This window comes from Micromonospora sp. C97, from assembly GCF_018070385.1.
GTDB classification, from domain to species: Bacteria; Actinomycetota; Actinomycetes; order Mycobacteriales; family Micromonosporaceae; genus Micromonospora; species Micromonospora parva.
Genome location: NZ_JAGPXU010000001.1, coordinates 172,251 through 401,440, shown reverse-complemented (window position 1 = coordinate 401,440; position 229,190 = coordinate 172,251). Strand labels below are relative to the sequence as shown.

At 71.1% G+C, this 229,190-nt stretch carries 205 protein-coding genes and 2 pseudogenes (2 of these 207 cut by a window edge); 122 read left to right on the top strand and 85 right to left on the bottom strand.

From position 1 onward, the window contains the following. The 11 genes from KBX26_RS01745 to KBX26_RS01695 all read left to right on the top strand — a co-directional run. On the top strand, positions 1-794 hold the 3' portion of the coding sequence (locus tag KBX26_RS01745; protein ID WP_030330734.1) for a DUF6282 family protein. Its footprint begins 142 nt before the window's first position; only the last 794 of its 936 coding nucleotides appear in the window; its start codon lies beyond the left edge, outside the window; it ends in the stop codon at positions 792-794. Then, complete coding sequence (locus tag KBX26_RS01740) at positions 791-1,507, top strand: PIG-L deacetylase family protein (RefSeq protein WP_030330732.1); 717 nt, start codon at positions 791-793, stop codon at positions 1,505-1,507. The genes KBX26_RS01745 and KBX26_RS01740 overlap by 4 nt, the downstream gene beginning before the upstream one ends. Further along, positions 1,504-2,160: a 4-carboxy-4-hydroxy-2-oxoadipate aldolase/oxaloacetate decarboxylase gene (locus KBX26_RS01735; protein ID WP_209444527.1), complete on the top strand. Its 657-nt coding sequence runs from the start codon at positions 1,504-1,506 to the stop codon at positions 2,158-2,160. The genes KBX26_RS01740 and KBX26_RS01735 overlap by 4 nt, the downstream gene beginning before the upstream one ends. 162 nt (positions 2,161-2,322) lie before the next feature. Then, positions 2,323-3,366, top strand: coding sequence for an aromatic ring-hydroxylating dioxygenase subunit alpha (locus KBX26_RS01730; RefSeq protein ID WP_210864518.1), 1,044 nt, complete (start codon positions 2,323-2,325; stop codon positions 3,364-3,366). Continuing rightward, positions 3,363-3,581: a hypothetical protein gene (locus tag KBX26_RS01725; RefSeq protein WP_030330728.1), complete on the top strand. Its 219-nt coding sequence runs from the start codon at positions 3,363-3,365 to the stop codon at positions 3,579-3,581. The genes KBX26_RS01730 and KBX26_RS01725 overlap by 4 nt, the downstream gene beginning before the upstream one ends. Then, entirely contained in the window at positions 3,578-4,531 is a 954-nt protein-coding gene (locus KBX26_RS01720; RefSeq protein ID WP_307857729.1) for a PDR/VanB family oxidoreductase, read from the top strand. The genes KBX26_RS01725 and KBX26_RS01720 overlap by 4 nt, the downstream gene beginning before the upstream one ends. A 30-nt stretch (positions 4,532-4,561) precedes the next feature. Continuing rightward, a complete protein-coding gene (locus KBX26_RS01715; RefSeq protein WP_210857442.1) occupies positions 4,562-5,323 on the top strand; it encodes an IclR family transcriptional regulator in 762 nt (253 codons plus the stop codon). Positions 5,324-5,436: 113 nt separating this feature from the next. Then, entirely contained in the window at positions 5,437-6,363 is a 927-nt protein-coding gene (locus KBX26_RS01710; protein ID WP_210864517.1) for an SDR family NAD(P)-dependent oxidoreductase, read from the top strand. Positions 6,364-6,399: 36 nt separating this feature from the next. Continuing rightward, entirely contained in the window at positions 6,400-7,284 is an 885-nt protein-coding gene (locus tag KBX26_RS01705) for an amidohydrolase family protein (RefSeq protein WP_030330717.1), read from the top strand. A gap of 17 nt (positions 7,285-7,301) precedes the next feature. Next, positions 7,302-7,754 carry a MaoC family dehydratase gene (locus KBX26_RS01700; RefSeq protein WP_210864516.1) on the top strand — a complete coding sequence of 151 codons (453 nt, stop codon included), beginning with the start codon at positions 7,302-7,304 and terminating at the stop codon, positions 7,752-7,754. 59 nt (positions 7,755-7,813) lie between these two features. Beyond that, entirely contained in the window at positions 7,814-9,334 is a 1,521-nt protein-coding gene (locus tag KBX26_RS01695; RefSeq protein ID WP_247680075.1) for a long-chain fatty acid--CoA ligase, read from the top strand. On the opposite strand, the gene KBX26_RS01690 is transcribed toward KBX26_RS01695, so the two are convergent. From KBX26_RS01690 to KBX26_RS01660, 7 genes are all read right to left on the bottom strand, one after another. Then, a complete protein-coding gene (locus KBX26_RS01690) occupies positions 9,258-10,145 on the bottom strand; it encodes a PaaX family transcriptional regulator C-terminal domain-containing protein (protein WP_036411154.1) in 888 nt (295 codons plus the stop codon). The two genes, KBX26_RS01695 and KBX26_RS01690, sit on opposite strands and share 77 nt — an antisense overlap. A 51-nt stretch (positions 10,146-10,196) precedes the next feature. Continuing rightward, the gene (locus KBX26_RS01685) at positions 10,197-10,997 is read right to left on the bottom strand and encodes an ABC transporter ATP-binding protein (RefSeq protein WP_210864514.1); all 801 of its coding nucleotides are present in this window, start codon (positions 10,995-10,997) and stop codon (positions 10,197-10,199) included. After that, positions 10,990-11,814, bottom strand: coding sequence for an ABC transporter permease (locus tag KBX26_RS01680; RefSeq protein ID WP_307857728.1), 825 nt, complete (start codon positions 11,812-11,814; stop codon positions 10,990-10,992). The genes KBX26_RS01685 and KBX26_RS01680 overlap by 8 nt, the downstream gene beginning before the upstream one ends. Then, complete coding sequence (locus KBX26_RS01675; protein WP_051708302.1) at positions 11,811-12,611, bottom strand: ABC transporter permease; 801 nt, start codon at positions 12,609-12,611, stop codon at positions 11,811-11,813. The genes KBX26_RS01680 and KBX26_RS01675 overlap by 4 nt, the downstream gene beginning before the upstream one ends. 72 nt (positions 12,612-12,683) lie before the next feature. Further along, entirely contained in the window at positions 12,684-13,658 is a 975-nt protein-coding gene (locus KBX26_RS01670) for an ABC transporter substrate-binding protein (RefSeq protein WP_210864513.1), read from the bottom strand. A 197-nt stretch (positions 13,659-13,855) separates the two neighbouring features. Then, positions 13,856-15,037 carry a 4-hydroxybenzoate 3-monooxygenase gene (gene pobA / locus KBX26_RS01665; RefSeq protein ID WP_247680074.1) on the bottom strand — a complete coding sequence of 394 codons (1,182 nt, stop codon included), beginning with the start codon at positions 15,035-15,037 and terminating at the stop codon, positions 13,856-13,858. A 17-nt stretch (positions 15,038-15,054) separates the two neighbouring features. After that, positions 15,055-16,515, bottom strand: coding sequence for a benzaldehyde dehydrogenase (locus KBX26_RS01660; protein WP_210864512.1), 1,461 nt, complete (start codon positions 16,513-16,515; stop codon positions 15,055-15,057). Between the two features lie 307 nt (positions 16,516-16,822). On the opposite strand from KBX26_RS01660, the gene KBX26_RS01655 reads away from it, so the two are divergent. From KBX26_RS01655 to KBX26_RS01620, 8 genes are read left to right on the top strand one after another with little or no spacing between them, the layout of a single operon-like run. Then, positions 16,823-17,641: a CoA transferase subunit A gene (locus KBX26_RS01655; protein WP_030330700.1), complete on the top strand. Its 819-nt coding sequence runs from the start codon at positions 16,823-16,825 to the stop codon at positions 17,639-17,641. A 27-nt stretch (positions 17,642-17,668) separates the two neighbouring features. Continuing rightward, entirely contained in the window at positions 17,669-18,439 is a 771-nt protein-coding gene (locus KBX26_RS01650) for a CoA-transferase subunit beta (RefSeq protein ID WP_210864511.1), read from the top strand. Then, positions 18,436-19,185 carry a protocatechuate 3,4-dioxygenase subunit beta gene (pcaH, locus tag KBX26_RS01645; RefSeq protein WP_210857437.1) on the top strand — a complete coding sequence of 250 codons (750 nt, stop codon included), beginning with the start codon at positions 18,436-18,438 and terminating at the stop codon, positions 19,183-19,185. The genes KBX26_RS01650 and pcaH overlap by 4 nt, the downstream gene beginning before the upstream one ends. Continuing rightward, complete coding sequence (gene pcaG, locus KBX26_RS01640; RefSeq protein ID WP_030330694.1) at positions 19,178-19,750, top strand: protocatechuate 3,4-dioxygenase subunit alpha; 573 nt, start codon at positions 19,178-19,180, stop codon at positions 19,748-19,750. The genes pcaH and pcaG overlap by 8 nt, the downstream gene beginning before the upstream one ends. Next, positions 19,725-21,065, top strand: coding sequence for a 3-carboxy-cis,cis-muconate cycloisomerase (gene pcaB / locus KBX26_RS01635; protein WP_210864510.1), 1,341 nt, complete (start codon positions 19,725-19,727; stop codon positions 21,063-21,065). Before pcaG ends, pcaB begins: the two co-directional genes overlap by 26 nt. Then, positions 21,062-21,841 carry a 3-oxoadipate enol-lactonase gene (gene pcaD, locus KBX26_RS01630; protein ID WP_247680073.1) on the top strand — a complete coding sequence of 260 codons (780 nt, stop codon included), beginning with the start codon at positions 21,062-21,064 and terminating at the stop codon, positions 21,839-21,841. The genes pcaB and pcaD overlap by 4 nt, the downstream gene beginning before the upstream one ends. After that, on the top strand, positions 21,838-22,218 hold the full coding sequence (gene pcaC / locus KBX26_RS01625; RefSeq protein WP_210864509.1) for a 4-carboxymuconolactone decarboxylase: 381 nt from the start codon (positions 21,838-21,840) through the stop codon (positions 22,216-22,218). Before pcaD ends, pcaC begins: the two co-directional genes overlap by 4 nt. Then, a complete protein-coding gene (locus KBX26_RS01620; RefSeq protein ID WP_307857727.1) occupies positions 22,215-23,036 on the top strand; it encodes an IclR family transcriptional regulator in 822 nt (273 codons plus the stop codon). Before pcaC ends, KBX26_RS01620 begins: the two co-directional genes overlap by 4 nt. Here KBX26_RS01620 and KBX26_RS01615 read toward each other — a convergent pair. From KBX26_RS01615 to KBX26_RS01605, 3 genes are all read right to left on the bottom strand, one after another. Continuing rightward, on the bottom strand, positions 23,023-23,667 hold the full coding sequence (locus KBX26_RS01615; RefSeq protein ID WP_210857561.1) for a DUF2306 domain-containing protein: 645 nt from the start codon (positions 23,665-23,667) through the stop codon (positions 23,023-23,025). The genes KBX26_RS01620 and KBX26_RS01615 overlap by 14 nt on opposite strands. A 98-nt stretch (positions 23,668-23,765) precedes the next feature. Beyond that, positions 23,766-24,428, bottom strand: a complete 663-nt coding sequence (locus KBX26_RS01610; RefSeq protein ID WP_030330683.1) for a response regulator transcription factor — start codon at positions 24,426-24,428, stop codon at positions 23,766-23,768. Beyond that, positions 24,425-25,564: a sensor histidine kinase gene (locus KBX26_RS01605; protein ID WP_210857562.1), complete on the bottom strand. Its 1,140-nt coding sequence runs from the start codon at positions 25,562-25,564 to the stop codon at positions 24,425-24,427. The genes KBX26_RS01610 and KBX26_RS01605 overlap by 4 nt, the downstream gene beginning before the upstream one ends. A gap of 216 nt (positions 25,565-25,780) precedes the next feature. On the opposite strand from KBX26_RS01605, the gene KBX26_RS01600 reads away from it, so the two are divergent. Then, positions 25,781-27,049, top strand: coding sequence for a prolyl oligopeptidase family serine peptidase (locus KBX26_RS01600; protein ID WP_210864508.1), 1,269 nt, complete (start codon positions 25,781-25,783; stop codon positions 27,047-27,049). A 22-nt stretch (positions 27,050-27,071) separates the two neighbouring features. On the opposite strand, the gene KBX26_RS01595 is transcribed toward KBX26_RS01600, so the two are convergent. The 3 genes from KBX26_RS01595 to KBX26_RS01585 form a co-directional block, all read right to left on the bottom strand. Further along, positions 27,072-27,596 carry a hypothetical protein gene (locus tag KBX26_RS01595; RefSeq protein ID WP_210864507.1) on the bottom strand — a complete coding sequence of 175 codons (525 nt, stop codon included), beginning with the start codon at positions 27,594-27,596 and terminating at the stop codon, positions 27,072-27,074. Between the two features lie 126 nt (positions 27,597-27,722). Continuing rightward, entirely contained in the window at positions 27,723-29,378 is a 1,656-nt protein-coding gene (locus tag KBX26_RS01590) for an RICIN domain-containing protein (protein WP_374224181.1), read from the bottom strand. A gap of 60 nt (positions 29,379-29,438) precedes the next feature. Then, entirely contained in the window at positions 29,439-30,953 is a 1,515-nt protein-coding gene (locus tag KBX26_RS01585) for a family 43 glycosylhydrolase (protein WP_210857565.1), read from the bottom strand. A gap of 197 nt (positions 30,954-31,150) precedes the next feature. Here KBX26_RS01585 and KBX26_RS01580 point away from each other — a divergent pair, with 197 nt between their 5' ends. Further along, positions 31,151-31,645: a glutaredoxin domain-containing protein gene (locus KBX26_RS01580; protein WP_307857726.1), complete on the top strand. Its 495-nt coding sequence runs from the start codon at positions 31,151-31,153 to the stop codon at positions 31,643-31,645. Positions 31,646-31,855: 210 nt separating this feature from the next. On the opposite strand, the gene KBX26_RS01575 is transcribed toward KBX26_RS01580, so the two are convergent. After that, positions 31,856-32,209 (bottom strand): VOC family protein, encoded by a 354-nt coding sequence (locus KBX26_RS01575; protein ID WP_030330676.1) that lies wholly within the window; start codon positions 32,207-32,209, stop codon positions 31,856-31,858. 69 nt (positions 32,210-32,278) lie between these two features. Here KBX26_RS01575 and KBX26_RS01570 point away from each other — a divergent pair, with 69 nt between their 5' ends. After that, the gene (locus KBX26_RS01570; protein ID WP_210857566.1) at positions 32,279-32,845 is read left to right on the top strand and encodes a hypothetical protein; all 567 of its coding nucleotides are present in this window, start codon (positions 32,279-32,281) and stop codon (positions 32,843-32,845) included. Between the two features lie 75 nt (positions 32,846-32,920). On the opposite strand, the gene KBX26_RS01565 is transcribed toward KBX26_RS01570, so the two are convergent. Together KBX26_RS01565 and KBX26_RS01560 are read right to left on the bottom strand one after the other, a co-directional pair. Continuing rightward, complete coding sequence (locus KBX26_RS01565) at positions 32,921-33,466, bottom strand: hypothetical protein (RefSeq protein ID WP_210857567.1); 546 nt, start codon at positions 33,464-33,466, stop codon at positions 32,921-32,923. A 108-nt stretch (positions 33,467-33,574) separates the two neighbouring features. Continuing rightward, a complete protein-coding gene (locus KBX26_RS01560) occupies positions 33,575-34,522 on the bottom strand; it encodes a ketopantoate reductase family protein (protein ID WP_210857568.1) in 948 nt (315 codons plus the stop codon). Positions 34,523-34,607: 85 nt separating this feature from the next. On the opposite strand from KBX26_RS01560, the gene KBX26_RS01555 reads away from it, so the two are divergent. Then, entirely contained in the window at positions 34,608-35,177 is a 570-nt protein-coding gene (locus KBX26_RS01555; RefSeq protein ID WP_030330668.1) for a TetR/AcrR family transcriptional regulator, read from the top strand. 29 nt (positions 35,178-35,206) lie between these two features. On the opposite strand, the gene KBX26_RS01550 is transcribed toward KBX26_RS01555, so the two are convergent. After that, positions 35,207-36,427, bottom strand: a complete 1,221-nt coding sequence (locus KBX26_RS01550) for an RNA polymerase sigma factor (RefSeq protein ID WP_210864506.1) — start codon at positions 36,425-36,427, stop codon at positions 35,207-35,209. After that, positions 36,427-36,813, bottom strand: a complete 387-nt coding sequence (locus KBX26_RS01545) for a YciI family protein (protein WP_030330665.1) — start codon at positions 36,811-36,813, stop codon at positions 36,427-36,429. Before KBX26_RS01545 ends, KBX26_RS01550 begins: the two co-directional genes overlap by 1 nt. A 407-nt stretch (positions 36,814-37,220) precedes the next feature. On the opposite strand from KBX26_RS01545, the gene KBX26_RS01540 reads away from it, so the two are divergent. The 3 genes from KBX26_RS01540 to KBX26_RS01530 all read left to right on the top strand — a co-directional run bounded on the left by KBX26_RS01540 (position 37,221) and on the right by KBX26_RS01530 (position 39,509). Further along, a complete protein-coding gene (locus tag KBX26_RS01540) occupies positions 37,221-38,450 on the top strand; it encodes a cellulose-binding domain-containing protein (protein WP_210864505.1) in 1,230 nt (409 codons plus the stop codon). A gap of 139 nt (positions 38,451-38,589) precedes the next feature. Next, positions 38,590-39,231: a GNAT family N-acetyltransferase gene (locus KBX26_RS01535; RefSeq protein WP_210864504.1), complete on the top strand. Its 642-nt coding sequence runs from the start codon at positions 38,590-38,592 to the stop codon at positions 39,229-39,231. Between the two features lie 131 nt (positions 39,232-39,362). After that, positions 39,363-39,509 carry a hypothetical protein gene (locus KBX26_RS01530; RefSeq protein WP_167337290.1) on the top strand — a complete coding sequence of 49 codons (147 nt, stop codon included), beginning with the start codon at positions 39,363-39,365 and terminating at the stop codon, positions 39,507-39,509. 86 nt (positions 39,510-39,595) lie between these two features. On the opposite strand, the gene KBX26_RS01525 is transcribed toward KBX26_RS01530, so the two are convergent. After that, entirely contained in the window at positions 39,596-40,141 is a 546-nt protein-coding gene (locus KBX26_RS01525) for an ABATE domain-containing protein (RefSeq protein WP_210864503.1), read from the bottom strand. A gap of 45 nt (positions 40,142-40,186) precedes the next feature. Between KBX26_RS01525 and KBX26_RS01520 the strand changes: the two genes are divergently transcribed. Beyond that, the gene (locus KBX26_RS01520; RefSeq protein ID WP_210864502.1) at positions 40,187-41,428 is read left to right on the top strand and encodes an MFS transporter; all 1,242 of its coding nucleotides are present in this window, start codon (positions 40,187-40,189) and stop codon (positions 41,426-41,428) included. An 80-nt stretch (positions 41,429-41,508) separates the two neighbouring features. Further along, a complete protein-coding gene (locus KBX26_RS01515) occupies positions 41,509-43,542 on the top strand; it encodes a hypothetical protein (protein WP_210864501.1) in 2,034 nt (677 codons plus the stop codon). A 70-nt stretch (positions 43,543-43,612) separates the two neighbouring features. On the opposite strand, the gene KBX26_RS01510 is transcribed toward KBX26_RS01515, so the two are convergent. Then, the gene (locus tag KBX26_RS01510) at positions 43,613-44,029 is read right to left on the bottom strand and encodes a hypothetical protein (protein ID WP_210864500.1); all 417 of its coding nucleotides are present in this window, start codon (positions 44,027-44,029) and stop codon (positions 43,613-43,615) included. Positions 44,030-44,166: 137 nt separating this feature from the next. On the opposite strand from KBX26_RS01510, the gene KBX26_RS01505 reads away from it, so the two are divergent. The 4 genes from KBX26_RS01505 to KBX26_RS01490 all read left to right on the top strand — a co-directional run bounded on the left by KBX26_RS01505 (position 44,167) and on the right by KBX26_RS01490 (position 48,090). Beyond that, a complete protein-coding gene (locus tag KBX26_RS01505; protein ID WP_210864499.1) occupies positions 44,167-45,180 on the top strand; it encodes an NBR1-Ig-like domain-containing protein in 1,014 nt (337 codons plus the stop codon). 199 nt (positions 45,181-45,379) lie between these two features. After that, positions 45,380-46,243: a peptidoglycan-binding protein gene (locus KBX26_RS01500; protein ID WP_210864498.1), complete on the top strand. Its 864-nt coding sequence runs from the start codon at positions 45,380-45,382 to the stop codon at positions 46,241-46,243. Between the two features lie 32 nt (positions 46,244-46,275). Next, entirely contained in the window at positions 46,276-47,160 is an 885-nt protein-coding gene (locus KBX26_RS01495; protein ID WP_030330650.1) for a peptidase inhibitor family I36 protein, read from the top strand. Between the two features lie 6 nt (positions 47,161-47,166). Then, positions 47,167-48,090, top strand: coding sequence for a peptidase inhibitor family I36 protein (locus KBX26_RS01490; RefSeq protein ID WP_156057432.1), 924 nt, complete (start codon positions 47,167-47,169; stop codon positions 48,088-48,090). 59 nt (positions 48,091-48,149) lie between these two features. On the opposite strand, the gene KBX26_RS01485 is transcribed toward KBX26_RS01490, so the two are convergent. The 3 genes from KBX26_RS01485 to KBX26_RS01475 are packed head-to-tail and all read right to left on the bottom strand — an operon-like array spanning position 48,150 to position 53,788. Beyond that, entirely contained in the window at positions 48,150-51,017 is a 2,868-nt protein-coding gene (locus KBX26_RS01485; protein WP_210864497.1) for an FAD-binding and (Fe-S)-binding domain-containing protein, read from the bottom strand. A gap of 27 nt (positions 51,018-51,044) precedes the next feature. Continuing rightward, entirely contained in the window at positions 51,045-52,217 is a 1,173-nt protein-coding gene (locus KBX26_RS01480) for an anhydro-N-acetylmuramic acid kinase (protein ID WP_030330644.1), read from the bottom strand. A gap of 11 nt (positions 52,218-52,228) precedes the next feature. Then, positions 52,229-53,788: a sodium:solute symporter gene (locus KBX26_RS01475; protein WP_030330642.1), complete on the bottom strand. Its 1,560-nt coding sequence runs from the start codon at positions 53,786-53,788 to the stop codon at positions 52,229-52,231. 261 nt (positions 53,789-54,049) lie between these two features. Here KBX26_RS01475 and murQ point away from each other — a divergent pair, with 261 nt between their 5' ends. Beyond that, positions 54,050-54,943, top strand: a complete 894-nt coding sequence (gene murQ / locus KBX26_RS01470; RefSeq protein WP_030330640.1) for an N-acetylmuramic acid 6-phosphate etherase — start codon at positions 54,050-54,052, stop codon at positions 54,941-54,943. A gap of 103 nt (positions 54,944-55,046) precedes the next feature. On the opposite strand, the gene KBX26_RS01465 is transcribed toward murQ, so the two are convergent. The 4 genes from KBX26_RS01465 to KBX26_RS01450 form a co-directional block, all read right to left on the bottom strand. Then, complete coding sequence (locus KBX26_RS01465; protein WP_030330638.1) at positions 55,047-55,331, bottom strand: hypothetical protein; 285 nt, start codon at positions 55,329-55,331, stop codon at positions 55,047-55,049. Between the two features lie 46 nt (positions 55,332-55,377). Next, complete coding sequence (locus KBX26_RS01460) at positions 55,378-56,106, bottom strand: hypothetical protein (protein ID WP_210864496.1); 729 nt, start codon at positions 56,104-56,106, stop codon at positions 55,378-55,380. Between the two features lie 219 nt (positions 56,107-56,325). After that, the gene (locus tag KBX26_RS01455) at positions 56,326-57,564 is read right to left on the bottom strand and encodes an MFS transporter (RefSeq protein ID WP_210864495.1); all 1,239 of its coding nucleotides are present in this window, start codon (positions 57,562-57,564) and stop codon (positions 56,326-56,328) included. A 75-nt stretch (positions 57,565-57,639) separates the two neighbouring features. Next, complete coding sequence (locus KBX26_RS01450) at positions 57,640-58,278, bottom strand: DNA alkylation repair protein (RefSeq protein WP_210864697.1); 639 nt, start codon at positions 58,276-58,278, stop codon at positions 57,640-57,642. Positions 58,279-58,493: 215 nt separating this feature from the next. Between KBX26_RS01450 and KBX26_RS01445 the strand changes: the two genes are divergently transcribed. Next, positions 58,494-59,207 carry an alpha/beta fold hydrolase gene (locus KBX26_RS01445; RefSeq protein WP_030330630.1) on the top strand — a complete coding sequence of 238 codons (714 nt, stop codon included), beginning with the start codon at positions 58,494-58,496 and terminating at the stop codon, positions 59,205-59,207. A 70-nt stretch (positions 59,208-59,277) separates the two neighbouring features. On the opposite strand, the gene KBX26_RS01440 is transcribed toward KBX26_RS01445, so the two are convergent. Then, positions 59,278-61,161 carry an alpha/beta hydrolase-fold protein gene (locus tag KBX26_RS01440; RefSeq protein ID WP_210864494.1) on the bottom strand — a complete coding sequence of 628 codons (1,884 nt, stop codon included), beginning with the start codon at positions 61,159-61,161 and terminating at the stop codon, positions 59,278-59,280. Between the two features lie 237 nt (positions 61,162-61,398). Between KBX26_RS01440 and KBX26_RS01435 the strand changes: the two genes are divergently transcribed. Continuing rightward, on the top strand, positions 61,399-61,791 hold the full coding sequence (locus KBX26_RS01435; protein ID WP_210864493.1) for a nuclear transport factor 2 family protein: 393 nt from the start codon (positions 61,399-61,401) through the stop codon (positions 61,789-61,791). A 141-nt stretch (positions 61,792-61,932) separates the two neighbouring features. After that, on the top strand, positions 61,933-62,541 hold the full coding sequence (gene wrbA, locus KBX26_RS01430) for an NAD(P)H:quinone oxidoreductase (protein WP_374224180.1): 609 nt from the start codon (positions 61,933-61,935) through the stop codon (positions 62,539-62,541). A 93-nt stretch (positions 62,542-62,634) separates the two neighbouring features. On the opposite strand, the gene KBX26_RS01425 is transcribed toward wrbA, so the two are convergent. Continuing rightward, a complete protein-coding gene (locus tag KBX26_RS01425; protein ID WP_210857765.1) occupies positions 62,635-63,237 on the bottom strand; it encodes a class I SAM-dependent methyltransferase in 603 nt (200 codons plus the stop codon). A gap of 53 nt (positions 63,238-63,290) precedes the next feature. Between KBX26_RS01425 and KBX26_RS01420 the strand changes: the two genes are divergently transcribed. The 3 genes from KBX26_RS01420 to KBX26_RS01410 all read left to right on the top strand — a co-directional run bounded on the left by KBX26_RS01420 (position 63,291) and on the right by KBX26_RS01410 (position 65,560). Next, the gene (locus KBX26_RS01420) at positions 63,291-64,073 is read left to right on the top strand and encodes a hypothetical protein (RefSeq protein ID WP_210864491.1); all 783 of its coding nucleotides are present in this window, start codon (positions 63,291-63,293) and stop codon (positions 64,071-64,073) included. Positions 64,074-64,149: 76 nt separating this feature from the next. After that, entirely contained in the window at positions 64,150-64,986 is an 837-nt protein-coding gene (locus KBX26_RS01415; protein WP_210857763.1) for an alpha/beta fold hydrolase, read from the top strand. Then, on the top strand, positions 64,979-65,560 hold the full coding sequence (locus KBX26_RS01410; RefSeq protein ID WP_210864490.1) for a TetR/AcrR family transcriptional regulator: 582 nt from the start codon (positions 64,979-64,981) through the stop codon (positions 65,558-65,560). The genes KBX26_RS01415 and KBX26_RS01410 overlap by 8 nt, the downstream gene beginning before the upstream one ends. Before the next feature lie 15 nt (positions 65,561-65,575). Here the strand turns inward: KBX26_RS01410 and KBX26_RS01405 are convergent, their stop codons facing one another. Further along, a complete protein-coding gene (locus tag KBX26_RS01405) occupies positions 65,576-66,196 on the bottom strand; it encodes a CDP-diacylglycerol diphosphatase (RefSeq protein ID WP_282102140.1) in 621 nt (206 codons plus the stop codon). A 177-nt stretch (positions 66,197-66,373) separates the two neighbouring features. Between KBX26_RS01405 and KBX26_RS01400 the strand changes: the two genes are divergently transcribed. Further along, entirely contained in the window at positions 66,374-66,688 is a 315-nt protein-coding gene (locus KBX26_RS01400) for a chorismate mutase (protein WP_030330617.1), read from the top strand. A gap of 19 nt (positions 66,689-66,707) precedes the next feature. Here the strand turns inward: KBX26_RS01400 and KBX26_RS01395 are convergent, their stop codons facing one another. Next, complete coding sequence (locus KBX26_RS01395) at positions 66,708-67,592, bottom strand: IclR family transcriptional regulator (RefSeq protein WP_167337289.1); 885 nt, start codon at positions 67,590-67,592, stop codon at positions 66,708-66,710. Positions 67,593-67,715: 123 nt separating this feature from the next. Here KBX26_RS01395 and KBX26_RS01390 point away from each other — a divergent pair, with 123 nt between their 5' ends. The 7 genes from KBX26_RS01390 to KBX26_RS01360 all read left to right on the top strand — a co-directional run bounded on the left by KBX26_RS01390 (position 67,716) and on the right by KBX26_RS01360 (position 76,589). Then, positions 67,716-68,909 (top strand): sugar ABC transporter substrate-binding protein, encoded by a 1,194-nt coding sequence (locus KBX26_RS01390; RefSeq protein WP_167337288.1) that lies wholly within the window; start codon positions 67,716-67,718, stop codon positions 68,907-68,909. A 75-nt stretch (positions 68,910-68,984) separates the two neighbouring features. Next, the gene (locus KBX26_RS01385; protein ID WP_030330611.1) at positions 68,985-69,938 is read left to right on the top strand and encodes a carbohydrate ABC transporter permease; all 954 of its coding nucleotides are present in this window, start codon (positions 68,985-68,987) and stop codon (positions 69,936-69,938) included. Further along, positions 69,935-70,765 (top strand): carbohydrate ABC transporter permease, encoded by an 831-nt coding sequence (locus KBX26_RS01380; protein ID WP_030330610.1) that lies wholly within the window; start codon positions 69,935-69,937, stop codon positions 70,763-70,765. The genes KBX26_RS01385 and KBX26_RS01380 overlap by 4 nt, the downstream gene beginning before the upstream one ends. Positions 70,766-70,773: 8 nt before the next feature. Further along, positions 70,774-71,955, top strand: a complete 1,182-nt coding sequence (locus KBX26_RS01375; protein WP_210861719.1) for a mandelate racemase/muconate lactonizing enzyme family protein — start codon at positions 70,774-70,776, stop codon at positions 71,953-71,955. Beyond that, positions 71,952-73,160: a fumarylacetoacetate hydrolase family protein gene (locus tag KBX26_RS01370; RefSeq protein WP_210864489.1), complete on the top strand. Its 1,209-nt coding sequence runs from the start codon at positions 71,952-71,954 to the stop codon at positions 73,158-73,160. Before KBX26_RS01375 ends, KBX26_RS01370 begins: the two co-directional genes overlap by 4 nt. Beyond that, the gene (locus KBX26_RS01365) at positions 73,157-74,674 is read left to right on the top strand and encodes an aldehyde dehydrogenase family protein (protein WP_210864488.1); all 1,518 of its coding nucleotides are present in this window, start codon (positions 73,157-73,159) and stop codon (positions 74,672-74,674) included. Before KBX26_RS01370 ends, KBX26_RS01365 begins: the two co-directional genes overlap by 4 nt. 331 nt (positions 74,675-75,005) lie before the next feature. Then, a complete protein-coding gene (locus tag KBX26_RS01360; protein ID WP_210864487.1) occupies positions 75,006-76,589 on the top strand; it encodes an alpha/beta hydrolase-fold protein in 1,584 nt (527 codons plus the stop codon). A 98-nt stretch (positions 76,590-76,687) separates the two neighbouring features. On the opposite strand, the gene KBX26_RS01355 is transcribed toward KBX26_RS01360, so the two are convergent. Beyond that, complete coding sequence (locus KBX26_RS01355) at positions 76,688-78,211, bottom strand: alpha-N-arabinofuranosidase (RefSeq protein WP_210864486.1); 1,524 nt, start codon at positions 78,209-78,211, stop codon at positions 76,688-76,690. A 379-nt stretch (positions 78,212-78,590) separates the two neighbouring features. Here KBX26_RS01355 and KBX26_RS01350 point away from each other — a divergent pair, with 379 nt between their 5' ends. From KBX26_RS01350 to KBX26_RS01315, 8 genes are all read left to right on the top strand, one after another. Then, positions 78,591-80,963: a glycoside hydrolase family 3 N-terminal domain-containing protein gene (locus KBX26_RS01350; RefSeq protein WP_210864485.1), complete on the top strand. Its 2,373-nt coding sequence runs from the start codon at positions 78,591-78,593 to the stop codon at positions 80,961-80,963. Between the two features lie 234 nt (positions 80,964-81,197). After that, complete coding sequence (locus KBX26_RS01345; protein ID WP_245233586.1) at positions 81,198-82,193, top strand: LacI family DNA-binding transcriptional regulator; 996 nt, start codon at positions 81,198-81,200, stop codon at positions 82,191-82,193. A 213-nt stretch (positions 82,194-82,406) separates the two neighbouring features. Continuing rightward, positions 82,407-84,548, top strand: coding sequence for an alpha/beta hydrolase-fold protein (locus tag KBX26_RS01340; RefSeq protein WP_307857725.1), 2,142 nt, complete (start codon positions 82,407-82,409; stop codon positions 84,546-84,548). A gap of 102 nt (positions 84,549-84,650) precedes the next feature. Continuing rightward, a complete protein-coding gene (locus tag KBX26_RS01335; RefSeq protein WP_030330595.1) occupies positions 84,651-85,991 on the top strand; it encodes an ABC transporter substrate-binding protein in 1,341 nt (446 codons plus the stop codon). Between the two features lie 163 nt (positions 85,992-86,154). Beyond that, positions 86,155-87,009 carry a carbohydrate ABC transporter permease gene (locus KBX26_RS01330; protein ID WP_245233584.1) on the top strand — a complete coding sequence of 285 codons (855 nt, stop codon included), beginning with the start codon at positions 86,155-86,157 and terminating at the stop codon, positions 87,007-87,009. After that, complete coding sequence (locus tag KBX26_RS01325; RefSeq protein ID WP_030330592.1) at positions 87,009-87,893, top strand: carbohydrate ABC transporter permease; 885 nt, start codon at positions 87,009-87,011, stop codon at positions 87,891-87,893. The genes KBX26_RS01330 and KBX26_RS01325 overlap by 1 nt, the downstream gene beginning before the upstream one ends. Positions 87,894-87,974: 81 nt before the next feature. Beyond that, complete coding sequence (locus tag KBX26_RS01320; RefSeq protein ID WP_030330589.1) at positions 87,975-89,702, top strand: IlvD/Edd family dehydratase; 1,728 nt, start codon at positions 87,975-87,977, stop codon at positions 89,700-89,702. Positions 89,703-89,814: 112 nt separating this feature from the next. After that, a complete protein-coding gene (locus KBX26_RS01315) occupies positions 89,815-90,807 on the top strand; it encodes a LacI family DNA-binding transcriptional regulator (RefSeq protein WP_030330588.1) in 993 nt (330 codons plus the stop codon). A gap of 76 nt (positions 90,808-90,883) precedes the next feature. Here the strand turns inward: KBX26_RS01315 and KBX26_RS01310 are convergent, their stop codons facing one another. Beyond that, positions 90,884-92,587 carry a cellulose binding domain-containing protein gene (locus KBX26_RS01310; protein WP_210864483.1) on the bottom strand — a complete coding sequence of 568 codons (1,704 nt, stop codon included), beginning with the start codon at positions 92,585-92,587 and terminating at the stop codon, positions 90,884-90,886. Between the two features lie 174 nt (positions 92,588-92,761). Next, positions 92,762-93,697: a hypothetical protein gene (locus tag KBX26_RS01305; protein ID WP_210864482.1), complete on the bottom strand. Its 936-nt coding sequence runs from the start codon at positions 93,695-93,697 to the stop codon at positions 92,762-92,764. Between the two features lie 264 nt (positions 93,698-93,961). Between KBX26_RS01305 and KBX26_RS01300 the strand changes: the two genes are divergently transcribed. Then, a complete protein-coding gene (locus KBX26_RS01300) occupies positions 93,962-94,795 on the top strand; it encodes an SAM-dependent methyltransferase (protein WP_374224179.1) in 834 nt (277 codons plus the stop codon). A gap of 6 nt (positions 94,796-94,801) precedes the next feature. Here the strand turns inward: KBX26_RS01300 and KBX26_RS01295 are convergent, their stop codons facing one another. After that, on the bottom strand, positions 94,802-95,512 hold the full coding sequence (locus tag KBX26_RS01295; protein ID WP_210858003.1) for a DNA alkylation repair protein: 711 nt from the start codon (positions 95,510-95,512) through the stop codon (positions 94,802-94,804). 264 nt (positions 95,513-95,776) lie between these two features. Here KBX26_RS01295 and KBX26_RS01290 point away from each other — a divergent pair, with 264 nt between their 5' ends. Continuing rightward, the gene (locus KBX26_RS01290; RefSeq protein WP_030330579.1) at positions 95,777-95,980 is read left to right on the top strand and encodes a hypothetical protein; all 204 of its coding nucleotides are present in this window, start codon (positions 95,777-95,779) and stop codon (positions 95,978-95,980) included. A gap of 114 nt (positions 95,981-96,094) precedes the next feature. Here KBX26_RS01290 and KBX26_RS01285 read toward each other — a convergent pair whose 3' ends face one another. Then, positions 96,095-98,149 (bottom strand): N-acetylmuramoyl-L-alanine amidase, encoded by a 2,055-nt coding sequence (locus KBX26_RS01285; protein WP_210864481.1) that lies wholly within the window; start codon positions 98,147-98,149, stop codon positions 96,095-96,097. Positions 98,150-98,168: 19 nt separating this feature from the next. Next, positions 98,169-99,611: a VCBS repeat-containing protein gene (locus KBX26_RS01280; RefSeq protein ID WP_210864480.1), complete on the bottom strand. Its 1,443-nt coding sequence runs from the start codon at positions 99,609-99,611 to the stop codon at positions 98,169-98,171. A 245-nt stretch (positions 99,612-99,856) separates the two neighbouring features. Between KBX26_RS01280 and KBX26_RS01275 the strand changes: the two genes are divergently transcribed. Then, complete coding sequence (locus tag KBX26_RS01275; protein WP_210864479.1) at positions 99,857-100,984, top strand: DUF4185 domain-containing protein; 1,128 nt, start codon at positions 99,857-99,859, stop codon at positions 100,982-100,984. 233 nt (positions 100,985-101,217) lie between these two features. Continuing rightward, a complete protein-coding gene (locus KBX26_RS01270; protein ID WP_210864696.1) occupies positions 101,218-101,931 on the top strand; it encodes a GAF and ANTAR domain-containing protein in 714 nt (237 codons plus the stop codon). Between the two features lie 61 nt (positions 101,932-101,992). Here the strand turns inward: KBX26_RS01270 and KBX26_RS01265 are convergent, their stop codons facing one another. The 3 genes from KBX26_RS01265 to KBX26_RS01255 are packed head-to-tail and all read right to left on the bottom strand — an operon-like array spanning position 101,993 to position 104,386. Further along, complete coding sequence (locus tag KBX26_RS01265) at positions 101,993-102,574, bottom strand: hemerythrin domain-containing protein (protein ID WP_210864478.1); 582 nt, start codon at positions 102,572-102,574, stop codon at positions 101,993-101,995. Beyond that, positions 102,567-103,781 (bottom strand): hypothetical protein, encoded by a 1,215-nt coding sequence (locus KBX26_RS01260; protein ID WP_210864477.1) that lies wholly within the window; start codon positions 103,779-103,781, stop codon positions 102,567-102,569. The genes KBX26_RS01265 and KBX26_RS01260 overlap by 8 nt, the downstream gene beginning before the upstream one ends. Before the next feature lie 35 nt (positions 103,782-103,816). Continuing rightward, positions 103,817-104,386 (bottom strand): STAS domain-containing protein, encoded by a 570-nt coding sequence (locus tag KBX26_RS01255; protein ID WP_081883774.1) that lies wholly within the window; start codon positions 104,384-104,386, stop codon positions 103,817-103,819. Between the two features lie 119 nt (positions 104,387-104,505). Here KBX26_RS01255 and KBX26_RS01250 point away from each other — a divergent pair, with 119 nt between their 5' ends. Continuing rightward, complete coding sequence (locus KBX26_RS01250) at positions 104,506-105,033, top strand: hypothetical protein (protein ID WP_030330569.1); 528 nt, start codon at positions 104,506-104,508, stop codon at positions 105,031-105,033. Between the two features lie 69 nt (positions 105,034-105,102). Continuing rightward, a complete protein-coding gene (locus tag KBX26_RS01245) occupies positions 105,103-105,987 on the top strand; it encodes a pyridoxal-phosphate dependent enzyme (RefSeq protein ID WP_210864476.1) in 885 nt (294 codons plus the stop codon). 3 nt (positions 105,988-105,990) lie between these two features. Here KBX26_RS01245 and KBX26_RS01240 read toward each other — a convergent pair whose 3' ends face one another. Then, the gene (locus tag KBX26_RS01240; RefSeq protein ID WP_030330566.1) at positions 105,991-106,632 is read right to left on the bottom strand and encodes an HD domain-containing protein; all 642 of its coding nucleotides are present in this window, start codon (positions 106,630-106,632) and stop codon (positions 105,991-105,993) included. 87 nt (positions 106,633-106,719) lie between these two features. On the opposite strand from KBX26_RS01240, the gene KBX26_RS01235 reads away from it, so the two are divergent. Beyond that, positions 106,720-107,775 (top strand): GlxA family transcriptional regulator, encoded by a 1,056-nt coding sequence (locus KBX26_RS01235; protein WP_081883773.1) that lies wholly within the window; start codon positions 106,720-106,722, stop codon positions 107,773-107,775. Between the two features lie 86 nt (positions 107,776-107,861). Here KBX26_RS01235 and KBX26_RS01230 read toward each other — a convergent pair whose 3' ends face one another. Beyond that, complete coding sequence (locus KBX26_RS01230; protein ID WP_210864475.1) at positions 107,862-108,707, bottom strand: NAD(P)H-binding protein; 846 nt, start codon at positions 108,705-108,707, stop codon at positions 107,862-107,864. A gap of 86 nt (positions 108,708-108,793) precedes the next feature. Here KBX26_RS01230 and KBX26_RS01225 point away from each other — a divergent pair, with 86 nt between their 5' ends. The 3 genes from KBX26_RS01225 to KBX26_RS01215 all read left to right on the top strand — a co-directional run bounded on the left by KBX26_RS01225 (position 108,794) and on the right by KBX26_RS01215 (position 111,334). Continuing rightward, positions 108,794-109,273 carry a MarR family winged helix-turn-helix transcriptional regulator gene (locus KBX26_RS01225; RefSeq protein WP_247676301.1) on the top strand — a complete coding sequence of 160 codons (480 nt, stop codon included), beginning with the start codon at positions 108,794-108,796 and terminating at the stop codon, positions 109,271-109,273. Positions 109,274-109,449: 176 nt separating this feature from the next. Next, positions 109,450-110,640: an MFS transporter gene (locus tag KBX26_RS01220; protein ID WP_210864474.1), complete on the top strand. Its 1,191-nt coding sequence runs from the start codon at positions 109,450-109,452 to the stop codon at positions 110,638-110,640. Positions 110,641-110,704: 64 nt separating this feature from the next. Beyond that, positions 110,705-111,334, top strand: coding sequence for a VOC family protein (locus KBX26_RS01215; protein WP_210864473.1), 630 nt, complete (start codon positions 110,705-110,707; stop codon positions 111,332-111,334). Between the two features lie 67 nt (positions 111,335-111,401). Here the strand turns inward: KBX26_RS01215 and KBX26_RS01210 are convergent, their stop codons facing one another. Both KBX26_RS01210 and KBX26_RS01205 read right to left on the bottom strand, forming a co-directional pair. Further along, positions 111,402-112,229 (bottom strand): GNAT family N-acetyltransferase, encoded by an 828-nt coding sequence (locus KBX26_RS01210; protein ID WP_210864472.1) that lies wholly within the window; start codon positions 112,227-112,229, stop codon positions 111,402-111,404. A gap of 7 nt (positions 112,230-112,236) precedes the next feature. Beyond that, positions 112,237-113,811: a helix-turn-helix transcriptional regulator gene (locus KBX26_RS01205; protein ID WP_210864471.1), complete on the bottom strand. Its 1,575-nt coding sequence runs from the start codon at positions 113,809-113,811 to the stop codon at positions 112,237-112,239. 198 nt (positions 113,812-114,009) lie between these two features. On the opposite strand from KBX26_RS01205, the gene KBX26_RS01200 reads away from it, so the two are divergent. Beyond that, entirely contained in the window at positions 114,010-114,270 is a 261-nt protein-coding gene (locus KBX26_RS01200) for a hypothetical protein (protein WP_210860947.1), read from the top strand. A 13-nt stretch (positions 114,271-114,283) separates the two neighbouring features. Then, on the top strand, positions 114,284-115,417 hold the full coding sequence (locus tag KBX26_RS01195) for an oxalate decarboxylase family bicupin (protein WP_030330550.1): 1,134 nt from the start codon (positions 114,284-114,286) through the stop codon (positions 115,415-115,417). Positions 115,418-115,468: 51 nt separating this feature from the next. Here the strand turns inward: KBX26_RS01195 and KBX26_RS01190 are convergent, their stop codons facing one another. The 5 genes from KBX26_RS01190 to KBX26_RS01170 all read right to left on the bottom strand — a co-directional run bounded on the left by KBX26_RS01190 (position 115,469) and on the right by KBX26_RS01170 (position 121,459). Beyond that, a complete protein-coding gene (locus KBX26_RS01190) occupies positions 115,469-116,944 on the bottom strand; it encodes a PepSY domain-containing protein (protein ID WP_210864470.1) in 1,476 nt (491 codons plus the stop codon). A 207-nt stretch (positions 116,945-117,151) separates the two neighbouring features. Beyond that, positions 117,152-117,715, bottom strand: coding sequence for a copper resistance CopC family protein (locus KBX26_RS01185; RefSeq protein ID WP_210864469.1), 564 nt, complete (start codon positions 117,713-117,715; stop codon positions 117,152-117,154). Next, positions 117,712-118,923, bottom strand: coding sequence for a Dyp-type peroxidase (locus KBX26_RS01180; protein WP_210864468.1), 1,212 nt, complete (start codon positions 118,921-118,923; stop codon positions 117,712-117,714). The genes KBX26_RS01185 and KBX26_RS01180 overlap by 4 nt, the downstream gene beginning before the upstream one ends. A 23-nt stretch (positions 118,924-118,946) precedes the next feature. After that, positions 118,947-119,561 carry a copper chaperone PCu(A)C gene (locus KBX26_RS01175; protein WP_210864467.1) on the bottom strand — a complete coding sequence of 205 codons (615 nt, stop codon included), beginning with the start codon at positions 119,559-119,561 and terminating at the stop codon, positions 118,947-118,949. 65 nt (positions 119,562-119,626) lie between these two features. After that, positions 119,627-121,459, bottom strand: a complete 1,833-nt coding sequence (locus tag KBX26_RS01170; RefSeq protein WP_247680072.1) for a copper resistance protein CopC — start codon at positions 121,457-121,459, stop codon at positions 119,627-119,629. Between the two features lie 341 nt (positions 121,460-121,800). On the opposite strand from KBX26_RS01170, the gene KBX26_RS01165 reads away from it, so the two are divergent. Continuing rightward, complete coding sequence (locus KBX26_RS01165; RefSeq protein ID WP_210864465.1) at positions 121,801-122,787, top strand: zinc-dependent alcohol dehydrogenase family protein; 987 nt, start codon at positions 121,801-121,803, stop codon at positions 122,785-122,787. Between the two features lie 23 nt (positions 122,788-122,810). On the opposite strand, the gene KBX26_RS01160 is transcribed toward KBX26_RS01165, so the two are convergent. Genes KBX26_RS01160 through KBX26_RS32050 form a run of 5 tightly spaced genes read right to left on the bottom strand, consistent with a single transcriptional unit; the run spans position 122,811 to position 127,944 of the window. Continuing rightward, the gene (locus tag KBX26_RS01160; RefSeq protein WP_307857724.1) at positions 122,811-123,491 is read right to left on the bottom strand and encodes an ATP-binding cassette domain-containing protein; all 681 of its coding nucleotides are present in this window, start codon (positions 123,489-123,491) and stop codon (positions 122,811-122,813) included. Next, entirely contained in the window at positions 123,488-124,492 is a 1,005-nt protein-coding gene (locus KBX26_RS01155; RefSeq protein WP_307857723.1) for an ABC transporter ATP-binding protein, read from the bottom strand. The genes KBX26_RS01160 and KBX26_RS01155 overlap by 4 nt, the downstream gene beginning before the upstream one ends. Beyond that, positions 124,489-125,373: an ABC transporter permease gene (locus KBX26_RS01150; RefSeq protein ID WP_210864464.1), complete on the bottom strand. Its 885-nt coding sequence runs from the start codon at positions 125,371-125,373 to the stop codon at positions 124,489-124,491. Before KBX26_RS01150 ends, KBX26_RS01155 begins: the two co-directional genes overlap by 4 nt. Continuing rightward, positions 125,366-126,385, bottom strand: a complete 1,020-nt coding sequence (locus tag KBX26_RS01145) for an ABC transporter permease (protein ID WP_307857722.1) — start codon at positions 126,383-126,385, stop codon at positions 125,366-125,368. Before KBX26_RS01145 ends, KBX26_RS01150 begins: the two co-directional genes overlap by 8 nt. After that, positions 126,355-127,944, bottom strand: a complete 1,590-nt coding sequence (locus tag KBX26_RS32050) for an ABC transporter substrate-binding protein (protein ID WP_247680116.1) — start codon at positions 127,942-127,944, stop codon at positions 126,355-126,357. Before KBX26_RS32050 ends, KBX26_RS01145 begins: the two co-directional genes overlap by 31 nt. A gap of 208 nt (positions 127,945-128,152) precedes the next feature. Here KBX26_RS32050 and lspA point away from each other — a divergent pair, with 208 nt between their 5' ends. After that, the gene (lspA, locus tag KBX26_RS01140; protein ID WP_210864462.1) at positions 128,153-128,653 is read left to right on the top strand and encodes a signal peptidase II; all 501 of its coding nucleotides are present in this window, start codon (positions 128,153-128,155) and stop codon (positions 128,651-128,653) included. On the opposite strand, the gene KBX26_RS01135 is transcribed toward lspA, so the two are convergent. Genes KBX26_RS01135 through KBX26_RS01120 form a run of 4 tightly spaced genes read right to left on the bottom strand, consistent with a single transcriptional unit; the run spans position 128,642 to position 132,135 of the window. After that, on the bottom strand, positions 128,642-129,244 hold the full coding sequence (locus tag KBX26_RS01135; RefSeq protein WP_245233581.1) for an LUD domain-containing protein: 603 nt from the start codon (positions 129,242-129,244) through the stop codon (positions 128,642-128,644). The two genes, lspA and KBX26_RS01135, sit on opposite strands and share 12 nt — an antisense overlap. After that, the gene (locus KBX26_RS01130; protein WP_210864461.1) at positions 129,241-130,686 is read right to left on the bottom strand and encodes a LutB/LldF family L-lactate oxidation iron-sulfur protein; all 1,446 of its coding nucleotides are present in this window, start codon (positions 130,684-130,686) and stop codon (positions 129,241-129,243) included. Before KBX26_RS01130 ends, KBX26_RS01135 begins: the two co-directional genes overlap by 4 nt. Continuing rightward, a complete protein-coding gene (locus KBX26_RS01125) occupies positions 130,683-131,387 on the bottom strand; it encodes a (Fe-S)-binding protein (RefSeq protein WP_210864460.1) in 705 nt (234 codons plus the stop codon). Before KBX26_RS01125 ends, KBX26_RS01130 begins: the two co-directional genes overlap by 4 nt. A 28-nt stretch (positions 131,388-131,415) precedes the next feature. Further along, positions 131,416-132,135 (bottom strand): GntR family transcriptional regulator, encoded by a 720-nt coding sequence (locus tag KBX26_RS01120; RefSeq protein WP_210864459.1) that lies wholly within the window; start codon positions 132,133-132,135, stop codon positions 131,416-131,418. A 123-nt stretch (positions 132,136-132,258) separates the two neighbouring features. Here KBX26_RS01120 and KBX26_RS01115 point away from each other — a divergent pair, with 123 nt between their 5' ends. From KBX26_RS01115 to KBX26_RS32045, 12 genes are all read left to right on the top strand, one after another. Beyond that, positions 132,259-133,305 carry a sugar ABC transporter substrate-binding protein gene (locus KBX26_RS01115; protein ID WP_210864458.1) on the top strand — a complete coding sequence of 349 codons (1,047 nt, stop codon included), beginning with the start codon at positions 132,259-132,261 and terminating at the stop codon, positions 133,303-133,305. Next, positions 133,305-134,393, top strand: coding sequence for a mandelate racemase/muconate lactonizing enzyme family protein (locus tag KBX26_RS01110; RefSeq protein ID WP_210860466.1), 1,089 nt, complete (start codon positions 133,305-133,307; stop codon positions 134,391-134,393). The genes KBX26_RS01115 and KBX26_RS01110 overlap by 1 nt, the downstream gene beginning before the upstream one ends. Then, the gene (locus KBX26_RS01105; protein ID WP_030330521.1) at positions 134,390-135,463 is read left to right on the top strand and encodes an ABC transporter permease; all 1,074 of its coding nucleotides are present in this window, start codon (positions 134,390-134,392) and stop codon (positions 135,461-135,463) included. Before KBX26_RS01110 ends, KBX26_RS01105 begins: the two co-directional genes overlap by 4 nt. Beyond that, positions 135,460-136,410: an ABC transporter permease gene (locus tag KBX26_RS01100; RefSeq protein ID WP_036411135.1), complete on the top strand. Its 951-nt coding sequence runs from the start codon at positions 135,460-135,462 to the stop codon at positions 136,408-136,410. The genes KBX26_RS01105 and KBX26_RS01100 overlap by 4 nt, the downstream gene beginning before the upstream one ends. Beyond that, positions 136,407-137,939: a sugar ABC transporter ATP-binding protein gene (locus tag KBX26_RS01095; protein ID WP_210864457.1), complete on the top strand. Its 1,533-nt coding sequence runs from the start codon at positions 136,407-136,409 to the stop codon at positions 137,937-137,939. Before KBX26_RS01100 ends, KBX26_RS01095 begins: the two co-directional genes overlap by 4 nt. Continuing rightward, positions 137,936-138,913 carry an aldo/keto reductase gene (locus KBX26_RS01090; protein ID WP_210864456.1) on the top strand — a complete coding sequence of 326 codons (978 nt, stop codon included), beginning with the start codon at positions 137,936-137,938 and terminating at the stop codon, positions 138,911-138,913. Before KBX26_RS01095 ends, KBX26_RS01090 begins: the two co-directional genes overlap by 4 nt. A 64-nt stretch (positions 138,914-138,977) precedes the next feature. Continuing rightward, a complete protein-coding gene (locus KBX26_RS01085) occupies positions 138,978-139,817 on the top strand; it encodes a fumarylacetoacetate hydrolase family protein (protein WP_030330514.1) in 840 nt (279 codons plus the stop codon). After that, entirely contained in the window at positions 139,817-141,121 is a 1,305-nt protein-coding gene (locus KBX26_RS01080) for an enolase C-terminal domain-like protein (RefSeq protein ID WP_210864455.1), read from the top strand. Before KBX26_RS01085 ends, KBX26_RS01080 begins: the two co-directional genes overlap by 1 nt. Positions 141,122-141,190: 69 nt before the next feature. After that, a complete protein-coding gene (locus tag KBX26_RS01075) occupies positions 141,191-141,979 on the top strand; it encodes an SDR family NAD(P)-dependent oxidoreductase (RefSeq protein WP_210860582.1) in 789 nt (262 codons plus the stop codon). Between the two features lie 138 nt (positions 141,980-142,117). After that, complete coding sequence (locus KBX26_RS01070; RefSeq protein WP_210864454.1) at positions 142,118-142,900, top strand: hypothetical protein; 783 nt, start codon at positions 142,118-142,120, stop codon at positions 142,898-142,900. 389 nt (positions 142,901-143,289) lie between these two features. Further along, positions 143,290-144,288: an RNA polymerase subunit sigma-70 gene (locus KBX26_RS01065; RefSeq protein WP_210864453.1), complete on the top strand. Its 999-nt coding sequence runs from the start codon at positions 143,290-143,292 to the stop codon at positions 144,286-144,288. A gap of 5 nt (positions 144,289-144,293) precedes the next feature. Then, entirely contained in the window at positions 144,294-145,031 is a 738-nt protein-coding gene (locus KBX26_RS32045; protein ID WP_030330506.1) for a DUF6069 family protein, read from the top strand. A gap of 15 nt (positions 145,032-145,046) precedes the next feature. Here the strand turns inward: KBX26_RS32045 and KBX26_RS01055 are convergent, their stop codons facing one another. Next, positions 145,047-145,814, bottom strand: a complete 768-nt coding sequence (locus KBX26_RS01055) for a FadR/GntR family transcriptional regulator (RefSeq protein WP_210858460.1) — start codon at positions 145,812-145,814, stop codon at positions 145,047-145,049. A 131-nt stretch (positions 145,815-145,945) separates the two neighbouring features. Between KBX26_RS01055 and KBX26_RS01050 the strand changes: the two genes are divergently transcribed. From KBX26_RS01050 to KBX26_RS01005, 10 genes are all read left to right on the top strand, one after another. Then, on the top strand, positions 145,946-147,232 hold the full coding sequence (locus KBX26_RS01050; protein WP_030330502.1) for a sugar ABC transporter substrate-binding protein: 1,287 nt from the start codon (positions 145,946-145,948) through the stop codon (positions 147,230-147,232). A 75-nt stretch (positions 147,233-147,307) separates the two neighbouring features. Next, positions 147,308-148,258 carry a carbohydrate ABC transporter permease gene (locus KBX26_RS01045; RefSeq protein ID WP_209444522.1) on the top strand — a complete coding sequence of 317 codons (951 nt, stop codon included), beginning with the start codon at positions 147,308-147,310 and terminating at the stop codon, positions 148,256-148,258. After that, positions 148,255-149,070 (top strand): carbohydrate ABC transporter permease, encoded by an 816-nt coding sequence (locus KBX26_RS01040; RefSeq protein WP_030330500.1) that lies wholly within the window; start codon positions 148,255-148,257, stop codon positions 149,068-149,070. Before KBX26_RS01045 ends, KBX26_RS01040 begins: the two co-directional genes overlap by 4 nt. Positions 149,071-149,077: 7 nt before the next feature. After that, positions 149,078-150,226, top strand: coding sequence for a galactonate dehydratase (gene dgoD, locus KBX26_RS01035; protein ID WP_210864452.1), 1,149 nt, complete (start codon positions 149,078-149,080; stop codon positions 150,224-150,226). 32 nt (positions 150,227-150,258) lie between these two features. Next, positions 150,259-151,488, top strand: coding sequence for a D-mannonate dehydratase ManD (manD, locus tag KBX26_RS01030; protein WP_030330497.1), 1,230 nt, complete (start codon positions 150,259-150,261; stop codon positions 151,486-151,488). Beyond that, positions 151,478-152,026, top strand: coding sequence for a gluconokinase (locus KBX26_RS01025; protein ID WP_051708288.1), 549 nt, complete (start codon positions 151,478-151,480; stop codon positions 152,024-152,026). The genes manD and KBX26_RS01025 overlap by 11 nt, the downstream gene beginning before the upstream one ends. A gap of 97 nt (positions 152,027-152,123) precedes the next feature. After that, the gene (locus tag KBX26_RS01020; protein WP_210864451.1) at positions 152,124-153,830 is read left to right on the top strand and encodes an ABC transporter ATP-binding protein; all 1,707 of its coding nucleotides are present in this window, start codon (positions 152,124-152,126) and stop codon (positions 153,828-153,830) included. Continuing rightward, positions 153,827-155,653 carry an ABC transporter ATP-binding protein gene (locus KBX26_RS01015; RefSeq protein WP_210864450.1) on the top strand — a complete coding sequence of 609 codons (1,827 nt, stop codon included), beginning with the start codon at positions 153,827-153,829 and terminating at the stop codon, positions 155,651-155,653. Before KBX26_RS01020 ends, KBX26_RS01015 begins: the two co-directional genes overlap by 4 nt. Positions 155,654-155,826: 173 nt before the next feature. Next, positions 155,827-156,405 (top strand): sigma-70 family RNA polymerase sigma factor, encoded by a 579-nt coding sequence (locus KBX26_RS01010; protein WP_210864449.1) that lies wholly within the window; start codon positions 155,827-155,829, stop codon positions 156,403-156,405. Between the two features lie 17 nt (positions 156,406-156,422). After that, positions 156,423-157,481, top strand: a complete 1,059-nt coding sequence (locus tag KBX26_RS01005) for a low specificity L-threonine aldolase (RefSeq protein ID WP_210864448.1) — start codon at positions 156,423-156,425, stop codon at positions 157,479-157,481. Between the two features lie 62 nt (positions 157,482-157,543). On the opposite strand, the gene KBX26_RS01000 is transcribed toward KBX26_RS01005, so the two are convergent. Then, positions 157,544-163,006 (bottom strand): carboxyl transferase domain-containing protein, encoded by a 5,463-nt coding sequence (locus KBX26_RS01000; RefSeq protein WP_030330491.1) that lies wholly within the window; start codon positions 163,004-163,006, stop codon positions 157,544-157,546. A 299-nt stretch (positions 163,007-163,305) separates the two neighbouring features. On the opposite strand from KBX26_RS01000, the gene KBX26_RS00995 reads away from it, so the two are divergent. After that, on the top strand, positions 163,306-164,400 hold the full coding sequence (locus tag KBX26_RS00995) for a winged helix DNA-binding domain-containing protein (RefSeq protein ID WP_210864447.1): 1,095 nt from the start codon (positions 163,306-163,308) through the stop codon (positions 164,398-164,400). 218 nt (positions 164,401-164,618) lie between these two features. After that, the gene (locus tag KBX26_RS00990; protein ID WP_210862201.1) at positions 164,619-165,353 is read left to right on the top strand and encodes a cellulose binding domain-containing protein; all 735 of its coding nucleotides are present in this window, start codon (positions 164,619-164,621) and stop codon (positions 165,351-165,353) included. Positions 165,354-165,408: 55 nt separating this feature from the next. On the opposite strand, the gene KBX26_RS00985 is transcribed toward KBX26_RS00990, so the two are convergent. The 4 genes from KBX26_RS00985 to KBX26_RS00970 all read right to left on the bottom strand — a co-directional run bounded on the left by KBX26_RS00985 (position 165,409) and on the right by KBX26_RS00970 (position 170,292). After that, entirely contained in the window at positions 165,409-166,206 is a 798-nt protein-coding gene (locus KBX26_RS00985; RefSeq protein WP_210864446.1) for an SAM-dependent methyltransferase, read from the bottom strand. 124 nt (positions 166,207-166,330) lie between these two features. Continuing rightward, positions 166,331-166,987, bottom strand: coding sequence for a response regulator transcription factor (locus KBX26_RS00980; RefSeq protein WP_030330483.1), 657 nt, complete (start codon positions 166,985-166,987; stop codon positions 166,331-166,333). Beyond that, positions 166,984-168,282: a sensor histidine kinase gene (locus tag KBX26_RS00975; protein ID WP_210864445.1), complete on the bottom strand. Its 1,299-nt coding sequence runs from the start codon at positions 168,280-168,282 to the stop codon at positions 166,984-166,986. Before KBX26_RS00975 ends, KBX26_RS00980 begins: the two co-directional genes overlap by 4 nt. A gap of 42 nt (positions 168,283-168,324) precedes the next feature. Beyond that, positions 168,325-170,292 (bottom strand): serine hydrolase, encoded by a 1,968-nt coding sequence (locus KBX26_RS00970; protein ID WP_210864444.1) that lies wholly within the window; start codon positions 170,290-170,292, stop codon positions 168,325-168,327. A gap of 410 nt (positions 170,293-170,702) precedes the next feature. On the opposite strand from KBX26_RS00970, the gene KBX26_RS00965 reads away from it, so the two are divergent. Next, the gene (locus KBX26_RS00965) at positions 170,703-172,784 is read left to right on the top strand and encodes a PQQ-dependent sugar dehydrogenase (RefSeq protein ID WP_210860409.1); all 2,082 of its coding nucleotides are present in this window, start codon (positions 170,703-170,705) and stop codon (positions 172,782-172,784) included. A gap of 165 nt (positions 172,785-172,949) precedes the next feature. On the opposite strand, the gene helR is transcribed toward KBX26_RS00965, so the two are convergent. Then, on the bottom strand, positions 172,950-175,106 hold the full coding sequence (helR, locus tag KBX26_RS00960) for an RNA polymerase recycling motor ATPase HelR (RefSeq protein WP_210864443.1): 2,157 nt from the start codon (positions 175,104-175,106) through the stop codon (positions 172,950-172,952). 153 nt (positions 175,107-175,259) lie between these two features. After that, entirely contained in the window at positions 175,260-175,640 is a 381-nt protein-coding gene (locus tag KBX26_RS00955) for a YccF domain-containing protein (RefSeq protein WP_208648924.1), read from the bottom strand. A gap of 103 nt (positions 175,641-175,743) precedes the next feature. On the opposite strand from KBX26_RS00955, the gene KBX26_RS00950 reads away from it, so the two are divergent. The 3 genes from KBX26_RS00950 to KBX26_RS00940 all read left to right on the top strand — a co-directional run bounded on the left by KBX26_RS00950 (position 175,744) and on the right by KBX26_RS00940 (position 177,752). Further along, positions 175,744-176,511, top strand: a complete 768-nt coding sequence (locus KBX26_RS00950; RefSeq protein WP_210864442.1) for a glycerophosphodiester phosphodiesterase family protein — start codon at positions 175,744-175,746, stop codon at positions 176,509-176,511. 1 nt (position 176,512) lies between these two features. Then, the gene (locus KBX26_RS00945) at positions 176,513-177,061 is read left to right on the top strand and encodes a DUF4231 domain-containing protein (RefSeq protein ID WP_210860414.1); all 549 of its coding nucleotides are present in this window, start codon (positions 176,513-176,515) and stop codon (positions 177,059-177,061) included. A 94-nt stretch (positions 177,062-177,155) separates the two neighbouring features. After that, entirely contained in the window at positions 177,156-177,752 is a 597-nt protein-coding gene (locus KBX26_RS00940; RefSeq protein WP_051708284.1) for a hypothetical protein, read from the top strand. Between the two features lie 47 nt (positions 177,753-177,799). Here the strand turns inward: KBX26_RS00940 and KBX26_RS00935 are convergent, their stop codons facing one another. The 7 genes from KBX26_RS00935 to KBX26_RS00905 all read right to left on the bottom strand — a co-directional run bounded on the left by KBX26_RS00935 (position 177,800) and on the right by KBX26_RS00905 (position 187,204). Further along, a complete protein-coding gene (locus KBX26_RS00935; protein ID WP_210864441.1) occupies positions 177,800-179,716 on the bottom strand; it encodes a glycerophosphodiester phosphodiesterase family protein in 1,917 nt (638 codons plus the stop codon). 102 nt (positions 179,717-179,818) lie between these two features. Continuing rightward, on the bottom strand, positions 179,819-180,553 hold the full coding sequence (locus tag KBX26_RS00930) for a cellulose binding domain-containing protein (protein WP_156057416.1): 735 nt from the start codon (positions 180,551-180,553) through the stop codon (positions 179,819-179,821). Between the two features lie 74 nt (positions 180,554-180,627). After that, positions 180,628-181,008 (bottom strand): DUF742 domain-containing protein, encoded by a 381-nt coding sequence (locus KBX26_RS00925; protein ID WP_210864440.1) that lies wholly within the window; start codon positions 181,006-181,008, stop codon positions 180,628-180,630. Then, positions 180,986-181,435, bottom strand: a complete 450-nt coding sequence (locus KBX26_RS00920; protein WP_030330457.1) for a roadblock/LC7 domain-containing protein — start codon at positions 181,433-181,435, stop codon at positions 180,986-180,988. Before KBX26_RS00920 ends, KBX26_RS00925 begins: the two co-directional genes overlap by 23 nt. After that, complete coding sequence (locus KBX26_RS00915; RefSeq protein ID WP_210864439.1) at positions 181,432-183,378, bottom strand: nitrate- and nitrite sensing domain-containing protein; 1,947 nt, start codon at positions 183,376-183,378, stop codon at positions 181,432-181,434. Before KBX26_RS00915 ends, KBX26_RS00920 begins: the two co-directional genes overlap by 4 nt. Next, positions 183,375-185,939 (bottom strand): LuxR C-terminal-related transcriptional regulator, encoded by a 2,565-nt coding sequence (locus KBX26_RS00910; protein ID WP_210864438.1) that lies wholly within the window; start codon positions 185,937-185,939, stop codon positions 183,375-183,377. The genes KBX26_RS00915 and KBX26_RS00910 overlap by 4 nt, the downstream gene beginning before the upstream one ends. Before the next feature lie 5 nt (positions 185,940-185,944). Then, complete coding sequence (locus KBX26_RS00905) at positions 185,945-187,204, bottom strand: Hsp70 family protein (protein WP_210864437.1); 1,260 nt, start codon at positions 187,202-187,204, stop codon at positions 185,945-185,947. A gap of 302 nt (positions 187,205-187,506) precedes the next feature. Between KBX26_RS00905 and KBX26_RS00900 the strand changes: the two genes are divergently transcribed. The 3 genes from KBX26_RS00900 to KBX26_RS00890 all read left to right on the top strand — a co-directional run bounded on the left by KBX26_RS00900 (position 187,507) and on the right by KBX26_RS00890 (position 191,817). After that, positions 187,507-188,391, top strand: coding sequence for an IniB N-terminal domain-containing protein (locus tag KBX26_RS00900; protein ID WP_030330448.1), 885 nt, complete (start codon positions 187,507-187,509; stop codon positions 188,389-188,391). 115 nt (positions 188,392-188,506) lie between these two features. Beyond that, positions 188,507-190,360 (top strand): dynamin family protein, encoded by a 1,854-nt coding sequence (locus KBX26_RS00895; RefSeq protein WP_210860917.1) that lies wholly within the window; start codon positions 188,507-188,509, stop codon positions 190,358-190,360. Continuing rightward, positions 190,357-191,817 (top strand): GTPase, encoded by a 1,461-nt coding sequence (locus KBX26_RS00890; RefSeq protein WP_030330446.1) that lies wholly within the window; start codon positions 190,357-190,359, stop codon positions 191,815-191,817. Before KBX26_RS00895 ends, KBX26_RS00890 begins: the two co-directional genes overlap by 4 nt. Positions 191,818-191,854: 37 nt before the next feature. Here KBX26_RS00890 and KBX26_RS00885 read toward each other — a convergent pair whose 3' ends face one another. After that, positions 191,855-192,145 (bottom strand): DUF1540 domain-containing protein, encoded by a 291-nt coding sequence (locus tag KBX26_RS00885; protein WP_030330445.1) that lies wholly within the window; start codon positions 192,143-192,145, stop codon positions 191,855-191,857. Positions 192,146-192,511: 366 nt separating this feature from the next. On the opposite strand from KBX26_RS00885, the gene KBX26_RS00880 reads away from it, so the two are divergent. The 3 genes from KBX26_RS00880 to KBX26_RS00870 all read left to right on the top strand — a co-directional run bounded on the left by KBX26_RS00880 (position 192,512) and on the right by KBX26_RS00870 (position 197,966). Further along, entirely contained in the window at positions 192,512-196,459 is a 3,948-nt protein-coding gene (locus KBX26_RS00880; RefSeq protein WP_210864436.1) for a ThuA domain-containing protein, read from the top strand. Positions 196,460-196,545: 86 nt separating this feature from the next. After that, positions 196,546-196,893 carry a PadR family transcriptional regulator gene (locus tag KBX26_RS00875; RefSeq protein WP_210864435.1) on the top strand — a complete coding sequence of 116 codons (348 nt, stop codon included), beginning with the start codon at positions 196,546-196,548 and terminating at the stop codon, positions 196,891-196,893. Next, positions 196,890-197,966, top strand: coding sequence for a hypothetical protein (locus KBX26_RS00870; protein ID WP_210864434.1), 1,077 nt, complete (start codon positions 196,890-196,892; stop codon positions 197,964-197,966). Before KBX26_RS00875 ends, KBX26_RS00870 begins: the two co-directional genes overlap by 4 nt. Positions 197,967-197,979: 13 nt before the next feature. Here KBX26_RS00870 and KBX26_RS00865 read toward each other — a convergent pair whose 3' ends face one another. Then, positions 197,980-198,336, bottom strand: a complete 357-nt coding sequence (locus KBX26_RS00865) for a hypothetical protein (protein ID WP_030330441.1) — start codon at positions 198,334-198,336, stop codon at positions 197,980-197,982. Positions 198,337-198,391: 55 nt separating this feature from the next. Between KBX26_RS00865 and KBX26_RS00860 the strand changes: the two genes are divergently transcribed. Beyond that, a complete protein-coding gene (locus tag KBX26_RS00860) occupies positions 198,392-198,838 on the top strand; it encodes a MarR family winged helix-turn-helix transcriptional regulator (RefSeq protein WP_209444520.1) in 447 nt (148 codons plus the stop codon). Between the two features lie 36 nt (positions 198,839-198,874). Here the strand turns inward: KBX26_RS00860 and KBX26_RS00855 are convergent, their stop codons facing one another. Next, complete coding sequence (locus KBX26_RS00855) at positions 198,875-199,339, bottom strand: septum formation initiator (RefSeq protein WP_210864433.1); 465 nt, start codon at positions 199,337-199,339, stop codon at positions 198,875-198,877. A 102-nt stretch (positions 199,340-199,441) separates the two neighbouring features. On the opposite strand from KBX26_RS00855, the gene KBX26_RS00850 reads away from it, so the two are divergent. From KBX26_RS00850 to KBX26_RS00840, 3 genes are read left to right on the top strand one after another with little or no spacing between them, the layout of a single operon-like run. After that, a complete protein-coding gene (locus tag KBX26_RS00850) occupies positions 199,442-200,137 on the top strand; it encodes a response regulator transcription factor (protein ID WP_030330438.1) in 696 nt (231 codons plus the stop codon). Beyond that, complete coding sequence (locus tag KBX26_RS00845; RefSeq protein WP_210864432.1) at positions 200,134-201,423, top strand: HAMP domain-containing sensor histidine kinase; 1,290 nt, start codon at positions 200,134-200,136, stop codon at positions 201,421-201,423. Before KBX26_RS00850 ends, KBX26_RS00845 begins: the two co-directional genes overlap by 4 nt. Before the next feature lie 28 nt (positions 201,424-201,451). Then, complete coding sequence (locus tag KBX26_RS00840) at positions 201,452-202,006, top strand: DUF5872 domain-containing protein (protein WP_210864431.1); 555 nt, start codon at positions 201,452-201,454, stop codon at positions 202,004-202,006. Between the two features lie 59 nt (positions 202,007-202,065). Here the strand turns inward: KBX26_RS00840 and KBX26_RS00835 are convergent, their stop codons facing one another. Then, on the bottom strand, positions 202,066-202,947 hold the full coding sequence (locus KBX26_RS00835; protein ID WP_030330435.1) for a LysR substrate-binding domain-containing protein: 882 nt from the start codon (positions 202,945-202,947) through the stop codon (positions 202,066-202,068). Positions 202,948-203,016: 69 nt separating this feature from the next. Here KBX26_RS00835 and KBX26_RS00830 point away from each other — a divergent pair, with 69 nt between their 5' ends. Next, positions 203,017-203,499, top strand: a complete 483-nt coding sequence (locus tag KBX26_RS00830) for a GNAT family N-acetyltransferase (protein ID WP_210859312.1) — start codon at positions 203,017-203,019, stop codon at positions 203,497-203,499. Positions 203,500-203,638: 139 nt separating this feature from the next. Next, complete coding sequence (locus KBX26_RS00825; protein WP_210864430.1) at positions 203,639-204,172, top strand: PepSY domain-containing protein; 534 nt, start codon at positions 203,639-203,641, stop codon at positions 204,170-204,172. A 225-nt stretch (positions 204,173-204,397) separates the two neighbouring features. Here KBX26_RS00825 and KBX26_RS00820 read toward each other — a convergent pair whose 3' ends face one another. Both KBX26_RS00820 and KBX26_RS00815 read right to left on the bottom strand, forming a co-directional pair. Beyond that, the gene (locus KBX26_RS00820; protein ID WP_247680068.1) at positions 204,398-206,356 is read right to left on the bottom strand and encodes an ABC transporter ATP-binding protein; all 1,959 of its coding nucleotides are present in this window, start codon (positions 206,354-206,356) and stop codon (positions 204,398-204,400) included. A gap of 431 nt (positions 206,357-206,787) precedes the next feature. Further along, positions 206,788-208,038, bottom strand: coding sequence for an HNH endonuclease signature motif containing protein (locus KBX26_RS00815; protein ID WP_210864429.1), 1,251 nt, complete (start codon positions 208,036-208,038; stop codon positions 206,788-206,790). Between the two features lie 190 nt (positions 208,039-208,228). On the opposite strand from KBX26_RS00815, the pseudogene KBX26_RS00810 reads away from it, so the two are divergent. Beyond that, positions 208,229-208,606, top strand: a pseudogene (locus KBX26_RS00810) (IS630 family transposase); the annotation flags it as partial. 52 nt (positions 208,607-208,658) lie between these two features. Here KBX26_RS00810 and KBX26_RS00805 read toward each other — a convergent pair. After that, complete coding sequence (locus KBX26_RS00805) at positions 208,659-209,054, bottom strand: hypothetical protein (RefSeq protein ID WP_307857721.1); 396 nt, start codon at positions 209,052-209,054, stop codon at positions 208,659-208,661. 287 nt (positions 209,055-209,341) lie between these two features. On the opposite strand from KBX26_RS00805, the pseudogene KBX26_RS32040 reads away from it, so the two are divergent. Continuing rightward, positions 209,342-209,608: pseudogene (locus KBX26_RS32040) on the top strand (MBL fold metallo-hydrolase); the annotation flags it as partial. Positions 209,609-209,760: 152 nt separating this feature from the next. Next, a complete protein-coding gene (locus tag KBX26_RS32035; RefSeq protein WP_247680183.1) occupies positions 209,761-209,973 on the top strand; it encodes a hypothetical protein in 213 nt (70 codons plus the stop codon). A gap of 369 nt (positions 209,974-210,342) precedes the next feature. On the opposite strand, the gene KBX26_RS00795 is transcribed toward KBX26_RS32035, so the two are convergent. Further along, complete coding sequence (locus KBX26_RS00795; protein ID WP_210863134.1) at positions 210,343-211,551, bottom strand: chitosanase; 1,209 nt, start codon at positions 211,549-211,551, stop codon at positions 210,343-210,345. A gap of 268 nt (positions 211,552-211,819) precedes the next feature. Between KBX26_RS00795 and KBX26_RS00790 the strand changes: the two genes are divergently transcribed. From KBX26_RS00790 to KBX26_RS00780, 3 genes are all read left to right on the top strand, one after another. After that, a complete protein-coding gene (locus tag KBX26_RS00790) occupies positions 211,820-212,419 on the top strand; it encodes an RNA polymerase sigma factor (protein WP_210863132.1) in 600 nt (199 codons plus the stop codon). Continuing rightward, positions 212,416-213,132: a hypothetical protein gene (locus KBX26_RS00785; protein ID WP_210864427.1), complete on the top strand. Its 717-nt coding sequence runs from the start codon at positions 212,416-212,418 to the stop codon at positions 213,130-213,132. Before KBX26_RS00790 ends, KBX26_RS00785 begins: the two co-directional genes overlap by 4 nt. Before the next feature lie 129 nt (positions 213,133-213,261). Beyond that, positions 213,262-213,894: a hypothetical protein gene (locus KBX26_RS00780; protein ID WP_210860814.1), complete on the top strand. Its 633-nt coding sequence runs from the start codon at positions 213,262-213,264 to the stop codon at positions 213,892-213,894. A gap of 46 nt (positions 213,895-213,940) precedes the next feature. On the opposite strand, the gene KBX26_RS00775 is transcribed toward KBX26_RS00780, so the two are convergent. Next, positions 213,941-215,566: a glycoside hydrolase family 43 protein gene (locus tag KBX26_RS00775; RefSeq protein WP_210860812.1), complete on the bottom strand. Its 1,626-nt coding sequence runs from the start codon at positions 215,564-215,566 to the stop codon at positions 213,941-213,943. Between the two features lie 252 nt (positions 215,567-215,818). Here KBX26_RS00775 and KBX26_RS00770 point away from each other — a divergent pair, with 252 nt between their 5' ends. The 4 genes from KBX26_RS00770 (at position 215,819) to KBX26_RS00755 (ending at position 220,061) form a co-directional block, all read left to right on the top strand. Continuing rightward, the gene (locus tag KBX26_RS00770; protein ID WP_210864426.1) at positions 215,819-217,111 is read left to right on the top strand and encodes an extracellular solute-binding protein; all 1,293 of its coding nucleotides are present in this window, start codon (positions 215,819-215,821) and stop codon (positions 217,109-217,111) included. A gap of 49 nt (positions 217,112-217,160) precedes the next feature. After that, the gene (locus KBX26_RS00765; RefSeq protein ID WP_210864425.1) at positions 217,161-218,159 is read left to right on the top strand and encodes a carbohydrate ABC transporter permease; all 999 of its coding nucleotides are present in this window, start codon (positions 217,161-217,163) and stop codon (positions 218,157-218,159) included. Continuing rightward, on the top strand, positions 218,156-218,989 hold the full coding sequence (locus KBX26_RS00760; protein WP_210864424.1) for a carbohydrate ABC transporter permease: 834 nt from the start codon (positions 218,156-218,158) through the stop codon (positions 218,987-218,989). Before KBX26_RS00765 ends, KBX26_RS00760 begins: the two co-directional genes overlap by 4 nt. An 88-nt stretch (positions 218,990-219,077) precedes the next feature. Continuing rightward, positions 219,078-220,061, top strand: a complete 984-nt coding sequence (locus KBX26_RS00755; RefSeq protein ID WP_247680107.1) for a LacI family DNA-binding transcriptional regulator — start codon at positions 219,078-219,080, stop codon at positions 220,059-220,061. Positions 220,062-220,067: 6 nt separating this feature from the next. On the opposite strand, the gene KBX26_RS00750 is transcribed toward KBX26_RS00755, so the two are convergent. Then, a complete protein-coding gene (locus tag KBX26_RS00750) occupies positions 220,068-220,775 on the bottom strand; it encodes a vancomycin high temperature exclusion protein (protein WP_210864422.1) in 708 nt (235 codons plus the stop codon). A gap of 781 nt (positions 220,776-221,556) precedes the next feature. Between KBX26_RS00750 and KBX26_RS00745 the strand changes: the two genes are divergently transcribed. Continuing rightward, positions 221,557-223,617 (top strand): cellulose binding domain-containing protein, encoded by a 2,061-nt coding sequence (locus KBX26_RS00745; RefSeq protein ID WP_210864421.1) that lies wholly within the window; start codon positions 221,557-221,559, stop codon positions 223,615-223,617. A 295-nt stretch (positions 223,618-223,912) separates the two neighbouring features. Here KBX26_RS00745 and KBX26_RS00740 read toward each other — a convergent pair whose 3' ends face one another. Next, positions 223,913-226,705, bottom strand: coding sequence for a M14 family zinc carboxypeptidase (locus tag KBX26_RS00740; protein ID WP_247680066.1), 2,793 nt, complete (start codon positions 226,703-226,705; stop codon positions 223,913-223,915). A gap of 188 nt (positions 226,706-226,893) precedes the next feature. Here KBX26_RS00740 and KBX26_RS00735 point away from each other — a divergent pair, with 188 nt between their 5' ends. Continuing rightward, positions 226,894-227,250 (top strand): hypothetical protein, encoded by a 357-nt coding sequence (locus KBX26_RS00735; RefSeq protein ID WP_247675346.1) that lies wholly within the window; start codon positions 226,894-226,896, stop codon positions 227,248-227,250. Positions 227,251-227,307: 57 nt separating this feature from the next. Here the strand turns inward: KBX26_RS00735 and KBX26_RS00730 are convergent, their stop codons facing one another. Beyond that, positions 227,308-228,636, bottom strand: a complete 1,329-nt coding sequence (locus tag KBX26_RS00730; RefSeq protein ID WP_030337923.1) for a glycoside hydrolase family 18 protein — start codon at positions 228,634-228,636, stop codon at positions 227,308-227,310. Positions 228,637-228,781: 145 nt separating this feature from the next. Here KBX26_RS00730 and KBX26_RS00725 point away from each other — a divergent pair, with 145 nt between their 5' ends. Then, positions 228,782-229,190: the 5' portion of a bile acid:sodium symporter family protein gene (locus KBX26_RS00725; RefSeq protein ID WP_030337922.1), read on the top strand. 476 nt of this gene lie beyond the right edge of the window; only the first 409 of its 885 coding nucleotides appear in the window; its start codon is at positions 228,782-228,784; its stop codon lies off the right edge, out of view.

Below are 229,190 nucleotides of genomic sequence, written 5' to 3'. Positions count from 1 at the left end.
TCGCCGGTTTCGTCCTCAAGTCCCATTACGTGGCCACGGCCGAGCGGGCGGCCGTCGTCCGCAAAGTGGTCCCCGGCGTCGACACGCTCGGCGCGATCACTCTCAACGGCGCCATGGGCGGCATCAACCCGGTCGCCGTTGAGGTCGCGGCACGGCAGGGCGCGCGCATCGTCTGGATGCCGACGGTGGACTCCGGAAACCAGCGGCGTAACACCGCCGCCGACCTGCCGGGTGCCACGCCGGCGATGTGGGGGGCGTTCCAAGCCGATCTGCACAGCCAGGGCATCGTGCCGGAGCCGGTCGAGGTCGTCGACGACGAAGGGCGCGTTCTCGAGCGGGTACGCCAGGTGCTGCGGGTGATAGCCCGGCACGACATCACACTCGCCACCGGACACCTGAGTGGCGACGAGATCGTCGCCGTCGTCCGGGCCGCCCGCGAAGAGCGCGTACGCCGGATCGTGGTCACCCATCCCGAGTTCACGTCCCAGCGGCTGCCGGCCGAGCAGCAGCGGGAGTTGGCCGAGGCGGGTGCCCTGTTGGAACGCTGCTTCACCACCCCGCACTCGGGCAAGGTCGCCTGGCTGGAGCTGTTCGCCACCATCCGGGCGGTCGGCACGGCGCACTCCGTCCTCTCCAGCGACCTCGGGCAACCCTTCAACCCGCCGGTCGAGGACGGTCTGGCGCTCTTCGCCGACCGCCTGCTCGACGCCGGCTTCACCGATGAGGAGATTCACGTCATGGCTGTGGTCAACTCCCGTCGTCTGGCGATGCCCAAGGCGACGGTGCCAGCATGAGCGCGCGGCGACTGCTTGTGGTGGGTGCTCACTCGGCCGACTTCGTCTGGAGGGCCGCGGGGGCGATCGCCAAACACACAATGGCGGGTGGTGAGGCTGTCGTGCTGGCACTCTCCTACGGAGAACGGGGCGAGTCCGGCGAGCTCTGGAAAGACCCGAACCAGACGGTGGAGAACGTCAAGCGGCTGCGGCACGCGGAGGCGGAGCGCGCTGCCGCCATGGTCGGCGCCCGCCTGGAGACGTTCGATCTCGGCGACTACCCGTTGCGGATCAGGGACGAGGACATCGACCGCCTGGCCGCGCTGATGCGGGAGTACGCGCCGCACGTGGTGGTCACCCACCCGGACCGCGATCCCTTCAACCCGGATCACCCGGTGGCGCACACCGCAGTGGCGACCGCCCGGCAGCTCACCGCGGGAGCCGGGGTGTCCAGCGGCTTCCGGACCGCCCCGCCCTCGGAGTTCCTGGTCTTCGAACCGCACCAGCCCGAGCTGTGTGGGTTCGTCCCCACCGTCTTCGTCGACATCACCGATGTGATGGCGGCCAAGCAGGAGGCGATGGCGTCGATGGGCGCCCAGGGCTACCTGCGCGACTACTACACGCAGCGGGCCGATCAGCGTGGTAACCACGCCCGCCGGGTGACCGGCGACCCCGGCATTCGGCAGGCCGAGGCGTTCCAGCGATTGATCCCGAACGTGGTGGGGGCTCTGTGAGCGAGTTTCGTGACGTGGCGGTCGTCGGACCGGGTGTGATCGAGACATTGGCTGCCGGCGGGGTGGCGACCGTCTACGAGGCTGCCGGCAGGTCTGGCCTGCTCGACGTCGACCTTGTCCAGATCGTTCCGGGCACTCGGGTCGCCGGTGTGGCCCGGACCGTCCGCTGCGGTCAGGACGACAACCGGGCCGTGCACGAGGCGATGACGCTGGTGCGCCCCGGCGACGTGCTCGTACTCACCATGCCCGAGCCCGCCCCGGTAGCCCTGATCGGTGAGCTGCTGGCCAGCCAGGCCAAGGTCGCTGGCGCGGCGGGCCTGCTGGTGGACGCGGCGGTACGCGACCTGGATGAGCTCCGGGAACTCGGGCTGCCGATCTGGGCCCGATGGCAACGGGTCCGAGGCGCGACCAAGCGGGCGCGGGGCTCGCTCGACGTCGCGGTCCACGTGGGTGGGACGACCGTCAACCCGGGAGACGTGGTGGTGCTCGACGCCGACGGTGCCGTGGTCGTAGCGCGGGAGAGTGCGGCCGAGGTGGCCGCCGCGACGCGGAGTCGGATCGAGAAGGAGACGCGGCTGCGGGCCCGGCTGGATGCCGGTGAGTTCAGCTACGACCTACACGGAATGCGGGCGCAGGACGAGGCCGCCGGGTGAGCAGGAGCGCCGATCGTCGGGCGCCGAGCAGCGGCAGTTGCAGAAGTCCGGCGAGGGCTGAGCGCTTTGGCTTTCACCCAGTGAAAGCGCCAGTCCCCACCGTGGGCACCACACGCGATGATGCGACTCCATCGACGTCCGTGCGCATGGAGGTCCGGTCGGATGGCATTCGCGCGTAACCAGTGGTATGTGGCGGCCTACGGCAGTGAGGTGGGGCGCGGCCTGCTCGCCCGCACGGTGCTCGGTGAGCCGTTGGTGCTGTACCGCACCGGTGCCGGGAAGGCGGTGGCGCTCGCCGACCGGTGCGTGCACCGGCGCTTCCCGCTCTCGGAGAGCCGGCTCGACGGCGACACGATCGTCTGCGGCTACCACGGCTTCACCTACGACCCGAGCGGTGCGTGTGTCTTCGTACCCGGTCAACAGCGCATCCCGCGTACCGCGCGGGTGGTCTCGTTCCCGGTGGTGGAACAGGACTCCTTCATCTGGGTCTGGATCGGCGACCTGGACCGGGCCGACCCGGCCGCGATTCCCCGCGCACCCTGGCTCGCCGACCCGCGCTACGCGGTGGTGCGGGGCATGGCGCCGCTGAACGCGCGGTACAGCCTGCTGGTGGACAACCTCCTGGACCTGTCCCACGAGACCTACCTGCACGGCGGCTACATCGGCACGCCGGAGGTGGCGAACACCCCGATCACCACCGAGGTGGACGAGGACCGGGGGATCGTCTACGTCAGCCGGCACATGGACGACGCCGAGTGCCCGCCGTTCTACGCGCGCTCGACCGGGATCCAGGGCCGGATCACCCGGTGGCAGGACATCGAATACCACCCGCCCTGCCTCTACCTCCTGCACAGCCGCATCGCGCCGCAGGGTGTCTATCCGCCCGCCGAGGGCGAGGACAGCGAGGCGTTCCACGCCGAGATCGTGTACGCCATCACCCCGTCGACGGAGCACACCACCTATGACTTCTGGGCGGTGGCGCGCGACTTCGCCATCGACGACGAGTCGGTCAGTGAGTACCTGCACCACAGCAACCACACGGTGGTCATGCAGGACGTGACCGCGCTCAACATCCTGGAGCAGGTGCTCGTGACCGAACCGGACCGGTACCAGGAGTTGAGCATCAACATCGACACCGGTGGCCTGGCCGCCCGGCGGCTGCTGGCCCGGATGGTCGGGTCGGGGACGGTGGGAGCGGCGCGGTGACGTCCCGGGCCGGCACGCTCACCGGGGAGCGGGTCTACCGGATCCACTGGGTGCCCGGCACCGACACCCTGCGCGGGATCTGCCACTGTGGTGCCGAGCGCCTCGCCGAGGAACCGGTCGAGTTGTGGGAGTGGCTGCTCGCCCACCCGCAGGGCCACCAGGGCCCGGCCGTGCCGGTGCCCGGCCCGCCGAGGCGGCTGGCGATGCGCGGGTGACAGTGGACGCGCTGACCGGGGTGGAACTGGTGGTCGCCGGACGCGATCAGGTGGCCGCCGACGTGGTGGCGCTGCGCCTGTGTCGTGCCGACGGCGGTGAGCTGCCCGAGTGGACGCCCGGCGCGCACATCGACCTGGAGTTGGGCGGCGGACTGGCCCGTCAGTACTCCCTCTGTGGCGACCCGGCGGACCGGTCCGTGCTGCGGATCGCGGTGCGGCGCGACCCGGACGGACGCGGCGGCTCCCGGCTGGTGCACGAGCGGCTCACCGTCGGCGCGACCGTCCGGGTGAGCGGACCCCGCAACACCTTCCCCCTGGTCCCGGCGCGGCGGTACCTCTTCGTCGCCGGTGGCATCGGCATCACCCCCCTCGCGCCGATGGTCGCCGCCGCCGACGCCGCGGGCGCGGACTGGCGGCTGGTGTACGGGGGACGCACCCGCGCCACCATGGCCTTCGCCACCACCCTGCGGGAGAAGTACGGCGACCGGGTGAGCCTGCACCCGCAGGACGAGACCGGGTTGCTTGACCTGGCCGGGTTGCTGGGCCGGCCCGGCACCGGGCTCGTCTACTGCTGTGGGCCGGAACCACTGATCACCGCGGTGGAGGAGCTGTGCCGCGGTTGGCCTCCCGGCTGCCTGCACGTCGAGCGGTTCACCGCGCGGGGCGACACCGGCGCGCCGGACACCACGATCGAGGTCGAACTCGCGCTCTCCGGGCGGACGGTGACGGTGCCGCCGGGCACGCCGATCCTGCGGGCGGTGGAGGAGGCCGGCGTGCAGGTCCTCTCGTCCTGCCGGGAGGGCACCTGCGGTACCTGCGAGACCCCGGTGCTCGCCGGCGTGCCGGAGCATCGCGACAGCCTGCTCACCGCGCAGGAGCGGGCCGCTGGCGACACCATGATGATCTGCGTGTCCCGGGCCCGTACGCCCCGACTCGTGCTGGAGCTGTGAGCGCCCGGCGTGGGCGGGGATGATGACGGGGTGCGCGCAGAGCCGGGGCGGTCGGTGACGAGCAAGGTGCTGGCGCTGCTCGACGCGTTCAGCCCGGCCACCCCGGCGTTGACCCTGAGCGAGTTGGCGCGGCGCACCGGGATGCCACTGCCCACCGTGTACCGGCGGGCCGCGGAGCTGGTCGCGTGGGGGGCGCTGGAGCGCGGCGACGACGGCCGGTACCGGATCGGTCTGCGGCTGTGGGAGGTGGGTTCGCTCGCTCCGCGGGGCCTGGGGCTGCGGGAGCTGGCCCTGCCGGTGATGGAGGACCTGTACGAGGTGACCCACGAGAACGTCCAGTTGGCCGTGCGGCAGGGCCTCGAACTCGTCTTCATCGAACGGATCGCCGGGCGGCACGCGGTGCCCGTGCTCACCCGGGTGGGGGGTCGCTTCGCGTTGCACGCCACCGGGGTCGGGTTGGTCCTGCTCGCCCACGCGCCCGCCGAGGTGCAGGAGCGGGTGCTGGCCGCGCCGCTGGAGCGGTACACCGAACTGACCATCACCGACCCTCGGCGGCTGCGCGGCTGCCTCGCCGAGGTGCGCCGGGCCGGGTACGCGGTCAGCGACCGTCAGGTCACCATGGACGCCCTGTCGGTGGCCGCGCCGATCCGCGTACCGGAGGGTGTGGTGGCGGCGATCTCACTGGTGGTCGCCCACGACCGAGCCGACCCGGTGGCGCTGGCCCCGCTGGTACAGGCCGCCGGCCGGGTGGTCTCCCGGGCGCTGAACAACGCCACCGGCCCTGCCGTCTGATGTAGACAGACTGCAAATCGTTGACGCCCGGTCAAATTCTGCATTACGTTGCCGGTGCGCGTGTTACTCCCCACCTTCGTGCGCGGATCGGCATCGACGAAAGGGAGCACCTCATGGCACTGGACGGCAAAGTCGCCATCGTCACCGGCGCCGGGCGGGGTCTCGGCCTCGCCTACGCGCAGGAGTTGGCGCGCCGCGGCGCCTCGGTCGTGGTCAACGACGTCGACGCCGAGGCCACCGCCGACGCCGTGGCGGCGATCGAGGCGTCCGGCGGCCGGGCCGTCGCGGTGGTCGCACCGGTCGGCCCGACCGAGACCGCGAAGGAACTCGTCAGCACGGCCGTCGAGCGCTTCGGGCGGCTGGACATCCTCGTCACCAACGCCGGCGTGCTGCGCGACACGGTGCTGTGGAAGATGAGCGACGACGACTTCGACACCGTCATCAACGTGCACCTGCGCGGCACGTTCACCACTGTGCGTGAGGCGGTGCGGCACATGCGGCAGGCCGGCGAGGGCGGGCGGATCATCTGCGTCGGGTCACCCACCGGGCAGCGGGGCACCTTCGGCCAGACCAACTACGCCGCCGCCAAGGCGGGCATCGTCGGCATGGTCCGTACCTGGGCGCTCGAACTCCAGCGGGCCGGCATCACCGCCAACACCGTCGTACCGGTCGCGGCGACAACGATGACCGCCACCGTCCCCTACTTCGCCGCGGCGGTGCGGGCCGAGGCGAACGGCGAGCCGATGCCCGCGTTCTTCCGGCACGAGCTGGGGTTCGGCACGGCGGACGACGCGGCCGGGCTCGTCGCGTTCCTCGGCTCCGACGCGGCGGCCTCGGTGACCGGGCAGGTGATCGGGGTCGGCGGCGACCGCCTGCAGATCTGGACCCACCCCGAGGCCGCGCTGACCGCGCACCGCGAGGGCGGCTGGACGTACGACGCGCTCGTGCAGGCCTGGCCGACGACGTTCGCGGGTGCCGCGCAGAGCGTCGGTGAACGCTTCCCGAAACTCCCCGAGGAGTTCGCGCCCCCGACGTCCTGACCGGCCCGAACAGACCCGCCGACGGAGGGTGGCCCGATGTACCAGTCCGCGATCGACCTCGACGACGTCACGGCGATCGACATGCACGTGCACATCGAGGTCGACGACCACGGGCACACCTCGCTGCCCGAGCCGCTCGTGGCGGCGGCGTCGGCGTACTTCAAGACGGACGGCCCACGGCCCGCTGTCGACGCGGTGGCACAGTACTACCGCGAGCGGCGGATGGTGGCCGTCGTCTTCACAGTGGACGCGCGTACGCAACTGAAGCACCAGCCGCTGTCGAGCACCGCCATCGCCCGCGCGGCGGCCGAGCACGCCGACGTGCTCATCCCGTTCGGGTCGGTCGACCCGCGCACCGGGGGAGCGGCAGTCGAGCTCGCCGACCGGCTGATCCGGGAGGAGGGGGTCCGGGGCTTCAAGTTCCACCCCACGGTGCAGGGCTTCGATCCCCGCCACGACGAGTACGCGCCACTGTGGGGCCTGCTGGAGCGGGCGGGGGTCCCGGCGCTCTTCCACACCGGGCAGACCGGCATCGGCGCGGGTACGCCGGGCGGTCACGGTCTGCGGCTCGGCCTGTCGAATCCGATGCTGCTCGACCCGATCGCCGCCGACTTCCCCGACCTGCAGATCATCATGGCGCACCCGTCGGTGCCCTGGCAGGACGAGGCGTTGTCGGTGGCCACGCACAAGCACAACACCTGGATCGACCTGTCCGGCTGGAGCCCGAAGTACTTCCCGGCCGAGTTGGTGCGCTACGCGAACTCGCTGTTGAAGCGACGGGTGCTCTTCGGCACCGACTACCCGATGCTCACCCCCGACCGGTGGCTGCGCGACGTGCAGAGCACCGACCTCAAGCCGGACGTGCTCCCGGGCATCCTGAAGGACAACGCGGCCCGACTGCTGGGCCTTGCCGCCCGGTGACGACGAGAGGACATGCGATGACGACGACAATCACCTACGACCGGCTCGGCGACCTCGCCGGCACCGACCTCGGTCACACCGGCTACCGCACCGTCACCCAGGACCAGGTGGACCTCTTCGCCGACGCGACCGACGACCACCAGTGGATCCACGTCGACCCGGAACGCGCGAAGACCGGCCCGTTCGGCGCGCCGATCGCGCACGGCTTCCTCACCCTCTCGCTGGCGGTGCCCTTCTGGACCGAGTTGCTCGAGGTCAAGGGTGTGACCACGAAGGTGAACTACGGCCTCGACAAGGTGCGTTTCCCCGCACCGGTGGTGGTCGGGGCGCGGGTGCGGATGCGGGCCACCGTCGCCGAGGTGGTCGAGGTTCCCGGCGGCTACCAGCTCACTGTCGACCAGACGATCGAGATCGCGGGCGGGAGCAAGCCGGCGGTCGTCGCGCGAGGGCTGTACCGCTTCTACGCCTGAGCCCGGGGGCGACCGTCGAGCCGGGCGAGCACACCACCTCCACCCCCGGGAGAATGATGATGCAGCAGCACGGAATCGGCGCCTGGGTGGCCAAGCGCCGGCTCAAGTCCCCGGACCAGATCGCGATCATCCACGACCGTTCGCCGCTGACCTACGGACAGTTCGCCGACGCCACGGACCGGATCTCGGCGGTGCTGCGGGAGCGGGGCGTCGGCAAGGGCGACCCCGTCGCCTACCTGGGCGAGAACAGCCCCGAACTGCTCGAGGTGATGTTCGCGGCGGCCCAGGTCGGTGCCGTCTTCGTGCCGATCAACACGCGGCTCGCCGTCCCCGAGATCGCCTACGTCCTCGCCGACTGCGGCGCGCGGGTGCTGATCCACGACCCGGATTTCGCGGTGCCGGTGGCCGCCGCCGTGTCGGCCGCCCGGACCCCGTACGTCATCGTCAACGGCGACGGCACCGCGGACCGACCCGGGCTGGCCCACCTGACCCGGGCGGCCGGCGGCCTCACCGACCACGCCGACACCACCCACGAGGATCCGGCGGCGATCGTCTACACCTCGGGCACGACCGGCCGGGCCAAGGGCGCGGTGCTGACCCACGGCAACCTCACCTGGGTGGCGCTCAACTGCGTGGTCGACTACGACGTCGTCTCCACCGATGTCGCGCTCATGATCTCGCCGCTGTTCCACGTCGCCTCGCTCGGGATGGGCGCCCTGCCGGTGATCCTCAAGGGCGCCACGATGGTCATCGAGAAGGGCTTCGAGCCGGGGCGCGCGCTCGCGCAGATCGAGCGGTACGGGGTCACCATGCTCAGCGGCGTACCCACCACCTACCAGCTGATGGCCGACCACCCCGCCTGGGCGTCGACCGACCTGTCGACGTTGACGAAGCTCACCTGCGGAGGTTCGGCGGTGCCGGCCCGGATCCTCAACGCGTACGAGGCGCGGGGTCTGTCGTTCTCGCAGGGTTACGGCATGACCGAGGCCGCGCCGGGGGCCACCGCGCTGCCGCCGGCGATGACCCGCGTCAAGCAGGGCAGTGTCGGCCTGCCGCACTTCTTCACCGACGTGCGGATCACCGACGCGGCCGGCGCGGTGGTGCCCACCGGCGTCGTCGGTGAGATCGAGGTCGCCGGACCCAACGTCTTCCCCGGCTACCACGGGCTCGCGGAGGCGACCGCCGAGGCGTTCACCGCCGACGGGTGGTTCCGCTCCGGCGACCTCGGCCACCTGGACGCCGACGGCTACCTCTACATCACCGGCCGCCTCAAGGACATGATCATTTCGGGGGGCGAGAACATCTACCCGCTCGAACTCGAGCAACTGCTCACCGAGGTCGACGGGGTCACCTCGGCGGCGGTCATCGGCGTACCGGACGAGCGTTGGGGCGAGGTGCCGTGGGCGATAGTGACGGTCCGGGAGGGCGCGTCAGTGGACACCGCCACCATCCGGGCTCACCTCGACGGCAGGATCGCGCGCTACAAGCTGCCGAAGAACGTCGTCATCGTGGACGAGCTGCCGCGGACGGCGTCGGGGAAGGTGCGGAAGGCCGATCTGCGGGCCCGATTCGGCGCCTAGCCGCGGGCCGGGCCGCGACGAGGTCGGCGAACTCCGCCGCGGACGCCCCGGCCAGCTTCTCGTGCATCCGGCGGTAGGTCTCCACCGACCTGGTGGCGGGCCACTGCGCGTCCATGAACTCGGCGGGCAGCCTCGGGTCGGCGCGCAGCAGCGCAAGCCAGTCCGCCACCAGCATCGTCCGTACGGTGAGGGCGCTCGGCGCCAGCGTCGCCGCGGACGGGTCGTCCCACACGTCGATGAAGGCGAGGTGGGCGCGCCGGATCGCCTCGATGTCCCACGCCGCGCGTACGCTCTCGCCGATCGGGAACCCGGCGAGTTCGCGGGCGTGGAAGGCGACCACGGTGTTGGGTGCGAGGTCCTGGCGCAGCGGCTCCAACGACCCGGCGAGGTCGACCTCGCCGGGCGCGAGCCAGAGCCCGTCGCGGATCGGCGCGAAGCCCTCCCAGGTGAGGGTGGAGCGCAGCCGGTGCCGCAGCATCCGCTGGCCCTCCGGGATCGAAAAGGTGACCAGGGTCCAGCCGCTGCCCTGCGGGTCGAACGGCCGGGGGCCGCGAACGCGGTCCTTCGCCTCGCGCAACACCGCCGCGCCGTGTTCGGTCAGCGAGAACAGCGTCTCCCGGCCGCTGCGGCTACGGGCGAGGATGCCGCTGTGCACGAGCCGGTCGAGGGTCGCGCGGGTGGCCGGCGCGGCCACGTCCGCACCCTCCAGCACGGTGATCAGGACGCTCGCCCGGATCGGCCCGGTGTCACCGTCGACGACGTGCTCGCCGAAGAAGGCGAGCAACAACTGCTTCGGCTGACGACTACCCACAGCCCTTCCCTTCGGCGAACTCGTTGACCTGGCCGTCGGTCACGGCGCGGATCACGGGGCCACCGCCTGCCCGCGCTTGGCCCGCTGGATCTGGTCGTAGACGTGCGTCCGCAGTTGCGTGAAACGGGGCAGGGCGCGGGTCGTGATCTGATCGCGCTCCGGCGGCAGGTCGATCGCGAGGTCCTCCTGGACCCAGGTCGGCGACGTGGACAATACTAGAACCCGCTGACCGAGATACACCGACTCGTCGATGTCGTGGGTGACGAAGACAACTGAGATGTTGCGGCTCGCGTGCAGCTCCCGCACCAGGTCCTCCAGGTCGGCCCGGGTCTGCGCGTCCACCGCGGCGAACGGTTCATCCATGATCAGGACGTCGGGCTGGTAGGCGATCGCCCGCGCGATCGCCACCCGCTGTTGCATCCCCCCGGAGAGCTGCCACGGGTGGCTGCGTGCGGCGTGCGCGAGGCCCACCGCCTCAAGGGCGTCGACGACCAGCCTGCTCCGGGCCGCGCGGGTCAGCTTCTTGTGCCGCAACGGAAGCTCGACGTTGCCGCGTACGGTGAGCCAGGGGTAGAGGCTGCGTCCGTACTCCTGGAACACGACGGCCATCGCCGGGCTGGGCCCGGTCACCGGCGCGCCGTCCATCTCGACCACGCCGCTGGTGGGCCGCAGCAGGCCGGCCAGGCATTTCAGCAGGGTGGTCTTGCCGCACCCGGACGGCCCGACGACGCAGATGAGCTCGCCGGCGTCCATCGTGAAACTGATGTCCCCGATCGCCTCGACGTCGCCGGTCGCGGACTCGTAGACCTTCCGCAGGTGCTCCACCCGCAGCAGGGTGCGCCGGTCAGACACGGTTGACCTCCCTGATTCGGTGGTACCAGCGCAGCACGCGCCGTTCGACGAGACCGAAAGCGACTGCGAGGAAGACGCCGACGAGACCGAGCAGGAGGATTCCGCTCCACATCTCGGCGATCAGGTAGTTGCGCTGGAAGTAGGCGATCCGGTAGCCGAGGCCGGACGACGAGGCGAACATCTCGGAGATGACCATCAGGATCAGCGCCACCGAGAGGGCCTGGCGGGCCCCGGCCATGATCCGTGGGCTGGCGGCTGGGAGCACCAGGAACCAGAGCCGCTCCCACCGGGAGACCTGAAACGATCTCGCGGTCTCCTTCATGACGCTGTCGGTGCCCCGGACACCCTCGATGGTGTTCAACAGGATCGGCCACACCGCGCCGGAGACGATCACGACCACCTTCATGGTGTCCGTGATCCCGAGCAGGAGCATGGCCACCGGGATCAGCACCGGTGGCGGGATGGCCCGGAGGAACTCCAGCAACGGTTCGAGGAGGTCCCGCAACCACTGGGTCAGGCCGATGACGGTGCCGGCGGCGATGCCGAGCACGATCGACGCGGCGATGCCGAGGCCGAGGCGGGCGAGGCTCGGCAGCACGTCCTCGACGAACGCCGGCCCGACCCAGGTCTGCCGGAAGGCCTCGGCGATCGTCAGCGGGTCGGGGAAGAACGTGCTCGTCGCCCTCGTCGCCACCACGCCCCAGAGCACCAGGAGCAGAATCGGCAGCCCCAACGGGTACGCGAGGCCCGCCGCGATCCGGGACCCGACCGTCCGACCACGCCGCGTGGCGGCGATCCGCCCGGTGTACGCGGTCACAGCGGCTCCTCCCCTCGTACCGACTGGTGCCACGACAGCACCCGACGCTCGACGAACCGGAAGACGATGTTCACCGTGAGGCCGAGCAGGCCGGTGACCACGACCAGCGCGTACAGGCCGGGGGCGTCGCCGGCGGACCGGGACAGTTCGATCATGCGCCCGAGGCCGGGGTTGCCGATCACCATCTCCGCGGTGATGGCGAGGATGAGCGCGACCGCCGCCGCGAGCCGCAGCCCGGTCATGAGGTACGGCAGGGTGGTCGGCAGGACCAGGTGCGACAGTTGCTCCCGCCGGGTCAGGCCGAAACTGCGGGCGGTGTCGCGGGCCACCGCGTCGACGTCGGCGACACCGTAGATCACCTGCACGAACACCTGCCAGAACGACGCGTAGATGATGATGACGAGGGCCGCCTGCCGCTGGATGCCGAACATCAGCACGGCGAGCGGGATGAGGGCGACCGACGGGATCGGCCGCAGGAACTCGACCATCGTGTGGGTCGCGCGCCGCAGGAAGGGCACCAGCCCGACGACGGTGCCGAGGACGACGGCGGCGATTGTCGCCACCGTCAGGCCGATCGCCCAGGACGTCATGGTGCTGCCCAGCCGCCGCCAGAACGCGAGGTCGACGAGCTGCTCGAACAGCCGCGCCAGCACGTCCGTCACGTACGGCAGGTACAACGGGTTGATCAGGCCCAACGTCGGGATCAGTTGCCAGATGAGGAGGAAGCCGGTCAGGCCGACGACGCCCAGCATCGCCCTGCGCAACGCGCGCAGTCGTCGGGTGGAGGGAACGCGCATGTCACTCCCGTCGTCAGGCGGTGCGGCGAGGCCCTCCCCGCACCGGGGCCGGGGAGGGCGGGATCGCGCCGGCTACTGCTGCTGGATGAGACGGTCGAGGTTGGGTTGCTTGTCGAGCACCTTGTACTTCAGGGCGAGTTCGGCGAGCGTCTGCAGGCTCTGCCGGTCGACGTCCCAACCGAACTCCGGCAGCCGCACCGAGTCGGCCACCGGTGGCGGCAGCTCCAGGTTGTCCTTGATGGCCTGCCGCAGTGCCGCCTCGTTGGCGGGGTCCTTGGCCCACTCCAGCGTCTTCTTCATCGCCGCCGTGAAGTCCTCGACCAGCTTGGCGTCCTTCTCGGTGCGTTCCTTGGTGGTGATGGTGGTGAGCGTGGTCAGGCCGGGCACCACCGCCTGGTAGGGCGCGACGACGAAGGTGTCGCCGCGGCCCTTGAGCTGCGTCACGAACGGCTCCGGCACCCAGGCGGCGTCGATGTTTCCGGATTCGAGTTGGGCCGGGGCGTCCGGGAACGCGACCTCGACGAACTTGATCGTCGACGGATCGCCGCCGTCCTTCTCGACCGCCGCCATGATCGTCACGTCGCCGGCGGCGCCCAGGCTGTTGACCGAGACCCGTTTGCCGGCGAGGTCGGCCGGGCGCTTGATGCCGGACTTCGCCGAGGCCACCACGGCGTTGATGTCGTCGCCGTCGGCGTACGAGGAGGCGTAGTTGCCGATGATGACGACACCGAGGTCGCGCAGGTCGGCCCGGAACGGGCCGAACGGCTGGCCGATCGCGAAGTCGATGTCGCCGTTCATGAGCGCGGGAATGGCCTGCGCGCCGCCCTGGGCGGGCAGCACCTCGACCTGGAGGCCGCGTTCGGCGAAGAGGCCCGCCTTGATGCCACCCCACAGCGCGGCGGTCTCGGTGATGGGCAGCGCCGCGACCCGGACCGGGCGCAGGTCGCCGGAGTCCTGATCGGACGGTCTGGACGCGTCGGAGTCGGTACATCCGGTGAGGGCGATCGCGGTAGCGGCGATCAGCCCGAGAGCCATGACCTTCTTCATTGACGAGGCCCTTCCTGGGCGGGGGTGGTGGGTGCGTCGGAAGTCGGCGGATGCCTCGGATCTGCAGGTGAACTACCGCTGCGTGGGGGCGCACGCCGCTGTGGTGGCCATGGTCAGTCACGCCGGCATCGAAAGTCAATAATTTCTGACGCCCGTCATGGATAAGTTGAACAACGCGACGTCACGCCGGCTCCCGTTCACACCTCGGGCAGGCCCACGTAGTTCTCCGACAGGCTCCTGGCGTACGCCTCGGAGGTGGTGACATACCTCAGCGTGGCGATCTGCAGCTTCGACTCGTACGGGTCGTCGCGCTCCAGCCGGTGCAGCATGGAGGTCATCCACCAGGAGAAGTGCTGGGCCCGCCAGACCCGGCGCAACGCCGTGGCCGAGTAGCCGTCCAGCAGATCGGTGCGGCCCTCGTCGTACCACGCGGCGAACGCGTCACCGAGCAGCGCGACGTCGGCGAGAGCCAGGTTCATCCCCTTGGCGCCGGTCGGTGGGACGATGTGGACGGCGTCCCCGGCCAGGAACAGCCGCTCCCACCGCATCGGCTCGACCACGAAACTGCGCATTGGCGTGATGGACTTCTCCAGGATCGGTCCCTCGTTGAGTGACCACCCCGGCACCGTCTCCAACCGGGTCCGCAGCTCCGCCCAGATCCGCTCGTCCGGCCACGCGGCGATGTCCTCGTCCGGTGCGACCTGCAGATACAGCCGGGAGATCTCGGGGGAGCGCATGCTGTAGAGGGCGAAACCCCGCTCGTGGTTGGCGTAGATGAGCTCGTCCACGGCTGGCGGCGCGGCGGCGAGGACACCCAACCAGGCGAAGGGGTACGCCCGCTCGTAGGTGGTCAGCACACCCTCGGGCACCGCGCCCCGGCTCACCCCGTGGAACCCGTCGCAGCCGGCCACGAAGTCGCAGCGCAGCTCCTCGTCGTGCCCGTCGCGTCGAAAGTGGACCACCGGCGAGTCCGAGTCGAGACCGTCCAGACGTACCGCGTCGGCCTCGAAGAGAATCGAGCCACCGGCCGCGAGCCGGGCGGCGATCAGGTCCTTGACCACCTCCTGCTGCCCGTAGACGGTGATCGCCCGCCCGGTCAGGTCCGCCATCGGCACCCGGTGCGACTCCCCGGCGAAGCGCAGCTCGATGCCCTCGTGACGCAGTCCCTCCCGGCGCAGCCGTTCACCCACACCGCTGCGACAGAGCAGGTCGACCGAGCCCTGTTCGAGCACGCCCGCCCGGAGCCGGTGCTCGACGTGGTCGCGGCTGCGGCTCTCCAGCACCACGGACTCGATGCCGCGCAGGTGCAGCAGGTGCGACAGCATCAGCCCCGCCGGTCCCGCGCCGACGATGCCGACCTGGGTACGCATCTCCGGCATGCTCCTCTCCTCCGGTGTCAGAACGGGTAGCGCGTGATGGTGCCCTGCACGGTGAGCCACTGGGTCTCGGTGAACGCCTCGACGTTCGCCGCCGGCCCGCCGAACCGCGAGCCGGTGCCGGAGGCTCCCACCCCACCGAACGGCGCCACCGCCTCGTCGCTCACCGTCTGGTCGTTGATGTGCACGATTCCGCTGGGGATCCGGTCGGCGAGCGCCATCGCCTTCATCACGTCGCGGCTCAGGATGCCCAGTGACAGGCCGTACTCGGTCTGCCGGGCCAACTCCACCGCCTCGTCCTGGTCGGTGAACGTGATCACCGGCGCGACCGGGCCGAAGACCTCCTGGGCGTACGCCGGGGTCGCGGGGGTGACGTCGGTGAGCACCGTCGGCCGGTAGAACAGCCCCTCGTACGTGCCCCCGGCCGCCAGCCGGGCGCCCGCGTCGACGCTTGCCGTGACCAGTGCGTGGATCTTGTCGCGCTGGTGCTCGTCGATGATCGGTCCGAGCGCCACCTGCTCCTTCGCCGGGTCGCCGACGGGCAGGTGGTTCGCCTTCTCCGCCAGCCGCTCGACGTACCGTTCGGACAGGCTCTCGTGCACCAGGTGCCGGCCGGTGGTCATGCAGATCTGGCCCTGGTGCAGGAACGACCCCCAGGCTCCGGCGGAGACCGCGAGGTCCAGGTCGGCGTCGTCGAGCACGATCAGCGCCGAGTTGCCACCGAGTTCGAGGTGGGCGCGTTTGAGGTGGCGTGCCGCCGCCTCGCCGACCAGGCGACCGGCCGCAGTCGAGCCGGTGAAGCTGATCACCCGCACGTTCGGGTCGGCCACCAGCGCCTCGCCGACGTCGACCCCGCCGGGCAGGACGTGCAGCAGCCCGTCGGGCAGGCCGGCCTCCTCGAAGACCCGGGCGATCGAGATGCCACCGCAGACCGCCGTGCGCGGATCGGGCTTGAGCACCACCGCGTTGCCCAGCGCCAGGGCCGGGGCGACGGAGCGGGTGGCCAGGATGAGCGGGAAGTTGAATGGCGCGATGACTCCGACGACGCCGACGGGCAACCGGCGAGCCAGGCTGAGTCGCGGTTGGGCGCTCGGAATGATCTCGCCGAGCGGGTGCGAGGCCAGCGCCGCCGCCTCGTAGCACTCCTGCGCCGCGGTGTCGGTCTCCACGCCGGCCTTGGGTGCGATGGACCCGGCCTCCCGCACGATCCAGTCGCCGATCTCGGCGGCGTGCCGCTCGAACAGGTGCCCGGCCCGGCGCAGCACCGCGGCCCGCTCGGCGTATCCGGTGGCGGCCCAGGCGCGCTGGGCGGCGGCGGCGCGGGCGCAGGCGCGCGTCACGTCCTCGGCGTTCGCCACGCCCACCTGGGCGATCTCCTCGCCGGTGGCGGGGGACCGCACGGGCGCCGTGCCGCCGGCCGGTTCCACCCAGCCGTCGCTGTGCAGCGTGCCCTGCCAGGTCATGGCGTCCAGCAGTGTCATGGCGGTCCTCCTCGGAGCGTGGGGCCGGTGGGGTGGTGACGGGTGACCCGGTGGGCTCTCCGTTCGCGCGCAGGGGCCCAGACGTGTTCGCTGACCGAACGGGCGTTCTCTGTAAGAACGTTGGCACGTGGTCGGTCCCGCGTCAACGCATCGTCGACGGTGAGCGCCGAGCACTGTGGACGGCGTGGCCGGGCCCGGTGAACCTGTCGTTGACTGACGCCATCCGCCCGTCGTACGTTCGAGATGAGCACGGCAGTCCGCATAGCGAACAGCGGGCAGCACTGTTGTCGCGGGAGGCGGGAGGCCCATGGCGAAGCTCGTCTCGCTGGCCGAGGGCGTGGCGCAGCTGGTCCACGACGGTGACGTGGTGGCCCTGGAAGGGTTCACCCACCTCATTCCGTTCGCCGCCGGTCACGAGATCATCCGTCAGGGGCGGCGGGACCTGACCCTCGTGCGGATGACCCCCGACGTCATCTACGACCAGCTCATCGGCGCCGGCTGCGCCCGTCGCCTGGTCTTCTCCTGGGGCGGCAACCCGGGCGTCGGGTCGCTGCACCGCTTCCGCGACGCCGTGCAGCACGCCTGGCCGCGCCCACTCGAACTGGAGGAGCACAGCCACGCGGGCATGGCGAACCGGTACGTCGCCGGGGCGTCCGGGCTGCCGTTCGCCGTCCTGCGCGGCTACACCGGCACCGACCTGCCCCGGCACACCACCAACATCCGCCCCATCACCTGCCCGTTCACCGGCGAGACGCTCACCGCCGTCCCCGCCCTGCGTCCCGACGTGACGGTGGTGCACGCCCAGCGCGCGGACCGCAACGGCAACGTGCAGATGTGGGGCATCACCGGGGTGCAGAAGGAGGCGGTGCTCGCCGCCCACCGGTCACTGGTCACCGTCGAGGAGATCGTGGACGAGTGGGAACCCGTACCCGGGCAGGTCGTCCTGCCCGGCTGGGCGGTCACCGCGGTGGCCGAGGTGCCCGGCGGCGCACACCCCTCCTACGCCCACGGTTACTCGGTGCGCGACAACGACTTCTACCGGGACTGGGACGCCGTCAGCCGACACCGCGACACCTTCCGCGCCTGGCTGGACGAGCACGTGCACAGGGCCGGCGCGGCGGCATGAGTCAGCGCAGCGAGCGAGGGGAACGCGATGGCGGACTGGACCGCGGACGAGATGATGACCGTCGCCGCGGCGCGGCAACTGCGCGACGGCACCGCCTGCTTCGTCGGGATCGGGTTGCCCAGCACGGCGGCGAATCTCGCCCGGGCGACGCACGCCCCGAACCTGGTCCTCATCTACGAATCCGGGTGCCTCGGCGCGAAGCCGGACCGGCTTCCGCTCTCCATCGGAGACGGGGTCCTCGCCGACACCGCTGACGCGGTGGTGTCGGTGCCCGAGGTGTTCAACTACTGGCTCCAGCCCGGCCGGATCGACGTGGGTTTCCTCGGCGCCGCCCAGCTCGACCGGTACGGCAACATCAACACCACCGTCGTCGGCGGTGACTACGACACCCCGAAGGTCCGGCTGCCCGGAGCCGGTGGCGCCCCGGAGATCGCCGCCTCCTGCGGCGAGGTCGTGGTCATCGTCCGGCAGGACCTGCGGACGTTCACCGAACGGGTCGACTTCGTCACCTCGGTCGGGTACGGGACGGGCCCGGGCGACCGGGAACGGCTCGGCCTGCGCGGCGGCGGTCCCCGCATGGTGATCACCGACCTCGGCGTGCTCGAACCCGACCCGGTCACCCGCGAACTCACGCTGACCCACCTGCACCCCGGCGTGACGCGGGAGCAGGCACGGGCGGCCACCGGCTGGGACCTCGCCGTCGCCGAGGAACCGGCCGCCACTGCGCCACCGACGGCCCACGAACTCGCGGTGTTGCGGGCGCTGGAAGCGACGAAGTCCGACAGGAGACGACAATGACCACTCAGGACACCCGGGCCGGCGGCGGCCTGGTGCTGCCGCGGTACCGACGCGACGACGTCGACGCCCACCCGCCGTTGCTCAGTCCCGGCTACAGGTCGACGGTGGCGCGGGCGCCGAAACACCCACTGATCCACCTGCCGCAGCGGCTGACCGAGATCACCGGGCCGTTGCTGGGGGAGGGGCGGCTCGGCCCGCTCGACCACGACCTGACCCGCCAGCACGACGGCGAACCGCAGGGACAGCGGATCATCGTGCACGGCCGGGTCCGCGACGGTGACGGTCGACCGGTACCCCGCACGCTCGTCGAGATCTGGCAGGCCAACGCCGCCGGACGGTACCGCGACGCCCGCGACACCTGGCCGGCCCCGCTCGACCCCCACTTCACCGGGGTGGGTCGGGCGCTCACCGACGACCAGGGGCGGTACCGGTTCATCACCGTGCAGCCCGGCGCGTACCCCTGGCGTAACCACGACAACGCCTGGCGGCCGGCGCACATCCACTTCTCCCTCTTCGGCCGCGCGTTCACCCAACGGCTGGTGACGCAGATGTACTTTCCGGGCGACCCGCTCTTCTTCCAGGACCCGATCTTCAACTCGGTCCGCGACCCGAAGGCCCGGGAACGGATGATCGCCCGGTACGACCACGCCACCACGACACCGGAGTGGGCGCTGGCGTACGAGTTCGACATCGTGCTGCGGGGCCGGGAGAGCACCCCCTTCGAGGACGAGGACGACGATGAGTGAGCGGTTGGGTGTCATGCCCGCGCAGACCGTCGGGCCGTACCTGCACATCGGCCTGCGCTGGCCCGACGGCCCGTACGTCGTGCCCGAGGGCACGCCCGGCGCGTTCTGGATCAGGGGCCGGATCGTCGACGGCACCGGGACGCCGGTGGTGGACGCGATGGTGGAGAGCTGGCAGGCCGACCCGGACGGCCGGTTCGACCACCCGGACGACCCTCGGGGGGCCCGGCCGCCAGTGCTCGCCGGCTTCCGCGGATTCGGGCGCAGCGAGACCGACGGGCAGGGGTGGTACCGGTTGTTGACAGTCAAGCCGGGGGCGCTGCCCGATCCGGAGGGCGGCACCGAAGCCCCTCACCTCACCCTGTCCGTCTTCGGGCGTGGGCTGCTGCACCGCCTCGTCACCCGGCTCTACTTCCCCGACGAGCCGGCGGCGAACGCCGTTGACCCCGTGCTGCGCGGCGTCGACGCCGACCGCCGCGACACCCTGCTGGCGACACCCGCAGCGGACGGGTTCCGGTTCGACATCCACCTGCAGGGCGCGCATGAGACCGTCTTCTTCGCCGTCTGACGGGCTGCTCGGCGGCCTCTCCGGCACCTCGGACGTCGACGCGGAACTCAGCGACCCGGCAGTGCTCCAGGCGATGCTCGACGCGGAGGCCGCGCTGGCCCGGGCCGTGGCGGACGCCGGCATCATGCCCGCACCGGCCGCCGAGGCGATCGCCGCGCGGTGCCGCGCCGAGCGGTACGACCCGGGGGCTCTCGGCAGGGCGGCCGACGCCACCGGCAACCCGGTCGTTCCGCTGGTGGGTGAGCTGACCGCCGCCGTGCCGGAGCACCACCGGGCCTGGGTGCACTTCGGAGCGACCAGCCAGGACGTGCTGGACACCGCGCTGGCCCTGGTGGCGGTGCGGGCGCTCGGGCCGCTGCTGCGGCACCTCGACACCGCGGTGGACGCCGCCGCCCAGCTGGCCGACGCCCACCGGGACACCGTGATGGTCGCCCGGACCCTCGGTCAGCAGGCGGCACCCACCACGTTCGGGCTCAAGGCCGCCGGCTGGTTGACCGGGCTGGCCGAGGCCCGGGACCGGCTGCGGCAGGCCGGCGTCGCGCAGCCCGCGCAGCTCGGTGGCGCGGTCGGCACCCTGGCCGCGTACGGCCCGGCCGGCGCCGACGTCGCCGAGCGGTTCGCGGCGCACCTGGGCCTCCCGCCGAGCCCGCTGCCCTGGCACACGCGCCGGCAGCCCTGGCTCGACCTGGCCACCGCCCTCGGTGGGCTCCTCGTGGCCGCCGGCAAGGTCGCGCTCGACGTCGGCCTGCTCGCCCAGAACGAGATCGCCGAGGTCGCCGAGGGTGGCGTCGGCCGGGGCGGCTCCTCGGCCATGCCGCACAAGCGCAACCCGGTGGACTCGGTCCTCGTCACCGCCGCGACACGACGCGGTCCCGGTCTCGTCGCCACAGTGTTCGCCGCGGCGGTGCAGGAGCACGAGCGGGCCGCCGGCGCCTGGCACGCCGAGTGGGAACCACTGCTCGACCTGCTGCACGTGACCGGTGGCGCCGCCGCGCGGTGCGCCCGGATGCTCGTCGGGCTGCGGGTCGACGCGCGGCGGATGCGGGCGAACCTCGACGCGACAGGGGGCGTCCTGCTCGCCGAGGCGGTCGCCGCGCGACTGACGCCCGCCGTCGGTCGCCGCGCCGCGCACGACCTGGTGACCCGTGCCGCCGCCGCGCCCTCGTTCCGCGCCGCGCTGCTCGCCGACCCCGAGATCCGCGCTCACCTGTCCGACACCGAGATAGCCGAGGCGCTCGACCCGCACCGCTGGCTCGGCTCGGCCGGGCGGTTCGTCGACAGGGCCCTTGTCGCCGTTCGGGGAGCGGACGGATGACCGCCCGGCTGCATCTCACCGTCGACGGTCCGGCCGTCGCCCCGGTGCTGCTGCTCGGCAGTTCCCTCGGCACCGCCGCCGCGATGTGGGACCCCCAGGTGCCGGCGCTCGCCCAACGGTTCCGGGTCATCCGGTACGACCACCTGGGCCACGGGCGCTCGGCGGTGCCGCCCGGGCCGTACACGCTGGACCTGTTGGGCCGGGAGTTGCTGCGGACGCTGGACGACCTCGACGTGCCGTGGGTCCACTACGCGGGGCTGTCCCTCGGCGGCATGGTGGGCATGTGGCTCGCCACGTACGCGCCCGAGCGGGTGCGCCGGCTGGCGCTGCTCTGCACGTCGGCGTCGCTCGGCCCACCCGAGCAGTGGCGGGACCGGGCGGCGACGGTGCGGGCCGAAGGGTTGCCGACGATCGCCGACGCGGTGGTGGCCCGCTGGTTCACCCCGGCCTTCGCCGCCGCCCGGCCGGAGGTGGTCGCCGCCCACCGCGCCATGCTGACCGCGACGCCCCCGGACGGGTACGCCGCCTGCTGCGAGGCGATAGCCGCGATGGACCTCCGACCCGACCTCGGCCGGGTCGCCGCGCCGACGCTGGTCATCGCCGGCGCGGACGACCCGGCCACCCCGGTGCCGCACGCCCGCGAGATCGTCGGACGCATCCCACGGGCTCGGCTGGCCGTGCTCGACGCGGCGGCGCACCTGGCCAACGTCGAGCAACCCGAGCAGGTGTGCCGACTCCTGTCGGAACACTTCCAGGAGGGACGTGATGAGGAATGAACGACAGCGAGCGGCACGAGGCGGGCATGACGGTACGTCGACAGGTGCTCGGCGACGCGCACGTGGACCGCGCGATCGCCGGCACCGACGAGTTCACCGCCGACTTCCAGGACTTCATCACCCGCTACGCGTGGGGCGAGGTGTGGAGCCGGCCCGGCCTCGACCGGCGTACCCGTAGTTGCATCACCCTCGCCGTGCTCGCCACCCTGCACCACGACGACGAGTTGGCGATGCACGTCCGGGCCGCGCTGCGTAACGGGCTGAGCCCGCAGGAGGTGGCGGAGGTCCTGCTCCAGGTCGGCGTCTACGCTGGTGTACCGGCGGCGAACCGGGCGTTCACGGTGGCCCGGGAGATCCTGCGGCAGGAGGCCGGGTGAGTGTGAGCGAGGAGGCGACCAGGTCGCCGGAGTTCGTTCAGTCGCTGGAGCGCGGCCTCGCGGTGATCCGCGCGTTCGACGGCGACCATCCGCAGCTCACCCTCAGCGAGGTGGCCAGGAGGACCGGGTTGACCCGGGCCGCCGCGCGCCGGTTCCTGCTCACCCTGGTCGAGCTGGGCTACGTGCACACCGACGGGCGGCTCTTCTCGCTGCGGGCCCGGATCCTCGAACTCGGCTACGCGTACCTGTCCAGCCTCAGCCTGCCCGAGGTCGCCCAGCGGCACATGGAGGCGCTGGTGGCGCGGGTGCACGAGTCCTGCTCGGTGTCGGTGCTCGACGGCGACGAGGTCGTCTACGTCGCCCGCGTGCCCACCAAACGGATCATGACGGTGGGGATCAGCGTCGGCACCCGGTTCCCCGCGTACGCCACCTCCATGGGCCGGGTGCTGCTCGCCGCGCAACCGGCGGAGTGGCTCGACGACTACCTCGCCACGGCGCAGCTGCGCCCGCTGACCCGGCGTACCGTCACCGACCCGGCGAAGCTGCGCGCCGTCCTCACGAAGATCGCCGCCCAGGGGTACGCGATCGTCGACCAGGAGTTGGAGGAGGGGCTGCGCTCGGTGGCCGCGCCGATCCACGGCGAGAACGGTTCGGTGATCGCGGCGGTGAACGTCTCCGCGCACGCCACCCGGGGGTCCTTCGAGATGATCCGCCGGGAGCTGCTCCCGCCGCTGCTGGCCGCCGCGAAGCGGATCGAGGAGGACATCCGTGGCGGTCTGAGCCGGTCACCGACGGCCGACGGGCTCAGCTCAGCGTGAGGGCCGGCGCGGTGACCGCCCGGGCCGGGCGCCGCAGATACCATTCGGCCACCGCAAGGTTGATCAGCCAGCCGGCGACCACCAGGCCGGCCCGGAGGTTCCCGTCGGGCTGTTCGCCGACCGCGATGAGGTACGGCGCGTGGGTGAACGCCTGGGTGCCGGCGCCCAACCCGATCGCGTAGCCGCGCACCATCCACCTGCGGTGCCGGTCGATGTCCCGGCGCAGCACGGCGGCGAGACCGAGCAGGATCGCACCGGCCATGACCGAGCCGAAGACGAGCCGCATGCCGGCGAGCACGTCGTTGTCGTGGGCCGGCAGGTCGTACCCGACGGCCATCCACATGCCGCTGAACGCGACAGTCAGCCCGCACGGCACGAGCACCCGACCGGCACGGCGGTGCCAACGGTGGCGGCGCAGCCGGGGTACGAACTGGAACGCGCCGAGGACCGTGTAGACCACCGCGCCGACGATGTGCAGCACCACCGGCAGCGGATCGGCGACGAAGCGGGCATTCTCCGGGGTGACCTGCGGCCCGGTGCCCAACTCGGTGAGCCGTCCCGCTCCGGCGAGCATCGGTATCAGGCCCAGCAGGATCAACGCGGCCGGCAGCCGCCACTCTCGCATCGTCATGCCACCGATGGTGGACGCCGTACCAGGCCCCGCTCATCGGCGCATGGGCCGCGATCCGGTCGGCCCATGGTCGGACACCGCCGTCGTACCTATGTCGCTCACCAGTGCCGCCGGCCGCGGTTGGTCTCGTACGCCCACATCGCCACCTCGACCCGGTTACGCACCCCCAGCTTGGTCATCAGGCTGGTCACGTGCGACTTGACGGTGCTCAACGTGATGTGCAGCTCCGCGGCGATCTCCTGGTTGGTGCGTCCCCGCGCGACGGCGACCAGGACCTGCTCCTCCCGGTCGGTGAGCGCGTCGATGGGCTGCTGGCGCGGCGCGGCCGGGTCCGCGTCGGCGAACGCCTTCAACAGCCGGGTGGTGACGCTCGGCGCGATCAGCGCGTCCCCGTTGGCCGCCGCGTGCACGGCCTGGCTGAGCAGCTCGGGACCGGCCTCCTTGAGCAGGAAGCCGCGGGCGCCGGCCCGCAGCGCCGCGTACACGTACTCGTCGAGGTCGAAGGTCGTGATGACGACCACCGCGAGCGGCTGCGCGACCGTTGGGCCGGCGAGCGCCCGGGTGGCCTCGATGCCGTCCATGCCGGGCATGCGAATGTCGAAGAGGCACACGTCGGGGCGCAGCCGCCGGGCGAGCTCGACCGCCTGCCGGCCGTCGCCCGCGCCGCCGACGACCTCGATGCCGGGCTGAGTGTTCAGGATGATGGTGAGGCCGGTGCGAACGATCTCCTGGTCGTCCGCCACGAGCACGCGAACCGTCACGCGCCGACCCCCTGGCGCGGGAGCACCGCCGTGACCGTCCAGCCACGGTCGGGATTGGGCCCGGCCTGGCAGGTGCCGCCGAGCAGATCGGCGCGTTCCTTCATGCCCGTCAGGCCGAAACCGGGTGAGCCGGTCGGCCCGGCGGCCCCGGCCTCGCCGTCGTCGCTGACCCGCAGCCGCACCGACGTGTCGTCGGCAGCGACGCTGACCTCGATGCGGGTGGCGTGCCGGGCATGGCGACGGGCGTTGGTGACCGACTCCTGAGCCAGGCGGTAGAGCGCGGAGCCGACACCGGGCGCGAGGTCGTTGAGGTCGCCGCGCAGATCCACCTCGACGTTCGGCCCGGTGCGGAACTGGCCGGCGAGCCGCCCGATGTCGGCGACCTGCGGGTGTGGCTCCCGGTCGGCGGGCTGGTCGTGGCGCAGGACGCGGACCATCGCGCGCATCTCGGCGAGCGCACGGGACGCCTCGGCCTCGATGGTGCGCAGCGCCTCGACGGCTGCGTGCGGCTGGCTCGCCGACACGGCGATGCCGGCCTGGGCGCGGATCGCCATCGCCGACACGTGGTGGGCCACCGTGTCGTGCAGGTCGCGGGCGAGTCGTTCCCGTTCCAACAGCTTCACCCGATCGAGCTCGCGCAGCCGGGCGGCGGCCCGGAAGCGGATCGCGACACCCAGCGTGGCGGCGGCGAACATCACCGCGAAGCCGGCGACGAGTTCCCCGCCGTCGATCGAGCCGACCACACCGGCGGCGGTCACCTTCGCCACCACGAAGAACGACCCGATCACGGCATCGCGACCGGAGCCCCACCGCAACAGCGCGTAGACCAGCAGGACCAGGAAGCTCGCCGTGAACAACTGACAGGGATCGCCGGGCAGCACGAACGGGGCGACAGTCGTGCCGCCGAACGCGATCACCACCATCGCGAGCGGCCTGGTCCGTCGCCAGAGGATGGTGGGCAGCAGCGCGAGCGCGACGACGACGCAGCCCACCCGCCACGGCAGATCGGGTCGGAGAGCGCCTTCCACCAGCATCGCCGGCGTCAGGACCGCGATCACCGCCCAGTCGCGCCACAGCCGGGACGGCGCGGGTGAGACACGCGGCTCGGCCAACACCGCGTGCAGGCGAGGGTGCATGGGATCCATCGTACGAACGGTGGTGCGACTCCAGATCGTCCCAAAGTACGACCGGTGGCTACCGGGTGGCCTGCCTCGCCGGGTGAGGAGGCGTCCCGCACGGAAGCTGAAGTCTGGTCCGGACGGCGGCGCTGGCACCGGTTGCCAGCGGATCTCCGCGGCGTTACGTTGAGACGCCATCGACGTATGTCTACATCGCTAGGTACGGGGGCCCGCATGTCCACGCCTGTCACTCGTCGCACCGTGCTGGCCGGTGGGGCCGGCGCCGCCATCGGCCTGGCCCTGCCCGGCCTCGCGGCCGCCCACCCCGACGGCCACCATCGCACCAGCGTGAGCTTCACCCTCGACGCGACAACCCTCGACGGCGGCGAGCAGGTCACCTCGGTCACCCTCGACACCAGCCGGCTCGGGCCGATCGACCCGGCCGGGCTGACCCCCGCCACGTTCACCGTGCACGCCAAGGCCACCAGCCCGATCCCGATCGCTCCCGGCGACCTGATCTTCAGCGAGTACGACCTGGACCGGACGGTGACCGCGGCCCGGCTCGACCGGCGCGGCAACATCGTGCTGGAGTTGAGCCACGGCGAGGGTCAACCCGGCGGCGGCACCCTCGGGTACATCCTGAGCAGGGGCCGCAACGTCCAACTGGACCTCGTCTACACCATCACCCAGAACACCCCGATCGTCCGACGCCACGGCTCGCCGGTCACCATCGGCCGCTTCGTGCAGGCGGGGCTGTCGAACCCCGAGGTGGACGCCTTCAGCTACCACGTCTCGGGCTCCGGCCTGAAGTACCGACTGTATTCTCCCGACCACTCGCCCCGACGCGGTCGGCGGCCACTGATCGTCTGGCTGCACGGCGGCGGTGAGGGTGCCTCGCTGCCCGACGACTACTACGACAACGAGACCACACTGCGTGCCAACCGTGGAGCGCTCGGCTTCGCCACCCCGCAGGCACAGCAGATCTTCTCCGGCGCGTACGTCGTCGCTCCGCAGAGCACCTCCTACTGGATGGAGGACGGCCCCCGGTTCGCCCCGCTGATCCGCGAGATCGTCCAGGACCTGGTACGCCGCAAGCGGGTCGACCCCGACCGGATCTACGTGGTCGGTTGCAGCAACGGCGGCTACATGTCGCTGGAGATGACCTCGACCTATCCGGACCTGTTCGCCGCGTCGGTGCCGATCTGCGGTGTCGTCGAGCCGCTCGACGGGGAGGGCCCCCCATTGCTCACCGACGCGGAGCTGGCCGGGATCCGCACGCCGACCTGGCTGGTCACCTCACGCGACGACGACACCGTGCCGCCCGAGACCAACACGATCCACGCGCACGACCTCATCCCGGGATCGCTGATCACCCTGTACGACCACGTCGTGTGGAACGGCTACCAGTTCCCCGGGCACTGGTCCTGGATCTACGTGGCCCGCAACGACCCGAGCCTCAACGGCACCCACATCTGGCAGTGGATGGCCCGTCGTCGTCGGTGATCCACCGTCCGGCCCGGATGGATCACCGCCTGCGGCGCAGTTCGCGCAACACCCCGTGTCGACGCAGCGCCCAGACGAGACGCCGCACGCGGGGGTGCCACACCACCAGCACCGCCGCCCGGCGGATCAGGCCGATCCGGTTGTCGCTCACCTGGTTCTCGATCGCCTGCCAGATCAGCTCGCGCACCTTGGCGCTCGCCAACACCGCCCGAACCTCACGCCGTACGGTGGGATCCTCGGCCGCCGACGCGATGGCCGCGGCCTGACCCGGCCGGTCCGCGAGCGGCTCCACCGCCGCCGCGACGAGGGGCCGGCGTACCTCGTCCCGCTCCAGCAGCAACAACACCGCTTCCCGGATCTGCACAGTGTCCAGGGCCGACCGCAGCAGCCGGAGCAGGCTGCGTTCCACCTCGTGGTCGTGGTCCGGAACGGTGAGGGTGGCCAGCAGTCCCGCGACCTCGTCGAGGTCGACGACGTGTCGCACGCCGGTGCGGAACTCCGGCATCTCCCACGCCACCTGCAGCGCCTTGACGAGATTGCGGTTCATGGGCCACCCGCTACCCGCGAGCGCCGGCCGGCGAAACCCCGCGACCAGTCCGGGGCGGCGCGCCAGCCACGATTTCCGTGACGGGGTGAGCGGCCGCCCGGGGTCGGGCGGCCGCTCGTCATCGGGTCAGCACCAGGTCAACGTCGAGTTGATCCGTGTGACGTTGCTGATCGTGTTGTTCGCCCCACCGCAGGGGTTCTGGGTGATGTTGGTGTTGGTGACCGTCAGGTTCTGGAAGCGGATGCCGGAGGAGATCGGGAACTCCGATCGCGAGGCGATCCGCACCTCGCCACCGCCCGTCACCGTCCCGGACACTCCGGCGATGACGACGTTGTAGCAGTTCTCCACCAGGATCGAGTTGTTCCCGGTGTTCGAGATCGTCACCCGGTCGATGACCGCGCCACCGGACTCGGAGACACAGAAGATGCCCCGACCGCCCCCGGACGCGATCACGGTGCCGACCCGGATGTTGGTCGGGTACGAGCTGCCCACCCGGCCGTTGCGGTTGGCCATCCGGAACGCCGCGTACCCGGTGCCGGTCCCGGCGCCCTGCGCGTCGACAGTGCCCACCGTGGCGTTGATCGTGTCGTTGAGCAGCAGCCCGGAGTCCCGGGTGTTGCGCGCCGTGACCGTGCCGATCGTCAGACCGTCCACGCCGTACGTCTCCACCCCGTGCGTCCCGGTGCCCGACACGTACACGTTGTCGATGCGGATGTTGCGCACCTTGACCGCTCGATCTCCGCCGTGGTTGTCGATGCGTACGCCCAGGCCGGCCGAGAGCCGCATGTCGATCTGCCCGAGGGTCAGGTTGTTCACGTTGCGCATGAAGATCCCGTACAACGGTGAGCCGGTCAGCGTGAGGTTCTGCACCTCGACGTCAGTGGTGCCGCGCGAGTAGACCGGCGCCTGGTCGCCCGAGCCCGACCCGGTCACGTTGATCGTGCCGCACACGGCCAGAGTGGTGTACGACGGCAGCGACAACCGGGAGCCGGCGCTCATCGAACCGGAGCCGCGAACCACCACCCGCTGCTTCGACGTACGACCCGCCGAGAGCGAGTTGACCGCCGCCTGCATCGCCGACAACATGTCCGAACCCGAGTAGACAGTCGACGAGCCGTTGCGGGCCGTCCAGGTGCTCCCGCTCAGCACCGCCTCGGCGTTTGTCGACCCGCTGCCGCAGCCGGTGGTGGGTGGTGTGCTGACACCGCCCACCGCGACCAGCTGCCACTGCTGGTTCGTGCCGTTGAGGTCGGTGTACTGACTGATCCGGCCGCCGTCGGCGGTGGACCGCTCCCAGACCTCCAGCACCTTGGCGGAGTGGCGGTTGGCCAGGCGGACGTGGCCGCTGTCGGAGTCGAGGACCTGGAACTGCTGGTTGGTGCCGTTGAGATCGGACCACTGCCGGTACTCGGCGCCGTCGGCGGTGTTCCACTCCCACAGGTCGACGACCTTCCCGCTGTGCCGGGCCTTGAGGCGGTAGTAGCCGCCGCCGGAGGAGACGAACTGGAACTGTTGCCACGCCCCGTCGTTGCGGGACCACTGCTGGATCACCGCGCCGTCCGCCGTCGAGGTGTCCCGGACGTCGAGGACCTTGCCGCTGTGCCGGTTGACCAGGACGTAGTAGGCGTTGGTGTCGATCGCCGCCGCTGCCGGCGGTGCGCCGACCAGAACCGCGCCGGCCGCGCCGACCAGCGTGGTGATCATGGAGAACACCAGGCTGGTACGCCATCGGCGACGGACCGACCCGCCGCCGGACCGTTTTCTCGTGAGGGGGAAGGGCATCGCTCCTCCTGGCTGGATGGGCTCGGGGTGAGACGGGACGGGTGCCGAGGCCGGCGGGCGCTACTCCAGGTGGAAGGTCGCCGATGCGCGGTCGGCGCTCGAACTGACCGCCTCCACGTAGAGCAGTCCGCCGCGATGGCGCACATGACGGCCCGGGAAGTTCTGCGACTCCAGGGAGATCCCGGCGCTGTCGGCGAGGCCGGCCTGGCGGCGGAAGCTCGCATCGCCAGCGAACAGGGCTGAGCCGTCGCTCTTCTCGACGTACAGGGCGAAGCCCCGGTGACGCAGGTAGTACCCGGGGAAGTTGGTCGACTCCAGCGACACCGATCCGCCGCCGGCGAGGCCGCTGACGATGCGGAACTGGGAGTCGGCCAGGTTGGTCACGTTCGGCTCGATCCGGGCCCGGTAGTCGTAGTGCCGGATGTAGCTGCTGGTCTGGTCGTGTGACCGCAACCGGACCGGGGTGGCACCGTCGGGCACCGGGATGCCGAAGTTCGGGGTGCCGTCGGCGTTCCAGTACACCTTCTGCAGCCGGGTGCGCCGGTTCGGGTCGTTGAGCGGATCACCGGAGATGTCGCGGTAGCTCCGGTCGTGGTAGACGAGGATGTCGCTCTGCCCGTCCTCGGAGACGGTGAACGAGTTGTGGCCGGGGCCGTACTGGCTGGTGGCCGCGTTGCTCGCGAACACCGGGCTGGGGCTCTTGCTCCACGAGGCGGCGTCGAGCAGGTTCGCGGTGACGGAGGCGCTCAGCATCCCGAGGCAGTAGTTGGCGTCCGTGGCGCTGGCCGAGTAGGTCAGGAAGATGCGGCCGTTGCGTTGGATCACCGCCGGTCCCTCGGCGACCCGGTAGCCCCGGGTCTCCCAGTCGTACGTCGGCACGACGAGGCGAGTCACCGTGCCGGTGATCTGCCACGGGTTGGCACCCATCCGGGCGAGGTAGACGTTGGAGTTGTTGGAGATCCCCGGCTCCTGCTGGGCCCAGGTCAGGTAGCGCACCCCATTGGCGACGAAGGTGGAGGCGTCCAGACTGAAGGTGTCCCAGGGGGTGCTGATCCGGCCGCGTTCGGTCCAGGAACCGGTGAGCGGATTGGCGTTGGCGTTCTCCAGCACGTACATCCGGATCCGCCACACGTCATCGGTCCGCCCGGCGGCGAAGTAGACGTACCACCGGTTGTTGATGAAGTGGATCTCCGGTGCCCAGATGTGGGCACCCATCTCTCCGCTGGTGTGGCGGCTCCAGATCGTGGTCTCCGCCGCCGTCGCCAGCCCCTGCAGGGTGGTCGCCCGGCGCAGCACGATCCGGTCGTACTGCGGCACCGTCGCGGTCAGGTAGTAGTAGCCGTCGGTGTGCCGGAAGATGTGCGGGTCGGCCCGCTGGTTCGCCAACGGGTTGGTGTAGCTGACGGCCGGTGCGGCCTGAGCCGGCCCGGCCACGGGCAGGCCGGCCGACACGGCCAGCACCACCAACACCGCGGCCAGCGCCGACCGCAGTCGTCGATGGCCGCCGCGGCCGGCGGGCCCGTGGCGGACGGCTCGGCGGGTGGTGGGGTCGGTGGGAGCGAGTGGCAGCGGCATCTGTCCTCCGCGAGCGTGGGAAACGGCCATTGACCGGCGCGGGACGACACCCGCCGTGCGGCGTGCCGATGCGGTCGACGTCACCCGGCGATGTCGGGAAGGGCCGGGGGAGAGGCCCGAAAAGGCGGGAGTGTGACGGTGGCGTTGCGGGCAGGTGGCGGACTCATGTTGGCGTTAACATCGATGCATGTCAAGGTGTGGAAGTCACTGACCTGGCGGCGGCGGCCACCCTCGTACCTGCGGGTAGTGTCCTCGGCGTGCTGCGACGGTGGGTTCTGGCGATCCTGATGGCGGCCTGCGGCGTGTTGGTGGCGGCGAGCCAACTGACCGCCGGGCTGCCCGCCGTCGGCGCGGTCGAGCTGGTGGTCTTCCTGGTGTTGGCACTGCTGCTGTCGCCGTGGGCCTTCCCCCGCTCGGTGAGCGCCGCCGAAGCGCGGCGGGCCAGCGCGGTGGACGGCCGGCCGATCGTGTACTGGCGTCCCGGCTGTCGCTACTGCCTTCAGCTGCGGTTCTCACTCGGCCGGCTCGCCCGGCGGGCCCACTGGGTGGACATCTGGCACGACCCGGCCGCTGCCGCCGCCGTCCGGGCGGTGGCCGGCGGCAACGAGACGGTGCCCACCGTCGTGCTCGGCGAACGGGCTGTGGTCAACCCCGACCGGGCCTGGTTCCGCCAGCAGCTCCGCTCGTCCTGACCCGGCGTCACCCTCATCCCACTGGTTGGCCGGCACGGTACACGGCCAGCGGGCGACGCAGCGCCCTGATGTCGCTCGTCGGGTCGCCGTCGACGATCAACACATCGGCGTCGAACCCCGGGGGCGATGCGGCCCTTGCGTCGCGCCAGCCCACTCCGCTCGGACCTGGCTTCCGTGAGTCGGGGCAGGTGTTCCACAATCGGCGTCACCTCAGGAGCGGTGCGCTGCCACGTTGATGACGTTGCCGTCGGGGGCACGGACGAAGAACCGGCGCACCCCCCACGGCTCCGTGGTCAGCGGGTGCACGATCTCGTAGCCGAGCCGCTGTGCCTCGGCATGGGCGGCGTCCACATCGTCCACCTGGACGCTGATGACCGAGTCCTCGGGTGCGGACGCGTCACCGGAGACGAGCTGCACGGCCACGTCGGGGTCGGGCGAGGTGTAGCGGGCCACCCAACCCAGGTTGAACGCCTCGGTGCTCAGACCGAGGAAGTCGGTGTAGAAGCCCTTCGCGTCGCTGATGTCAGCCACCGGAAGGTTGGGCAGGATGCGGACGACGCGCATGGGGACCTCCAGCTCGGGTCCGATGATTATCCGCCTGACACCGCACGCGCCACGGTGCATCCTGACGCGATGGCAGCCGATGACATGATCGATTCCGAGAACTGGGCCGGCGGGTTCTACGAGCTGATCCTGGTCCTCGGGCCAGCCGATGATGCCCGACTCGACCGGGCCGCGGGTGCTCTCTGGCGGGCCGCTGACGTCCGTGGGTGCCGCGTCGGGGTTGACCTGGTCGAGGTGACCCCCGGCGCGCAAGCGTTCACGACAGGCGGGCACCTGCGCGGGACGCTCACGCTCCCGTCCGGCGCGCGGGTGGTGTGCGGCAGCTACACGACCAGGTACGACAGCGTCGACAACCTGGTGCTCTACCTGCCGCTCGGCGCGCTGGCCCGGGCGGACGGGAGGATCGGCGGGTACCCGTTCGACCAGCGCAGCGGCGTCGAGTCGCTGACCTGGCGCGCCCCACTCGACCGTTGGCTGGCCGACATCGCTGTCACCGTCCACGCCGACGTGCCGTTCACCCGCGCCATCATCGGCTTCGAGGCTGACGACGACACCGACACCACCGCCGGTGCGAGCTACACCGCTCGCCTGGTACCCGGGACCAACGGCATGGACTATCACCCGGCGACCAACTGACCGGGCACCGAATCCGGCGCGGTCGCCGTGCGGGTTGGCTGTGTGCTGGGCCGCCCGGGTACGGCCGGGCCCCGACTATTCCGCTGGTCGCACCCGGGCGACGCGTCGGCGGTAGTCGGCGGCCACGGCTATGACCAGCGGACCCCACGCCAGAAGTGGGGCGTAGAAACGCAACACCTCCCAGCCGGGGGCCGGATGTGCCGGTTCGTCGTCCCCGATTCCCACCCAGCCGCTCTGCACGACGTGGAACCGCTGATTCAGCAGGAAGTACGCGCAGACGGCGACGAGCAACCAGCCTCCGGCCAACGCCACGCCCACGACCGGACGCGCCGGGATGCGACGGCCGCCGAAGCGGGGTATCCACGGCGGAACCCGCTGGCCCCACCCGTGCACCAGCCCGAGTGTCGACAGCGCCAACCCCATCGACACCGCGGACAGCAACAGCATGTACCAGTGCGAGACGGCATCGTCGGTGAACACCAGCGACAGTCGCCAGAGCGCGGACGGCAGGACGCAGAGCGGAACGGCGTAGGCGGCCCAGACCGCCCAGGGCGGCGCGGCGGTGCTCGGGTACGCCGGCGCCGGTGGTCCGGTTCGGGTCTGTTCGTCAGCGGCAGTCATGGACCAACGATCGCCGGCTGTGGGTTCGCTCTCCTCCCCGACGCAGTGGAAGTGCTTCCCCTGCTGGGGGCAGGTCGTCGGGGTGGGGACCCGTTCGCCCGGGACCGCCTAGGTCGTTCTCTGCTGGGCGAAGAAGGACTCGGCCGCCTCCAGCCGGGGCACCTCGACATTCAGCCTGCGCGCCTCCGCCAGGGTGTCGCGGCAGACCGCGCGCAGTTCCTCGGGGTTGGCGTGCGCCTCCATCACCACGCGCATCGGCGGGAAGTGCCCGAACAGCCAGGCGAGCGCCGGCGCTGCCAGCCAGACCGGTGCCGTGAAGGGCAACAGGTCGGCCCGGTGCCGCCGCAGGTCGACGCCACGGGCCTCGACGAGCGGGAGGAGTTCGCGGATGGCGAGGATCGCCTCGCGCATGGTGCTGGTCGTGAGCTTGGACAACGAGCCCAGTTTCAGGCTCTGCGTGTGCAGGCCGGCGTTCTGCACGAAGTGGATCGACAGCCAGCCACGGAAGTCCCGGTTCTCCCGGAGCCTGAACCCCGCCTCGCGAAACACCTGGCGCACGGCCCGCTCGCGTTCGGTCGGTGCCCCGCCGAGGGTGCCGAAGGTGACCACGGGCAGGAGACTTCCACGAAGCACACCGTCGTCGCCGAAACCGCCGCCGGCCCCGGGGAAGCCCCAGGCCACCTGGTCGGCGGGAAGGTGCGCTGTCGCGGCCGGCGGCTCGACCCACAGGTTGTTGAAGACGAGCACTGTGGCTCGGCCCACGCGCGGTCCCAGGAAGGCGGCGGCCTCCGCGAAGCTGTAGTGCTGCACGCTCAGCACGATCAGGTCGAAGTCGTGGTCCGGCTCCAGGGACTCGCGATAGCGCACCGGCCACCTCTCGGCGACCCGCTTCCCCCACGGCCGTCGGCGCGCGTCCAGCAGATCAAGATCGATCGCATCGCCGTACGCCGCTGCCCGCCCTGGCCGGACGTAGAACTCGACGTGGTGCCCGGCCTGCTCCAGCGCCCACCCGTACACCGCGCCGATCACGCCGCGACCGAACATCAGAATCTTCACGTGGCACCTCGTACCCTATAATTGGAGGTCATCTCCGCTTTCAAAAATATGGAGACAGTCTCCACTTGTCAACCCTGGGGCCCCTGTGACCGATGCCAAGCCACTGCGCGCCGACGCCCGCCGCAACCGCGACGCCCTGATCGCCAAGGCTCGCGAGCTCTTCGCCGACGGCCGCTTCGACCTGCGCTTCGACGACTTCGCCAAACTTGCCGGGGTGGGCACCGGCACGCTCTACCGGCACTTCCCGACCCGTGAAGCGCTGGCCGAGGCGGTCTACCGTGAAGAACTCACCGCCATGTGTGAGCGCGCCCACGAGATGCAGGCCACCCTCCCCGCCGACCAGGCGCTGGAATCCTTCCTGCGCGGCTTCGTGGACCACCTGCACCACCACGAGGGCCTCGCCCGCACCCTCGCGACGCTGATGGCCACCCAGTCCGGCGCGCTGGCGGAGGGCACCCAAGCTCTGGGCCAGGTCGTCGCCGATCTCCTGGCCGCCGCCGCCAAGACCGGCGCCATCCGCGACGACGTGGGCGCCGGCGCCGTCATGATGACCCTGCACGGCATCTGTGCGGCCTACGACCACCCGAGCTTCCGCACCGACGCGGACGGTGTCGTCGCCCTCGTCCTCGACGGCCTGCGCCGCGGAGAACCCTGAGCAACGGGTCCCCGCGCCGACCGGCCATCTCAGTCACCGCCCAGCGCGGCCGCCTTGCCGAGCAGCACCGAGCGCTCGCGCTGATTGGCGCAGAGCCGGGCGGCCAGCGCCAACTCGGCGCGGGCCTCCGACCGCCGGCCGAGGCGGGTCAGCAGCTCACCGCGTACGGTCGGGACGAGGTGCGAGCCGGGGAGCCGGTTCGAAGCGATCAGCTCGTCCACGACGGCCAGGGCTGGTGCCGGACCCGAGGCCATGGCCACCGCGACGGCCCGGTTGAGCTCGACCACCGGCGAGGGCGCGACCCGGCCGAGCGCCTCGTAGAGCCGGACGATCCGTGCCCAGTTGGTCTGCTCGACCGAGGGCGCCGACGCGTGGGTGGCCGCGATCGCGGCCTGCAGGCCGTACTGGCCGAGGCCGCGCTCCGATGCCGTGGCCAGCGCGGCCAGCCCACGACGAATCGCCGACAGGTCCCACAGTCGGCGGTCCTGGTCGGCGAGGAGCACCGGCGCGCCCTGCGGGTCGGTCCGGGCCGGGAAGCGGGCCGCTGTCAGCTCGCACAACGCGAGCAGGCCGTGCACCTCCGGCTCGTCCGGCTGGAGCGCGGCCAGGGTGCGGACCAGCCGGATCGCCTCCTCGGCGACGTCGGGGCGCAACAGCCGCTCACCCGAGGTGGCCGTCGACCCCTCGGTGAAGATCACGTAGAGGACGCTGAGCACGCCGCCCAGCCGCTCCCGGCGCGCGCCGGGCGGCGGCAGTTCGAACGGCACCCCGGCCGCCGCGATCGCCTTCTTGGCTCGGGTGACGCGGGCCTGCACGGTCGGCACGGGCACCAGGAACGCGCGGGCGATCTCCTCGCTGGACAGGCCGCCCACCACCCGCAGGGTCAGCGCCACCCGCGCCTCGCGGGGGAGCACCGGGTGGCAGCTGACGAACATCAGCGCCAGCACGTCGTCGTCGATCCGGTCCGGATCGATCTCCTGGTCGATCACGAGGTCGGCCGCCAACAGGGCATACCGGTCCTGGAGGGCGGCCCGGCGGCGGATCGCGTCGATCGCCCGCCGCCGGGCCGTGGCCATCAACCACCCGGCCGGATTGGCCGGAGATCCACGCGGCCAGGCCACCAGTGCCTCGGCAACCGCCTCCTGGGCGGCATCCTCGGCCAGCCCGAAGTCACCGGTGAACCGGGTCAGCGCGGCGACGATCCGCGCCGACTCGATCCGCCAGACGGCCTCGATGTCGGCCGTACCCATCAGACCTGGCCGTCGCTCTCGCCGCCCAGCGGAACCTCGTCGGCCTCGGCCACCCGACGGACCTCGATCTTGGAGCCGCGGACCGCCGGGACCCGTTTGGCCCACTCGACCGCCTCCTGCTTCGTGGCGACGTCGAGCAGGAAGTAGCCGCCGAACAACTCCCGGGTCTCGCCGTACGGGCCGTCGGTGACCACCGGCGTCTCGCCACCGAAGTCGACAACGACGCCCTGGCGCGGATCGTCGAGACCCTCGGCCGCGACGAGCACGTCCGCCTTCATCATCTCCTCGATGAACCGGCCGGTCGCCGCCATCGCCTCATCGATCGAGGCCATCATGGCCGCGTTCGTCTCGTCGGTGCCCCGCATGATCAACATGTACCTCGACATCGTCTTCTCCTCATCCGACGGGCCGCCTCCCGACCCTCGCACGCACTCGTCGAACGAGCGGCCCGCGAATCGACATCGCCAGGAGATTCTCTCGCCGCGACACCTCCGATTCCCCGAACCACGGGTGGCGGCCCACCGAACCGGATGCCCGCCGGTGGTCACCTGGCCCCACACCGCTTGATTGAATCGGCGCACATCAATAGATTGAGGGTGGGCGCCGCCGAGGCCCGGGAGACCGGGCCGTCGGCGGCTGACAGGTCCGCCCCGAGCCGGGCATCTCGGTCGTCCGCACGACCGGCAGTTGTGGCGCACCGCCGCGCCGCATCCAGGGCACGTTCTCGCGTCGCGTCCGTCCAGGACACGCCGCGGTCGCGGCCTCCGCTCAGCTCGATTCAGAAGGACCTTCCATGACGATTTTCCGTGCCCGCCCCGCCGCGACAGTGGTCGTCGTCGCCGCGCTGGCCGCCGCCGCCACCACAACCGGCGCGGCGGTGCTCACCGGCCCGGCGTCGGCCGCCCAGGGTTGCCGGGTCGACTACACACCCAACCAGTGGCCCGGCGGGTTCACCGCCGCCATCAAGGTCTCCCCGGGGGACACGGCCGTCTCCAGTTGGACCGTCACCTGGACGTACGCGGGGGACGAGCGGGTCACCAGCGGCTGGAACGCCACTGTCAGCCAGTCAGGATCGACGGTGACCGCCCGTAACGCGTCGTACAACGGCAGCATCCCGGCCGGCGGCTCCACCGAGTTCGGGTTGCAGGGGACGTACGGCTCCAGTCCCGGCGCACCGACCGGGTTCGCGCTGAACGGCGTCCCGTGCAACGGCGCCACCCCGCCGCCGACGACGCCCCCACCGACGACGCCCCCACCGACGACGCCCCCACCGACGACGCCCCCACCGACGACGCCGCCGCCCACCACCCCGCCGCCGACCACCGAGCCGCCGACCGGGTGTGCCGGCGCGGTGCTCTGCGACGGCTTCGAGAGCCAGACCGGTTCGACGCCGTCCGGTGACTGGGCCGTGGTCAGCCCGGACTGTTCCGGTGCCGGCACCGCCACCATCGACACCACCACCACGCACAGCGGCAGCCGGTCGGTCCGGATCAACGGCGCAGCCGGGTACTGCAACCACGTCTTCATCAGGTCCACCAAGAACCTGGGCAGTGTGGGCACCATCCGCTACGGGCGGATCTGGGTCCGGCACACCAGCGCCCAGCCCACCGAACACACCACGATGATGGCGATGGTCGACGCCGCCGACGGCAACAAGGACCTGCGGTTGGGTGGCCAGAACGGTGCCCTGCAGTGGAACCGCGCCTCCGACGACGCGACGCTGCCCGAGCAGAGCCCGGCCGGGGTGGCACAGAGCGTGCCGCTGCCCACCAACCGATGGACCTGCCTGGAGTTCATGGTGGACGGCGCGGCCGGTCAGCTGCGTACCTGGTTGGACGGCACCGCCATCGTCGGGTTGACCGCCGACGGCGCGCCGACGCACGACATCGACGGCCAGTGGTACAACCGCACCTGGCGACCGCAGCTCACCGACCTGAAGCTGGGCTGGGAGAGCTACGGCGGCGGAGCCGACACCCTCTGGTACGACGATGTCGCGGTGGGGTCCAGCCGGATCGGCTGCTGACCCGTCGGGGTCGTCGGCGGCGCCCGGCAGCGGTGCGCCGTCACGCCGACGATGCTGTCTAGGGTGTGACCCCGAGGGTGGGTCACACCCTGGACCGCGTCGGCCTCGACCTGGCCGGGCCCCGCAGGAGAGAGCGACAATGGACCGCAACCTGGCCGACGTCCTGGACGCGGCGGCGCACGGGCACTTCCCACCACCGGACGGCGGAACCACAGTGGTGCCGCAACCCAGCCGCCGGGACGCCGGAGTCATCGCCTTCACCGGGCACTCGGTGGTGTTCACCGACGAAGACCCCCAGTGGGTACGCCGTGTGCTGAGCAGCACCGACTGCGACCCGTTGGCGGCCACGATGAACCCGCGTTTCCTGGGTGCGCTGCTCGACCGCACCCGACGGTCCATGGACACCATCGACCTGCTGACCGTCGCGAGCAACCTCGCCGGGCCGCCGCCACTGCGGCTGACCGAGCTTGCCGACGGCGAGCATCCCCGCGAGGTCAGGGCCCGTCGCCGCCGTGACGACGTCCGGGTCTGGGCCGCCGAGGGTGGAGTGGTCGTGCTCGGCCGAGGGGTGGCCGGCCGTTGGGAGGCAGCGATCGAGGTCGACGACGAGCGTCGCCACCGGGGCCTGGGGCGGGCGCTGGCGACGGCGGCCCGGCATCTGGTGCCCGACGGCCAGCCGGTATGGGCCCAGCAGGCCACCGGGAACGCCCGCAGCGTGCGCGCCTTCCAGGCGGCGGGATTTCGACCGGTGGGCGCCGAAGCACTTCTCCTCCAGGCCTAGGCACACCGCATTGACGGACCCCGCGTCCACTGTGTGCATACCGTGATCCGGGGGACGTTTCCACGATCACGTCCGGGGGCATCCCGGCGGATGAAGGCAGCCGCCTCTACCCCCTGATCGAGGAGAACACCATGTCGGTCCAGGCATTTCTCTACGTCGTCGCCGTCATCCTGATCGTGCTCGCGGCCCTGCCGTTGCCCACGAGGGGTGTCTCGCTCGCGCTTCTGGGTGCCGCCTGCGCCCTGCTCGCCTACGCCTGGCCGGTGATCACCGACTGATCCTGCCGTGAGTCATCGTGGGGTCGGTCCTGGCCGGCAGCCCTAGCGCGATCGGGGTGCCGGCCACGACCGTGAGTCTGTTGTCCTCATGGTGCCGGGGTGCGCCGTCGCTGGCGGTACGCGGCCGCCTTGGCGCGGTCTCCACAGCCGCGCATGCCGCACCAGCGCCGCCGCGCGCCGCGCGACCGGTCGACGAACGCTCTGGTGCAGTGCTCGTCGGCGCACCAGCGGAGGTTCTGGCGGTCGCCACTGGCGTGCAACTCCAGGCAGTCGCGCGCCAGGACCGCCAGGACGGCGGCCAGGTCGCCGTCGCGGTGCACCCCGTCGGCCTCAAGGCGCAGCGCGGGTAGCGGCTTCGCGGCGGCCGCATTGACCAGCTCACGGTCTGCCGGGATCGGCCCGGTGCCGTTGATCAGGGCTTGGACCAGGCGGAACATCGCCTCTCGCAGCGCCTTGGCGTGGCTCAGCCCGGCGTCGTCCACAGCGGGCGGTCGTTCGACGATGCCGGCCTGGACGGCCCAATCCGCTACGTCTCGCGGAGCGGTCAACTGCTCGACATCGGTGTGCCCACGCTCGGCGAGCGTGGGGAGGAAGTCCAGTACCGGCCGATCGGCGATGAACTCGAACCTCACGTCACCATATTGACCGGTGACGTGATGCGATGCAAGAGTGATGCGATGGCATCACCGGTTGAACAGGTGACGAAGGTGGGTTCCGGTGTCCGCCGGGACAACGCTCGACTGGCCCGGTACCTGACCGCGGCGCTGCTGGCGCGTACCGCCGACGAAGGCGCACGTGTGGCGCTGGTGATCCTCGCCCTGGACCGAACCGGCAGCGCGGCCGTCGGCGGAACGTTGGTCGCCACCCTGCTCCTCCCACACGTCGTGGCTGCGCCCCTGGTCGGTGCGCTGGTCGACCGCGCGCGACGGCCGGCGGTCGTGCTCGCCGGCGCGATCGCCGTCTTCGCCGCCGGCCTCGCCGCCCCGGTCGCGATGCTCGGCCATGCGCCGCTGTGGCAGACCTGCCTCGTCCTCGCGATCGCGGGGTGCTGCGGACCCGCGCTGACCGGCGGACTGACCAGCCGACTGGCGGCACTGGCCGGACCCGGACAGGAGGCTCGCGCCTTCGCGCTGGACTCGTTGTCCTACAGCGTCGCCGGCATGCTCGGGCCGGCCACGGTGGGGCTGCTGGCGGCGGCCGATCCCGGCGCCGGCGTTCTCGCGCTCACGGTGGCCGCCGGGCTCGGCGCCCTCGGCGTCACATCCCTGCGCCTGGTCGCCTCCACCACGACGGAGCGGACACGAGCCGCCGGCCTGTTCGACGGTGCCCGCGCGATCGCCCGGATCCCTGACCTGCGAACGATCACCCTCACCACCAGCTTCGGTCAACTGGGCCTCGGTGGTCTGGCTGTCGTGGCCACCACCCTTGCTGCCGCTGCACAGGAACCGACCCAAGCCGGGCTGCTCCTCAGCGTGACCGCCGGTGGCGCACTGGTGGGATCGCTGCTCTGGGCATGGCGGCCGCTGCCCGCCCGCCACGCGCCCCGGGTGACAGTCTGGGCGATGGCCGCGGTCGGCGTACCGCTCGCGTTGGCCGCCGCTGTGCACTCCCTACCACTGGCCGCAGCGCTGTTCGCGCTGTCGGGTCTCTGCACTGGACCGCTCGGCGCAGCGCTGTTCCTGGCCCGGAATCAGTTGGCCGACGAGACGATCCGCACTCAGGTCTTCACCATCGGCGCCGGGTTGAAGGTGGCGGCCTCGGCGATCGGGGCCGGGCTCCTGGGCCTCGCCGCCCCCCTCTCGGCGAGCGCCCAACTGCTGCTGGTCGCCGCCTTCCCGATCGTCGCGGGGATCGCGGGCGGCCTGCTGGTGCGGCGCCGCCCGCAACTGTGTGCGAGCGGACTCATCGACCCTTGCTGAGTTTCTTTCACAAGCGTAGGAAGAACACCACCACCGTCAGCCCCGCATCGATCCGCCGTCCAGCGTCGAAGGAGATGCCTGTGACCACCCCCAGAGGGCTCCGTCTCGCCGTGTCCGTGCTGGTGACCGCGGGCGCGGTCCTGCTCGGCACGGCGGCCCCCGCGGCACCGCCGACGGCACCCGCACCGGCCGGGCACCCGTCCTGCGACCCGATCGACCCGACCGCCTGCCTGCTGCCGTTCCCGAACGACTACTTCACCGTTGCGGACCGGAGCAGCCCCACCGGCAAACGGGTACGGTTCGCCGCCGCCGCGATGCCCGCCAACGTGCAGGGAACCCCCATCGACCCGACGGAGTGGAACCGGCAGGACGGGTTCAGCCCCGGCTCGCCGATCCTGGTGCGCGTACCCGGTCTCGACGCCACCGCGAGCGGTATCGCCCCGGTCACCGACATCGGCCGTTCGCTGGCACCGGACGCCCCGATCGTGCTGCTCAACGCCCGGACCGGCACACGCACGCCGTACTGGGCAGAGCTGGACGCGCACGCCGTCGGCCAGCCCGACCGGCAGCTGCTGATCATCCGGCCGGCGGTGGCGCTGGCCGAGGGCACCCGCTACGTGGTCGGGCTGCGGGGCCTGCGCGACGGAAACGGGGCCCCGATCCGAGCGCCGAAGGCGTTCACGGCGTACGTGACGGGTGCCGGCGTCACACACCGCGACCCCCGGGCGCCGCAGATGCGCGGGATCCTCACCGATCTGACCCGGAGCGGCGTCAACCGGCACAGCCTCTACCTGGCCTGGGACTTCACGGTGGCCAGCCGGCACGGGCTGACCGGCCGGATGCTGGCGGTCCGCGACGACGCGTTCGCCGACCTCGGCCGGGCCGCCCCGTCGGTCACCGTCACCCAGGTGACCGACTACCGGCCGGAGCAGGACCCGCTGATCGCCCGGCAGGTCAGCGGCACCATCGGCGTGCCGTCCTATCTGACCGGCGACGGCGGCCCCGGCTCCCGGTTGCACTACGCCCCGGCCGGCGGCGCCGGGACACCGCCCACGCCCAACGCCCTGCCCACGCCGTCGGGCACGACACTGGCGGCGGACTTCGTCTGCAACATCCCGCGCAGCGCCTCGGCCGCGAAGCCGGCGCACCTCTCGCTGTACGGCCACGGGCTGCTCGGCCGGCCGACCGAGATCAACGCCGGCAATGTCAAGACGATGTCGAACACCCACAACTTCACCTTCTGCGCGACCAGTTGGATCGGCATGGCCGCCGCCGACGTCCCCTATGTGGCCGGCGCCTTCACCGACCTCAGCGCCTTCCCCGCGGTGGCCGACCGGTTGCAGCAGAGCTTCCTGAACTTCCTCTTCCTGGGCCGCGCGATGATCCACCCGGGCGGCTTCGCCGCCCACCCGGCGTTCCGGGACGCCACCGCCCGGCCGCTGATCGATCGCCGGGGCGGCCTGCACTACGACGGCAACAGCCAGGGCGGCATCAACGGCGGCGCGCTCACCGCCATCGCCCAGGACTGGACCCGGTCGGTGCTCGGCGTGCCGGCGATGAACTACTCCACGCTGCTGCAACGCAGTGTGGACTTCGCGCCGTTCCAGAGCGTGCTGGACGGCTACTACCCGGACACTGTCGACCAGCAGCTCATTCTCGCGCTGCTGCAGATGCTGTGGGACCGGTCCGAGGCCAACGGGTACGCCCAGCACCTGACCGACCAGCCCCTACCGCGCACCCCCGCCCACCAGGTGCTGATGCACGTGGCCTTCGGCGACCAGCAGGTGTCACCCGCCGCGGCGGAGGTGCAGGCGCGCACCATCGGCGCTCGGCTGCACACCCCCGCGCTCGCCGACGGCTGGTCACTGGACGTGCACCCGTACTGGGGTATCGCGCCGATCCGCCGCTACCCGTACACCGGTTCAGCGATGGTGATCTGGAACAGCGGCGCGGCCCAGGCGCCACCGCCGACCAACCTCGCCCCGGCCGGGCCCAAGTTCGGCGACGATCCGCACGAGTTCCCCCGCGCCCAGGTCGGGGCCCAGAAACAGAAGGCGGTCTTCCTGCTCACCGGCAAGGTCATCGACGTCTGCGCGCGGACCCCCTGCCCCTGACCCGGACATCGTGACCCGGTGGGGCGCTGGACCGGCCAGCACCCCACCGGGGTACGTCGAACTCGTCAGGTCAGCAGCGCACCTCGGTCTCCTTCTGCGCCACGTCCGAGATGCCGCCGAGGGCGCGGGTGCACACCGACAGCGTGTTCGCGCCCAGCGACCAGACCTCCGGGCCGCTGGAGCACTGCAGGTCGCGCAGCGTGCTTCCGGTCACGATGGAGGTGCACACCTGGTACGCGCCGTGGCTGGCCCGGTACTGCTGCCACACGTACGTGTAGGCGTAGTTCTTACCGCAGCCCTTGTACTGCTTGACCGATGCCGCGGTCTGACCGCCGACGGTGACGTACGCCGTCGCGCCGATCTGCACCGAGCCCGCACAGCGCGGGTTGGTTTCGGCGTGCGCGGGTCCGGCGAACGCCAGCGTCGCGGGCACAGCCAGACCGGCGGCCGCGAGGATGCGTACGCCACGTCGGATATGGCTTTTCATCGGGTGACCTCCTCCAATGCACCGGGCGTCGCCCCCCGGTGTCGTCGATGCACCACATTGATGGCGGCCACCGCCCGTTCGGTACCCTCTGACACGCTCTGACAACGCCTGACAACGTCGTCTGACATGGGGGAGTGATGAAGGACCAACGTGCCGCCACGGAGTCGACTCAGGACAAACGGGCCGCCGAGCGGTTCGCCGAACAGCTACGGGCCCTGCGGGCCGAGGCGGGCGACCCGTCGTTCCGGAAGATGGCGGGGCGCTCGGGCCGGATCTCGCACACCACGCTGCACGAGGCGGCCTCCGGAACCAGGTTCCCCTCCTGGGAGACCGTCCGGGAGTTCGTGCGAGCCTGCGAGGCGGACGAGGTCCAGTGGCGGCGTCGATGGGAGGACGCACAGCTCCCCGGCATCGCGGACGCCGAGGTGGCACCGATCGGCACCGCTTCCCCGGCCGGCGTCGACACCCCGCCCGCCACCGCTGAGAAGCAGCCCGACACCAGGGTCGACGCCCCGCAGACCCACCGGCCCGTCGTCTCCGGCGTCCCCGTGACGCCGCCCGGGGATCGGGGCGCGCTGGTCGTCACGGGCTACCCGCGGACCGACGAGGAGGTGGTGGGGGCGCGGCGGCACCGGCTGCCGTGGCTCGCCGCCGCCTCGGTCGTACTGGTGGTGGCGATGGTTGCCGTCGTGGGTGTCATCGTCCGCGACAAGTCCCGGGACGACCCCGGTGCCGTGGCCGCGTCGCCCGGACCGCCGGCGTCGCCCTCCGAGTCAGTGTTCTCGGACTCGCTGATCCCCGGCGATTCCAGCAAGTTCATCTCCGACGTGACCATCCCCGACGGCACCCGGGTGCGGGTGAACTCCCAGTTCGTCAAGGTGTGGGCCCTCAAGAACGTGGGGAAGGTCGCCTGGCACAACCGTTTCCTCGCCCGGACCAACCCGACCGCCGACGCCGACGGTTGCCAGGTGCCGGACCGGGTGGCGATCGGTGACACGCCTCCCGACGAGCAGGTGATGATCAGTGTTCAGGTCACCGCACCGAGCCGCCCCGGGAAGTGCTGGGTCAGTTGGAAGATGGTCGACGAGAACGGGCAGGAGTTCTTCCCCACCCGTCGGCCGGTGTACTTCATGGTCACCGTCATCGCCTGAGCGCACCCCCGGTCGCCGGTGTCAGCGCACGATCAGCCGGTGTCAGCCCCGGTGCCGCCGAAGCTGACAACACCACATCCGTCGAGGTCGATGACCATCTGACGGATCTGACAGGACGGCGGGGGTACCGAACAGCAGGTCGATTCTCGCAAGGTGATGTCCGTTCCGAACGACTCACCAACCGCGAGGAGAATCGACAGTGCGTCGTCAGTGGTTATCCGTCGGGCTCGCCGCGCTCTGCGTGGCCGTCGGGGTCCCGGCCCACGCGTGGGCCGCCACATCCGGCACCACCGCGCAGCGAACCGTCACCACGGCCGTGCGGCCAGTCGTGGACATGGAAGCCACCGTCCTGGCCGCCCAGATCGACCCCCGTCGGCCCGACAACACCCTCACCCCGGGCGCGAAGAGCTCCGTGCTCGCCGTCGAGCAGGCGTTGCAGGCGCAGGGCCTGCTGAACGCGCAGTGGGTCGACGGCTACTTCGGCACCGTGACCATCTCGGCGTACGCCGCGTACCAACGCACGCTCGGCTACACCGGGCTGGCCGCGAACGGGCTGCCCGGCACGACGTCGCTGACAAAGCTCGGGCAGAACCGCTACACCGTCGTCAACACGATCGGCCCGGGCGCGAAGGTCCCGCGCGACGGGTACGTCGTCAACGCCCGTACCCAGGCGATGCTGGCGCAGGCGCAGCGGCTGCTCGGCTACCCCCTGGTGCTCGACCAGGGCTCGTACAACCCCGGCGGCGACCCCACCTCGGCCGGTACGCACGACGGCGGGGGTGTGGTGGACATCGCGGTCACCGGCATGACCGCGGCCAGGCGCACCGCCGTTGCCCGGGCCCTGCGCCAGGTCGGCTTCGCCGCCTGGGTCCGCAACCCGGATCAGGGCAACTGGCCGTGGCACATCCACGCCACCGCGATCAACGACACGGACCTGTCCAGTCAGGCGCAGCACCAGGTCGGCGACTACTACCTGGGCCTGAACGGTCTGGCCAACCAGGGTCCGGACGACGGCCCTCAGGTCGCGATCAGGACCTGGGAGCAGTACCAGCGCGGGCAGTGACCCGCACCCCTCACCAATTCTGAAAGGACACCATGAACATCCGGAAGAGCCTTGCGGCCGTCGGCGTCGCGCTGGCCGCGACCACCTCGATCCTCAGCGTCGGATCGCCCGCGTCGGCGGCGGCCCGAGACGGGGTCTGCGAGAGCGGCGAGTTCTGCTACTACTACAACAGCGACAACGCGGGGTCGGTCTCGGACTTCACCGGCTCGCTCGACGACTACGGCACCGAGCAGCCCTCGTGCTACGACTTCAAGGGCGCCGGCGCTGGCAAGGGCCTGTGCATCAAGAACGAGGCCGCCTCGGTCTGGAACCGCAGCACCAAGACCGTGCGCGTCTACTACAACAGCGGCTACGCCGGTTCCTACCAGGACTTCGCGGCCGGCGCGAAGGGCAACCTCAACGCCACGCTGAAGAACAACAACGCCTCGCACGAGTTCTCGCCGTCGACGCGCACGAACCTGTCGTACGCGCTGTACCAGGCCAGCGGCGGCTCGGTCACCTGCGCCTTCGACGGTTACACCACCACGCCCGGCCGGCACGAGGGCATCGACATCGCCCGCAGCGTCGGCTCGGACGTGCGTGCCCTGGTCTCCGGAACCGTCACCTACGTGGCGCGGGGCGCCACCGGCAGCGGCGGTCTGTCCACGATCTCCGTCTACAACTCCTCGCTCAACAAGACGGTGATCTACCTGCACACCGCGCCGAGGTCCGGGGTGAGCGTGGGCGACGCCATCAGCAAGGGCCAGATCATCGCCGACGAGTCGTGGCACGGGGTGTCCTCCAGCTCGGGCGCGCACACCCACGTCGAGGTCCGGGCCGGCCGGCAGACCCACGCGGCCGTCAGCGTCGGCGACCCCACCCTGGACAACGCCGACCCGACCGCGTTCTGGAACTCCCAGGGCTACAACGAGAGGTAGGACGCCGTGAATTTTCGCAAGGGCCTCGCCGTCGTCGGCGCCGTCCTCGCCATGTCCACCTCCATCCTGAGTGTCGCCTCGCCGGCAGCGGCGGCGGGACGGGACGGAACCTGCGACAGCGGCGAGTTCTGCTACTACTACAACAGCGACCAGGCCGGCTCGGTCTCCGACTTCACCGACTCGCTCGATGATTACGGCACGACCCAGCCGACCTGCTACGACTTCAAGGGCGCGGGCAGCGGCAAGGGCCTGTGCGTGAAGAACAACGCCGCGTCGGTGTGGAACCGGACCGGCAAGACGGTGCGGGTCTACTTCAACAGCAACTTCGCCGGTTCCTACCAGGACTTCGCAGCCGGCGCTATGGCAAACCTCAACGCCACGCTGAAGAACAACAACGCCTCGCACGAGTTGGTGAGCGGGGCGACGGGCTGTAGCACCGACGGCACCAACACCAAGCTGCCGAGCACGATCCTCGTGTACCGGGTCAGCCTCGGGCGCGTCGATCGGGTCGACTTCAAGACGTACGTCAAGAACGTCCTCCCGAACGAGTGGATCACGAGCTGGCCGGCCGCCTCGCTGGACGCCGGTGCGATGGCCGTCAAGAGCTACGGCTGGTACTGGGCGTTGCACTCGACCCGGAAGACGTCCGGTGGACAGTGCTACGACGTCCGGGACGACACCGGCGACCAGGTCTACCGGCCGTCGACGGCAGTCTCGTCCACGTCCGCCGCGGTGGACCGGACCTGGTCGGCCCGGATGACCCGCAACGGCAACATCCTGCGGGCGCACTACTGCGCGACGACGACCGCGTGCGGTGGCTGGGTGGACGGGGACTGGCTGTCGCAGTACGGCTCGCGTGACCTCGCCAACCAGGGCAAGACCTACCAGGCGATCCTGCGCTACTACTACAGCGACATCGCCCTGTCCTGAGATCACGTACCAACCGCGCCGCCCGCCGCAGTTCGCGGCGGGCGGCGTGCGCGTGCCGGTTACGCCGGCGGCTCGACGGCCTCGACGAGCACCTCCAGCACGTGCCGGTACGACTGCCCGGTGGCCCGGCTCATGCCCAGCTCGCAGGTGCGGTTGCTGGAGGCGTACGCGTCGTGGCCGCGCTGGTTGATCTCGGTGGCCTGCGCCGCCGTGGCACCGGCAGTGACCTCGGGGTGCAGCAGCCCCCGGTCACCGGCGAAGGCGCAGCACCCCCAGCTGTCCGGCACGGTGACGGTGTCGGCGACCGCCCGGGCCACGGTGCGCAGGTCGTCGATGCCGTCCAGGTGCACAGTGGAGCAGGTGGGGTGCAGGGCCAGCGAGCGCAGTCGCCGGGGCTGCGGCAGCGCCGGCAGGAGGTGCTCGGCGGTGAAGCTCACGCTGTCGACGACGCGCAGGCCGGCGTAGCGGGCCCGATCCTCCTCGGCCAGCGCGGCGGTCAGCTGTGTGAGCCCGTGCGTGCAGGACGACGCGTCGCAGACGACGGGCAACCGGCCCTCGTCGCTGGCCGCCCAGAGCGCGGCCAGGGTCCGTTCGGCCATCTCCCGGTGCCCGGCGGGGTAGCCCTTGGACTGCCACGGGGTTCCGCAGCACAGGCCCGCTGTTCCGGTCGGTACGACCAGCGGGACTCCGGCCAGTTCGCAGAGGCGCAGGAACGCCGTAGCCGCTCCGCCGGACCGGCCGTCCTCGGGAGCGAAGAGGCTGCCGACGCAGGCCGCGAAGAACACCGCCCGGGCGTCCGGCTCGCTGCGGGGCGCGGGGCGGGGCGCACCGGCGCGCGGCATGTCGTCGCTCCACAGCGGCATGAGTTCGGTCCCGCCGAGCCCTCGAATCACCCCGGTCGCGGCGCGGGTCAGCGGCGCCGGTACGGCGTGCGCGGCGGTCAGTCCCACCCGGACGCCCGTCACGGCGGCCTGCCAGTGCCGTGCGGCGGTGCGGGCGGTGCGCTGGGCGCGTGGGCTGTGCCGCTCGGCGCGCAGCCGCTTCATCGCCGCCCCGGTGTCGATGCCGACCGGGCAGGCGGTGACGCAGAGGCTGTCGGCGGCGCAGCTGTCCACAGCTGCGTACGCGTAGTCGGCGGTGAGTTCCCGGCGGCGTTCCTCGTCGCCGGCGGCGGTGGCGAGGGCGATCTGTCGTTGCAGGACGATGCGCTGCCGGGGGGTGGTGGTGACGTCGGCGGTGGGGCAGACCGGCTCGCAGTAGCCACACTCGACGCAGGCGTCCAGCTCGGGGTCGACGGTCGGCACGGCCTTGAGCTGCCGCAGGTGCACTGTCGGGTCGTCGTTGAGCAGGACGCCGGGGTTGAGCAGGTCGGTCGGGTCGCACAACCGCTTCAGCTCGCGCATCACGTCGTACAGCTCGTCGCCGTACTGCCGCCGGACGAAGGGTGCCATGGCCCGGCCGGTGCCGTGCTCGGCCTTGAGGGTGCCCCCTTCGGCCAGCACCAGGTCGACCATGTCGTCGGTGAACCGGGCGTAGCGCTCGATCTCGGCAGCGGTGTCGAAGGACTGGGTGAGCATGAAGTGCAGGTTGCCGTCGCGGGCGTGCCCGAAGATCACCGCGTCCGGGTAGCCGTGCCTGTCGAACAGACGGATCAGCCCGTCGCAGGTGCCGGTCAGCCGTGGCATCGGCACCGCGATGTCCTCCAGCAGGGCGGTGGTGCCGGGCGGGCGGGCACCGGCGACGGCGGTGTAGAGGCCCTTGCGCAGGTGCCAGAGCTGGGCCCGTTCGCGCGGGTCGCGGGTCAGCTCGGTGCCCGCGACGGCCGGCAGCCGGTCGAGGACTACCCGGGCGTCGGCCAGCGTCGCGGCCAGCCGCTCCGCGCTCTCCTCGGTGAACTCGACCAGCAGCGCGGCGTGGCCGGTGACCGTCAGCCCGCGCAGGGCCGGGCTCGCACCCGGGTCGCGCTGGCTGACCCGCAGCGCTGCCGCGTCGAGCAGTTCGGCGGTACGGGCGCCGGCGGCGAGCAGGGCGGGCAGCGCGTCGGTGGCGGCGGTGAGACCGGGCAGGATCAGCAGGCCGGTGGCGGCGTGGTCGTGGATCTCGACGGTCCGGAAGACGGCCTCGGCCACGAAACCGAGCGTGCCCTCGCTGCCGATCATCAGGTGGGCGAGCATCTCGACCGGGCTGTCGTGGTCGAGCAGCGAGTTCAGCCCGTACCCCATGGTGTTCTTCATGGCGAACAGCCGCTCGACGGTGGCGCTCGACTGCGGCGTCGAGCGCACCCGGTCGCGCAGCCGCAGCAACCCGGCGTGCAGCTCGGGCTCGTCGGTCCGCAGCCGGTCGTCGGCGTCGCGGGCGCCGGAGTCGACGACGGTGCCGGACGGGAGCACGAAGCGCAGCGATTCCATCGTCCGGTACGCGTTGTCGGTGGTGCCGCAGGTCATCCCGCTGGAGTTGTTGGCCACCATGCCACCGACGGTGCAGGCGGCCTCGCTGGCCGGGTCCGGGCCGAGCCGGCGTCGGTAGCGCGCCAGCCGGGCGTTGGCCTGCCGGATCGTCAGGCCGGGTTGCAGCCGGATGCGGCGGCCGTCGTCGAGGACCTCGGCGTGCCGCCAGTCGGTGCGGACGTCGACCAGCACGCCGGCGCCGCCGGCCTGCCCGGCGAGGCTGGTGCCACCGCCGCGCAGGGTCAACGGCACGCCTGCCTCCCGGGCGCCGGCCATCAACGCCCCGACCTCGGCCGCCGAGGCGGCGCGGACCACGGCCTGCGGTTCGAACAGGTACGGCGAGGCGTCGTGTGCCGCCGCCAGCCTCCGGGGCAGCTCGGCGCTGGCCCGGCTGGGGTCATCGAGGCGCGCGCGCAGCAGTTCGGCGACCGCACGGGCGCGGACGCCGGCCGAGGTTGGCGCGGGTACGGCGGTGCTCATGGGCGATCCTCCCGGACGAGGGGGCGGTCAGTCGGCGACGATCTGTAGCCGGTTGGGAGCGGTGCTGACCGGCGCGGGCAGCCGTAGCGGCTGCCGGCCGGGCGTGATGCTGCCGAGTACGGACGGGTGCCGCGCGCCGGTGCCCGAGCGCAGGGTGCCCGGCAGCCCGTGCACGGTCAGGTAGCCCAGCAGCGCGAAGGCCAACGCCTCCTTGGCGTCCGAGGCGATGCCCAGGTCGTCGCTCGACGACAGGTCGACGTCCGGCAGCTCGTCGGCGATCATGCGCATCAGCGTCGGATTGCGCGCCCCGCCGCCGGAGACGACGAGCCGGGTGACGCCGTGATCGCGGCAGGCGTCGGCCACCGTGGCCGCCGTCAGTCGGGTGAGCGTGGCCAGCACGTCCTGCGGGTCCGGGGTGGGCGCGTCGGCGAGGGCGGCCAGCAGGTAGGGCGTGTGGAACAGCTCCTTGCCGGTGCTCTTCGGGCTGGGCAGCCGGTAGTACGGCTCGTCGAGCAGTCGCCGCAGCAGGGCCAGGTTCACCTGCCCGGCGGCCGCCCCGCGTCCGTCCCGGTCGTAGTGCTCGGTGCCTCCGCTGAAGTGGCGGGCGGCGGCGTCGAGGAGCGCGTTGGCCGGGCCGGTGTCGAAGGCGAGCGGGTCGGCGTCCGGCGCGACGACGGTGATGTTGGCGATGCCGCCCAGGTTCAGGGCGGCCGGGACGCCGGGCAGGCCGCCCAGCAGCAGCGCGTCGAAGAGGGCGACCAGGGGGGCACCCTGGCCGCCGGCGGCGACGTCGCGGCTGCGCAGGTCGGCCACCACCGCAAGACCGGTGGCCTCCGCGATCCAGGCCGGCTGACCCAGCTGGAGGGTGCCACGCACCGTGCCGTCCTCGACCCAGTGGTGCATGGTCTGCCCGTGCGAGACGAGCAGGTCGGCGTGGCCATCGCAGAGTTCCGCGAGGGCCCGCACGCCAGCCTCGGCGAACGCCTGGCCGATGCCGGTGTCCAACACGCAGATCGCCTCGGTGGTGGTCGGGGCGGGCGGCAGGGCGGCGGCGATCCGGGTGCGCAGCTGCTCGGGGTACGGGTGACTGAGCCGACCCAGCGTTCGCATCCGCAGCGTGTCACCGCTGAGGTCGAGGTCGGCGGCGGCGGCTTCGATGCCGTCGTAGGAGGTTCCGGACATCAGGCCGATCACGCGCATCACGTCCTCCTTCAGGCCCGGCCGGCGGGCGCTGCCGTCTCGTCGACCTCGTCGGTGCGTCCATGGTCGTACGGCGTCTCCGGGGCCGGGTGGAACCGGCTCGACACCGCGCCGACGACCAGGGTGATCAGGACGCCGATCGGGACCAGCCACTGCGCGGCGATCGCGGTGGCGGTGGTGGTCCCGGCCGTCGTCACATCGATCTTGACGTAGCGGACGATGTAGGTCATCACCGCCACGGTGACCAGGAAGGCGATCACCGCGTCGACCTGGTTGGCCCGCTTGACCAGGCGGCCGAGCAGGAAGGCCCCGAGCAGTGCGCCGTAGGTGTAGCCGGCGATGGTCAGACCGGTCAGGTAGACGTTTCCGGTGCTGGAGCTGAACGCGCAGGCGAAGACCGCCATCAGCACCGCCCAGACCAGGGTCATCACCCGGGCGAGCCGGAGCATCACGTCGTCCGACGGGACCGTGCGGAAGAAGCTGTGGATGAAGTCGGCGACGGTGGAGTTCGACATCGAGTTCAGCGCCGACGACAGCGAACCCATCGCGGCGCCGAGGATGCCGGCCACCAGCAGACCCGAGATGCCCACCGGCAGAGCGTGCAGGATGAAGCTCGGGTAGAGGTTGTCGCTACTGGCCAGGCCGAGCTCCTTGAAGCTCTGACCCTTGTTGTACGACCACAGCAGCGCCCCGACCAGGGAGAACGCCGCGAACTGGATCACCACGAAGATGCCCGAGGAGATCATCGCCTGCTGCCCCTCGCGCAGCGTCCGGGTGGACAGGATGCGCTGGACGATCAGCTGGTCCGACCCGTGGCTGGCCATCGCGAAGATCGCGCCACCGATGATCGCGGTCGGCAGGGCGAACGGGCTGGTGAGCACGTGCGCGAGGTCGAAGTTGGTGTCGAAGAGCTGGAACTTGCCGGCGTCGAATGCCTGCGAGTAGCCGTCGAAGCCGACGGCGTGGCTGAGCACCGCGATGGCCAGGATCGCCCCACCCAGGTACAGCCCCATCTGGATGGCGTCGGTCCAGATGACCGCTTTGATGCCACCGAGGTAGGTGTAGACCACCGTGATGAGCGTGAGCACGATGATGATGGCCTGGTAGCTGACGTTCAGCCCGAACTCGTCGAGGAGCAGCTTGATGGGGATGGCCGAGGCGAACAGCCGTACGCCCTCGGCGAGCAGGCGGGTGAAGACGAACGTCACCGACGCCAGACCCTGGAGTTTCAGGCCAAACCGCTCACCGAGGTACTGGTAGGCGCTGACGAACCCACCCCGCTTGTACAGCGGGATGAGCACCGCGGCCACGACGACCCGACCGATGACGTAACCCAGGGCCAGCTCGACGTTGCCGAAGCCCTGACCGCTGTAGGCGCCGCCGGGAACACTGATCACGGTCAGGACGCTGGTCTCGGTGGCGACCACGGAGAACGAGACGGTCCACCAGGGCAGTCGGCCCTCGCCGACGAAGTAGTCCTTGGCGGACTTCTGTTTGCCGGACAGGCGTAGTCCGACGAAGGCGATCACCACGAGGTACAGCACGATCACGACGAGGTCGAGTTGACGCACGGCTCGCTCCCAACCAGCGATTGTCAAGAAGTGACGTTGGACCAGGGTAACGCGAAACTTTTTGCCACCGCCCGGCCGGGCTGGTTACGCTGTGGTTTCAGCCTGCTGATACGGGGACTGTTCGCAGCTGCGCCGCGGCCTGGCCGTGGCGGCGGGTCGCGAGGACGCGCTCGACGACGAGCCGTCCCGGGCCGCCGGGCGACCGGAGATCCGCGCCCCGCCGGCCGGCGACTGCACACCAGCGAGAGGAACGAGCACCCCGTGGACCTCAGCACCCTCGGCACCGAGACCCGCAACGACAAGACCAGCGACCTCGACCGGATGTCTCCCACCGAGTTGCTTCTCGCGATGAACGACGAGGACCAGACGGTCGCCGAGGCTGTCCGCCGGGCCGTGCCGGACATCGCCGCCGCCGTCGACGTCATCGTGGCGTCGCTACGCCAGGGCGGACGGCTGATCTACCTCGGCGCGGGCACCAGCGGCCGGATCGGCATGCTCGACGCCGTCGAGATCCCACCCACCTTCGGCACCACGCCCGATCGGGTCGTCGGGCTGCTCGCCGGCGGGGCGCGCGCCTTCGGTGTCGCCGTCGAGGGCGCCGAGGACGACCCGACCCGCGCCGTCGCCGACCTCGACGCGGTCGGCCTGACCGCCCGCGACACGGTGGTCGGGCTCGCCGCCAGCGGCCGTACCCCGTACGTGGTCGGCGGGTTGGACCACGCCCGCGCGCGCGGCGCGGCGACCGTCTCGGTGGCCTGCAACACCGACGCGGTGACCAGCCGGCACGCCGACGTCGCCATCGAGGTGCCCACCGGGCCCGAGGTGCTCACCGGCTCCACCCGGCTCAAGGCCGGCACCGCCGAGAAGCTGGTCTGCAACATGCTGTCGACCGCCGCGATGGCCCGGCTGGGCAAGGTCTACGGCAATCTGATGGTGGACATGAACGCCACCAACGAGAAGCTCGTCGACCGGGCCCGTCGGATCGTCGCCGAGGCCGCCGACACCGACCTGGACACCGCCGCGCGGGCGCTCGCGGCGGCGCGCGGGCACGCCAAGACGGCCATCGTGCTGCTGCTGGCGAACTGCACCGCCGAGGAGGCCGCGGCCCGGCTGCGCGACGCCGACGACGACGTCCGGGCGGCCGTCGCCGCCTGACCCGTCGGGAGGCCGGCCTTCGGCGGGGCGAGCTGTCCCGCGGCTGACCCGCTACCAGATCGACGAAGCGCCCCGTTCGTTGCGGACGGGGCGCTTCGTGGTGTCAGTGCTGCTGGGTGTCGGGAGCCGGCTGGTCCCCGTCCGCATCGTCTCCGGTGGCGCTGGCCAGCTCGATCCGGGGGGACCGGTCCGGCGGGAGGTGGGCGAAATCGGCGATGACGACGACATCCACCTCCCCGTCGATCATGCTCTGTTCGACGGTCTCCCACGGTGCCCGCACGGTTCCCGCGAATCGGTACGAGTGTCGGCGAAGGTGGCGGAGACACTTCGCGACGGCGGGCTCCGACGGCTCGATGTCGGCGGGGATCCAGATGACGGCGATTTCCATGAGTCTCTCCTGATCAACGTCGTGGACGTGAGTGGGTGATCAGGAGCTACCGGGGCGGGGGAGGACCCCGCTCCACCGGTAGACCGGTAGCGCGCAGGTCGACGGCGCTGACGGTGAACCCGGCCCGCAGCAGCGGGATGGATGGCGGAGCTTCGGCTGTCGACGGAGGTGGCTCGGCACCGCCGGTGCTGGTGGTGGCCGGCCCGGTGGCGAGCGCCACGACGAACACCGGCGGCCCCGGTGCGGGACGGGCCGGCGGGACGGGCCGCTCACCGGTGACGGTGGCCGTCGTCGCCCGCGCCCGATCCGACGCCCGGCCATCGGACCTGCCGTGGGCACCGCCCGGGGACACCGTCGACGGCACCGACTGGTCAAGGCGTACGGCAGGCGGGACCGGGGCGGCTGGCGTCGGCGTGGTGCGCGGCGACGAGGGGGCACGGGCCGGACGACGTGGCGCGGTGGTGGCCGGCCTGGCCGACACTGTCGGTACCGGCCTGGCCGACACTGTCGGTACCGGCAGGGGCGGCGGCAGGGGCGGCGGTTCTATCGACGGCAGGGGCAGCGGGTCCGTGGACGGCAGGGGCAGCGGGACGACAGTCGTCGGCACGGGCAGTGGGACATCCAGCTGCACCTCGACGACGTCGTCCACCGAAACCGAGAGGGCCTGCGGCGAGGTGGCGACCTCCAGCGGCGGGAGACGCGACGGTGACGGGCTGTCGGCGTGGGCGGGGCTGGCGCCCAGGGCCGCCCCGAGCGCCGCCGCCCCGAGCGCCACCGGGGGAAGGCTGTGCCTCAACCGCATCAGCCGGCGGCCGTCGGCAGCGACGTCGCCGGCCCTGCCCGGCCGGGCTCGCCGGTGCGGTGCCGCTGGTCGGGCAGGTACCCGTGCCGCAGTGTCGCTTGCCTCATGTGCGGGTTCTTGCCCCGGTGAACCGTTGGCTACACCTTCTGTCGATGTCCCGGCCGAGCACTGTGGACGGAGCGGGGGTGGGCTTCACACCCGGGCCTCGGTGGGGGCCGGCGCGCTGTCGAGTGGCAGGTCGCGCAGGCCGCGGATCGGCGTCGACAGGTAGATGATCGGGGACAGCACGGTGAGCGCCCCGAAGATCAGCAATGTCGTGCGGGCACCGAGCGGCCCGGCTAGGAGGCCGGCGAGCAGGCCACCGACCGGGATGGCGCCCCAGGAGACGAACTTGACAGTGGCGATCACCCGGGACAACAGCTCCGGTGGGCTGGCGAGCATCCGGTACGTGCGGGTGGTCACGCTGAGCACCACTGTGGAGCTGGCGAGGATGAGGTTGCCGGCCGCGAAGGCCAGGAATGCGGCGGTGCCGGTACCCAGCGGGATGATGAGCGCGCCGGCCACGCCGACGAAGGCCGCGATGATCAGGCCGCGGGCGGTGCCGAACCGGTTGGTGAAGCGGGTCGTCAGCGCGGCGCCGATGAGTGTGCCGAGACCGTCGGTGGCGATCAGCAGCCCGACCAGGACCGGCGATGCGTGCAGCTCGCGCACCAGGTAGAACGGGAAGAGGGCCAGCATCGCGCCGCTGACGAAGTTCGTCGCGGTGGCGTCCCACATGGCCGGTCCGATGATCGGGTGTCGCAGCACGAAGTGCCAGCCCTCGCGGATCATCGTGACCATCGGTGGTCGCTCGGCCGATCGCTGCACCCGGCGAGCCGGCAGGGTGCGCAGCAACACCGCGGAGACCAGATAGCTGACGGCGTCCACGAAGAGCGTCGGCACCGCGCCCAGCACCGCCACCGCGAAGCCGCCCAGGGACGGACCGCCCAGCGTGGTGGCGGCATGGGTGCCGGAGGTGAGGCTGTTGCGGGCCTGCAACTGCGCGGCCGGCACGATCTCCGGCAGGAACGTCTGGTTCGCCACGTCGAACAGCACGTTGGCGAAGCTCACCACCAGGGCGACAGCGATCAGCTGGGCCACGGTCAGCATGCCGAGCCACCAGGCCAGCGGGACCGACGCGATGGCGAGGGCCCGGACCAGGTCCAGGCCGACCTGCATGCCGCGCAGCGGCACGCGCTGCACGATCACCCCGGCCGGCAGGCTGATCAGCAGGTACGCCAGATAGCCCGCCGCGGTGATCAGACCCATCTCGAAGGCCGACGCGTGGAGCACGTTCAGCGCGGTCAGCGGTAGGGCCAGCGCGCCGACCGCCGAGCCGAGGTGGCTGGTCGTGCCGGCGACCCACCACCGCCAGAACGTAGTAAGTCCCATAATGGAACTCACTATAGGGACAGGTGGCGGACGGCGTCGACCCCGTTCCAGAGGGCTCGACCGGGAAGGTGCTGTCTATCCCGCGCGGCGGACCATCTCGGTGATCCAGATCGGCGCGAACGGAGACGTGCAGCCGGGGGAGGTCGGATAGTCCCTGAGCACCCCCAGGCGTTCGCCGATGTCGATCGCCCGAGCGCGGTGCTCGGCGTGCTCGATCCCGATCTGCGCCAGGCAGTGGTTCATCGCCCACTGGAGGCGATCCGGCGCGTCCGCCATCTCGGTCTCGATCACATCGAGCAGTCCCGGGAGGTCGAGACTCTCGGGACTCTTCGTCACGCGTTCGGTGGTCAGCGCCCAGCCGGCGCTCGCGACCACGGGATCCGCGTCGGCGAACCAGGCCAGCCGCAGCTCGTCGGCGTGCCGGTTCTTCTTCACCACGTAGTTGACCAGCCAGTCGTGCACCTTCGGGGTGCGCGCCTCGCGCACCATGACGTCCAACTCGTCACGCGTGAACGCCCGGGGACGACAGATCAGGATCGCCAGCAGTCTCGCCGCGGACTCACCCGTCGCCCAGAGTTGGCGCGCGAGATCGTGCTGCGTCTTCAGCCGCTTCGCGAGCGCCCGAAGCGCGCCGAGGTGCACACCGTGATCGTCACCGTGTCTGGCGTTCACCTCGCGGGCCCTCGGGTCCGCCAGCTCGGCCAGCTCGGCCATCACCTCGGCCACCGTCGCAGTGCTCGTCGTCGCCGCCACCGCAGCCTCCTGCCATCGGGGTTGATGCAGCTTACGGCGCTGGCCCGCCGACCGACGCGTTCGGCAGGACCGGTGCAGGCGACCGGGACCGGACGTTTCACATTCGCGTGACGGGTATCCAGGCGTACCAGTGCGACCGGCGGTGAACAGCTTCACGGAGTGAGGGGGCACCAGTCATGCCTGATCCACAGCCCACCATCGTGCTCGTGCACGGGGCGTTCGCCGAGTCGGCGAGTTGGAACGGAGTGCTCGAGCGCATGGGCGCCGCGTACGACTCGGTGGCCGTCGCGAATCCGCTGCGCAGCGTCGCGGGCGACGCCGCGTACGTGCGGGATGTCGTACGCGGGATCGGTGGACCGGTCATCCTCGTCGGCCACTCGTACGGCGGCATGGTGATCACGCAGGCCGCGGCCGGCGACACCTCGGTGCGGGCCCTCGTGTACGTCAACGCCTTCGCCCCGGACACCGGGGAGTCGGCACTGTCGCTGTCGGGCAAGTTCCCCGGCAGCACCCTGGCCGACACGCTGGTGCAGTACCCGGTGTCGACGGGTGGCAACGAGGTGGCGATCGCCCAGGACCGGTACCACGCGCAGTTCTGCGCGGACGCGTCGGGCGACATGGCCGCGCTGATGGCCCGGACCCAGCGGCCGATCACCGAGCAGGCACTGGGGGACCAGCTCACCGGCGACCCTGCCTGGCGGTCGCTGCCCAGCTGGTTCGTGTTCGGGGACCTGGACAAGAACATCCCGGTCGAGGCGCACCGCTTCATGGCCGAGCGGGCCAACCCTCGGGGGCAGCGCGAGGTCGTCGGCGGGTCGCACGCGATGGCGGTGGCCGACCCGAGTGAGGTCGCCGAGTCGGTCATCGAGGCGGTTCGGGGGGTGAGCTGACGGTCCGGACGGTCGGCTGACGGTGGGTGGGCCGACGACGGAAGGTCGCCGGCCCACCCGGCCTGCTTGTCTAGCGAACCCGCAGCCGCTGGTGGACGGCCGCGGTGGGGGCGTGCACCGGGTCACCGGAGTAGGCGACGTGCACCGGGTACACCCCCGCGGACAGTCCGTCGGTCGGCAGGTCGACGACGGCCGCACCACCGCGCAGCGCCACCACGTGGGTCGCGCCGCCGAAGGTGACCGCGACCTCGCCGGTCACCGTCGGAGCCTTCGGGTGCGGCGACTGTGCCCGTACGTCGACGCGCAGTGTGAACGTGTCACCGCGAACGACCGAGGCAGGCGCGGCCTTCGCCTTCACCGTGACCCGTGCCGTGCCCGCCGGCACCACTGTGACCTGGGCCGAAGCGGACTTGGTCGGATCGATCACCGACGTCGCCACCACCGTGAGCGACGACGCGGTCTCCCCGGCGGCGACCGAGAGCAGGCCCGCCGTGGAGATGGTGGTGTCCGGGGAGGTCGCCCCCCGCACCGACCACGTCACCGCCGGGCTCACGCCCTCGTTGGTCGTCACCCGGGCGCGGAACTGCCTGGTCCAGTTCCACCCTGTCGTCAGGTTCACCGACGCGGGCGTCACCGACACCGAGTCCACCCCGGACCACAGATGGTCCCGGGCGAAGATCGTGAACAGTTGGCCCGCCGTCATCCCGTCGTGCGCGCCGGGAACCTGGGCCGTCGCGGCGGCGTACCCCCGGGCCCGGAAGTTGTCAGCGATGGCGTTCTGGGCGTTGAGGTTGCCCTCGAAGACGCCGTTGCCGAGGAAGACGGAGAGGTCGTCGTCTCCGACCGCGTTGGCGATGGTGTCGTAGTCCCCGGTGGTGAGCGACGGGTTGCCGGAGAAGTGTCCGTAGAACCCGAAGGTGGTCGGGTAGTTCCTGATCACGACGCCGCCCGTCATCCCGCCGTACGAGAACCCGGCGTAGGCGCGCCCGGAGCGTTCGGTCGAGACGTGGTAGCGGCCCTCGATGAGGGGCAGGATCGTCTGGACCAGGTTGTTGGCCGCGTTGGTCTGGTTGTAGGAGGCGAAGCCGAGGCTGGTGCCCGTGAAGTGGTTGCCCATGGTGACGACCACTGTGGGCTCGATCTCGCCCTTGGCGATCATGTTGTCCAGGATGTTCGGGACGTTCGCGGGGACCATGAAGTCGGTCTCGTCGCCGAAGATGCCGTGTGCGAGGTACGCGACCTTGTACGGTTGCGCGCGGTTGGCGTCATAGCCGGCCGGCAGGTACACGCCGAGATAGTGGCCGCTGTCACCCAGGATCGTGGTGTACGGGACGTAGGTGACCGTGCCCCGCTTCGCGCGGTCGGCCACCGGCAACTCGTAGCCCGCGCGTTCCTTGAGCACCGGGTCGTTCTGCTTCTCGGCGTACGGCACGGACACGGCGTCGAGAACGTCGTTGTTCCTGACCCGGAACGAGGACTCGCCCGGGGGCCGCGGGTTCGTCGAGGCGGGATCCCAGATGCGCTTGTTCTCCCAGCCCTGGGTCGGGTCCCAGACCCGGTACCAGTAGCTGAGGCCTCCGGCGTGCAGCGGGACCGAGACCGACCAGTTCCCCTTCGGGTCTCTGGTCATGTCGCGGAGGAACTCGGTGCCGCCGGAGTGGTAGCGCCCCGGTTGCCACTGTTCCGGCTGGTAGCGCGTGGTGCCGGTGTTGACGTCGAGCAGGGTCAGGTCGCCGGCGAGGCGGACCTGGGTGGCGTGCGGATTGCGGTAGACGAACGTGACGGTGTAGCCGGTGGGTGAGGTGCGGTCCGCCTTGACGGTCGCGCCCGGCGCGGGGGTGGGCCTGCCGGCGGCGGCAGCTGGCGCGGGGACGACGGCCCCCGCTCCGAGTGCCGTGAACGCGAGAATCGAGATCGCTAGCCGGAGCCTGCGTCTTCCGGTCGTTTCCCTCATGCGCGAAGACTCCTCTGTGGTCGCACGTCGCGGTCTGGTCCGGGCACTGGCAGTCGAGGGGTTTCGATGGACGCTAAATCGAATTAGCATCGGGAAGTCTGGCGGGGTATGCCGTTCGGTGTCAAGGTTTGCGGCGCCGACGCCGGGCTCGCGCCCCGCTCACCCGAGCGTGCCCGCACCCCCGGCAGCCTGCGGGTTCGCCCGGCTGGCCGCCGCCGGGGTGGCAAGGTGAATTCCATGGACCGCACGCACGTCGAGGACTGGCTCGCCGCCTACGAGCGACTCTGGCGTACGCCGGGCACGGACGGCCTGGTCGGGATCTTCACCGAGGACGCGAGCTACCAGCAGGGCCCGTACTGGACGCCGGTCGTCGGGCTGCCGGCCATCGCCCGGATGTGGGAGAAGCAGCGCAAGGGTCCCGACGAGGTGTTCCAGATGACCGCGGAGATCGTCGCGGTCGAGGGCGACACCGCCGTGTCGCGCCAGGAGGTCCGCTACGGCGACCCGGTCGAGCAGGAGTACCGCGACCTGTGGGTCATCCGGTTCGCCGACGACGGCCGGTGCCGGTCGTTCGAGGAGTGGCCGTTCTGGCCGGGGCAGCAGCCGGCCAGCTCTCCGGACGGGTCGTGACGTGGGAACGCGGCACCCGTCGGGTGGTGTGCTCCGTCACGGCGGCGGGCATGGGCAGGACGTTGGGGTGCCGCGAGGCGACTGCTACAGTCGAGATTGTTGCGGCCGCAAATTTATCGACAGCAACTACTTTGGGAAGGGATGCCTCCGATGACCAAGCTCGCCGTCATCTACTACTCGTCCACCGGGACCCTGCACGCCATGGCCAAGCGCCTCGCCGAGGCTGGCGAGAAGGCCGGCGCCGAGGTGCGACTGCGCCAGGCTCCGGAACTCGCCCCGGGCGAGGCCATCGCCTCCAACGCCGCCTGGAGCCAGCACTTCGACGCCACGAAGAACGAGCCGAAGGCGACCGCCGACGACGTCGTCTGGGCGGACGCGGTGCTGTTCGGCACCCCCACCCGGTACGGCAACGTCGCCAGCCAGCTCAAGCAGTTCATCGACACCCTCGGTCCGCAGTGGGCGCAGGGGCTGCTCGCCGACAAGGTGTACGCCGGGTTCACCGCGTCCATGACCGCGCACGGCGGCCAGGAGTCGACCCTGCTGGCGCTCTACAACACCATCCACCACTTCGGCGGCCTGATCGTGCCCCCGGGTTACACCGACCCGCTGAAGTTCGCCGACGGCAACCCGTACGGCGTCTCGCACGTCACCGGCGGCAACAACGACGCGCCGCTGGGCGACGCCCAGTTCGCCGCCCTGGACCACATGGCCTCGCGGGTCGTCAAGATCGCCGGGAAGCTCAACGCCTGACGGTGCTGCCGCCGAACCGGACGCCCGGTTGACGCGGATGCGCAGTTGCGCGAGGGCCGGCCTCCCGGGAGGGGAGGCCGGCCCTCGGCGGCCTCACACCACCACCGCGGCCATGGCGGCGTGCGGCCGGTGCTGGTCGTCGCCGGCTCGGGGTAGGCGTTCGACCTCCCGGAAGCCGGCCTGGGTGAGTCGCTCGGAGAGCGCGTCGAGCGGCCACCGGTAGGCGGTCACGACCTTGTGGTCGAAGGCGCCGACCTCGTCGGCGGAGAAGGTGCCCAGCACCAACCGCCCGGCCGGGACCAGCGCCCGGCGAAACTCGGTGAGTACGCCGTCGAGTTCCTGCGGCGGAAGATGGATCAACGAGTACCAGGCCAGGATGCCGTCGACGGACCCGTCGGCGACGTCGAGGTGGGCCAGCGACCCGAGCCGGAACTCGACGTCCGGGTGGGCGGCCCGCGCGTGCGCGATGAACTCGGGGACCAGGTCGATCCCCGCCGCGTCGACACCGAGTGCCCGGAGGTAACCGGTGAGGTGGCCGGGCCCGCAGCCCAGATCGAGCACCGGGCCCTGTCGATCCCCCAGGTGTCGCTCGATGAGGGCGAGGTCGTCGGGGTGTACCTGCTCCTTGGTGCCGAACATCTCGATGTACAGCTCTGCGACGGACGTGTAAGCCTGCCGTACCGGGTCCGTTTCCATCGCGGCACTATACGGGTCACCACACCTTGCGGGTCGCGCCTACCGTGATGGCCATGACACGTCGAGCCACGCTGGCCGGCATCTCTGTGGGCCTGCTTCTGCTGGGTTGCTCGGTCGGCACGCGGGCGGAGCGCGACCCGGAACCTCGAACCGCTCCGGAGTCGACCGCCAGCGCCGACGCCGCCGCCACCGCCGAGGCGGTCGGTCTGCTGCGGGCGGGCACGGCGTTCGTCAATCAGACGAGCTTTCGCAGCGACGTCGACATCGCCAGCCAGATCACCTCGCTGTCGCACACCGACAACGCCAACAAGCGTGTGAACGCCACGATCACGGCGCCGGGCGGGACGATCGAGATCCGGATGATCGACGACGACGTCTACCTGAAGGCCGGTCAGCTCCTGCGGGGCGTGGGCGACCAGTGGATGGTCCTCGACCCGGCCCGAGTGCCGGCGGGCTTCGCCCTGAGCTTCGCGCCGGGCAGGAACGACTCCGGCGGCTCGGGCCGCCTCATCGACGCGATCGTCACCGCACGTGCCGACGGCAGTCAGATCATCGGGACGATCGACGCGACCCGGATCGGCGTCGGTAACGGGATCAGCTTCCGGCTCGATCCCGGTGGTGTCTTTCCGGACAGCGCACGGCGACACGCGTTCCGGGCGATGCTGGACACCGAGGGTCGGCTGGTCAGCTTCCTGATGCCGGAGGCCAGTGGTCTGCCGAGCGCGTCCCTGCGCTACAGCGACTTCGGGTCGGCGGTCAGCGTCGTCCGGCCGGCCGGGGCGGTCGTCGCCCCCGATGCCCTCTATCCCCAGCTCGGCATGGGTGGCGGCGGGTAACCGGGCCAGCCGTTTGCCTCCTGCGGCTAATGCGGTTAGCCTTAAGCTAATCGCATTAGCTCGCTGTGGAGGCGTCATGACCGAATACCTGGACATTGCCGGCAACACCATCGCCTACGACCTCACCGGGCAGGGGCCACTGGTCGTTCTGGCGCACGGCATGGGCGACAGCCGGCACTCGTACCGGTTCGTCGCTCCGGCCCTGGCCGCCGCCGGATACCGGGTCGCCGCCGTCGACATCCGCGGCTGCGGTGACTCCAGCCTCGGCTGGGACGGCTACAGCCGCACCGACATCGCTGACGATCTCGTCGCCGTGGTACGCCACCTCGGCGGCCCGGCGGTGCTCATCGGCCAGTCGATCAGCGGCGGTGCCGCGACCATCGCGGCGGCGACCGCGCCCGACGTGATCTCCGGCGTCATCGAGCTGGCGCCGTTCACCCGCGCGCAGTCCATCGACCTCGCCGGGCTGGTGAGGGTCAAGCGCTACCGGGCCGGTTACCTGCACCTGGCGCAGGTGCTGCTGCGGGGCAGCGTGGCGAGCTGGCGCAACTACCTCAACCTGGCGATCCCGACCAAGCCCGCCGACTGGGACAGCGAGCTGGCGCGCATCGAGGCCAAGATGAGTGAGCCCGGCCGGATGAAGGCCCTCCAGGCCATGGCCAAGACCAGCGCCGCCGACGCTGGTCGGCAGCTGCCCAACGTCACCTGCCCGGTCCTGGTGATCCAGGGCAGCGTCGACCCCGACTGGGCCGACCCGCGGGCCGAGGGCGAACGCATCATCGCCGACCTGCCGCAGGGGCTCGGCGAGCTGGCCGTCATCGAGGGCGCGGGACACTACCCGCACACGCAGACGCCCGACGAGGTCGTCGCCCTGGCCCTGCCCTTCCTCGCCCGGACGCTGACCAATGCCTAAGGCTCGGCTCACCCCGGCGTCGGTCACCGAAGCCGCCGCCGCGCTTGTCGACGAGGTCGGCTTCGACAACCTCAGCATGGGCCTGCTCGCCGAACGGCTCGGGATCAAGACCCCCTCGCTCTACAAGCACGTCAGCAGCCAGGCCGACCTGGCACACCGGATCGCGATCCTGGCCATGACCGAGGCCGGCGATGTCATCCGTGACGCCATCCAGGGTCGGTCCGGTAGCGACGCGCTCGCCGCGGGGGCGCAGGCGATGCGCACGTACGTGCGGGAACACCCCGGCCGGTACGCGGCGGCCAACGCGGTCCGCCCGACCGGCCCCGACGACCCGTTCATTCCGGCCAGCGAGCGGGTGCTCGCCTCCTGGGCGGCCATGCTCAGCGGGTACGGGCTGGACCCGGGCCAGGAGATCCACGCCATGCGGACGCTGCGCAGCGTCCTGCACGGGTTCGCGACCCTGGAGGCGGCCGGCGGGTTCCAGATCGACACGTCGGTCGACGAGAGCTTCACCTGGCTGATCAACTTCATCGATCAGGGCCTGCGTGCCGGCGCGAGCACCGGCGCCCGCTGACACCGGGTCGACCCCTCAGCCGTACGCGAGCAGGAAGTCGACGGTGCCCGTGCCACCGGGTTGCCCGGCCGGAACCGGCAGGCCGGGCTCACTGTTCAGCACGTAGAACCCGCCGCTTCCGGTCAGTCGGGGCGTCACGGCCAGCATCTGCGCCGCCATGGTCGTCCCGGTCGGCCGCACCACGCTGTCCAGGAGGAGCCGGAAGAGGTTCCCGTTCAGGTTCGCGACGTGCAGCACCCGGTACGAGCGGGGGGCGGGCAGGCCGGTGCTGGTCAGGCCCCAGACCGGCACGATCTGGTTGCGCCACCGCGTCGGATCGTTGCTGATCGCACTGTCGTGGTTGTTCAGTTGCGTCTGGATTCCCGAGTGGATGCCGGCCAGGTGGATGTGCAACTGGTCCTGCATCCGGATCGTCGGGTCGGCGGAGTTGACGCCCAGCCCGATGTGCGGGTAGACGACGTGACCGGGCTGCCCCGGCTGGGCGTTGTTCCACGCCTCCAGCCAATAGTTCGGGGCACTGGCGGTGGTGATGAACGGACACTCGATGCCGCTGATCCGGCAGCTGGGGAGGAGCAGGTAGTCGTGGTTCGACCCCGACCCTCCATTGAGGACCACGTACGTGGGAGTCGTGCGCAGGCACTGGGGAAACGGTGGGCCGGTCTTCGTACCCTCGCAGACCTGGACCCGGTCCCGTGGTTGCCGTGCTGGGGGCGAACGTGAACGTTGTCGAGATTAGGGCGAAAGCGGGCAATTGACGCGACGGCCGGTGAACGGGTCGCCTGATCGTGTCGTCGTCGTGCGACGATTTCCGGCGTGACAGAGACCGCTGTGACACTGACCGAGATCCGCGCTCGGATCGACGAACTCGACGGTGACCTGGTCGGCCTGCTCGCCCGGCGCGAGGCGCTGGTCCGGCAGGCCGCCCCGCTCAAGAGCGACGGTCAGGCGGTCCGCGCACCGGAGCGCGTGGCGCAGGTGGTGGCCCGGGTCCGCGCGCTGGCGGGCGAGGCCGGCGCCGACCCGGATCTGATCGAACGGATCTACCGGGGCATGATCCAGGCCTTCATCGACATGGAGACCGACGAGCACCACCGGATCACCGGCGGGTCGGCGCCGCCGACGCGGTGATCGTCCGGGCCGGGCGCGCTCAGGTCGCGCCGTGGCCGGCACCTTCCGGGCTCGCCGTCGCTGGCGGTGCGTAGCCGAGCTCGTACGAGATCTTGTTGGCGGTCTCCAGCAACAGCGGAAGGTTGCTCTTCAGCTGATCGAGGCTCGCGATGACCTCGATCGCCGTGATCGAGGCGGCGGCGATGACCTGACCCCGTGAATCCCTGATCGGCGCGGCCACGCACATCACGTAGGCGTCGTGCTCGCCGTTGTCCATGGCCCAGCCGCACTGCTGGATGCGGGCGAGTTCGGCTTCCAGGGCGTCGTGGTCGGTGAAGGTGGTGTCGGTGAATTTCTCGAAGACGACGTGGGAGAGCAGGCGGTCGCGCTCCTGCCGGGGCAGGTACGCCAGGATCGTCTTGCCGACGGCGCTGGCGTAGATCGACACCGCGCGTCCCACCCGTGACGGCAGCTTGACGGCGTCGAACGCCGGGCTGTCCACCTTGTCGATATAGATGATCTCGTCGCCGGTCAGCTGCGCCAGGTGTACGGTGTGGCCGGTCTCGCGTTGCAGCGCACGAAGGTGCGCGGCCGCGGGCTGGCGGAGGTCCATCGAGCCGAGCGCGAGCTCGGACAACTCGATCAGGCCGCTGCCGAGCACGTAGGTGCCCGCGCCGGTCCGACGGACGAAGCGCGCGGACTCCAGTGTTTGCAGGATGCGCAGGGCTGTGGACTTGTGGACGCCGAGCACGTCCGCAGCCTCGGTAAGGGACAGCGGGTGCTCCGCGGATCGCCGGATGAGGTCGATCGCGCGACGAATCGATTGCGCCAAGGCTGTTTCTCCCCTCGCGCGACGGATAGCGCCGTCGCTGTCATTGCATATTGTGCAATATAGATGACGCGATGCGCAATCGCCACTTGACACCGTTGCACATGGCGCTACGATCGTTGCAATTTCACCCCCTTGACGCCAACTCGTAACAGTGGAGTAACGATGGGTAATCAGCGCTCTCGCTTCGGCATCGTCAGGGCGACATGTGCCCTGGGCTTGGTTGCCGCTCTCTTGACCGGTTGCGGCTCGGACGGCGACTCCGGTGACGGCGTCACCAAACTGACCTTCGCCGCCTCGACCTTCGGCGACCCCGGCCGTGGGCCCCTGTTGACGAAGTGGCTCGAAGAGTTCAACCAGAGCCAGACCAAGGTCCAGGTCTCCGCCGCCGCGGTGCCGTACCCGACCTTCGGCCAGACCGTGCTCACCCAGATGGGCAGCGGCAAGGGCCCCGACCTGGTCCGCTTCGACATGCCCGAGTTCGAGGCGGCCTCGGACGCCGGCCTCGTCGCGCCGCTGGACAAGGTGATCGACGCCAGCAAGTACGACCTGCTCAAGCAGCCGGACCAGTTCATGGTCCACGACGGTGTCCGGCACGGCGTCATCTTCGAAGCGTCGAACTACGCGATGTTCTACAACGCGGACCTGATCCCGACGCCGCCGACCACCTTCGAGCAGTTCACCTCGACGGCGAAGTCGCTGACCAAGGGCGACGTCTTCGGTCTGGCGTTCCGCCAGACCGAGGCCGAGGAGGCCGGTGTCTGGCAGGACATCTTCAACTACGTCTACGGCTTCGGCGGCGCCTGGTCCGACGGGAAGAACCTGACCATCAACTCGCCCGAGAACCTCAAGGGCCTGCAGGCGTTCAAGGACCTCTACGACGCGAACGTGATCCCGCGCGGAGCCGACGCGGCGACGTTCCGGCGGATGTTCGCCGAGGGCAAGGTCGGGATGGAGCTCAACAACGGCGGCTACGTGACCGCCACCCGCGGCCAGAACGCCAAGCTGAACTTCAGCGTCGCCCCCATCCCGTTCCCGGTCCGCAAGCAGGGCGCGATCCTCGCCCCGGTCGTCATCAACGAGGCGAGCGAGCACCAGGAGGAGGCGGGCACCTTCATCAAGTGGGCGCTGGAGCCGCAGAACCAGGTCAAGCTGCAGGAGATCCTCGGCGCGAGCAGCGTCGCCACCACCACGCAGCGCAGCGCGGAGACGCTCAAGGAGACCCCGTTCCTCACCGTCTTCGACGGGCTCACCGAGACCAGCCTGCCGCAGATCGTGTTGGGGTTCGAGGCCAAGACGCCGGACATCCGCAAGGTGGTCGTGCAGAACGTCGTCGCTGCCCTGCAGGGCAAGACCGACCTGAAGTCGGCACTGGACCGCGCCCAGCAGCAGGCGACCGAACTGGTCCGCTGACCGCTCGACACGGCGACGCTGCCGGCGCGACGATCCGTGCGCCGGCAGCGTCCTTCCCCAGAAGGATCGAACCCGATGACTGTGGTCGAGCAGACCGGAGCACCGAAGACAACATCCCCAGGCCGGGCCCGGCGTCGGCCCAGCCCCCTGGGTAGCAAGTGGACGCCGTACCTCTTCCTGGCCCCCGCCGCGCTGTTCATCCTCGTCTTCCAGGCGGTACCCCTGCTCCAGGAGGTGTACCTCAGCTTCACCAGGACGAGGCTGCTCAACCCCACCCGCAGCGAGTGGGTCGGGCTCGACAACTACAACCGGATCTTCGGCGACCCCGAGTTCCACCGCACCCTGCTGATCACCATCGTCTACGTGATCACCTGCGTCGTCGTCGCGATCGGCGCCGGGCTGGTCGTCGCGCTGCTGCTCAACAAGAAGTTCCGGGGTCGTGGCGTGGCGCGGGCGCTGGTGACGGTACCGTGGGCCGCCCCCGGTATCGCGGTCGCGCTCATCGCCACCTGGATGCTCAACGCGCAGTACGGCATCGTGAACCGTTTCCTCGACGCCGTGGGGCTCGGGGTGCCCGGCGGCGCCATCCTGGACAGCCCGCGCTACGCGCTCCCGGCGGTGCTCGCCACGACCATCTGGCAGCTGTTCCCGTTCACCTCCGTGGTGCTGCTCTCCGCGCTGCAGTCCGTTCCGCAGGACCTCAACGAGGCCGCGACCGTCGACGGCGCGGGACGGTGGGCCACCTTCCGCGCCGTCACCTGGCAGGTCATCAAGCCGACAGTGGGTCTGCTGGCCCTGCTGATGACGATCTGGTCGCTGCGGCGGTTCGAGCTGATCTGGCTGATGACCAAGGGCGGGCCGGTCGGGGCCACCGAGACGCTCGTCATCGACCTCTACTCGCAGGCGTTCGACTCCAAGGAACTCGGATCGGCGGCGGCCATCGGCATGGTCGGCGTCGTCATCTCGCTCATCGTCATCATCGGCAGCCGCCTGGTCGCCCGTGCCGTGGAGAAGGGGGACGTCCGATGAGGCGCTTCCGTTTCGGTGTCACCGCACGGATCGTCGCCGTGCTCGTCGTGCTGGGTGTCGCGGTGTTCCCGCTGTACTGGATGTTCGTCACGGCGCTGTCCAGCAACAGCGACCTCTTCGCCGACCAGCCCCGGCTCACGCCGGACCTCGGCCAGTTCGGGGTCTTCGTGGACGCGCTGGCCGAGGGCAAGGCCGCGGGTTGGCTGCTCAACAGCCTGATCATCGCCGTCGGCACCATGGTCGTCTCCGTCGGCCTGGGCATCCCGCTCGGCTACGCCCTGTCCCGGTTCTCGTTCTGGGGCAAGGCCGTGCTGACCGTCGTGCTGCTGTTCACGCAGATGCTTCCCGAGGCGCTCATGGTCGTCCCGCTGTTCGCGCTGTTCCGCCGCTTCGAACTGCTCGACTCGCTGACCGGCCTCGTCCTCGTCAACTCCGCCTTCGTGCTGCCGATCGTCGCCTTGATCCTCAAGGGCGCCATCGACGGCATCCCGAAGGAGCTGGAGGAAGCCGCCCGCGCCGACGGCGCCCGGCCGTTCACCACCCTCACCCGCATCAACGTGCCGCTCATCGCCCCGTCGATCGCGGCCACCGCGGTCATCGCCTTCTTCCACGCCTGGAACGAGTACGTGTTCGCGGTGACCTTCATCTTCAACCCCGACCTGCAACCCGCCTCCGTCGGCATCGCGAACTTCATCGGCGAGCTGGGAACACCGATCCAGACGGTGATGGCTGTCGCCTTCCTGTTCACACTGCCCGCCGTCGCCTTCTACCTGTTGGTCCAGAAGTACGTGGTGTCCGGCATGACCGCCGGTGCGGTGAAGGGTTGAGCCGAAAGATGAAGATCATCTCTGTCGACACGCTGGTCGTCGACTTCTACCGCACGAACCTCGTCATCGTGCGCGTGCACACCGACGAGGGGATCACCGGGCTCGGTGAGGCCACCCTGGAGGGCAAGGAACGCGCCGTCCAGGGTGCGATCGCCGAGCTGGCCGAGGCGGTGGTGGGCCTGGATCCCACCAGCATCTCGAAGATCCTCTACGAGACCGCGCGGGACTGGTACTGGCGCGGCGGCCCGGTCATCATGACCGCGTTGAGCTCGCTGGAGATGGCCCTGTGGGACATCTCGGCGCGTGAGCTGGGCGTCCCGGTCTCCCGGCTGCTCGGCGGCGCGACCCGGGACCGGGTCCGCGCGTACGCGAACGGTTGGTTCTCCGGCGCCGTCACACCGGAGGACTACGCGGCCGCCGCGCGCCGGACGGTGGAGTCCGGCTTCCGGGGCCTCAAGTGGGACCCGTTCGAAAACTACGACCTCACCATCACCACCGCACAGTTGGACCGGGTGCTGGCCCAGATCGACGCCGTCCGTCAGGCGGTGGGCCGCGATGTCGAACTGTTCGTCGAGGGGCACGGCCGCTTCGACGTCCGCCACGCCATCAAGGTCGCCAACGAGATCGCCCAGTTCGACCCGGTGTGGTTCGAGGAGCCGTGCCCACCGGACAATCTTGACGCGCTCGTCGACATCCGTCGCGCGTCGCCGGTGCCGATCGCGGCGGGGGAGCGGTGGTACGGCCGGCAGGGTTTCGCCCCGGCGCTGGCCCGCCAGGCCGTCGACTTCGTCCAGCCCGACGTGACGCACGCCGGTGGGATCGCCGAGCTGGCCTTCATCTCCACGCTCGCCGCGACCAGCTACGTGGGGTTCGCGCCGCACAACCCGAGCGGCCCCCTCAGCACCGCCGCGACGCTGCAACTCGGGGCGACGCTGCCCAACTTCCGGTACCTGGAGATCATGGCGACCGACGTGCCGTGGCGTCCGGAGATCACCAACGAGCGGCTGGTGCTGACCGAGGACGGCGACATCCTCATCCCGAACGGGGTCGGCCTGGGCATCGAGGTGGATCTCGCCGCGATCGAGCAGCACCCGTTCACACCCCATCCGCTGCGGATGTTCCAGGACGCCGTCTACGACATCCGTCCCCGCGACGAGCGGTCCTTCTTCAACCTGGAGAGCGACTCATGACGGTGCCACGGCCGCGAGGGCAGGCCGCGGGTGCGGACTGGGTCGGCACTGCCGCCGAGGCGTTGCCGGACGACCCCGACAGCGTCCTCATCGGCCGGATCTGGGATCCGACCGGCGACGGCCCCTCACCGGTGACCGTCCGCGACGGCGAGGTCATCGACCTCAGCCACCGGTTCCCGACCGTCCGCGACATCTGCGAGCTGCCCGACCCGGCCGCGACGATCGCCGGGATCGACGGGCCGAGGGTGGGCGACTTCGGGGAGATGCTGGCCAACACGGCGGCCGCGACCCGGGACCGCGACCACCCCTGGCTGCTCGCCCCGGTCGACCTCCAGGCGCTCAAGGCCGCCGGCGTGACCTTCCCCATCTCCATGATCGAACGGGTGATCGAGGAACGGGCGCGGGGAGACCTCGCGCTGGCGGCGGACATCCGTCAGCGCATGCTCGACGACGTCGGCGTCGACCTGCACAACCTGGCGGCCGGCTCACCGGAGGCGGACCGGCTCAAGAGCCTGCTGGTGGCCGAGGGCATGTGGAGCCAGTATCTGGAGGTGGGGATCGGCCCGGACGCCGAGATCTTCACCAAGGGACAGATACTCTCCGCCGTCGGCACCGCCGTCCCGGTCGGCGTGCTCGCCGCGTCGACCTGGAACAACCCGGAGCCCGAGGTCACGCTCATCGTCGCGTCCAGCGGCCGGGTCGTCGGCGCCACCCTCGGCAACGACGTGAACCTGCGCGACATCGAGGGCCGCTCGGCGCTCCTGCTCCCGCTGGCGAAGGACAACAACGCCTCCTGCGCCCTCGGGCCGCTGATCCGGCTCTTCGACGACCGGTTCGGTATGGATCGGGTCCGCGAACTCGAAGTGCGCCTGGAGGTTCGCGGTGTGGACGGCTTCCACCTGGAGGCGGTCTCGGAGATGACCCGGATGTCGCGTGATCCGCAGGAGCTGGTCCGGCAGCTGATCGGGCCGCACCACCACTATCCCGACGGCGCCGCCCTGATGCTCGGCACCATGTTCGCGCCCATCCAGGACCGGGACCGCCCCGGCGAGGGCTTCACCCACAAGGTCGACGACGTGGTACGGATCAGCTGCCCGGCGCTCGGCACCCTGGTCAACCGGGTGCGGCATGCGGAGGAGTGCGAGCCCTGGCACTTCGGAGTCCGCGATCTGATGGGCAATCTGGTGAGGAGAGGACTGCTGTGAACGTGGTCAGCACTGTCGATCCGCGCGACGGTCAGCGTCGCGCGACGGATCTCAGCGAGACCGACGACTCTCGGCTGGAGGTGATCGCCGGTCAGGCGTCCGGGGCGGCGCAGTGGTTGGCCGCCCGCGGGCGGGTCGGCCGCGCGGAGCTGCTGGACGCGATCGCCGCGTCGCTGGAGTCCCGGCGGGCGGACCTGGTCGCCGCCGCGGAGGCGGAAACCGGGCTGAGCCACGCGCGACTCGACGGGGAACTCACCCGGGCGGCGGTCCAGTTCCGGATGTTCGGCGAGGTGCTGCGCGACGGAGCGTACGTCGAAGCGGCCATCGACCACGCCGCCGACACACCACTCGGGCGCGGCCCGGAGTTGCGGCGGATGCTCGTGCCGCTCGGGCCGGTCGCCGTCTTCGGGGCCAGCAACTTCCCGTTCGCCTTCTCGGTCGCCGGCGGTGACACGGCCGCCGCGCTCGCCGCCGGGTGCCCGACGATCCTGAAGGCCCACCCGTCGCACCCGCTGACCTCGCATGCCTCCGCCGCCGCGATCGAGTCGGCCGTCCGCGACCTCGGCGGACCCGAGGGCGTCATCTCGATCGTGTACGGCGAGCAGGCGGGCCGCTCGCTGGTGCGCCACCCGGCGATCCGGGCGGCCGCCCTGACCGGCTCGGTCAACGCCGCCCGCGCCATCCAGGCGGCCATCGACGAACGCCCCGACCCCATCCCGCTGTACGCCGAACTGAGCAGCGTGAACCCGATCGTGGTGCTGCCCGACGCGGCCGGCGCCCGGGCGGACCAGATCGCCGAGGGGCTGTTCGGGTCCTTCACGAACTCGGGCGGTCAGCTGTGCACCAAGCCCGGCCTGGCGTTCGTCCCGACGGATCCGGGTGGTGACCGTCTGGTCGACGCGCTGCGGTCGAGGGTCGACTCGTCGGGCGGCGCGGTCCTGCTCAACGAGCGCATCCGGGACGCGTACGAGAGTCGGGCCACGGAGTTCGAGCGGGCCGGCGCGCGGGTGGCGGCGCGGCCGCAGGTCGACCGGGGCGCGGGCTTCACCGTGGCGCCGACCCTCCTGGAGGTCGGCCTCCCCGGCCTGACCGCCGAGATCGCCGACGAGTGCTTCGGACCGCTTCTGGTCGTGGTCCGCTACGACGACGACGCCGACCTCGACGCCGCGCTGAACGCCGTTCCGCCGTCGCTGACCGGCTCGCTGCACAGTGGACCGGGCGACGACCCCGACGTGGTACGCCGCCTGGCCGACGTGTTCGCCGCCCGCGCCGGTCGCGTCGTCTTCGACGGCTACCCCACCGGTGTCCGGGTGTCGTGGGCCCAGCACCACGGTGGGCCCTGGCCGTCGACGAACGCCGTGCACACGTCGGTCGGCGCCACGTCGATCCGACGGTTCCTGCGCCCGCTGGCGTGGCAGGACGCCCCGGCCTGGGTCCTGCCCGAGGAGTTGCGCGACGAGTACACCGCCATTTCCCGGCGAATCGATGGGAGGTTGGTGCCAGCGGCCGGGTAACCGCCTCCGCCGGTCGTTGCGGGTGCGTTTTCGCGCCACCTGTGGCTGGCGCGCGAATTCCTTGCCGAAATTGACCAGACAGGGAATTCGCGCGCCGGTCGTTCTGGCGCCGCCGAAGCGTGCCCAAATTGTTTGTGGCGCAATTTATTTGGTTCGGGTTCACGGACCCTTCTTGACCATCAATGCAATTCATGGTTTTGTTTTCGACAGGGAACGATGTTAGCGCTCGCATCGCTGCATCGCTCGTTACTGGTATCCCTTCGCCTCACCATCGAATGGTCGGTCGGCCGCTCGGTTGCGGTCTGACCACACGCCGAAGAGGGAGCAGGACATGCCCGTTGCACCTCCCCGTCCCCTGACGCCGGCACCGACGCGCCGGCTGATGCTCGCGCTGCTCGCCGCCATCACCGTCACGGCCGGCACGGTCGCCGCACCGGCGGCCTCGGCCGCACCGCCGGCGCCGCCCGCGCGGCTGGGCCCGACCGTCACCCGCACCGACCAGGCCCCCACCGGCTACACAGTCACCTTCCGGTACCAGGCGCCAGCCGATGTCCAGCAGGTCCACATCTACGGCGACTGGTTCTACTCCCGACCGGAGAACATCGGCTGCCAGGACTGCGGCGACGCGCGCCCGCCCACCGAGTGGCAGCCGGGCGACGTCGCGGCCACCCCGTGGCACACCCAGGCCATGCGGAAGGGTCCCGACGGAGTGTGGACCTTCACCACGCCACTGCCGGCGGGCACCTTCCGCTACGCGTTCACCCACGACTGCGCCAACGAGCTCGCCACCGGCTGTGCCCTGCACGACGACCCCGCCAACCGCTGGCAGATCCAGCCGCAGTACCCGGGAGCGCCCGGCGCGGTACGCAGCACGATCTACGTCCCGGCCAGCCGGAAGTTCCCCACGTACGACACCGGTTACCAGGCGCCGGTGGCCAAGGTCGGCCGGCTGGAGTCCCGGCGGTACCCCTCGCCACTGTCGACCAACCCGGCGGGGGTGCACGACATCGTCGTCTACCTGCCGCACGGCTACGACCCGAACCGGGCCACGCCGTACCCGACGCTCTACCTGAGCCACGGCAGCGGTGACCACTCGACCGCCTGGACGATGCAGGGCGTGGCCCACCTGATCCTGGAGAACGCGGTCAAGGACCGGGCGGCGCAGCCGATGGTGATCGTCTCCACCGACTTCAACGGCCTCCCCGGTGGCAACGAGGGCTACGTCAACGAGCTGCGCGACAACATCTTCCCGTTCGTCGAGCAGAACTACCACGTCTCGACCCGGGCGCAGGACCGCGCCTTCGCCGGCTTCTCCGCCGGTGGCAGCCGGGCGTACACCATCATGTACAACCACACCGACCTGTTCGGCTACCACGCGGCGTGGAGTGCGGGCGGTCCGGCAGCCACCCCGGCGCAGGTCGACAGCATGAAGGCGGTGACCGGTGGCATCATGATCGGCACCGGGCTCCAGGACCGGCTGGGCAACATCGCCGAGAACTCCCAGCGCAACGCCGCCGCGCTACGGGCGGCCGGCGTCGAGTTGGACGAGTACAACGTGCCGGGCGTGCACACCTGGCACGTCTGGCGCCCGCTGCTGGACCACTACCTGCGTACCCTGGCCTTCCGGGCCACCACCACCGGTCTCGACGTCACCACGTCGTCGGCGGGCGGGTCGCGGCAGACGAAGGTCACCGCCACCGCGACCGTCGACGCGGTCAGCACCAGCGCGTCGGCACCGGCCGGCCGGGTCGACTTCTTCGCTGGTGACACGCGCCTCGGGTCGGCCCCGGTGCGCCACGGCGTCGCCCGGTTGACGACGACCGTCCGGGGTGAGCTGAACGCGCCGGTGGTCGCCCGCTACCAGGGCGACAAGCTCTTCAACGATTCGCACAGCGATCCGGTCGACGCCCGGTAGTCCCCGGCTCGACCCCGTACTCCCTGTGGTGGGGAAGCCCCGGCCGCGCACCCCTGGTGAAGCCAGGATGTGCGCGGCCGGGGTGGTTCGTCAGCCGATCACGCGGTGGTGTCGGTGGCGCGCAGCCGCAGCATGGTCCAGGACGCCTGCGGAAGAGTCAGCCCGACGCTGGCGTCGGCGCCGCGTGCGGTGCCGTTGGGGCGCGGCGCGGCGTGGTCCGGACCGTCGGCGGTGTTCTTGGCGTGCAGGTCGGTGCCGCCGACGGTGACGCACTCGATGATGTCGGTGACCTGGGCGCCGGCGACGTCGATGGTCACCTCGGCCGGGGTGTCGAGGGCCCGGTTGACGAGGAAGACGCTCATCTCCCCGGTGCTGTCGTCCCAGGTGGAGACCGCGTCGACCGCGTCGACCTCGCCGTAGCGGCCGGTGGTCGTCGTGCTGCCGTCGCGCAGCACGTCCAGCACGGCGCCCTGGGCGTGCCGGGCGGTGCGGGCGAAGGGGTGGAAGATGGTCTGCCGCCAGGCCGAGCCGCCCGGCTCGGTCATGATCGGTGCGATGACGTTGACAAGTTGGGCCTGGCAGGCCGCTGTCACCCGGTCACTGTGCCGGAGCAGGCTGATCAGCAGGCCGCCGACGACGACCGCGTCGGCCACGCTGTAGTGATCCTCCAGCAGCGGCGGCGCTACCGGCCAGTCCTCGCCGCTCGGGGGCGTGGACGGGGCGGCGGACTGGTACCACACGTTCCACTCGTCGAACGCGATCATGATCTTCTTGGTCGACCGGCGGATCGCGCCCACCGAGTCGGCGATGGCGGTGACGGCGTCGATGTACCTGTCCATCTCCTCGGCCGAGGCGAGGAAGCTGGCCAGGTCGTCGTCGACCGGCTGGTAGTAGGCGTGCAGCGAGATCAGGTCGACGTCGTCGTACGCCTCGGTCAGCACGTCGCGCTCCCATCTGCCGAAGGTCGGCATGCCGAGGTGTGAGGAGCCGCAGGCGACGAGTTCGAGATCGGGGTCGAAGCGGCGCATGGCCTTAGCGGTCTGCGCCGCGAGACGCCCGTACTCGGTCGCGCTTCGCTGGCCCACCTGCCACGGGCCGTCCATCTCGTTGCCCAGGCACCACAGCTTGATCCCGTACGGGTCGGTCGCGCCGTTGGCGCGGCGCTGGTCGGCGAGGTGACTCCCGCCGCGGTGATTGGCGTACTCGAGCAGGTCGACGGCCTCGGCGGTGCCCCGGGTGCCGAGGTTGACCGCCATGATCGGGTCCAGGTCGGCCTTGCTGACCCAGCGCATGAACTCGTCCAGCCCGAACGCGTTGGTCTCCAGGCTGTGCCAGGCGAGGTCGAGCCTCGTCGGTCGTTTGTCGACCGGGCCCACGCCGTCCTCCCAGCGGTAGGAGGAGACGAAGTTGCCGCCCGGATAGCGCACCGTGGTGACGCCCAACTCGCGCACCAGTTCGAGGACGTCGCCCCGGAAGCCGTCGGCGTCGGCCCTCGGGTGGCCCGGCTCGTAGATTCCGGTGTAGACGCAGCGACCCAGGTGCTCGACGAACGAGCCGAAGAGCCGGCGTGGCACGGGCGCGACTCGTCGGCGGGGGTCGAGGGTCAGGCGGGCCGTGTTCACGACGTGCTCCGGCGCGCTGTCGGGGTGGGTGTTCAGGGCTGGCTCCCTTCGTGCGCGGTACGACGCGGAGATCTCTACCCGAGCGCCGAGACCGAGGGGTGGTGGAGGCGGTGTGAGCTCTGGACAACGTGATCGCGCTCGATTACGTTGTCGATCGATGTAAACGTTACCGATTACGTTTACGTAAGGGAACACGGCGCCTGGATCAAAGTGTGGACGGCCCACCCGACGGAGGGCTGCGCCGCGCAGCTGGCCGGGCGTCCGGCTCCCGCGCCTCGCCGCCACCCGGCCCGCCGCCCGCAGCGCGCGGCCCGGCGCCGGTGGCGTGGTGACCGACGAGGCCGGAAGACCAGCTTGTCGCGGTGATTGGGGTGACCGGGTGACCAGTGTTGAGCCGGCGATCGAGGCGACCTACGCCGACGCGAACGCGCCCGTCGACGAACGGGTGGCGGATCTGTTGGCCCGGATGACCCGCGAGGAGAAACTCGCGCAACTGGGCAGCACGTGGGCGTTCACTCTGTTGGAGAGCGGGCGGTTCGCACCGCAGCGGGCCCGGTCGGTGCTGGCGCACGGCCTGGGGCACGTGACCCGCGTCGCGGGTGCGACCAGCCTGAAGGCGGCGGAGGTGGCCCGGGCCGCCAACGCCATCCAGCGGTTCCTGGTGACCGAGACCCGGCTGGGGATCCCGGCGATCGTGCACGAGGAGGTCTGCTCGGGGGTGATGGCCCGCGAGGCGACCATCTTTCCGCAGGCGATCGGCGTCGCGAGCACCTGGGAGCCCGAGCTCAACCGGCAGATGGCCGACGCCGTCCGCGCCCAGATGCGCGCCATGGGCAGCCACCAGGGCCTCTCGCCGGTGCTGGACGTGGCGCGCGACCCACGGTGGGGCCGGACGGAAGAGACCTACGGCGAGGACCCGTACCTGGTGTCCCGGATGGGAGTGGCGTTCGTCCGGGGCCTGCAGGGCGCCGACCTGACCGACGGTGTGCTCGCCACCGCCAAGCACTTCGTCGGGTACGGGGCGTCCGAGGGTGGGTTGAACTGGGCGCCGGCGCACCTGCCGCCGCGGCTGCTGCGCGAGGTGTACCTGTACCCGTTCGAGGCGGCGGTCCGCGAGGGCGGCCTCCAGTCGGTGATGGCCGGCTACCACGAGCTCGACGGCGTCCCCTGCCACGCCAACCAGGAACTCCTCGCCGACGTGCTCCGTGGCCAGTGGGGCTTCACGGGCAGCGTGGTCTCCGACTACTTCGCCGTCAACGACCTGCACACGTACCACCACTTCGCCCCGGACAAGCAGCAGGCCGCGGCGGTGGGTCTCGGCGCGGGCGTGGACGTCGAACTGCCGGCGACGGACGCGTACGCGGACGCTCTCAGTCGCGCCCTGGACGCCGGCGAGGTCAGCGAGGCTCACCTCGACGAGGCGGTCTCGCGGGTCCTTCGGCACAAGGTCGAACTCGGGCTCTTCGAGAACCCGTACGTCGACGAGGACGCGGCCACGACGACGGTGAACGCCGAACGGCACCGGGACGTGGCGCTGGAGATCGCCCGCCGCAGCCTCGTCCTGCTCAAGAACGACGGCGTCCTGCCGCTGCTCGCCGAGGCCGGAACCGTCGCGCTCATCGGCCCGAACGCGGACAACGCCCGGCACCTGCTCGGTGACTACTCGTTCGTGGCCCACATCGAGGCGTTGATCGCCGCGCGCAAGCGGCGCGGGCTGCTCGGCGAGATGATGACGATCCCGGACGACCTGGAGATCGACGAGAGCATCGGCGGGGTGCCGACGGTGCGCGACGAACTCGCGGCGCGGCTCGGCGAGCGGCTGCGCTTCGCCCCGGGCTGCGACGTGCTCGATCCGTCGACGGAGGGGTTCGCCGAGGCGGTCGCGGTGGCCGCGGCAGCCGACGTCGCGGTGCTGGTCCTGGGGGACCGCTCGGGGGTGACGCTCGGGACCACCACGGGGGAGTCGCGCGACCGCTCCAGTCTGGACCTGCCGGGCGTGCAGGAAGAGCTGGTCCGAGCCGTCGTCGCCACCGGTACGCCAGTCGTGGCGGTGCTCGTCGCGGGTCGACCCGTCGGCACTGACGTCCTGCACGAGGAGTGCGCCGCGGTGCTGATGGCCTGGCTGCCGGGGGAGACCGGGGCGCGGGCGATCGCCGAGGTGCTCCTCGGCGAGGTGAACCCGAGCGGGAAGCTGCCCATCTCGTACCCCCGTAGTGTGGGCCAGATCCCCGTCTTCTACGGCCACAAGGTCTCCGGCGGACGGTCGCACTGGCACGGCGACTACGTGGATTCGCCGGTCGCCCCGCGCTACGTCTTCGGCCACGGCCTCGGGTACACCTCGTTCGCGATCGACGACGCCGTGGTGGAGAGCGCGCAGGTCCGCGCCGGGGACAGCGTCGAGGTCGAGGTCACGGTCACCAACACCGGGCAGCGGGCTGGGGAGCAGGTCGTGCAGCTCTACGTCCGGGACCCGCAGGCGACGATCACCCGGCCGGTGCTGGAGCTGAAGGCCTTCGCCCGTGTCGCGCTGCCTGCCGGTGGGCGGGTGGCGGTGCGGTTCGCGCTGCCCACCGGCCAGCTCGGTTTCTACGACCGGAGCATGGCCTACGCGGTGGAGGCCGGGCAGATCGAGGTGTACGTCGGTTTCTCGGCTGCCGACCACACTCACGCCGGCACCTTTGTCATCACCACGGACCCGGGCCAGCCGACGCCGAAGGTCTTTACCGGGACGGCAGAAGTTCGGCAGCTGTGATCGCTCACCCGGTCCCGGGAATGGTTCTTGACGCAGCGTGCCGTCCCGTTGTCAACGAGTAGAAGCAGCGCGGAAAACGGGGCTTAGTGGCCTCTTCTGCACTGTCGACTATGGGCGAAGAGGTCTTGTGTTCGTAATCGTTCTCCGTTACGTTGGCAACATCCTGGAAACGTAACCGATAACGATTGCAGTCCAGAGAGAGCGGGCATGATTGAAGCCAATACGCCGGTAACAATGAGTGATGTCGCCCGAGTCGCCGGCGTTTCCACCGCCACCGTCTCGCGCGTCGTCAACGGGCATTACGGCGTCAGCGCTCGCACCGTCGCTCAGGTCCGCTCCGCCATCGACCAACTCGGCTACGAGTCGAGTCTGGTGGCCACCAGCCTTCGGCGCAGCCGCACCAACGTTCTGGGTCTCGTCGCGCACAGCTTCCAGTCGTACACGGCAGAGGTGCTCAAGGGCGTCATGAAGGCGCTGAGCCGCTCCGGCTTCGATCTGATCATCTACGCCAACAGCGACCTCTACGGCTCCTATTCGGAGGGCTGGGAGCAGCGGCACCTCACCCGGCTGTCCGGCACCCTCACCGACGGGTGCATCGTCGTCACGCCCTGGGGTGAGGTCCGCAGCCGCACGCCGGTCGTGGCCATCGACCCGGTGCGGGGCTCGACGGCGCCGTCGGTGATGGCCGACAACCTCGCGGGCGCCACCACCGCTGTCGAGCACCTGCTCGGGCTGGGCCACCGGCGCATCGGGTTCATCGCCGGGCGCGACAGTCTGGCCTCGGCCTGGTCGCGGGAGGAGGGATACCGGGCCGCGCTGACCGCCGCCGGCGTGCCGGTCGATCCGTCGCTGATCGGTCGAGGGGATTTCAACCCGGAGTCGGCGACCCCCCTGGCGCGGGTTCTGCTGCAACGACCGGACCCGCCATCGGCGATCTTCGCGGCGAGCGACGGGATGGCCCTCAAGGTCCTCGAGGTCGCCCGCGAGTTGGGGTTCTCCGTTCCGGGGGACCTGTCCGTCGTCGGGTTCGACAACATTCCCGAGTCGGCGTTGACGGAGCCGGGTCTGACCACTGTGGACCAGTCGATGTACCAGCTCGGGTACGAAGCCGCCCGGATGCTGAAGTCACTGGTGACCGGCGAGTGGGACGAGCCACGCCAGATCGTGCTCCCGACCAACCTCGTCGTGCGCAGCTCGACCGCACCACCGACGAGCGCGGCACGACCATGACATCCGCCCATGGGCGCGCACGCCTGATCGCTCCCGACAGAGCGATCAGGTCGGCTGTGCCCGTGGCAGCAGCCTGAAGGAGGTGCACGCAGCACACACGGCCAGATCCACCGTTGAGTTGAGCCGGTCAGTCGGGTCGCATCCGCTGCCGGCACATGAAAGGAGTGGAGCGTGACTACCGAACAGTATCATGGGCGCTTACGCCGTCCGGGCGTGCGTCGACGGCTCTCGGCGGCGTTCACCGCCGGAGTCATCGCCACCGCGGCGGTTCTCCTCGCGCCGCAGCCGGCAGCGGCGGACACGCCGTGGCTGGACGTCTCCGAGGACCGCTACGCCTCGTTCACCGTCCCGGCAGCGTACGTCCAGGAGAAGCTGGGCACCGTCTCGCAGGTCGTCGTCGAGGGAAACTTCGGGCCGTCCGCCAGCTGGGCGGAGTTTGGTCTGACCCGCCGGGGTGACGTCTGGTCGGGCGTTCTCGGCGCGCTGGAGCCCGGGCTGTACAACTATCAGCTCACCGCGGACGACACCTTGACCATCAAGGACCCGACGAACAGCACCGGTGTCGCGTCCGACCCGCTGCTGAGCACCTTCCTCGTCGCTGGTGACTCGGCGCGGTGGCTCGTCGACGCGCCAGCGGGCACCGGCGGAAAGATCGAGACGCTGACCTACCGCACCGGGAACGCGCAGCGCTCCGCGGTGGTCTGGACGCCACCGGGTTACGCGGCCAAGGGTCCGAAGGGTTACCCGGCGCTCTTCCTGCAGTCGGGTGACGGTGTCGCCGCCACCGACTGGCTCGATCTCGGTCGGTCCAAGCAGATCCTCGACAACCTCTCGGCCGCGGGCGCGATGAGCCCGATGGTCGTGGTGATGAACAACGCCGACGTTTCGAACCACAAGGAGTTGAAGGACCTCCGCAAGGCGGTCACCGACACCTACCGGGTCCTTCGCGACCCGGCGCACCAGGCGATCGCGGGTGTGTCCGACGGTGGCACGCAGGCGTTGCGGGCCGCCCTCACCAAGCCGGGCCAGTTCGGTCACGTCGGCTGGTTCTCGGGCAGGTCGGCTCCGGAGATCGACCGGAAGGACGCCAGGGCGATCAACCGCGGCACCAGGTTGCTGCGCCTGTACACGGGCAACGTCACCGACCCCGCGTACAACGCCACCTACCGCCTGACGAAGGCGCTGGACCGCGCCGACGTCCGGTTCGAGTTCGACGGGGTCAACCCGGACGGCGGCGCGAACTGGACCACCTGGCAGGAGAACCTCGTCGACTTCCTGCCGCGACTGTTCCGCGACGTGCGCGACCACGGGCCGAGCCCCGGTCACCAGCCGCTCAAGCGGGAGTTCACGCCACCTCCGGCCGGCACCACCCCGACGCCCTTTGTCACCGAGGACGGGTTCGTCACCTTCGAGACGACCACCGAGTTCACCGCCGCCCAGCACGTCACGGTCTGGGCGAACGTCGCGCCGGGCGGCAGCTGGCTGCGACTGCCGCTGCACCGCGACGGTGACCGGTGGCGGGCGACAGTCGGCCCACTGAAGCCCTGGTTCTACTACTACCGGCTGATCGTGGACCGGGTCGCGGTCAAGGACACCTCCAACCCGACGAAGGTGACCACCGAACCGACGTGGAGCACCTTCTTCATCCCCGGGCCCGGCGCTCGACTGCTGTCGGACGTGCCCGCCGGTCAGGGCGGAACTGTCGAGAGCATGACCTACTCCAGCACCGTGGCCGGTCAGGACCGCACCGCGCTGGTGTGGACCCCACCCGGGTACGACCCCGGCCGGGAGCAGCCGTACCCCGTCCTCTACCTGCAGCACGGTGGCGGCCAGAACTACACCGACTGGGTCGAGATGGGCCGGGCCAAGCAGATCCTCGACCACCAGTTCCTCGACGGTGATCTCACGCCGATGGTGGTCGTGATGGGCAACGGCAACTCCTCGAACTTCAACAGGGAGTTGCGGGAGAACATCGTTCCGACGGCCCGTGCCCGCTACCACATCTCCAGCGACCCGTCCCAGCAGGCCCTCGCCGGCCTGTCGATGGGCGGCGGGCAGGCGTTCGGGGTGCTGAAGGCCTACCCGGGTGAGTTCGCCTACGTGGCGGCCTTCTCGGCCGGGTTCGGCAGCAGCACCGGCGTCGACGCGGCGGCGATCAACAACGGCACCAAGATGCTGCGCCTGTACGTCGGTGACCAGACCGACTTCGTCTACCCGAGCTTCATGGCCTCGCTGACCACGATGGACAACCTCGGTATCCGCTACGAGTTCGACGGGGTCACCCCCGGGCCGCACGGCTGGGACGTGTGGCAGAAGAACCTCATCGACCTGGCGCCGCGTCTGTTCAAGCGCTAGGAGCCGTTCCAGGCGACGCCACCGGGAGCAGGTTTCCTGCCCCGGTGGCGCCCGCCACGGCACGGCCGCCCCCCGCACCGCCACCCGAAGGGAACCACCTCAATGAAGAGAAGACGGATACTCGCCACGGTTGCCATGCTCGCGGTCGGGACCGGCCTCGCGGCCTGCTCCTCCGACGAGGGCGGCAGCGACGCGAGCAATTGCACCAACACCATCACCAAGAAGGACCTGCCGGTCGTGACGATGTGGGGTTGGTACCCCAACACCCAACTCGTCGTCGACAACTTCAACAAGCTGAACAACGAGGTGCAGGTCTGCTGGACCAACGTCGGGCAGGGCGGGGACGAGTACGACAAGTTCCAGACGGCCATCTCGGCGGGCACCGGGGCGCCCGACGTGATCATGGTCGAGGCGGACCGCATCCCGACCTTCCAGATCCAGGGCGCGCTCGTCGACATCAAGAAGTACGGCTACGACGCGGTCAAGGCCAACTACAGCGAGGGTGCCTGGAAGGACGTGTCGGTCGGTGACGCGGTCTACGGCGTCCCGGTCGACGGCGGCCCGATGGGCATGATCTACCGCAAGGACATCTTCGACAAGTACAAGATCACGCCGCCGAAGACCTGGGCCGAGTACGAGCAGGCCGCGCAGAAGGTCAAGGACGCCGGTGGTCCGCTCTTCGGGGACTTCGGCGCCAACGTGCCGGCGGTCCTGATGGCGCTCCAGATCCAGAAGGGCGCCACGCCCTTCACCTTCGATCCGGCGCAGCCGAAGGCGATCGGTGTGAAGCTCAACGACCAGGCGTCCAAGGACGTGCTGGACTACTGGGGTGGCCTGGCCAAGAAGGGCCTGGTCGGCACGCAGAACCAGTTCACCCCGGAGTACATCACCGGCGTGATCAACGGCAACTACGCGACGTACATCTCGGCGGCGTGGGCACCCGGCTATCTCACCGGCGCGGGCGTCGGCAAGGGCCAGGACACCGGCAAGTTCGCGGTGGCGCCGCTGCCGCAGTGGGACCCGGCCAACCCGGTGCAGGTGAACTGGGGCGGGTCGGCGTTCTCGGTGACCAAGCAGGCGAAGAAGCCGGAGCTGGCCGCGAAGGTCGCCTACGGGCTCTACGCCGACAAGGAGTCGCTCACCGACGGCTGGACCAACCAGATCATCTTCCCGCTGAACCTCACGGCGCTCAAGGATCCCGCCTTCGTCGACCTGAAGGTGGCGTTCTTCGGCGGCCAGCAGGCGAACAAGGAGGTCTACGTCCCGGCCGCCGACGCCTACCAGGGCGTCCAGTACGCCCCCTTCGGCCAGTACTACCTCGACGCGATGGAAAAGCAGGTCAGCGAGGTCATCAAGGGGTCCATCACCGGATCGCAGGCAGCCGACCGGCTCCAGGAGGACGTGGCGAAGTACGCCAAGGAACAAGGCTTCACCGTTCAGTGACCAGCTGGGTGGGCCGCGCCGGCACCGCTCGGCCGGCCCACCCTCCCCCCTCAGCGTCCACGTCCCGGAGACCGCAATGACATCCCTGACCGAGAAGCGCGCAGCGCGTACACAGCCTGAGACGCGCACGATCCGTGGCAAGGTACACCTTCGCGAGCACCTGATGGGATGGCTCTTCGTCGGGCCGTTCGGGGTCGTGTTCCTGGCGTTCCTCATCGCGCCGCTGGCGTACGCGCTGTATCTCAGCCTCTTTCAGAAGAAGCTGATCGGCGGCACCAGCTTCGTCCTCTTCGACAACTACGTGAAGGCGTTCACCGACCCGAGCTTCCTGTCCGGGGCGTGGTTCGTCATCCGCTTCTCGCTCGTCTCGATCCCGGTGCAGATCATCATCGCGCTCGCGATGGCGCTCATCCTGGACTCGGTGACCACTCTGTTCGCCCGCTTCTCCCGCCTCATGATCTTTCTTCCGTACGCCATCCCGACGGTCATTGGCGCGGTGATGTGGGGCTTCCTCTACAGCCGGGGCTTCGGCCCGCTCACCGACATCTTCGGGCTCTTCGGCGCCACCGCTCCCGACTTCCTCGGCAGCGACCTGATCTTCTACGGGCTGCTCAACGTCGTCACCTGGCAGTGGGCCGGCTACTACATGATCATCCTGTACGCGGCCCTGCAGGGCGTCGATCCGACGCTCTACGAGGCGGCCCGGATGGACGGCGCCGGACGGTGGCAGATCGCGACGCGGATCAAGATCCCGCTGATCGCGCCGGCGCTGATCCTGATCCTGGTCTTCTCGCTCATCGGCACCCTGCAGTTCTTCAACGAACCGCAGATCCTGCGTTACCTCGCCGCGGGCACGATCGGCTCGGACTTCACCCCGAACATGTACGCGTACCAGCAGGCGTTCTCGCTCGCCAACTTCAACTACGGGTCCGCGATCTCCTTCGCCCTCGGCGGGATCGTGTTCATCTGCGTGTACGCCTTCCTGTTCTTCACCCGCAAGCGGAGGAGCTTCCTCTGATGACCGACCACAGCAGCCTCCGCGCCGGCGCCCGCCGACCGCAGCGCTATCTCCCGATGCAGATCCTGCTCGGCTTCCTGGTGATCTACTTCCTCGTACCGTTCTGGTGGGTCATCGTCAACAGCTCCAAGGACGCGCCCGGCCTGTTCGGCGGCGGCAACACCCTCTGGTTCACCGACCAGATCGACTACCTCGGCAACCTCAGGCAGCTCTTCACCTACGACGGCGGCATCTACCTGCGGTGGATCCTCAACTCCACCCTGTACGCCATCGCCGGCGGAGTCGGCGCCACGGTCCTCGCGGTCATGGCCGGCTACGGGTTCGCCAAGTACCGGTTCGCGGCCCGACGCTTCAGCTTCGCCGTCGTGCTCGGCGCGCTGATGGTGCCCGCCACCGCCCTGGTCATCCCGACCTTCATCATGTTCTCCCGGCTCGGCCTGACGAACACGGTCTGGGCGGTGATCCTCCCGTCGCTGCTCAACCCGTTCGGTGTCTACCTGATGCACGTGTACGCGCGCGACGCGGTTCCCGACGAGCTCCTGGACGCGGCGCGGGTCGACGGTGCGGGGGAGCTGCGGACGTTCTTCCAGATCGCCCTTCCACTGATGCGTCCCGCGGTGGTCACCGTGCTGCTGCTGTCGGCGGTGGCGTCCTGGAACAACTACTTCCTGCCCCTGGCCATGCTCTCCGACAACCGGCTCTTCCCGGTCACCGTGGGCCTCGGCCTCTGGCAGGGAATCGCGTCGGCGAACAACGCGGGAACCACCTCGCTGTGGAGCCTCATCATCCTGGGCTCCCTGGTGTCGGTGATCCCACTGATCATCGCGTTCTTCAGCCTCCAACGACACTGGCGCGGCGGCCTGTCCGTCGGAGGCCTCCGGTAGGCCACGCCACCAGCCAACGCACCACACGCGCATGGATCGCCGCACTGGACGCGGCCGGACGGATGACAGAGAGGTGTGCTGATGTCGACGACGAATCGACCGCTGCGCAGCGGGGAGTGGTTCGGTGCGGAGGGCCGCAACGGGTTCATCCACCGGTCCTGGATGCGCAATCAGGGTTTCGCGGACGACGTGTTCGACGGTCGCCCGGTGATCGGCATCGCCACCACCTGGTCGGAGCTGACGCCCTGCAACGCCCACCTGCGCGACCTGGCCGAATCGGTGAAGCGGGGGGTGTGGGAGAGCGGCGGCCTGCCGCTGGAGTTTCCGGCGATGAGCCTGGGCGAGCCGCTCATGCGACCCACGACCATGCTCTACCGCAACCTGCTGGCGATGGAGTTGGAGGAGTCGGTCCGCGCCAACCCGCTCGACGGGGTGGTCCTGCTCTCCGGCTGTGACAAGACCACCCCCGGTCTGCTGATGGGAGCGGCGAGCGTCGACCTGCCGACCCTGATGCTGACCGGCGGCCCGATGCTCAACGGCAAGTTCCGGGGTCAGGACATCGGCTCGGGCACCGTCGTGTGGCGCTTCACCGAGGAGATGCGGGCCGGCCGGATGACCGCTGCCGACTGCTCCGAGGCGGAGGTCGGCATGTCCCGCAGCCGGGGGCACTGTATGACCATGGGTACCGCCTCCACGATGGCCTGCGTGACAGAGGCGCTGGGCGTGCAACTGCCGGGGGCGGCCGCCGTGCCGGCGGTCGACTCGCGGCGGTACGCGCTCGCGCACGCTGCCGGACGCCGGATCGTCGCCATGGTCGAACAGGACCAACGGCTGTCCTCCGTGCTCACCAGGCAGGCATTCGAGAACGCGGTACGGGTCAACGCCGCGATCGGCGGCTCCACCAACGCGGTCGTCCACCTGCTCGCGATCGCCGGACGCCTCGGCGTCCCGCTGTCGTTGGCGGACTTCGACACACTCACCGCCGACGTGCCGATGCTCGTCAACCTGATGCCGTCGGGGGCGTACCTGATGGAGGACTTCGCCTACGCGGGCGGCCTGCCGGTGGTGATGAAGGAGTTGGCCCCGCTGCTGCACATGGATCACGTCACCGTCAGCGGCAGGAGCGTGGCGGAGAACGTCGACGGCGCCCAGTGCTGGAACCGGGACGTCATCGGCACCCTGGAGGAGCCGTTCCAGCCCGCCGGCTCGGGCACCGTGGTGCTGCGCGGGTCGCTCGCGCCGTCCGGTGCGGTGTTGAAGGTCTCCGCCGCCTCCGCGAACCTCCTCACGCACACCGGCCCGGCGCTGGTCTTCGACCGGATCGAGGAGTACGTCGCCGCCGCCGACGACCCGGACCTCGACGTCACCCCCGACACGGTGATCGTCGTCCGCAACGCCGGCCCACGGGGTTACCCCGGCTTCCCGGAGGTGGGCAACGTGCCCATGCCACGACGACTGCTCGCCGACGGCATCACGGACATGGTGCGGATCTCCGACGCCCGGATGAGCGGCACCGGCTACGGCACCTGCATCCTGCACGTGGCACCGGAGGCGTCAGTGGGTGGCCCGCTCGCGCTGGTCCGTACCGGTGACCTGATCTCCGTCGATGTCCCGACGCGCCGGCTGGATCTCCTGGTCGACGACGGGGAACTGGCCCAGCGCCGCGCCGCCTGGCAGCCTCCGCAGCCGGTGGCCGACCGGGGTTGGGTACGGCTGTACAGCGAGCACGTCCTGCAGGCCGACAGCGGCGCCGACCTCGACTTTCTCGTCGGTGGCAGCGGCAGCGCGGTGCCCCGTCACTCACACTGACGACCACGGACGGACGAGGTCCACGAGGAACTGATCCCATGGAAGAACGGACGGCCCGCCAGTGCGAGTTCACGCAAAGGCCGCTGTGACAGGGGCCGACCGGCCACCGGTCATGGCCGACGTCGCTCGCCTGGCGGGCGTGTCACACCAGACGGTTTCCCGGGTCATCAACGGGGCACCCAGCATCAGGCGCGAGACGCGGGAACGGGTCCTGGAGGCCATCCGTCGGCTCGACTACCGCCCCAACACGGCCGCCCGTGCGTTGGTGCGCGGGCGGTCCGGGATGATCGGCATCATCGGCACGGCCCGGACGCTGTTCGGCCCGACGAGCATCCACCGCAGCGTCGAGGACGCCGCCCGCGCGGCCGGCTACTTCGCCACCTCGGTGAGCCTTTCCGAGGTGACGGTACGGGCGCTCAGCGACGCCACCGAACACCTCATGCGCGTCGGCGTGGAGGGCGTCGTGATGATCGCCGGCAACGACGAGGCTCTCGAGGTGGTGCGGATGACGCGCTCGAGTGTCCCCTTCGTCGTGGTGGAGGGCGACCTGTCCCGGGCCAGCGTGACGGTCGGTGTCGACCAGGTGCTCGGTGCCCGGATGGCCACCGAGCACCTCCTCGACCTCGGGCACCGGGAGATCGTGCACGTGAGTGGCCCGCTCAACTGGGCCGAGGCCCGCGCCCGCCTCACGGGTTGGCGTCAGGCGATGAGCGCGGCGGGCCTGCGCCCGCCGGAGCCGGTCGAGGGCGACTGGCGGGCGCACAGCGGCTACGTCGCCGGGCTGCGGATCGGTGCGATGCGCGCGACCACCGCGGTGTTCGCCGCCAACGACCAGATGGCCATCGGCGTGCTGCGTGCGTTGCACGAGCGCGGCCGGCGGGTGCCGCACGACATCTCCGTCGTCGGATTCGACGACGTCCCCGAGGCGCCCTACCTCATCCCGCCGTTGACGACGGTCCAGCAGGATTTCGACGCTGTCGGTCGTCGGGCTATCACCGCTGTCACCCAGGCCATCGACGACACGGTGCCGCAGCGCCTACCGCTGGTCGTCCCCAAGCTCGTGGTGCGGCAGAGCACGGCGCCGCCGGCCGGGGCCGGCGGCTGACCTGGGTGGGCTACGCGATCGGGCGGGAGCCCCGGCGGATGACCGGGGCCCCCGGCGACGACGATGGTCCAGGTGCTCAGAGGGTGAACACCACAGTGGAGATGCTGCGCGCGCCGACGTTGATGGTGGCCTGACCGCCGTTGACGGTGGTCGGTTGGCTGGCCGCGTTGGCGTTCTGCGAGGTGAGGTAGTGCTCGGCCCGGGTGACGTTCTGCGGTGCCTGGATCACGGCGTTGTTGACCGCGCTGTTCGAGCGGTTCAGGATCACCAGGGTGATCTTCCCGTCGCCCTGGTAGGCGGTCACCTCCAGTGGCGAGGCCTTCGTGCTCTTGGTCAGGGCGACCCGCTGGTAGCCGGGACGCACGTACTTGGCGTACTGGGAGAAGGCGTACCCGCGCTTGAGGGGGGCGCCCGCGACGGTGCCGTACGCCGACTCGCCGTCACCGATGAAGGAGTAGTAGCGCTTGCCGTACCACCAGATGTAGGCGTTCCAGTTGGCCTCCATCGACTTGTGCACGGTGCGCATGATGTCGTCGAGCGTCTCGTTCCAGACCGCCGTGTTGGCGGGGTTGCCCCAGATGTTGGAGCCGCCCCCGTCGGCGGCGTGCAGGTTCCACTCGGTCATCCACACCGGCTTGTTGTGCTGCTCCGCCAGGGAGTACGGCCGCAGTCGGCCCGACTCCTCGGTGCCGTACAGGTGCCCGCCGATGTAGCCGATGTTGTTGCGGGCTGTCGCGTCGTTGAGGGTCGGGTCGGTGAAGGCGTAGTTCATGTTCACCGCTTCGGCGACCATCAGCCTGGTGTTCTGCACCCTCGCGCCCTGGTCGCGGACGAAGGTGCGTAGCTCGGTGCCGCTCCAGTCCATCGAGTCGTAGTCCGGGTGCCAGTCGGGCTCGTTCTGCACCGACGTGACGTCGACGGTCACGCCCTGGCCGCGCATGTACTGCACGTAGCTGTTCAGGTGGTTGGCGTAGTCGTCGTAGTAGTCGGTCTTCAGCTTGCCGCCGTTGACCCGACTGTTGTTCGTCTTCCACGCCGCCGGGGCGGTCCACGGCGAGGCGAGGATCTTCACGTTGGACCCGTACGACTTCGCCGTCTTCAACGAGTTCACGTGCGTGGCCCACTCGCTGGACACCGGTGACAGGCCGGTGCGCACGATGGACAACCCCAACTGGTTGGCGCCCATCCCGACCAGTGTCTGGGTGTCGGTTGTCGACCAGGCGCTGCCCCAGATGGACTGCGCGGCCCCGAAGCCGTCGACGGTCTGGTACCGGGTCGCGCTGTTCACCGTGATGTCGGCCGGCCCGTTCGGGGGTGGAGTGGTGGGCGGCGGGTCCGTCGGCGGGGGCGTGGTCGGCGTCGTGGCGCCGGTGCAGGCCACCCCGTTCACCGCGAAGGTGCTCGGATCGGGGTTGCTGCCGGTCCATGAGCCGTTGAAACCGAACGAGACCGTCCCGTTGGTCGGCAGGGCACCGTTGTAGTCGACATTCTTCGCGGTGACGGCGGCGCCGCTCTGGGTCACCGTCGCGTTCCACGCCTGCGTGACCGTCTGTCCGGCGTCGTAGCGCCAGGTCAGTGTCCAACCCGTCAGCGCGTCACCGAGATTGGTGATGGTGACGTTCGCGCCGAATCCGCCCTGCCACTGCGACGACACGCTGTAGTTCACCGAACAGCCGGCGGCCGCGGCACCCGCCGGCACCGCCACGGCGACCGCTGCCGAGGCCAGCAGGACGGCGCCGGTCGACACCAGGGCGGTGTGTGTCACTCGTCTTCTTCTCATGAGTCTCCTCCGGAAATGGTGGTGGTATCCACGCCTCGGGAGGGCTCGTCTGCGGTGAGATTCAGCGACGGTCGAACGGTGGAGGGTTGGGAGCGCTCCCAGGTGCTGATCCCAGGGAGTTTATTCGTATAACGATTCCTGTCAATGCATCTGAGCCGGGGCCTGCGGGTGCCGTCACCGGCCGCAGGTCCTGCACTGCCCACGTGTGCGCAGGTGGTAGTCGGTGGACGCGACGACCAGACCCAACCCCATGACGAGGTAAGCCGAGATCGCCACCCACAGGAACGCGTCCGAGAACTCGCTGGGCGAGCCCGAGATCACCTGCGCCATCCCCATCCCGAAATAGGCCACGATGCCCGCGCCGAGCCCGAAGCCGGGCACCAGCAGCAGCGGTCGAGGAATCACGCGGCCCGCCACCAGCGGTACCCAACCGGGCCAGACCTCACCCCAGTGGTGCACCAGCGCCAGCGGCAGCAGCACTCCCGCCAGCACCAGCCCGATCTCCAGCCCGAGCAGTGAGGCGTCCTGGTCGACGCTGTCGAATCCCACCAAGAACTGGGCCGCGAACCGGGTCACGAGACCACCCACCGCGGCGTACGCGGCCCAGCGCGCCCACCGCGCGGACGTCGAGCGCCGCGCACCCGGCCGGACGGTCCGGCAGCAGTCCGGGCAGTCGCCCCGGGTGCGCTGCTGGTAGCGCGCGGTGGACAGAGCGAGCAGGACCGCTCCGGTGACACAGCCGAGCCGGCTGGCGAACGCCGTCGGATCGAAGTACGGGCCGACGGTGAACAGCAGGAAGCCCACCAGCTCCGGCAGGAGGATCGCGGCCGCCGCGACGAGCGACCCGGCGACCGTCCAGGCGAGCCCCGCGAGCGCGGGCCGCCAGGTCGGCACCCACTCCAGGGCAACCGCCAGCCCGCCCGCCGCCGCGCACAACAGCACCGACCACCAGCCGGTGAAACCGAGCAGGTCCAGCCCCAGCCGTCCGAACTCCGGAGCCTCGCCGACCGTCCAGGCCAGACGTACGCCCCCGTATGCCACGGCCCAGCCGAGCACTGCGTACGTCAGACCGTGGACGCCCCGACCGCTGATTGGTGTCGATGCCGCCATGCACCCGATCCTTGCGGCGTCCGGTGGCGGGCGAACCCCGCTGGCAGGGGACCGCCCTCCCTCCCGGGAGGGACGGTGCTCAGCTGGACGGTGTGCGCCGTCCGCTCAGCGTGAGCGGGTCGCGCCGCAGGGTCTGCTGTGGAGCGACCGGTGTGGTGCGGATGTCCGACCTTCTATACCGTGGCACGGTCACGGGCGGTCACTTCCTCCACGTGGGCCGTCCCGGGGACACCGTCGCGTACGCATACATATGGGGGTTTCGTCGTGACCATGGAATCGTCGACGAGCGGCCGGCCCGAAGCCGGTGCGGCTGGCAGTCCGCAGAAGATCGACACGTCGGTGCCGCATTCGGCGCGGATCTGGAACTACTGGCTCGGTGGCAAGGACAATTTCGCTGTCGACCGCGAGGCCGGGGACCAGTACCGGCAGGTCTTCCCCGGCGTCGTCGACGTGGCCCGGGCCTCCCGGCAGTTCCTGGTCCGCTCGATCATGTTCCTCGCCGCCGATGCGGGCATCCGCCAGTTCCTCGACGTCGGCACCGGCCTGCCGACCGCCAACAACACCCACGAGGTGGCCCAACGGATCGCACCGGAGGCGCGGATCGTCTACGTCGACAGCGACCCGCTGGTGCTGGTGCACGCCCGTGCTCTGCTGGTGGGCACCGCCGAGGGCCGGACCGCCTACATCGACGGCGACCTGCACGACCCGGCCGCGGTGATCGCCGAGGCCGGCAAGACGCTCGACTTCGCACAGCCGATCGGCCTCATCCTCAGTGGGGTGATGGGCCACGTGCCCGACTACGAGACGGCCCGCTCGATCACCCGGCAGCTGGTGGCGGCGCTGCCGAGCGGCAGCTACCTCTCACTCAACGACGGCACGAGCCTGATCAGCGCCGAGATGCAGCAGGCGCAGGACGACTACAACGACAGCGGGGCGACTCCGTACACGCTGCGCTCGCCGGACCAGATCGCCGGCTTCTTCGACGGGCTGGAGCTGGTCGAGCCCGGCGTCGTGCCGTGCCCGCAGTGGCGACCCGACGACGCGGTCGACACGCCTGTCGACATCGACGCCTTCGGCGGGGTGGGCCGCAAGCGCTGACGCTGTCTAGACGGCGCCGGACAGGTACTCGCGACGACGCCGCGGTTCGAACTTCTCGATCGCGTACCGCAGCATGACCCGTGGCATCACCTGGTAGCGGCGGGCGAGGAACTCCTCCTCCGCCGCTCTGTCCCGGTTGCCCACCTCGCGCAGCATCCAGCCCACCGCCTTGCGGACGAGGTCGTGCGGGTCGTGCAGGAGCCGGTCCCCGAGTCGGAAGGTCCACTCGAAGTCACCGACCTTGATGAAGGCGAACGTCGCCATGATGGCGATGCGGCGGTCCCACACCAGGCTCGACCCGGCCAACCGGTCCAGAACGCTCCGGTCCCTGTCGATCAACCAGGGCCCGACGATGTACGGCGCTGACGAGTCCACCAGGTCCCAGTTGTTGATGTGGCGGGTGTTGGCCAGGACGGTGTCGAAGATCTGGCCGCGTTCCCGCTCGTCGCCAGTGCTGAACTTGCGGACCAGGATGAAGAGCGCGGTCAGCCGCTCCTCGTGCACGTCACCGCTGAGCAGCCGTGTCGTCTCGGCCAGCGCGAGGTCGCGCCAGTAGCGCGCGGCGACCTTGCGCTGCTCCGGCACGGAGACCCCGATGGCCCGGTCACCCTCGCCGTACCCACCGGCGACCATCTGCAGGAACCGGCTCGACGCCTCGGCTCGACGTGGGTCGGCGAGGCTGGCGAGTGCCCGGCGTACGTCGACGCTGGTGACCATGACCGTCAACGCTACCGGGGGTCACCCCGCGCGGCGTAGGCGTCGGAGCATTCCGTTGAGGTCCTGGACGAACAGGTCGTGGCGGAAGAAGTGCCCACCGGCACCTCGCGCCACTACGGCGTCCGGTTTGGGTCGTAGCACCAACTGATGAGGCCGTTCTCGTTCCCCGTGTCGATGGCACGGCCGACATTCGGGGCCAGAGTGAATGCAGCGTCGTCGCGCGGTCGGCGGGGGTCCTGGCACCAAGGTCGAAAGAGGTCATCCGTGAGTGGGGAAGAGCAGCAGAACGGCAAGTGGGCGCCCTGGTGGATCTATGTCCTCGTCATCCTTGGCAGCAACTACGTCAAGCAGTACCTCGTTCAGGACCTGCCCGTGGCGGTCAACGCCGTGATCACCCTCGTGCTCGTCGGCACGCTCTTCCTGATCATCACCGTGGTGTATCGCAGCATGAGACGCGTCGACCGGTAGCGACGTGGAAGCGGGCGCGGTGGGGGTTCTTGTCCTGGAGGTGACCACCGATCAGCCGGCGCTGGCTGATCGACGCGGACGGGGGAACGTCGAACATGTGCGGTCTCCCTGGGGTCAGAGGGTGGTCTCGTTGGGCAGGCCGAAGAAGTCGTGCCATTTGGTGGCGCCGAGGAAGCTGGTGCCGGTGGACAGGCCGACGTGGACGTCGTTGAAGCTGCCCTTGGTGAAGGCGACGATGTCGTCCTTGCCGTCGCCGTTGTAGTCACCCAGGTAGGGGAACTCCCCGGGCAGGCAGAAGAGGTCGTTCCACTTGACTGTGGTGCCGACGAACGAGGTGCCGGTGGAGACGGCGGCGTAGACGTCGGCATCGGCGTTGCAGGTGAACGTGACGATGTCGTCGCGGCCGTCGCCGTTGATGTCCCCGACGCGGGGTTGTTCCGTCCCGACGGCGAACAAATCGTGCCAGGTCTGTGCCGCCCCGAACGAGGCTCCCGTGGACAGGGCGACGATGACGTCCGATGCCGATACCGGGCCCTGGGTGAAGGTGATGATGTCGTCGCGGCCGTCGCCGTTGACGTCACCGAGGGCCGGGTACTCACCGGCGATCGAGAAGTACTCGTGCCACTTGAGCGCTGTCCCGACGAACGACGAACCGGTGGACAGTGCGACGTACACGTCCCCGGCGGCGTCATGGGTGAAGGCGACGATGTCGTCGCGCCCATCACCGTTGACGTCCCCCACCGCGGCGACCTCGGAGTTCGGCGCGAACCAGTCATGCCACTTCGTGGCGCCGGCGAACGACGACCCGGTCGACAGCGCCACGTACACGTCGGCGAGCGAGCCGTGGGTGAACGCCACGATGTCGTCGCGGCCGTCGCCGTTGAAATCGCCCGACAGCAGCGTCTCGTCGTTCAGCCCGAAGAAGTCGTTCCACTTCACCGACGTCCCGGCGAACGAGGAGCCGGTGGACACCGACACGTACACGTCGTTGAGCGAGCCACGGGTGAACGCGACGATGTCGTCACGGCCGTCGCCGGTGAAGTCCGTCGGTGACCCCGCCAGGTACCGGCCGCCCGAGCCGCCGGCGTTGACCAGGGAGATGTAGTAGTTCCAGTTCCAGTTCGGACCGGGGTCGGTGTGATCGTTGCCGGGCATCTCGTTGTGGCCCCTGATCGCCGCGCGGGTCTTCGGCAGCCCGTACCTGTCACAGAGGTAGCGGGTCAGCGCGGCGGACGACCGGTACATGGCGTCGGTGAACCAGGCCGGGTTGTCCACGAACCCCTCGTGCTCGATGCCCACCGCGTACGGATTGGCCGAGCGTGCGTGGTACGCGGTGTCGCCCTCGCGCACCATCTGGGTGATCTCGCCGTTGCTCGATTTCACCACGTAGTGCGCGCTCACCCCCGCCGACGGGTTCTGGAACCAGCTCACCGTGCCGGCGTAGGACCCCTGCGTCACGTGCACCACCACAGTGGTGATTCGTGCCGACCGACCGACCTGGTAGTTGCCGGCGTAGGCGGGCACCCAGCGGGCGGGCGCGTACTCCGGGAGCGCCGCCGCGACGTTCGCCCCGGCGGTGCCCGCGGGGGCGACGCCCGCGTATCGGCCGAGGTCGGGTCGCAGTGGGTGCGCCGCGACAGGTACCGGGCCGGCGGCGATACCGGTACGCAGCAGGTCGTAGACATGGTCGGCGTAGAGCCGGGCGGTCGACGCGTCGACGGCGGCGCTGTACCGCGCCACCACCGGGTACCAGGCGGAGATCCGGTCGCGTGCTGCGCTGGTCAACCCCTCGGCGTCGGCCAGGTCGCGGAGCACCGCCGCACCGCCGCGGACGTTGGCGGAGGTGACCGAGCGCAGGCGGTCGACCGGTTCGCCAGTCAGCGTGGCCGCCCGCTCCAGGCTGTGCTGGGTGGGGTTGCTGACCAGGTGCATGACCCCGTACCCGTTGGCCTGGCTGGGCAGACCGCCGTGCCCGTCCAGGCGGGACTCCCCGTAGGCGACAGCGACCAGTAGGTCCCGGGGCACGTCGAACTCGACGGCGGCCCGGGCGAAGTCAGCGGTGAGCGAGCCAGGGGCCGCGGGTCCGGCCGCGTCGGCCGGCGCGGCCGCGACCTGACCGGCCAGTGCCGCCGTCAGGAGGAGGGCGCACGTGCGCCTGGTCAGTCGCATGAGGTCTCCACTCCGTTGATCACAGCGTCGTCTCACCGTTGAGGCCGAAGAAGTCGTGCCATTTGGTGGCGCCGAGGAAGCCGGTGCCGGTGGAGAGCGCGACGTGGACGTCGTTGGTGCCGCCCTTGGTGAAGACGACGAGGTCGTCGCGGCCATCCCCGTTGGCGTCAGCCAGGTACGGGAACTCGCCGGCCAGGCAGAAGAAGTCGTGCCACTTCACTGTGGTCCCGGAGAAGCTGGTGCCGGTGGAGGTCGCGGCGTACACGTCGGCGTTGGGATCGCAGGTGAAGGTGACGATGTCGTCCCTGCCGTCGCCGTTGATGTCACCGACGCGGGGTTGTTCGGCGCCGACGGCGAACAGGTCGTGCCACTTCTGCCCGGCGCCGAAGGAGCTGCCGTTCGACAGCGCGACGATGACATCGCTGGCGGTGGCCGGGCCCTGGGTGAAGGTGATGATGTCGTCCCTGCCGTCGCCGTTGACGTCACCGAGCGCGGGGAACTCGCCGAACGGGCTGAAGAACTCGTGCCACTTGATGCCGGCGCCGAAGCCGGTCCCGGTGGAGAGCGCGACGTACACGTCGCCGGCGGGGTTGTGGGTGAACGCCACGATGTCGTCGCGTCCGTCGCCGTTGACGTCGCCGACCGCGCCGATCTCCGCGCCGGGCGCGAACCAGTCGTGCCACTTCAGTCCGGCGCCGAACGACGTGCCGGTGGAGAGCGCGACGTAGACGTCGCCGGTGTTGCTGTGGGCGAAGGTGATGATGTCGTCCCTGCCGTCGCCGTTGACGTCGCCGGTGGTGGCGGTCTCGCCACCGAGGGAGAAGAAGTCGTTCCACTTCGCCGAGGTGCCGGTGTAGGAACTGCCGGTGGACGTGCCCACGTAGACGTCGGCGAGAGCGTTCTGGGTGAAGGCGACGATGTCGTCCCGGCCGTCGCCGGTGACGTCGGTGGCGGATCCGCCGGCGATGGCGTGGGTGCGGGCCGCCTCGTTGAGCTGGGCGCGGGCGGTGGTGGCCGCCTGGTCGTACCGGTCGGGGAAACCGGAGCGTTGGACGCACTGGGCGACCTGGCCGGCACTGTAACCGGGGTTGTCCCGGTCGCAGACGATGGCCCGGGTGACGTACTGGGTGCTGGCGTAGACCGGGTCCATGATCTGTTCCGGCGTGCCCCACCCGTAGTCCCAGCGTTGCTGGAACACCCCGAGCGACGACTTGTCGCCACACGGCAGGTTGTTCATGTGCGACTCGACCCAGCCCGCCTCGAACGCGGACAGCATCACCTTGTCGTTGGCGTTGTGGGCCCGGGCGACCCGATAGACGACCACTGTCACCGCCGGGTCGCGGTTGGCGGGGATGGAGGGGCAGGCCAGGGTGCCGACCGGGTCCGCGTGCGCCAGCGTGGCCGGGACCGTCGTGCCAGCGACGCCGAGGGCCGTCAGCAGGGCCAGGAGAGTACGTCTCACGCTGCTCCTCGTCGGGTCGGGGATGGTCAGCTGGTGGCGTCACCAGACCGCCGCTGACCGGGAACCGAATGCTGAGAGTTTCTTCAGGGCGATGATGGCTGTCAATCTTCTATGAAGAATTCCTTCAATGCATCGTTCAGGGCGGGCAGGTATTGACAGTGGCGATCGTCGGCGGGTCTACTCGCCCGCAACCGCTGTCCATCCACACGGCACGGCCGTGACGAGTGCGACAGGAAGGGGCAGCCATGGGGATACGTCGTCGCTCGGTGCTCGGCCACGCCGCCGCGATCGGGGCCGCCAGCGCGGTCGGTTCCGTCGGCGCGATCCTGGCCAGCGCCGCTCCGGCCCAGGCGGCGGTCTGGAAGAAGCGGCTGACCGGCGCGGACCTGGACACCAACAGCCGCTGGCGGGTGGCCGGCACCGATCTGGGCATCCCGTACGTGTTGGAGAACGGGTCGATCGGCTACCTCTTCGGCGACACCTTCGACACGCCGTGGCCCGAGGGCCCGCCCCTGCCGAACGACTGGCGTTCGCCGGTCATGTTGCGCTCCGCCGTCCACCCCGGCGCGCCGGGCGGAATCGTCTTCGACAGCGCCGCACGCGTCGCCGGCAACGGACGGGCACCGGAGCTGATGCACAACGGCCACCACGGCATCGGCATCGACGGTCTTCCCGAGGTGACCGTCATCCCCAACGACGGCATCAGCTTTCCGGAGACCGGTCGGCAGCTCATCTCCTACCTGAGCATCGAGAACTGGAACTCCGCCGGCCCGGCCGGGCCGCACTGGAAGTCGCGCTACGCGGGGCTGGCCTACTCCGACAACGGCAACGACTTCATCCGTACGCCGCTGAAATGGTGGAACAGCCCGGACAACAAGGACCCGTACCAGATGTGGACCATGCAACGCGACGGCGAGTACGTCTACGTCTTCTCGGTCCGGTCCGGGCGGCAGGACGGCCCGATGATGCTGCGACGCGTCCGGTGGGACCGGCTGTTCTACCCCGAGTCGTACGAGGGCTGGGGCTGGAACGGCACCAACTGGGGCTGGGGGAGACCCTGCACAGCCATCCTCACCGGCCGCTTCGGCGAACCGTCGGTGCGCCGGCTGGCTGACGGGACCTGGGTGATGTCGTACCTGAACTGCCAGAACGGGTGCCTGGTCACCCGCACCGCCGCCGGACCCGACCGGGCCTGGTCGACGGAGAAGATTCAGGTGACGAGCTGGCAGGAGCCCGCGCTCTACGGTGGGTTCATCCATCCCTGGTCGAGCCGGAACGCCAACGACCTGCATCTGATGGTCTCGAAATGGACCCGCACCCCGGACGGCCGCAGCACCGCCTACCACGTCAGCCAGTTCACCGGCACTGTGTGACGGGCCGTTTACCGACCGCCGTCGAGGCTCAGGGATGGGCTGCTCCGGCCCCCTGAGCTGACCGGCGCAGCCGTGGGCCGCCCGGGACTGAACGGGGTGTGAGCGGGTGATTCAACGGGTAGCACCAAGATTGCTGAGGACCGCCCGGAGCGGAGCTGCGTTGGGCACCTGACGAGGTGCCGGCCATGCCGGAACCCCCGTTCCGACGGATGCCGACCGAGGAGGGCACTGCGATGACGCAGCCGACGAAGGACCCCGCCGACGCGTTGGCCGAACTGGGCCGGGTCAGACTCGACGAGGTCAGCCTCGATGACGTGCTGCTTCGGATCGCCGAGCTCGCCAAAGGGAGCATTCCCGGGACGAGGGAGGTGACGGTCACCCTGGTACGGGGTCGGGTCGGTTGGACCGGGGCGTTCACCGGCGAGTTGGCCCGTCAGTTGGACGAGTGGCAGTACGAGCAGCACCGGGGCCCGTGCCTGGACGCCTCCGCCAGCGGTGACACCATCTCGGTGCCGGACATGGCCGCCGAGGAGCGCTGGCCGGCCTGGGCGGAGAGGGCTCGCGCCGCCGGCGTGCAGAGCTCTCTCTCGATCGGGCTTCCGATCCAGGGGTCGGTCGTCGGTGCGCTCAACGTCTACAGCGATTCGGTGGACGCGTTCGACCCATCCTCGATCGCCAGCGCCGAGGGCTTCGCCGCGTACGCGGCGGTGGCGCTGGCCAACGCCCACCTGTACGAGAACGCCGCCACGTTGGCGGCGCAGATGCAGGAGGCGATGCGGAATCGGGCGGTGATCGAGCAGGCCAAAGGGATCATCATGGGGGGACGGCGGTGCTCGGCGGAGGAGGCGTTCGCGCTGCTGTCCAAGATCTCCCAGGACACCAACCGGAAGGTGCGCGAGGTCGCGGAGGCGCTGGTCGCCCAGACGGTGGGTAACACCCGCGGGTGAGTATCGGCCGTTGCCGGCGGGCAGGGCCGCCCACACGGGGTGGGCGGCCCTGTCATCCCGGTCAGCTCTCCGAAGGCTTGCGCACCGCGTCGCGTACCCGGTCGACGACCGCCAGCACCGGGCCGGCGGCCAGGTTGCCCTTCGCGGACTGGGCGCTGGGATGTGGCCGGGTCGGCGCGGATGCCTCCGCCGCCCGAACGGCCGTGGCGAGGCTACGGAGCCGATCGACCGGTACGTGCTGGCGAAGCTGGGGGAACTCGTAGCGCTCCTCGTGTCGGGCGTGCAGGAGCACCGCCTCGCGCAGCAGGACGATGCCGGTGTCGAACCCGTCGGCGTCGACGCCACCCTCGATCAGGGCTTGCAGGGTCTCCTTCGCCTGCCGTTCCTCGTCGAGCCGGTCGTCGACCATCGCGTCACCGCCCCCACCCGGCAGTGTCCGGGCGAGCGGGTGGATGACCTCCTCCTCGGCGGTCTCATGCGCGGCGAGGAGCTTGACCAGATCGTCGAAGGCGTCCCGCTGGGTGTCGCCGGTGCCGCCGATGACCAGCAGGAAGAGCTGTTCGATCTGGGCGTGCTGGGCGAGCAGCAGGTCTACCACGTCCTCCTCGGGCCCTGGCGTGGCCGGGGTGCCGGCGTCAGGCATGGCTTCCTCCCTTGGTGCGCAGGGCCTCGACCGGGTGTGGACCCTCGGTCTCGATGCGGTACTCGTCGCCGAAGCGTTCCCGATGCAGGTCGATGACCTGCTCGCTCGGCGGCTGCTGGCCGTCGTGCAGTTGCTGCTGCATCCACTCGAAACGCTCGTGGGCCTCGCGGACGTAGCCTTCGCCGAGCTTCGTCAGGTCCATCTGGGTGTCCAGCAGGTGGCGCAGGTAGTCCTTGTTGGGCTCGAAGGTCAGCGGCTCGGGGAGACCGACACTGCCGACGATCTCCTCCGGCTCCCGGCCGTCGTGCCGGCGCAGCAGGTCGGCGGCCTGCTGCAGGTGGGCCAGCTCCATCTGCAGGTGCAGCTCCCAGATCGCCTTGATCCGCGGGTCGCTCTCCTGCTGGAGGAAGGAGTAGTACAGCCAGCACTCGTTGTACTCGTGGGTGAGCAGCCGCTCCCACCAGTTCTCGCCCGGGTCCAACAGTGACTCGTAGTGGGTGACGTGCTCCTGCTCGATCAGGCTGATCTCCTGGTAGAGCTGGCGCGCGATCGGCTCCATGTACTGCGGGCCGACGTTCATGTAGTAGAACATGACCTGCTGCTCGGCCGAGAGGATCGTCAGCGCGTGCAGCTTCGAGCGCGGGTCCACCGAGTTGCGGTCGTAGGGGGTGCGGATCTCGTCGAACGGGTGCCGGTGCTCCAACACCGTCGGCCGGCCCGGCATGACCTCGGTGAGCCCGTCGACGATCTTTTCCGCCTTACGACGCTCGACCATCTCGTAGAGGTTGGCGTAGCGGTACAGATGGTCGAAGTCCTCCAGCACACCGAACTCGTACGCCTGCTTCAGGTAGGGATCGGGCTCGTGGCGGGCCACCCAGGCGGTGAGGTCGACGGCGACCTGCTCGTAGCCGAGCGTCGTCTCCAGCACGCTGGCGACACCGGGCAGCAGCCAGTTCACCACCCGCTGCTGCTGGCTCTCCACGTACCGGACATAGGCAAGTTGCCGACGGACCTCCTGGTCCGGACAGTTGCGGGCGAACTGGTGCTGGAAGTTGATCGCCTCCACCTCGATGCCGTTCATGGTGATGATCCGGCACCGGGTGTACGGGTCGACCGCCTCCGGATCGATCGGCTCGACGTTCAGCTCACGCCAGTTGCGGAGTTGGTTCTCGAGCGGAATTCCCTTGTGGTCCAGTGGATTGAACATGTCTCTCCTTGATCGGGGGAACTGTCGCCGCGCGTCTAGGGCTGGTCGGCGACGGACGGGCTGAGGGGCTGATGTGGCGGTGCGGCACGGCGGGGCGGCGGCGCGACGACGCCACTGATGCGAGCACCGGTCGGGGTCGACGTGTCATCACGTTCGAGATGCCGCAGCAATCGGGTCACGCCGAGGACACGGAGAACGAACGGCGAGGGATCGCGCAGCGTCAGCCGGCCCCCGGCCTGGGCGGCCAGTTGACCGGACCGGAGCAGCGCGCTGATGCCGTGGGCCCCGAGGAAGCGAACTGCCGACAGGTTCAGGGCGATCCGTGGTGTGGGGGCGCGGCACAGCTGCTCCACCAACTCGATGAGGAGGTGGGCGTTGCTCATGTCCATCTCGCCGACGACGCTGATCACACTGACCGGGCCGTCGTGGCTCATCGTCAGCGACAGGATCGGCTCGACCAGGACGGTGCCCTGATCATTCAGGACGTCAGGTGACACCGGCCGGGAAAGGGGGGTTTGGTCGATCACATGCTTTCTCCGCCCTCGACGAGGGTGGCCGACCTGTCGTGCGCGTGCACGAACAGGACTGACCACTGGAGGGCGCATGTCTTGACCCAACCGCCACCGTACCCGCCCCGAACGGTGGTAAACCAACTGGCCTCCGGCCGAGACGTCCGCCGACGACTCGCGGGTGTGGACGTCGGCCCGGCGGGTAGGGCTGACTCATGCTGAAGCGAGCGGTGTGGCAGGGACTGGTGGCGGGCCTGGCCGGAGCGCTGGTGATGACGGCCGCGGAGAAGCTCGAACAGCGGGTGACCGGCCGCCCCGACTCCTACGTGCCGGCCCAGGTGCTGGCCAGGCTCACCGGCCTGCCGGAAGGGCGCCAGCCCCGCTGGCAGAACCTGACCATGCACTACGGACAGGGCGTACTGGTCGGGGTGCTGCGCAGCGTCATGGCGCAGGCGGGGCTGCGCGGCGTCTGGGCCTCAACGATGTTCACCGCGCTGCGCCTGAGCAACGACCAGATCCTGGAGAACGCCACCGGCGTCGGGGCGCCGCCGCTGACCTGGCCCCGGCCCGAACTCGCCATCGACATCGTGCACAAGTCCATCTACGCGTTCGCCACCGGTGTGGTGGCCGACGCGCTCGCCGCTCGCGACGGGGCAGGCCCCGGGCAACGACACGCGGCGCTGCGCCCCGGTCGCCACGCGGACGTCGGTCCGCTGGATCGGGTGGCGGCACGTCGGGCCTAGCCGCGCCACGCAGGAGCCGCGCGCAGCCAGGAAGCTGCGAGTCGGGCCGTGGGGTGCTTAGCTGCACGGATGATCCCACCCGTTCCTCTCGGCACGTGGCCCACGCCGGTGGAGGCCGCGCCCCGGCTCGCCGCCCGGCTGGGGCTGGCCGAGCTCTGGTTCAAACGTGACGATCTCACCGGCCTCGGTGGCGGCGGCAACAAGATCCGTAAGCTCCAGTACACCTGCGCGCAGGCGATCGCCGTCGGCGCCGGCACGGTGATCACCTCGGGTGCGCCGCAGAGCAACCACGCCCGGCTCACCGCGGCCGCGGCCGCGCGGCTCGGCCTCTCCTGCGTGCTGGTGCTCGCCGGCCCGCCCCCGCCGACCCCACGAGGAAATCTGCTGCTCGACGCGCTCGCCGGGGCGCAGATCGTCTGGGCCGGGGACCGGCCGCTCGCCGAGGTGGTGGCGGTCGAGGCGGAGCGACGCTCGGCGTACGTCATCCCGTTCGGCGGCACCTCCACGGAGTCGGTCCAGGCATACGTGGACTGTGCTCGGGAGCTGCGTACCCAACTGCCGGCCATCGACGGGGCCGAGGTCGTGGTGGCGCTCGGCTCCGGCGGGTCGATGGCCGGCCTGGTGCGGGAGTTGGGCGCGCAGCGGGTGATCGGCGTTGACGTCGGTGCCGTGCCGGACCCCCGGGCGACAGTCGCCGGGCTGCTCGTCGGCGAGGTCGAGCCAAACGCGCTGCGGATCGACGGCTCGCAGGTGGGTGCCGGGTATCGCACGTTGACCGACGCCGTGCGGGCGGCGCTGGAGATCACCGCCGGTACGGAGGGGATCTTCCTGGACCCGACGTACACCGGTCGGGCGATGGCGGCGCTGCTGGCCGGCAGCTTCCCGCGCGGCGACCGGCTCGTCTTCGTGCACACCGGCGGGCTACCCGGACTCTTCGGCCACCCCGAGCTGTAGGGGTCATTCGGGCCAGGCGGAGTCCTCGATGACCCGGACGAAGTCGATGTGGCGGTAGCCCGGCACCCGGTGCTCCAGCACGTCGCCGTTGACGGTCCCGAAGGTGGTGTCCGGCCGGTGCCGGAAACCAGCGGCGAAGGCGTCGACGATGGCCCGCTTGAAGTTCGGCCGCGGGTGTGCGGCGGTGACCGCCGCGATGTCGGCCGGGGTCAACTCGTGGTAGCCGATTCCGAGCACGTCGGTCTCGACGCCCGCGGTGACCAGGGCGACCTCGGGCTCCAGCCGGTACGGAACCTCGGGGGTGGTGTGCAGGGCGATCCCCTCCCAGACGAGCCGGGCCTCGTGTTCGCCGATGCCGTTCGACAGCAGGAAGCGGCGTGCCTCGTCGGCGCCGTCGAGTTCGAAGCGCTGATCGTCGCGGCGGTAGCGTTCGGTCAGTCCCAGGTCGTGGAACATCGCTCCCACGTAGAGCAGTTCGGGGTCGGCCGTCAGGCCGAGCCGCCGACCCTGCAATGTGCCGAAGAGGAAGACCCGCCGCGAGTGATGGAACAGCAGGTCGTCGGTGGCCTCGCGGACGAGTTCGGTGGCGTCGGTGGCGAGCCGCGAGTCGGGGATCCGGACGCCGGCGATCGTTGTGTGGCTCATCACTGTCCTGTCGGTCGGGAGCCCGGCCGGGCTCCGGTGCGTCAAGCGTCACCCGCTGGACCGGTCAGCCGCCCTGTCCTGTCTGCCATGCTTCCCTCAGATCAGGACATCACCGGAGGGGGTCGGCGGGTGGGTAGCGCGACGGCAGGGGTGCACCGGGTCACCGCCCTGGTCTTCGACGGAATGACGATGCTGGACCTCGCCGGACCGTTCGAGGTCTTCGCCGAGGCCGCCAAGTTCGGCGCGCGCTACGAGCTGGAGGTGCGCTCCGGTGACGGCGCCGCCGTCCGTGCCTCGACGGGTCTACTCGTTCAGGTCGACGGCGCGGTCGACGCGGCGACCGACGTCGGAACCGCCCTCGTGGTCGGCGGCGACGCGTTGGCGGTGCGCCCGATCAGTGCCGACCTCACCGCCGCCGCCGCCACGCTGTCCCGCACCGCCGGACGCACCGCCGCGGTCTGCACCGGCGCCTTCGTCCTGGCCGCCGCCGGCCTGCTGGACGGTCGGCGGGCGACGACGCACTGGCAGCACGCCCGGTTGCTGTCCGCCGCCTTCCCGCAGGTCCACGTCGAGAGCGACGCGATCTTCGTACGGGACGGGACGATCTTCACCTCCGCCGGCGTGTCCGCCGGCATCGACCTCGCGCTCGCCCTGGTGGAGCGTGACCATGGTGCGGAGATCGCCCGGTCGGTGGCCCAGTCGCTCGTCGTCTTCCTGCAACGGCCGGGCGGCCAGTCGCAGTTCTCGCCGTCGCTCGCCCTGCCCCGACCCCGCACTCCGGTGCTGCGGCAGGTGATCGACGCGGTGGCAGCCGACCCGGCCGACGACCATTCGGTGCCGGCCCTCGCCGCCCGGGCGCACGTGAGCCCCCGTCACCTCTCCCGGATGTTCCGGCAGGAGCTGGGCAGCAGCCCCAGCAAGTACGTGGAGGGCGTGCGGGTCGACGCGGCCATCCGGTTGCTGCACGCGGGGAAGTCGGTCACCGCCTCCGCCCGACAGGTCGGCATCGGCAGCCCGGAGACGTTGCGCCGGATGTTCCTCGCCCGGGTGGGGGTGTCGCCCCGCGCCTACCAGCAGCGCTTCCGAACGACCGAGCGGGACTCGACGACGGTGCCGGATGACGGGGGCCGGCCGGAGCACTGACCCGCGCACCACCGTCCGGTGCGCCCGAGCCCGGTGCCCTCCGGTGCGATCGCGCCGGAGGGCACCCGTGTCGAGCTGTCGACGGGTCAGAGGCTCGCGAACTGCTCGCGGTGATCGCTGACGAACTCGGCGAAGGTCCGTGGCTGCCGCCCGACGATCCGCTCGACATGGTCGTTGGTGAAGTCACCCCACCCCGAACCGTAGGCGACCCGGTACTCGGCGAGGACCTCGGCCGACCAGTGGTCGAGGCCGGCCTGGAGCAGGCCGTCGCGCGTCTGTTCCGGGCTCTGCGGCACGTAGCGCACCGGCTGGCCGAGCGTACGGGCCATCTCGTCCGCCGCCTGGTCCAGCGTGGTGCTCTCCGGGCCGGTGGGCGTGTAGATCATGCCCTGGTGCTGCTCGGGTGCGGCGAGGATCGCCGCTCCCGCGGCGGCGATGTCCCGGGCGTCGATCAGGCCGACCCGGGCGTCACCGAAGAGCCCGAAGAGGTGCTCACCGGCCTTGGCGGCGAGCAGGTTCTGCATGAAGTGGCTCGGCCGCAGGATCGTCCACCCGATGCCCGACTCCTGCAGCTCCGCGTCGGAGAGCGCGTGCAGTCGGCCGTTGCGGGTCGGCGCGTCGTGCGCGGCGCCGATCGCGGAGAGCCGGACGATGTGCCGCACGCCGGCCTGCCGGGCCGCCCACACCGCGTTCATGCTCTGGCTCGGCGCGAGCGGACCCATCGGCATCAGCAGCCACAGCGTCGTCACGCCCTCGAACGCCGAGGTCAGCGTGGTGGGGCGGTCCAGGTCGCCGACGACGTAGTCGACTCCGTCGAGACCTGGCGTACGTGCCGCGTCCCGTACGAGCGCGCGGACCGGCTGCTTGCCGGCCAACTCCCGCAGCACCTCCCGCGACACGGTGCCGTTTGCCCCGGTTATCAGAATGGTCATGGTCATCCTCTCGGTCAGGCGGACCGAGGTCGGATCATCGGTCGCCGCCAGCGACGATATAGTCCAAAACTTGTACAGTCCAATGATTGGACCAAAGTATGAAGCGCAGCACACTGAAGGAGCAGGACCCTGACCTCGGGATCCTGGCCGTGCAGCTCTCCGCCCGCGTCCAGCGGGAGATCTTCCGACGTTCGGCCGAGCAGGGCTTCGACGACGTCCGGCCCCGCCACGGCGCGGTGCTGGCCTACCTCGACGCCGAGGGCACCCGCCCCGGCGAGCTGGCCCGGCTGGCCGGGCGCAACAAGCAGACGATGGGCGCGATCCTCGACGAGTTGGAGCGACTGGGCTACGTCCGGCGTACGCCCGACCCGGCCGACCGCCGCGCGAAGCTGATCGTGCCGACGGACCGGGGCCTCAGCTTCATGGCGGCCTCCGACGCCGTCGTGCACCTGATCGAGCAGAACCTCGCCGAAACGCTCGGCCCCGACCGGTACCGCGACTTCCGGGACGCACTGGGCCGTGGCGTGGCCAGCCTCCCCTCCGGTGGTCAGGACCCCGAGGGCTGAACCGGCGGCACGCGACGTCGTACCCCGGCGCTTTTCGGGGCGGGCGCACCCGGCGGCGGACCGCGCCGAACCGGTCGAACTGGCATACGACGGTGCCGGCCGGGTACGCCGCCGTGGCCGCGCGGCCGGCGCGACGCCCAGGCCGGACCGTCTTCGTGCAGCCGAGGAGCACCGACATGTCGATCTCAGGGCGGGCCCGACTCTCGCCGACGGCCTCCCTGGTGCTGCTCGCGTCGATCCTGGTGTCGTTCCTGGCCGCGTCGGCGGCCCCGACGCCGCTCTACGGCGTGTACCAGGAACGCTGGCACTTCTCGCCGGTCACGACCACAGTGGTGTTCGCCGTCTACGCGCTCGCCGTGCTGGCGTCCCTGCTCGTCTTCGGCAAGCTCTCCGACCACCTCGGCCGGCGGCCGGTGCTGGCCGTCGCGATCGCGGTGCAGATCCTCGCGCTCGTCGTCTTCGTCTTTGCCAACGGCGTCGCCGCCCTGCTGATCGCCCGCCTCGTGCAGGGGCTGGCCGCCGGTGCCGCCACCGGGGCCGTGGGCGCCGCCATGCTCGACATCGACCGGGCCCGGGGAACCCTCGCGAACTCGCTCGCCCCGGGCATCGGAACCGGAAGCGGGGCGCTGCTCTCCGCGCTGCTCATCCAGTTCCTGCCCGCGCCGACGCGACTGGTCTACCTCGTCCTGCTCGTGATCCTGCTGATCCAGGCCGTCGGGGTCGCGCTGATGCCGGAGACTGTCACGCCGCTGGCCGGGGCCCGGCGCAGCCTCCGGCCGGACATCACGCTGCCCCACGCGGTACGCCAGCCGGTCCTGGCCGTCGTCCCGGTGCTCTTCGCGGTCTGGGCGCTCGCCGGGTTCTTCGGCGCGCTCGGCCCGGCGCTCGTCCGCAGTCTCATGAACACGTCGATCGTGATCGGCGGTCTGGTCCTCTTCGTCTTCGCCGTCTTCGGGTCGATCGCCGTCCTGGTCCAGCGCAACGCCGCCGCCCGGACGGTGATCCTGACCGGGATCAGCACGCTCATCCTCGGCATGGTCGTCACGTTGGCAGCGATCATGGCGGAGTCCGTCCCGGGCTTCTTCGTCGGTCTCGCGCTCGGGGGAGTCGGCTTCGGCAGCGGCTTCCAGGGCAGCCTCAAGACCGTCATGCCGTTGGTGGAGGCGCACCAACGCGCCAGCGTGCTGTCCGTGCTCTACGTCATCTGCTACGTCGGCTTCGGTCTCCCCACGGTCATCGCCGGCTTCCTCGTGGTCTACGCCGGCGGCCTGCCGCGGACCGCCGACGAGTACTCCGTCGCCGTCATCCTCCTCGCCCTGGTCGCCCTGGTGGGGGTACGCAGGACCACCCGGATGGCGCCGGGCTGATACCGGAAAGCCCGCATCGGGCGGGAACGCGGACAGTAGCGTGATGATCAGGAAGGGGACAGCGATGAGCCCGAAGGTTGCCCAGGCCGACGCGAGCACGGCGGCGCGGATCGAGAGCCTCGACATCAAGCTCGAGGTGCTCGTCATCCCGGTCTCGGACGTGGAACGGGCAAAGGCGTTCTACCAACGGCTGGGGTGGCGGCTCGACCAGACCCCGCCCGGCATCGTGCAGTTGACGCCGCACGGCTCCGCGTGCTCCGTGCAGTTCGGCCCCGGGCTCACCCCGGCGGCACCCGGCTCGGCAGTGGCGTATTTGGTCGTTTCCGACGTCGAGGCGGCCCGCGCCGACCTCGTCGCCGCCGGCATCGAGGTCGGCGACGTCTTCCACGTCACCCCGGACGGCCCGGTCGACGGGCCGGACCCGCAGCGACGCAGCTACTTCTCGCGCGCCACACTGCGCGACCCGGACGGCAACACCTGGCTGATTCAGGAGATCACGACCAGGCTTCCCGGGCGCATCGAGGGCGGGCTGACGTCGTTCGGCTCGGTGAGCGACCTGGCGGACGCGATGCGGCGCGCGGCCGCCGCACACGACGAGCACGAGAAACGTACCGGGGAACGGGACGACAGCTGGCCCGACTGGTACGCGGCGTACATGGTCAGCGAACAGTCGGGGGCCACACCGCCCGAGTGAGCCCTGACCGACGACGGATTCGGGGCCGAGGCCGGCGCACAGCTGCTCACCACGGCCCCGGGCGGGCTCAGGACGCCGCTCGCCACACCCAGTTGCGGCGTTCGTAGAGGGGCACCAGCCCGGCCCGGCGCAGGTTGTTCAGCGACGGGTTCTGCTGACCGGGAGCGGGCTTGCCGGTCTCGGCGAACAGCCACCGGCATCCCGCCTCGACGGCGGCCTGGGCGCGGGCGGTGATCAGCGCCGACTGCGCCCCGAGGCCGCGGTGACCGGAGGCCGTCGCGGCGGCGTTGAGCGCCGCGGCCTCGCCGTGCAGGAACAGGTTGGCGCCCGCCACCAGCTCACCGCCGTCCCACGCCGCACAGGGTCGCCACGCCGGCTGGCCGACCGTCGCGGCCACCATGTCGGTGAGCCCACCGGTCGGCATGCCGAACCCGGTGAGCAGCACATCGGCCCAGCGCCGCGCCTCGGTGGTGGGCACCGGGCCGACCCGCAGGCGGGTCCGTCCGGCGGTGACGTCCTCGGGCCGGGCGGCGAGCTTGATCCAGGTGCTGCCCGGCGTGAGCCCGCGCGCGGCGGCCACCTCGTCGAAGCCGGCGGGCACTACCGACGGAATGAGCTGGATGACGGCCTGACCGATGCCGTGCTCCCGGTAGAAGTCGAGGACGTCATCCAGGACCTGCACGGTGAACGGCTCGGTGGTGCCGAAGCCCAGGGCCTTACTCCAGTACCCGCCGGACGGATCGTTGCGCATGCCGAGGGCGACACCGCCGCCGACGCGGGTGGTGGCGATCCCGAGATCGGTGTACGTGGGTGCGGGTGCCTGTGACTCGTACGAGTGCATGAATTCGCACTCCACGGCTTCGGCGAGTGGGGTCAGGTCGGCTGGCGCTGTCACCAGCCGATTATCGTCTGGTCCTCTCCCAGGCCCGCACCAGCTGCATCCGGTTGTTGATACCGAGCTTGTGATATATGGACCGGAGCTGGGTGTCCACGGTGTGGAAGGAGACGAAGAGGCTCCTGGCCGCCTCCTTCTTCGTGGCGCCGGCGGCGAGCATCTCGGCGACCCGCTCCTCGGCGGGGGTGAGCGCGTCGAGGCCCCCACCGGGCGGCTCGTCGATCGACGGCCGGTGCCGCGGGGTGCCGCTGAGGTCGGCGCAGCGCCGGTCGGCAATCGTCTGGTCGCCGGGGGCGCCGATCCGGGCGTAGAGGGCAGCAGCCTCGTGCGCGGCGTCGCGCGCCTCCCCGGGGCGCAGCCGAGGGTTGTTCGCCAGGTCGAGCAGCGCGTCGGCCAGCGCCGGCCGGGCGGCGGTGGTGCGCAGTTGGTCGACCGCCGACCGGAGCGCGTCCGGGTCGCCGTCGCGCAACCCCCGGCTCTGGTCGGCCAGCGCGCGCCACAGCGGCACCGGCGTACGGGTGGACACCAGCTCGACCAGTTCGGTGACCCGGCGGGCGGCTCGGGTGTCGCCGGTGGCCACCGCCGCGCGTACCAGCCGGGGACCGAAGTGCGGCACCGGCAGCAGCGGCCGGACCGAGCGGTGCAGGTCGGCGACGACCCTGGTGAGCAGGCCCGCCGGCGTGCTCACGGCCGGGTCGCGGGCTGCCACGCAGAACGCCGGGCTCCACATCGTCCGGTCGGGCCAGCGGTCCTCGGCGAGGCAGGTGCGCAGGATGGCGCGGGCGGCGTCGTGCTCGCCACGGCGGTAGCGGACCTCACCGATCACCGCAACCAGCAGGGCGCGCACCTCTCTGCTGAGGTCCGCCGAGCCGGAGCTGAGCGTCGTGACGGCCAGCGCGGCCGCCTCGGGCAACTCGCCCACCGCCACCATGCGCAGGCAGTCCAGCGCGGTCAGCCCGGTGAGCGGCCCGTCGCCGTCATCCGGCGCCTGGCGGGCGGCGGCCCGGGCGTCCGGGTGCCGGCCCAGGCCGAGCGCGACGAGGATCCGTTCGGCCCGGATGGACGGGGCGTCGGCGCGGGCCGACCAGGAGTTCGGATCCAGGGCCGCCAGCACGGCCTGGGCGCCCGGCAGGTCACCGTGCGCGAGCGAGCGGGCGGCCCGGCCGAGGGCGAGATGGCGAGCGGACGACTGGTCACCCGACGCGGCGTGCGCGGTGCCCGCGTCGCGCAGCAGGGCGTCGGTGTCCGGATGACCCGTGCGGGCCGCGACCGTGGCGACCAGGGCGAGCACCGTGGCGCGGCTGCGGGCGTCCAGCCGGAGGTTCAGTGCCTCCCGCAGGCCGGTGAGGGCGATGGTCGGCTGTTCCAGTGCGACGGTCCGCGCCACCCGACCGAGCACCAGGGTGCGGTGCGGCTCGCCGCCGCGGCTCGTCGCGACCTCGGCCGCCAGGATGTGGAGCGCCTCCGTCCCGCGCCCGGCGAGCCGGAGCTGGTCCGCGGCCTCGAAGAGCCGGTGCCGTCGTTGCTCGGTGGTGATGTCGTCGGCCGAGAGCGTTCCGGAGCTGAAGGATGATTCGGACAATGGCGTTCTCCCCGGTTGTTACCCGGCGCGTCGAAATGCCGTCCTGCGACCGAGCCTAGCCACGCCGGCACGTACGGGAGACCGGATCGCCGAACCGGCGGGATTGCGTCGAATGGCCCGTGCCGTCCGGGAACTGGTGTGCGGTAATGGCGCGATCACGTGATGCGACGGTCGGTGTTCCGCGCCGATCATCGAACCATGGCCCCGCTCACCGACCCTCCCGGTCTGCCTCGGCTCCGGGTCGTGCTGCTGATGTTCGTCGTCTATGCCGGCACCGGGGTGGGTGGTCACGCTCCGGCGTGGACCCGTCTGGTGCTGACGGCGATCGCGGTGGCGATCCCGGTCGCGATCGCGATCCAGCACGGCCGGCCCGGAGTGCGTGCCCTGCTGGGGATCTCGTCGCGGCTGCGGCTGCGTGGCGGATCCGTTCCCGCGCCCGAGCCGGTCCAACCCGAGTGAGGAGACAGCGATCATGGCCGACAGTGATCCCGAACCGAGGCGCGGCGACCAGGGCGCACCGCCCTTCGCGGGCCGCAACGTCGCGCTTGAGCGGCAGAACCCGGACCTTGTGGTTCCGCCCACCACCGACAGCCGGTTGGTGCCCAACCTCAAGTTCTCGTTTTCACAGGCGCACACCCGGGTGGAGAAGGGCGGCTGGACCCGGGAGGTCACCAGCCGCGACCTCCCGATCGCCACCCAGTTGGCCGGCGTCCAGTTCGGTCTCGAACCGGGCGCGTACCGGGAGATCCACTGGCACCAGCAGTCGGAGTGGGCGTACATGCTCAGCGGAAGCTGCCGGATCAGCGCCGTCGACCACGAGGGACGCAACTTCATCGAGGACGTGAAGGCGGGCGACCTGTGGTTCTTTCCGCAGGGTGTGCCGCACAACATCCAGGCGTTGCAGGACGGCGCGCAGTTCCTGCTGGTCTTCGACGACGGCGCGTTCTCGGAGAACAACACGTTCCTGCTCAGCGACTTCTTCGCGCACACCCCCCGGCACGTGCTGGCCAAGAACTTCGGCTGGACGCCGGAACAGATGGAGAACCTGCCCGAGCGGGAGAAGTACATCTTCCAGGGCGACGTCCCACCACCACTGCAACAGGACCGGGTGGTCAGCCCGACCGGCGACATCCCCCGAAGCTTCAAGCACCGGATGCTCGCCCAGACCCCGCAGCGTTTCCGCGGCGGAACCGTCCGGATCACCGACTCGACCAACTTCGCCGCCTCCGTGACCACGGCCGCGGCACTGGTGGAGGTCGAGCCGGGTGGGATGCGCGAACTGCACTGGCACCCCACCACCGACGAGTGGCAGTACTACATCTCCGGCACCGCACGGATGGGCGTGTTCGCCGCGCAGGCTGCCGCCCGGACGTTCGACTTCCAGGCCGGCGACGTGGGGTACGTGCCCTTCGCCTACGGCCACTACATCGAGAACACCGGTGACGAGCCGCTGGTGTTCCTGGAGATGTTCCGCCATCCCCGGTTCGAGGACATCTCGGTGATGCAGTGGATGGCCAACACGCCCCACGAGATCATCGCCGACACGATCAACGTGTCGACGTCGATCGTGGACAGTCTGCCGAACACCAAACAGGTGGTGATCTGAGCGTCTTCGCGTCCGGCCGTCCGTCACCCGACGGACGGCCGGACCGGTGGATCAGCGCCCCGCGGGTGCCGGGGAGACAGGAGTCGCGGCAGGTCGTCGGCGTCGGGACACCGCCCCCACCACCACGTCGATGACGAGGAAGGCGAGCACTGTGATCCCGAACAGCGGGAGCGCCCAGCCGATCGCCACGGTCACCGGTACGCCGATCAGCAACGCCCAGAGCGGCAGACCGCGTACACCGCCGCGCGCTGGCGGGGTGCCGGCGAGGGCGCGGCGGTCGGCGCGGGTGGGTCGACGCTGCCACCACATGCGGTAACCCCAGAAGATGACGCAGAGCAGCCCGAGCGCGAGCGCGGCGAGCAGGATCTGGTTGACCAGGCCGAAGAGGATCCCCATGTGGGCCTGGATGCCGAGGCCGCTCAGTTTGGCCAGCAGGGGCCAGTCGGCGAAGTCGCTGCGGGCGGTCACCGCGCCGGTGGCCGGGTCGACGGCGATGCGGTCCTTGTTGACCGGCCAGGTGTTGTCGACCTGCGTGACAGTCCAGGCGGAACCCGGCTCCGGCGCGGGGGTGATCTCGACGGGACCGGAGAGGCCCGCGTCGCGAGCGACGCCCAGGACCCGGTCGAACGCCGCCGACTCGACGACCCCGCCAGCCCCGGCGGCACCGTGCTCGTGACCCCCGCCGGTCTCGGCAGGGGCGGTGGGCCCGGCCGTGAGGCTGGTGGAGATCTCCGGGGTGCGGGCGTTCACCGCGTCCACGCCGTCGGCGAAGTTCGCACCGGCGTAGCGGGACCACGTCAGACCGGTGACCGAGAGGAAGAGGAGACCGACGGTGAGCCAGATGCCGGTGGTGGCGTGCCACCCTCGGGTACGACGAACACCCTTACCCGTGGACAGGTCCGGCACGAGCAGATGCCGGGCTGCGGCTCGGGCGGCGCCGCGTCGACGCCACCAGAGGATGACCCCGCCGAGCGCCATCACCCACAGCCAGCTCGCGGCCAGCTCGGAGTAGTGCTCGCCGACCGTGCCCAGGTGCAGGTGGCGGTGCAGGTCGTCCAGCCAGGTGACGGCCGGCGTGGACCCGAACCAGGTGGTGAGCTGGCCCTGGGACTCGGCGGTGTACGGGTCGATGTAGACGGTGTGCTGCTTCTCGCCAAGCTCGGGCAGAGAGAACACCACCTTCGTGGTCCGGTCGCCGTCGCCGGGTTGCACGGTGGTGATGCTGCCGTCGGGGTGCGCGTTGCGGGCCGCCCCGATCTGTTCGGCCAGTGGCAGCTGACGCTCACCCACCTCGGCGACGGTGAGCTGGTTGCCGTAGAGGATCGCGTCGAGCTGCGGTGCTGTGGTGTAGGCCAGGCCGGTCAGTGCGGCGACCACCAGGAACGGGGCGACGAGGATGCCGGCGTAGAAGTGCAGCCGCAGCAGCAGCGCACCGAACGGCGACGTACGCCGGGCGGCTCGGGCCGGTTTCTCGGCGGTGATGGGGGGTTCCGGCTGCGGCGTGCCGGACAGTTCGGTGAGAGACATGGTGATCCGATCGGAAGAGTCGGGAAGCACGAAGGTGTTTCCCGTACTGGTCTGGTCGCCCGGTGAGGTGTCGCGTCGGCCCTGACCGGTAGTCGGGGGAGTGACGCCGCCGGTTCCCGGAGACGTACAAGGCCGGGCCGTTCGGTCCGGGCCGTGCGGTGTGCGTCGCTGCCGGTCCGCCCCACTGTGGAGCGGGTCACCGTCTGATCAGCGCCGCACCGTCCGTCGCCACCGCCGCCCAACGGCCGTCACCAGGACGACGAGGGCCAGCGCGGCCCCCGCCACGAGCACACCGCTCGGGCCGTCGTCGGACTCCGCGCCGGCGGCGGCTGGGGCGGGCGCTGACGCGCTGAGGTTGGCAACCGGCGCGGCGCTGGACGAGGGATCGGCCACCGTGAATGGGTACGACCCCTGCACCGGGTGCCCGTCGACGGAGACGACCCGGTAGGCGACCGTGTAGGTCCCGTTCGGCAGGGTGTCTGTCACCCGGACCGTGCTCGTCGCCCCGGTGACCACCGGTTCGCCGGTGGGAAGCTTCCGCTTGGCGGCGTCGGTGAGCACGATCGTGGTGAAGGTGGGGTCGAGCCGCCGCATGACTTCCAGCGTGACCTCGGTCGGTGCGCTCGACAGTGTCGCGTCCCGGGCGGGCGTGGCCGCCCGGAGCGAGTTGTGCGCCCAGGCCGGGCCGGCCGGGATGAGCACCGCCACGAGGACGGCGAGCACCGCCGCGCCGAGCCGGACGGCGGTGGGGCGCGACGGCGACCTGGTCATCCGAGCACCTGCTCGCCGATCCAACCGCCCGGTGGACATCCGGGCGGGATGGCGAAGACCGCGGAGCCGATCGGCGTGGTCCACTCGTTGAGCAGGTCCCGGTCTGCCAGCCGGCGCTGGATGGGCAGGAACTGCCGGGCGATGTCAGCCTGGTACGACGTGAAGATCAGGCCGCTGTCCGCGTGACCGTCCGCCGTCGGCACCCCGTCGTAGTTGTACGGCCGGCGGAGGATCTTCAGCCGGTCGTCGGTGACGTGGGCGCGGGTCAGGTGCGAGAAGTCGGGGATGACGGTGAGCCCGTCCGGATCGGTGGCGGCGAAGTCGGGTTCGTCATGCTCGGCGGTGCCGGTGAGCGGGGCACCGGTGTCGAGCCGCCGCCCGACGGCGAGTTCGCGGTCGGCCCGGCCGAGCAGGTCCCAGGTTTCCATGTTCATGCTGATCCGCCGCACCACCACGGTGGTGCTGTCGCGCAGCCACGCCGGGCCGTCCGGCACCCAGAGCGCGGTGTCCATGGGCGCGCCGGGCCGCGGGTTGGCGGTGCCGTCGAGCTGACCGAACAGGTTGCGTTGGGTGTGGCCACCCGGCTCGACACCGGGGCTGCGCCGGAAGCCCTGCTGGACCCACCGCACCGTGGCGAACGGCCGGCTGTCCTTGATCAGGACCCGCTGGGCGTGGGCCACGGTGATCGCGTCGTCAGCGCAGATCTGGAGCAGCAGGTCCCCGCCGGACCAGGCCGGCTGGAGCCGGTCGATGCGGAACGACGGCAGGTCGGTGACCGATGCCGGCCGGCGGTCGTCGACGCCGGCCGCCCGGTAGAGGCCGGGCCCGAAGCCGATGGTCACTGTCAGCCGTGCCGGCAGCAGCCCCAGTTCGGCCTCGGTGTCGGCCAGCGCGGGCCGGCCCTGGGTGAGTCGGGCGGCGTCGTCGGTGAGCAACCGCAACATCCGGCCCAGCGCGGCCCGGTCGACGCCGGCCCGCAGCGTGAGCGCCACGAACGACGCGTGCGCCTGCGGTTCGGTGGCCACCCCGGCCTGCCGGGCGCCGTGGAACGGCTCGACCAGGCCGCCGACGGCCGCCACCGCCGCCGTGGCGTCGGCGGCGGCCCGTGGTGGCCCGCCATCGGTGCGAGTCGTGGCGATGGCGGCACCGCCGGCCAGAGCCCCTCCGGCGGCCAGGGCTCCGCCGGTGAGCAGGCCGCGCCTGCTCACCGGCCGCACACGTGGCGTCCGCGTCACGATGCCGGGCTCATGCTCATCGTCGGCGTGGCGCTCGTGCCGGGCAGAGGCTGGCCGTGCCCCGGGGCGTAGCTCTCCTGCGCGCCGGTGAACGGCTTGGCCACGGCGCGGAACTGCTGGGTCCTGCCGTCGGCGAAGGTCAGCGTGAAGGTCACCTCGTCGCCGGCCTGTACGGGCTTGGTGAGGTTCATCAGCATGAGGTGGTCGCCGCCGGGCTCCAACGCGTGGGTGCTCCCGGCCTTGATCACGATGCCACCCCGCTTCTGCCGCATGACCATAGTGCCGTCCTTCATGGCCATCTCGTGCAGTTCCATCGAGGACAGGGCGGTGGTCGCACCGGTCACCGTGACGTCGCTGTCGCCGTCGTTGACCAGGGTGCCGAAGGCCGCCGTCATGCCCTTGTCGGCGGCCTTCACCCACGGGTCACGAATGCCGAGCACACCAGCGTCCGGGTTGGCCGACGCCGACGCCGACGCCGACGCGGACGGGCCCGGCTGCGCAGTCGACGGAGAGTCGGACGAGCCGCATCCGGCGGTGCCCACCGTCAGGATCGTGGCGGCGAGGATCGCGGCCGAGCGGCGGCGTGGACCGAGCGGGCTGGTGCTGCGCATGTGTTCTTCCTCCGATGGTTGCTGCTGGCTGGTAGGTCGGCAGCAGCACGGAGAAAGTTCCAGGCTCAGGGCACGTCGATCGTGAACTCCCCGGTGTGCACCGTGCCGGCGACCTGGAAGTCGAAGAAGGCCCGGTACCGGCCGGCACTTGGCACGGTCAACCAGAACTTGACGGTCCCGTCGACCAGCTCCTGCTCGGGGTGGACGTGCACGTAGCCGAGGTCGCCCTCCCGCACGACGACCAGGTGCCCGTACGCGCCCAGGTACCGCTCCAACTGGGCGGGTGTAGCGGCGCTGGTGACCTGGAAGTGGATCGGCGCCGTCACCCCCACCGTCGGGGTACCGGTCATCGACACCGCGTACGGACCGGCAGCCGCCTGCGTCTGCGCCGGTGGCTGCACGGCCGGGGTGTGCGCGCCCGGCACTGTGTGGTCGACGCCCAGCACGAGCGGCAGCGGCGTGCCGTTGGCACTGGTGACGGAGAAATCGGCGTAGACGCGGTAGCCGCCGGGTCGGGCCAGCGTCAGCGGGACGCTCCAGGTGCCGTCGGGTGCCATCGTCGGGTGCAGGTGCTGGTAGCCGGTCAGGTCCCGGCCCACCACGATCAGGTGCAACGGCTTGTCGTGCACGACCGCGAAGCGGGTCGCCGGCTGCCGGTCGGTGCCGACGATGCGGAAGCGGTAGTCGGCGCGTACCCCGGCGGGTTGGGTTCGTTCCAGCGGTTGCAGCGTGAAGCCGGCGGCGCTGACGGTCGTCCCGGTGGCAAGCGTCTCGCCTGTTCCGCTGTCGCCCCGGTGCGTGTGCGGCCCGGTGCCCGCCGGGTGTTGGTGTCCGTCGGTCGCGGACACCGCCGGGCCGGAGGCGGGCGGACCGCCCGCCGGCTGCCGGGCGGTGTTGGCGGCCGGGCCCTCGTTGCCGCTGATGCGCGCCAAGCCGAACCCGCCGAGCAGGGCCAGCACCAGGGCACCGACGAACAGTGCCAGCCCGGTGTTGCTCAGCCGGGACCGGGGCGTCGCGCTGGCGAGGTCCGGGTCCGGCGACGCTCCGGGGTCGGCGGGCGGTCGAGTGTCCGAGGTCTGCGTACCGTTGCCGGTCGTCGCGGCGGCCCGGTCTGCGTCGGTTCTGCCACCGACCGCCCTGCCGCCGCCAGTCTTGGCAGCGGCGGTCCTGCTACCGGCGCCCTTGGTGCCGGGGGTCCTGGTTCCGGGACGGGTGCCGGCGCCGCGTCGACCGGATGTCGCCGACGCGGTACGGCCCCGGCCGACGGGTCTGCCAGTGGAGGCCGACCGCCGACGCCAGACGGCGAATCCCGCCGCCGCGACCGCCACCGCGACCACCGCCAGGCCGATCCACGCGACCGCTCCGGGGCCGCTCTCGTCCGTCGACTCGATCGGAGCAGCCGCTGCCGCGGACGGCGGAATCGGGGTCTCGGCCGCGACCGTCGGCACTGCCGACGCCTGCCCGGACGACCCGTGTTGCTCGGCGGTAGCCAACAGCGCCGGATCCGGCTGGGTCGACGGCGGACTCCACCCCTTGGGCGCCGCCGTCACCGGCCCGGCGTAGCGGAAGGTCAAGGTGCCGCGTACGGGGTCGCCGTCCGAGGCGACCGACAGGTAGCTCACCGAGTACTCACCCTTGGCCGGCAGGTGCGCGACCGCCACCGTCGCGGGGAACCCGGTCGTGTACTCGCGTGGCTCGAACTGGCCGTTCACCAGGAAGTACTCGCGCACCGGCTTGTCCAGTGGCTTCGGCTCCCCGTACGACCAGCCATTGTCGACCCGGATGCCACCCGGCGCGGTGACCGTGAAGAACGCGTTGGCCGCGGCCTTCTCGGTGAAGAACAGCTGCACCGACGTCAACGGCTCGCGCACCGTGGCGCCACCCGCCGGCGTGGACATGGCGAGGGTCCCGTGAGCTGCGGCAGGCTGAGCGGACGCGAGGAGAGCGACCGCCGAGGCGAGGAGGATCGCGAGGAGGCCCGAGACCACCCGCCCAACGATCTGAGGGTGACGACGCATCTGAATATCCTGACTGCGCGGAGACTTTTTACAAGAGGTGACGATCTTTTTCCTCAGATGGCAAAAGCGGGGCGGGTGGAACGGTGGCACCGGGATGGTCGGCCGGCGTCGGGCGAAAGTTTCCGGCGGGTGCCAGGGCCGGTCACCGAAGAAGCCGCCCGGTCGGCAATCCGGTCGGTTAGCGTCCACCTGACGTCTCGATCACGGAGAGTGTGGGGGCTATGCGGGCTGCGGTGCTGCGGGACTTCGACGTTCCGCTGACGGTCGAGGAGATCGGCGACCCCGCCCCCGGGCCCGGTCAGGTGCTGGTGCGGGTCGTCGCCAGCGGGGTCAACCCGCTCGACACGAAGATCCAGGCGGGGAAGGCCGCACACGCGCGTGTCCAGCTACCCGCGGTGCTCGGCATGGACCTCGCCGGTGTGGTCGCGGCGGTCGACGCGGAGGTGACCGGCTTCGCCCCGGGAGACGAGGTGTACGGGCTGTGCGGGGGAGTCGGTGACCTGCCGGGCTCGCTGGCCGAGTACACCGCCGTGGACGCCCGGTTGCTGGCTCACAAGCCGAACAACCTCTCGATGCGGGAGGCCGCCGCGTTGCCGTTGGCGGCAGTCACCTCCTGGGAAGGTCTGGTCGACCGGGCCGGGGTCCACGCCGGGCAGAAGGTGCTGGTGCACGGCGGCGCCGGCGGGGTCGGGTACGTGGGCGTGCAACTCGCCCGGGCGCGAGGCGCCGAGGTGTACGCCACGGGCCGGCCGGCGAACCTGCCGGTGATCGAGAGCCTGGGCGCCGTGCCGATCGACTACACCACGAGCACCGTCGACGAGTACGTCGAGAGACACACCGGCGGTGAGGGTTTCGACATCATCGTCGACAACGTCGGTGGCACGACCCTCGACGCCTCGTTCGCGGCGGTCCGCACCTACCACGGGCACGTCGTCAGCGCGTTGGGCTGGGGCGCACACTCGCTCGCCCCGCTGTCGTTCCGTGGCGCCACCTACTCGGGCGTGTTCACCCTGCTGCCGATGCTCACCGGGCGGGGCCGTGACCACCACGGTGCCATCCTGCGCGAGATCGCGGCGCTGGCCGAAGCCGGTGCGCTGCGTCCCCGACTGGACGCGCGCCGGTTCACGCTCGACACGGTGATGGACGCCCACCGCCTGGTTGCCGACGGCACCGCCAACGGCAAGGTCATCGTGGACGTCGCCGACTGAGTGGGAACCCGTCGGCCGGGAGGTCAGGTCCGTGCGGGTGCCGTGCCGGCCAGGTCGACGATCCGGTCGCTCCAGCGCTCCAGCAGGGTCTGGTCGTGGCTGATGACCAGAACCCCGGCCTGCTGGGTCAGCTGGTAGTCGCGGATGACGGCGGCGACGTGCGCCTGCGTGGAGGCGTCGAGCATCGCGGTGGCCTCGTCGCAGAGCAGGTAGTCGGGACGGTGCACGAGGGTCCGGGCCAGGCAGGCGCGTTGCAGTTGCCCGTCGGAGACCGCGTGCGGACGTCGGCTGCGCAGATCCGCGGTGAGGCCGACCAGGTCGGCGAGTTCGGTGACCCGTTCCCGGACCGCCGCCTCGGGTGTCCGGGTGGCGCGCAGCGGTTCGGCGATCAGGTCGGTGAGGCTCAGCCGGGGATCGGCGGCGGCGCGCGGGCTCTGGAAGAGAGCGGCGACGCGGGTCCGTAGGGCCACCGGCACGGCGTACCGAACGGCGTTCACTGCGGTGCCGTCGATGCTGACCCGGCCCTGATCGGGCTGGTGCAGCAGGGCCAGGACCCGTACCAGTGTCGACTTTCCGCAGCCGGACGGCCCGCGCAGTCCGACCGTCTCGCCCCGGTCGATCCGCACCGTGACGCGGTCGAGGACGACCTGGCGGCCGTACCCGACGGTCACCTCGTCGGCGAGCAGGTGTGGCGTGCTGGTCACGGGTTGGCTCCGGTGCGGATCGGGTGGTGGCAGGCCACGGTGCCGCCACCGGCGACCGGTGTCGGCTCTGGTGGGTGAGCGCAGGTGTCGCTGCGGTGCGGGCAGCGGGGCGCGAACGCGCAACCGGGGGGCAGCGCGGTGAGCATCGGCGGGTCGCCGGGCACCGGCCGGAAGGCCCGGTCCGGCAGGGCGTCGAGCAGCGCCGAGGCGTACGGGTGGGTCGGCGCGGTGAAGAGTTCGTCGGTGTCGCGGTGCTCCACGACGCGGCTGGCGTACATCACGGCGACGGTGTCGGCGACCCGGCGCGCGGCGGCCAGGTCGTGCGTGATGAGCACGACGGCGGCGCCGTTGTCGCAGCGGCGGCGCAGCAGGTCGAGGGTGTGGTCGACCAGCGGCCGGTCCAGCCCGGTGGTGGGCTCGTCGGCGATGAGCAGCGCCGGGTCTGGTGCCAGCGCAAGCGCGGTGACCAGCCGCTGTGCCATCCCGCCGGACAGCTCGTGGGGGTAGCGCTCCAGGTCCGCCGGGTCGAGCCCGACGTCGACGGCGAGCTGGTCGGCGTCGGCGCGGTCGCGGCCGTGCGCCCGCAGCGTCTCGGCGAGCAGCCGCCGTCCGGTGCGGACCGGGTTCAGGGCGGTGGCCGGGCTCTGTGGAACCAGGCCCACCAGGCGCCCGCGTACCCGCCGGGCCAGCTGGCGTTGACCGCAGGTGATCAGGTCGACCGGTTCGCCGTCCGACTCGTGCAGGACGGCGTGGCCGGTGGTCGTGGCGTTGGCCGGCAGCAGGCCGAGCAGGGCGTGGGCCAGGACGGACTTGCCGCAGCCGGACTCGCCGACGACGGCCAGCAGTTCGCCGGCCTCCACGGTGAGGCTGAGATCGGTGACGGCGCGCACCCGCGCGTCGCGCAGCCGGAACTCGACGCCGAGGCCATCCACGGCGAGCAGCGGCTGACCAGCGGCGGCGCGGGGCGACGCCGGGGCGGGAACGGATTCGGTGGTGGTCACAGGTGCAGCTCCGCTCGAACCCGGGGATCGAAGCGGTCACGCCAACGGGCGGCGAGGACCGCGATGGCGAGAGTGACGACGACGATGACCGCGCCCGGCGCCAGGCTCGCCCACCACGCACCGGTCAGCAGCGACCCCTGACCGTCATTGATCATGTTGCCCAGTGAGGCGAGGTGCGGCGGCAGGCCCAGGCCGAGGAACGACAGGGCGGTCTCGTGCCACACCGCGTGCGGGATCATCAGGGTGGTGGCCAGCGCCAGTCGGGGCAGGACGTGCGGCAGCAGGTGCCGGGTGAGGACCCGGAACCGGCCGGCTCCGCCACTGATCGCGGCGTCGATGAACGGTCGGGTCCGCAGGCTGAGCACCTCGGATCGGACGATGCGGGCGGTGGACAGCCAGTGGGTGAGCCCGACGGAGGCGATCACGGCACCGAGGCTGGGCCGCAGCATGGCCACGATGAAGATGCCCAGCAGCAGGTGCGGCATCGCGGCGATGGTGTCCACGATCCGCATCAGGATCCGGTCGACCCGGCCGCCGAGCGTGCCGGCGATCCCGCCGATCACGCCCCCGAGGACCGTGGCGACGAGCGCGGCGACAGCCCCGACGAGCAACGAGACCCGCAACCCGTAGACGGCGCGGTGCGCCACGTCGCGGCCCAGGTCGTCGGTGCCGGCGAGGTGGGTCCACGACGGTGCCAACCGGGTCTGGTCCAGCGCGACGGCGCTCTGGTCGAGGGGCCAGACGAGCGGTGCGAGCAGCGAGCCGGCGACGGTCGTCAGCAGGACCAGACCGGCGATGACGACACCGGTCTGGCCGGGGCGCAGTCGCAGCCGGGACCGGGCCACGTGGAGCAGTGGCGGTCGGGTAGCAAGGTCAGCCATCGAGTCGTACCCTCGGGTCGGCGGCGGCGTAGGCCAGGTCGGTCGCGAGGTTCGCGGCCAGCACCACCGCGGTGGTGGCCAGCGTGATCGCCGCCAGCAGCGGGAAGTCGCTGCCCAGCGCGGCGGCGACGGTGACCGCGCCGAGGCCCGGCAGGGAGAAGACCGTCTCGACCAGCACCGCCCCGCCGACCAGTTCGGGCAGGTGGGTGCCGACCAGGGTGAGGAACGGCAGCAGCGCGGTTCGCAGCGCGTGCCCGAACAGCACCGTCCGGCCGGGCAACCCTCGCGCCCGCGCCGCGAGCACGTGGTCGTCGCGCATGCTCTCCGCGACCGCGTCCCGGACGAACAGCACGAACCACGGCGCCTGGGACACGGCCAACACCCCGACCGGCAGGATCAGGTGGTGCGCCACGTCGCCCCAGGACGTGCCGGTCGCTGTGACATCGGTGAGCCCGCCGGCCGGCAACCAGCCCAGGGCCAGCGCGAACACGGCGATCGCGGCCAGGCCCAGCCAGAAGACCGGCATCGACTGCACCGCGTACGCACTGGCGCGCAGCGCGCGGTCGAACAGCCCACCCCGGCGGTACGCGGCCAACGAGCCCAGCAGCAGGCTCCCGACCAGGGCCAGGGCCAGGGCCACGCCGATCAGCAGCAGCGTCCAGCCGGCCCGGGCGGCGAGCACCGAGGCGACCGGCTCGTGCCGGCTGGTCGACCAGCCCAGGTCGCCCCGCACGAGGTTGCCGATCCAGCGCAGGTACTGCACCGGCACCGGGTCGTCGACGCCCCAGTTCGCGCGCAGCTGGGCCAGGTTCTCCTCGCTGGCGGTGAAGGCCGCCGCGCCCGCGTACTGCTTCGCGGGGTCGACCGGCGAGGCGGCGCCGAGGGCGAACATCCCGACGCTGGTCGCGGCGAGCACCGGCACGGCGACGAGCAGCCGACGCCGGAGCACCGCCTTCGCCCCGGCCAGTCGACCGGAGCGGGTCACGACCGGGTCCAGGTGTCGATGTTCCACCAGAGGCTGTTTGCCACCCCGTGCTCGTGCGCCTCGACGCGGGGAGCGACACCGCGCACCGAGGACTTCAGCACGTAGGTGTGCCGCAGGTAGGTGAGGAACAGCCACGGTACGTCGGCGGCCAACTGCTTCTGGAACCGCGCGTACGCGGCCCTGCGAAGATTCGGGTCGATCTGGTCGCGGCCCTGCTGGAGGGCCCGGTCGGTCACCTCGGAGCGGTACGAGCCCGGGTTGAAGTAGCCCTGCCCGGCGAACCGGGAGCTGAACAGCTTGTACGAGACGAAATCCGGGTCGTACGGCGTGCCGTAGCCCATCAGCAGCGCGTCGGATCTCATCCGTGGGTCGATGGCGTCCCAGGTGAGCCCGGCCGGGGTGACCCCGATGCCGATCTTCTTCGCGTCGGCGGTGACGGCGAGCGCCAGGTCCTTGCGCAGCGTGTCGCTGGCCGGGTACATCAGCGTGAACCGGGCCGGCCGGCCGTCCTTGACGCGGATCCCGCCGGGGCCGGGGGTCCAGCCGGCCGCGTCGAGCAGCGCGCCCGCCGCCGTCGGGTCGGCGGTCGGCTTGCCGATGATCGAGGCGTCGGTGAACTCGGAGGTCGGCGGGATCGGGCCGAACGCCGGTTCGCCGGCGCCACCGAGGATTCCGGAGACCATCGCGGCCCGGTCGACGGCCAGGTTGAGCGCCCGGCGGACCGCCGGGTCGGCGAGGACCGGGTTGCCCGTCGGCAGCATCACGCCCCGGTAGTCGGCGGTCGGCACCCGCTGCACCCGGTACGCCGCGTCGGCGTCGAAGCCGGAGGCGAGCTTCGGTGGCAGCTCGGCGGCGTCGAACTCGCCGGCGCGCATCCGCTGGGCGCGGACGTTGTCGTCGGCGACGAACGCCACCACCACCCGGTTGTTCTTCGGTCGGCCCGCGAAGTAGCTCTCGTTCGCGGTGAGCACCAGGCGGTCGCCCGGCGTCCACGACTCAACCTTGTACGGCCCGGTCCCGACCGGTTTGCGATTGAACCCGGCGGTGTTGATGTCCTGCCCGCTGAGCAGCCTGGCCGGCACGATGCCGAGAGTGAGCCGTTGCAGGAACGGCGCGTACGGGTAGCGCAGCCGGAACACGACGGTGGCCGCGTCGGGCGCGGTCACCGACTCCACCATGTCCAGGTCGGAGCGGAGCGTGGAGTCCACCTTCGGGTCCAGCACCGCCTGGTACGTGAAGAGAACGTCCGGGGCGGTGAGCGTGGTGCCGTCGTGGAATTGCACGCCGTCGCGGAGCTTCGCGGTCACGGTGCGCCCGTCGGGCGACAGCTCCGGCAACGCCGTGGCCAGAGCGGCGACGAGGCGGTTGTCAGCGTCCCGGCTGACGAGGCCGTCGAAGATCAGCGAGGCGCCGTCGACGCCGTAGTTGAGCATCGGGTTCAACGCGTCCGGTTCGTCGGAGGTGGCCACGACCAGCGTGGTCCCGCCCGCTGAGCCGTCGGGCGTGGCCGGGGCCGAACAGCCGGCGAGGACGAGCATTCCCGCCGCCGCGGTCGACGCCGCGAGGCGTCGGACGGTCGGACGCATCCGGGTCACGGAGGGCTCCTGTGGTGTGGGGAGTCGTTGGTCGGGTGGGCGCAACGCCGCAACCGTTGATCATCACGGTGGCACAGTTGCCAGTCTTTGGCAATTACCAAGCTTGTGCGTCATGCTGTTGATCAACGGGGCCGCCGGCGTACGGGCTCGCGTTCACCGCCGGTGGTGACTGTTGCCGCCGACCGGCTAGGGTTCCGGGGTGTTCCGCGTCGTCGTGTTGATCGCTGCCGTGGTGCTCGCCGCGGATCAACTCACCAAGTACTGGGTCGAGTCCGCGCTGTCCGGCGGGCAGACCATCACCGTTCTCGGTGACCTGCTGCAGCTGCGACTCGTCTACAACCCGGGTGCCGCCTTCTCGATCGGCTCCGCGTACACCTGGATCTTCGCGGTGTTCGCGGCGGCGGCGGTGGTCGCGGTGACGGTCGTGGCGCTGCGGGTCACCTCGCGGGCCTGGGCGGTGGCGCTGGGCCTGGTGCTCGGCGGCGCGACGACGCACCTGCTGGACCGCCTCTTGCGCGAGCCGGGGTTCGCTCGCGGGCACGTCGTGGACTTCATCGACTACGCCGGGTTCTTCGTCGGCAACGTCGCCGACATCGCCCTGGTGGTCGGCGTGGGCATCGTCATGCTGCTCAACGTGCGTGGCGTTCCGCTGCGGGCGACGGCGGGCGAGACCCGCGAGCAGGTGTCGTCAGGCTCCTGAGCCGACCAGGACGACCTCCAGCCGGCGCGGGCCGTGCACTCCCTCGACCCGGTTCAGCTCGATGTCGCTGGTGGCGGACGGGCCGGAGATCCAGGTCTGCGGCGCGCGCGGATTCAGCCGGGTGAGCGCCTCGGGCAGCAGACCGACCACCTGGTCGGCGCGAACGACGCAGATGTGCCGGTCGGGCACCAGGGTGAGCGCCCGCCGCCCCTGCGTCGGGCCGGCGTCGAGGATGATGGTGCCCGTGTCGGCGATCGCGACCGCGCAGCCGGTCAGCACCGCGTCCAGGTCGTCGAGTACGGCCGGTGACAGCGCGGGCGCGTCGCGGTGCACCTGCCCGGCGTAACCGGTCAGCCAGTCGGCCGGCAGGTCGGCGGGGACGGCGAGCCGGTCGACCTCGCTGAGCAGCCGGGGTAGGGCGTCGATGCCATGGTGGACCACCGCCCGGTAGTCCTCCAGGCGGTCGACCAGGGTGGCGATCAGGTCGGGGCGGTCGTCGACCCGGCGGTAGCGGCGGGGCACCTGCACCGGCGGCGGGCTGTCGGCCAGGGCCGTCCGCAGCCGCGCCAGGATCTCGTCACGTGCGCTCACTGCTTCCCCCACCATTCCCGGAAGGTCTGCGGCCCGGGCAGCGGCAGGTCGCGCGACCGGGTCCACGCCGACCCGGGCCAGGGCAGTCGGCGCAGCGTACGCGCGCCGGTGCGGCGCATCCGGTACGCCCCGAGCGGCCCCGCACCCGCCCGGGCCAGGCGCAGGGCGGCGGCCCAGCGCCGAGGGCTGCGCATCACCCAGGACAGGACACCCATGGCGGCCCGTTCGGCCGGCGGATGCGGCGCCTGCTGGCGGAGGTGGACCAGGATCTCCGGAATGTTGATCTTCACCGGGCAGACGTCGTAGCAGGCGCCGCAGAGGGTCGACGCGTACGGCAGCGAGGCGTTGTCGGCCACCCCGGTCAGCTGCGGCGACAGGATCGCCCCGATCGGCCCCGGATACACCGAGCCGTACGCGTGCCCGCCGGCCCGCTCGTACACCGGGCAGATGTTGAGGCAGGCGGAGCAACGGATGCAGGACAGCGCCGGCCGCCCCACCGGGTCGGCGAGCACGGCGGAGCGGCCATTGTCGACAAGAACGACGTGCACGTCCTGCGGACCGTCGCCGGGGGTGACACCGGTCCACATCGAGGTGTACGGGTTCATCCGCTCGCCGGTCGAGGACCGGGGCAGCAGTTGCAGGAAGACCTCCAGGTCGGTGAAGGTCGGCAGCAGCTTCTCGACGCCGACGACGCTGATCAACGTCTCGGGGAGGGTGAGGCACATCCGCCCGTTGCCCTCGGACTCCACCACCACGAGGGTGCCGGTGTCCGCCACGGCGAAGTTGGCGCCGGAGACGGCGACCCGGGCCGAGAGGAACCGTCGTCGCAGGTGGGCGCGGGCCGCCTCGGCCAGCGCGGCCGGTTCGTCGCTCAGGTCGGCCGGCACGTCGGGCATGCGACGCTGGAAGATCTCCCGGATCTGCGCCCGGTTGTAGTGGATCGCCGGCACCAGGATGTGTGAGGGGGTGTCCTCGCCGAGCTGCACGATCAACTCGGCGAGGTCGGTCTCGTACGCGGCGATCCCGGCGGCCTCCAGCGCCTCGTTGAGCTCGATCTCCTGGGTCGCCATCGACTTGACCTTCACGACCTCGTCGGCCCCGGCGGCCCGGGTCAACGCGACCACGATCCGGCACGCCTCGGCCGCGTCGCGGGCCCAGTGCACTGTGGCGCCGGCGGCGGTGACGGATGCCTCGAACTGCTCCAGCAGCTCCGGCAACCGACGTTGGACGTCCGCCTTGATCGCGGAGCCGGCGTCGCGCAGCGCCTCCCAGTCGGGTACCTCGTCGACGACCCGGGCGCGCTTGGCGCGGATGGTGCGGGTGGCCCGGTGCAGGTTGGCCCGCAGCTGCGGGTCGGCGACTGCCGGTTTGGCGGCGGTGGGAAAGGGCAGCGGCGTGCGGATCCGTCCGCTCCCGGTGGCGGGTGCGACCGGCTGGCTCATGAGCTGGCCCCGGCGAGAATCTCGGCGTAGTGCATGGCCCGTACGCCCGAGCGGTGGCGGTCGAGGCCGCCGCCGATGTGCGCCAGGCAGGAGTTGTCGGCGGCGGCCAGCACCCGTGCGCCGGTGTCACGAACCCGGGCGCACTTGTCGGTGAGCATCGCTGTGGAGACGTCCGGGTTCTTCAGGGCGAAGGTGCCGCCGAAACCGCAGCACTCCTCGGCGTCGCCCAGCTCGACCAGCGTGATCCCGCGCACCTGGCGCAGCAGGGTCAACGGCCGGTCGCCCAGGCGCAGCATCCGCAGGCCGTGACAGGTGGGGTGGTAGGTGACCGTCTCCGGGAACTCGGCGCCGACGTCGGTGACGCCGAGAACGTCGACGAGCAACTCGGACAGCTCGTAGGTGCGGGCGGCCACCGAGGTGGCGGGCGGGTGCAGGCGCGGATACTGGTCGCGGATCATCGCGGTGCACGACCCGGAGGGCGCGACGATGGCGTCGTAGGAGTCGAAGACGTCGACGTAGTTGCGCACCATCGGCATCGCCTCGGCCCGGTAACCCGTGTTGGCGTGCATCTGCCCGCAACAGGTCTGGTCGGTGGGGAAGTCGACGGTGTGGCCGAGCCGCCGCAGGATGCGGGTGACAGCGATGCCGGTGGCCGGGAACGCGAGGTCGTTGACGCAGGTGATGAAGAGGGCGATCCGCACGGCGGCTCCTCGGGTGGGTGTGGGCGGGTCACGCCGGGTCGCGCGGTGACCCGGGGGCGGGAAGCCGGTCGAAGGCGGGCAGGTGGCGTTCCCGGGCGGCGCTGAGGTGGGCGCGCATCGCCTCGGTGGCGGCCGCCGCGTCGCCGGCGACGATGGCGGCGGCGATGCGCTGGTGCTCGGTGTTGGTGTCCGGCGCGCCGGTGACCGGAAAGTAGAGCCGGTGCAGGTGCAGGTGTGAGTGCAGCCGGGTGATGGTGTCGCGCAGCAGTGGGCTGCCGGAGACCTCGGCGATCAGGTCGTGGAACTTCGCGTCCAGCGCGGTGAAGGCGGCGTGCCGGCGATAGCCGTCGCCGGCCTCCACGTCGATGCTCGCGGCCGCCTCGACGCTGATCCGTTCGCGGGCTTCGGCGGAGGCGTGCGTGGCGGCCCGCCCGGCGGTGGCGCCCTCCAGCAGTTGGCGGACGTCGAACAGGTCGTCGAACTCGGCGCGGCTCAGCAGCGGGGTGGTCGTGTAGCCGGAGAGGGGGCGTTTCCGGACCAGGCCGTCGGCCTCCAACCGGGCGAGTGCCTCCCGCACCGGGGTGGGGGAGACGTCCAGCTCCCGGGCCAGCGCGTCGATGTTGACCCGCTCACCGGGGGGCAGGATGTGGTCCATGACCAGCGTCTTGATCGACTCGTAGACGTCTTCGGCGAGGGTGAGTCGACGGGCGGGACGGAGTCGACCCTCGCGAGGTTCCTGCTGGGCCATCTCGTCTCCTCAACAACCCCTTGACTGTTCCGGTGTGAGCGAGTACACACTAGCAAAGCAACATCCTATAGGAAATAGGTTTCCCTGCCACCGTCTCGCACCACCACCCCCGAGGAGACGAACATGTCGCGCAGAATGCTGTCCCGAATCGGCTCGGGCCTCACCGTCGTGGCCCTCGCCACGACCACTGTGGCCTGCACGAAGAAGAGCGACACCACCGCCGAGGCCGGTGGTCGGGAACCGGCGCAGGTCAAGGTCGCGCTCGTGCCCGGCGGCTCACACCCGTACTTCCAGCCGTGGAAGGACGCCGGGGCCAAGGCCAAGACCGAGCTGGCGCTCGGCGACGTCACCTTCAACGAGACCGCGGGTTGGGACCAGACCAAGCAGAACGACGTGCTCAAGTCCCTCGCCGCGCAGGGCTACAACGCCTTCGGGGTCTTCGGCGTCTCACCCGACAACATCAACTCCACCTTCGAGGACCTCAAGCGGCAGGGCTTCCCCGTCGGCTCGCTGGCCTCCTGCCCAGCCGGCGCCAACAAGGCCGACTTCTGCCTCTCCACCGACGTGGAGGTCGCCGCGTACAAGGGCGCCAAGGCCGCCATCGACGCGATGGGCGGTCAGGGCAACCTGGTCCACCTGACCGGAAACAAGGTCGACTCCAACACCCAACGCCGGATCGCGGGCGTGGAGAAGGCGGTCGCCGAGACCGGCGGCAAGGTGACCCTGATCCAGAGCGTCACCGACATCGACAAGGACCTGCAGAGCGCGCAGAAGGCCGTGGCCGACCTCCTCGCCGCGAAGGGCCGGCAGATCCAGGGGATCGTGAACACCGCCTACAACCCGGCGGTTGCCTCGGCCGAGGGTGTCCGCCAGTCGAAGCTGCCCATCAAGGTCATCGCCATCGACGACGACCCGACGGTCCTCGACGGGCTGCGCGGCGGCTCGGTGGCCGCCACCGTCCTGCAGAACCCCGTCGGTCAGGCCCAGGTCGGCTCGTACGCCCTGATGAAGCTCAGCGGCGGCTGCACCATGGCCGAACCCGGGGTGACCATCGACTCGGGCTCGTTCGTGGTAACGAAGGACAACCTGGACGGCTACGAGGCCGACCGCACCGCCACCACCGAGGCACTGCGGAAGAAGTTCGACGGCGACCTGCTCAAGTGCAGCTGATGTCGACCATCACCACGGCCGAGGCGTACCTCGTCGACATTCCCGTGGAGACCGTCCGCACCGACGCGGTACAGGCGTTCCTCAAGCAGGAGACGATCTTCGTCGAGGTGCGCACGGCCGACGACGGGCACGGCACGGGGTACGCGTACACGATCGGGACCGGCGGCACCGCGGTGCTCGCGCTGCTGCGCGACTACCTGCTGCCGCACCTGGTCGGCCGCGACGCCGCGCGGGTCGAGGCGATCTGGCGTGACCTGCACGCCGCCACCCGCGCCACAGCCGTCGGGGCCATCACCTCGCTGGCGCTCGCCGCGATCGACACCGCGCTGTGGGATCTGCGCGCCCGCGCCGCCGGTCTGCCGCTGTGGGTGCTCGCCGGTGGCGCCAAGGACCGCGTCCCGCTGTACGACACGGAGGGCGGCTGGCTGCACCTCACCGAGGACGAGCTGGTCGCCGGCGCGAAGGCGTCCCAGGCGGCCGGCTGGCCCGGCGTCAAGCTGAAGGTCGGCAAGCCGAACCCGGCCGAGGACGCCGCCCGGATCGGCGCGGTCCGGGCTGCCCTCGGCGACCACGTCGACGTGATGGTCGACGCCAACCAGTCGCTGACCGCCGCCGAGGCGATCCGCCGGGCCCGGCTGCTCGAACCGCACCAGCTCGCCTGGTTCGAGGAGCCGCTGCCGGCCGACGACATCGCGGGACACGAACTGCTGGCCCGCGCGACCAGCATCCCGGTCGCGGTGGGGGAGTCGATGTACTCGATCGGCCAGTTCGCCGAGTACCTGCGTCGGCAGGCCGCCGGCGTCGTCCAGGTCGACGTGGCGCGCATCGGCGGCATCACCCCGTGGCTCAAGGTGGCGCACCTGGCCGAGGCCTGCAACGTGGTGGTCTGCCCGCACTTCCTGATGGAACTGCACGTGAGCCTCTGCGCGGCCGTGCCGAACAGCCGCTACGTCGAGCACATCCCACAACTGCGCGCGATCACCCGGACCGAGATCGCGATCGTCGACGGCCACGCGCTCGCCCCCGACGAGCCGGGCCTCGGCATCGACTGGGACCGCGACGCGATCGAGGACAGGAGGGTGGCGTGAAGACGGAAACAGCGCCGGAGGCGTCGGCGGCACCCCCGGCCGCGGAGCCCCGGCCGCCGACCAGGGCCCTGCCGGTCTGGGCGAACCCCCGGCTCGGCCTGCTCATCGTCATCGCCGTGCTGGTCGCGCTCTTCTCGTCGCTCACCCCCGCGTTCCTCGACCCCCGCCTCACCCTGGCACCGCTGCAGGCCGACATCAGCGTGTACGCCGTGGTCGGTCTCGCCCAACTCGCCGTGCTGTCGCTCGGGCACATGAACATGGCCGTGGGCCGGATGGCCGCGCTCTCCACCTTCGCGATGGGCCTGGCCTACGACCGGCTCGGCGTACCGCTGCTGGTCGGGCTGCTCGTGGGACTCGCCGTCGGGGCGGGCATCGGCGCGCTCGCCGGCCTGCTCATCGCCAAGACCGGAGTGAACTCGTTCGTGGTGACCCTCGCGCTCGACTTCGGGCTGCTCGGCCTGGTCACCATCCTCTACACCTGGGCGACCGGCGGGGTGTCGTTCGCGGTGCAGCCGAGTGGGCTCTCCGCGCTGCGCTTCGACACCTTCGCCGACTACTGCATGGGCGAGGTCTGCGGGCCCCGGATCCCGCTGGTCGTGCCGATCGCGGTGGCCGCGGCGCTCGGTGTCGGGCTGCTGTTCCGGCGTGCCCGGCTGGGCCGGGAGATCCTGATGACCGGCTCCAACCCGGTCGCCGCCGAGCTGTCCGGTATTCCCACGCACCGGCGGGTGGTCGCCGCGCACGCGCTGAGCGGGCTGCTCGCCGCGCTGGCCGGGTTCCTGCTCGCCGCCAACAACGGTGCCTTCTCCGCCACCATCGGGGAGTCGTTCCTGCTGCCGTCGTTCCTGGCCCCGGTGCTCGGTGGGACGCTGCTCGCCGGTGGTGCGGTCAGCGTCCTCGGCACCGCGCTCGGGGCGACCCTCACCCAGGTCATCTACAAGGGACTCAACCTGCTCCAGTTCTCCCTGGAGGAACTGAAGCTCTACATCGGACTGGTGCTGCTCGCGGCGCTGTCGCTGGACCGGCTGCGGGCCGTGCTCGCCGAGCGAAGGGCGGTGTCACCGTCATGAGGAGCCTGATCCGGACCAACGAGTTCACCCTCGCGGTGATCGCGGCGCTCGGGTTCGCGGCGCTCGCGGTCGCCACCGACTTCAACCTGCTCACCGCCGGCACCCTGGACGCCTTCCTGCGTTTCCTCGCCCTGCCGATCGTCATCGGCCTGGCCCAGATGGTGGTGCTCGCCGTCGGTCAGATGAACCTCTCGGTGGGCGTGCTCACCGGGTTCTGCGCGATGGCCTCGGGTTGGCTCATGATCGACGCCGGGCTGCCCGCCCCGGTCGCGGTGCTCGCCGCGCTGGCCCTCGGCGCCGTCGTCGGACTGGTCAACGGCCTGCTGGTGATCTTCACCCGGATCAACGGGTTCATCGTCACCCTGGCCACCATGACGATCCTCGAAGGACTGCGGTACGGGGTGAACGGCACCGGCACCTACCAGGGCTACTCGCCCGGCCTGCGGGAGTTCGGGCAGGCGTCGCTGGCCGGCGTGCCAGTGGTCTTCCTGCTGGCGGTGGCGAGCGCCGTCGCTGTCGCCCTCTTCTTCCGGCGTACGGTGCCCGGCCGGCACCTGCTCGCCTCCGGCGGCAACCCATTCGCCGCCCGACTGTCGGGCATCTCGAACGACCGGGCGCTGGTGCTGGCCCACACCCTGTCGGGGCTGCTGGCCGGCTTCGCCGCGGTGATCGTGGTGGCCGCCTTCGGCTCGGTGAACGCCTCGATCGGCGACGACCTGCTGCTGCCCAGCTTCGCCGCACCGATCATCGGCGGTGTGGCCCTGGCCGGCGGCATGATCAGCGTGACCGGCACGGTGCTCGCGGCCTTCCTGGTACGGCTCGTCGACGTGAGCCAGTCGCAGTTCGACATCAACCGGCGGTGGGTGGACCTCATCATCGGCGCGGTGGTCCTCGGCGCGGTGCTGCTCGGGCAGTTCCGCGACAAGCTCTCCGGAGGTACCCGATGAGCGTCGTGCTGGCCGCGGAGAAACTGGTCAAGACGTTCCCCGGGGTGCGCGCCCTGGACGAGGCGACGCTGACAGTGACCGCCGGCAGCGTGCACGCGCTGCTCGGCGAGAACGGCGCCGGCAAGAGCACCCTGATCAAGATCCTGACCGGGGTGTACCGGCCGGACGGTGGGCAGCTGCGGCTGCCCGGACCGGACGGGCAGCCGCGTACGGTGCAGCTCGGCAACCCGCAGGACGCCCAGCGGGCCGGCATCGGCGTGGTGCACCAGGAGCGGAACCTGATCCCGGCATTCAGCGTCGCCGAGAACATCTGCCTGCAACATCTGCCCCGCCGCGCCGGCCTGGTCGACCGGGCGGCGTTACGGACCGAGGCTCGCCGTTGCCTCGAACTGCTCGACCTGGACCTGGACCCCGACCTGCCGGTGTCGCGGCTGTCGGTGGCCCAACTCCAGCTGGTGGAGATCGCCAAGGCGTTGTCGGCCGACTCGACAGTGCTGCTGCTCGACGAACCGACCGCGTCACTGACCAACGACGAGGCCGACCGGCTCTACGGCATCGTGCGTCGACTGTCCGAGCGGGGTCACGCCACGGTGCTGGTCAGCCACAAACTGGAGGAGGTCTTCGCGATCGCCGACACGGTGACGGTGCTGCGCGACGGGCGCAGCGTCGCCGAGGCGGAACCCCTCGCCGAGCACAGCCGCGAGGAGATCGTCGACCTGATGGTCGGCCGGGCGTACCAGCAGGTGCACCTCGCCGCCCGGACCGTCGCGGCGGACGTCGAACCGGCGCTGGCGCTCGACCACGTCGCCACCGCCGCCGGCCACCACGACGTCAGCCTCACCGTCCGCCCCGGCGAGATCGTCGGCCTGTACGGGCTCGTCGGTGCGGGCCGCAGCGAACTGGCCAAGGCGTTGCTGGGCCTCGACCGGATCACGGCCGGTGAGGTGCGGGTGCACGGGCGGCCGGCCCGGATCCGGGACGTGGGTGACGCCCTGCACCGGTACCGGATCGGCTACGTCACCGAGAACCGCAAGGAGGAGGGCCTCTTCCTCGACCAGACCGTGGCCCGCAACACAGCGGTGACCGTGTGGCGCCGGCTGGCCCGGCTGGGACTCGTCCGCGACCGCTCCGAGCGGACGCTCGTCGACGAGTACGCCGACCGGCTGGGCATCCGACTCGCCTCGCCCGACCAGCACGCCGGTCAGCTCTCCGGCGGCAACCAGCAGAAGGTCAGCCTGGCCAAGTGGCTGGCGGCCGACTGCGACGTGCTCATCATCGACGAGCCCACCGTCGGCATCGACGTGCGCACCAAGGCGGCCTTCCACGAATTGATCGCCGGCCTGGCCGCGCGCGGAATGGCCATCCTGCTGATCTCGTCGGACCTGCCGGAGATGGTCACCCTCGCCGACCGGATCGCGGTGATGCGCGAGTTCGCCATCGTTGGTGAACTGGACAACGACCACGACTACGAGCGGATGAGTCAGTCGGTGATCCGGTTCATCCACGACGGGCAGGGGGTTGTCGCGTGAAGGCCGCCGAACGAGTGACAGTGGGGCGTACCGACGTGGTGGTGACCCGGCTCGGGCTCGGGCTCGCCCCGATCGGCGGGATGTTCGACGCCGTCGGTGACGAGGTCGCGCACGCCACCGTCGCGGCGGCCTGGGATCTCGGGCTGCGCTACTTCGACACCGCCCCGCTCTACGGTTGCGGCCTCTCCGAGCGACGCGCCGGGGCGGTCCTCGCCGGCAAGCCGCGCGACACGTTCACCGTCTCCACCAAGGTGGGCCGGCTGCTCGTCCCCGACGGTGGTGACCGGCAAGAGTTCTGGGCCGAGCCGACCGACCTCGTGCCCCGGTTCGACTTCTCCGCCGCCGGAGTACGCCGCTCCCACGCGGAGAGCCTGGCCCGAATGGGGCTGGACCGGATCGACATCGCGCACATCCACGACCCGGACGACCACCTCGCCGAGGCGGTCGCCGGGGCGTACCCGGCGTTGGCGCAGCTGCGGGCGGCCGGCGAGATCGGCGCGGTCAGCGCCGGCATGAACCAGGCCCCGGCGCTGGTCGAGCTGGCCCACGCCGGCGACTTCGACTGCTTCATGCTCGCTGGCCGGTACACGCTGCTCGACCAGTCCGGCCTCGACGAGCTGCTGCCGCTGTGCCAGGCGAAGGGGATCGCGATCATCGCCGCCGGGGTCTACAACTCGGGCCTGCTGGCCGACCCGAGCCCGGGCGCCCCCTACGACTACGCCCCGGCCAGCCGCAGGCTGCTCGACCGGGCCACCGCGATCCGGTCGGTGTGCGAGCGGCACGGCGTACCGCTGCGGGCCGCGGCGATCCAGTTTCCGCTCGGGCACCCGGCGGTCACCAGCGTGGTGGTCGGCGCCCGGGACCCGGAGCAGATCGCCGACAACGTGGCGATGTTCGAGTGGGACGTGCCCGATGCGCTGTGGGCCGATCTCAAGGCCGAGGGTCTGCTGCCGAGCCAGGTGCCGACGCCGTGATCATCGACGCGAGCAGCCGTCCGGCTTGTGTCGCGACTCGTACCTATGCACTGGAGGTTGGTTCGTGAAGTTCATGCGCGTCGGGCCCGTGGGGCGGGAACGCCCCGTGCTGTTCGCCGACGGAAGGCACTTCGACCTCTCGTCGCTCACCGCCGACATCGACGGCGAGTTCCTCGCCGGCGACGGCGTGCGGAGGGTCCGCGAGGCCACCGACCTGCCCGAGATCGACGTCACCGGTCAGCGGGTCGGCGCACCGGTCGCCCGGCCCGGGGTGGTGCTCTGCGTGGGGCAGAACTACGCCGCGCACGCCGCCGAATCGGGCGCCGCGCCACCGACCGACCCGATCATCTTCTACAAGGCGCCCAACACCGTCGTCGGCCCGCACGACGAGGTCCTGATCCCGCGTGGCTCGACGAAGACGGACTGGGAGGTGGAGTTGGCGGTGGTGATCGGCCGACCGGCCCGCTACCTCGCCTCGCCCGCCGACGCCCTCGGGCACATCGCCGGGTACGTCCTCTCCAACGACGTCTCCGAGCGGGACTTCCAACTCGCCGTCTCCGGTGGTCAGTGGTCGAAGGGCAAGTCCTGCGAGACGTTCCAACCGCTCGGCCCGTGGCTGGTCACCGCCGACGAGGTCGGCGACCCGCAGGCGCTGCGGCTGCGCTCCTGGGTCAACGGCGAGCCCCGACAGGACTCCAGCACCAAAGACATGATCTTCGACGTGGCGTACCTGGTCTGGCACCTGTCCCAGTACACAGTGCTGGAGCCGGGCGACGTCATCAACACCGGCACCCCGCAGGGAGTGGCGCTCTCCGGCCGCTTCCCGTACCTGACCGCCGGCGACGTGATGGAGGTCGAGATCGACGGCCTCGGTCGGCAGCGCAACACGCTCCGGGACGCCTGATGGCGGTGATCACCTCCGTCGACACGTACGACGTCCGGTTCCCCACCTCGCGGGACCTCGACGGATCCGACGCGATGAACCCCGACCCCGACTACTCGGCCGCGTACCTGGTGCTGAGCACCGACGACGGCCCGGACGGGCACGGCTTCACCTTCACCATCGGGCGGGGCAACGACGTCTGCCGGGCGGCGATCGACGCGCTGGTGCCGTACGTGGTCGGCCTGGACCCGGACACCGTGGACCTCGGTGCGTTCGCCCGCTCGCTCACCCAGGACTCGCAGCTGCGCTGGCTCGGCCCGGAGAAGGGCGTGATGCACCTCGCCGCCGCAGCGGTGATCAACGCGATGTGGGACCTGGTCGCCAAGCGGGCGGGCAAGCCGGTCTGGCGCTACCTGGCCGACCTCAGCCCCGAGCAGATCGTCGACCTGGTCGACTGGCGTTACCTCACCGACGCCCTCACCCCCGACGAGGCACTGGAGATCCTGCGCGCCGCCGAGCCGGGTCGGGCCGACCGGATCGCCCGGCTGACCGAGCGGGGCTACCCCGCGTACACCACGTCGCCCGGCTGGCTCGGCTACTCCGACGACAAGGTGGTCGGGCTGGCCAGGCAGGCCGTGGCCGACGGGTTCACCCAGATCAAGCTGAAGGTGGGCGCGGACGCCGCCGACGACGTACGCCGCCTGAAGATCGCCCGCGAGGCGGTCGGCCCGCGGATCCGGATCGCGCTCGACGCCAACCAGCGCTGGGACGTCGCCGAGGCGGTCGACCGGATGCGCGAGTTGGCGCCGTACGACCCGTGGTGGATCGAGGAACCGACCAGCCCCGACGATGTGCTCGCCCACGCGGCGATCCGGTCCGCCCTCGCCACCAGCGCACCCGACGGCGGGCCGATCCGGGTCGCCACCGGCGAGCACGTGGCGAACCGGGTGGTGTTCAAACAGCTGCTCCAGGCCGGTGCCGTCGACGTCGTCCAGATCGACGCCTGCCGGGTGGGCGGCGTGAACGAGAACGTCGCCATCCTGCTGCTCGCCATGAAGTACGGGGTGCCGGTCTGCCCGCACGCCGGGGGAGTGGGCCTGTGCGAGCTGGTGCAGCACCTGTCGATGTTCGACTTCGTGGCGGTGTCCGGCGAGATGCGTGACCGGGTCGTCGAGTACGTCGACCACCTGCACGAGCACTTCCTCGACCCGGTGGTGATCAAGGACGGGCACTACGTGGCGCCCAGCGCGCCGGGGTTCTCCGCCGCGATGCGTCCGGAGAGCCTCGCCACGTACGCGTACCCCGACGGGCCGGCCTGGGTCTGACTCGGGACGCGCTTCACCGCGCGGCCGACCTGACGGCGGTGCGTCAACTACTCGGAAGGAGAGAGCAGCATGCGGTGTGACGGTCTGGTGGCAGTGGTGACCGGAGGCGGATCGGGGATCGGGCTCGCGTGTGTGCGGGCGTTCGCCGCCGCCGGCGCCCGGGTGGGTGTCCTGGACCTGGAGCTGTCGGGTCTGCCGGAGGATCCCGGCGTCCTCGGCGTCCGGGCGGACGTGTCCGACCGCGCCTCGCTGAGCACGGCCGTCGCAGCGGTCGCCGAGGCGTTCGGCGGCATCGACATCCTGGTCAACAACGCCGGGATCTCGGCCGTGGGCACGGTGGAGGAGAACGACGACGAGCAGTGGAGCCGGGTACTCGACGTCAATGTCTCCGGTGTGGCCCGCACCAGCGCCGTCGCCCTGCCGTACCTGCGCCGGTCGTCGTCCGCGGCGATCGTCAACATCTCCTCGATCGCGGCGACCACGGGTCTGCCCAAACGCGCCCTGTACTCGGCGTCGAAGGGTGCCGTGCACGCCCTCACCCTCGCCATGGCCGCCGACCTGGTGACGGATGGCGTCCGGGTCAACTGCGTCGCCCCCGGCACCGTCGACACGCCCTGGGTGGCCCGCCTGCTCGCCGGCGCCGCCGACCCGACGGCGGAGAAGCGGCACCTGGCCTCGCGGCAGCCGACCGGCCGCCTGGTGACCGCCGACGAGGTGGCCGCCGCCGTCGTCTACCTCGCGTCGCCCGCGACCGGGTCGGTGACCGGTTCGTCGCTGCCTGTCGACGGAGGCATGTCCGGCCTGCGCCTACCTGCCCCGGCGCGGCCCGCAGCCGATCCTGCCGAATCGGGCGCGTGACATGATTGCGCGATGGGGAAACAGCAGGACGTCGGCGAGCCCGACCGTCACAGCGGGTCCGGCACCACCGCCCACCGTCCGATCGGCGGGAGCGCTGACGCTCGACTCGCGCTCGCCCAGGACCCCACAACGCCACAAATGACCCTTATCGACCTGGCGTCCGACCCGTCGGTACTGGTCCGCAAGGCGGTCGCCGCTCGGGCCGACGCACCCGCGCAAGCCCTGCGACCGCTCACCCGCGACCATGATCGTCAGGTCCGGGAGGCGGTGGCGAGGAACCCCTCCACCTCGATCGCCAACCTCATGCGCCTGGTCAAGGACGCCGACCGGTGGGTCCGCTGGGCGGTCGCCGGCAACCCGGCGTGCGACGAGTCGATCCGCCAGGTCATGGCGCAGACCTCGGACAAGGAGCTTCGCGGCCTGCTCGCGGAGAGTCGGGAGCTGGAGCCGGAGCTGGCCGCCAAGCTGATCGACGACGTGTCACCCGAGGTACGGGAGCGACTCGCCACGCACACCCACGACCCCGACGTGATCACCGCCCTGTTGGCCGACCGCACCGCACGCGTACGCAAGGGGGTCGCCCGCAATCCACGGACCACCGCCGAGCAGCGCAGCGCGCTCGCCGCGGACCCGGTGGCCGACGTCCGTGCCGCGCTGGTGCGGGCCGCCGAGCTGAGCGAGGCGGATCTGGCGCGGCTGGTCGACGACCGCGCGGTGCAGGTCCGACTGGCGATGGCCACGTCCGACGTCGTCCCGCCGCACATCCGGCAGGCGCTCACTCGCGACGCCGACGAGATGGTGGCCAGCGCGGCGCGCGACCACCGCCCCGGAGCCGGCAACGCCTCCGCCGTGCGGGCACCCCGCATCGCGCACCGGCCCTCCGCCGGTGCGGGCCGATCGGGCGGCGGCACCGCCCGGTAGCACCGCGCCGCGTCCCCCAGGCCGTGCGGGCGGGTGCTGATCGGAGCCATCGGGGACCCGGGTGCTCCGCCGAGCGGCGGATGCGCCCGCGAGCGTGATGACTCACAGGCATCATGATGCCTGTGAGTCATCAGGCTGGTCGGGACGTCTGCCCCACGACGACCGTGCGGGTTGGTGCGACCAGCTGCCGTCGGTCGCTGTCGGATCAGTACGGCCGCCGGATACCTCGATGCGACAGCACCCGCGCCTGCTCCTCGCTCATCTGGACATGATCCCAGCACCACCCCGCCATCGCCCGCCGCCGACGAGCGCCCATCCCGAGTGATGAGTTGTCGCGTCCGCGCCCGTCATACCTCCGACAGGACATGACGAGGCGGAAGGATGACGTGATGAGTGCGGACACACGGCTGCAGGAGATGGTTGTGAGCGGTCTCGGCGAGGTCGACGAGCCGGCGTTCTCGGGGCTGGCACAGCGGCACCGGCGGGAGCTGCACGTGCACTGCTACCGGATGCTCGGCTCGTTCGAGGACGCCGAGGACACGGTGCAGGAGACGTTCCTGCGGGCCTGGCGGCGGCGGGAGACGTTCGAGGGGCGGTCGACGTTCCGGGCATGGCTGTACCGGATCGCCACCAACGCCTGCCTGGACCTGCTCGCCAAGCGCCGCCCGGAGCCGGCGACCGGCGGTGAGGTGCTGTGGTTGCAGCCCTACCCGGACCGGTTGCTCGACGAGCTGCCCGCGGGCGACGGGGACGAGCCGGAGAGCGTCGCCGTCGCGCGGGAGACGATCGAGCTGGCGTACCTGGTCGCGGTCCAGCACCTGGCGCCGCGTCCACGGGCCGTGCTGATCCTGCGCGACGTGCTCGGCTGGCCGGCGAAGGACGTCGCGGAGCTGCTCGGGGATTCGGTCAACTCGGTGAACAGCGCACTGCAGCGGGCCCGAGCCGGCATGCGGGAGCACCTGCCCGCCGAGCGGCAGGACTGGGTCGGCGGCGACGAGGACGCCGGGACGCGCGAGCTGGTGCGCCGCTTCACCGACGCCAGCGTGGCCACCGACGTCGACGCGCTCGCCACCATGCTGCGCGACGACGTCCGCTCCTCGATGCCGCCCACGCCGGGCCTGTCCGTCGGCCGCGACGCGGTGCTGGGCAACTGGGTCGAGGACGGCTTCGACGCCATGTCGGGCCTGCGCGCGGTGCCCACCTCGGTGAACCGGCAACCCGCTGTCGCCTTCTACCACTGGCGCGAGCAGGAGGGCGCGTACCTGCCGCTGACGATCGACGTCCTGCGCGTCACCGGCGGCGCGATCACCGAGGTCTTCATCTTCCACGCCGACCAGTTCCCGCGGCTCGGTCTGCCGCCGCGACTGCCGGCCGACGGCAGGGAGTAGTCCCGATGCGGACGCTGACCCTGCCCGGGGGCGCCCGCGCGGCGGTGGTCGGGGCGCAGTGGTCCGACGCGTTCGCCGTCGTCACCAGCGGACGGATCCAGCTGGAGCTGCGCGACGGCGAACCAGGGCCGGTCCTCGGACGCGACGCCGGGTTCTGGCTGCGCGGCACCGGCGTCCGCGCTCTGCGCAACCCCGGCCGCCGCACGGCGACGGTGCGCGTCTGTACGCCACGGGACGTCCCACGCCAGTCAACCAGTCCGGTACGCCAGCTCACCGTCGATGGAGACGCCATGACCAGCACTGAGGACACCCAGATCGCCGCCGGCCCGACACCGGGCCAGCCCCGCCGGGGTCACCGGCTGCGGAGGCTCGCCGGCACCGGCCTGGTCGCCACGCTCGCGGCGATGGTGGCCACCACCCTCGCCGCCGCGCTGGCCCGGGCCGTCGGCGTCGATTTCGCGATCCCCGACGGCGGCGGCGAGACGATCCCGTTGTCCGGGTTCGCCGTGGTGACGGGCTTCTTCTCGGTGGTGGGCGTCGTCATCGCCGGCGCTCTCCTGTGGTGGAGTGCGCGCCCCGCCCACCGGTTCGTGTGGACGGCGGTGGCGCTGACCGCGCTCTCGCTGATCCCACCGTTCGTCTCGGGGGCGAACGCGGCCACCATCGCCGCGCTGCTGGGGCTGCACCTCGTCGCCGCGACGGTGATGATCCCGGTCCTGACGCGCAGCCTCCGTACCGACTGACGCACGCGCTGGTCGCTACCCGGTGCCGTGCTCGGGCCTGCCGGTCTGCTCCCACAGCGACTTCATCTCGTCGAAGGCCTGCTCCATCAGCTGCACCATCGCCTGCCGGGCGCGCTCACCGTCGCGACGCTGGATCGCCTGGGCGACATCGGCGTGCATCTGGAGGGCCTGCTCGTGCGGGTGGTGCGGCATGAGGTGGTGCTTGTGCCGGCCGGTGAGCACCTCCGCGACCAGCTCCTGGAGCCGGACGAACATCTCGTTGCCGGAGGCGAGCAGGACCCGCCGGTGAAACTCGATGTCGAGGTGCAGGAAGCGTTCCTCGTCGCCGGCCTCGCCGGCCGCCCACATCTTCGCCGCCAACCCGACCAGGTCGCTGGCCTCGTCACGGCCGATCCGGCTGGCGGCCAGGAAGGCCGCGTGCGGCTCGACCGCGGTGCGCAGTTCGGTGATCGACCGGAGCTGGGCCATCCGACCCGCCGAGGCGAGACGCCAGCGGATCACCTGCGGGTCGAAGACGTTCCACGCGCTCGCCGGCCGGATCAGCACGCCCACCCGCCGACGCGCCTCGATGAAGCCGATCGAGGCCAGCACCCGCAGCACCTCGCGGACGACCGAGCGGGACACGGCGTACCGCTCGACCAGCTCGTCGATGTTGAGGACCGACCCGGGGGGCAGTTCACCGCCGCAGATGGCGGTGCCGAGGTGGTCGAGGACGCGCGCGTGCAGCCCGGACTCGGCGGGGAGGGGCGAAGCGGCTGCAACCTCTGGTGAGGACGGTTCCACTCAAAGATCATATCATTTGCATCTACCTCTTGAGGTAATCAGCTTTTTCGGCCTAGCATCCCGATGTTAAGCGGATGTAACGCCGAGGTAGCGGCTCTCTCGGGGGCGGCCACGACAGAAAGAGAGACAGCGTGCGACGTCGACTGGTAATCGGCACATCTCTGGCCGTGGTCGCCGCCATGAGCCTGACCGCCTGCGGTGGCGACGGCGGCGGCGAAGACTCCAAGACCGTTCGCGTGACACTCGTCAACCATGTGTGGACGGAGAACATCAGAAAGGCCCTGCCGGAGTTCGAGAAGCAGTCCGGCCTCACCGTCGACGTCACCCAGCTCGGTGAGGACCAGCTCTCCGACCAGTACAACGTCAAGCTGAACGCCGGCTCCGACGACATCGACGTGATGATGTACCGGCCCCTGCAGGAGGGGAAGCTGTTCGCCAAGAACAAGTACCTCGCCGACCTGAGCGAGAGGGCCAAGTCCGACAGCGCCTTCGAGATCGGCGACTTCCAGGCTGGCCCGATGCAGGCGACGACCTATGAGGACAAGGTGGTCGGGCTGCCGATCATCACCGAGCAGGAGGTCCTCTACTACCGCAAGGACCTGCTGACGAAGTCCGGCTTCACCGCGCCACCGAAGACGCTCGACGAGCTCAAGGCGCAGGCCGCGAAGATCGAGGCGGACAACCCGGGCGTCGCCGGCTTCGTCGCGCGTACCGGCAAGGCCGCCGCCGTCACCCAGTTCTCCAGCTTCCTCTTCAGCTTCGGCGGCGACTTCGTGGACTCCAGCGGGAAGGCCACCGTCAACACCGAGCAGGCCAAGCAGGCGTACGCCTACTACGGCGGGCTGCTGCGCGACCACGGCCCGGAGAACATCAGCACCGACATGAGCTGGTCCGAGGCGATGGCGATCTTCACGCAGGGCAAGGCCGCCTTCTACACCGAGGCCAACTCGCTCTACAAGAACGCCACCGACCCGACCAAGTCCAAGGTCGTCGACACGGTCGGCTTCGCGGCCTTCCCGGCCGGCCCGGCCGGCTCGAAGCCGTACAACATCCCGTCCTGGGCACTCGGGGTGAACGACAGCTCGGAGAACAAGGACAACGCCTGGAAGTTCATCCAGTGGGCGGCCGGCAAGGAGCAGGCGCTGGCGCAGCAGACGGCCGGCGTACCCGGTGCCCGCACCTCGGTCTGGGCGAACCCGGCGGGTACCGCCTCCTACCCGAAGGACCTGGCCGAGGCGAACACGGTCAGCACCGCCAACGGTGTCGGCCACGACCGTCCGCTGGTGGTCAAGGTGGCCGAGGCGCGGGAGATCGTCGGCCAGCCGATCGTGGACGCGATCACCGGCAAGGACGCCGCCGCCTCGGCGGAGACGGCCAACGCGGCGTTCCAGAAGTTCCTCGACGACGAGGCGAAGTAGCCCGACCGCCGGGCGGCGGAGCCGACCGGCTCCGCCGCCCCGCCGGGACCTGACCCCCGAACCCGGAGACCCCTCATGTCAGCCGTCATCACCCCCCGCACCGACACGCCCGAGGCCCCTGCGGCGGTCCAGGAAGACTCCGCCTGGTCACGGTGGACGAACGAGCACCGCAAGTGGCTCTTCGCGGCACCCGCCATGCTCTTCGTCGCCGTGCTGATCATCTTTCCGGTGGCGTGGACCGGCTATCTGAGCCTGACCGACGCCGAGGGCTCGGTGCGCGCCGAGTCGGAGTTCATCGGAATCCAGAACTACCTCGACGTGCTCACCGACACCGATCGGTTCTGGCCGGCGGTCTGGCGTACCGTCCTGTTCACCGGCGTCGTGCTGTTCTTCGAGGTCATCCTCGGCATGGCGATCGCCCTGCTGCTGTGGCGACCCTTCCGCGGTGAGAAGTGGGTCCGCGTCGCGATCCTCCTGCCACTGGTGGCCACCCCGGTGGCGGTCGGCATGATGTGGCGGCTGATCTTCGATCCCAACATCGGGATGGCGAACCAACTGCTCGGCTGGATCGGGATCGGCCCGCAGCCCTGGCTGGCCGGGCAGCACTCGGCCCTGCCGACCACGATGTTCATCGACATCTGGCAGTGGACCCCGATGGTCGTGCTGATCCTGCTCGCCGGGCTCACCTCGCTCTCCGACGAGCCGCAGGAAGCGGCGCGGATCGACGGCGCCAGCAGCTGGCAGCGGTTCCGGCACGTCACCCTCCCGCTGTTGATGCCCACGGTGATCGTCGCCATCCTGCTGCGCGGCATCGACGCGCTCAAGACGTTCGACATCCTCTACGCCACCAAGGGTCGCGGCGGCGGGTCGTTCCACGAGGTCGAGACCCTCAACGTGTACGCCTACGGCCTCAGCTTCGACTACAACGACTACGGCGTCTCGTCGACAGTCCTCATCATCTTCTTCCTGATCATCATCGGGGTGATGTGGGCCCTCACCTATCGCAAGAAGGGGCTGGGCCGATGAAGCCGAGCAAGCCGTACCGCGTCTTCCGCACCTCGGCGCTGGTGGTCGTGGTCTTCGCGCTGATGGCGCCGCTGCTCTGGATGATCGCCGCGTCGTTCAAGACCAACGTGGACATCTACGACACCGCCAAGGCGTTCGTCTTCTCGCCCAGCCTGAAGAACTACGAGACAGTTCTCCAGCAGGCCAACTATCTCCAGTTCATCGGCAACAGTCTCTGGGTGGCGTTCGCGGCCACCGCGCTCTCGCTCCTGCTCGGCGTGCCCGCCGCGTACTCGATGAGCCGGTTCAGCATGAAGAAGTCCGCGCTCGTCGTGCTGATGGCCCGGGTGATCCCCGGCGTCTCGCTGCTGGTGCCCTGGTACTACGTCTTCTCGAACCTGAAGCTGGTCGGCGGGTTCAGCGTGCTGATCCTGAGCCACATGTTCGTGTCGCTCCCGCTGATCGTCTACATCATGATGGGCTACTTCGACGGCCTGCCGACCGAGTTGGAAGAGGCGGCGCTGGTCGACGGGCTGACCCACATCGGCGCGTTCCGGCGGATCACCCTGCCGCTGTCGGTGCCGGGCGTCGCGACCGCCGGCATCCTCTCCTTCATCTTCTCCTGGAACAACTTCATGTTCGCCCTGGTGCTCTCCGGCTCCGACACGAAGACGCTCCCCGTCGCGATCTTCGACTTCGTCGGCTACGCCAGCATCGACTGGGGGGGCCTGATGGCCGCCGCGACGGTGGTCACCCTGCCGATCATGCTGATCGCCCTGTTCGTGCAGAAGTACGTCGTCTCCGGCCTGACCGCCGGTGCCACGAAGGGCTGACCGGCACATGACGAGGATCGCGAAGGTGGAGACCTTCCTGGTCGCGCCGCGCTGGCTGTTCGTCCGGATCGAGACGGAGTCCGGCATCGTCGGCTGGGGTGAGGCGACCTGCGAGGGCCGGTCCGAGACCGTACGCACGGCCGTCGACCAGCTCAGCGAACTGCTCACGGGTCGCGACGCGCTGCGTATCGAGGACCACTGGCAGGTGTTGACCAAGGGGTCCTTCTACCGGGGTGGCCCGATCCTGGCCAGCGCGGTGTCCGGTCTGGACCAGGCGCTCTGGGACATCGCCGGCAAGCACTACGGCGCCCCGGTGCACCAACTCCTCGGCGGGCCGGTCCGGGACCGGATCCGGGTCTACGGCTGGATCGGCGGCGACGAGCCCGCCGAGATCCGCGACCAGATCAGCGCCCGGGTCGAGGCGGGCCTGACCGCGGTGAAGATGAACGCGTCCGGGCCGATGGGCGCGCTCGCCTCGGTCGCCGACCTCGACGCGGTGGTGCGGCGGGTGGCCGTCGCCCGTGAGGTTCTCGGCGACGACCGCGACGTCGCCGTCGACTTCCACGGCCGGTTCACTCTCGCCAACGTCCGGCGGGTCGCCCCGCTGCTGGAGCCGTACCGGCCGTTCTTCCTGGAAGAACCGGTGGTGCCGGAGAACTCACACCTGATCGGTGAGGTCGTCCGCTGCACCACCACCCCCATCTCCACCGGGGAGCGGCTCTACAGCCGGCAGGAGTTCCTGCCCGTGCTGCAGGCCGGCATCGCCGTGGCCCAACCGGACCTCGCGCACGCCAGCGGCATCACCGAGGTTCGCAAGATCGCCACGTTGGCCGAGGTGTACGACGTGCAGCTGGCCCCGCACTGCCCGCTCGGGCCGATCGCCCTCGCCGCCTGCCTCCAGGTCGGCTTCGCCACGCCCAACTTCCTGATCCAGGAACAGAGCATCGGCATCCACTACAACCAGGGCGCCGAGGTGCTCGACTACTGCCTCGACCAGACCCCGCTGACCTTCGTCGACGGGTACGTGGCCCGGCTGACCGCCCCCGGCCTCGGCATCGAGATCGACGAACACGCGGTGCGGACCGCTGACAAGCGCGGGCACGCCTGGCGCAGCCCCACCTGGCGGCACCCCGACGGCTCCTATGCGGAGTGGTGAGACCCCGACCGGCACTAACGGAAAGGCCCCCAGTGAAGATCGTCGCAGCAGACGTCATCGTGTCCAGCCCCGACCGGAACTTCGTCACCCTGAAGATCACCACCGACGAGGGGATCACCGGTCTGGGCGACGCCACGCTCAACGGCCGTGAACTCTCCGTCGCCTCGTACCTGCGCGACCACGTCGCCCCGCTGCTGATGGGGCGCGACGCGCACCGGATCGAGGACACCTGGCAGTTCCTGTACCGGTCGGCGTACTGGCGGCGAGGCCCGGTCACCATGGCGGCCATCGCCGCGGTGGACGTCGCACTCTGGGACGTCAAGGCCAAGGCTGCCGGCATGCCGCTGTACCAACTGCTGGGCGGCGCGTCCCGCACCGGCATCATGGCGTACGGGCACGCCTCGGGTCGCGACCTTCCCGAGCTGTTCGACTCGATCCGCCGCCACCTCGACGAGGGCTTCCGGTCGATCCGGGTGCAGACCTCGGTGCCGGGCATCAACGCGGTCTACGGCGTGGCCGCGCAGCCCAGCGCCACCGGCCAGCGCTACGACTACGAACCCGCCCAGCGCACCCCGCTGCCCGCCGAGGAGGACTGGGACACCCGCGCGTACCTGCGCCACCTGCCGTCGGTCTTCGAGGCGGTACGCAACGAGTTCGGCCCGGAGCTGCCGCTGCTGCACGACGGGCACCACCGCATGACGCCGATCCAGGCCGCCAAGCTCGGCAAGGCCCTCGAACCGTACGACCTGTTCTGGCTGGAGGACTGCACCCCGGCCGAGAACCAGGAGGCGCTGCGGTTGGTCCGCCAGCACACCACCACCCCGCTGGCCATCGGCGAGGTCTTCAACACCGTGTGGGACTACCAGACCCTGATCCGTGAGCAGTTGATCGACTACGTCCGGTCCGCCGTCACCCACACCGGTGGCATCACCGCCATGCGCAAGCTGCTCGACTTCGCCGCCCAGTACCAGATCAAGTCCGGCATCCATGGCCCCACCGACATCTCCCCGGTGGGTATGGCGGCGGCGCTGCACCTGGACCTGGCCATCCACAACTTCGGGATCCAGGAGTACATGAAGCACACCCCGCTGGCCAACGAGGTGTTCCGGCAGTCGTTCACCTTCACCGACGGCTACCTGCACCCGGGCGACCAACCGGGGCTCGGGGTGGAGCTCGACGAGGAGGCGGCGGCCCGGTTCCCGTACGAGCCGGCGTACCTGCCGTTCAACCGGCTCAAGGACGGCACGGTCCATGACTGGTGAGCGGCGCGGCGCCCGGCCCACCCGGCACGTCGTGGTGATGGGCGTCTCCGGGGCCGGCAAGACCACCGTGGCACGCGGGATCAGCGCGGCGACCGGGTTGACGTTCGCCGAGGCGGACGAGTTCCACTCCCCGGAGAACGTGGCGCGGATGCGGTCCGGCGTGCCGCTGGACGATGCCACCCGGGCGCCCTGGCTGCGGGACATCGCCGCATGGATCGCCGACCGTGGCGCGGAGGGCCGTTCGACGGTGCTCGCCTGCTCGGCGTTGAAGCGGTCGTACCGCGACGTGCTCCGTCGGGGCCCGCTCCCTGTGGACTTCGTGCACCTGGACGGGCCGGCGGAGGTCATCCGGGCGCGACTGGCAAAGCGCGAGGGGCACTACATGCCGGCCAGTCTGCTGGAGTCGCAGCTGGCCACGTTGGAACCGGCCGGGCCGGACGAGTCGGTGCTCGTCCTCGATCTCTCGTCGGCCCCGGAGGTCCTGGTCGCGGCGGCCGTCAAGGGTCTCGGCCTGCCCTGTTCGGTGTCGGGTGGGTGAGCACCGGGCCCGCACCTCCGACCCCATCACTGAGGTGTTAGGTTAGCCTTTCCTAATCATCAGTGGAGTCCGCCGCCGTGCCCTCATCGATTCGCACATGACAGTCGCCGAGACCACCGGCGGTGCCGTGCTGCGTCGCGCGCTGCGTCGACAGCGCGCCCGGGTGGCCGCCGGCATCGCGCTGCTCTGCACCCACCAGGCCACCGAAGCTCTCGTCCCGGTGGCCATCGGCGTGGTCATCGACCGCGCGGTGGCCACCGGGGACGTCCGCGCCCTGCTGCTCTCGCTGGCCGGGCTGGCCGCCCTGTTCACGGTGCTCGCCTTCGCCTACCGGGCCGGCGCGCGACTGGCGTTCGCCGCCGTGGAACACGAGGCGCACACCACCCGGGTCGAGATCGTCCGCAGCGCCCTCGACCCGCGGGGACGCCGCTCGGGCCTGCGCGACGGCGAACTGCTGTCCGTGACGGCCTCCGACGCCGAGCTCTCCGCGCTCGTCGTGCGCGTCGCCGGACTCACCGCCGCCGCGCTCACCGCCATCGTGGTCGCCGCCGTCGCCCTGCTCGTCGTCGACATTCCCCTCGGGCTCGGGGTGCTCATCGGCGTACCCCTGCTTGTCGTCGCCCTGCAGCGGATGGCGCCGCTGCTCACCCGGCGCAGCACGTCGCAGCAGGAGGCGCTCGCCGCCACCACCGCCCTCGCCGTCGACCTCGTCACCGGCCTGCGCGTGCTGCGCGGCATCGGCGCACAGGACCACGCCGCCCGTCGGTACGCGGGGGCCAGCCGCCACGCGCTCGACGTCACCCTGCGCGCCGCCACCACCAAGGGCCTGCACCTCGGGCTCACCACCACCGTCAACGGCCTCTTCCTCGCGACGGTCGCCGGATTCGCCGGTTGGCTCGCGTTGCAGGGCCGACTCACCATCGGCGAGCTGGTGGCGGTGGTCGGGCTGGCCCAGTTCATCGCCGAGCCGGTCCAGACGCTCGGGTACTGCGTCCAGCTGTTCGCCATGGCCCGCGCCTCCGCGGGGCGGGTCGCCCGGGTCCTCGGTGCCGCGCCGGTCGTCCAGCCGGGTGACGCCGGGCCGCCCGCCCCGGGCCCGTCACGGCTCGCCCTCGACGGGGTCAGCTACGCGGGCCTCGACGACGTCAACCTGCGCGTCGGGGCCGGTGAGATCCTGGGCCTTCTCGCCTACGACCCGAGCGACGCCGAGGCGCTGGTCGCGTTGCTGGCCGGCCGGGTGCCCCGCGCGGAGCACCGGGGGACGCTCCGCGTCGACGGCGTACCCGCCGACGAGCTGCACATCGATGCCGCGCGCGCCACGATCCTCGTCGAGCAGCACGACGTGGCGCTGTTCGAGGGGACGCTGCGCAACAATCTGTGCGCCGGGACCTCCGTCGACGACGAGGTCCTGCGTGCCGCCGTCCGCGCCGCCGCCGCCGAGGACGTGCTCGCCGCGCACCCGCACGGACTGGACCGCCTGCTCACCGAACGCGGCGCGAACCTCTCCGGCGGGCAGCGGCAGCGGATCGGGCTGGCCCGGGCGCTCGTCGCCGACCCGCCGGTGCTGGTGCTGCACAACCCCACCACGGCGGTCGACTCGGTGACCGAAGGGCTGCTCGCCGCGCGACTGGCCACGGCTCGGGGGACGGGAACCCGGGGCACGGTGCTGATCACCACCAGTCCGGCGCTGTTGCGGATCACCGACCGGGTCGCGGTGATCGACCGGGGACGGGTCGTCGCCGAGGGCCCGCACGAGCTGTTGCTCGCCAGCGACGCCCGCTACCGCGAGGAGACCCTGCGATGACGGCCGAGCCGATCAGCCGGCACCTGCTGCCGACGGCCACCGGCCGGCAGACCTGGGCCGCCCTGCGCACCGAGCTGGCCCTCCTGCCGGGGCTCAGCGCCGTCGCCGGCACGTTGCTGGTCGCCGCGGCCGCGACCGGGCTGGTCGCTCCCTGGGTGCTCGGCCGCCTCGTCGACGACGTCATCGCCGGCACCGACACACCGACGGTGCTGGGCTGGGCCGGTGTGATCGCGGGCGCCGCCGTGCTCGCGGGGCTCCTCACCGCGGCCGGCGCCGCGGTCGCCGCGCGCCTCGGCGAGACCGTGCTGGCCCGACTCCGGGAACGGGTCCTCGACCGCGCCCTGCACCTGCCGTCGGCCACCCTGGAGCGGGCCGGCACCGGGGACCTGGTGGCCCGCGCCGGCGACGACGTGGCAGTGGTGACGAACGTGATCGCCACCAGCGGCCCCGCCTTCCTCGGCGCGCTGCTGTCCGTGGTGCTGACCGCGGCCGGGCTCTTCGCCCTCGACTGGCGGCTCGGCATCGCCGGATTGGTCGCGGCCCCGGCGTACGCGCTGGCGCTGCGCTGGTACCTCCGGCGATCCGTGCCGTACTACGCCCGGGAGCGGGTGGCGACGGGCGAGCGGGCGCAGGCGACCGCCGAGGCGCTGCGGGGCGCGGCGACAGTGCGCGCCTACCGGATGGAGGACGCCCACGTCGCCCGGATCGCGGATCGCTCCGGCGTCGCCCGCGACCTGTCCCTGGAGATCTTCGGCCTCTACACCCGCTTCGGGTTGCGCATCAACCGCTCGGAGTTCGTGGGGCTCGCCGCCGTGCTGCTCGCCGGCTTCCTGCTGGTCCGCGGCGACCTGGCCACCGTCGGTGCCGCCACCACCGCCGCGCTCTACTTCCACCGCCTCTTCAACCCCATCGGCCTGCTGCTGTTCGAGTCGGACTCGGTGTTGCAGGCCGGGGCCAGCCTGGCCCGACTCGTCGGGGTCACCACCCTGCCGGACACCGCGGCCCCCAGCGACGCCGAGCCCACCCGCCGCGATCGGGCCGAACCGGCGGCACTGGAGGTGACCGTCGCGGAGCACCGCTACGACGACGGGCCGGTCGTGCTGCGCGACATCACCCTGCGGCTCAACCCCGGGGAGCGCGTCGCTCTCGTCGGCGCGAGCGGCGCGGGCAAGAGCACCCTGGCCGGCATCATCGCCGGCATCATCGCGCCCACCCACGGTGCGGTCACCCTGCGCGGCGTGCCGCTGGCCCAGCTCGACGAGCACCGCCTCCGTCGCGAGATCGCCCTGATCAGCCAGGAGGTGCACGTCTTCGCCGGGCCGCTCGCCGACGACCTGCGCCTGGCCGCCCCGGACGCCACCGACGCCGAGATCACCACCGCCCTCGACCGGGTCGGCGCCACCGAGTGGGTGCGGGGCCTGCCGGACGGCCTCAACCCCCCGGTGGGGGAGGGCGGTCGGCAGCTCACCTCGGCCCAGGCCCAGCAGCTCGCGCTGGCCCGCCTCGTCCTCGCCGATCCGGCGGTGGCGGTCCTCGACGAGGCCACCGCCGAGGCGGGCAGCGCGGGCGCCCGGGACCTCGACCGCGCCGCGGTGGCCGCCACCGAGGGCCGTACGACGCTGGTCGTCGCCCACCGTCTCAGCCAGGCGGCCACCGCGGACCGCATCGTCGTCCTGGACCACGGGCGCGTCGCCGAGCACGGGACGCACGCCGAGCTGCTCAGCGCCGGGGGCGGATACAGCCAGCTGTGGCGGTCGTGGCGCATGCCCGACCTCGCGGTGCCGAGAGAACGCGAGAGCGCGGACCAACCCGTCCCGCGCTGAGTGGCCCGCCGGCGCTCGTCGCGTCGGACATCCGCCAGACCAGTCGAAGGTGGGACGCCCGGGAACTTTTCCGGCTCCGGCGGCGACCACCAGAGTGCGCGGCCGATCGGCGGCGTTCCGACGACGGCATCTCGGCATGAAGGAGCGCCCGGTGGCACACAGGACGGTGGTCGGTGCGCAACGGTGTCGTTGACGACGACCAGGTGACCCGGTGGGCGCGGCAGGCGGGTCAGGGTGACGGGCAGGCCGCCACGGCGTTCATCCGGGCACTGCAGGACCAGGTCTGGCGGTTCCTGTCGCACCTGGCCGGGCCGGGGGAGGCCGACGACCTGACCCAGGAGACGTTCCTGCGGGCATTTCGCAACCTTCCCGGCTTCGCCGGCCGCTCGTCGGCCCGCACCTGGGTGTTCACCATCGCCCGGCGCGTCGCCGTGGATCACGTCCGGACGGCGGTGGCCCGACCGAGGACGGCGTCGGTGCCGGACTGGCAGGCGGCGGCCGAGGCCGCCGGTGCGATCACCACCGACGCCGACGAGGAAGTGACGCTGCACCAGCTGATCGCCGGCCTGACCCGGGAGCGGCGTGAGGCGTTCGTCGCCACCCAGGTGCTCGGCCTGTCCTACGCCGAGGCGGCGGACGTCTGCCAGTGCCCGGTCGGCACGATCCGCTCCCGGGTCGCCCGGGCGCGCGAGGATCTCGCCGCCGCCTGGCGCGCCGACACCGACCCGGGCCACGAGCGACGAACCGGCTGAGGGTGGATACTGCCGCAATGACTGTGCGGCGTTCCCTGTTCCTGCACTCGGAGCTGCGCCGTCGGCCGCACGACCTCCTGCGGTCGATGCTGGCCCAGGTCGACCCGGCCACGCCGCCGAACGGACCGGACGGGCCGGTGGCCGCCCTCGAACGGCGGGTGGCCTCCCTGCTCGGCACCGACGAAGCGCTGTTCTTCCCCACCGGGACGATGGCCCAGCAGGTGGCCCTGCGCATCCACGCCGACCGGCGCGGCAGGCGGGCCTTCGCCGCCCACCCGCAGTGTCACCTGGAGGTCTGGGAACAGCAGGGGTACGCCGTCGTGCACGGGCTGCGCTTCCAGCCTGTCGGCGACCGCAACCGACTGATGACACTGGCCGATCTCACCGCCGTCGCCGAACCACTCGCGGCGGTGCTCTGGGAGCTGCCGCAACGCGACATCGGCGGACTGCTGCCGCAGTGGGACGACCTCGTCGCGCAGACCGAGGCGATGCGTGAGCGCGGCGCCGCCATCCACCTCGACGGCGCCCGCCTCTGGGAGGCGCAGACGTACTACCAGCGGCCGTTCGCCGAGATCGCCGCGCTGTTCGACAGCGGTTACGTCTCGTTCTACAAGGGACTGCAGGGCGTCGGCGGTGCCGCGCTCGCCGGGGACACCGCACTGGTGGCCGAGGCCCGGGTGTGGCGTCGTCGGCTCGGCGGCGACGTCTACGACGCGTGGCCGTTGGCCCTCACCGCGCTGCACGGCCTGGACACCCTGCTGCCCCGGCTACCGGCGCACCGGGAGCACGCGGTGGCGATCGCGGCGGCCATCAACGCCGACGGGGTGGCCCGCGCCTACCCGGAACCACCGCAGACGCCCCTGTTCCACGTCCACCTCCCGGTCGGCCCGGACGCCGCGACCCGGGCCGCCGACGCGCTGCTCGCCGCCGACGGGGTGGAGTTGTTCGGCCGCGTACGCTCGGCGCCGGCACCGGACCGGTGCTCGTTCGAGGTCAGCGTCGGCGAGAACGCCATGGACCTCAGCCCCGACGAGGTCGTCGGGTTCCTTCACGAACTGCTGCGCCACGCCACCTGAACGGGGCGGGCCCGGTTCCTGGTCGTCCAGGAACCGAGCCCACCCCGCCCGGTCTCGGTGGGTCACCCCAGGCGGGCCTCGATGGCCTCGATGATGCGTGGACGCAGCTCGGCGGCGCGGATGACGGCGTCCACCGAGCCGACCTCGACGGCACGGTGGATGTTGTGCACCCGATCGAACTCGGCGGCCACCTCGCTGAGCTTCTCCGCGCGCACCGACGAACGCAGCTCGTCGAGCTCCGCCGTCAGCGCGGCGCGTTCGGTGCCGGCCGCGGCGGCGGCGCGGGCCTCCAGGTCCCGCACCCGCGGGTCGGCCGACGTACGGGCGTTGACGTCGGCGGAGAACACCACAGCGGCGGCGGGTGCGCCACCGAGCACCGAGGCGAACGAGCCCTCTAGCGCCAGCACCGTCATGTTCGGGTTCAGCGCCTTCGAGAACACCACGAACGCACCGCCGTGGTAGCGCGAGATCACGCAGAAGACGATGGGACCCCGGAAGTTCACGATCGCCCGGCCGATCTCAGCGCCGTACTCCAGTTGCAGCTTGCGCATCGACTCCGGTGAGCCGTCGAAGCCGGACAGGTTCGCCAGCACCACGAGCGGTCGGTTGCCGCTGGCCGCGTTGATCGCCCGCGCGGCCTTCTTCGACGAGCGGGGGAAGAGCGTGCCCGCCGTGTAGGTGTCCGGACCGTCGGTGGGCGGGAAGCCGTGCCGCGGCACCGACCGGGACTCGATGCCGAGCAGGCAGACCGGGATACCACCGAGGTGGACGTCCTGCACGACGGCGGTGTCCGCGTCCGCCATGCCGGCCCAGCGCTCCAGCACCGGGTGGTCCTGGTCGGAGAGGGCCCGCATCACCGTCCGGATGTCGAACGGCTTCTTGCGGTCCGGGTTGGACTCGGCGGAGAAGATCTCCCCGACGGTGGCGAAGGCACTGCCCGCCACGTCGTGCGGGAAGTCGGAGATGTCCCGGTCGGTCGGGTCGGCGGTGACCGCCCGTCGGGGCGCGTCCTCGCCGGGCGCGACGTACGTGTGGTCGTAGTGGGCCATCACCACGTCGCGGGCGGCGGTCAGGTTCGGCGCCCAGTACTGCGCCTGCCCGTTCGGCCCCATCACCCGGTCGTAGCCGCCGATGCCGAAGTTGTCCTCGGCCGACACGCCGCCGGAGAAGTCGAGCGACTGCTTACCGGTGAGCACCATCGCCGAGTCCGGCGTCATCACCAGGATGCCCTTGGTGTGCATGAGCATCGTCGCCTCGGCGTTCCAGTACGGCTGCGCGCCGACGTTGATGCCCGCGACCACGATGTTGATCTCACCGCCGGCCTGGGTGAACTCGACGATCCGCTTGAGGGCCGCCGCCACCCAGTCCATGTTCTCCGTGCCGGAGGTCATCGAGATCCGCGCCCCGGCGGACAGCGCCCACCACTCCAGCGGCACCTGCATCCGCTCGGCCAGGTCCAGTGCGGCGATCACGCGCCGGCACTCCGGCTCCGACAGAGCGCCCAGCGACTTCGTCGGGTCGCCCAGCAGCACCACCCGGGTGACGCCCTGCGGGTGCCGCTCGGTCGGCGTGGTGACCACCCCGGCCACGATGGCAGCGGCGTTGCGGCCCTTCGGCCGGTCCACCGGCGTCAGCACGTGGTCGTCGTCGAGGTCGTGCTCGACGAAGTCACCGAGCCGGCCGGTCAGCTCGTACGGGTACACGGTGTTGCGGCTGCTGGCCCGCAGCACCTTGAGCCGGTACTCGTCGAGTGGCTCGATCGGCTCGACCGGCGGTTCCCCGATGGTCAGGTCGGCGCCGCCCGCGGCGTCGAACGAGATCCGTACGGCGATCCTGGTCAGCTCACCGGTGCGGCGGTCGCGCTGCCGCGCGATGAACAGGATCTCCTCCAGGCCGGCACCCGCTGTCGTCGGGCGCACCCGCCCGGCGATCATCTTCATCTCCTCGCGGGTCAGCTCGCTCGGCGGCCACACGTAGACCACGATCCGGTTGGTGTTGAAGCGCGTCTTCGACGGCCGCCGCGACTGGGCGCGGCGGATCGAGTCGAGGCAGGCGGCGATGGCGTCCTCGGTGGTCGGCAGCGCGACCAGGCGGCCGTCCTGCTCCCGCAGTTCGGTGAGGTCACGCACCTGCGCGAACGCGACGAGGCGCTCGTCGGCCCGGTTCTCCCGGGCGACGCACTGGAAGAGGTAGACCTCCTCGTCCGACGACGGCAGCCGGGTCAGGTCGAACTTGTGCAGCCGCTCCAGCTGCATCCGCTGCGCGATGTACGGGTGCAGCCCACGGATCAGCCGGTCCTCGGTCAACTGGTCGCCCGACGGGCGGAAGGTGAAGTGGTGGTGCATCACCGCACCGCCGCGACCCGCGACGGTGGTGGTCACCCGCCGGACCTCAGGTGGCAGCGGGTGCGCGGCGATGACCTCGGCCAGCGCCGCCGCCATCGCGTCGAAGTCCTCCGGCTGGTTCTCCCAGCCGAGGTAGATGTCGGCGTCGACGGCGTCCTCGCCGGCGGCCAGCTCGGCCAGCCCGCGCAGGGCGCTGCCCAGCGCGTCGAAGCGCACCGCGGCGGATACCACGCTCGAGTCGGCGCGTTCGGCGACCACGAACGTGCAGTCCGCGACCGCACGGGTACGCACGCTGGTGAGCGACCGGTTGCCGTAGTACCGCCGGGTCAGCACCTCCAACATGACCGCGTTGTCGAGGTGGTCCCGAACGAGCCGCTGGCCGAGCAGCCGGACCAGCGGCTCGGTGCTGCGTACCATCTCGGCGATGCGCTCGGCGCGGTCCGGCGCGTCCGGCTGCGCGTCCAGGTGCCGCAGGTGGCCACGGACCTCGGCGTAGACGCGGGCGCGGTTGCGGCGCAGCAGCGGCTGGGCGAACCAGGCGAACACCACGCCACGGGCGAGGTCCGCGACCACGGGGAAACGGACCTGCGTCGCGGCGATCAGCCGCTCCAGGGCGAGGCCGGCCGGCTCGCGCAGCGTCTCGTCCGGCGGGGTCTCCCGCAGCCAGGCGCGCAGCAGTGCCGCGATGACCTGCGCGTCCGCGGACGCGCGTTGTTGAGCGAGGAAGATCCGGAAGACGGCGGCCTCAAGGGCGGGGGTGCGGTCCAGGTCGGTGACGCCGTAGCGGCTGAGCGCCTTGCCGAGCCTGGTCTGGAAGGCGTCCGGCAGCCCGGCCCGCTCGACGTCGAGGCTCTGCAGGTAGGTGTGGAAGTACTCCCGGGCGCTGTGGACGTGCGCGGCGCCGCCGTCCTCGCCCGTCGGCCGGTTGCGGCTCAGCTCGGCGAGATCGGCGAACACCTCGATGAGGTCGAGTTCGGCGGCCAACGTGGACTGGCCGGCCTCGATGGCCGCCCGCCGCGCGGTGAGGTAGCCGTCGAGCACCCGGCTGTCGTCGTGCGGGTCGACGTCGAAGCCGAGCAGCAGACCGCGCAGGTCCTCCTGACCGCGCCTGCTGCGCTCGGACGCCGGGACGTCCGTGGCGGCGCTGGGCAGGTCCAGTTCGACGGTGTCGGCGGTCGGGTCGCCGGCGGTCTCCTCGGCGTCGTCCGCGAGCGGCTCCAGGCGCAGCAGCGGCGCGCCCGCCTCCACCTGGCTGCCCACCGAGACGGCGCACTCCTTCAGCCGCGCCTTGAACGGCGCCCGCAGCACCGTCTCCATCTTCATCGCTTCCAGCACCAGCACCGGCGCGCCCGCCTCGACCTCGGCGCCGATCTCCAGTGGCGTGGCGACGACCAGCGCGGGCATCGGAGAGCGCAGGACACCGCCCTCATCCCGGCTGACCCGGTGCGTCACGCCGTCCACCTCGACCAGGTGGGTCGGCCCGTACGTGCCGGTGAGCAGCCGGTATCGGACGCCGTTGACGACGATCTGACCGGTGTGCCGGTCGAAGCGGTCGAGTTCGACGTCGGCGGTGCGCACGACCGGACCGGTCTCGATGCCGACCCGGAAGCGGTGCGCGCCGACCCGGGCCACCCGGGTGCGGTACCCGACGCCGCGCAGCTTGAGGTCCAACGGCCGGCCGCTGGCGTGCTGCACCTGGGGGCGTCCGCCGGCTGCCGTCGACAGCAGCCGCTGCCGCTCGACGCGCTCCTCCTCCTCGTACGCCTCGATGGCGGCGGCCGCCAGGGCGACAGCGGAGTGGCGGTGCGTGACGAGCCGGCCCTCGCCGCGGACGCGGTCGATCCAGCCGGTGTCCGCGCTGGCGTCGATCACCTCGGGCTGGTCGAGCAGGTCGAGCACGAAGCTCTTGTTCGTCGCCCCACCCTCGATGATCACCGTGGTGTTCGCCATGGCCCGGCGCAGCTTGCCGAGCGCCTCGTCACGGTCGCGGCCGTACGCGATGATCTTCGCGATCATCGAGTCGAAGTCGGCCGGGATGGTGTCGCCCTCGCTGACGCCGGTGTCCACCCGGATGCCGGGGCCGCTGGGCAGGTCCAACCGGGCGATGCGGCCGGGCGACGGCGCGAAGTCACGGTCGGGGTCCTCGGCGTTGAGCCGCGCCTCGATGGCGTGCCCGCGCTCGGCCGGCGGCGCACCGACGAGGCGTCCACCGGAGGCGACGTGCAGCTGTGCCTTGACCAGGTCGAACCCGGTGGTCAGCTCGGTGATCGGGTGTTCGACCTGCAGGCGGGTGTTGACCTCGAGGAACGCGAACAACCGGTCACCGGGGTGGTAGAGGAACTCGACGGTCGCCGCGCCGCGGTAACCGACCGCCACGGCCAGCCGCTCGGCCGACGTCTTCAGCTCGGCGGCCTGCGCCGGGTCGAGCACCGGCGACGCCGACTCCTCGATGACCTTCTGGTTGCGTCGCTGCACCGAGCAGTCGCGGACACCGAGCGCCCACGCGGTGCCCTGCCCGTCGGCGATCACCTGGACCTCGACGTGCCGGGCCCCGGTGACCAGGCGCTCCAGGAAGACGATGCCGCTGCCGAACGCCCGTGCCGCCTCCTGGCTGGTGCGCTCGTAGGCGTCGACCAGCTCGGCCTCGTTCCTGATCACGCGGATGCCGCGCCCGCCACCCCCGGCGGTCGCCTTCAGCATCAGCGGGTAGCCGATCTCGGCTGCCGCGGACCGGGCGGCGGCGAGGGTCTCGACAGCGCCACGGCTCCAGGGCGCGACCGGCACGCCGACCTTCTCGGCGATCAGCTTCGAGCCGATCTTGTCGCCGAGCTGGCGCATGGCGTCCGCGCTCGGCCCGACGAAGGTGACGCCGATCTTCTCGCACAGCTCGGCGAACGCCGGGTCCTCGGCGACGAAGCCCCAGCCGACCCAGGCGGCGTCGGCCCCGGTCTCGGTCAGTGCGCGCTCCAGCACCGCCAGGTTGAGGTAGGGGCGCGCCGACGCCGGGCCGAGATCGTAGGCGATGTCCGCTTCGCGGACGAATGTGGCGTTGCGGTCGACGTCGGTGTAGAGAGCCACCGTTTCGAGCTGGATGCCGGTCTCCGCGGCCAACTCGCGGACCGCGTGGATGAGCCGCATGGCGGCTTCACCACGGTTGACGATGGCGACACGGTTGAACACCCGAAAGACCCCTTAGCTAGACCTCGACCTGCATGCCGCGAGACGACGGCTCCCCGCAGTGATCACCTTTCCGCGTGGCGGCGGCCAGCGCTATGGCGCAACCACCGAACCAACAGTCGCTCAGTTGTAGGAAGTGCACAAAACTTTTTGGCGTCCCCGGGGAGGGCGTCGACCTCCACCGACCCACCCCGGCCGGGACCGCCACGGTACCCGCCACGTGCGCAGCGGCGGCCACGCGCCGGCGGCGCACCCGCAACTGTCACCCCCGGTCGGACAATCAGGTCGACCGAAGGGACCCGGTGACAGTTCTCGACACCCGGGCGCTCAACCGCGCGACGCTCGCCCGGCAGCTGCTGCTCGACCGCGCCGACCTGCCCGCGCTCGACGCCGTCGCCCACCTCGGTGGCCTCCAGGCCCAGGAGCCGCAGGAGCCGTTCATCGGGCTCTGGTCGCGGCTGCGCGCGTTCGATCCGACGGTGCTGTCGACGTTGCTGACCGAGCGACACGTGGTGCGGACGCACCTCATGCGCCGCACGGTCCACCTGCTCACCGCCGACGACGCCGTGGCCTGGCGCCCCCGCCACGACGCCATGCTGCGACAGCGGGTGCTCGGGGTCTACCGCGGCGAGCTCGACGGGGTGGATCTCGACGACCTCACCGCTGCTGCCCGGGCGTTGATGGCCGACGGCGAGCCGCGTTCGATGCCGGAGATCGGGCGGGCGCTCGCCGAGCACTGGCCGGCGTCGGAGCCACGGGCGTTGGGCGAGATGGCTGTCGCACTGCTCCCGATGGCGCAGTTGCCGCCGCGCGGGGTGTGGCGGGCGAAGGCGGGCGTGCGCTACGTCCTGCTCGCCGCGTGGCTCGACCGGGAACTCGAACCGTCGAGCGCGCAGAGCGCCGATCCGGTCGGTCAGGTGCTCGTACGCCGCTATCTGGCCGCCTTCGGCCCGGCTGCCTCGGCCGACCTGCGGGCCTGGTGCGGCCTCGCCGGGTTGCCGGCTTCGGTGACCGCGATGCGCGACGAGCTGGTCACCTTCCGCGACGAGCGCGGCCGGAAGCTGATCGACCTCCCCGACGCGCCGCGCCCCGACCCGGACACGCCCGCCCCGGTGCGGTTCCTGCCGGCGTTCGACAACGCGATCCTCGGCTACGACGACCGCAGCCGGATCATCGACGACGCGCACCGTCTCCTCTCGGTGGCCGGTGAGCGCGTGGTGCTCGTCGACGGTCGGGTCGCGGCGACCTGGACCGTCGAGTCGGGCACGGTGACCGTCAGCCCACTGCGAGGGCTCTCCCGGGCCGAACGGGAGGCCGTGGGGGAGCAGGGGCAGGCACTCGCGTCCTTCCTCTCCGACCACGAGAGCGACCGGGTGCGGGTCGACCCGTCTCCCTGACGACGGACGATGGGATCGTGTTGTATCGATTCCTGTCGACTGCCATGCTGTGGTTCGGTAGTGCGCGGGGAGCCAGCGCGCACCAGTTCTCCTCCGGTCCACAGGGCGCACGAGGTGGCCACGTCACCCGTGCCGGGCAGCCTCGTCGGCGACCGGAAACCGAGCGCGGCACCGGCCACCCCCTCGGTCATCGGTGCCCGGCAACCACGGAGGTACCGATGCTTCGCATGTTCCTCGCTGTCACGACCATGGCGCTGGCCGCCTGGGCCGGGACGACCACCGCCGCCGAGGCGACGCCCACGCCGTCTTCCACCCCGACACCGACGCCGACACCGACGCCGACCTGCCCGCCGGCGTTGCCGATCAGCGCGAGCGTGGCCGGGGCCACCACCACGAGCCTGACCATCTCGTACTCCATCTTCTTCCGCCCGCCCTGCGGCTACGACCCGCCGATGACCGTCAGCCTCTTCACCAGCCGCGAGGACGCCCAACAGTGGCGGGCCGTCGTCGCCGAGGGTGTCTCCGGGCCGGAGCGCAACGGCTCGGTGACCATCGACCGGCTGACGCCCGGCACCGAGTACTGGTACCGGTTCACCGACGTGGAGGGCCGGCGGGACCCGTACGTGATCGCCTCGGGGCGCACCGCCCCGCTGACCTCGTGCCGTGCGACGGCCACGATCGACACCCACTGGGGCGGCGGCTTCGTCGCGACGGTCACCGTCCGCAACACCGGGACGCTGCCGCTGGACCGGTGGCGCGTCTCCTGGCGGTGGTCCGGTGACGAGCGGGTCCAGGCGGCCTGGGGTGGGGTGGCCGAGACGACCGGCACCGACGTCACGGTGCGCAACGCGTCGTACAACGGGGCGCTGGCGCTGGACACGGCGACGACCTTCGGTCTGCTCGTGGCGACCAGTGCGGTGCCCGACGGCCTGACCCTGACGTGTGAGCGGTGAACGACGTCCGCCCCGCTCCGGCGCGACGGCGGGAGCGGGGCGGACGTCGTGCCGGTCAGGGCTTGCGGGCCACCGCGCCGTAGGCGTCGATCCCCACGGCGTCGGGAGTCTCCGGTCGCCACAGCGGGATCGGCACCAGGCCCGGCTCCACCATCATCAACCCGTCGAAGCAGCTTTCGAGCTCCTCCGGGCTGCGCAGGATGTACGGGACGCCGCCGCTCTGCGCCAGCCGCTCGGCTCCGGAGACCACCGCCGGGCTGGTGTTGGTGCCGTCCCAGAGCACCAGGTGCGACCCGGACGGCACCGCGTCCATCGTCCGCCCGACGATCGAGCGCACCACGTCCAGGTCGGGCTCGTAGCCCATCACGCCCATGTACATCACGGCGATGGGCTGGTCGAAGTCGAGCGTCTGCGCCGCCTCGGCGAGGATCTTCTCCGGGTCGTGGTAGTCGGCCGGGACGTAGGTGGTGACCCCTTCCGAGGTCGTGCTGGCCAGCAGCGCCCGCGCGTGCACCAGCACCATCGGGTCGTTGTCCACGTAGACGATGCGCGAGTCGGGCGCGACGGCCTGGGCGACCGCGTGCGTGTTCTGCATGGTGGGCAGGCCGGTGCCGATGTCCAGGAACTGCCGGATGCCCGCCTCGGCCGCGAGGTGGTGGACCGCCCGCACCAGGAACACGCGGGACTGCTGTGCCATGAGGACGATCTCCGGGTAGACCTCGGCGACGGCGTCGCCGGCTGCCCGGTCGGACTGGAAGTTGTCCTTGCCACCCATCCAGTAGTTCCAGATCCGTGCCGCGTGCGGCACGTCGGGCTGAAGTTTCGCGGCGAGTTCGGGGTCCGGGCCGGCCATGCCTGGCTCCTATCGAGGGGTCGTCAGCTGGAGGTCACCACGGCGGTACGACCGGGATCGTACTCCGCGGGTGTCCACACTCGACCGGGGGAGGACGCGCCGTCGGCCTGCGGATCGGCCGCTGTCACCGGTGGGCAACCCCGTTCTGGTACGCCCACACGACGGTCTGCAGCCGGTCCCGGGCGCCGATCTTCGCCATCGCCCGCCCGAGGTGCGACTTGACCGTGCTGGTCTCGATGAAGAGCTGCTCGGCGATCTCGACGTTCGACAGGCCCTGGGCGAGCAACTCCACGATCTCGGTCTCCCGCGCGGTCAACTGGTGCGCCGCCGCGGCGTCCGATCGGGGAGCGGGCGTACGCCTGGCGAACTCCGAGATCACCCGGCGGGTGACGGCCTGGTCGACGAGCCCGTAGCCGCTGGCCAGGCGACGGATCGCCTCGATCAGGTCCTCGGGCTCACAGTCCTTGAGGATGAACCCGCTGGCACCGGACTCCAACGCGCCGAAGACGTACTCGTCGAGGTCGAAGGTCGTCACGACGAGTACCGCCGGTGGCGTCCCGGTCGCCTCGGCGACGATCCGCCGGGTAGCGGTGAGCCCGTCGCCGTGCGGCATCCGGACGTCCATGCAGATGACGTCCGGTTGCAGCCGGCGGGCCAGTTCCACAGCTGCGGACCCGCTCGACGCCTCCGCCACGACCTCGATCTCACCGTCCTGTTCCAGGATGACGCGGAAGCCGGCGCGGACCACGGCCTGGTCGTCGACGAGCATCACTCTGATCATGCTGGGGCCTCTTCCTTCGGCCGTGAGGTGGCGGGACCGTTCGTCGGAAGTGTCGCGGTGACCGACCAGCCACCGGCAGCCGTCGGCCCGGCGGCGAACGTCGCCCCGATCAGCTGGGCGCGCTCGCGCATGCCCACCAGGCCGACACCACCGGTTCGCGCCGCCGGCACGCGCCGCGGCGCGGCCGGGTCGTTCACCACCTCCAGCGACACCGAGCGGGGCGCGAAGCGGAGCACCACCCGTGCCGCGGCGCCCGGGGCGTGCTGGCGGGCGTTGCTGAGCGACTCCTGCGCGATCCGGTAGAGCGCGACGTCGGCGATCGGCGGCACCTCGCGTTGTTCGCCCTCCCGGACGAACTCCACCGGGCCGGCGAGGCTGCCCGCGGTGCGCACCAGGTCGTCGAGCATGCCCAGCCCCGGGACCGGGGCGGCACCGTCGCCGCCCTCGTGCCCCGGTCTGCCGCGCAGCACACCGACGACCAGCCGCAGGTTGTCCAGGGTCTCCTTGCCCTGACTGCGGATCCAGGCCACGCCGGCCTTCGCGGCCGCCGGGTCCCGGTCGATCAGCCGCTCGACCGCGGCGGCCTGCACGACCATGCCGGAGAGGTGGTGGGCCGCCACGTCGTGCAACTCGCGGGCCATCCGGGATCGCTCCGCACCGATCGCCGCCTGGACCTTCGTGTGCTGCTCCCGGATCGCCTCGTCCGCGCGGACCCGGACCAACTCGACGTAGCGGCGGTGGGTGGCCACGTAACCGCCGACGAAGGTCGCGCTGGCGTAGGTCAGGGCGCTCGCCGAGACGTACGCGAGTGCCGTCAGCACGTCCGGGATCACCACGACGGCCACCCCGATCGACTCGACCGCCACGGCCACCCCGACGGCCAGCAGCGCACGCCGAACCGGCAGCAACGACCCGACGGTGTACGCCGCGATGAACGGGGCGAGGCCCCGGATCGTCGCCTCCTCGGGCAGGGAGACGCCGATGATGGGCAGCTGAAGGCCGACGATGAGCGCGAGGCAGAGCAGTGGCCGGACCCGACGCAGGCACAGCAGCATCGCCTGCGCGCTGCACACGGCGATGAGCAGCCCGGCCCGCGCCGGGTCGAACGTCACCCCCTCCGCCGGTGCCACGAACCGGAACAGCACCGTCAGCAGGACGAACGTCGAGACGGTCAGCGTCGCCGCCAGCAGGCAGTCGCGGGGGAACACTCCGGTCAACCCGAGCCGGGTGAGCCGTCCGTCGAGCCACTTCGTCAGTCGGTGGGTGCCGGGTTCGGTGTCGGTGTGATCCCTCATGCGGTGCGCATCCTTGCTCCGGATCGTCCCGGGTCGGGCGGGTCAGTAGGAGATGCTAGGCGCGAGCAGCTGGAACTCCACGGCGAACCAGCCCGCGGCGGCGAGCGCGAGCACTGTCAGCCCGCTGCCGACGATCCGCCGCCAGCCGACGTGGCGTCGCACGTCGTCGACCAGCCGGACCGTGGCGGGCAGCACCCCGAGCAGGCCGATCAGCTGCAGCACCTGGATGGTGCGCAGGGCGCCACCGGGAACGTCCTGCAGGCTCATGATGCTGATGATGCTCAGCACCCAACCGGCGAACGCGAGCAGCGTGCCGGCGACGGCGAGGCGGCTCAGGATCCGCGCGGTACGCCCCGCCCGGTCCCGGGGCGCGCGACCCAGTCGACGGCGGACGATCGCGCCGACCGGCCAGGACAGCACGGTGAGCAGCAGCACGACTGTCGACACGGCCAGCACCGGGACAGCCAACGCGGAGGCGCGGGCGGGCTCGACGGGCAGCAATGTGAACGCGGAGTCGAAACTGATCGCCTCGACCCGGTCGTCGCTCGCCCGCATGGCGATCGTGCGCTGCCCGCCGACCTCACGCCAGACCCAGGGCGCCACCTCCTCGTAGCGGGCGGGGGAGTCGGAGAGCGGACCCGGCACCATCAGCAACCGGTTACCGTCGGTGACGCTGACCGTGGTCCGACCGACCAGGCCGATCGCCGTCAGGAAGTTGCTCCGGATCGCCCGTGATGACTCGTACGTGCCGGCCGCCAGCGCGGCGTGCGTGGCGGTGGTCTCCGGGTCCACAGTGGTTCCCGGCTGGTCGTCACCGGCGGGGAAGTAGCGGTCGGCGAAGCCGTTCACGATCGACTCGCGAAGCTCCTGGCTGTCGAGCGCGCCGGAGCCGTTGCTGTTGAGGGAGAGGAAGATGCCGGCCCGGTCGTCGGGGTAGATCTGCAGGTGGGAGTGGAAGTACTTGGTGTCGCCGCCGTGGCCGAGGATCCGGTGGCCGTTACGGTCCTCGGTGAAGAAGCCGAGGGTCATCCGGGGTCCGTCGGCCAGCGTGCCCAGCGCCGTCGAGTCGAGTGCCGGCCGCTGCATCAGGTCGCGGGTGGGTTTGTCCAGCAGGGGCGCGAAGCCCACCGGCTCGCCGAGCTGGGCGATCATGAATCGCGCCATGTCCGTCGCCGGGGCGCTCAACGCACCGGGCGGGGGCGTGCCGACGATCTCGAACGGCGCGGCGGGCCCGGCGGAGGTGTCGTACCCGTTGGACATCCGGTCGCGCAGCGCCGCCGGGAGGGGCTGCTCGAAGGTCGACGACGGCATGCCCGCGCGGTCCAGGATGTTGCGCTGGACGTACTCCTCGAAGCGCGTCCCGCTGACCCGTTCGACGATGTACCCGGCGAGGGCGTTGCTGTAGTTGGAGTAGGCGGGGACGGTGCCAGGCTCGTAGATCTGCTCGGGCGGGTCGGTCGCCAGGGCCTTGCGCAGGTCGACGGTGCCGCCCTCGGTGCCGATGAGGCCGGCGATCCGCTCCTCGAAGCCGGCGGTGTGCGTCAGCAGGTGCCGCAGGGTGACGGCCCGCTCGTAGTGGCGCGGCAGGTCGAAATCGAGGTACGTCTCGACGTCGGCGTCGAGGTCGAGCTTCCCGCTCTGTACGAGTTGCAGCACGGCGGTGGCGGTGACCAGCTTCGACACCGATCCCATCCGGAACAGGTGCCGGTCCGGGTCGACCGGCACGGCCGGGTCACCGTCGGCACCGGTGTCGGCGTACCCGTACCCCCGGGTTGTGACGATCTTGCCGTCGTGCACGACGGCGATCGTGGCGCCGGCGATGCCGGTGCGGTCCAGCGCCGCCGGCAGCAGGCCGTCGAGCCAGGCGTTGACGTCGGTGTCGGTCAGAGCCGAACCCGCCCCGCCGCTGGCCGCGGGTGCCGCCGGAGCGGCGATGGGCGGTGCGGGATTGTGCTGCGGTGCGCCGCAGCCGGCGACGCTCACGGCGATGACGACGGTGGCCGCCACCACCGCGCCGAGCCGGACGAAAGGTCGCCCCGACCGGGGTGAGCCGGGGGCGGGAAGAGGACGTGATCGCATCGTCTGCCAGTGCCTTTCCTGGCTAACGGGTGTCCGGAGCAGGTCCGTACGGCGTCACCCGAAGCCATGGAACAAGCCTGTTCGAGGGATCGGCCCCCGCCATCTGGCGCAGGACGGCACTGCGCCTACGACCTGAGGAGGAGGGGCGGCTGCGCCGATGGTGGGGCGGCACCGCCCTCGTTGCCGCTCCGGTCGCCCCGATCTGCGGGTTTGCCCTCGATCGAGGGACATCGTTTGACTTGGGCGCCAAGCACATCTTTGATAGTCAATGTGTCTGTTCGGCGTGGTCGGGCGCCTGGTCGCCTGGGTGGGCCGGTCGATGCCCTGACCCTGGAGGCCTGATGCGAGTCATCGCGTGGAGAACCCCGAGCCGCCCACGACGGCGGCTGTTGCCGGTGGCGATGGCGGCGGTAACGCTGCTGAACCTGGCCGTTGGTGTGCCGGCGGCCGCCGCGGCGCCGTCGACCGTCGTCGGTGTGGCCAGCGGTCGGTGCCTGGACGTGGTCGGCAACGTCAGAACAGCCGGGGCCGGCATCAACATCTACGACTGCAATGGTCAGGCCAACCAGGCGTGGACCTTCACCTCAAGCGGCGAGCTGCGGGTCTACGACGAGACGATGTGCCTGGACGTCGTCGGCCAGGACACCACCGCACCGGCCGCGCTGCAGATCAACAGCTGCACCGGAGGGGCCAACCAACGCTGGCGGATCAACACCTCCGGGACCATCGTCGGCGTCCAGTCCGGCCTGTGCCTGGACGTGACCGGCGCGGGCACCGCCAACAGCACCACCGTCGGCCTCTGGACCTGCAACGGCCAGTCCAACCAGCGGTGGACGACGTCTCTCGGCAGCGCCGACGCCCAGCCGCCGACGGCGCCAGGCAGCCCACGGGTGAGCGGCCTGACCTGCAACTCGGTGACGTTCGCCTGGAACGCCTCGACGGACAACGTCGCGGTGGCCTTCTACGACGTCTACCACGACGGCCAGCTGATGACGTCGGTGAGTGGCACGACGCTCTCCACCAATCTGACGGTGGTCGCCGGGGCGACCTGGGGCCTGTACGTCAACGCCCGCGATGCCGCCGGCAACGTGTCGCAGGCCAGTGCCACGGTGTCGATCACTCCGCCGCCCTGTCAGGCCGACAGCCAGCCGCCGACGGCGCCGCAACAGCTCACCGGCACCGCGTCGGGCACCACGGTGACGCTGCGCTGGACAGCGTCGACCGACAACATCGGGGTTCGGGCGTACGACATCTACCGGGCTGGCGTGAAGGTGGGAACGGTCACCGGCACGCCGCCGGCGACCACGTTCACCGACAGTGGTCTGACGGCGAACACCTCCTACCAGTACTACGTGGTTGCTCGGGACGCACAGGACAACGCCTCGTCGCGTAGCGGCACCGCTACGGTGACCACCGGTGCGGCGTGCGCCAACCCGGTGTGCGGGGTGCGGCAGGTCAGCACCGACACCGACATCCCGTGGGGTCTGGTGACGTTGCCGGACGGCAGCGTCCTCTACAACCGGCGCGACGCGCACGACATCATCCAGCTCAACCCGACCACCGGGGCCAAGACCAACCTGGGCACGGTGCCGAACGTGCAGAGCACCGACGGTGAGGGTGGCCTGCTAGGGCTCGCCATCTCGGCCAGCTACTCCAGCGACCGTTGGCTGTACATCATGCACACCTCGCCGAGCGACAACCGCATCGTCCGGATCAGGTTGGAGAACGGGCGCCTCAACACCGCGAGCGAGCAGGTGCTCCTCACCGGTATTCGGCGTAACAAGTACCACAACGGTGGTCGGCTGCGGTTCGGCCCGGACGGCAAGCTGTACGCCAGCACCGGCGACGCACAGAACGGCAACTACGCCCAGGACCGGTCCAGCCTCGAAGGCAAGATCCTGCGGCTCAACCCGGACGGCACCGTTCCCTCGGACAACCCGTTCGGCAACTATGTGTGGAGCTACGGCCACCGCAACCCCCAGGGGCTGGCGTTCGACTCGCAGGGCCGGCTGTGGGAGCAGGAGTTCGGCAACTCGATCATGGACGAGACCAACCTGATCACCAAGGGCGGGAACTACGGCTGGCCGGCGTGTGAGGGCACCAGTGGCTCCTGCGGTACGGCCGGGTTCATCGCACCGGCGCGCACCTACCCGACTGCCGAAGGGTCCTGCTCCGGCATCACGATCGTGCGCGACGCGCTCTACGTGGCCTGTGCCCGAGGTGCTCGGATGTACCGCGCGGTGATCAGCGGCAGCAACCTGACGAACGTGCAGACGTACTTCAGCGGTACCTACGGTCGGTTGCGGACGGTGGAGCCGGCCCCCGACGGGGGACTGTGGCTGACCACCACCAACGTCGGTGACAAGGACAGCACCCCGAACAACAGCAACGAGAAGATCATGCACGTCACGCTGGGCGGCTAGGTTCGACGGCTCCGCAGACGCGATCGTGGTGCACCGAGCGACATCGGTCAGGTGATGTGGCGGAAGAGCGCCATACCACTGAGGCATGCATATGCCTCAGTGGTATGGCCGCCGTAACCGAAACTGCCCCGGACGCCCCCCGAAAACCGCGCTGGCCGGCTGCCCTCAGCCGCTGCTCAGGAGCACGAGTTGCTGCGTGGCCCGGGTCATCGCGACGTACCTGTCGACGGCCCCTTCGATGCCGGCGCCGAACGTCTCCGGGTCGATGAGAACGACCAGGTCGAACTCCAGCCCCTTGGCCTGCTCCGGGCTCAGTGACCGGACCCGGTCCGTGGGCGGGAAGGTCGGGTCACCGATGACGCAGGCGATCCCCTCGGCGTGCGCGGCGAGCCAGCTGTCGAGGATCGACAGCAGGTCGGCGACGGACCCGTGGACGACGGGCAGCCCGTTGCCCCGGATGGAGGTCGGCACGTTCGCGTCCGGGAGCACGGCCCGGATGACCGGCTCGGCCTGCGCCATGACCTCCGCCGGGGTGCGGTAGTTGACGTTCAGCGAGGTCACCGTGATCCGGTCGAACCCGACCCGCTTGAGGCGTTCCTGCCACGACTCGGTGAACCCGTGCCGGGCCTGGGCGCGGTCGCCCACGATGGTGAAGCTGCGCGACGGGCACCGCGCCAGCAGCATCTGCCACTGGGCGTCGGTCAGCTCCTGTGCCTCGTCGACGACGATGTGCGCGAACGGGCCGGCCAGCAGGTCCGGTTCAGCGTCCGGCAGGCCGGAGTCGTCGACCAGGACCTCGCGCAGGTCGGGTTGGCGCAGCATCGTCAGCAGGCCCTCGCCGTCGTCGTAGGTGTCGGCGGCGAGCAGTTCGTCGACGACCCGGGCCATGTGGTCGCGTTCGACGGCTGCCGCCGGGTCGTGCCGACGGGTGCTCCCCGACCTCTCCGCGTCACCGAGCCGCTGCCGTGCCGCGTCCAGCAGCGGCAGGTCGGACACGGTCCACGCCCGGGGTTCGTCGCGTTGCAGCTTGCGGACCTCCGCCGGGCTGAGCCACGGCGCGCACGTGCGCAGGTACGCGGGAACCGACCACAGATCACTCACGAGATCGGCCGCGTCGAGCAGCGGCCAGGCGCGGTTGACGGTCGCCCGCAGGTCCCGGTTGCGCAGCAGCGAGTCACGCAGCACGTCGTCCGGTTCGTCGCCGTCGTACCTGTCGGTGAGGATGGCGAGCAGTTCCTCCCAGATCTCTTCGCGCGCCTCGTTGTGCGGGGTGCCCAGGCCCGGCGCCCGGAACGCGTCGGCCCAGTCGTCGGCGCTCAGCCGGAGGTCGGAGTCGCCGACAGTGATCGTCATCGGGGTGACCGGCGGGTCCTCGTAGAACCGGACGGCCGCGTCGATCGCCCGGACCAGCTCGGCCGAGGACTTCAGCCGGGCCACCTCCGGGTCGGCCTCGACGGTTGCCGTCGCCCCCTCGGGGACCAGGTCGCGCAGCGTGCAGGTCTGCACGTCCTCCTCACCCAGGCTGGGCAGGACGTCGCCGACGTACGCCAGGTAGGGCTGGTGCGGCCCGACGAAGAGCACCCCACCCCGGCGCTGACCGAGGCGCGGGTCGGAGTAGAGCAGGTACGCGGTCCGGTGCAGGGCCACGACGGTCTTCCCGGTGCCCGGACCGCCGTCGACCACGAGGGCCCCGGCCGACCCGGCCCGGATGATGGCGTCCTGGTCGGCCTGGATCGTGCTGAGCACGTCACGCATCCGGGCCGATCGGGCGCTGCCCAGGCTCGCGATGAACGCGGACTGGTCGTCGAGCGCGGCGGCGTGCCCCACCAACCCGTCCGGGGTGAACACCTCGTCCCAGTAGTCGCTGATCCGGCCGCGGGTCCAGCGGTACCGGCGGCGGCTCGCCAGGCCCATCGGGTTGGCGTGGGTCGCGCCGAAGAACGGCTCGGCGGCGGGTGAGCGCCAGTCGAGCAGCAGCCGTCGACCGGTGCTGTCGGTGAGGCCGCGACGTCCGACATAGACCGGCTCGGGACTGTCCGCCTCGACCAGGTGACCGAGGCACAGGTCCAGCCCGTAGCGGCTCAGTGAGCGCAGACGGGCGGTCAGCCGACGAACCTCCTCGTCCCGGTCGACGGCCTGGCGGCCCTTGCCGCCGGGTGCCCGGCGCGCGGCGTCCAGGCGGTCGGACAGCTCGGCGGTCAGCTGCGCGAGGTTCCGCGCCATGGCCGCGAAGTGCCGCTCGTCCTGGGCGATGAGCGCCGGGTCGGCCTTGGGGGCGAGGTGATCGGGTAGTGCGAACACGGAGGTAGGCAAGGAATTCATGTCATGACGTCCATTTCGGCAGATTCAAGCCTCGGCCGACGATTCTGCGTCATAAACGGGGTCTTGCCGCAAGCCCCCCAGTGCGCTATAAGTTAGAAGTGGCGGGAGACCAGGGGTCTCCCGTTTTTCGTTGCCGACCGACGCGCAGTGCCGTCACGGGGCGTCGACGACCTCGCGGCCGAGCGGCCAGAACGCGGCCGGAACGAGCTTGAAGTTGGCGATGCCGAACGGAATCCCGATGATCGTGACGCAGAGGGCGATGCCGGCGAGGATGTGGGAGAGCGCGAGCCACCACCCGGCCAGCACCACCCAGAGGATGTTCGCCAGGCCGGAGCCGACGCCCGCGCCCGGCTTGGGCACCAGGGTGCGTCCGAAGGGCCACAGCGAGTAGACCGCGAGGCGCAGCGACGCGACGCCGAACGGGATGGTGATGACCAGGACGAAGCAGATCAGCGCGGCGATGCCGTAGCCGGCCGCCAGCACGATGCCACCGCCGAAGACGAGCCACAGCACATTCAGTACGAATCGAATCACCACTCCAGCATGAAGCATGCTCACCACCCGGGCGCCCGGTAAGGTACCCGCAACCCCTGCACGGCGTGCGGTAGCCCGGTTCTGCGAAGCTCAGGAGGATCGTGTGTCGCCCGATGACGGTTGGCTGCTCGACACCCCGATCGCACACCGCGGGCTGACCGGCCACAATCGACCGGCGAACTCCCTCGCGGCGTTCGAGGCGGCCGCCGACGCCGGCTACGCCTGCGAACTGGACGTGCAGCTCACCCGCGCGGGCGAACTCGTCGTCGTCCACGACTACGACCTGGCGGCGCTCACCGGTGCGGAGATCGCCACCGCGGAGTTGACCCCGGCCGACCGGCAGCGACTCCGGTTGCAGGGCACCGACCAGCGCATCCCCACGCTGTCGGAGGTGCTGGAACGGGTCGCCGGACGGGTGCCCCTGCTGATCGAGCTGAAACGGCCGGCGCTCACCCTCAACTTCGATCTCGTCGAGGAGGTGCTGCGGCAGACGGCCGACTATCCCGGGCGGTACGCTGTCGAATCCTTCGATCCGCTGCTCGTGGCGGCGCTGCGGGTCGCGGTGCGCAAACTGCCGCCGCGCCAGCGGGTGCCGGTGGGGCGCATCGGCGGGCTACTGCGTACCGCCGGGCCACTGACCCGGATGGTGGGTCGCAGCATGGTCAGCAATCTGGTCACCCGACCCGATTTCCTGGCCTACGAGGTGGACGCATTTCCTTCCGGTCTGACGGCGTGGTGGCGTCGACGTGGTGTTCCGGTGATTGCCTGGCCGGTCGCATCACCGGAACGGGAGATGTTTGCCCGTCAATACTCCGACAACATCGTATTCTCGGGCTATAGACCGTCGCATGGGCAGCGTCTAGCATCGTGACGTGTCTGTTGACCAAGGACAGAGCGGGTTGCTCGCCGAGTCGCAGAACGGGCCCCCCGGCGATCCGTTGCAGGTCTACCGCGCGTTGGCGGAAGACAGCATCAACAAGCTCAGGGACCAATACGACTGGCGGGCCAAATGGCACCGTCGACTGTTCCGATTCACCGGCATCCTGGTCATCGTCATCAGTGCGTCACTGCCGCTGCTCGCCGGCTTCAGCTACCCCGGTAAGAACCTGGTAATAGCGGTGTCGGGTGTGGTCATCGCCGTGGCCACCGCGTTACGCACCTTTTATCAGTGGGATCAGATGTGGGCGCTGCTGCGACGTACCCATTTCGCACTCATCGAGGCGAGCAACCACTGGCGGCTCGCGTTCGGTCGCGCCGAGGCAACAGCTGATCCGGCCGAGCGGGAGCAGCGCGCCTACGCGGCGACAGAGGAACTGCTGGCGAAGATCGAAAGCATTCGCGGTGCCGAGACGGAGAAGTTCTTCAGCTCGTTGGCCTTCCCGGATGAATCCGCGCTGACGGGCAAGCCCTTCGGTCCCTGACCACGGCTCGGTGAAACACCTGATACGACATCCAGGGCCAACCGGGGGACGTACCCGGAGGTCGCCAGGCGTCGGCGGTCACATGATGGCTGGCATGAAACGCGCAGCGCTCTTCGTGATCGCCGGACCGGTCGGCATCGCCACCTACGGCCTGGTTCGTCTGTGGGGGAGATCCGACGGGGTGTACGGCCCCGGGTTCGACTGGCAGGCCGCCCACCTGGTCGCCCTCGCCGGCATGGTGTGCTTCGTTCCGGGTGTGCTCGCGCTGTCGCACCTGCTGCCCCGCTCCGCGTGGCGCACCGGGGTGGTGGCCGGCACACTGGTCGGCCTCGTCGCGACGATGGTGCAGTTCGGCGCGGACATCGTGGAGGGGTTGCTGGCCGACGACCGGGCGGAGATGTCCCGGCTCGGCGCGAGCTTCAAGGACATCCCCGGCGTGGAGGTGGCCTTCTACGACGTCGTACCCCAGCTCTTCTTCCTCGGCCTGCTCGTTCTCGTGGGCATGCTCGCCGCCCGACGCCGGCTGCCGTGGTGGAGCGTGCCGGTGCTGCTCGTCGGCATCGTCCTACCGGCGGTCAATCTCGACCTGCTTCCCATCGGCGGCCTGTGCATGGCGCTGGCGTTGGCGCCGGCGCTGCCGCTTCTCCGGCAGCGGGGCGAGCGGGCCGAGTCGCCCGTCGCCGTCCGCTGAGGGCGCCGGGTGGCGCTGGCCTCGGACCAGCGCCACCCGGCGAACCGTCACTTCAGGGCGAGGGTGCGGGCGTCGGCGGCGATGACGCTGGCGACCTCGGCCGGCACCTGCTTGCCGGCCTGCCGGTCGACGTAGCTGGCCAGCTGGGCGTACTGGGCGTGGGCCAGCTTGGTGGTCATCGCGGTGACGGCGGCCGGATCGGCGCCCGAGGTGAGGATCAGGTAGCCGAGGCCGGCCTGGCTCACCGTCACGGTGAAGGTGCTGGTCGCGGTGGCGGTGCCGGCGGGCCCGGTGGCCTCCGTGGTGAGGGTGTGCCGGCCGGCGGTCAGCTTGGCCAGGTCGAGGGTGCGCCCGGCGGCCGACGTCTTACCGTCCAGCTTGACCGTGACGGTTTCCGCGTTGGTCGCGGCGACGGCGATCACCGGGGACTGCGCCCGGTCCAGCCGGGCCCCGTTGGCCGGCGAGGTGATCTGCACTGTCGAGTCGGCGGAGGGCCGCTGGAGGAAGGCCGCGTTCCAGCCGACCAACTCGGCCGTGCGGTTGGTGATGACCGCGTCGGTGCCGATGCGCTCCAGCCGCTGCCACAGCGCGGCCGAGTCCATCGTCCAGGCCATCACGGCGACCCCGGCGGTGTGCAGCGCGGCGACGACCTCCGGCTTGGCCAGCAGCGCGTTGCCGTCCGGGTTGTACGCGGTCAGGTGCAGCTCCTTCGCGATCGCCACCGGGTCGGCGTCGAGGGTGCTGCGGAGCAGACCGAGTGGTAGCTCGGGGGCGATCTCGTAGGTGTACCTCAGGGCGTCGACCTCGAAGCTCTGAATGAAGACCCGGCCCATCATCTGCTCGTCGCGGATCACCTGGATGATCGTGGCGACCTCGTCGCGGGTGTGCTTGCCCTTGATCTCCACGAGCAGGTTGCCGCCCCGGGTCCGCAGGTCGGCGAGCTGCTCGGCGAGGGTGGGCACCCGCTCGCCGACGTACTGCGGGCCGAACCAGGAACCGGCGTCGAGTGCCTTGATCTGCGCGGCGGTCAGGTCCCGGATGTTGCCGGTGCCGTCGGTGGTCCGGTCGACGGTGCCGTCGTGCAGGATGAACGGGATGCCGTCCTTGCTCGGCTGGACGTCGTTCTCGATCCAGTCGGCGCCACCCTTGCGGGCGATCTCCTGGGAGACGAGGGTGTTCTCCGGTGCGGCGGCGGACGCGCCCCGGTGGGCGATCACGGTGAGCGAGCTGCCCTCGGGGCGGAGGTAGCCGTTCGGCGCCAGCTCGGTGACCGTGACGTCGTCGTACGACACGGTCGCGCCGTTCACGAAGAGCCCCTGGACGCCGTCGGCGGAGCGCTGGAGGCTGCTCGTGCGCATCGCCTCCCGCCCGTCGAAGATCCAGCGGGCCTGGTTGCCGTGCACCTCGACGGCGACGCGGACGTCCCGGCCGGTGCCGGCGGCGGACGGGGCGGAGGCGGTGTTCGTCACCACCCAGGCGTCGGCAGTGGTCCGCTGGGCGAATTCCAGCCCGTTGGCGGCGGTGGTGCCGCTGCGCATGGTGGCGATCCACCAGGGGGTGGCGCCGTTGGCGGGGACGTCGATGCCGAGCGAGGCCCAGCGGGTGGCGGCCGAGACCGACTCGAAGCGCATGGTCGCCTCGAGGCGGAAGTCGTTCAGGTGCCGACCAAACGTGATCTTGTTGTTCGCGCTGGCGCTGGCCGAGGTTCCGTACAGTCGGCCGTTCTCGACCTTCCAGGTGCCGTCGACCGCGTTCCAACCGGCGGGCAGTGACCCGGTCGAGAAGTTCTCCGAGACGACCACGTGGCCGGGCTCGGCGGTGGCGGGCGACGAGGTCGCGACGGCGACCCCGACGGTCGCGCCGGTGACGGCGAGGGCGGCGACGCCGGCAGCGACCCGGGTACGCAGCGCACCGAGGCGCGACCCGGCGCGGCGAAGCGACGGTGATGCGGGTAGGACAGTCATGGTCGGGACGGTACGAAGCGTGCCCGAACTAATGATCAATCAAGCGTGGCTGCCGCCGGAACGTCGGGTGTACCACGCTCGATCGGGACGTCACTGACACGTTCAGTCGGACAGGCCGGCGCAGGCGACCCCGTCGATGGTGCACGCCTCGGGGGCGGAACCCGTCAACGAACCATTGACCCGGAACGTCACCTGGATCGAGGCGCTCCCGGGCACCGGAGCGGTGTCGCTGTCCGGCACGAACGTCCACACGGCACCGTCGTGGCTGGCCTGTGCGCCCTCGACCCCGCTGATCCTCAGCGACTCGCGGGGCAGGGTGACCACCAGCGTCCACTGCGGCGCCGCGACCGTGCCCGGATTGCTGATCGTCACCGTCGCGCCATAGCTGAGCAGGGCGTTGTCAGTGATGGCGAAGTCGGCGCTCAGGGCCGCCGCGGTGGGTTCGGCGCTCGCGCCGGTCGGGGTGGGCCGGGTCGACGCCTCGGTCGGTGGGGCCGAGGAGGCCGAGGTGGGCGGGGGAGTGGGCACCGTCGGGCTGGTGAGCGCCGGTCGCGCCTGCGCCCGGGGCGTATCGGACGGCGTGGCGCCCACCTGCTGCACGGACGGCGGCGGGTCGAGGGTCACCGGCGTCAACTTCTCCGGCGTACGCAGCACCCCGACCACTGACACTGCCGTCGCGACCAGCACCCCGAGCGCCGCGATGACGGCCAACCAGGTGGCCCGCGAGACGTCCTCCCGACCGGTGAGCACCCGCCGTGCGGCAGTGACGAGGGCCACGACCTTGTCCAGCAGGATGATCGCCACGGTACGGCGTGGTTGGGGTGGTGTTGCCGGCACTGCCTGTCTCTCCTTCAGTTCGTCGCCGGGTACGGGCCCACGATCCGCCCCGGTACCGGGCGGCATCCGCCCGGTCACAGCGCGCGAAGCCCGACGAGGATCGCCTCAAGCAGATCCTCGGTCGGCAGTTCCGACAGCATCGGCGGTTCGTGCGTCTCGATCAGCCCGGCCCCGAGCAGGTCACCGAGCAGCACCCGGACGGTCCCCAGCGGAAGGTCCAACTCGGCACCGACCTCGGCCACCGACACTGGATGGTGACACAACTCGACGATCCGCGCCTGTTCGGGGAAGAGCGGGGCGGGGGGTGTGACCCCCGGCCGGGCGACCACCAGCGAGATCAGGTCGAACTGGCCGCGTGCGGGCGCGGTGCGCCCCCCGGTCATCGTGTACGGCCGGGCGACCGGGCCCGCGTCGTCGTCGTACCACGCCTCGTCAGTGCCGCCGCTGGTGCGCACCAGTGTCCCCGATCGTCACCGAGGAGGCCGGCCCCAGAGTGATCGGCAGGTGCCGTTCGGCCTGCCCCACGAAGAGCGCCACCTCGTACGCCATGTCGCCGACCTCGACGTCGTCACCGGCGATCCGCACGGTGAGGATGGTCCCGTTCGGGATGGTGGCGATGAACAGGAACGCCCGCGACATCTGCACCACGACCTGGCGCAGCCGACCCGCGTCGCAGGTGCGGGTGGCGGCCAGCCCCAACGCGATCAGGCCGGCGACCACGCCGGAGATCTGTTCGGCCAGTTTGTCCCCCACCCGCCGCGAGCCGCCGAGCGGCAGCCCGTCCGGCGAGAGCACCACGGCGAACTCCGCGCCGTGCACCCGGTCGACCAGGCTGTTCAGGGCGTCGGTCAGGCCGTCCTCGGTGACCACTGCAGACGTCATTGATGTCTCCTTGCTGTTCTCGCGACTGGCATCTCGACAGTGTCGAGGCTGGTCCTGCCGGGTGCCGGGCCGGTCGGCCCGGGTTGGCGGACCCGCGTCGGCAACGCCCCGTCGCCGCTCGGGCCGGGCAGGTCGGTGTCGGTGCGGGCTGGTGGGTACGGGGTGTCAGGTGGTGCGCCGGCCGGTGCGCGGCCGGTGTCGGTGACCGTGACCAGCCGGGCGGGTAGGAGCACGATCGCGGCCGTTCCGCCGCGCCGGCTGGGGCGCAGCGAGACGTGGGCGCCGCAGCGGCCGGCCAGGACGGCGGCGGCGTACCAACCGGTGAGGCCGGCGGGCGGGCCGTCGGGTGGCGGGTTGCCGAACAGGTGGTTCGCCTCGGCCAGCGTGGCGGCGTCCAGGCCAGGCCCGTCGTCGACGACGACGACCGCGCACCCCTGCGGTCGGTGCTCGCCGCTGACCCGGACGGTGGTGTCCGCACCGGAGAAGACCAACGCGTTCTCGATCAGCTCCGCCAGCAGGTGGATGACGTCCGTGACGGCCGGCCCCGCGAGCGACCACGGCCAGTGCGGCGCGATCAGGACGCGGTGGTAGTCCGGCACCTCGGCGACCGCGCCGCGCGCCACGTCGAGCAGTGGCACCGGGCGTCGCCAGCGGCGGGCGGGTGTCGCGCCGGCCAGCGTGATCAGTTTCTCCACGTTGCGTCGGATCCGGGTGGTGAGGTGGTCGAGCTGAAACAGCTCGCCGGTCTCCTCGGTGGACCGCTCCCGACGTTGCATCCCGTCCAGCAGGCTGAGCTGGTCGCGCAGCAGGACCTGGTTGCGTCGGGTCAGCCCCAGGAACAGCTCCCGCTCGGCGGCACCCCCCGACGGCGCGGCGCCCGGCGGCGCAGGCGGATCCTGGGGGGCCGGGGCGGCGGCCTTCGGCCCGGTCAGCTCCTCAGTCAGGCGCCGGATGGTGCCCGCCCAGCTCAGCAGGAGCACGAGCACGACGATCAGGCCGAGCCCCACCACGGCTCCGGTCCGCGCGATCAGCACCGCGGCACCGGGTGTGGCCCGCTCGACGCTGCTACGGGCGGTGCCCGTCACCAGGGTCTGCAGCGCACCCAGGGTGGTGTCCGCCGCGGCCCGCCAATCCCCGACGGTGACGCCGGCCAGGGCGTTGCCGGTGCCGGACTGGAGCAGCAGCCGGTCCTCCAGGGCGAGCAGAGCGGTGAACGCCGGGCTGGTCGCGAGGCGCTGCTGCTCGGCCCGACCGTCGGACGGCAGACCGGCGGCGGCCTCGGCGTTCGCGTACCGCTGGACGCCGACCAGGGCGGTCAGCCGACGCCGCTCGTCGGCGCCGAGTCGCGCGCCGGTCAGGGCGGCGCTGACCACTGTGTCCTCCCGGGCCAGCAACTCCCGGGCGCGGGCCAGCGCGATCACCGCGCGGGTGTCGGCGGCCAACCCGCTCTCGTACGCGCCCCACTCCGGGCCGTACACCCGGAAGGCGACGTCGACGACCTCGTCGTACCCGTCGATCGCCGCGGCCAGGCCGAGTCGCCCGGTGTCCATCCGGGACCGGGTGGTGCCGAGGCCGTCGAGCCGTCGGACCAGCTCACCGGCCCGGTCGCGGACCGCGCCGGCAGTGAGCAGCCGAAGGTCGCGCCCCTTGGTGAACTCGCGGATCTCGGCGGCGGCCCGGTCGGTGGCGTCGCGAGCCCCGACCAGCTCCGGCGTCGTCCCACCCGCCCCGGCGATCGTCTCGGCGGTGATCCGGCGTTCCGTCTGCAGGCTCAGGATCAGACGGTCGATGGGCTGTCCGAGCGTGTCCGCCAGCGCCCGGACGCGCAGCAGGTCGACGGCGTCCTGGCTGGACACGTAGGCCGCGTACGACCAGAGCGTGATCAGCACGGCGGCCAGCACGGCCAGCCTGGTCCGGATCAGCCGGACATCGCTGTGGGTCATCGGCCCGCCCGCTGCGGCCACGGCTGTCCGGCGGTGTCGCTGGCCCGGTCGGCGACCAGGGTACGCAGCAGGGCCAGCAGTTCGGTGCGGTTGGCGCAGTTCAACCGGTTACGCATCCGCGCCACGTGGTGTTCGACGGTCTTGGCCGAGATGAAGAGCCGGTCACCGATCTCCCGGTAGGTCAACCCGGCCAGCACCAGCTCGGCGACCTCGTACTCGCGGTCGCTGAGCCCGTGCTGGGTGGGCCCGGCGACCCGTGTCGTGCTCGCACCGGCCGGCGGTGGCTGCCCGGCCGGCCCACCGGAGGGCCGCCCCTGCAACGCTCGGGCGCACTCCAGCAGGGTGGTCATCGCCCGCCGGTCGGCGGTACGGATGGCGGCCTGCCCGGCGAGGCGGGCGCCGTCCCAACACAGCCCGGTGTCGTGCAGCCCGCGGGCGGCGGCCTCCACCCGGGTCGGGTCGACGACTCCCCGGAGCACCTCCACCCAGCTCTCCGCGGCGGCGGCGACCACTGCCGCGTACCGGCTGTGGCCGGCGGCGGCGAGCAGCGCCGCGACGTGGTCGTCGGCGACCGTCGGCTCACCGGTCAGGATGGCGGCGTGCAGGCCGCTCCAGTGCAACGGCACACTCCACAGTGGTGGATTGCCGAGGCTGTCGAGCAGTGAACGCCCCTGCTGCAGGTACGGCTCCAGCCGGGCCAGGTCACCCAGCCGCGCGCCCGCGATGGCCAGCTCACCCAGCGGCAGCAGGGTGAACAGGTCGACGGGGTGGCGCACCACGGCCTCCAGCGCCTGCCCCCAACCCCGCTTGAGCGCCCCGAGGTCACTGTTGCGTCGGCCGATGCCCATCCGGATGGCGGCGGCGAAGAGCTGGTCGCGCGACTCCAGGTGCCGCCCGTCGAGGGTCACCGTGGCGAGGCGCTCGCCGGCCGCGTGGATCTCGCCACGGACCATCAGGATCCAGGCCTGCAACAGCCGGTGCCGGCGGGCCATCAGCGGGCCGCCGACACCGGCGGCCAGGGCGCGGTGCAGCACCCGCTCGGCGATCTCCAGCTCGCCGCAGTGCATCGCGGTCAACGCGGCGAGGGCGGCCGGGCTGTCCGGCAGGAGCACCGCCCGGCCGTCCGGCTCCAGCAGCGCGGCGGCCTGCACGAGCGCGGAGAGCGCGGCGGTCGGTGGGCCGGTCACGCTCTCCCGTACGCCGTCGGCCATCAGTCGGGCGGCGCTGGCGTGCAGAGTGGGTGGTTCGCCAGCCGGGTCACCCGCCGGTGACTCGGTGCCGGCGGCCGGGTCGCCGGTGGCGATCCCGCCGACGATGGCGAACGCCCTCGCCGAGGCGGTGCCCGACCACCGGAACAGTTCGACGCTGCGACCGACGTGCCCACGGTGGGCCAGTGCGGTGGCGGCGACCATGGCCGCCTCGGAGCGGTCCGGGGGAGCGGTCGTGGCCAGCAGCCGGTCCGCCAGCCGAAGCGCGTCGTCGAGGTCACCGGCGAGCGCGGCGGCGAGCGCCTGCTGGGCGTTGGGCGGTCGTCCGGCGGCGGTGGCCGCCGCGAACAGCTCGGCGGCGAACGCCGGTTCGTCGGCCAGCGCCTCGCCGGCGGCGGCGGCCAGCGTCGCGGCCGGGCAGTCACCGAGCGCGCCGACCGCGAGCAGGGAGCGGACCAGTGGCAGCACGGCGCCGCCCCGGGCGAGCTGCAACTCGGTGAGCCGACGCCAGACGGCGGTGCGCTCGGTGGTGGGGCTGAGCGTGGCGACGGCCCGCCGGACGATCGGCGCGAGCCGGCCGTCCGCGCCGAGCAGCCCGGCCGCCCTGGTGGTGGCGATCAGCTCGTCGACCCCGGCCGGGTCCCGGCCGAGCAGCGCGCCGAGCATGCTGACCGGCAGCGTGCCGCCGGCGGCCACGGCGAGCAGCAGTCGTCGTACCTCGGTGGGCTGGACGTCCAGGTCCGGGGCGAATTCAAGGACGACGGACCGGGGTGGGTCGACCATCGCGCCGGTCCGAATCTCCGCGCCGGCCAGACCTCGGGCCAGCCGCTCGACGTCCCGGGGGACTCCGGCGGTCTGCGTGTGGACGAAGTCGACCAGGTCGGCGGGGCGACCCAGCTCGGGTGTGGCGGCGAGGTGGGCGGCGGTCTGCTCCCGGGTGAACGGCGTGAGCAGCACGGCCCGCCCGTCGCGTCGCAGGGCGTCGACCAGCTCGCTGAACGCCGCCGACCGCGGCCACGGGCGGTGGGCGACCACCAGTCGGTGTCGACGGCCGGCGACCAGACGCAGCAGAGCCCCGATCCGGGCGTCGTCGAGCAGGTGCGCGTCGTCGACCAGCAGCACCGTGTCGGGGTCGACCGGCGCGCCCGGCTCCGGTGCGGCCGTCTGGACGGCGATGCCGGCGCGCTGGTGAACGCGCTCCAGCTCGGCGAGGAGCGCTGTCTTACCGTGGCCGGCCGGGCCGGCGATGCCGACGGCGAGCGGGCCGACCAGATTCTGGGCGACGGTGTCCAACAGGGCCTGCAACCCCTTGTCCACTGTCAGTCCTGGTACGGCGAGGTCATTCATGATCATCAGGGTCATCCTTCGCGCCCCCGGGCGCGGGCCAGCGCCAGGCGGGACGGCTTCGGCAGTTCCAGTGGGAGGAGTCGGACCGGGGGCCGCGGTGGCGGATCGCCCGGAACGGTGTGCTGAGGGCGGCGTTGTGCCGGGATGGTGGCCCGCCCGGCACCGCTGACCGGGGCCGGGACGCGGGCCGGCGCCGGCTGGCGGGGGCGTGGCGACACCACCTGACAGGCGGCCATCGCGGCGCCGGTGGCGGCGGTCAACTGTGCGTCCGGCTCCACCTCGACCGGCACCGGCAGGGCCGCGCCGATCAGCTCGGTCACCAGCGGGACCCGGGTCGAGCCGCCGGCCAGCAGGACGCCGTCGAGCTGCGCCGCAGTCAGGTCGGCGCTGCGCACGGCCCGCAGCAGCAGGTCGACGGTGGCCTGCACCGTCGGGCGGATCATGGCCTCGAACTGCGCCCGGGTCACCGGCACCCGGGCCGGGCCGTTGGGCAGGGTCAGCACCACGTCGGCTGTGAGGTCGACGGTCAGCACCCGCTTGACCCGGTCGCACTCCGCGCGCAGCCCGCGCAGCGCGGCCTGGGCCCCGCGACGTCCGGTCGCTGCCAACTCCCGGGCCAGCACGGTACGAGCGTGCTCGGCCAGCGCCTCGTCGAAGTCGGCGCCACCGATCGAGTCGAGACCCTGCGGGGTGCCGAACGTCTCGTACGTGCCGCGTGGGGTGCGGCGCACCAGGGCCGCCTCGAAGCTGTTGCCGCCCAGGGCGTAGACCACAGCCGTGCTGCCCGCGAACCCGCGAGCGGCGTGGCTCTCGGCCACCGTGACGGTGCGGGGCAGCAGTGTCACGTGCCGCAGGCCGAGGTCCGACAACGCCCGGTGCAGCACCTCCCGCCGGTAGGGGCGCCAGCCGGCCGGGTGGCTGAGCACGATCGCCTCGGCCGCCCCGCCCTCCAGGGCGTGCACCCGCTCCACCACCCACGCCGCCAACTCGGCGGTCAGCGTCTGCGGCGCGCACGGCTCGCCGCCGAGCAGCACCGGCACGTCGTCGCCGATCCGGTGGACGAAGTCCCGGGTGGTGCGGCTGCCGTCGTCGGTCGCCGGCTCACCGACCCGCAGTGAACCGTCCTCCGCCAGGCACAGCACCGAGGGCATGAGAGGTGAGACGGCACTGAGCGGGACTGCCTCGGGGCGGGTCCAGGTCGCGCCGCGTCGTCGTGCGACGGCCGCGGCGGTGTTGCTGCTTCCGATGTCTATCCCCAGGACGTACGGCATCGTCTCTGTCTCTCCCCGTGAGTCGGCCGGTCGGTGGCGATGGCGCCGGCTGCCCGACGACGCACCCCCGGCGAACCCCGCGGGCTCCTACGTTCGTACCAGAGATCAGTCCCTGGTCGGGACCCTAATCTCGTCGGGACGGTTTCCCCCTGTCCCCCTAACGTACGAGGTGGCGGAGCCCCTAGTTCAACCGGCCCGGATGCGGGCTGAGCCCCGATGCCCGGGGGCCACCCCCGGCAATAGCGTCGTCACTGTCGACGTACGACACCCCGCCCAACGCCAGATCCGAGGAGAACCGGCACATGGACTCGCAGCAGACGCTCCACGACTTCGTGCTCGACCTACTGACGAACCCGGACGCGCGGTCGGCCTTCGACCTCGACCCGGAGGGTGCGTTGCGGGGCGCCGGGCTCACCGACATCACCGCTGCTGACGTGCAGGACGTCGTACCGCTGGTCGTCGACTACGCGCCGGGGGCGGGCCTCGCGCCGCTGGCTTCGCCGGTGGGGCAGCTCGGGCTGGACCCGCTGCTCACCGACACCACCGACGTGGTGGGTCAGTTGCAGAGCGTGGCGCAGCAGATCAGCGTCACCAGCTCGCCCAGTGGCGTGGACGTCAAGGCCGGCGTGCTCGGCGCCATCGCTGTCGACCCGTCGACCGCCGCCGCCGGGGTCACCGTGCTGCCCGGCATCGGTCTGGGCGTCGGTCCGTCCGGCCTGGACACCGACCTGGCGGGTGTCTCCGACGTGGCGCACACGCTCGACGCGGACGTGGTGCAGCCGGTGGACGCCATCGCGGACCCGGTGCTCGGGGACGTCACCAGCACCGTCGGTGACCCGACCGGTCTGCTCGACGTCACCGACTCGAACCTGATCGGCGGCGACCTGACCGGTGGTGCCCTCTCCGGCACCCACGGTCAGCTCGGCGGGGTCGTCAGCTCGCTGGGTGTCGACGACACCCTCAACGGGCTGGGCCTCGGGCACGGCGACGGTGTCGTCGGCGGGGTCCCGCCGCTTGACGTGCCGTCGACGGTGGGCGGCGTGACGCACCAGGTGGACAGCCTCCTCCCCGGTGTCACCGACACGGTCGGTGACGTGACCGGTGGGGTCACCGATGGTGTGCTCGGCGGCGACTCGCACGCCTCGTCCGATCACGGGCTGCTGGGTATCACCGGCGGTCTGCTCTGACCCGGATCTCCGGGCGGAGCGAGGGGCCGGATCGTCTCGGGCGATCCGGCCCCTTCCGGTTCCACATCCGGTCCCTCTTGATAATTGAGCCGAAATCCGCACACTTGGTGCGGTGATGGCCGGGATCTGGTTGGACGTGCTGGACGAGATCGCCCGCACGTGCACTGCACACGGTCGCGGTGACCTGCTCCAGACGGTGCGGCAGAAGCGTGCGCAACTGCTGGATCCGACACTGCGTGTCCTGGTCATCGGCGAGCCGAACCAGGGTAAGAGTCAGCTGATCAACGCGATCATCAACGCTCCGGCCTGCCCGGTCGGCGACGGCCGTACCACCGTCCTGCCGACAGTGGTGCGGCACGCCGAGGCCCCCGCCGCGGCGGTGGCCCAGGCGCCGCCACCGACCCCGGGCCAGGCCACCGGCGCCGCCACGGTCACCATCGAGCGGACCCCGGTGGCGCTCAACCAGGTCGCGGCGAGCGTGGCCGGCCTGGTCGGGCGTCGGCCCGGCGGCGGCCCGGCGTACGTCGAGATCGGGCTGCCGCGAGCCCTGCTCGGGGCCGGGGTGGTGCTGGTGGACACTCCCGGCACCGACGAGGTCGCCGGTCTCGGCGCCGCCGCCCCGGTCGCCGCGTTCAACCGCGCGGACACCGTGCTGCTGGTGTCCGACTCGACCCGGGAGTTGTCCGTCGCCGAGCTGAACATGCTGCTGCACATCATGCGGTCCCATCCGAACGTGGTGGTGGTGCAGAGCAAGACCGACCTGGTGGCGGACTGGCGTACGGTCGCTGAGCGCAACCGGCAGCACCTGGCCGAGGCGGGGGTGCCGGCAACGCTGATCCCGGTGTCCGCGGCGCTGCGACTTCGCGCCGCCGCGGCCGAGGACCACGCGCTCAACGCCGAGTCCGGTTTCCCGGCGCTGATCGCCCGCCTGCAACGCGACCGGGCCGGCAAGGCCGACCACCTGGCCCGAGCGGCGGTGCAGACGGTGGCCCGCACGGTGGTGGAACAGTTGGCCGCGCCGCTGCGCGCCGAGTTGGCGACCCAGGAGGAAGAGGAGCAGTCCGGGCCGATCGCCCGGCTGCACGCGGCGCAGCGCGAGGTCGACGAACTGCGCCGGTGCTCCACCCGGTGGCAGAACACACTGACCGACGAGATCACCGACCTGCTCGCCGACCTCGAGTACGACCTGCGCGACCGGACCCGTCAGATCCTGCGCGCGGTGGACGAGGCGTTCGACACCGCGGACCCGTTGGTCGCCTGGGACACGTTCCAGGAGTGGCTGGAGCGAAGTCTGGTGGAGGCGGCGGAGGCGAACCACGAGTGGCTGATCCAGCGCTGCGACTGGATCGCCCGGCGGGTGGCCGCCAACTTCGACAGGTACGGCTACGACGTGCTGCCGCCCTGGTCGATGACGATGCCGGAGGACATGGGCGAGCGACTGCCCGAGCTGCAACGGCCGATGATCGACCGGTTCACCACCGGCCAGAAGCTGTTCACCGGCATGAAGGGCTCGTACGGCGGCATGCTGATGTTCGGGCTGGCGACCACCCTGGCCGGGATGCCGATGATCAACCCGGTCTCGGTCGGCATCGGGGCGCTCTTCGGTGGCAAGAGCATCCGCGACGAGAGCAAGCAGTTGCTGCGTCGGCGGCAGGCCACCGTCAAGACGGCCATCCAGCGGCATGTCGACGACTTCTTCGTCCGGATCGTCCGGGACTGCCGTGACGCCGCGCGGCAGGTGCAGCGGATGTTGCGGGATCACTTCACGGGGCTGACCGAGGAACTCCAGGAGGCCATCGTGCAGTCGTTCCGCAGCGCGAAGCAGGAGGCCGACACCGATGCCTCAGTGCGCGAGCAGCGGCAACGCGAGATCCGGCTGAAGATGACCCGGTTGGCCGCGCTCTACGAGCAGGCCCAGCAGTTGACCGGCGCCCGCTCGGCCCCGCTGCTGCTGGAGCCGCAGGCATGACGGTGGGGGTGCGCCTGGACGAGGCGGCGTGGGGGTTGCTGCACCAGGCCATCGAGCTGTACCAGGACAATCCCCGGGCCGTGGCGGAGCTTCGGCATCAGGTGGCCCGGTTGGAGCAACCGCTGCGGATCGCCGTCGTCGGCCCGTGGCGATCGGGCAAGTCGACGGTGCTGAACGCGTTGATGGGCGAGGAGGTCGCGCCGGTCGAGCGGGCGGACGGCGCCTTCACCTGGTACGAGGACGGCGAAGCGCCGCGGGCGATCGCGTACCCGGTCGGGCAGCCACCGCAGGAGTTGGCGGTGGTGAAGTCGGCGACCGGGCTGCGGGTGGATCTGGGCTGGGGTACGGGCGAGGTCCGGGACATCGTGGTGCGGTGGCCGACGCGGGCGCTGCGACAGATCACGCTGATCGACACCCCGGCGGTCAGCAGCGGCGCCGAGCAGGACCGGTCGCCGGTGTTGGAGCGGGTGCTGCGGGATTCGGACGCGGTGTTGTACCTGACCCGCGACTGTCGCGACAGCGATCTGCGGGTGCTGGAGTCCGCACGCGACAGTGCTGTCGGTCAGTCCGCCCCGGTCAATGTGATCATGGTGTTGTCCCGGGCCGACGAGACCGGCGGGGGCCGCATCGACGGCCTGCTCACGGCCCGGCAGCTGGCCCGGCGGCACCACCGTGACCCGAGGGTCAACGCGCTCAGCGTCAACGTCGTGGCATGCAGCGCGATGATCGGCCTGGCGGGCCGGATGCTCGGTGAGTCGGACTTCGCCGCGCTCGCGACAGTGGCCCAGGTGCCCCGGGCGGAGTTGGACGTCCACCTCATCTCCGCCGACCGCTTTCTCCACGGCGAGCTGCCGGTACGGCTGGACACCGAGGTGCGCGCCGCGCTGCTGGGTCGGTTCGGGGTCTTCGGGGTCCGGCTGGCGGCCACGTTGGTGCGCAGCGGGTTCGACAGCCGGGTCAAGCTGTCCGCCGAACTGATTCGGCGTAGTGGTCTGACCGAGCTGCGCGAGTCGGTGACCCGGTGTTTCATCGATCGCCGCGACGCGCTGAAGGCCCGGTCCGCGCTGGCCGCGGTGGAGGCGCTGCTGCGGTCCGAGCCCACCCGGGGATCCGCCGAGCTGGTCGGCGCGGTGGAGCAGATCCTCGCCGGTGCGCACGAGTTCCGGGAGCTGCGCCTGCTGGTGGCGCTGCGCAACACCCGGCTGGGGTTCGACGCGGAGCTGGCCGCCGAGGCGCAGCGGCTGGTCGGCGGGGACGGGGTGGGCCTCGCGGCCCGGCTCGGTGTCGAGCATGAGGCCGATGTGCGCCGGCTCTGGGAGGTCGCTTCGGAGGCACAGTGGCGATGGCGGGACCGCGCGGAGGATCCGCTGCTCCCGCTGGCGCAACGGCGCGGGGCTCAGGTCGTCGTCCGCAGTTGCGAGGGGATGATCGCCGAGCTGGTGGCGGGCGGCCGCTGAGTCTCGCCGGCCGCCCCCGCCCGCGGTGGTGGTCGTCTCAGCGCGGTTGGTACGTCTGACAGTCCGCGATGTCCTGGCCCGGACCCACCCGGATGGACGGTGCGTGGCACTCCAGCTCGGCGTTGTGCTGGCAGTCGGCCCGCTTGCAGGCGCCGACCTGGGCGATGACGCGGTCCAGCCCACCCTTGGCCGAGGTGTCGATGAAGGTGGCGCAACTGGCGTTCTGCTGCCCGATGGTGATGGCGAACGCGTGGCAGCCGTCGTGGTTGTAACCGCAGTCGGTGACCGTGCACTCGTGTACCCGCGGCATCTCCAGCATGTCGGTCATGGCGGTGTCCCTTTCGTCGGTGGTCATCCCCATACCCGGCCTCGACATGACAACTCCCTGTCAGCTGTCCCTTTTCGGGATGTTCTGGATAGGCGAGCCTTGCCTAAACCGCGTGACCACAGCGCTGTTGCGGCCTCCATCGCGACCGTCGCCGACGAGCCGGGGCGCGGTTCGCGGCCGGAAAACCGTTATTCGATCTCACTCCGTACGGTCGCGGCTGACCTGCGGAGATAACGCTCTCACGGATGCTGCTGAAGTGCTTGACGCGCCAGTGATCCGGACGCAACGATGCATTCGCATGTCTCGTCCCACCACCGCCAGGCGTGATCGGCGCACGCCGTCCCCGCACCGCGAAAGGACCCCACCGTGCGCAGATCCCTGAGATCGTGGCTCGGCCTCGCGCTGAGCGCGATCCTCGTGGCGGGCGGCATCGTCGCCGCGCCACCCACGGCCAGCGCCGCGCCCTTCACCGTGCTGGTCTTCAGCAAGACCGCCGGCTTCCGGCACGGATCCATCACCCCCGGCATCGCGGCGATCCAGCAACTCGGCGCCGCCAACGGCTTCACCGTCGAGGCCACCGAGGACGCCGGTCAGTTCACCGACGCCAACCTGGACCGGTTCGCCGCGGTGATCTGGCTGTCCACCACCGGCGACGTGCTCAACGCCGCCCAGCAGGCCGCGTTCGAGCGATACATCACCGGCGGCGGCGGGTACGTGGGCGTGCACTCCGCCGCCGACACCGAGTACGACTGGCAGTGGTACGGGGGGCTGGTCGGGGCGTACTTCGCCTCGCACCCGGCCGAGCAGACCGTCACCGTGAAGGTCGCCGACCAGGTGCACCCGTCGACCGCCACGCTGCCGCAGCGGTGGAGCCGGTTCGACGAGCTGTACAACTACCGCACCAACCCCCGGGGCAACGTGCACGTGCTGGCCACCCTGGACGAGAGCACCTACTCGGGCGGGAGCATGGGCGCCGACCACCCGATCTCCTGGTGCCAGAACTACTCCGGCGGTCGGGCCTGGTACACCGGCCTGGGGCACACCGACGCGTCGTACACCGAGGCGGCCTTCCGTCAGCACCTGCTCGGCGGCATCCGGACCGCCGCCGGCGCTGTCGACGCCGACTGCGGCCCCACCGTCACCAGCAGCTTCCAGCAGGTGGAGCTGGCCAAGGGGGCGGCCGAGACCGGTGAGCCGATGAGTCTCACCGTCCTACCGGACCGGGGCGTGCTGCACACCAGCCGCAACGGCGTGATCCGGCACACCGACGCCGCCGGCAACACCAAGATCGCCGCCACCCTGCCGGTCTACACCGGGGACGAGGAGGGCCTGCAGGGCATCAAGGCCGACCCCAACTTCGCCACCAACCGCTGGGTGTACGCCTACTTCGCGCCACCACTGAGCACCCCCGGCGGCGGCGCGCCCGCCGAGGGCACCCCGGCCCAGTTCGCCGCCTGGGACGGCGTCAACCGGTTGGCCCGGTTCACCGTGAACGCCGACAACACCATCAACCTGGCCAGCGAGACGCTGATCCTCAACGTGCCGACCAGCCGGGGGATGTGCTGCCACGTCGGCGGTGACATGGACTTCGACGCGGCCGGCAACCTCTACCTGTCCACTGGAGACGACACCAACCCGTTCGACTCGGCCGGCTTCACCCCGATCGACGAGCGGGCTGGGCGCAACCCGGCCTTCGACGCGCAGCGCACCTCGGCCAACAGCAACGACCTGCGTGGCAAGGTCCTCCGGATCAAGCCGAGCGCGGCCGGCGGGTACACCATCCCGGCCGGCAACATGTTCGCCCCGGGCACCGCGCGGACCCGCCCGGAGATCTACGCGATGGGCTTCCGCAACCCGTTCCGGATGAGCGTGGACAAGGCCACCGGGATCGTCTACCTCGGTGACTACGGCCCCGACGCGGGCACCGCCGACCCCAACCGGGGACCGGCCGGCAACGTCGAGTTCGCCCGCATCGACCGACCCGGCTTCTACGGCTGGCCGTACTGCACCGCCCGCAACGACGCCTACAACGACTACACCTTCCCGTCCGGGCCGTCCGGGCCGAAGTTCGACTGCGCCGGCGGGCCGGTGAACAACTCACCCAACAACACCGGCATCACCCAGCTGCCGCCGGCCATCCCGGCCTGGCTGCCGTACGGCGGCTCCGGGTCGCCGCCGGAGTTCACCGGCGGTGGCCTGTCGCCGATGGGCGGGCCGGTCTACCGGTACGACCCGAACAACACCTCGCCCGTGGCGTTCCCGCAGTACTACGACGGGACCTACTTCGCCGGTGAGTTCGGCCGGCGCTGGATCAAGAACATCAAGCTCGACGCGTCCGGCCAACCGCTGAAGATCAATCCGTTCCCGTGGACCGGCACGCAGGTCATGGACATGGAGTTCGGCCCGGACGGCGCGCTCTACGTGCTCGACTACGGCACCGGCTGGTTCAACGGCGACGCCAACTCGGCGCTCTACCGCATCGAGTACGCCCGTGAGGGCAGAGCGCCCGTCGCGAAGGTGTCCGCGACCCCGACCAGCGGCACCGCGCCGCTGACGGTGGCGTTCTCCTCGGCCGGCACCCTCGACCCGGACGGCGACCCGTTCACCTACGCCTGGGACTTCGACAACAACGGCACCACCGACTCGACCGCCGCGAACCCGAGCTTCACGTACACCACCAACGGGACCCGCAGCCCGACGCTGACGGTCCGGGACACCACCGGCAAGACGGCCACCGCGAGCGTGGTCGTCACGGTCGGCAACAGCGCCCCGGTGGTCACCGTGAACACCCCGTTGAACGGGCAGACCTTCACCTTCGGCGACGCGGTGCCGTTCTCCGTCACCGTCACCGACGCCCAGGACGGCGCGGTCAACTGCGCCCGGGTGAAGGTGAACTACGTGCTCGGCCACGACTCGCACGGCCACCAACTGGGCAGTGTGCAGGGCTGCACCGGGGTCATCCAGACCTCGGCCGACGGCGAGCACGACACGGCGGCGAACATCTTCGGCATCATCGACGCCGAATACACCGACCTGGGCGGGGGCGGCCAGCCGGCGCTGACCACGCACACCCAGGCGGTGCTGCAACCCCGGGTCCGCCAGGCGGAACACTTCGGTGACTCGTCCGGCGTCCAGATCGTCGCCGGGGCGGCCGGGCACGGCGGGGCGGCGGTCGGCTACGTCGACAACAACGACTGGATCTCGTTCCGCCCGTACAACCTGACCGGCGTCCAGTCGTTCAGCGCCCGGGTCGGCGCACCGGCCGGCGGTGGCGGCACGTTGGAGTTGCGGGTCGACTCGCCCACCGGCCCGCTGGTCGGTTCGGCCACCGTCACACCCACCGGCGGGTACGCCACCTTCGCCACTGTCACCGGTGGGATCACTGCCGTGACCGGCACCCGGACCCTGTTCCTGGTCTTCAAGGGCACCGGCCCGTACTTCGACATCGACGAGTTCACCCTGTCCACCAGCCCCGGCGGTCCCGGGCCGGACCCGGACCCCGACCCGGATCCGGACCCTGAGCCGGGCACCAACCTGGCCCGGGGCAAGCCGGCGCGAGCGTCCAGCTTCGAGGGCGCGTTCGTCGCGGGCAACGCGTTCGACGGCGTGGCCGGCACCCGGTGGGGCAGCGCCTTCGGCGACCCGCAGTGGATCGACGTGGACCTCGGTGCCACGTACGCCATCAACCGGGTCAAGCTGACCTGGGAGGCGGCGTACGGCAGCGGATACCAGATCCAGACCTCGCCGGACGGTGTCACCTTCACCACGATCCGTACGGTGACCGGTGGCGACGGCGGGGTGGACGACCTGACCGGGCTCAGCGGGTCCGGCCGGTACATCCGGCTTCTCGGCACCACGAGAGGCACCGCCTGGGGCTACTCGCTGTTCGAGTTCGAGGTGTACGGCGGCACCGGCAGCCCGACCGGGGGCAACCTGCTGCGCAACAAGCCGACGACGACGTCCAGCAACGAGGGGGCCGACGTCTCCGGCGCCCAGGCCGTCGACGGCAGCCTCAGCACCCGCTGGTCGAGCACGTTCTCCGACCCGCAGTGGATCCGGGTGGACCTCGGCAGCGCCACCGCGATCGGCCGGGTCAAGCTGAGCTGGGAGGCGGCGTACAGCAGCGCGTACCAGATCCAGACCTCGAACGACGGCACCACCTGGACCACTGTGAAGACGGTGACCGGGGCCGACGGCGGGGTGGACGAGCACGCGGGTCTCGGTGCCAACGGCCGCTACCTGCGGATCTACGGCACCGCCCGGGGCACCGGATACGGCCACTCGCTCTGGGAGGTGGAGGCGTACACCAGCTGAACCACCATCGGTGACGTGGCCGGCACGGTGATCCGTGCCGGCCGCGTGCTTCCGTATATACCGGCAACCTGTATATGCTCCCTGGCATGGCTGAGGCTCCACTTCGGGAACCGACGTTCCTGGTGCTCACCGCGCTGGCGGAGGCGCCCCTGCACGGGTACGCCGTCATCGAGGATGTGCTGCGCATCTCCGACGGCCGGGTGCGGCTGCGCGCCGGCACCCTCTACGCCGTCCTCGACCGGCTCCGCGCCGACGGTCTCATCGAGGTCGAGCGCGAAGAGGTGGTCCAGTCACGACTGCGCCGCTACTACCGCCTCACCGCGCTGGGCGCGCGGCGGCTCACCGAAGAGGCGGCCCGGCTGCGACACAACGCGGACGCCGCCCGGGTGCGGCTGCGCCGTGGTGGCCTGCTCGCCGACGGGGGTGCGGCGTGAGCGGCGACGATCTGGAGCGCCGCTACCGGCGGCTGCTGGCCGTCTACCCATGGGAACACCGCCGGGTGTACGAGGACGAGATGCTGGCCGTGCTCCTCGCCGGTGCGCGGCCGGGCCAGCGGCGACCCGCCGCCGTCGACGTGCGGAATCTGGTCGGGGCAGGGTTGCGGGCGCGGCTGCGGGTGGGCGCACGGGGGTTCACCGAGCCGAGCTGGGCGGACGCGGCGACGGTGACCGGCCTGCTGGTCGGGGTCGTGCTGCTGGCCGTCGCCGGAAAGGCGCTGCTCGACCAGCTCGCCCTCACCCGGAGCCTGCCGCCCGGGTTCGGGTCGGCACGCCCGGATCTCGTCGACTGGCTGCGCGTCGCTGGCTGGGCGGGCGTCTGCGCGGCGGTGCTGATCGGGTGGCGCTGGGTCGCCGCCGGTCTGGCCTGGGCCGGCGTGGTCGGCTGGGGCGCGCTCGTCGCCCCGCAGACGGCTGACAACCCGACGTACGTGGTGGACACGCTGCCGCAGTTCGCCCTCGCCGTGGTGGCTGCCGCAGCGCTCACCGTCCCGGTGCCGCGTCGCCGGGCGATCGCGGTGCTGGGCGTGCGCCGACTGCTGGCGCTGCTGCTCGCGCCAGTCGCGGTGGTCGCCCTGTTGGTGACGAACCGGGTGACCAGTCCCGCGTTCAGCGTCGTCGGCGGGGTGTCCTACCAGGTCTTCTACGACCTCGAGTCGAGCAGTGAGCTGGTGCTCTGGCTCTACGTCGCGGGCCTGGCGCTCGCCGCGTTGGCCATGGTGGTCGCGGTGGCCACGCTCAGCCCGGGGGTGCGCCGGCGGATCGTCGTCATGCTCCTGCCGGTGGCGGCCCTCGCCCTGGTGATCGACAGCACCCTCGCCGGTTGGGTCACCTCGACCATGCACATGGGACATGCCATCCCCCTGGTGCCGGCGCAGTGGGCGATGCTGGTGCTGGTCGGGCCGGTGACCTTCCTGGCCGGGGTGCTGCTCGTGCGTCGCCGAGAGGAGACCCTGCGCATGGTCGCCCTCGGCCGAGACGCCGACCGCGAGCAGCCAACGGGTCAGTGAGGCGACGGACAGCTCATCCGAGCGTGGTGCTCCCGGCGCCGTCGCGGAAGACCGCACGACTCAGATAGTGCCGGGATCGCCGATCGAAGCGCCCGAGCAGGTCGCGGGCGGCTGGCGGGACGACGGACGTTGACGGATCGCCACCGGTGAAGGCTGACACCGCGGCGAAGTCGGAAAATGTCATGGCGGTGAGGAACTCGCTGCCCGTGGCGGGGTCCAGCTCCTGCGGCGAGCGACGCAGAACCCGAAGCTCCCGAAGCCCGTCCACGCCCCGGGCGAGGATCGCGGGCGCGATGTCCTGTGTCAGCAACCGCTCGTAGGCGTCGGCGTGAGCGGGCTCGGTCCATCCGCTCCACAGTCGAAGAATCATGACATCATGCTGTCATTTGGGTAGTAGGCTGTCAATGTTTGGTACCATGCCGTCCGTGACGGATCGGGAACGGGTCGACGCGTACCGGCTGCTGATGGCGGACGTGTACGAACTGGCGGGCGAGTCTCGGCGCTCAAGCGAGCAGCTCGCCCGAGCAGAGGGGCAAACTGCCGCGCGATGGCATGTGATGAGCGTGCTCTCCGACGGCTCCCGCACCGTCGCCAGCGCGGCGCGCAGACTTGGCCTGGCCCGACAGAGCGTGCAGCGGGTGGTCGACGACCTGGCCCGTGCCGCAATGGTGGAGTTGCACGACAACCCGGATCACCGCCGAGCGCCACTCGTGACACTCACGGAAGCGGGCCGGGCCACGCTCACCGGCCTACTGGAACGCTCGGACGCTGACCGCCGGGACGCCGTGGACCGGGCCGGCCTCAGCCTCAGTGATCTCGAGGACGCCCGCGCGACCCTCCGACGGTTGGTGGACGCCCTGCAACGCCGGTGAGCCCGCCGCGCCCGCACCATGACTGCTCGCCGGTCGTCAGTCGTCGGCGACAGCCACCGGTTCCGAGCCGATGCAGCGCACCTTCAACTCGTACTCCCGGGCCGCCCCCTGGAACGTGACCTCGACGTCGTCGTCCGGGCCCCGGTCCACGTCGCGGACCCGGTAACCCTGAGCGGGCGCCCAGGAGACGAGGCGTACGCCGCCGGGGCCGCACTCGGCCACGGCCGTGCCCCCGTCGGTGGCGAACCCCCGACGGGCCCCGGAGTTGGCGCTGGGCGTGGGGCCTGTCGTGCCTGGCGCGGCCGAGGCGCTGCCCGTCGCGCCGGTGGGCGCCGGCTCTGGTGAGGCGAGCGCCCGTTCGATCTCCGCCGCGCTGCGCACCCCACCCGGGGTGCCGGTGATGCTCTCACCCACCAACCGGATCGCGCCCAACCCGATCACTGTGGCCACGGCGGCGGTGGCCACCCACCCGGTGGCGATGAGGATCGAACGACGGCCCATTGCCTGACTATCCCCGATCCGGCCTTGTGGTTGGCACATCCGAACGCTAAGGCACGGTTAACGTGCGCCTCGCTGCCACTGACAGCGGTTAGCCTGCCAGCTGTGGCCCGCCTGTTGCTCATCGAGGACGACCTGACGATCCGTACCCCGCTGATCCGGGCCCTGCGCGAACGCGGCCACGCGGTGGCCGCGGCCTCGACCGCGATGGCCGGGCTCCGCGACGCGCTGGAGGACCGACCCGACCTCGTCGTCCTCGACCTGGGCCTGCCCGACCTGGACGGCCGCGAGTTGCTGCGGATGCTGCGCGCGGTCAGCTCGGTGCCGGTCATCGTGGCCACCGCCCGCGACGACGAGGCCGAGATCGTCCGGGTGCTCGACGCCGGCGCCGACGACTACGTGGTCAAGCCGTTCACCGCGGCGCAGCTCGACGCCCGCGCCCGCGCGGTGCTGCGCCGGGGCCCCTCCGGCGCCGACGGGCAGGACCCGACGCTGGTCGTCGGCGGGCTCCGCGTCGACCCCCGCGCCCGGCAGGTCACACTGGACGGGACCGCTGTCGAGCTGACGCCCCGCGAGTTCGACCTGTTGCACCACCTCGCCGGCCGACCCGGCCAGGTGGTCACCAAACGCGAACTGCTCACCGAGGTCTGGCAGATCCCGTACGGCGGCGCCGACAAGACCGTCGACGTGCACCTGTCCTGGTTGCGTCGCAAGTTGGGGGAGAACGCCCAGCAGCCTCGCTACCTGCACACTGTGCGGGGTGTCGGGGTGCGTCTGGAAGCCCCGGCGGCACAACCGTGAGGGCCCGCCTCGCGCTGCTGGTCGCCGCCGTCAGCGTCCTCACCCTCATCGCGTTCCTGGTGCCGTTGGCGCTGCTGGTCCGCACCGTCGCCGAGGACCGGGCCACCGTTCGGGCCACCGCCGACGCGCAGAGCCTGGTGCCGGTGGTCGGCACCGCCGACGCGGCGACCATCCGGCTCACCGTCGAGCAGCTCGCCGCCGAGTCCGGGCGACCGGTGAGCGTCTTCCTGCCCGACGGCACGGTGCTCGGCGCCCAGACACCGCGTACCCCGGCGGTGGCCCTCGCCGCGCGCGGACAGAGCCTCACCGGGGAGTCGGCGGCCGGCCGGGAGGTGGTCATCGCCGTGCAGGGGCGGGCGGACGGCACCGGGGTGATCCGGATCGCGGTACCGCAGCACGAGCTGACCGCCGGAGTGACCCGGGCCTGGTTGGTGCTGGCGCTGCTCGGCGTGATCCTCGTGCTGATCGGGTTGGCGGTCGCCGACCGGCTGGCGCGTACCCTGGTCCGGCCGATCAGCGACCTCTCGGCCGTCTCCCACCGGCTCGCCAACGCCGAGTTGGACGCCCGGGTCACGCCGGCCGGTCCCCCCGAACTGCGCGAGGTGGCCGGCGCGCTCAACCATCTCGCCAGCCGGATCCAGGTACTCCTGGTGCAGGAACGCGAACAGGTCGCCGACCTGTCGCACCAGCTGCGGACGCCGCTGACGGCGTTGCGCCTGGAGGCGGAGTCGTTGCGTGACCCGGACGACGCCGCCCGGATCACCGCCGCCGCCGACGGGCTCGAACGCGCGGTGACCGGGCTGATCCGGCAGGCCCGGTGGCGGCACAACCCGGCGGCGCAGCCGGCCGCCTCGGACGCGGCGGCGATCGTCGCCGACCGGGTCGCGTTCTGGTCGGTGCTGGCCGAGGACACCGGCCGGGCCGTCACCCTCGACCTGACCCCCGGCCCGCTTCCCGTCGGTGTGGCCGCCGACAACCTGACGGCGGCCGTGGACGCCCTGCTCGGCAACGTCTTCGCGCACACCCCCGACGGCACGCCGTTCGCCGTCCGGCTCGCGCGCGAGGCGGGCGAGGTGGTGCTCACTGTCGCCGACGAGGGCCCAGGCATGCCCGCCGGGGCGATCCGGCGGGGCGCGAGCGCCGCCGGGTCCACCGGCCTCGGCCTGGACATCGCCCGGCGTGCCGCGCAGGCCGCCGGCGGTCGGCTGGAGGTGCGCACCGGACCGACGGGCGGCGCCCAGGTGCTGCTCCGGCTCGGGCCTCCGGCGTCGCCGCGGGACGCATAGCCGGTGCGGTGCCGGGTAGCTGCCAGTCATGGCGCGGTACACGAAACCCGAGCTCCGGGAGCAGATCAAAGAAGAGGTCAAGGCCTCCGACAAGGGCGGCCGGTCGGGGCAGTGGTCGGCGCGCAAGTCACAGCTGGTCACTCAGGAGTACAAGAAGCGCGGCGGCGGATTCCTGGGCGAAAAGGACGAGCGGCAGAAGTCGCTCCAGCGCTGGGGCAACGAGAAATGGCAGACGAAGGAGGGCGGCACCCGGGCGCGCAAGGACGGCACGACGAGTCGCTACCTGCCCAAGAAGGCCTGGGAGGAGATGTCGGAGAGCCAGCGGCGCGCGACCGACACGAAGAAGCGCGAGGCGTCCCGATCCGGCAGGCAGTACGTCGCCAACACCGGGCCGGCCAAACGCGCCCGTCGGGACGCCACGACGGCCGGCCGGATGTCGGAGATGTCGGTCGCGGAAGCGACCAAGCTGGTCCGGGGCCTCGACACGCGACAGCTGAAGACCGCGCTGCGCAACGAGCGCGCCAGCAAGGACCGCAAGACGCTCGTCCAGCGACTGGAGGCGGAGCTCAACCGGCGAGGGTAGCCGGGTACGGGCGGATCCGCCCCTGCCGTGCCGTCGACGCTGCTCTTGTGCCGTCGAGGTCAGGGCACCTGCCCTACGGCCCCGAAGCTCGTCGAGGTGATCCGGTCGTCATCCCGGCGGCGCAGGATCCGCATCTCCGTGGTGGCCCCGGTGCCGGTCAACGGCAGTACCGCCACCGGCGGGGGCACCACTGCGGAGATGCTCGCCGGCGCGATCGTGACCCCGAGGCCGGCTGCGACCAGGTGCGCCAGAGTGTTCCAACTGCTGGCGACCTGGACGACGCGCGGTGTGTAGCCGGCGTCCAGGCACGGTCGAAGGTTGCGCTGGTAGGCCCGCTCGCCGGCCACCCGGGGGAAGAAGACGAACAGATCGTCGCGCAGCAGCGCGGCGTCGATGCTGGGGTCTTTCGCGCGCGGGTGGTCGGCCGGCAGGACGGCGACGAAGGTCTCGGTGGCGAATGTGGTGCCGACCAGGTCGTCGTGGTCGTCCGCGTCCCGGACCACGCCGACATCGATCTCGCCGGTCAACAGCCGGTCGACGATCTGCGCCGTGAACGCCTCGTGCAGACGCAGGTGAACGGCCGGATGGTGTTCCCGGAACCGACGGATCGGCCCGGCCAGTCCGAGCTGGATCGCCGAACTGACGAAGCCGATGTCGAAGCGTCCCTGCTCGCCACGGCCGATGCGGCCCGCCTCGTGCACATCGTCGGCGACGGCGGCCAGCACCCGCCGGCACCGGATCAGGTACGCCTCACCCGCCGGCGTCAGCGTCACCGACCGGGAGGTACGAGCGAACAGCGGCGTACCGATCATCGCCTCCAGCTGGCGGATCTGCTGCGACAGCGGCGGTTGGGCCATCCGCAGCCGTGCCGCGGCCCGACCGAAGTGCAGCTCCTCGGCGACCGCGACGAAGTACCGCAGATGGCGCAGTTCAGGATCCATATGCCAAGGATATAGATTGTTCGGAACAAGATATTGGACGTTCGGATAGCGGGCTCAGAGAATCGAACCATGAATCCGAGCACGCTGACCGTCACGTCCATGACGACCGCCGAGGAGGCCGCGGCCTTCCGGACGTTGAACGAAGAATGGATCTCCCACTTCTTCGCCGCCCTTGAGGAGTCTGACCGCAAGACGCTCGACGACCCGTTCTCGGCCATCGTCGACCCGGGTGGTGACGTGCTGATCGTCCGGGACGGCCGGGAGATCGTCGGCTGTGTCGCACTGATCCGCAGCTCGGCGGAGGTCTTCGAACTGTCGAAGATGGCGGTGGCCCCGGCGGCCCGCGGCCGGGGCATCGGCCGTCAGCTCATCGAGCTGGCGATCGCGCGCGCCCGCCAGCTCGGCGCGGCCACCCTGTTCCTGGGCAGCAACACCAAGCTTGCGAACGCCGTGCACCTCTACGAAAGTGTCGGCTTCCAGCACGTCGATCCGGAACAGATCCCGCTGCCGCCGTACGCCCGCGCCGACGTTTTCATGCGGATGGCGCTCTGACCGCTCGAAGCCGACGCGCAGTCCCGAGAGGGCGGTGCGGGATCCTCGGCTTAACCCGGCCTTAGCGTCCGGACAGCGCGGTGCTATCCCAACCTGACCGATCCTCGGAGTCGACAACCGAGGAAAGGTGGACACCACGATGAAGCGCACCAATCTGCTTCTGGCGTCGGTCGGCGGGTCGGCGGTGCTGGCGGTGGCCGGGGTCGCGCTCGGCGTCACCGCCGCGAACGACTCGCGGACCGGCGGCACGGCGCTCGCCGCGGCAACCGTCGCGCCGCCGGCCACCGACACGCCGTCGGCCCCATCGGGTACGCCGTCGAGCGGCACGCCGTCGTCCGGTACCCCATCCGGTACGCCGTCGGCCGGTACGCCGTCGACCGGTAGCGCGCCGGCGGGCAGCGCGGTCGACGAGACGCGTGCCGGTGAGATCGCGCTCGCCAAGGCCGGTGGCGGCCAGATCGTCGAGGTCGAAGCCGAGCAGGAGAACGGCCGGCCGGTGTGGAGCGTCGAGATCGTCGCGGGCGACATCGAGCACGAGGTAGACGTCGACCGGGACAACGGGTCGGTGGTCAAGGCCGAGCAGGAGCCGGTCGACGACGACGCCGACGACGACAACGACGACGACGCCGACGAGGCTGACGACGACAACGACGACGACAACGACAACGACTGAGACGACTATTGATCGGCAGCGCCGCCCGACCCGGAGTGCCTTCCGGGTCGGGCGGCGCTGCCGATTCACCCGGCGCCTCGCGACCCAGGCGTTCCGGCCTGTCCTTGACGGATGGCCGGCTGTCGCGGCAGTTTCAGGCCGTCCTTGAAGGGCGGACCGCCGCGGCTGTTTCAGGCCGTCCTTGAGGGGCGGGCTGCCGCGGCTGTTTCAGGTGGGCGAGGGCCGTCAGAGCCCGACACGCTGCTCCTGGACCGTCGGTTGCTCCAGGGCCGGCGTTTCCTGGGCCGGGGGGTGCTGCGAGGCCGGCGGGTCCTCCGGGGCCGTCGTTTGGTCCGCGAACTGGGTGCGATACAACTCGTGGTAGCGACCGCCGGCCGCGAGCAGGTCACTGTGTCGCCCGCGTTCGACGATGCGCCCGGCTTCCACGACGAGGATCTGATCGGCTGCCCGGATGGTGGAGAGCCGGTGCGCGATGACCACGCTGGTCCGGCCGGTCAGGGCCTCGGCGAGGGCTTCCTGAACCGCCGCCTCCGAGGTGGAGTCGAGGTGCGCGGTGGCTTCGTCGAGGATGACCACGCGCGGACGGGCCAGCAGCAGTCGCGCGATGGTGAGCCGTTGCCGTTCCCCGCCGGACAGCCGGTATCCGCGCTCGCCGACAACGGTGTCCAGCCCGTCGGGAAGGGAGCGGATCAGGTCGTCGAGTCGGGCGCGCCGGAGCACCTCCCACATCTCGTCCTCGGTCGCGTCCGGCCGGGCGAACGCCAGGTTGGCGCGGATGCTCTCGTGGAAGAGGTGCCCGTCCTGGGTCACCACGCCCAGTGCCGTCCGGATCGACTCGGCCGACAGTTCGCGTACGTCGACGTCGGCGAGCTTCACCGCACCGTCCTCGACGTCGTACAGGCGGGGCACGAGTTGCGCGATCGTCGACTTGCCCGCCCCGGAGGAGCCGACGAGCGCCACCATCTGCCCCGCTTCGGCGCGGAACGACACCCCGTGCAGCACCTCCTCACCGCCGCGCGTGTCCAGCTTCGCCACGTCCTCCAGGGACGCGAGCGACACCTTGTCCGCTGCGGGGTAGCCGAACCGGACGTCGTCGAACTCGACAGCGACCGGCCCTTCCGGGAGGGGTTGGGCATGGGGCCTGTCAAGGATCAGCGGCTTGAGGTCGAGCACCTCGAACACCCGCTCGAAGCTCACCAGCGCGCTCATCACCTCGACGCGGGCACTGGCCAGCGAGGTCAGCGGGGCGTACAGGCGGGACAGCAGCAGCGCGAGGGCGACCACCGTTCCGGCGTCGAGGCTGCCCCGTAACGCGTACAGACCGCCCAACCCGTAGACCAGGGCCAGCGCCAGCGAGCCGACGACGGTGAGGGCGGTGATGAAGACCCACTGCAGCATCGCGGCGCGGATGCCGATGTCCCGGACCCGACGTGCCCGCGCCGCGAACTCCGCGGACTCCTCGGCCGGCCGCCCGTACAGCTTGACCAGCGTGGCCCCGGGTGCGGAGAAGCGTTCCGTCATCCGGGTGCTCATCGCCGCGTTGTGCTCGGCGGCCTCCCGCTGCAAGCGGGCGAGCCGCGAACCCATCCGGCGGGCCGGGAGAACGAAGATGGGCAGCAGGACCAGCGCCAGCAACGTGATCTGCCAGGAGAAGGTGAGCATCACGCCCAACGTCAGCATCAGCGTGACCGCGTTGCCGACCACACTCGACAGGGTGTCGCTGAAGGCCCGCTGCGCACCGATCACGTCGTTGTTCAGGCGGCTGACCAGCGCACCCGTACGGGTCCGCGTGAAGAACGCCACCGGCATGCGCTGCACGTGGTCGAAGACAGCCGTCCGCAGTTGGACGATCAACCCCTCACCGATGCTGGCGGAGAGGAACCGCGTCACCAGACCCAGCCCGGCCTCGGCGAGGGCGATCACCGCGATCAGTACCGCCAACCGGATCACGACGCCACTCTCGGCGCCGTCGACGATCGCGTCGACCACCCGACCCGCGAGAACCGGCGCCGCCACGGTGAGAACCGCCGTCACCACACTCAGCAGCAGGAACCTGATGATCAGAGCGCGGTGTGGCCGCGCGAACTGCGCGATCCGTTTCAAGGTCGCGCGGGACAGCGGTCGCTCATCCTGCGCGTTCATCGCGTGGTGCAGAGACATCCACGCGGTAACTTCCATGCTCATGCATTACCTCCGATACCGGAGGCTAGGACCTCACCCAAGCTTGAGGTCAACTGGATTACCGACAGTGGCCGTCATGTCAGGTACGCATCGGTGCCGTCGATGACCTCCGGCACCGCGTCCAACCGCCACGCCCTCGCGTAGCGTTCGTGGAGGACTGGTGCATGGAGGTCCGCCCGCGAGCCGGTCGCGTACCGGCACGGCAAGCCTTCGTGAGTCACCACCGGCAGCGCTCTGTTCGGCCCGGTCGATAGGCGTACGGGCGGGTGTCGCTCGGCGCTTCGGTCTTTCCGCCCCTCGTGAGTCACCACCGGCAGCGCTCTGTTCGACCCGGTCGGCAGGCGTACGGGCGGGTGTCGCTCGGCGGTTCGGTCTTTCCGCTCGCTTCTGGCGTGTCGACCTGGCAGGCGGTGATCGTTCTCGGTTGGCTGCTCTTATGTTCGTCGGTGGTAGTGGTTGCGGCGGGGGAGTTGTTCGGGGTCGAGCCAGGCGGGTGGGGTGAATTCGGGGTGTCCGTCGCCTGCCAGTCGTACGGTCCAGTCGCTGTGGTGTAGGTGTCGGTGGTGGTGGCCGCAGAGCAGGACGGCGTTGTCGAGATTGGTGGTGCCGCCGTTGGCCCAGTGGTGGATGTGGTGGGCGTCGCACCAGCGCGGTGGTCGGTCGCAGCCGGGGAAGGCGCAGCCGCGGTCGCGCAGGACGAGGGCGCGTCGGAGGGTGCCGGTGATGAGGCGGCGTTGTCGGCCGAGGTCGAGTGGTTGGCCGGCGCCGTTGAGGACGGCGGGGAGGATGGTGGCGTCGCAGGCGAGGCGGCGCACGGCCTCGGGGGTGAGGTGCAGGCCGGTGTCGAGGGTTCCGCCGCCCAGTTGCCCGGTCAACCCGTCGTAGCTGGTGGTGACGACGACCTGGGCCGGATCACCGCCGTTTTCGGGCAGCTCGCCGGTGCGCAGGGCGAGGCGGCACACGTCGCTGAGGGCGTCGTGCCGGCGTTGCCCGGGAGAGCGCTCGTCGTCAGGGCCCGAGGGCGCGCTGAGGGGGTCGATGGCGGCACGGAGTAGCCCGGCGGTCTCGGTGTCGAGGATGCCGGTGAGTCGCAGGCGGCCGTCGGTGAGGGTGGAGAGGGTGAGGTGGCGGTCGCGGGTGGTGCGGCGGGCTTCGGCGTCGAGGGCGGCTTCGGCTGCGGCGTCGGCGAGGTCGGGGGCGACGTGGTCGAGGATGCGGGTGCTGAGTTTGCGCAGGTGGGTGGGGTCGAACTGACCGGCCCAGTCGGTGAGCAGGCTGACGGCTTTGTCGGCGGCCTCGGGACCGGCGGCGGTGTGCACGGTGGTGGCGGTGTCGGTGATGACTTGGGCTTGGTCGACAGTGATCTGCCCGTCGGCGAGTGCTTGTCGGATGCCGGGGTGGGCGGTGTCGAGGGTGCTGGCGAGGTCGACGAGGCGGCGGGCGGCGGTGATGGTGAGGTGCAGGCGTTCGCGGAGCCACACCGTGGTGGAGGAGGCGCCGTGGGCGGCGGCGGTGCGTCGGCCGTCGAGCTCACGGATCAGGGTCAGCTTCACCGCGGCGAGACGCTGCTCGATGCGGTGCGCGGCGTCGAGCGCGGCGATCAGGTCCTGCTCGGAAAGGGCCCAGGCGGCGGCGTCGACACACGCGGCGACCGCGCCGTCTGCCTGCGCCAACTCCTCGACCATGACCCGAGACTAGAACGTACGTACGACACTTTCAGTCATCATGATCGATTGACTGGGCGGCGGTCTATGGGAGTGCATGAGCGCCGCAGCGAGGTCGTCGGACCGGCCGACCACTGCCGCACACAGCTCGCCTGGCCGATAATGATCCGCTGTGAGAGACAGCCGCTAGTGGGCTGTCCATGACCGGCTGGTGGTTGTCGGCCGCGAAGGGCTGCGGCAGCTGCTGCGTGACAACCAGGTCAGCTGGCGGCGCACCCGGACGTGGGAAGAGTCGAAGGATCCGGACTTCGATGCGAAGCTGGACCGGATCGAGGAAGCGACCACCCGGTTCCCGCAGCGCTGCTTCGCGTTCGATCAGTTCGGGCCACTGTCGATCCGCGCGCACCACGGCGGCTCGTGGGCGCCACGGTCGGATCCGGACCGGCTGCCCGCGACCTACAAACGCACGTGTGGGATCCGCTACTTCCACGGCTGCTACCGCTTCGCCGACGACCAGCTGTGGGGTGTGAACCGCCGCCGCGAAGGCGCAGATCACACCCTGTCCGCGCTCAAGTCGGTCCGCGCGGCGTCCCGCACGGCCGCTTGACCGATCAGAGCCGATGACGTTCATGGATAGCGCACTAGCTGGCACGGCGCGGCCGGTGCAGCCAGGGCGCGACCGCGGGCGTCGCCGCGATCAGGGCGACCGCGAGCGCCGTGATCACCGCTTGCCCGATCCGGCCGGGCGTGATCCCCGGCATGGTGTCCAGCACGTAGTTGGCGTACCCGTTCGCTGCCGCGTCGCTGACGAACACGGCACAGCCGAGCAGCAGTCCTTCGATCCGGCGCAGCGCTAGCAACAGCGCCGCGAGCGGATCGAACACGGTCAGCGAGGTGAAGTACAGCATCAGCCAGGTGGGGGTGGACGGGCTGGGACCACCCGGCCGGACGCCAAGCAGGTCTCCTAGGTGGACGATCCCGCCGTACCCGAGGACGCAGACGGTGACGATCACGACGACCCGAATCCACCGGGGCACTCCGGCCCACCGCCGAAGCGATGCCGGTCTCGCCGCGCCCACTGGCCCTCCGTTCCGGTCGGGCAGTGCACCGCCCGCGCCGCATCGATGCTAATGCGGTTCCACGGACGTCCGACCATGGCGCTGAACTGTGCGCAGGCACGATCAACGACTCAGGTGGCCACGGTCCCGCCCAGGGACGGCTCCGTTCGAGCTGGTTGTCGCACTGTGAAACAACCTGATCTCTGACACGGCCTGATCGAACAGGGCCCCCGCTTCGGGCCGTCCGTCGGTGCCATAGTGGGCGCATGCGTTTGATCAAATACGGCCACGCATGTGTGCGCCTGGAGGCGGACGACCGGGTGCTGGTGATCGACCCGGGGACGTTCTCGGAGGCCGAAGCGCTCGACGGGGTCGACGAGGTGTTGGTGACGCACGAGCATCCCGACCATCTCGACATCGACAAGCTCGTGGCGGCGAGTCAGCGCAACTCCGCGTTCCGGGTGTACCTGCCGTCGGCCGCGATCGCGTCGGCCCCCGAGCTGGGCGGCGCGGCGGTCGCCGTCGACGCGGGACAGCGGTTCACGGCTGCCGGGTTCGCCGTCGACGTGGTGGGTGGGGCGCACGCCGAGATCTACGACGGTCTGCCGGCTGCGCCAACGTCGGGTTCGTCGTCGACGGCACTGTCTACCACCCGGGCGACTCGCTGTTCGTCCCGCCGTCGCCGGTGGCGACGCTGCTCGTGCCGGCTGCCGCACCCTGGCTCAAGCTCAGTGAGGCGTTGGACTTCGTGCGGGCGGTACGGCCGGAGCGGGCGTTCCCGATCCACGACGCCACGCTCAACGAACTCGGCCAGGAGTACTTCGACGGCTGGTTGGACTTCAAGGGCGGCACCGAGTACGCGCGTATCCCGGTCGGGGAGTCGGTGACGATCCGCTAGGAGCGGGTTTCCAGAAACCGGCAGTCCGCGGGCGTCTCGTGATCGCTCCTGAAGGGGTGCGCGTACGGCAGCGGTGGGCAAGAAGTTCCGGGCGTTCGACCCGGGCCGGCTCGACCACCCGCCACCGTCACACACTGCCGGACGGACAGCCGGCAACCGGCGATCACATCCACCCGGCCAGATACCCGTTACCGGCCCTCGCTCCTAGGGCCTGTTCCATAAGAACTGGCCAGCCTGCGGCGGGCCCGGACGACGACCGGCGGCGTTGCGGTTTCGTCCGGATACGACACCGGTATCCGGACGAAACCGCGCCTCGCCGGATCGCCGCCCGGACTCCGCCTCGGCTCGACCGCCCTTATGAAACAGGCCCTACCCGATGCGGAACTGGTCGCCGTAGACGGCGAACACCAGCGGGGTGTTCAGGTTGAAGTTGCCGTTGTTGAGGAACACCCGCTGGGCGGTGTCGACGCGGGAGGTGTCCGAGTGGGCCGCCTCCTTCTTCATCTCGATGACCCGCTCGTCGAGGAAGGCGTTGAGCCAGGTCCGCTCGTCGCCGCCCTGGGCCGGCGGCTTGGCCCGGTTCAGGGCGCGGCTGCGGATCTGACGCATGCCCTCGTACCCGTGCATGACCGCCGCGTCGTAGTAGGCGAACTGGCCGAGCGCCCGGACCTGGTCGTTCTTGCCGTCGCGTACCGATGGGTTGAAGTAGACCCGGTCGCGTTCGGCCTCCTGGGCGGCCTGGAAGACCGGGTCGGTGGCGGCGGTCCGCCAGTCGCGGGGGAAGTTGGGGTCGAGGCCGGAGTGCGACGGGGTGCCGTTGACGGTGCGCAGCGCCGGTAGGTAGCCGGCGAGCACGTTGCCTGGCTTGGTGCGGGTGTACGCCTCGACCAGTTCGAGCATGTCGCCGGTGCCGGAGCAGAAGCCGATGATGCCGGCGGTGTAGCCGCGCCCGTCACCGATGTCCTCGATGTAGGAGAACTGCGCGCGCCAGTCGAGCGACGAGTTCTCCGCGGCCGAGACGAGTTGCATGGCGACGTCCTTCTTCGCCGGGTCGTCGAGGTTGGTGCCGCTCGGGTTGGTGGGCGTGGGGGTGGGGGTGCCGCCGCCCGGCAGGGTCCACCGCTGGTTCGTGGTGCCGCCACAGGTCCAGATCTGCAACCGGGCGCCGTTCGCGGTGCTCCGGTCGGTGACGTCGAGGCATTTGCCGGAGCCGGAGTTGACCAGGGCGCCGTTGCTGGCGGTCCACTTCTGGGCGCCGGTGTTGTTGCAGTCGTACAGCTGCACCTTGGCGCCGTTGGCGGTCGACGCGGCGGTCACGTCGAGGCACTTGCCGAGTGCCCGGATCGAGGTGTCGGTGTTGCCGACGGTCCACGTCTGGGCCGCGCTGCCGTTGCAGTCGTAGAGCTGGACGGCTGTGCCGTTGGCCGGGTTGGCGCCGGCCACGTCGATGCACTTGCCGCCGAGGCCGGTGATCGGGCCGGCGGTCGCGGCGCTCGCCGACGGTACGCCGTAGCCGACGGCGGCGACGCCGATCAGCAGGGCTCCCACGACGGATGCGGCTGTTCTCTGGTGAACCATGGTGTTCCTCGGGGAAGGGGCGGCGTGCCGCCGGCCGGTCGGTGACCCGGCGCGGAAGTTCGGCCCCGGCGGGCACCGCGAGCATCAGGAAACTGTATTAACAGATACCAGTACGTCGATTTCCCGTCAATCGACGACCGCGAGGCGTGACAGCGCCTGTTCACCCCGTCGTTGGCGGCGCGTCCATGCCGGTGGCTATCGTCGGGCCGTAACTGATCAACGGGCCGGTCCGTCGGAACCAGCACCGTCCGACGGACAGAAGATGGTCATGGAGTCGAGTCTGCGCGCCCGGGTGCGAGCCGGTGATCCCGGCGCGTTCGCCGAGCTGTTCGACGCGTACGCGCGCTCGGTGTACAACCACGCGTTCCGGCTGACCGCCGACTGGGCCACGGCGGAGGACGTCATGGCCGCCACGTACCTGCAAGCCTGGCGTTCCCGGGAGCGTGTCGCCGAGGAGGGTGGGTCGCTGCGTCCCTGGCTGCTCGGCATCGCCACCAACGAGGCCCGCAACCACACCCGCAGCAACCGCCGCTACCGCAGGGTGGCCGCCGCGCTGATCGCCGCCGACCTCACGGTGCCCGACCACGCCGACGAGGTCGCCGGCCGACTCGACGACCGCCGACGCATCGCCGCCGCGCTCGATGCGTTGGCCCGGCTGCGCCGGCCCGAGCGTGAGGTGCTGACCCTGTGCCTGTGGGAGGGCCTCGACTACGAGTCCGCGGCGGAGGCGCTGGGCGTTCCGGTCGGCACGGTGCGGTCCCGACTGTCGCGTGCGCGTGCCCGGCTCCGTACCCTCGTCGATGCCCCGCCGCGCGCCGCGCGAGCGCCGGTCGTGGACGCCTCGTTCGTGCGGGAGGTCAGCCGGTGAACGCGCCCGACCCGGCTGAGTGGGCGGAGATCGCCCCGCACCCCGGCGATCGCGACCTGCCGGCGGGCCGGCACGAGCTGCACCGCGACCGGTTGCTGACGGCGATCGCGCGGGAGTCGCGTACCCACAGCTCGCCCCGGGTGTTGCGGCGCCCGGCGCTCGCGCTGGCCGCGCTGGTCCTGGTCCTGGTCGCGGCGGCCGGCGCCGGGCTCGCCGTCAGCTCGGGCGACGAACCCCCGGCGGCGCTGCCGTCGCCGCAGGCGAGCCGCTCGGCCGCCCGCCTCCCGCCGCCGGGCGCGGTCGCCAAGATCCGGGCGTACGGCACGGTGCGCGAACTCACCGACTCGGCGGACCTGGTGGTCCAGGGTGAGGTCGTGTCGGTGGCGGACGGGCGGAGCGTCTACCGGGTGGCCGAGGTGCTCTATCGCGACCCGGTCGCCCCGGTCTCCACGGAGATCACGGTGGGCACCGAATCGGCCGGGTGGCCCGGCCGGCCGAGCGTGCTCTACCTGGCCCTCAGCGACCCGCAGGCGCGCGTCTACGCCCCGCTCAGCGGCGACTTCGGGATCTTCGACCTCGCCGGGGAGACGGCCACCAGCCGGTCGTCGGCGATGTCGGTGACCGGTCTGCGCACCGAGGACGCCACCGGGGCGGGCCGCGCGTTCGTCACCACGCTGGCCGACCTCCGCCAGCTCGCCAGCGAGCGCGGCTGAGTCTGACAAAGCGCCAGCGAGCCCGAAAAGATGGAACCCGCCGCCCGGAGCGCACAGATAGAAGGCGTAAGCAGTGCCGCGTTCCGGGCGAGACGCCCCGGGACGGCACCGAGACGCAAGGAGTGTTCCATGGCAGTCGACCTGCGCCGTACCCGGTCTCTGGTGGCCACCGCCGCCGCCGTGCTCGCCGCGGCGGCGTTGTCCGCGTGCGGTAGCGCCGACGCCGACCAGGACGCCGCACCCGCCCCGAGCAGCGCCGCCCCGAGCAGCGCCGCCCCGAGCAGCGCCGCAACGCCCAGCAGCGCCGCCCCGCCGATCAAGGGCAAGCTGCGCGGGTACGGCACCGTGCAGCAGCTCAGCGAGGCCGCCGACCTGGTCGTCCGGGGCGAGGTCGAGGCGGCCGGTTTCCGGGTCGACGAGGTGCTGCGCGCGGCGACCGGATCGACAGTGCGGGCCGGGGCGCGGATCACGCTCGCCAGCCTGCCCAGCGGTGTGCCGGACGCGGCGCACATGTCCACCCTGGAGGCGGGCCAGGTCGTGGTGCTCTACCTGGCCAAGGACCCGACGGCCCCGACGTTCCGGACGCTCAGTGGCGACTTCGGGGTGTTCGACGTGAGCGGGGCCGGCGCGGAGGCCGTCGCCGTGACCCGCTCGCAGGCCATGGCCGTCAGTGGTCTGCTCACCGAGGACCCGGCCGCGTCCGGCCACGGTTTCCGCACCACCCTCGGCCAGCTGCGCACTGTCGCCGCCCAGGTCAGGTAGGACGGGTGGGAACGCGGACGGCACCCGCCGAGTGCCGTCCGCGTGGTCACCGCTCCCGGTAGGTGGCGAGGTCGAAGTCGGCGTGTACGTCGCCGCCGCCCAGGCCCTGCACCCACAGGCCGAGGAAGGCCCCGGTGAAGCCCCACGCCGCCGGCTCACCGTCGATGATCAGCGCGGCGTGTTCGTCGGAGAGGATGGTCGCGTCCAGCTCGACAGGTAGCCGCTGCCAACCGGTGCCGAGGTCGTACTCGAAGCGCACCGCCGGTCCGTCGAAGACGGCCCGCAGTCCGACCTGGGTGACGCCGTCGACATCGACGCTCAGCTCGGGGTACGCGGTGCGCCGCCCGTTGTCGGAGCTGAGCAGCTCCAGCACCGTCCGCCCGTCGTCGGCCCGGGTCAGGTAGAGGTGGTGCCAGTTGAGGGTGTTGTAGTAGGCGGTGATCCCGGCGAGCTGACGGTGGTCGGCCGGCGCGAACTCCACCACGGTCTCCAGCGAGCACTCCATCGCGCCGACGCGCCGCCCGACCAGGCTGGGTGCCTGTCGGCCGACCGGCGACTGCCCGCCGTGGATCCGCAGGTACGACGGGCGGCTGTGCAGGTCGACCCAGTCCGCGGTGGCCGGCCGTCGTAGCGTCGACCAGCAGCGGCCCAGCTCCGGGGCGTCGAAGTGGTCCGTCTCGGGCTCCGCCGGCCACGGGTGGGCGGGCAGATCGGGTGCGACGACCTCGTCCGCGGGCACCCCTGCGGCGACCCGCGGCCAACCGCCCGATGGCCACTCCACCCGCTGGATAGCGGTCTCCCGGCCCAGCACGCAGTTGCCCAGCGGCGAGTACGGTCGGCCGACCAGGTGGGCCAGGTACCACTCGCCGTGCTGGGTACGGACCAGGCTGCCGTGACCCGCCTTCTGCAACCGCAGCTCGGGTCGCCCGCAGGAGGTGAGCAGCGGCCCGTCCGGGTCCACCTGGTACGGCCCGAACAGCTCCCGGGAGCGCGCCATGGTGACCTGGTGCTCCCAGCTGGTGCCGCCCTCGGCGGTGATCAGCCAGTACCAGCCGTCGTGGCGGTACAGGTGTGGACCCTCGGTGAGCCCGGCCGGGGAGCCGGTGAACACGATGCGGGGGCTGCCGACCAGCCGGCGCGCGGCCGGGTCGTAGCGTTGGATCTCGATGCCGCCGAAGCGGTCACGGCCGGGTCGCCAGTCCGCGCTCATGCCCAGCAACCAGCTGGTGCCGTCGTCGTCGTGGAACAGCGACGCGTCGAACCCGCGCCCGTGCAGTGTCACCGGATCGGACCAGGGGCCGGTGATGTCCTCGGCGGTGACCAGGAAGTTCTGCGGATCCCAGTAGCCGCTGGCGAAGCTGGCCACGTCGCTGTAGACGAGGTGGAACAGACCGTCGTGGTACGTCAGATCGGGCGCCCACACCCCGTTGGAGTCGCCGCAGCCGCGCAGATCGAGTAGCCGCCGTTCGGTGATGATCCCACCGAGGCTGCGCCAGTTCACCAGATCGCGCGAGTGGTGCACGCGCACCCCCGGGTACCACTCGAAGGTCGAGGTGGCCAGGTAGTAGTCGTCGCCGACGCGCAGGATCGACGGGTCCGGGTGGAAGCCGGCGAGGACGGGATTGCGGATCGACCGGGCAGCGGTCGCCACGTCAGCGATGTCGGTCGACACGAGCGCTCCTCTCGGCGGGCGGTCTGCAACTTCCGGAAACTCGCGATCCGGGGCCATTGAAGGTCGTGCCTACGCTAGCCGGTCTTTTCGTATTAGGACAGAGGTATTGACCGGTGAGGCGACAGCTCGTAGCGTGCCGGCCATCGATCGGTATTACCGGCGAAGCATTGAAAGTTTCGGAGATCCGTGGATCCCCACAGGCCGGCTCGGCCGGCGTTCGAGCACCCCCGTGAGTCCCCGAAGGGATGGATCATGACCACGTACCTTTCCCGTCGAACGCTGCTCGGTCTCGCCGGTGCCGGCGCCGGCGCCTGTCTGCTGAGCGCGTGCGGCGACGACGAGCCCAGCGACCCGAACGCCCCGCAGACCATCAACTGGTGGCACATCCAGAACACCGAGCCGATGCTTCCGGTCTGGGCGTCGCTGGCCAGCGAGTACAAGGCCGCACACCCCAACGTCACCCTCGACATCCAGCCGCTGGAGAACGAGGCGTTCAAGGCCAAGCTCACCACCGCCACCCAGGCAGGTGACCCGCCCGACCTGTTCCAGTCCTGGGGTGGTGGCGTTCTCAAGCAGCAGGTGGACGCGGGCCTGGTCAAGGACATCACCGACGACGTGAAGCCGTGGATCGGGGGCCTGCTGCCCGCCGCCCTGGAGCCGTACACGATCGACGGCAAGATCTACGGTGTTCCGTTCGACATCGGCATGGTCGGTTTCTGGTACAACAAGGACCTCTTCACCCGCGCCGGCATCACCGCCGCGCCCACCACCTGGACGGGTCTGCTCGACGCGGTCCGTCAACTCAAGGCCGCCGGCATCACTCCGATCGCCCTGGCCGGCAAGGACAAGTGGCCGGCCCACTACTACTGGTCCTACCTCGCGATGCGCGTCGGCGGGGTGGGCGCGCTGCAGAAGGCCGTCGATGACAAGAACTTCGACTCGCCTGACCTCGTCGCCGCCGGCGACCGGCTGAAGGAACTCGTCGACCTGCAGCCGTTCCAGAAGGGGTTCCTCGGTGCGGCGTACGGGACGCCCGACGGCCAGGCCGCCGCCATGGGCAACGGCGGCGCGGCGATGGAGCTGATGGGGCAGTGGGCACCCGCGGTCCAGGCTTCCAGCTCCACCAGCAAGAAGGGCCTCGGCGACAAGCTCGGCTTCTTCCCCTTCCCCACTGTCGACGGTGGAAAGGGCGCCACGACTGAGGTGTTCGGCGGCGGCAACGGCTTCGCCCTCGGCAAGGACGCCCCCGCCGCCACCGCCGACTTCCTGAAGTTCCTGCTCAGCGCCGACAACCAGCGTAAGTCGGCGCAGACCGGCGCGGTGCTACCGACGGTGCGGGAGGCCGCGACGGCCATCCCCGACGCCAACGGCAAGCTCCTCGCGGAGACCCTGGCCAGCTACACCGGCTTCCAGCTCTACCTCGACCAGGCGTACGCGCCGGCGCTCGGTTCGCAGATCAACGACAGCGTCGCCGAGTTGGTCGCCGGCAACAAGTCGCCCGCGCAGATCGTCAAGGACATCACGCAGGTGGCGAAGACCGTCTGACCGTGACCACCCACCCATCCGTAGCCGGAGAACCCCCTGTGGAGCAGGCATGACCAGGCCATCGACCGTGTCGGACGCCAGGCGCGGCGACCCGGCGACGGACCCGCCGGCACCGGGGCCGGGCACCGTGCGACAGCGCGGCCGCCAGCCCCGGTCGGGCCGCGGCGGCGTCCTCGCCATCTTTCTCACCCCAGCCCTGGTGCTGTTCCTGCTGCTGGTCGTCGCCCCCATCCTGGTGGCCAGCTACGCCAGCCTCTACAAGTGGAACGGCTTCGGGCTGCCGGAGAACTTCATCGGGCTGGACAACTACACCCGCGCCTTCCAGGACCCGACCTTCCGGGGTGACCTCTGGCGCGGCTTCGTCCTGGTGCTGCTGTCCCTGGTCGTCCAGCTGCCCGCGGCGTTGGCCCTGGCCATGCTGCTCAACCAGCCACTGCGGGGTCGCGCCGCGTACCGGCTGATCTTCTTCGCGCCGTACGTGCTCTCCGAGGTCACCACGGCCGTCCTGTTCGACCTGGTGTTCTCACCCAACCGGGGCCTGGGCGACGCGATCGCGACGTGGTTGAGCGCCGACGCCGGCACGGTCTTCGCCGACCCGGACACCGTGCTGTACGCCGTCTTCCTCGTGGTGTCCTGGAAGTACTTCGGCCTCTACATGATGCTCTTCCTCGCCGCCCGTCAGGGCATCCCCAAGGAGTTGTCCGAGGCCGCGGTGACCGACGGCGCCTCCGCCTGGCAGGCGTTCCGGCACGTCACACTGCCCCTGCTCGGGCCGACGATCCGCATCAGCGTCTTCCTGTCGGTCATCGGCACCATCCAACTGTTCGACATGGTCTGGGTGCTCACCCGGGGTGGCCCGATCCACTCGTCGGAGACCATGGCCGTGACGATGTACGAGTACGGCTTCCGCCGCTTCGAGGTCGGCTACGCCAGCGCGATCAGCATCGTCATGTTCCTGCTGAGTCTCGTCTTCGCTCTCTTCTACCAGCGCATCGTCCTGCGCCGGGACACCGCGGGCGCGATCACCAACCAGGGAGGCCCGCGATGACCGTGAACCGCGCCCAGCGGACCCGCGGCCTCGTGCTGCACCTCGTCTGCGTCCTCGTCGGAGCACTCATCGTCGTACCGGTCTGGTTCGGCGTGCTCGGCGGCTTCAAGGACAACGGTCAGCTCTCCACCAATCCGCTGGGCTGGCCCGACCCCTGGCTGCCGTCGAACTACACGGACATCCTGATGTCCGAGGTGTTCTGGCGGCAGCTCGGCAACAGTCTTCTCATCGCCGTGAGCAGCACCGTCATCGTCGTCGCCGCGGCGGCGATGGCCGCGTTCGTCTTCGCGCGGTACGCCTTCCGGGGCCGCGAGTTTCTGGTGACCCTGTTCGCGATCGGCCTGATGTTCCCGTTCGCGGTGGCCATCCTGCCGCTGTTCGTCCTGCTGCGCGGCATGGGCCTGCTGGACAACCCGCTCGGTGTCATTCTGCCCCAGGCCGCCTTCGGGCTGCCGATCACCATCATCATCCTGCGCCAGTTCTTCCGCACCATCCCGGCGGAGATCGAGGAGGCCGCCGTCCTCGACGGCTGCGGCTCGTTCGGCTTCTTCTGGCGGGTCCTGCTGCCGATGGCCCGTCCGGCCCTGGCCACCGTCTCGGTGTTGGCCGTGGTGACCAGTTGGAACAACTTCATGCTCCCGCTGGTCGTCTTCACCGACCAGAGCTGGTGGACCCTGCCCGTCGGAGTGCAGGCATTCCAGGGCCAGTACACCGCCGAGACCGCACGGGTGCTCGCCTACGTCGTGCTGTCGATGGTGCCGGCCCTGGGTTTCTACGCGGTGGCCGAACGCCAACTCATCGGCGGCCTCACCGGCAGCGTCAAGGGATGACAGCACACCACCGCGAGCAGACCTGACGTTTCCAACAGGAGGCAGGGGGACCGTGGGCACAGCGAACGGCCGAAACGTCACCATCGCCATGATCGCCCGGTTGGCCGGAGTCTCCGTACCCACCGTCTCCCGGGTCATCAACGGCCGCTCCGACGTCGCCCCCGACACCCGGGAACGCGTCGAGGCGCTCCTCAACCGGCACGGCTACCGCCGCCGTGCACCGGCCCGGCGGACCGACGCCGCCCTGATCGACCTGGTCTTCAACGACCTGGACAGCCCGTGGGCGGTGGAGATCATCCGGGGGGTGGAGGACGTCGGCCAGGCCAGCGGCGTCGGCACCGTCGTGTCGGCCATCCACTGGCGGATGTCCTCGGCCAAGCAGTGGCTCGACAACATGCGTACGCGCTCCACCGAGGGCATCATCTTCGTGACCTCGATGGTGAACCCGCCGTTGCAGGCCGAGCTGCGTCGGCTGCACCTGCCGGTCGTCATCATCGACCCGGCCGGGGTCGACCCGCAGGAGTCACCCACCATCGGCGCCACCAACTGGGCGGGCAGCCTCAGCGCCAACCAGTACCTGATCAGCCTGGGTCATCGTCGCATCGGCTTCATCGCCGGCCCGCCGCACCTGATGTGCAGCCGGGCCCGCATGGACGGTTACCGGGCCGCCCTCGGCGCCGCGCGTATCCCCATCGACGACGCCCTGATCCGGCCGGGAAACTTCTACCACGAGTCCGGCTTCACCGCGGGTATACAGCTGCTGAGCCTGCCCGACCCGCCCACCGCCATCTTCGCCTCCAGCGATCAGATGGCCCTCGGCGTCTACGAGGCGGTCCGCAAACGCGGCCTGCGGGTGCCCGACGACGTCAGCGTGGTCGGCTTCGACGACCTGCCGGAGGTGCGGTGGTGCTCGCCGCCGCTGACCACCGTCCGTCAACCCCTGGCCGAGATGGGCATGCTGGCCGCGCGTACCGTGCTGCGCCTGGCCAGCGGCGAGCGGACCGAGAGCCCCCGGGTGGAGCTCGCCACCGAACTCATCGTCCGCGACAGCGTCGCACCTGCCCGGTCGTGATCCTGCTCAGTCGACCCGCAACGCGTCGTCGACGCCCGTCTCGCGGCGGCCCAGGTGCGCCGGATCCCGACCGGAGAGCAGGTCCAGCGCGGCCTTCAGGCAGGCGCCGTTCTCCCGGGAGGAACTGAACCACCACGTCTGGGCGTACCGCTTCGCGCTGTCGTCGCCCACCCCGTTGGCGTCGATGCCGAGCCGCCGGCACAGCGCCACGGCGCGCGGAAGATGGAAGGACTGGGTCACCACTGTGGCTCGCCGCACCCCGAAGATCCGCTCGGCCCGCGCGCACGAGTCGTAGGTGTCGAATCCGGCGTAGTCCGGCACCACCTTGTGTGCTGGCACACCCCGCTCCACCAGCCAGCTCCGCATCGCGGCGGGCTCGTTGTAGTCGGCGTTCATGTTGTCGCCCGACACGAGGATCGCCCGAACCTTGCCGGCGTCGAACAGTCGCCGCGCGATCTCCAACCGGGCCGCGAGGACGGGGGAGGGTATGCCGTCCGCGTCCACCTTGGTGCCCAGCACCAGCGCGACCGGCGCGTCCGGCACCTCGGCCTCGGCGTAGAGATGGCCGTCGGCGATGTCGCGGATCCACGTCACGCTGGCCACGGTGCCCCCGGCCAGCGCCACCGCCCCCACCACGAGCGCGAGCACCGCACGGCGGGCCAACCGCCGATGCTCCGCGTACCACCGCCTGGCCGCCCCGAATCGTCCCCGCATGCCGCAAGGCTATTCCGCCGGTGCGCGCGGCGATCGACCGCGTCGCCGTCGACCTGATGCCGCGCCGTCCCGCCGAAACACCACCACCGCAGCAGCCAACAACGGCAGTTGTCTATGGACAATCGCTCACTGTTAGCGTTAACGTTACGGACAGTCGTCGGTACTCGAACGACGTCGGGCCGCGGTGACGGAGTTGTCGCCAGTGACCCGCGGCGTGACGGACGACGATCGTGGCGTGGGGCGGGTGGCACGCGGCCGGCGCGAGACGGCCCGAGACCACCACCGGGCGACCCGCGCGCCACGCGGCCGAGGCATGAACGGCCACCGGGAATCCAGGGCAGCGCAGCAGCCGGGACAGTCGTGCGACGACAACCGGCCGCCGCCTGTCAGCGCGCACCGCTGAGCAGCGGCCCACCTCTGGGCCGCCCCTGAAGACGACCGTCGGTCCCGGCCCTGGCCGCCCGGGTCGCGTCCCGCTGTTCGGAGTCCGGGCCCGAACAGCGGGACGCCACCCAGTGGCGGCGACAACCGACGGGGTACGCCGACGGCGGTCAGCGTGTCGCACCTTGAGATTGTCCAGCCGCCAGTGCCATTGTGGTACGTCGATGAAGCCGCGCGCGGGCTGACCTCCGTCCACTGGGCAACCGGGATCCCTGTGTGATCTCCGAGGGACGGTGACACAAGCGATGGACCAACGAAGGCCAATCGTCCACGAGCTCGCCCGTGCCCGCGTCGCACAGTGACTGGCGGGGCGGCTCACCTGCGCGAAGGAACCCCGCCCATGCGTACACCGAAGACCCGTGCGGCACTCCTGGCGGGCCTGCTGCTCGCCGCGAGCGCGCTCGCGGGCGTCAACCCGCCATCCGCCAGCGCGGCAGCCGACCCGGTCAGCGTGACCGTCAACACCCGCGCCGGTCTGGCGACCGTGCCGGATACCGCGCTCGGCGTCAACCACGCCATCTGGGACGCGAACCTCGGCACCGCCGAGACATCGGACCTGCTCCGCGACGCCGGCGTGCAGATGATGCGCTACCCCGGCGGCTCGTACGCCGACATCTACCACTGGAAGGACCACACCGCGCCCGGCGGTTACGTCGCACCGGGAACCGACTTCGACACCTTCATGGCGGCGGTCCGGCGCGCCGGCGCCCAACCGATGATCATTGCGAACTACGGCACCGGCACGCCCGCCGAGGCCGCCGACTGGGTGCGGTACGCCAACGTGACGAAGGGCTACGACGCCCGCTACTGGACCGTCGGCAACGAGAACTACGGCAACGGCCACTACGGGTCCGCCTGGGAGGCGGACAACCACCCGGACAAGAGCGCGACACAGTACGCGAGGCTGGTCGTCGAGTACGCCGACGCGATGAAGGCGGTGGACCCGAGCATCAAGGTCGGGGCGGTGCTGACCATGCCGGGCAACTGGCCGGACGGGATCACCGCCGGCAGCGACCCCGGCCCGTGGAACCAGACGGTGCTCTCCATCGCCGGCCCGAAGATCGACTTCGTGGACGTGCACTGGTACCCGGGCGGCACGGCACCCGAGTCGCTGGCCCGCGTCAACCACCTCCCCGACGCCACCTACCTGCTGCGGCAACAACTCGCGCGGTACGCCGGTGCGAACGCCGACCGTATCGGCATCAGCTTCACCGAGCTGAACGTCGACGCGGGCCGGACCACCCAGCCGGCGGCACTCTTCCTGGCCGACGTCTACAGCGGGCTGCTGGAGAGCGGCGTCTTCACCGTTCAGTGGTGGAACGTGCACAACGGCATGGGCACCGTGGCGCAGGTGGCCGGCCAGACCGACTACGGCGACTTCGGAATGCTCTCCAGCGGCGCCTGCACCGAGGACGGCTCGGTCTGCCAACCGCCGCTGAACACGCCCTTCGCGCCGTACCACGGGCTGCGCATGATGAAGCTCTTCGCGACGCCCGGCGACCAGTTCGTCCGCGCCGGCACCGACGAGCCGCTGGTCACCGCGCACGCCGTCCGCCGGGCCAACGGTGACCTCGCCGTGCTGCTGGTGAACAAGGACCCGGACCACGACCACCCGGTCACCATCGACTACGCCGGGTTCACCCCGTCGGCGGTCGCACCGACGGTGTCTACCCTCACCAACGGCGCCACCGGCATCGCGACCGGCCAGTCCGGTTCGGCGACCAGCCGCACGCTGCCGGCGTACTCGTTGACCACGATCGTGCTGCGACCGGCCGGCACGTCCGCCGGACGGCCCTCGACGCCGGGCCAGCCCACCGCGAGCGGCGTCACCGACCGCGCCGCGACGATCACCTGGCCGGCGGCCACACCGGGTGGCAGCCCCATCGCCAAGTACGAGGTGTACCGGCACAACGGCGCGGTCAGCGAGCAGCTCGGCGAGACGGCGTCCACCTCGTTCACTGTCGACAACCTGGTGCCGGGCAGCAGGTACACCGTCAATGTGCTGGCCCGCGACACCGCCGGCCGGGTCTCCTGGTCCTCACCGCCGCTGACCTTCGCCACCGGCAGCCCCGCCGCCAGCGCGTGCACCGTCCGTTTCACCACCGCCAACGACTGGGGCAACGGCTACATCGGTGGCGTCGACATCACCAACAACGGGACGAAGCCAATCAGCGGCTGGACGCTCACCTGGACCTGGCCCACCGGCTGGCAGCAGGTGAGCAGCGGCTGGAGCGCCACCTGGGAACAGGTCGGCACCGCCGTGCGGGTCACCCCGACCGACGACAACCGGCAGATCGCCGTGGGTGCCACAGTGAGCGCCGGTTTCGTCGGCGCGTACAGCGGCCCGAACGTGCTGCCCACCGCGTTCACCCTCAACGGCACTGTCTGCGCGACCGGGTGACCGAGCTGATGCCTGTCGCGTTCGTCGACCTGGGCACATGTCGTCCGATCGTCGGAGGGCGACGTCCTGGGTAGCGACGCTTTGGAGCTGATGCCGCAAACGAATCAGGACAGGTGACAGCCGTGGGGTCAGCGGGGTCGGTCCAGGGGTCAGCTGATTCGTTGACGGCATCAGCTCCATAGGGCCGTAAGTCCACCCGCAGTGGTCCCGGCGGCAGCACCTGACTAACCCCGGAACCCACCGAAACGCCCGCCCCCGATACGTGGGGACGGGCGTTTCGGCGTGCGGGGCTACGTCAGGCGACCACCGACCGCAGTGGCACCCCGGCGTCGCGCAGGGCGCGTACCAGATCGTTCGCGAACGGGTGCTCGTCGACCTGGAGGCCCTGCGGGTTCGGGATCACGACGTACGCCGAGCCGTTCTTCGTGGACGCCTGCGCGTCGGTGCTGAAGCGTTCGACGATCGCCCGGGTGCGGGGCAGGTCGCCGGCCGCGACCTGGATGGTGATCGGTCGCCAGCCGCCGCCGAGGTCCGGCGTCACGGGCGCGGCGGCGGCGCTGGTGCGCGCCGCGTCGACACCGGCCGAGCGCCGGGCGTCCGGGGCAGCGCCCGCCGGGTAGAGCAGCGCGTTGGCCACCAGGTGCAGACCATTCTCGTTGTACGCCCGGAAGAGCGGGTTGAACGCGAACAGCACCGCCCGACCGGCGCCGGTCGGCTCGTCCACCACCGCCGCGGTGCCCTTGAGGGTGTCCGCGCCGACGGTGTAGCCGTTGGCCCAGAACGTGTCACCGGTCGGGTAGCTCAGCACGTTCGTCCCGGTGGTGCTCGGGGTGAGGATCGGGTCGCTGTTGTTGAACTCGAAGTCCTCCGCCGGGCGACCCGACGCGACCGGGCTGTCGGTGTCGACGTCCACCCGCAGGTGTGAGCCGATCACCAGGTAGTCGGCCGGCTTCGTCTTCTCGGTGGTGGAGGTGAGCCCGGCGGCGCGGGCCAACCGGGTGCCCTCGTTGCGCAGCCCGACGTAGGTGTGGCCCTGGGCGATCCACTCGCGCAGGTTGGCCTGGCCGGCGGCGGTCAGACCGCCGGTCGGGCTGCTGCCGTCCGGCACCACCAGCACGGTACGCCCGGTGAACGCGGCGGTGTTGTCGTTGATGTCGGCAGTGGTGACCGGCTTGAGGTCCAGCCCCCACCGCTTGCCGAGCACGTAGCGCGCCTCGCCGTGGGAGCCCGACGTGGTGGAGATGCCGGTGCCCTGGAAGAGCCCGACGTCGGGCAGGTCGAGGCGGGTACCGGAGGGCCGACCACCCGGGGTGAGGCTGACCCCGAGGGATTCGGCCAGCCCGTCCACGCTCCGGCTCACAGTGGCGGCCGGGATGGCGACAGTGCTGGTCGTGAGGTCACGGACCAGGGGTACGCCACGGCCGAGCAGCGCGAAGGTGAACTCCGCGGCGGCGGCCGAGTCGAGCGGGTACGTGTACGAGCCCCACGGCCACGCCGCACCGGTGCGACCACCGGAGACCTTCCGGACCAGCTCGGCCTTCGGCTTGACGGTGTCGCCGGTGTAGATGGCCGAGACACCCATCAGCAGCGGGTTGCTCCAGGACGACACGTCGTAGAAGTACGGGAACGGCACGTACGGGTCCTCGCCCATGACGGCCTGGATCCAGTGCTTCTGTGGCTGGTCCATCGGGATCCAGTACGCGCCAACGGGCACTGTCACGTTGGTGGCGGTGCGCCCGCCGAAGACCCGCGCGGTGGGCACCCGGGTCGGTTTGCGCACCTCGTACACCTCGACGTCCATCCGGCGCAGCCGCTCGACGAGTTGGCGGACGTCGGCGAGCTGCCGGTCGGGCAGCAGGAAGTACGAGCGGACCTTGACGTCCGGCACCGGGAACTGGACCTCGTTGGTGGGCTGCACCACCTCGTTCGGCTCCAGCGTGCCCGCCCTGCCCTGGGCGAGCGCGTCGGTCCAGATGTCGAAGTAGCCGTCCAGCACCTCACGCTTGTGCGCGGCGGCCCAGCCGAGCGTCGACCACTGGGTGTGGAACTGCTGCTGGACCCGGTCGGCCACCGCCGACGCGCTGCCCTTCTCGTACGTCATGCCGGCCGCGCCGAAGCCGGTGGTCGGCACCGTGTCGCCGTAGCCCATGAAGAACATGTCGTACGTGTCGTAGTTGAAGTAGCACTCGGTGGTGACGGTCTCGTCGCAGGCCCCGTTGAAGCCGAAGCCGGCCTTGTTGGCCTCGCCGATCCGGTTGATCCAGTCCACCGCCTCGCCGGCGATCTCGTGGTGGATCGGGTCGGCGTTGGGCGGGAAGAAGTACTGCCGGCCACCCATCTCGTGCGCGTCGATGAAGACCTGCGGCGGAAAGCGGCGCAGCAGCTCGAGCTTGCCGTCGGTCTCCTGCTGGGTGCGGGCGAACCAGTCCCGGTTCAGGTCGAAGCCGAACTCGTTCTGCCGCCGGGTGGCGTCGCGGCCGTCCGGGTTCTGGGTGGGGACGATGATGGTGACCAGGTTGTCGTTGCGCTCGGCGACGGCGCAGGACAGGCCGGCCGCCAACTCGTACAGCGTCTTGAGCGCCGCGTCCGCACCGCTCTTCTCGCCGCCGTGCACGTTCGCGGTGACCCAGACGATGGCCGGGCTGTCCTTCGCCGTCCGGGCGGCCGTCCGCGCGCTGGTTCGGCGCGGGTCACGCAGGTCCCGGACGTCGTCGGCGATCTGGCGCAGCGCGGCGGGCCGTACGTGACGTTCGTTGGACACCACCGCGTACGGCAACGGTTGGCCGAGCACGCTGGTGGTCATCACGCCGGTGACGACCCGGTTCGAGGCGCGGTCGACGGCCCCGAGGTAGGTGTGGACCTCGTCGTTGGTGACGACCCGCTCCTGACCCGCGCCGAGCGGGAAGCCGAGCACGGTCTCCGGGCTGGGCACGGTGCCCAACCGGGCGGTCGGGTCGTCGCTGCACCGGGAGGGCGGGGCGGCGCTCGCGGCAGGTGTGCCACCGAGCAGGGGAGTCGTGCCGAGCAGGAGGGCGATCGTGGCGGCACTCGCCAGGCGTCTGGCGGGGACCTTCCGGAATGGACGCATCGATGGGGCCATGAGTCGTGTTTCCCTTCTCGGGCACAACCTCGCAGTGGCCGGAGCCTATGAATCGTCGACACGGCGGTCAAGGCTTGATCGATATTGCTGACTACACGGCGTGCCGGTCCCGACGCGGACTGGCAGGATGGGTGGCGCGGGTTTGTCGTCGCCTGGGAGGAGGAGACGTGCCAGAGATGATCACGCTCTCGATCCATCCGGATCTTCCGTCCGCCGCCGCGCGGCGTTCGCTGGCGTCCTGGCTGCGTGCCGAGGAGCGGCTGCGGGAGCTGGTGACCACGACGTCTCCCGAGGGGGAGTCGGCGGGCCACCCGGACGTCCTGCGGGTGGCGGCCGGCGACGCGGGCACCGCCATGGTGCTCATCCAGGCGGTCGCCGCCTGGCTGACCCACCGCCGCGAGGATGTGACGGTGACGCTCACCCGGCCCGGCGGTTGGTCGGCCGAGGTGGACATCCACCGCGCTCGAGACATGGACCAGGTGACCGCGCTCATCGAGGCGGCGGTGCGCGCGGTGACCGCCCCGCAGAGCTAGCCGGCCCGCCGCCGGCCGAGGAGTCGGTCGGCGGCGGGCCGCAGGGATCGGGTACGCCTACCAGGTCGTCAGACCGAGGCCGATCGTCTTGGTCAGGGTGGCGTTGTCGTCGTCGCCGTCGAGCGACCAGATCATGGCACCGGCGAGGCCGGCCCGTCGGATGTAGAGCGTCTTCTGCAACACCACCGCCGGGTCGTCGTACGTCCACAACGTCGTACCGTCGAACAACCAGGCGTGCCCGGCGCGCAGGTCGCGGTGCACGGTGTAACCGTTGCCGGCCAGCGTCTTGAGCTTCTTGTAGTCCTCGTAGCCGGCTTCGAAGGTGGCCGGCGCGGGCCCGGTGGCCGGCTGGAACAGGCCGTTGCCGCCGCCGGTGATGCCGGTCCAGCCGCGACCGTAGTAGGGGATGCCGAGCACGAGCTTGTCCCGTGGCGCGCCACGGGCGATCCACCCGTCGATGGCCACCTCGACGGAGAAGTCCGGGTTGTCCGGGGCGCCCGCCGGGACGCGAAGCGCCGACTGCTGGTTGGCCCGCGCGTCCCAGCCGCCGTGGAAGTCGTACCCCTGCACGGTGGCGAAGTCCAGGTACTTGAAGATCTTGCGGCCCTCGTAACCGGCGTCCATGGTGGCCGGGCTGGCCGGCAGGAACGCGGTCAGCGGGTGGTGCGCGCGGGTCGTGCGCCCGTACGCGTCGAGTTGCCGGCGGAACTCGGCGAGCAGTTTGGTGAAGTTCTCCCGGTCCTCCGGGCGGATGACGTTGCCGGGCTCACCCTCCCAGTTGGGCCACTCCCAGTCGAGGTCGATGCCGTCGAAGACGCCAGCGGCGGCGCCCGGGGTGCTGCCCGGGAGGTTGCCCCTGAGGTAGAGGTCGATGCAGGACGTGACGAACGCCTTGCGGGAGGCGTCGGTGCGGGCGGCGTTCGAGAAGTACGTCGACCAGCTCCAGCCGCCGAGCGAGATCAGCACCTTCAGGTCGGGGTGCTTGGCCTTGAGCTTGGCGAGCTGGTTGAAGTTGCCGTTGAGCGCCTGGCCGGGGGCGTCGGCGACACCGTCGACGCTCTCCTCGGCCGGGACGGGTCGCTGGTAGTCGGCCCAGGCGTCGCCCTCGCCCGGCCCACCGTCCACGAAGCAGCGACCGTCCTCGCTGACGTTGCCGAAGGCGTAGTTGAGGTGGGTGAGGCGGCTCGCCGCCCCGGAGGTTTCGAGCTTCTTGACCGGGAAGGCCCGGCCGTAGATGCCCCACTGGGTGAAGTAGCCGACCCGGTGGTAGCCGGTGCGGCGCTGGTTGTTGTCACCGGCGCTGGCGACGGTGGGCGGAGCGGCGGTGACCAGCAGTGTCGCCAGGGCGACGACGGCGGTGAGACGGCGGTGGCGCAATGGTCGCATCGGCACACTCCCACGAGACATCAGACAGAATTAGTAAAGAGAGTTATCTGATTGATGAAGTTAAGCCGGTCACCGTCCGGGGTCAAGAGCCGCCAGCCACATGGGGGATTGTGACGGCGTTACCGGGTGGTAACGATGTTGTGCCATGGACTCCGCCGTGACTCTGATCGGACTACCCGTCGCCCTCGGCATCATCATGCTCGGTCTCGGTCTCGGACTGACCATGGCGGACTTCCGCCGGGTGGCCCACCACCCCCGAGCCGCCGTCATCGCCCTGGTCTGCCAGGTGCTGGTGCTGCCGGCGCTCTGCTTCTGCCTCGTCCTCGCCTTCGACCTGGCACCCGAGCTGGCCGTCGGCATGATGTTGCTGGCCGCCTCTCCGGGCGGCACCACGGCCAACCTCTACAGCCACCTGTTCGGCGGCCACGTGGCATTGAACATCACCCTGACCGCCATCAACTCGGTGCTCGCCGTGTTCACCCTGCCGATCCTGGTCAACCTGTCGGCGGCGTACTTCCTGCCCGACGGGCGCAGCATCGGCCTGCAGTTCGACA

Excerpts from the sequence above, each read along its gene's own strand:
- KBX26_RS01600 (WP_210864508.1), top strand. The coding sequence starts at position 25,781 with ATGTCCACGCCTGTCACTCGTCGCACCGTGCTGGCCGGTGGGGCCGGC.
- KBX26_RS01040 (WP_030330500.1), top strand. The coding sequence starts at position 148,255 with ATGAAGCCGAGCAAGCCGTACCGCGTCTTCCGCACCTCGGCGCTGGTG.
- KBX26_RS00745 (WP_210864421.1), top strand. The coding sequence starts at position 221,557 with ATGCGTACACCGAAGACCCGTGCGGCACTCCTGGCGGGCCTGCTGCTC.
- KBX26_RS00750 (WP_210864422.1), bottom strand. The coding sequence starts at position 220,775 with ATGCGGGGACGATTCGGGGCGGCCAGGCGGTGGTACGCGGAGCATCGG.
- KBX26_RS01315 (WP_030330588.1), top strand. The coding sequence starts at position 89,815 with ATGGCCGACGTCGCTCGCCTGGCGGGCGTGTCACACCAGACGGTTTCC.
- KBX26_RS01015 (WP_210864450.1), top strand. The coding sequence starts at position 153,827 with ATGACGGCCGAGCCGATCAGCCGGCACCTGCTGCCGACGGCCACCGGC.
- KBX26_RS01575 (WP_030330676.1), bottom strand. The coding sequence starts at position 32,209 with ATGCGCGTCGTCCGCATCCTGCCCAACCTTCCGGTGGCTGACATCAGC.
- KBX26_RS01565 (WP_210857567.1), bottom strand. The coding sequence starts at position 33,466 with ATGACTGCCGCTGACGAACAGACCCGAACCGGACCACCGGCGCCGGCG.
- helR (WP_210864443.1), bottom strand. The coding sequence starts at position 175,106 with ATGAATTCCTTGCCTACCTCCGTGTTCGCACTACCCGATCACCTCGCC.
- KBX26_RS01275 (WP_210864479.1), top strand. The coding sequence starts at position 99,857 with ATGGGGATACGTCGTCGCTCGGTGCTCGGCCACGCCGCCGCGATCGGG.
- dgoD (WP_210864452.1), top strand. The coding sequence starts at position 149,078 with ATGACGAGGATCGCGAAGGTGGAGACCTTCCTGGTCGCGCCGCGCTGG.
- KBX26_RS01450 (WP_210864697.1), bottom strand. The coding sequence starts at position 58,278 with ATGGCCGAGCTGGCCGAGCTGGCGGACCCGAGGGCCCGCGAGGTGAAC.
- KBX26_RS00910 (WP_210864438.1), bottom strand. The coding sequence starts at position 185,939 with ATGATCATGAATGACCTCGCCGTACCAGGACTGACAGTGGACAAGGGG.
- KBX26_RS01530 (WP_167337290.1), top strand. The coding sequence starts at position 39,363 with ATGTCGGTCCAGGCATTTCTCTACGTCGTCGCCGTCATCCTGATCGTG.
- KBX26_RS01695 (WP_247680075.1), top strand. The coding sequence starts at position 7,814 with ATGCAGCAGCACGGAATCGGCGCCTGGGTGGCCAAGCGCCGGCTCAAG.
- KBX26_RS01435 (WP_210864493.1), top strand. The coding sequence starts at position 61,399 with ATGGACCGCACGCACGTCGAGGACTGGCTCGCCGCCTACGAGCGACTC.
- KBX26_RS01185 (WP_210864469.1), bottom strand. The coding sequence starts at position 117,715 with ATGACCAGGTCGCCGTCGCGCCCCACCGCCGTCCGGCTCGGCGCGGCG.
- KBX26_RS00730 (WP_030337923.1), bottom strand. The coding sequence starts at position 228,636 with ATGCGACCATTGCGCCACCGCCGTCTCACCGCCGTCGTCGCCCTGGCG.
- pcaC (WP_210864509.1), top strand. The coding sequence starts at position 21,838 with ATGAACGACAGCGAGCGGCACGAGGCGGGCATGACGGTACGTCGACAG.
- KBX26_RS01675 (WP_051708302.1), bottom strand. The coding sequence starts at position 12,611 with ATGCGCGTTCCCTCCACCCGACGACTGCGCGCGTTGCGCAGGGCGATG.
- KBX26_RS01535 (WP_210864504.1), top strand. The coding sequence starts at position 38,590 with ATGGACCGCAACCTGGCCGACGTCCTGGACGCGGCGGCGCACGGGCAC.
- KBX26_RS00865 (WP_030330441.1), bottom strand. The coding sequence starts at position 198,336 with ATGATTCTTCGACTGTGGAGCGGATGGACCGAGCCCGCTCACGCCGAC.
- KBX26_RS01330 (WP_245233584.1), top strand. The coding sequence starts at position 86,155 with ATGGGATGGCTCTTCGTCGGGCCGTTCGGGGTCGTGTTCCTGGCGTTC.
- KBX26_RS01020 (WP_210864451.1), top strand. The coding sequence starts at position 152,124 with ATGACAGTCGCCGAGACCACCGGCGGTGCCGTGCTGCGTCGCGCGCTG.
- KBX26_RS00835 (WP_030330435.1), bottom strand. The coding sequence starts at position 202,947 with ATGGATCCTGAACTGCGCCATCTGCGGTACTTCGTCGCGGTCGCCGAG.
- KBX26_RS01540 (WP_210864505.1), top strand. The coding sequence starts at position 37,221 with ATGACGATTTTCCGTGCCCGCCCCGCCGCGACAGTGGTCGTCGTCGCC.
- KBX26_RS00740 (WP_247680066.1), bottom strand. The coding sequence starts at position 226,705 with ATGCGTCCATTCCGGAAGGTCCCCGCCAGACGCCTGGCGAGTGCCGCC.
- KBX26_RS01710 (WP_210864517.1), top strand. The coding sequence starts at position 5,437 with ATGGCACTGGACGGCAAAGTCGCCATCGTCACCGGCGCCGGGCGGGGT.
- KBX26_RS01320 (WP_030330589.1), top strand. The coding sequence starts at position 87,975 with ATGTCGACGACGAATCGACCGCTGCGCAGCGGGGAGTGGTTCGGTGCG.
- KBX26_RS01595 (WP_210864507.1), bottom strand. The coding sequence starts at position 27,596 with ATGAACCGCAATCTCGTCAAGGCGCTGCAGGTGGCGTGGGAGATGCCG.
- KBX26_RS01335 (WP_030330595.1), top strand. The coding sequence starts at position 84,651 with ATGAAGAGAAGACGGATACTCGCCACGGTTGCCATGCTCGCGGTCGGG.
- KBX26_RS00825 (WP_210864430.1), top strand. The coding sequence starts at position 203,639 with ATGAAGCGCACCAATCTGCTTCTGGCGTCGGTCGGCGGGTCGGCGGTG.
- pcaD (WP_247680073.1), top strand. The coding sequence starts at position 21,062 with ATGACCGCCCGGCTGCATCTCACCGTCGACGGTCCGGCCGTCGCCCCG.
- pcaH (WP_210857437.1), top strand. The coding sequence starts at position 18,436 with ATGACCACTCAGGACACCCGGGCCGGCGGCGGCCTGGTGCTGCCGCGG.
- KBX26_RS01250 (WP_030330569.1), top strand. The coding sequence starts at position 104,506 with ATGCTGAAGCGAGCGGTGTGGCAGGGACTGGTGGCGGGCCTGGCCGGA.
- KBX26_RS00820 (WP_247680068.1), bottom strand. The coding sequence starts at position 206,356 with ATGAGCATGGAAGTTACCGCGTGGATGTCTCTGCACCACGCGATGAAC.
- KBX26_RS01730 (WP_210864518.1), top strand. The coding sequence starts at position 2,323 with ATGGCATTCGCGCGTAACCAGTGGTATGTGGCGGCCTACGGCAGTGAG.
- KBX26_RS01045 (WP_209444522.1), top strand. The coding sequence starts at position 147,308 with ATGTCAGCCGTCATCACCCCCCGCACCGACACGCCCGAGGCCCCTGCG.
- KBX26_RS01605 (WP_210857562.1), bottom strand. The coding sequence starts at position 25,564 with ATGCACCCTCGCCTGCACGCGGTGTTGGCCGAGCCGCGTGTCTCACCC.
- KBX26_RS01505 (WP_210864499.1), top strand. The coding sequence starts at position 44,167 with ATGAAGGACCAACGTGCCGCCACGGAGTCGACTCAGGACAAACGGGCC.
- KBX26_RS01100 (WP_036411135.1), top strand. The coding sequence starts at position 135,460 with ATGAGGAGCCTGATCCGGACCAACGAGTTCACCCTCGCGGTGATCGCG.
- KBX26_RS01190 (WP_210864470.1), bottom strand. The coding sequence starts at position 116,944 with ATGTCTCTCACCGAACTGTCCGGCACGCCGCAGCCGGAACCCCCCATC.
- KBX26_RS01195 (WP_030330550.1), top strand. The coding sequence starts at position 114,284 with ATGGCCGACAGTGATCCCGAACCGAGGCGCGGCGACCAGGGCGCACCG.
- KBX26_RS01080 (WP_210864455.1), top strand. The coding sequence starts at position 139,817 with ATGGCGGTGATCACCTCCGTCGACACGTACGACGTCCGGTTCCCCACC.
- KBX26_RS00975 (WP_210864445.1), bottom strand. The coding sequence starts at position 168,282 with ATGAGGGATCACACCGACACCGAACCCGGCACCCACCGACTGACGAAG.
- KBX26_RS00935 (WP_210864441.1), bottom strand. The coding sequence starts at position 179,716 with ATGACTGTCCTACCCGCATCACCGTCGCTTCGCCGCGCCGGGTCGCGC.
- KBX26_RS00795 (WP_210863134.1), bottom strand. The coding sequence starts at position 211,551 with ATGGTTCACCAGAGAACAGCCGCATCCGTCGTGGGAGCCCTGCTGATC.
- KBX26_RS00895 (WP_210860917.1), top strand. The coding sequence starts at position 188,507 with ATGGCCGGGATCTGGTTGGACGTGCTGGACGAGATCGCCCGCACGTGC.
- KBX26_RS01385 (WP_030330611.1), top strand. The coding sequence starts at position 68,985 with ATGACTGTGGTCGAGCAGACCGGAGCACCGAAGACAACATCCCCAGGC.
- KBX26_RS01005 (WP_210864448.1), top strand. The coding sequence starts at position 156,423 with ATGACTGTGCGGCGTTCCCTGTTCCTGCACTCGGAGCTGCGCCGTCGG.
- KBX26_RS01480 (WP_030330644.1), bottom strand. The coding sequence starts at position 52,217 with ATGCGCGTGATCGGCCTGATGTCCGGAACCTCCTACGACGGCATCGAA.
- KBX26_RS01070 (WP_210864454.1), top strand. The coding sequence starts at position 142,118 with ATGACCCTTATCGACCTGGCGTCCGACCCGTCGGTACTGGTCCGCAAG.
- pobA (WP_247680074.1), bottom strand. The coding sequence starts at position 15,037 with ATGCCGGAGATGCGTACCCAGGTCGGCATCGTCGGCGCGGGACCGGCG.
- KBX26_RS01660 (WP_210864512.1), bottom strand. The coding sequence starts at position 16,515 with ATGACACTGCTGGACGCCATGACCTGGCAGGGCACGCTGCACAGCGAC.
- KBX26_RS01170 (WP_247680072.1), bottom strand. The coding sequence starts at position 121,459 with ATGTCCACGCCGGCGGGTGGCGCCACGGTGCGCGAGCCGTTGACGTCG.
- KBX26_RS00920 (WP_030330457.1), bottom strand. The coding sequence starts at position 181,435 with ATGACGTCTGCAGTGGTCACCGAGGACGGCCTGACCGACGCCCTGAAC.
- KBX26_RS01550 (WP_210864506.1), bottom strand. The coding sequence starts at position 36,427 with ATGGGTACGGCCGACATCGAGGCCGTCTGGCGGATCGAGTCGGCGCGG.
- KBX26_RS01520 (WP_210864502.1), top strand. The coding sequence starts at position 40,187 with ATGGCATCACCGGTTGAACAGGTGACGAAGGTGGGTTCCGGTGTCCGC.
- KBX26_RS01705 (WP_030330717.1), top strand. The coding sequence starts at position 6,400 with ATGTACCAGTCCGCGATCGACCTCGACGACGTCACGGCGATCGACATG.
- KBX26_RS01495 (WP_030330650.1), top strand. The coding sequence starts at position 46,276 with ATGAACATCCGGAAGAGCCTTGCGGCCGTCGGCGTCGCGCTGGCCGCG.
- KBX26_RS01370 (WP_210864489.1), top strand. The coding sequence starts at position 71,952 with ATGACGGTGCCACGGCCGCGAGGGCAGGCCGCGGGTGCGGACTGGGTC.
- KBX26_RS01220 (WP_210864474.1), top strand. The coding sequence starts at position 109,450 with ATGTCGATCTCAGGGCGGGCCCGACTCTCGCCGACGGCCTCCCTGGTG.
- KBX26_RS00815 (WP_210864429.1), bottom strand. The coding sequence starts at position 208,038 with ATGGTCGAGGAGTTGGCGCAGGCAGACGGCGCGGTCGCCGCGTGTGTC.
- KBX26_RS00980 (WP_030330483.1), bottom strand. The coding sequence starts at position 166,987 with ATGATCAGAGTGATGCTCGTCGACGACCAGGCCGTGGTCCGCGCCGGC.
- KBX26_RS01485 (WP_210864497.1), bottom strand. The coding sequence starts at position 51,017 with ATGAGCACCGCCGTACCCGCGCCAACCTCGGCCGGCGTCCGCGCCCGT.
- KBX26_RS00900 (WP_030330448.1), top strand. The coding sequence starts at position 187,507 with ATGGACTCGCAGCAGACGCTCCACGACTTCGTGCTCGACCTACTGACG.
- KBX26_RS00760 (WP_210864424.1), top strand. The coding sequence starts at position 218,156 with ATGACCGTGAACCGCGCCCAGCGGACCCGCGGCCTCGTGCTGCACCTC.
- KBX26_RS00905 (WP_210864437.1), bottom strand. The coding sequence starts at position 187,204 with ATGCCGTACGTCCTGGGGATAGACATCGGAAGCAGCAACACCGCCGCG.
- KBX26_RS01295 (WP_210858003.1), bottom strand. The coding sequence starts at position 95,512 with ATGGTCACCAGCGTCGACGTACGCCGGGCACTCGCCAGCCTCGCCGAC.
- KBX26_RS01380 (WP_030330610.1), top strand. The coding sequence starts at position 69,935 with ATGAGGCGCTTCCGTTTCGGTGTCACCGCACGGATCGTCGCCGTGCTC.
- KBX26_RS01325 (WP_030330592.1), top strand. The coding sequence starts at position 87,009 with ATGACCGACCACAGCAGCCTCCGCGCCGGCGCCCGCCGACCGCAGCGC.
- KBX26_RS00985 (WP_210864446.1), bottom strand. The coding sequence starts at position 166,206 with ATGGCCGGCCCGGACCCCGAACTCGCCGCGAAACTTCAGCCCGACGTG.
- KBX26_RS01440 (WP_210864494.1), bottom strand. The coding sequence starts at position 61,161 with ATGAGGGAAACGACCGGAAGACGCAGGCTCCGGCTAGCGATCTCGATT.
- KBX26_RS01215 (WP_210864473.1), top strand. The coding sequence starts at position 110,705 with ATGAGCCCGAAGGTTGCCCAGGCCGACGCGAGCACGGCGGCGCGGATC.
- KBX26_RS00765 (WP_210864425.1), top strand. The coding sequence starts at position 217,161 with ATGACCAGGCCATCGACCGTGTCGGACGCCAGGCGCGGCGACCCGGCG.
- KBX26_RS00890 (WP_030330446.1), top strand. The coding sequence starts at position 190,357 with ATGACGGTGGGGGTGCGCCTGGACGAGGCGGCGTGGGGGTTGCTGCAC.
- KBX26_RS00830 (WP_210859312.1), top strand. The coding sequence starts at position 203,017 with ATGAATCCGAGCACGCTGACCGTCACGTCCATGACGACCGCCGAGGAG.
- KBX26_RS01590 (WP_374224181.1), bottom strand. The coding sequence starts at position 29,378 with ATGCCCTTCCCCCTCACGAGAAAACGGTCCGGCGGCGGGTCGGTCCGT.
- KBX26_RS01615 (WP_210857561.1), bottom strand. The coding sequence starts at position 23,667 with ATGACGATGCGAGAGTGGCGGCTGCCGGCCGCGTTGATCCTGCTGGGC.
- KBX26_RS01510 (WP_210864500.1), bottom strand. The coding sequence starts at position 44,029 with ATGAAAAGCCATATCCGACGTGGCGTACGCATCCTCGCGGCCGCCGGT.
- KBX26_RS01165 (WP_210864465.1), top strand. The coding sequence starts at position 121,801 with ATGCGGGCTGCGGTGCTGCGGGACTTCGACGTTCCGCTGACGGTCGAG.
- KBX26_RS01075 (WP_210860582.1), top strand. The coding sequence starts at position 141,191 with ATGCGGTGTGACGGTCTGGTGGCAGTGGTGACCGGAGGCGGATCGGGG.
- KBX26_RS01115 (WP_210864458.1), top strand. The coding sequence starts at position 132,259 with ATGTCGCGCAGAATGCTGTCCCGAATCGGCTCGGGCCTCACCGTCGTG.
- KBX26_RS01255 (WP_081883774.1), bottom strand. The coding sequence starts at position 104,386 with ATGCGCCCTCCAGTGGTCAGTCCTGTTCGTGCACGCGCACGACAGGTC.
- KBX26_RS01420 (WP_210864491.1), top strand. The coding sequence starts at position 63,291 with ATGACACGTCGAGCCACGCTGGCCGGCATCTCTGTGGGCCTGCTTCTG.
- KBX26_RS00965 (WP_210860409.1), top strand. The coding sequence starts at position 170,703 with ATGCGAGTCATCGCGTGGAGAACCCCGAGCCGCCCACGACGGCGGCTG.
- KBX26_RS01110 (WP_210860466.1), top strand. The coding sequence starts at position 133,305 with ATGTCGACCATCACCACGGCCGAGGCGTACCTCGTCGACATTCCCGTG.
- KBX26_RS00735 (WP_247675346.1), top strand. The coding sequence starts at position 226,894 with ATGATCACGCTCTCGATCCATCCGGATCTTCCGTCCGCCGCCGCGCGG.
- KBX26_RS01095 (WP_210864457.1), top strand. The coding sequence starts at position 136,407 with ATGAGCGTCGTGCTGGCCGCGGAGAAACTGGTCAAGACGTTCCCCGGG.
- KBX26_RS01285 (WP_210864481.1), bottom strand. The coding sequence starts at position 98,149 with ATGCGACTGACCAGGCGCACGTGCGCCCTCCTCCTGACGGCGGCACTG.
- KBX26_RS01545 (WP_030330665.1), bottom strand. The coding sequence starts at position 36,813 with ATGTCGAGGTACATGTTGATCATGCGGGGCACCGACGAGACGAACGCG.
- KBX26_RS01025 (WP_051708288.1), top strand. The coding sequence starts at position 151,478 with ATGACTGGTGAGCGGCGCGGCGCCCGGCCCACCCGGCACGTCGTGGTG.
- KBX26_RS01200 (WP_210860947.1), top strand. The coding sequence starts at position 114,010 with ATGGCCCCGCTCACCGACCCTCCCGGTCTGCCTCGGCTCCGGGTCGTG.
- KBX26_RS01310 (WP_210864483.1), bottom strand. The coding sequence starts at position 92,587 with ATGAGAAGAAGACGAGTGACACACACCGCCCTGGTGTCGACCGGCGCC.
- KBX26_RS01260 (WP_210864477.1), bottom strand. The coding sequence starts at position 103,781 with ATGTTCAATCCACTGGACCACAAGGGAATTCCGCTCGAGAACCAACTC.
- KBX26_RS01265 (WP_210864478.1), bottom strand. The coding sequence starts at position 102,574 with ATGCCTGACGCCGGCACCCCGGCCACGCCAGGGCCCGAGGAGGACGTG.
- KBX26_RS01650 (WP_210864511.1), top strand. The coding sequence starts at position 17,669 with ATGGCGGACTGGACCGCGGACGAGATGATGACCGTCGCCGCGGCGCGG.
- KBX26_RS01670 (WP_210864513.1), bottom strand. The coding sequence starts at position 13,658 with ATGAAGAAGGTCATGGCTCTCGGGCTGATCGCCGCTACCGCGATCGCC.
- KBX26_RS01465 (WP_030330638.1), bottom strand. The coding sequence starts at position 55,331 with ATGGAAATCGCCGTCATCTGGATCCCCGCCGACATCGAGCCGTCGGAG.
- KBX26_RS00915 (WP_210864439.1), bottom strand. The coding sequence starts at position 183,378 with ATGACCCACAGCGATGTCCGGCTGATCCGGACCAGGCTGGCCGTGCTG.
- KBX26_RS01740 (WP_030330732.1), top strand. The coding sequence starts at position 791 with ATGAGCGCGCGGCGACTGCTTGTGGTGGGTGCTCACTCGGCCGACTTC.
- pcaB (WP_210864510.1), top strand. The coding sequence starts at position 19,725 with ATGAGACCGTCTTCTTCGCCGTCTGACGGGCTGCTCGGCGGCCTCTCC.
- KBX26_RS01425 (WP_210857765.1), bottom strand. The coding sequence starts at position 63,237 with ATGGAAACGGACCCGGTACGGCAGGCTTACACGTCCGTCGCAGAGCTG.
- KBX26_RS32045 (WP_030330506.1), top strand. The coding sequence starts at position 144,294 with ATGCGGACGCTGACCCTGCCCGGGGGCGCCCGCGCGGCGGTGGTCGGG.
- KBX26_RS01655 (WP_030330700.1), top strand. The coding sequence starts at position 16,823 with ATGGCGAAGCTCGTCTCGCTGGCCGAGGGCGTGGCGCAGCTGGTCCAC.
- KBX26_RS01415 (WP_210857763.1), top strand. The coding sequence starts at position 64,150 with ATGACCGAATACCTGGACATTGCCGGCAACACCATCGCCTACGACCTC.
- KBX26_RS01700 (WP_210864516.1), top strand. The coding sequence starts at position 7,302 with ATGACGACGACAATCACCTACGACCGGCTCGGCGACCTCGCCGGCACC.
- KBX26_RS01375 (WP_210861719.1), top strand. The coding sequence starts at position 70,774 with ATGAAGATCATCTCTGTCGACACGCTGGTCGTCGACTTCTACCGCACG.
- KBX26_RS01245 (WP_210864476.1), top strand. The coding sequence starts at position 105,103 with ATGATCCCACCCGTTCCTCTCGGCACGTGGCCCACGCCGGTGGAGGCC.
- KBX26_RS01445 (WP_030330630.1), top strand. The coding sequence starts at position 58,494 with ATGCCTGATCCACAGCCCACCATCGTGCTCGTGCACGGGGCGTTCGCC.
- KBX26_RS01270 (WP_210864696.1), top strand. The coding sequence starts at position 101,218 with ATGACGCAGCCGACGAAGGACCCCGCCGACGCGTTGGCCGAACTGGGC.
- KBX26_RS00855 (WP_210864433.1), bottom strand. The coding sequence starts at position 199,339 with ATGGGCCGTCGTTCGATCCTCATCGCCACCGGGTGGGTGGCCACCGCC.
- KBX26_RS00940 (WP_051708284.1), top strand. The coding sequence starts at position 177,156 with ATGAAACGCGCAGCGCTCTTCGTGATCGCCGGACCGGTCGGCATCGCC.
- KBX26_RS00770 (WP_210864426.1), top strand. The coding sequence starts at position 215,819 with ATGACCACGTACCTTTCCCGTCGAACGCTGCTCGGTCTCGCCGGTGCC.
- KBX26_RS01305 (WP_210864482.1), bottom strand. The coding sequence starts at position 93,697 with ATGGCGGCATCGACACCAATCAGCGGTCGGGGCGTCCACGGTCTGACG.
- KBX26_RS00790 (WP_210863132.1), top strand. The coding sequence starts at position 211,820 with ATGGAGTCGAGTCTGCGCGCCCGGGTGCGAGCCGGTGATCCCGGCGCG.
- wrbA (WP_374224180.1), top strand. The coding sequence starts at position 61,933 with ATGCCTCCGATGACCAAGCTCGCCGTCATCTACTACTCGTCCACCGGG.
- KBX26_RS01150 (WP_210864464.1), bottom strand. The coding sequence starts at position 125,373 with ATGGCTGACCTTGCTACCCGACCGCCACTGCTCCACGTGGCCCGGTCC.
- KBX26_RS00780 (WP_210860814.1), top strand. The coding sequence starts at position 213,262 with ATGGCAGTCGACCTGCGCCGTACCCGGTCTCTGGTGGCCACCGCCGCC.
- KBX26_RS32050 (WP_247680116.1), bottom strand. The coding sequence starts at position 127,944 with ATGCGTCCGACCGTCCGACGCCTCGCGGCGTCGACCGCGGCGGCGGGA.
- KBX26_RS01175 (WP_210864467.1), bottom strand. The coding sequence starts at position 119,561 with ATGCGCAGCACCAGCCCGCTCGGTCCACGCCGCCGCTCGGCCGCGATC.
- KBX26_RS01240 (WP_030330566.1), bottom strand. The coding sequence starts at position 106,632 with ATGAGCCACACAACGATCGCCGGCGTCCGGATCCCCGACTCGCGGCTC.
- KBX26_RS01065 (WP_210864453.1), top strand. The coding sequence starts at position 143,290 with ATGAGTGCGGACACACGGCTGCAGGAGATGGTTGTGAGCGGTCTCGGC.
- KBX26_RS01235 (WP_081883773.1), top strand. The coding sequence starts at position 106,720 with ATGCTTCCCTCAGATCAGGACATCACCGGAGGGGGTCGGCGGGTGGGT.
- KBX26_RS01455 (WP_210864495.1), bottom strand. The coding sequence starts at position 57,564 with ATGGGACTTACTACGTTCTGGCGGTGGTGGGTCGCCGGCACGACCAGC.
- KBX26_RS01360 (WP_210864487.1), top strand. The coding sequence starts at position 75,006 with ATGCCCGTTGCACCTCCCCGTCCCCTGACGCCGGCACCGACGCGCCGG.
- KBX26_RS01570 (WP_210857566.1), top strand. The coding sequence starts at position 32,279 with ATGGCAGCCGATGACATGATCGATTCCGAGAACTGGGCCGGCGGGTTC.
- KBX26_RS00840 (WP_210864431.1), top strand. The coding sequence starts at position 201,452 with ATGGCGCGGTACACGAAACCCGAGCTCCGGGAGCAGATCAAAGAAGAG.
- pcaG (WP_030330694.1), top strand. The coding sequence starts at position 19,178 with ATGAGTGAGCGGTTGGGTGTCATGCCCGCGCAGACCGTCGGGCCGTAC.
- KBX26_RS01345 (WP_245233586.1), top strand. The coding sequence starts at position 81,198 with ATGAGTGATGTCGCCCGAGTCGCCGGCGTTTCCACCGCCACCGTCTCG.
- KBX26_RS01410 (WP_210864490.1), top strand. The coding sequence starts at position 64,979 with ATGCCTAAGGCTCGGCTCACCCCGGCGTCGGTCACCGAAGCCGCCGCC.
- KBX26_RS01120 (WP_210864459.1), bottom strand. The coding sequence starts at position 132,135 with ATGGCCCAGCAGGAACCTCGCGAGGGTCGACTCCGTCCCGCCCGTCGA.
- KBX26_RS01130 (WP_210864461.1), bottom strand. The coding sequence starts at position 130,686 with ATGAGCCAGCCGGTCGCACCCGCCACCGGGAGCGGACGGATCCGCACG.
- KBX26_RS00755 (WP_247680107.1), top strand. The coding sequence starts at position 219,078 with ATGATCGCCCGGTTGGCCGGAGTCTCCGTACCCACCGTCTCCCGGGTC.
- KBX26_RS00990 (WP_210862201.1), top strand. The coding sequence starts at position 164,619 with ATGCTTCGCATGTTCCTCGCTGTCACGACCATGGCGCTGGCCGCCTGG.
- KBX26_RS00875 (WP_210864435.1), top strand. The coding sequence starts at position 196,546 with ATGGCTGAGGCTCCACTTCGGGAACCGACGTTCCTGGTGCTCACCGCG.
- KBX26_RS00885 (WP_030330445.1), bottom strand. The coding sequence starts at position 192,145 with ATGACCGACATGCTGGAGATGCCGCGGGTACACGAGTGCACGGTCACC.
- KBX26_RS01585 (WP_210857565.1), bottom strand. The coding sequence starts at position 30,953 with ATGCCGCTGCCACTCGCTCCCACCGACCCCACCACCCGCCGAGCCGTC.
- KBX26_RS01230 (WP_210864475.1), bottom strand. The coding sequence starts at position 108,707 with ATGACCATTCTGATAACCGGGGCAAACGGCACCGTGTCGCGGGAGGTG.